This window comes from Stagnimonas aquatica, from assembly GCF_003730135.1.
In the GTDB taxonomy this organism is placed as follows: domain Bacteria; phylum Pseudomonadota; class Gammaproteobacteria; order Nevskiales; family Nevskiaceae; genus Stagnimonas; species Stagnimonas aquatica.
Genome location: NZ_RJVO01000002.1, coordinates 447,080 through 614,337, shown reverse-complemented (window position 1 = coordinate 614,337; position 167,258 = coordinate 447,080). Strand labels below are relative to the sequence as shown.

At 69.4% G+C, this 167,258-nt stretch carries 132 protein-coding genes, 1 tRNA gene, 1 pseudogene and 1 riboswitch (1 of these 135 cut by a window edge); of the genes and pseudogenes, 76 read left to right on the top strand and 58 right to left on the bottom strand.

Features of this window, described 5'->3' with window-relative positions; genetic code table 11:
- Positions 1-121: 121 nt before the first annotated feature.
- Entirely contained in the window at positions 122-763 is a 642-nt protein-coding gene (locus ED208_RS07265; protein WP_123211201.1) for a TetR/AcrR family transcriptional regulator, read from the bottom strand.
- A 229-nt stretch (positions 764-992) separates the two neighbouring features.
- Between ED208_RS07265 and ED208_RS07260 the strand changes: the two genes are divergently transcribed.
- The 9 genes from ED208_RS07260 (at position 993) to ED208_RS07220 (ending at position 13,013) form a co-directional block, all read left to right on the top strand.
- Entirely contained in the window at positions 993-3,449 is a 2,457-nt protein-coding gene (locus ED208_RS07260) for a hypothetical protein (protein ID WP_123211200.1), read from the top strand.
- A 149-nt stretch (positions 3,450-3,598) separates the two neighbouring features.
- The gene (locus tag ED208_RS07255; protein ID WP_123211199.1) at positions 3,599-5,365 is read left to right on the top strand and encodes a hypothetical protein; all 1,767 of its coding nucleotides are present in this window, start codon (positions 3,599-3,601) and stop codon (positions 5,363-5,365) included.
- Positions 5,366-5,376: 11 nt separating this feature from the next.
- Complete coding sequence (locus ED208_RS07250) at positions 5,377-6,174, top strand: hypothetical protein (protein WP_148044712.1); 798 nt, start codon at positions 5,377-5,379, stop codon at positions 6,172-6,174.
- Positions 6,167-7,063 (top strand): Aq_1264-related membrane protein, encoded by an 897-nt coding sequence (locus ED208_RS07245; protein ID WP_123211197.1) that lies wholly within the window; start codon positions 6,167-6,169, stop codon positions 7,061-7,063. The genes ED208_RS07250 and ED208_RS07245 overlap by 8 nt, the downstream gene beginning before the upstream one ends.
- Positions 7,064-7,208: 145 nt before the next feature.
- Complete coding sequence (locus ED208_RS07240) at positions 7,209-7,853, top strand: SH3 domain-containing protein (protein ID WP_123211196.1); 645 nt, start codon at positions 7,209-7,211, stop codon at positions 7,851-7,853.
- Positions 7,850-8,230 carry an SH3 domain-containing protein gene (locus ED208_RS07235; protein ID WP_123211195.1) on the top strand — a complete coding sequence of 127 codons (381 nt, stop codon included), beginning with the start codon at positions 7,850-7,852 and terminating at the stop codon, positions 8,228-8,230. Before ED208_RS07240 ends, ED208_RS07235 begins: the two co-directional genes overlap by 4 nt.
- 97 nt (positions 8,231-8,327) lie before the next feature.
- Positions 8,328-9,350 (top strand): chorismate transformation FkbO/Hyg5 family protein, encoded by a 1,023-nt coding sequence (locus ED208_RS07230; RefSeq protein ID WP_148044711.1) that lies wholly within the window; start codon positions 8,328-8,330, stop codon positions 9,348-9,350.
- Positions 9,351-9,427: 77 nt separating this feature from the next.
- Positions 9,428-11,413 carry an SDR family oxidoreductase gene (locus ED208_RS07225; protein WP_123211193.1) on the top strand — a complete coding sequence of 662 codons (1,986 nt, stop codon included), beginning with the start codon at positions 9,428-9,430 and terminating at the stop codon, positions 11,411-11,413.
- A 496-nt stretch (positions 11,414-11,909) separates the two neighbouring features.
- Positions 11,910-13,013, top strand: a complete 1,104-nt coding sequence (locus ED208_RS07220) for a hypothetical protein (RefSeq protein ID WP_123211192.1) — start codon at positions 11,910-11,912, stop codon at positions 13,011-13,013.
- A 106-nt stretch (positions 13,014-13,119) separates the two neighbouring features.
- Here the strand turns inward: ED208_RS07220 and ED208_RS07215 are convergent, their stop codons facing one another.
- Complete coding sequence (locus ED208_RS07215) at positions 13,120-14,178, bottom strand: 3-deoxy-7-phosphoheptulonate synthase (protein ID WP_123211191.1); 1,059 nt, start codon at positions 14,176-14,178, stop codon at positions 13,120-13,122.
- A gap of 122 nt (positions 14,179-14,300) precedes the next feature.
- Between ED208_RS07215 and ED208_RS07210 the strand changes: the two genes are divergently transcribed.
- The gene (locus ED208_RS07210; RefSeq protein ID WP_158608477.1) at positions 14,301-15,287 is read left to right on the top strand and encodes a DUF3187 family protein; all 987 of its coding nucleotides are present in this window, start codon (positions 14,301-14,303) and stop codon (positions 15,285-15,287) included.
- 52 nt (positions 15,288-15,339) lie between these two features.
- Here ED208_RS07210 and ED208_RS07205 read toward each other — a convergent pair whose 3' ends face one another.
- Positions 15,340-16,050 carry a pirin family protein gene (locus ED208_RS07205; protein WP_123211189.1) on the bottom strand — a complete coding sequence of 237 codons (711 nt, stop codon included), beginning with the start codon at positions 16,048-16,050 and terminating at the stop codon, positions 15,340-15,342.
- Positions 16,051-16,165: 115 nt separating this feature from the next.
- On the opposite strand from ED208_RS07205, the gene ED208_RS07200 reads away from it, so the two are divergent.
- Both ED208_RS07200 and ED208_RS07195 read left to right on the top strand, forming a co-directional pair.
- Entirely contained in the window at positions 16,166-17,077 is a 912-nt protein-coding gene (locus ED208_RS07200) for a LysR family transcriptional regulator (RefSeq protein WP_123211188.1), read from the top strand.
- Positions 17,078-17,326: 249 nt separating this feature from the next.
- On the top strand, positions 17,327-19,450 hold the full coding sequence (locus ED208_RS07195; protein ID WP_123211187.1) for a TonB-dependent receptor: 2,124 nt from the start codon (positions 17,327-17,329) through the stop codon (positions 19,448-19,450).
- A gap of 23 nt (positions 19,451-19,473) precedes the next feature.
- Here the strand turns inward: ED208_RS07195 and ED208_RS07190 are convergent, their stop codons facing one another.
- The 4 genes from ED208_RS07190 to ED208_RS07175 are packed head-to-tail and all read right to left on the bottom strand — an operon-like array spanning position 19,474 to position 23,531.
- Positions 19,474-20,166 carry a hypothetical protein gene (locus tag ED208_RS07190; RefSeq protein WP_123211186.1) on the bottom strand — a complete coding sequence of 231 codons (693 nt, stop codon included), beginning with the start codon at positions 20,164-20,166 and terminating at the stop codon, positions 19,474-19,476.
- Between the two features lie 47 nt (positions 20,167-20,213).
- A complete protein-coding gene (locus ED208_RS07185) occupies positions 20,214-20,669 on the bottom strand; it encodes a hypothetical protein (protein WP_123211185.1) in 456 nt (151 codons plus the stop codon).
- A 4-nt stretch (positions 20,670-20,673) separates the two neighbouring features.
- Positions 20,674-22,539 carry an ammonia-forming cytochrome c nitrite reductase subunit c552 gene (locus ED208_RS07180; protein WP_123211184.1) on the bottom strand — a complete coding sequence of 622 codons (1,866 nt, stop codon included), beginning with the start codon at positions 22,537-22,539 and terminating at the stop codon, positions 20,674-20,676.
- A 44-nt stretch (positions 22,540-22,583) separates the two neighbouring features.
- The gene (locus tag ED208_RS07175) at positions 22,584-23,531 is read right to left on the bottom strand and encodes a UDP-glucuronic acid decarboxylase family protein (protein WP_123211237.1); all 948 of its coding nucleotides are present in this window, start codon (positions 23,529-23,531) and stop codon (positions 22,584-22,586) included.
- 164 nt (positions 23,532-23,695) lie between these two features.
- On the opposite strand from ED208_RS07175, the gene tkt reads away from it, so the two are divergent.
- The 6 genes from tkt to ED208_RS07145 all read left to right on the top strand — a co-directional run bounded on the left by tkt (position 23,696) and on the right by ED208_RS07145 (position 30,190).
- Positions 23,696-25,681 carry a transketolase gene (tkt, locus tag ED208_RS07170; protein ID WP_123211183.1) on the top strand — a complete coding sequence of 662 codons (1,986 nt, stop codon included), beginning with the start codon at positions 23,696-23,698 and terminating at the stop codon, positions 25,679-25,681.
- Between the two features lie 148 nt (positions 25,682-25,829).
- Positions 25,830-26,519, top strand: a complete 690-nt coding sequence (locus ED208_RS07165) for a MotA/TolQ/ExbB proton channel family protein (RefSeq protein WP_199720536.1) — start codon at positions 25,830-25,832, stop codon at positions 26,517-26,519.
- Positions 26,520-26,563: 44 nt separating this feature from the next.
- Positions 26,564-27,019: an ExbD/TolR family protein gene (locus ED208_RS07160; protein WP_123211181.1), complete on the top strand. Its 456-nt coding sequence runs from the start codon at positions 26,564-26,566 to the stop codon at positions 27,017-27,019.
- A 25-nt stretch (positions 27,020-27,044) separates the two neighbouring features.
- Entirely contained in the window at positions 27,045-27,743 is a 699-nt protein-coding gene (locus ED208_RS17680) for an energy transducer TonB (RefSeq protein WP_148044710.1), read from the top strand.
- Positions 27,744-27,884: 141 nt separating this feature from the next.
- Entirely contained in the window at positions 27,885-28,889 is a 1,005-nt protein-coding gene (gene gap / locus ED208_RS07150; protein ID WP_123211179.1) for a type I glyceraldehyde-3-phosphate dehydrogenase, read from the top strand.
- Positions 28,890-29,011: 122 nt separating this feature from the next.
- Positions 29,012-30,190: a phosphoglycerate kinase gene (locus ED208_RS07145; protein WP_123211178.1), complete on the top strand. Its 1,179-nt coding sequence runs from the start codon at positions 29,012-29,014 to the stop codon at positions 30,188-30,190.
- Positions 30,191-30,255: 65 nt separating this feature from the next.
- On the opposite strand, the gene ED208_RS07140 is transcribed toward ED208_RS07145, so the two are convergent.
- Positions 30,256-30,603, bottom strand: a complete 348-nt coding sequence (locus ED208_RS07140) for a hypothetical protein (protein ID WP_123211177.1) — start codon at positions 30,601-30,603, stop codon at positions 30,256-30,258.
- Positions 30,604-30,718: 115 nt separating this feature from the next.
- On the opposite strand from ED208_RS07140, the gene ED208_RS07135 reads away from it, so the two are divergent.
- Entirely contained in the window at positions 30,719-31,561 is an 843-nt protein-coding gene (locus ED208_RS07135; protein ID WP_199720535.1) for an AAA family ATPase, read from the top strand.
- A 59-nt stretch (positions 31,562-31,620) separates the two neighbouring features.
- Here the strand turns inward: ED208_RS07135 and ED208_RS07130 are convergent, their stop codons facing one another.
- Positions 31,621-32,277, bottom strand: a complete 657-nt coding sequence (locus ED208_RS07130; protein ID WP_123211176.1) for a DNA-3-methyladenine glycosylase family protein — start codon at positions 32,275-32,277, stop codon at positions 31,621-31,623.
- A gap of 28 nt (positions 32,278-32,305) precedes the next feature.
- Between ED208_RS07130 and ED208_RS07125 the strand changes: the two genes are divergently transcribed.
- Genes ED208_RS07125 through ED208_RS07115 form a run of 3 tightly spaced genes read left to right on the top strand, consistent with a single transcriptional unit; the run spans position 32,306 to position 34,636 of the window.
- Positions 32,306-33,487, top strand: coding sequence for a vWA domain-containing protein (locus tag ED208_RS07125; RefSeq protein ID WP_123211175.1), 1,182 nt, complete (start codon positions 32,306-32,308; stop codon positions 33,485-33,487).
- A gap of 34 nt (positions 33,488-33,521) precedes the next feature.
- On the top strand, positions 33,522-33,926 hold the full coding sequence (locus ED208_RS07120; RefSeq protein ID WP_123211174.1) for an MAPEG family protein: 405 nt from the start codon (positions 33,522-33,524) through the stop codon (positions 33,924-33,926).
- Between the two features lie 23 nt (positions 33,927-33,949).
- A complete protein-coding gene (locus ED208_RS07115; RefSeq protein WP_233574897.1) occupies positions 33,950-34,636 on the top strand; it encodes a SanA/YdcF family protein in 687 nt (228 codons plus the stop codon).
- 84 nt (positions 34,637-34,720) lie between these two features.
- Here the strand turns inward: ED208_RS07115 and ED208_RS07110 are convergent, their stop codons facing one another.
- The 5 genes from ED208_RS07110 to ED208_RS07090 form a co-directional block, all read right to left on the bottom strand.
- Positions 34,721-36,571 carry a DUF1302 domain-containing protein gene (locus tag ED208_RS07110; RefSeq protein WP_158608476.1) on the bottom strand — a complete coding sequence of 617 codons (1,851 nt, stop codon included), beginning with the start codon at positions 36,569-36,571 and terminating at the stop codon, positions 34,721-34,723.
- Positions 36,572-36,591: 20 nt separating this feature from the next.
- Positions 36,592-38,844, bottom strand: a complete 2,253-nt coding sequence (locus ED208_RS07105) for an alpha/beta hydrolase (RefSeq protein WP_233574892.1) — start codon at positions 38,842-38,844, stop codon at positions 36,592-36,594.
- Between the two features lie 225 nt (positions 38,845-39,069).
- On the bottom strand, positions 39,070-40,662 hold the full coding sequence (locus ED208_RS07100; protein WP_123211171.1) for a glycerol-3-phosphate dehydrogenase/oxidase: 1,593 nt from the start codon (positions 40,660-40,662) through the stop codon (positions 39,070-39,072).
- Between the two features lie 23 nt (positions 40,663-40,685).
- The gene (locus tag ED208_RS07095; protein WP_123211170.1) at positions 40,686-41,345 is read right to left on the bottom strand and encodes an SDR family NAD(P)-dependent oxidoreductase; all 660 of its coding nucleotides are present in this window, start codon (positions 41,343-41,345) and stop codon (positions 40,686-40,688) included.
- Positions 41,342-42,826 carry an acyl-CoA dehydrogenase domain-containing protein gene (locus tag ED208_RS07090; RefSeq protein ID WP_148044709.1) on the bottom strand — a complete coding sequence of 495 codons (1,485 nt, stop codon included), beginning with the start codon at positions 42,824-42,826 and terminating at the stop codon, positions 41,342-41,344. The genes ED208_RS07095 and ED208_RS07090 overlap by 4 nt, the downstream gene beginning before the upstream one ends.
- Positions 42,827-42,915: 89 nt before the next feature.
- On the opposite strand from ED208_RS07090, the gene coq7 reads away from it, so the two are divergent.
- Both coq7 and ggt read left to right on the top strand, forming a co-directional pair.
- Positions 42,916-43,551: a 2-polyprenyl-3-methyl-6-methoxy-1,4-benzoquinone monooxygenase gene (gene coq7 / locus ED208_RS07080; RefSeq protein WP_123211168.1), complete on the top strand. Its 636-nt coding sequence runs from the start codon at positions 42,916-42,918 to the stop codon at positions 43,549-43,551.
- A gap of 174 nt (positions 43,552-43,725) precedes the next feature.
- A complete protein-coding gene (ggt, locus tag ED208_RS07075; protein ID WP_199720534.1) occupies positions 43,726-45,363 on the top strand; it encodes a gamma-glutamyltransferase in 1,638 nt (545 codons plus the stop codon).
- Positions 45,364-45,375: 12 nt separating this feature from the next.
- On the opposite strand, the gene ED208_RS07070 is transcribed toward ggt, so the two are convergent.
- The 3 genes from ED208_RS07070 to ED208_RS07060 all read right to left on the bottom strand — a co-directional run bounded on the left by ED208_RS07070 (position 45,376) and on the right by ED208_RS07060 (position 47,883).
- On the bottom strand, positions 45,376-45,699 hold the full coding sequence (locus ED208_RS07070) for a 2Fe-2S iron-sulfur cluster-binding protein (RefSeq protein ID WP_123211166.1): 324 nt from the start codon (positions 45,697-45,699) through the stop codon (positions 45,376-45,378).
- Between the two features lie 74 nt (positions 45,700-45,773).
- Complete coding sequence (locus tag ED208_RS07065) at positions 45,774-46,808, bottom strand: Rieske 2Fe-2S domain-containing protein (protein ID WP_123211165.1); 1,035 nt, start codon at positions 46,806-46,808, stop codon at positions 45,774-45,776.
- A gap of 163 nt (positions 46,809-46,971) precedes the next feature.
- Positions 46,972-47,883 carry a pseudouridine synthase gene (locus ED208_RS07060; protein WP_233574890.1) on the bottom strand — a complete coding sequence of 304 codons (912 nt, stop codon included), beginning with the start codon at positions 47,881-47,883 and terminating at the stop codon, positions 46,972-46,974.
- 160 nt (positions 47,884-48,043) lie between these two features.
- Here ED208_RS07060 and ED208_RS07055 point away from each other — a divergent pair, with 160 nt between their 5' ends.
- From ED208_RS07055 to ED208_RS07040, 4 genes are all read left to right on the top strand, one after another.
- Complete coding sequence (locus ED208_RS07055) at positions 48,044-49,075, top strand: aldo/keto reductase (protein ID WP_123211163.1); 1,032 nt, start codon at positions 48,044-48,046, stop codon at positions 49,073-49,075.
- 87 nt (positions 49,076-49,162) lie between these two features.
- Entirely contained in the window at positions 49,163-49,759 is a 597-nt protein-coding gene (locus ED208_RS07050) for a TIGR00645 family protein (protein WP_123211162.1), read from the top strand.
- 31 nt (positions 49,760-49,790) lie between these two features.
- A complete protein-coding gene (locus ED208_RS07045; RefSeq protein ID WP_123211161.1) occupies positions 49,791-50,597 on the top strand; it encodes an SDR family oxidoreductase in 807 nt (268 codons plus the stop codon).
- A gap of 94 nt (positions 50,598-50,691) precedes the next feature.
- Complete coding sequence (locus tag ED208_RS07040) at positions 50,692-52,323, top strand: phytoene desaturase family protein (protein WP_123211160.1); 1,632 nt, start codon at positions 50,692-50,694, stop codon at positions 52,321-52,323.
- Here the strand turns inward: ED208_RS07040 and ED208_RS07035 are convergent.
- The 3 genes from ED208_RS07035 to adh all read right to left on the bottom strand — a co-directional run bounded on the left by ED208_RS07035 (position 52,320) and on the right by adh (position 54,650).
- A complete protein-coding gene (locus ED208_RS07035; RefSeq protein ID WP_123211159.1) occupies positions 52,320-52,592 on the bottom strand; it encodes a peptidase in 273 nt (90 codons plus the stop codon). The two genes, ED208_RS07040 and ED208_RS07035, sit on opposite strands and share 4 nt — an antisense overlap.
- 44 nt (positions 52,593-52,636) lie before the next feature.
- A complete protein-coding gene (locus ED208_RS07030; protein WP_123211158.1) occupies positions 52,637-53,062 on the bottom strand; it encodes a DUF779 domain-containing protein in 426 nt (141 codons plus the stop codon).
- Between the two features lie 73 nt (positions 53,063-53,135).
- Positions 53,136-54,650, bottom strand: coding sequence for an aldehyde dehydrogenase (gene adh, locus ED208_RS07025; protein ID WP_436286622.1), 1,515 nt, complete (start codon positions 54,648-54,650; stop codon positions 53,136-53,138).
- Between the two features lie 236 nt (positions 54,651-54,886).
- Between adh and ED208_RS07020 the strand changes: the two genes are divergently transcribed.
- Positions 54,887-56,752 (top strand): sigma-54-dependent Fis family transcriptional regulator, encoded by a 1,866-nt coding sequence (locus ED208_RS07020; protein WP_123211156.1) that lies wholly within the window; start codon positions 54,887-54,889, stop codon positions 56,750-56,752.
- 18 nt (positions 56,753-56,770) lie between these two features.
- Here the strand turns inward: ED208_RS07020 and ED208_RS07015 are convergent, their stop codons facing one another.
- From ED208_RS07015 to ED208_RS06995, 5 genes are all read right to left on the bottom strand, one after another.
- Positions 56,771-57,253, bottom strand: coding sequence for a carboxymuconolactone decarboxylase family protein (locus ED208_RS07015; protein WP_123211155.1), 483 nt, complete (start codon positions 57,251-57,253; stop codon positions 56,771-56,773).
- 11 nt (positions 57,254-57,264) lie between these two features.
- Positions 57,265-58,320: a 4-hydroxy-2-oxovalerate aldolase gene (gene dmpG / locus ED208_RS07010; protein ID WP_123211154.1), complete on the bottom strand. Its 1,056-nt coding sequence runs from the start codon at positions 58,318-58,320 to the stop codon at positions 57,265-57,267.
- Positions 58,320-59,237, bottom strand: a complete 918-nt coding sequence (locus ED208_RS07005; protein WP_123211153.1) for an acetaldehyde dehydrogenase (acetylating) — start codon at positions 59,235-59,237, stop codon at positions 58,320-58,322. The genes dmpG and ED208_RS07005 overlap by 1 nt, the downstream gene beginning before the upstream one ends.
- A 26-nt stretch (positions 59,238-59,263) precedes the next feature.
- The gene (locus ED208_RS07000; protein ID WP_123211152.1) at positions 59,264-60,061 is read right to left on the bottom strand and encodes a fumarylacetoacetate hydrolase family protein; all 798 of its coding nucleotides are present in this window, start codon (positions 60,059-60,061) and stop codon (positions 59,264-59,266) included.
- A 114-nt stretch (positions 60,062-60,175) separates the two neighbouring features.
- Positions 60,176-61,018 carry an alpha/beta fold hydrolase gene (locus ED208_RS06995; RefSeq protein ID WP_123211151.1) on the bottom strand — a complete coding sequence of 281 codons (843 nt, stop codon included), beginning with the start codon at positions 61,016-61,018 and terminating at the stop codon, positions 60,176-60,178.
- 176 nt (positions 61,019-61,194) lie between these two features.
- Between ED208_RS06995 and ED208_RS06990 the strand changes: the two genes are divergently transcribed.
- The 9 genes from ED208_RS06990 (at position 61,195) to ED208_RS06950 (ending at position 71,090) form a co-directional block, all read left to right on the top strand.
- Positions 61,195-61,971, top strand: coding sequence for an SDR family oxidoreductase (locus tag ED208_RS06990; RefSeq protein ID WP_123211150.1), 777 nt, complete (start codon positions 61,195-61,197; stop codon positions 61,969-61,971).
- Between the two features lie 247 nt (positions 61,972-62,218).
- Positions 62,219-64,177: a DUF3604 domain-containing protein gene (locus ED208_RS06985; RefSeq protein ID WP_158608475.1), complete on the top strand. Its 1,959-nt coding sequence runs from the start codon at positions 62,219-62,221 to the stop codon at positions 64,175-64,177.
- 12 nt (positions 64,178-64,189) lie between these two features.
- Positions 64,190-65,152 (top strand): peptidyl-prolyl cis-trans isomerase, encoded by a 963-nt coding sequence (locus tag ED208_RS06980; protein WP_123211148.1) that lies wholly within the window; start codon positions 64,190-64,192, stop codon positions 65,150-65,152.
- A complete protein-coding gene (locus ED208_RS06975; RefSeq protein WP_123211147.1) occupies positions 65,149-66,147 on the top strand; it encodes a HupE/UreJ family protein in 999 nt (332 codons plus the stop codon). The genes ED208_RS06980 and ED208_RS06975 overlap by 4 nt, the downstream gene beginning before the upstream one ends.
- Before the next feature lie 73 nt (positions 66,148-66,220).
- Positions 66,221-67,006, top strand: coding sequence for an outer membrane lipoprotein-sorting protein (locus ED208_RS06970; protein ID WP_123211146.1), 786 nt, complete (start codon positions 66,221-66,223; stop codon positions 67,004-67,006).
- Between the two features lie 95 nt (positions 67,007-67,101).
- Complete coding sequence (locus ED208_RS06965) at positions 67,102-67,869, top strand: SDR family NAD(P)-dependent oxidoreductase (RefSeq protein WP_123211145.1); 768 nt, start codon at positions 67,102-67,104, stop codon at positions 67,867-67,869.
- Positions 67,870-67,954: 85 nt separating this feature from the next.
- Entirely contained in the window at positions 67,955-68,470 is a 516-nt protein-coding gene (locus ED208_RS06960; RefSeq protein ID WP_123211144.1) for a nuclear transport factor 2 family protein, read from the top strand.
- Between the two features lie 16 nt (positions 68,471-68,486).
- Complete coding sequence (locus ED208_RS06955) at positions 68,487-69,329, top strand: SDR family NAD(P)-dependent oxidoreductase (protein WP_123211143.1); 843 nt, start codon at positions 68,487-68,489, stop codon at positions 69,327-69,329.
- Between the two features lie 48 nt (positions 69,330-69,377).
- Entirely contained in the window at positions 69,378-71,090 is a 1,713-nt protein-coding gene (locus tag ED208_RS06950) for an FAD-binding protein (RefSeq protein WP_123211142.1), read from the top strand.
- Positions 71,091-71,358: 268 nt separating this feature from the next.
- Here the strand turns inward: ED208_RS06950 and ED208_RS06945 are convergent, their stop codons facing one another.
- A complete protein-coding gene (locus ED208_RS06945) occupies positions 71,359-72,531 on the bottom strand; it encodes a glycosyltransferase family 4 protein (protein ID WP_123211141.1) in 1,173 nt (390 codons plus the stop codon).
- A 46-nt stretch (positions 72,532-72,577) separates the two neighbouring features.
- Here ED208_RS06945 and ED208_RS06940 point away from each other — a divergent pair, with 46 nt between their 5' ends.
- Both ED208_RS06940 and ED208_RS06935 read left to right on the top strand, forming a co-directional pair.
- Positions 72,578-73,426: a glycosyltransferase family 2 protein gene (locus ED208_RS06940; protein WP_123211140.1), complete on the top strand. Its 849-nt coding sequence runs from the start codon at positions 72,578-72,580 to the stop codon at positions 73,424-73,426.
- Complete coding sequence (locus tag ED208_RS06935; protein ID WP_199720533.1) at positions 73,423-74,346, top strand: glycosyltransferase family protein; 924 nt, start codon at positions 73,423-73,425, stop codon at positions 74,344-74,346. The genes ED208_RS06940 and ED208_RS06935 overlap by 4 nt, the downstream gene beginning before the upstream one ends.
- 68 nt (positions 74,347-74,414) lie before the next feature.
- Here ED208_RS06935 and ED208_RS06930 read toward each other — a convergent pair whose 3' ends face one another.
- Positions 74,415-75,368, bottom strand: coding sequence for a glycosyltransferase family 2 protein (locus ED208_RS06930; protein WP_199720532.1), 954 nt, complete (start codon positions 75,366-75,368; stop codon positions 74,415-74,417).
- A 26-nt stretch (positions 75,369-75,394) separates the two neighbouring features.
- Positions 75,395-76,363, bottom strand: a complete 969-nt coding sequence (locus ED208_RS06925) for a glycosyltransferase (protein ID WP_123211138.1) — start codon at positions 76,361-76,363, stop codon at positions 75,395-75,397.
- A gap of 82 nt (positions 76,364-76,445) precedes the next feature.
- Between ED208_RS06925 and ED208_RS06920 the strand changes: the two genes are divergently transcribed.
- Positions 76,446-77,369 (top strand): DUF6492 family protein, encoded by a 924-nt coding sequence (locus tag ED208_RS06920; RefSeq protein WP_123211137.1) that lies wholly within the window; start codon positions 76,446-76,448, stop codon positions 77,367-77,369.
- A gap of 5 nt (positions 77,370-77,374) precedes the next feature.
- On the opposite strand, the gene ED208_RS06915 is transcribed toward ED208_RS06920, so the two are convergent.
- Positions 77,375-78,409, bottom strand: a complete 1,035-nt coding sequence (locus ED208_RS06915; protein WP_199720531.1) for a glycosyltransferase family 9 protein — start codon at positions 78,407-78,409, stop codon at positions 77,375-77,377.
- Between the two features lie 165 nt (positions 78,410-78,574).
- Between ED208_RS06915 and ED208_RS06910 the strand changes: the two genes are divergently transcribed.
- A complete protein-coding gene (locus tag ED208_RS06910; protein ID WP_123211135.1) occupies positions 78,575-79,498 on the top strand; it encodes a branched-chain amino acid transaminase in 924 nt (307 codons plus the stop codon).
- A gap of 132 nt (positions 79,499-79,630) precedes the next feature.
- Positions 79,631-81,052, top strand: a complete 1,422-nt coding sequence (gene hldE, locus ED208_RS06905; RefSeq protein WP_123211134.1) for a bifunctional D-glycero-beta-D-manno-heptose-7-phosphate kinase/D-glycero-beta-D-manno-heptose 1-phosphate adenylyltransferase HldE — start codon at positions 79,631-79,633, stop codon at positions 81,050-81,052.
- 123 nt (positions 81,053-81,175) lie between these two features.
- Here hldE and ED208_RS06900 read toward each other — a convergent pair whose 3' ends face one another.
- Complete coding sequence (locus ED208_RS06900) at positions 81,176-81,643, bottom strand: hypothetical protein (RefSeq protein ID WP_123211133.1); 468 nt, start codon at positions 81,641-81,643, stop codon at positions 81,176-81,178.
- A 75-nt stretch (positions 81,644-81,718) separates the two neighbouring features.
- Between ED208_RS06900 and ED208_RS06895 the strand changes: the two genes are divergently transcribed.
- On the top strand, positions 81,719-82,609 hold the full coding sequence (locus ED208_RS06895; protein ID WP_123211132.1) for a DMT family transporter: 891 nt from the start codon (positions 81,719-81,721) through the stop codon (positions 82,607-82,609).
- A gap of 19 nt (positions 82,610-82,628) precedes the next feature.
- Here the strand turns inward: ED208_RS06895 and ED208_RS06890 are convergent, their stop codons facing one another.
- The 4 genes from ED208_RS06890 to ED208_RS06875 all read right to left on the bottom strand — a co-directional run bounded on the left by ED208_RS06890 (position 82,629) and on the right by ED208_RS06875 (position 86,825).
- The gene (locus ED208_RS06890) at positions 82,629-83,441 is read right to left on the bottom strand and encodes a glycosyltransferase family 25 protein (protein WP_123211131.1); all 813 of its coding nucleotides are present in this window, start codon (positions 83,439-83,441) and stop codon (positions 82,629-82,631) included.
- An 87-nt stretch (positions 83,442-83,528) separates the two neighbouring features.
- Positions 83,529-84,977, bottom strand: a complete 1,449-nt coding sequence (locus ED208_RS06885; protein WP_123211130.1) for a sigma-54-dependent transcriptional regulator — start codon at positions 84,975-84,977, stop codon at positions 83,529-83,531.
- Positions 84,977-86,617, bottom strand: coding sequence for a sensor histidine kinase (locus tag ED208_RS06880; RefSeq protein ID WP_123211129.1), 1,641 nt, complete (start codon positions 86,615-86,617; stop codon positions 84,977-84,979). Before ED208_RS06880 ends, ED208_RS06885 begins: the two co-directional genes overlap by 1 nt.
- Positions 86,598-86,825: a hypothetical protein gene (locus ED208_RS06875; protein ID WP_123211128.1), complete on the bottom strand. Its 228-nt coding sequence runs from the start codon at positions 86,823-86,825 to the stop codon at positions 86,598-86,600. Before ED208_RS06875 ends, ED208_RS06880 begins: the two co-directional genes overlap by 20 nt.
- 139 nt (positions 86,826-86,964) lie before the next feature.
- Between ED208_RS06875 and argS the strand changes: the two genes are divergently transcribed.
- The 4 genes from argS to ED208_RS06855 all read left to right on the top strand — a co-directional run bounded on the left by argS (position 86,965) and on the right by ED208_RS06855 (position 92,296).
- Positions 86,965-88,746 (top strand): arginine--tRNA ligase, encoded by a 1,782-nt coding sequence (argS, locus tag ED208_RS06870; RefSeq protein WP_123211127.1) that lies wholly within the window; start codon positions 86,965-86,967, stop codon positions 88,744-88,746.
- The gene (locus tag ED208_RS06865) at positions 88,743-89,561 is read left to right on the top strand and encodes an SPOR domain-containing protein (protein WP_123211126.1); all 819 of its coding nucleotides are present in this window, start codon (positions 88,743-88,745) and stop codon (positions 89,559-89,561) included. Before argS ends, ED208_RS06865 begins: the two co-directional genes overlap by 4 nt.
- Positions 89,562-89,633: 72 nt before the next feature.
- Positions 89,634-91,559, top strand: coding sequence for a S9 family peptidase (locus tag ED208_RS06860; protein WP_199720530.1), 1,926 nt, complete (start codon positions 89,634-89,636; stop codon positions 91,557-91,559).
- A 65-nt stretch (positions 91,560-91,624) separates the two neighbouring features.
- Positions 91,625-92,296 carry a hypothetical protein gene (locus ED208_RS06855; RefSeq protein WP_123211125.1) on the top strand — a complete coding sequence of 224 codons (672 nt, stop codon included), beginning with the start codon at positions 91,625-91,627 and terminating at the stop codon, positions 92,294-92,296.
- A gap of 14 nt (positions 92,297-92,310) precedes the next feature.
- Here ED208_RS06855 and ED208_RS06850 read toward each other — a convergent pair whose 3' ends face one another.
- The 8 genes from ED208_RS06850 to ED208_RS06815 form a co-directional block, all read right to left on the bottom strand.
- Entirely contained in the window at positions 92,311-94,551 is a 2,241-nt protein-coding gene (locus ED208_RS06850) for a TonB-dependent receptor (protein ID WP_123211124.1), read from the bottom strand.
- A gap of 62 nt (positions 94,552-94,613) precedes the next feature.
- The gene (locus tag ED208_RS06845) at positions 94,614-96,959 is read right to left on the bottom strand and encodes a TonB-dependent receptor (RefSeq protein WP_123211123.1); all 2,346 of its coding nucleotides are present in this window, start codon (positions 96,957-96,959) and stop codon (positions 94,614-94,616) included.
- A gap of 8 nt (positions 96,960-96,967) precedes the next feature.
- Positions 96,968-97,645 carry a DUF998 domain-containing protein gene (locus ED208_RS06840; protein ID WP_123211122.1) on the bottom strand — a complete coding sequence of 226 codons (678 nt, stop codon included), beginning with the start codon at positions 97,643-97,645 and terminating at the stop codon, positions 96,968-96,970.
- A 27-nt stretch (positions 97,646-97,672) separates the two neighbouring features.
- Positions 97,673-99,934, bottom strand: coding sequence for a TonB-dependent receptor (locus tag ED208_RS06835; protein WP_123211121.1), 2,262 nt, complete (start codon positions 99,932-99,934; stop codon positions 97,673-97,675).
- The gene (locus ED208_RS06830) at positions 99,931-101,145 is read right to left on the bottom strand and encodes an alpha/beta hydrolase (protein WP_123211120.1); all 1,215 of its coding nucleotides are present in this window, start codon (positions 101,143-101,145) and stop codon (positions 99,931-99,933) included. Before ED208_RS06830 ends, ED208_RS06835 begins: the two co-directional genes overlap by 4 nt.
- A gap of 146 nt (positions 101,146-101,291) precedes the next feature.
- On the bottom strand, positions 101,292-101,588 hold the full coding sequence (locus tag ED208_RS06825) for a hypothetical protein (RefSeq protein WP_123211119.1): 297 nt from the start codon (positions 101,586-101,588) through the stop codon (positions 101,292-101,294).
- Entirely contained in the window at positions 101,585-103,189 is a 1,605-nt protein-coding gene (locus tag ED208_RS06820) for a PepSY-associated TM helix domain-containing protein (RefSeq protein ID WP_123211118.1), read from the bottom strand. Before ED208_RS06820 ends, ED208_RS06825 begins: the two co-directional genes overlap by 4 nt.
- Positions 103,186-103,494, bottom strand: a complete 309-nt coding sequence (locus tag ED208_RS06815; protein WP_123211117.1) for a hypothetical protein — start codon at positions 103,492-103,494, stop codon at positions 103,186-103,188. Before ED208_RS06815 ends, ED208_RS06820 begins: the two co-directional genes overlap by 4 nt.
- A gap of 319 nt (positions 103,495-103,813) precedes the next feature.
- Here ED208_RS06815 and ED208_RS06810 point away from each other — a divergent pair, with 319 nt between their 5' ends.
- The 5 genes from ED208_RS06810 (at position 103,814) to ED208_RS06785 (ending at position 110,547) form a co-directional block, all read left to right on the top strand.
- Positions 103,814-104,227: a helix-turn-helix domain-containing protein gene (locus tag ED208_RS06810; RefSeq protein ID WP_123211116.1), complete on the top strand. Its 414-nt coding sequence runs from the start codon at positions 103,814-103,816 to the stop codon at positions 104,225-104,227.
- 388 nt (positions 104,228-104,615) lie between these two features.
- A riboswitch (glycine riboswitch) is annotated at positions 104,616-104,710 on the top strand.
- Between the two features lie 172 nt (positions 104,711-104,882).
- A complete protein-coding gene (locus ED208_RS06800; protein WP_123211114.1) occupies positions 104,883-106,139 on the top strand; it encodes a D-amino acid dehydrogenase in 1,257 nt (418 codons plus the stop codon).
- A 142-nt stretch (positions 106,140-106,281) separates the two neighbouring features.
- A complete protein-coding gene (locus ED208_RS06795; protein WP_123211113.1) occupies positions 106,282-108,102 on the top strand; it encodes a DUF885 domain-containing protein in 1,821 nt (606 codons plus the stop codon).
- Positions 108,103-108,275: 173 nt separating this feature from the next.
- On the top strand, positions 108,276-108,881 hold the full coding sequence (locus ED208_RS06790) for a TetR/AcrR family transcriptional regulator (RefSeq protein ID WP_233574887.1): 606 nt from the start codon (positions 108,276-108,278) through the stop codon (positions 108,879-108,881).
- 73 nt (positions 108,882-108,954) lie between these two features.
- Complete coding sequence (locus ED208_RS06785) at positions 108,955-110,547, top strand: helicase HerA-like domain-containing protein (protein ID WP_123211111.1); 1,593 nt, start codon at positions 108,955-108,957, stop codon at positions 110,545-110,547.
- Positions 110,548-110,664: 117 nt separating this feature from the next.
- Here ED208_RS06785 and map read toward each other — a convergent pair whose 3' ends face one another.
- Entirely contained in the window at positions 110,665-111,411 is a 747-nt protein-coding gene (gene map / locus ED208_RS06780) for a type I methionyl aminopeptidase (protein WP_123211110.1), read from the bottom strand.
- A gap of 237 nt (positions 111,412-111,648) precedes the next feature.
- Complete coding sequence (locus ED208_RS17055) at positions 111,649-112,152, bottom strand: hypothetical protein (protein ID WP_148044707.1); 504 nt, start codon at positions 112,150-112,152, stop codon at positions 111,649-111,651.
- Positions 112,153-112,773: 621 nt separating this feature from the next.
- On the opposite strand from ED208_RS17055, the gene ED208_RS06775 reads away from it, so the two are divergent.
- The 7 genes from ED208_RS06775 to ED208_RS06745 all read left to right on the top strand — a co-directional run bounded on the left by ED208_RS06775 (position 112,774) and on the right by ED208_RS06745 (position 120,710).
- Positions 112,774-113,259 carry a hypothetical protein gene (locus ED208_RS06775; RefSeq protein WP_123211109.1) on the top strand — a complete coding sequence of 162 codons (486 nt, stop codon included), beginning with the start codon at positions 112,774-112,776 and terminating at the stop codon, positions 113,257-113,259.
- A complete protein-coding gene (locus ED208_RS06770) occupies positions 113,259-114,527 on the top strand; it encodes an efflux RND transporter periplasmic adaptor subunit (RefSeq protein WP_123211108.1) in 1,269 nt (422 codons plus the stop codon). Before ED208_RS06775 ends, ED208_RS06770 begins: the two co-directional genes overlap by 1 nt.
- 9 nt (positions 114,528-114,536) lie before the next feature.
- A complete protein-coding gene (locus tag ED208_RS06765; RefSeq protein ID WP_123211107.1) occupies positions 114,537-115,220 on the top strand; it encodes an ABC transporter ATP-binding protein in 684 nt (227 codons plus the stop codon).
- Between the two features lie 9 nt (positions 115,221-115,229).
- The gene (locus ED208_RS06760; RefSeq protein ID WP_123211106.1) at positions 115,230-116,540 is read left to right on the top strand and encodes an ABC transporter permease; all 1,311 of its coding nucleotides are present in this window, start codon (positions 115,230-115,232) and stop codon (positions 116,538-116,540) included.
- Positions 116,541-116,566: 26 nt separating this feature from the next.
- The gene (locus tag ED208_RS06755; protein ID WP_123211105.1) at positions 116,567-117,790 is read left to right on the top strand and encodes an ABC transporter permease; all 1,224 of its coding nucleotides are present in this window, start codon (positions 116,567-116,569) and stop codon (positions 117,788-117,790) included.
- Between the two features lie 169 nt (positions 117,791-117,959).
- Entirely contained in the window at positions 117,960-119,300 is a 1,341-nt protein-coding gene (locus ED208_RS06750; protein WP_123211104.1) for a sigma-54-dependent transcriptional regulator, read from the top strand.
- 114 nt (positions 119,301-119,414) lie between these two features.
- The gene (locus ED208_RS06745; protein WP_123211103.1) at positions 119,415-120,710 is read left to right on the top strand and encodes a sensor histidine kinase; all 1,296 of its coding nucleotides are present in this window, start codon (positions 119,415-119,417) and stop codon (positions 120,708-120,710) included.
- A 128-nt stretch (positions 120,711-120,838) separates the two neighbouring features.
- On the opposite strand, the gene ED208_RS06740 is transcribed toward ED208_RS06745, so the two are convergent.
- From ED208_RS06740 to ED208_RS06700, 8 genes and pseudogenes are all read right to left on the bottom strand, one after another.
- Entirely contained in the window at positions 120,839-121,414 is a 576-nt protein-coding gene (locus tag ED208_RS06740) for a DNA-3-methyladenine glycosylase I (RefSeq protein WP_123211102.1), read from the bottom strand.
- A gap of 264 nt (positions 121,415-121,678) precedes the next feature.
- Positions 121,679-122,938 (bottom strand): amidohydrolase family protein, encoded by a 1,260-nt coding sequence (locus ED208_RS06735; RefSeq protein WP_123211101.1) that lies wholly within the window; start codon positions 122,936-122,938, stop codon positions 121,679-121,681.
- Positions 122,939-123,099: 161 nt separating this feature from the next.
- Positions 123,100-124,452, bottom strand: a pseudogene (locus ED208_RS06725) (amidohydrolase); the annotation flags it as partial.
- Positions 124,453-124,477: 25 nt separating this feature from the next.
- Entirely contained in the window at positions 124,478-127,735 is a 3,258-nt protein-coding gene (locus ED208_RS06720; RefSeq protein ID WP_123211100.1) for an AAA family ATPase, read from the bottom strand.
- 929 nt (positions 127,736-128,664) lie between these two features.
- On the bottom strand, positions 128,665-129,441 hold the full coding sequence (rsmA, locus tag ED208_RS06715) for a 16S rRNA (adenine(1518)-N(6)/adenine(1519)-N(6))-dimethyltransferase RsmA (protein ID WP_123211099.1): 777 nt from the start codon (positions 129,439-129,441) through the stop codon (positions 128,665-128,667).
- Positions 129,438-130,433, bottom strand: a complete 996-nt coding sequence (pdxA, locus tag ED208_RS06710; RefSeq protein ID WP_123211232.1) for a 4-hydroxythreonine-4-phosphate dehydrogenase PdxA — start codon at positions 130,431-130,433, stop codon at positions 129,438-129,440. Before pdxA ends, rsmA begins: the two co-directional genes overlap by 4 nt.
- Positions 130,434-130,437: 4 nt before the next feature.
- A complete protein-coding gene (locus ED208_RS06705; protein WP_123211098.1) occupies positions 130,438-131,763 on the bottom strand; it encodes a peptidylprolyl isomerase in 1,326 nt (441 codons plus the stop codon).
- An 82-nt stretch (positions 131,764-131,845) separates the two neighbouring features.
- Complete coding sequence (locus ED208_RS06700; RefSeq protein ID WP_123211097.1) at positions 131,846-134,020, bottom strand: LPS-assembly protein LptD; 2,175 nt, start codon at positions 134,018-134,020, stop codon at positions 131,846-131,848.
- A 132-nt stretch (positions 134,021-134,152) separates the two neighbouring features.
- Here ED208_RS06700 and ED208_RS06695 point away from each other — a divergent pair, with 132 nt between their 5' ends.
- The 5 genes from ED208_RS06695 (at position 134,153) to pbpC (ending at position 144,823) form a co-directional block, all read left to right on the top strand.
- Positions 134,153-135,142 carry an aminoglycoside phosphotransferase family protein gene (locus ED208_RS06695; RefSeq protein WP_123211096.1) on the top strand — a complete coding sequence of 330 codons (990 nt, stop codon included), beginning with the start codon at positions 134,153-134,155 and terminating at the stop codon, positions 135,140-135,142.
- 191 nt (positions 135,143-135,333) lie between these two features.
- Positions 135,334-135,990 carry an N-acetylmuramate alpha-1-phosphate uridylyltransferase MurU gene (murU, locus tag ED208_RS06690; RefSeq protein WP_123211095.1) on the top strand — a complete coding sequence of 219 codons (657 nt, stop codon included), beginning with the start codon at positions 135,334-135,336 and terminating at the stop codon, positions 135,988-135,990.
- Between the two features lie 66 nt (positions 135,991-136,056).
- Positions 136,057-136,446, top strand: coding sequence for an OsmC family protein (locus ED208_RS06685; protein WP_123211094.1), 390 nt, complete (start codon positions 136,057-136,059; stop codon positions 136,444-136,446).
- Positions 136,447-136,506: 60 nt separating this feature from the next.
- Positions 136,507-142,479: an alpha-2-macroglobulin gene (locus tag ED208_RS06680; RefSeq protein WP_123211093.1), complete on the top strand. Its 5,973-nt coding sequence runs from the start codon at positions 136,507-136,509 to the stop codon at positions 142,477-142,479.
- Positions 142,480-142,501: 22 nt separating this feature from the next.
- Positions 142,502-144,823, top strand: coding sequence for a penicillin-binding protein 1C (gene pbpC, locus ED208_RS06675; RefSeq protein ID WP_123211092.1), 2,322 nt, complete (start codon positions 142,502-142,504; stop codon positions 144,821-144,823).
- Here pbpC and ED208_RS06670 read toward each other — a convergent pair.
- The 3 genes from ED208_RS06670 to rimO all read right to left on the bottom strand — a co-directional run bounded on the left by ED208_RS06670 (position 144,813) and on the right by rimO (position 149,369).
- Positions 144,813-146,384 carry an HD domain-containing phosphohydrolase gene (locus ED208_RS06670; protein WP_123211091.1) on the bottom strand — a complete coding sequence of 524 codons (1,572 nt, stop codon included), beginning with the start codon at positions 146,382-146,384 and terminating at the stop codon, positions 144,813-144,815. The genes pbpC and ED208_RS06670 overlap by 11 nt on opposite strands.
- On the bottom strand, positions 146,381-147,817 hold the full coding sequence (locus ED208_RS06665; RefSeq protein ID WP_148044706.1) for a sensor histidine kinase: 1,437 nt from the start codon (positions 147,815-147,817) through the stop codon (positions 146,381-146,383). The genes ED208_RS06670 and ED208_RS06665 overlap by 4 nt, the downstream gene beginning before the upstream one ends.
- Positions 147,818-148,034: 217 nt before the next feature.
- A complete protein-coding gene (gene rimO, locus ED208_RS06660) occupies positions 148,035-149,369 on the bottom strand; it encodes a 30S ribosomal protein S12 methylthiotransferase RimO (protein WP_123211089.1) in 1,335 nt (444 codons plus the stop codon).
- 147 nt (positions 149,370-149,516) lie between these two features.
- Here rimO and ED208_RS06655 point away from each other — a divergent pair, with 147 nt between their 5' ends.
- From ED208_RS06655 to ED208_RS06620, 8 genes are all read left to right on the top strand, one after another.
- Complete coding sequence (locus ED208_RS06655) at positions 149,517-151,961, top strand: AsmA family protein (protein ID WP_158608474.1); 2,445 nt, start codon at positions 149,517-149,519, stop codon at positions 151,959-151,961.
- 6 nt (positions 151,962-151,967) lie between these two features.
- Positions 151,968-152,534, top strand: coding sequence for an SRPBCC family protein (locus ED208_RS06650; RefSeq protein WP_123211087.1), 567 nt, complete (start codon positions 151,968-151,970; stop codon positions 152,532-152,534).
- The gene (mutY, locus tag ED208_RS06645) at positions 152,531-153,703 is read left to right on the top strand and encodes an A/G-specific adenine glycosylase (RefSeq protein ID WP_123211086.1); all 1,173 of its coding nucleotides are present in this window, start codon (positions 152,531-152,533) and stop codon (positions 153,701-153,703) included. Before ED208_RS06650 ends, mutY begins: the two co-directional genes overlap by 4 nt.
- Positions 153,700-153,972 (top strand): oxidative damage protection protein, encoded by a 273-nt coding sequence (locus tag ED208_RS06640; protein WP_123211085.1) that lies wholly within the window; start codon positions 153,700-153,702, stop codon positions 153,970-153,972. The genes mutY and ED208_RS06640 overlap by 4 nt, the downstream gene beginning before the upstream one ends.
- A 94-nt stretch (positions 153,973-154,066) precedes the next feature.
- Positions 154,067-154,142, top strand: a tRNA-Phe gene (locus ED208_RS06635).
- Positions 154,143-154,356: 214 nt separating this feature from the next.
- Positions 154,357-154,821 (top strand): Csp1 family four helix bundle copper storage protein, encoded by a 465-nt coding sequence (locus tag ED208_RS06630; protein ID WP_123211084.1) that lies wholly within the window; start codon positions 154,357-154,359, stop codon positions 154,819-154,821.
- Between the two features lie 113 nt (positions 154,822-154,934).
- Positions 154,935-157,922 carry a discoidin domain-containing protein gene (locus ED208_RS06625; RefSeq protein ID WP_123211083.1) on the top strand — a complete coding sequence of 996 codons (2,988 nt, stop codon included), beginning with the start codon at positions 154,935-154,937 and terminating at the stop codon, positions 157,920-157,922.
- Positions 157,919-161,179, top strand: coding sequence for a GH36-type glycosyl hydrolase domain-containing protein (locus ED208_RS06620; RefSeq protein ID WP_123211082.1), 3,261 nt, complete (start codon positions 157,919-157,921; stop codon positions 161,177-161,179). Before ED208_RS06625 ends, ED208_RS06620 begins: the two co-directional genes overlap by 4 nt.
- On the opposite strand, the gene ED208_RS06615 is transcribed toward ED208_RS06620, so the two are convergent.
- The 3 genes from ED208_RS06615 to ED208_RS06605 form a co-directional block, all read right to left on the bottom strand.
- Positions 161,154-162,869 (bottom strand): ABC transporter ATP-binding protein/permease, encoded by a 1,716-nt coding sequence (locus ED208_RS06615; protein ID WP_123211081.1) that lies wholly within the window; start codon positions 162,867-162,869, stop codon positions 161,154-161,156. The two genes, ED208_RS06620 and ED208_RS06615, sit on opposite strands and share 26 nt — an antisense overlap.
- A 102-nt stretch (positions 162,870-162,971) precedes the next feature.
- Positions 162,972-163,328 (bottom strand): carboxymuconolactone decarboxylase family protein, encoded by a 357-nt coding sequence (locus ED208_RS06610; RefSeq protein WP_123211080.1) that lies wholly within the window; start codon positions 163,326-163,328, stop codon positions 162,972-162,974.
- Positions 163,329-163,358: 30 nt separating this feature from the next.
- Positions 163,359-163,763: a hypothetical protein gene (locus ED208_RS06605; RefSeq protein WP_123211079.1), complete on the bottom strand. Its 405-nt coding sequence runs from the start codon at positions 163,761-163,763 to the stop codon at positions 163,359-163,361.
- A gap of 140 nt (positions 163,764-163,903) precedes the next feature.
- On the opposite strand from ED208_RS06605, the gene ED208_RS06600 reads away from it, so the two are divergent.
- The 3 genes from ED208_RS06600 to ED208_RS06590 form a co-directional block, all read left to right on the top strand.
- Positions 163,904-166,387 carry a serine/threonine-protein kinase gene (locus ED208_RS06600; protein ID WP_158608473.1) on the top strand — a complete coding sequence of 828 codons (2,484 nt, stop codon included), beginning with the start codon at positions 163,904-163,906 and terminating at the stop codon, positions 166,385-166,387.
- Entirely contained in the window at positions 166,384-167,055 is a 672-nt protein-coding gene (locus ED208_RS06595; protein ID WP_123211077.1) for a sensor histidine kinase, read from the top strand. The genes ED208_RS06600 and ED208_RS06595 overlap by 4 nt, the downstream gene beginning before the upstream one ends.
- A gap of 177 nt (positions 167,056-167,232) precedes the next feature.
- On the top strand, positions 167,233-167,258 hold the beginning of the coding sequence (locus tag ED208_RS06590; RefSeq protein WP_199720528.1) for an OmpW/AlkL family protein. 562 nt of this gene lie beyond the right edge of the window; the window shows 26 of its 588 coding nt (coding positions 1-26); it begins with the start codon at positions 167,233-167,235; the stop codon falls past the right edge of the window.

Here is a 167,258-nt window from a genome sequence, read left to right as displayed (position 1 = left end):
CCAACGTGGGTCAGTCACTACAACCAGTGCAGACCTCATGCCGCGCTCCACGGGAAACCACCGCTCAGCAGAATCCCCAATCAACTTCTCAATCACTGAATAACGTGGTGAGAAACGACAGCTAGGCGACGGGTGCGTCCGCCGCCTGCGCCTGCAGGCCCTGCCACATCAGCTGCACCATCAAATCCACCACCGCTTCCTTCGGCAGGTCGGGGCGGGTCAGCCACCACTTGGCGAGCTGCTCGCCGGCACCGGAAAGCGCATGGGCATAGGCCAGTAGACCGGTGCGCTCGCTGCTGCGGGTGGCGCCGGTAAACAGCAGGGCGATGCCCTCCACCGTCGAAAAGCGCAGCCGTGCCGCTTCCTCGGCGGCCGGCCCGGCGACGGCCACGCCGCCGGCGAACAGCAGCTGCCAGGACAGGCGGTTCTGTTCGACGAAGTTGAAGTAGCCGTTGACGCCGGCGCGCAGCCGGTCTTCCAGCCGTGGGTGATTGCCGGCGTGCGCCAGCTGGCGATCAAGATCGGCGCGTGCCCGGCGCAGGCAGGCGAGGTAGATGCCGTCCTTGGAGCCGAAGTGGTTGTAGACGATGGGGCGGGTGACCCCGGCGGCGCTGGCGATGTCCTCCATCGACGTGCCCTGGTAGCCGTGGGCGATGAACAGTTCCAGGGCGACGTTCAGCAACTGCTCGATGCGGTGCGCCTTGGGCAGGCGTACCAGCTTGCCGGCCTTCTTGCCGGGCATGGATTGCAGGGTATCGGGCATGGGGGGACGCGGCGGCTTCGGGAGTCGGTATGCAGTTAGCGCGCGCCTGGCTTCCCGGTTGACCGGCGGCGGGGTTCTTCTTGCCCCTCAGCCTAAGGCAGGCGATGACCCGCTGTCTCGGCCGGCGACCGGTCGGTAGAGGCGGGCCGACCGGCGCTTGTCGCCCCCGGGGGGGCGGCCTAGACTCGCGCCAAACGCAGAACTCACAAGCCTTTTTGGGGGAGAACCCATGCGCCTTGCGCTCAGTGCCGGCCTCGTCGCCGCCAGTCTGGTGGCTTTTGCCGCCGCAACCCGACCGGATGGTCATGTCGCCGCCGGCGCCTATGTGGCGGTGCCGGAGAACTACTGGCCGGCGGCCGGGCAGTACCCGGTGCCGGCGACGCCCTACCGCCACACCCTGCGCTCGGTGACCCTGGAAGACCTCGACGCCCGCCAGTTGCTGCCGCTGGGCATCTACAAGGGCACTCCGGAGCTCAACGCCAATCGCGCCTGGTACGAGCAGAACTTCTACGCGACGCTGGCGGCCAAGAAGGTCTGGCCGGACGGCGGTCAGCACTGGTTTCAGAAGTGGCAGGGCGAGCGCCCCTGGGGCTTCGCGCCGATTCCGCAGGCCGCGCCGCCGCCCTGCGACCAGCCGCAGCCGACCGGCTATGACGCCGAGTCCTGCCGCTACGTGAACGCGCTGTTCACCGAGCTGGCGGCGAGCGACCCGGCCAAGGCGCAGGCGGCGCGCGAGCGCGTGCGGCGCGGCCGCGATGTCTGGTTCAAGGGCACTTTCGGCAACCAGGACGAGATCTACCTGCACTTCTCGCGCACCACGCCGAACGGCATCAAGGACATCTGGTACCCCTGGCTCGACACCCGCGAGCGCAAGCAGCGCTTCACGAAGTACGGCGTCATCAACGACCCCGACTGCACCGAGGGCGATGCCTCCACCAACTACTGGGACAAGTGCCCGGACCCGCACTCCTCCGGCGTGCTCGGCTACCGCAAGTACTACGCCGACCCGCTCAAGGACGACAGCGGCAAGGTGGTGTTCGACCCGCAGACCGCGCCCTACGAGGCCGACGAGCTCAAGCACAACAAGCGCTTCGTGATCGGTCACCCCTGCGTGCAGTGCCATGTCGGCTTCGACCCGACCAATCCGCCGGCCGATCCCAACCAGCCGAAGTGGGAGAACCTCAGCGCCACCATCGGCAACCAGCACATCAACCAGCCGACCATGTTCTTCCAGGGCGCGCCGGAGGATTCGCTGGCGCGCATCGCGCTACAGGCCGGCCGGCCCGGAACCATCGACACCTCGCTGGTGGCGAACGACTTCCAGAACAACCCGGGCACCCAGAACAACATCATGGATTTCCAGAACCGGCGGGTGTTCAAGAACCGGATGAAGGACCCGGTGACCGGCGAGGTGCGCGAAGGCCTGACCCAGCACGTGCTCAAGGGCGGCGAGGACTCGGTGGGCGACCACCTCGCGCTGATCCGCGTCTACGTCAACATCGGCATGTGCACCGAGGAATGCTGGACGCCGAACTTCCCGACCCCGGGCAGCTTCTTCGGCGACAAGGCCAAGCAGAAGCCCTTCCGCATCGCCCAGTGCGCCAAGGACTGCGAGCCCTGGAACTACGCCGACGCGAAGATGGATGACCTCGCCGCCTTCCTGGTCACCGGCGGCCCGACCTATCTGCTGCAGGCGAAGGAGGTCGATGGCAAGCCGGGCAGCCAGTTTGTCGATCTCGCCCAGGTGCCGGCCGGCCGCAAGGTCTTCGCGCGCGAATGCGCGGCCTGCCACTCCACCAAGGTCGCACCCGAGAACGTGCGCGGCGACCGCGAGGCCCTGGCCCGTTTCTACCAGGGCCATGTGTTCGGCAAGGAGGACTACTGGCAGTACGAGTTCAGCGAGGCCGAGCGCAACAGCCCCGAGTTCGTCGCCCAGTATCTGGTGAAGGATGCCAAGAGCGGCGCGCTGCGGCCCAAGCAGTTCGTCGCGGCGGCGGCGGCCGGTGGCAGCGCTGGCGAAGTGTTCGGACAGGACTGGCTCGGCAACGACGAGCCGACGCCGTTCAACATCATCGGCACCAATGCCTGCCGGGCGCTGCACGACAACCACAACGAGGGCCACATCTGGGAGGAGTTCTCCTCGCTGGATTACAAGGAGCGGCCCTCGCCCGGCAGCATGCCCAAGGTCATCAACCGCATGTTCCCGCTGATCGGCGGCCTCAAGGTCGGCGAGCGGGAAGTCAGCGGCGGCCCCGGCTACCTGCGCAACATCTCGCTGCTGTCGGTGTGGGCGACCGCGCCGTTCCTGCACAACAACGCCATCGGCGAGATGCCGCGCCTGGCCGACGGCACGCCCGATCCCTCGGTGGCGGCGCGCATCCAGGCTTTCGAGCAGGCCTTCGACGAGCTGCTGCGCTCCGACAATCCGAACGATCCCAACGCCCGGCCGCAGAAGATCAGCGTCACCCCCATCGACTTCTGGCTGGCGCCGCGCGAGGACGGCCAGGGCCTGATCAAGCTGCCGGTGTCGAAAGGCACGCCGATCGCCAACTTCGCCAGCGCCAATCCGCACGCGCCGCTGTTCATGAAGTGCGACGACCCGGTGGAGAACAAGGGCCATCAGTTCGGCGTTTCGCTGTCGGCGGAGGACAAGCTGGCGCTGCGCGAATTCCTGAAGCTGATGTGATGCGGCCAGTGCCCGCTGTGTCCTTTTCCTCCCCCCGCGAGCGGGGGGAGGTCAGGAGGGGGGCGGTTCCGCGCGCAGATCGCGAACGCCCCCACCCCAGCCCTCCCCCGCAGGCGGGGGAGGGAGCGCTGGTTCGAGGCTAGATCGCGATGCGGCGGATACTGCTTGCCGCGCTGGCCTTGGGCGCCCTTGCCTTGGGTGTCTACGGCTGGTCACAGGCGCATCGTGACGGGCCGGCCATCGCCGAACTCGCCAAGCACGCAGCCGTAACCGATCCGGCCGCAACCTCGTCGCGGGTGTTGTCGCGCGCCGACCTGCCGCCTGAGCTCGTCGGCGACGACGGTGTTGCCCGTGGCACGCGCTCGCTGTTCGACCATCTGGTGGCGCAGGCGGACGGCGTGCCCTGGCCGTTCGAGAAGCTGGTGGCTCTGCTGGCCCAGCAAGACCCCAGCGGCGCGGCACCGCTGAGCCTGCTGATCCCCGATGGCCGCTCGCTGCTCAAGGGCCAGGCCGACTACGCGCACCCGCGCGTGCTGGTCGCGGCCGACTTCCAGGCGCCGGGCACCCCAGCAAGCCTCGGCCTGGCGCCGCGCGGGCAGTTGTTCCTCGGCTACACCGAACAGGCCAACGAGATCGAGGTCATCAGCTACAACGAGCTGGCCGGCCGCTACGAATTCCAGTTGGTGCAGGACTACCGCGCCAATGGCGCGCGCCGGCTGGTCTATGCCCAGCGCGCGATCTGCGAGTCCTGCCACCAGGGCGGCAGCCCGATCTTCTCGGTGCGGCCCTGGAACGAGACCAATGGCCAGCCGGAGACGGCCGCGAAGATCGCTGCGGCCGTCGGCGGCGAGCGCTACCTCGGCTTTGCCACGGCCGCGCCGCTGGCGGCGCCGGAGCGCTACGACGAGCTGACCGATGTCGGCGCCTACCTGGTCGCCGCGCAGAAGCTCTGGCTGGACCGCTGCGCCGATGCCGCCTGCCGCCGGCAGTTGCTCAAGCTGGCGCTGGACTACGCCCGTGCCCCGGGCGACTTCCATGCCGACAGCGCCGGCGTCGCCGAACTGCGGCGCCTGCAGGCCGCCAGCGGCGCGGGCGCCATCGCGGTGCCGCAGTCCGATCTGCCCAATCGCGACCCCATCGGCGAAGGGCGCGGCATCAAGGGCTACTTCCGCAGTCTGTTCAAGCCGAGCGTGAAGCTGGGCGACGGCGCCAAGACCAATGCCGATCTCGAAGCCTTTGACCGCCTGCCCAAGCTGCCGGCGGCGCAGGACCCGCTGACGCCACGCGCGCCAAAGCGGCTGCTGGGCGCGGCCGACATCGACGGCATCTACGCGCTGGCCAGCCTGTTCACGCCCGACGACCTGCGCCGCCTGCAAGCCGCCGCCGGGTACGACTGGAGTGCCGTCGAGCGGGCTGTGGATCGCTTGCCGGCGGCGCTGTTCGCCGAGCAGCCGGTGGCGCGGGTGCCGCTGATGCAGGCGCTGCTGGCGCCCGGCCTGATCCGCAGTGGCGGGGTGCAAGCCACGGCGGCGGGCGCGGTACCTGGCTACTGCTGCCTGGAGACCGCCGAGATGTCGCCGCCGATCAGTAGCGGCGAGCCGCCGGTGCAACTGGCCGCGGGTTCGCCGATAGAGCCGTTCGCGCACTACTGCTTTGCCTGCCATCGCGGCAATCCCAGCAAGCGGCTCAACTTCATGTCCGGCGCGACCGAGGCCGAGGTGGCCGCCAACCTCAAGGCCAAGCCGGAGATCCGCGACGCCCTCGACTGGCAGCGCTATCGCGGCACCGACAAGGCCGCCAAGCTGATGCCGCCCGCCGACGCCCCCCAGCACGCGGCGCTGGAGGAAGCGCTGAAGCAGAATCCGCAGTTGCTGGACGAGATGCGGGCGGTGGTGCCCGGGCTGTTTGATTTCTAAGGATGTCGCTCATGGATTTGAAGCAGCGCCCACTCTTCAGGCTCACGACCGCCCGGCAAGCCGGTTGGCTGCTACTGCTGGCTTGTGCGCTGCCTGCCCAGGCCGAACCCGCCTTCGCCCGTCTCTACAAGCAGCAGTACGGCTACACGCCGTCCTGCAATGCCTGCCACAAGGACGGCGGCGGCACCCCCAACAACGCCTACGGCCAGCAGTTCAAGGACGCCGGCGAGAACCTGGCGGCCTTCGCCAAGATCGCGGCGCTCGACGCCGATGGCGACGGCGCCCGCAATGCCGAAGAGGCTCTCGCCAAGTCCAATCCGGGCGACGCCAAGTCCACTCCCAGCAGCAAGGGCGAGTGGCTGGATACCGCGAGCCTGATCCCGCGTGAGGTGCAGGCGCTATTCCCCGGCGTGCGCGAATACCTGCCGCGCGATGCCGTGCTGACCGACGCCGATCTGGCGCGCGCGCAGGCGCTGGGCGCTGTGCTGGCCAAGGCCGACGAGAACACCATCTACATCCCGCTGACTGACAAAAAGCCGGTTGGCACCGCGCTGATCTTCCCGGCCGAGTACCAGGGCAAGCTGTTCTTCCTGCTGCTCGCCACCGACCGCCAGCTCAAGGTCACCCGCGTGCAGCCGCTCAACACCGCGCATGTGCCGGCGGCGGCCAAGAGCGGGGTCTATGCCAGCTTCCAGGGCCTGGCGGTCGATCAGCTGCCGGCCGGTGGCGGCGTGGGTGTCGATGCCGCGATCACCACGGCGGTGAAGAAGGCGGGGACGCTGCTCTACGTGAGGCTGAAGAATGCGTAGCTGGCTGCCGACGCTGCTGCTGAGTCTGGTCTGCGCCCTGGGCCTGTTCGGCGCGCGTGCCATCGCCCAGGCGGCGGCCGAGGCGGACGCCGCGCCGGCAGCGGCCGTGCCGACCGAGCCGGATACCGAATTGACGCAGGTCTCGGCCGAGACGGCGGCATCGGAGTCCGCGCCGGTCGCCGCTGCCCAGGACGACTTCGACTTCTTCAGCGACGCGCCGGTGCAGAGCGCCGAGGTGGTCGAGCTGCCGCCGGAGAAGTCACGCTGGCTCAGCCTCGGCGGCCCGCTGGCGCTGTTCGCCTTCTTCTTCCTGGTGCTGGCGATCATCTGGTGGCTGGTGCCGTTCTCCAGCCACAGTGTCGACATCAACCTGCGCGACTTCCCGCCGGCGGCGAAGCGCGGCATCGCGCTGGCGGTGGCGATGTTCGGCATCGCCTTCTGCTTCGGCGCCTCCGAGATCTGGTATCAACTGCGCCTGCACGGCTCGGCCGAGGCCTATTTCGCGCAGATGTCGCTGGGCAAGCTCATCGCCTTCACCCACGCCCACCTGTTCGGCTTCACCACCAGCTTCTTCATCATCGGCATCCCGTTCTCGATGCAGTTCAACCAGCTCCAGGTCTATCAGTGGGTGTTCCCCGCCGGGCTGGCGGCCTCGCTGACCGATGTCATGTCCTGGTGGGGCATCAAGTTCCTGTCGCCCAACTTCGAGTGGGTGTCGATGTTCTGCGGCATCGTCTTCTCGGTCAGCTATCTGTGGATGCTGATCGGCCTGCTGCGGGTGCTGCTGTTCCCGGAAGTGATCTGGGCTTCGGACAAGGATCGCGCGCCCCGGCTTGCGGCCAAGGCCGAGCAACGGCAGGCTGCGCGTCATGGCGAGGGCGATTACTGAAGGCCGCTGCCGACCGCGCCAGCGCCGCTTTCGGGCATCGGTCTGGGCTGGCACGTTATATGTCTCGTCTTCGGCACCGGCGGGTCTCGCCCGCGCAGTGCCGCTTGCGGCTCGGATGTCCATAAATTCACGGAGAGGGAAGTCGATGAACCAAGCCATAGTTCCAGCCCGGCTGCTGCTGATCGCGCTGGCCGGCGTCGCGCTGGCCGCCTGCGCCTCGGGGCCTTTGCACAAGGCGCCCGCCGGCAACGGCGGCAGCATCCACACCGCCGCCATCGGCCAGGCGCCGCCGGCCGAGCCGCCGAGCTTCGGCTCCAAGCCGCTGTCGGAGCTGAACACCCCGGACGCCATCGCCGCCCGCGAGGCGCAGGGGCGTCTGGGTGGCGGCGTCGCCACCCCGCCGCCCGCGTTCCCGGCCTACCCGGATTACCCGGCCGAACCGCCGCCGCCGCCGCTGGAATTCGGCACGCCGCCGCCGGTGCTGGCCTATCCGGCGCCATCGCCATCATCGGCGCCGCCGCGCGTGCCGGTCGCCAGCATGGCCCCGGGCGAGCCGGCCGCCGCCCATGCCCAGGTGAGTGCCTTCAGCAAGGGCGCCAAGGTCAGCGCCCGCCCCGGCGCCGCCCTGCGCCTGCGTCCCAACTCGGCCAGCGAGGCGATCCAGTCGCTGCTGCTGGATACCCCAGTGGTGCTCGACTCGCGCGTCTACAACGCCGAAGGCTACTGGTGGTACGTCACTTCCGGCGCCGATGACGGCTGGGTGGCGCAGAGCGACCTGCTGATCCCGTGAAGCCGCTGGCGCTGGTCTGCGCGCTGGCGCTGCTGCTCGGCGCCTGCATGCGGCAGGCGCCGCTGCCGCCGCCCTCGGGCCGGGCGCCGGTGCTGCGCACGCCCGAGGAGCGGGTGGCGATGGAGGCCGCACGGGAGGCTCCCGCCGCGCCGGTCGCCAGCGCCCCGCTCGCGGCCGGGCTGCCCGCGCGCCTGCGCGAGGCCGCGTTCTTGCGGCCCCAGCCCCTGACCGGTGCGGCGGTGCTGCAAGCGCTGCCGGCGGGCAGCGCGGTGAGCATCCTGGGCGAGATCGACAACGCCGGTGGCCGCTGGAGCAATGTGCGGGTCGGCGATCTGGCCGGCTGGCTGCCGGCCAGCGCCCTGGAGCCCGTGCACTGAAGCCGGCGGGTCCGGCGGCGGGTGTTAGCCTAGTGGCCTTGTTCCGATCTTCGTCGCCGCGCCCTGCCCTGCCGGGGTGTTGGCCGGCCGCTTCCGCATGACTCTCGCCAGCCCCCTATCCCTAGCCGCGACCGCCGCTGTCGGTGCGCCGTTTCTGACCTCGGTCGCCGGGTCGGGCCGGTTGCCGCCGGACGCGCTGGCCTGCCTGCACCACGGCGAGCCGCCGCCGGACGCCGATCCGCGCCGCCTGCGTCTGCCGCTGCCGCGTCTGCACGGCCCGGCCGCCGAGCTGTGGAGCGCCGGCCGGCCGGTGCTGGCGGCGGGCAGCGAGCAGGGCCTGCACTGGGCGCACGACGGCCAGCAGCTGTTCGCCCACCTGAGCGTCGCTGCCGAGGACGTGATCGCTGCCAGCGAGGATGTCTACTGGCGCCTGGAGCGGCTGGTGGTGCACCACGGCTTTCCCTACTGGCTGCGCACCTGGAACTACCTCGCCGGCATCAACGCCGGTGAGGGCGATGGCGAGCGCTACCGGCAGTTCTGCCTGGGGCGCGGTCAGGCGCTGGCGGCGCGCAGCGACTTCGAGCGCCACCTGCCGGCAGCCACCGCCATCGGCAGCGCCGAGCCGGGGCTGGTGGTGGCGGTGCTGGCCGGCCGCAAACCCGGCGTCGCGCTGGAGAACCCGCGCCAGGTCGCCGCCTTCCGTTATCCGCGCCAGTACGGTCCGCGCAGCCCCAGCTTCACCCGCGCCATGCTGCTGCGCGACGAGAGCGGCGCCGGGGCCGCCGCCCGCCTGCTGGTGTCCGGCACTGCCAGCATCGTCGGTCACGCCACCCGCCATGCCGGCGATGTGCTGGCCCAGCTCGACGAGGCGGCGGTGAATGTCGAGGCGCTGCTGCGCCACGCGGCGGTGAGCCACTTCCCCGATGTCGGCGAGCCGATGTGGACGCCGGAAAGCTTCAAGGTCTACCTGCGCCACGCCGAGCACGCCGAGGCAGTGCGCGCGGCCTTCGAGCGCCGGCTGGCGCACGGCCTGCCCTGGACGCTGCTGCAGGGCGACATCTGCCGGCAGGATCTGTTGGTGGAGCTGGAAGCGGTGTATCGCTGGGACGGGCCGGGTTGAGCCCGGCCGGGCCTGCGCTCCTATAGACTTTTGTTGCGCGCTCCCAGAACGGCGCGTCTATGGAGAGAGGAAGGTCCATGAACTATTTCGTCACCGGCGCCACTGGCTTCATCGGCAAGTTCCTGCTGGAAAAACTGCTCGCCCGCGAGGGCGCCAAGGTTCACGTGCTGGTGCGTCCGTCCTCGGTCGCCAAGTTCGAGGAGCTCAAGGAGCGCTACGGCGAGGCCGGCAAGAAGCTGGTGATGGTGCCGGGCGACATTACCGAGCCGGGCCTGGTCTCGCCCGCCGATTTCAAGAAGCTGGCCGGCAAGATCGACCACGTCTTCCACCTCGCTGCGGTCTACGACATGACCATGAGCGACGAGCAGGGCGACCGCATCAACAACGAGGGCACGCGCAACCTGGTCGCCTTCGTCAACGATCTCGGTGGTCCGGTGCGCCTGCACCATGTCTCCAGCGTTGCGGTGGCCGGCAGCGACTATGTGGGCATCTTCAAGGAGACCATGTTCGACGAGGGGCAGACCACCAATCACCCCTATTACCGCACCAAGTTCCAGAGCGAGGCCATCGTCCGCAACGAGTGCGCGGCGCCTTGGCGCATCTACCGTCCGGGCGTGGTCGTCGGCCACAGCGAGACCGGCGAGATGGACAAGATCGACGGCCCCTACTACTTCGCCAAGGCGATCCAGAAGATCAGCTACAAGGTGCCGAAGTGGCTGCCGCTGCTGGGCATCGAGGGCGGCAAGGTGGCGATCGCGCCGGTGGACTACGTGGCGGCGGCGATGGACGCCATTGCCCACATGCCAAAGCTCGACGGCCAGTGCTTCCACCTGATGCAGTCGCAGTCGCCGACCGTCGGCGATCTGCTGCAATGCTTCCTGGAGGCGGCGCACGGCCCGGAGTTCGGGGCGCGGCTCGACATCCCGGCGCTGCCGGCTTCGGTGAAGAAGTTCATGGGCCGGGTCGGCAAGTCGATCTCCGGCCGCAACGAGCAGAAGATCGCCGATGCCCTGGGCGTGCCGCTGTCGGTGCTCGGCTATGCCTTCAACCAGGCGGTGTTCGACGACCGCGAGGCGCGCCGCGCGCTCAAGGGGACTGGCATTGTCTGCCCGGACATCAAGCACTACGCCGACAAGCTCTGGCAGTACTGGGAGCTGCAGCTGGATCTGAAGGTGAAGATCCCGCCGCGCCTGCGCCAGAAGCTGTCCGGCAAGGTGGTGCTGATTACCGGAGCCTCTTCCGGCATTGGTTTCGCGGCCGCCAAGAAGATCGCCGCTGCCGGCGCCAAGGTGATCCTGGTGGCGCGCACCCGCGACAAGCTGGAGGAAACCAAGGCGATCCTGGAGAAGGCCGGCGGCGAGGCGCATGTCTACCCCTGCGACCTCAACAGCCTGACCGACATCGACCGCATGAGCGCCGAGGTGCTGCGCGACTTCGGTCATGTCGATGTGCTGATCAACAACGCCGGCCGCTCGATCCGCCGCGCGGTGTTCGAGAGCTTCGACCGCTTCCATGACTTTGAGCGCACCATGCAGCTCAACTACTTCGGCGCGGTGCGGCTGATCATGAATCTGCTGCCGGCGATGGCCAAGCAGAAGAGCGGCCACATCATCAACATCAGCTCTATCGGCGTGCTCGCCAATGCCGCGCGCTTCTCCGCCTACGTCGCCAGCAAGGCCGCGCTCGATGCCTATACCCGCTGCCTGTCGGCGGAGGTGAAGGCGCGCAACATCCACACCACGGCGATCTACATGCCGCTGGTGCGCACGCCGATGATCGCGCCGACCAAGATGTACGACTACATCCCGACCTGGAGTCCGGAAGATGCTGCCGACACCGTGGTCAAGGCCATCCTCGACCGGCCGAAGAGCATCGCCACCACGGTCGGCACCGCTGCGGCAGTGAGCTATGCGATCTGGCCCAAGGCCAACGACTGGGTGCTGTCCAAGGGCTTCCAGCTGTTCCCCTCGTCGAGCGCCGCCAAGGGCAAGAAGGACGGCGGCGAGAAGCTCACCCTCGAACAAACGGTATTCGCCAACATCTTCAAGGGTGAGCATTGGTGAAGTGGCGACACGGCGTTTCCAACAAGAAGGGGGCCAACGGCCCCCTTCTTGGTTGGAATGGGTGCGGGAGCCACTTCTGGGCGGCGTAGCCGCCGTGGCGACGGGACGAACTTGCCGGAAGCGATGGCCAACGGCCCCCTTCTTGTTGGAATGGGTGCGGGAGCCACTTCTGGGCGGCGTAGCCGCCGTGGCGACGGGACGAACTTGCCGGAAGCGATGGCCAACGGCCCCCTTCTTGTTGGAATGGGTGCGGGAGCCACTTCTGGGCGGCGCAGCCGCCGTGGCGATGGGACGAACTCGCTGGAAGCGACGGCCAACGGCCCCCTTCTTGTTGGAATGGGTGCGGGAGCCACTTCTGGGCGGCGCAGCCGCCGTGGCGACGGGACGAGCCTGCCCGGGGCGACGGCCAGCGGCTACGTTCTTTTTGCAGTCAGCGCCCGCGCGCTCTAGCCCGCTTCACACCGCCAAGCCCCGACCGCCCTTCTACAATCGCGCAATGCCGTCAAAGAACTCCCGCCGCCTGCGATGGGCGCTGCTGATCGCGCTGGCCCTGCATGCGCTGCTGGCCTGGCAGTACGCCGGTGATCTGCGTGCGCGGGTGGCGGCGGCGCTGCAGCCGGAGACGGTCCGCGAGACCGTGGTGCAGCTGGCGCCGGAGCCGCCCCTGCCGCCGAGCAAGCGCTGGGAACTGGCCACCAAGCTCAGCAGCCGCTCGCCGGAGGACCTGCCGCCGCCGCTGCCCGACAACTTCTTCCCCAAGCCGGCGCCGCCGGGGCGTGGTTTCCTGAGCCTGAGCACGAAGCTTTCCGGCGCCTCCCTGAGCGCGGCGCTGACTGCGGCCATCGTCCCCGAGGTGGTGCGGCTGCCGGATGTCGAGGCGCGCGGCGCGCCAGCGCGGACGCCGCGTCCCGCCCGCGCGGCGCGGGCCGCGCCACCGCCGGCCAGCCCCTTGCTGGCGGCGGCGACGCCCGAGGACGCGGAGGAGTTGCCGCTCCCGCTCCCGCAGGCGCCGCTGCGCCTGCCGACCCAACAGGACGAAGCGGAGCTGGATCTCGCCATCCGTCGCGCCGCCGAGGAGGCCCAGCGCAGTGCGCGGGTGGAACTGCCGTCGCGCACCAGTCCCGATCTGCGCGGCCTGCTGCCGCCGCAGGGGCCGCTGGCGCCGACCCCGCCGCCGGCAAGCCGCAAGCCGCTGGTCGAACCGCGCCCGTTGCCACCAGCGGCGCCGGCCGGCATCACCACCTATCCGCTGGACGCGCCGCCGGCGCCCGAGGCCAGCGCGTCCGGCGCTGAGTCTGGCGGTGACTACACCCGCAACCGCGCCGAGTATTTCGCGCGCCTCACGGCACAGCTCAAGGCCACCAACCAGCGCGCCCTGGCGGAAGCGGTGAAGGCCACGCCTCGGATGACGGTGCGGATGAAGTTCGTGGTCGACCGCCGTGGCGCGGTGCTCGATATCTACGCCTCGGAAACGGTGCCGGCCGAAGCCGCGCGGCGCGCGGCGGACATCGTGCGCGCGGCGGCGCCGTTTCCGCGCATCCCGGAATCCATGGTGCAGCCGCGTCTCGAGCTGAGCTATCCGGTGGAGATCTACCGCTAGCCGGCCACCGCCGCCCCAGGCCTCGATGCGCTACTGCGCAGCTAATGACCGCAGGGCAAAGTCCGCAGCCGCTGCGCGGGGGCGGCGGCTGCGAACCGGCGGCGTCCTAGCCGCCGCGCCGCTTGGCAACGCCTTCGGCGAGGGTCGCCAGCAGGGCTTCGGTGTCGTCCCAGGCAATGCAGGCGTCGGTGATGCTCTGGCCGTAGTTGAGGCTGACGCCCGGCTTGATGTCCTGGCGGCCGGCGACCAGATGGCTTTCGATCATCACGCCGGTGACGCGCCGCTCGCCGGCGGCCAGGCGCTGGGCGACGTCGTGGCCGACCTCGATCTGCTTCTGGTGCTGCTTCTGGCTGTTGGCGTGGCTGAAGTCGATCATCAGCTGCTCGCGCAGGCCGGCCTTCTTCAGCTCGGCGCAGGCGGCATCGACGCTGGCGGCGTCGAAGTTGGGGCCGCGATTGCCGCCGCGCAGGATCAGGTGGCAGTCGGGGTTGCCACGGGTCTGGAAGATCGCCACCTGGCCGGTCTGGGTGAGCGACAGGAAGCGGTGCGGATGGCTGGCCGAGAGACAGGCATCGACCGCGATCTTGACGCTGCCGTCGGTGCCGTTCTTGAAGCCCACCGGGCAGGACAGGCCGCTGGCCATCTCGCGGTGCAACTGGCTCTCGGTGGTGCGCGCGCCGATCGCGCCCCAGCTGACCAGGTCGGCCAGGTACTGCGGCGTGAGGATGTCGAGAAACTCCACGCCCGCCGGCATGCCACGGGTATTCAGCGTCAGCAGCAACTCGCGCGCGGTGCGCAGGCCACGGTCGATCTGGAAGCTGTCGTCCAGGCCGGGGTCGTTGATCAGGCCTTTCCAGCCGACCGTGGTACGCGGCTTCTCGAAGTACACGCGCATCACGATCAGCAACTCGCCGGCGTAACGGTCGCGGGCGAGGGCGAGCTTGCTGGCGTACTCCAGCGCCGCCTGGGTGTCGTGGATCGAGCAGGGGCCGACGATCACCAGCAGGCGGTCGTCCTCGCCGGAGAGCACGCGCTGGATGGCGGCGCGGGCGACGGCGACGGTATTGGCGGCGGCTTCCAGCAGCGGCAGCTCGGCCTGCACCTGGGCAGGGGTGGAGACGGGACTGACGGAGGCGATCCGCAGATTTTCAGTGACCAGCTTCATTGCAGCGGAGGTTCGTGGCGCCGTTGTGGACAAATGGCGCGCGATGATAGCGGAAGCGAATGACCCCCGGCCTCGTCCGGCTGATAGGCTTTACTCCCGCCCTCAATTCAAACTTGCTATCCATGCGCGCTGCCCTGTTCGCTGCTTCGCTGCTTGCCGCTGGTGCCGCCCAGGCCGAGGGCTATGCGCTGTTTAACCAGTCCAGCCTGGCGCGCGCTGCGGCGCTGCCGGCGCTGAATGCCGCGCCGGTGCTGGCGGCCGGGGAGTCGCGGACGCAGATCGCGCTGGACTGGTCCAGCGAGTACTACGAGGCGCAGTCCGGCGCCGAGAGCCTGAGCCTGGATGCCGAAACCCAGCGCTACGCATTGCGCTACCGGCGCGGCTTCGGCGGCAGCGTGGTGTCGGTGAACGGCTGGGAATGGGGGCTGGAGCTGCCCCTGCTCAGCAGCGGCGGCGGCAGCCTGGATTCGCTGATCGAGAACTGGCACGACGCCTTCGGCCTGCCCAATGGCGGCCGCGAGAACGCGCCGCGCGATCGCTACCTGATCCGCTACCAGCGAAACGGGCAGACCTTGCTGAATCTGAGCGAGGGCGACAGCGGCCTCGGCGACGCCCGCCTGAGCCTGGCGGCGGCGCTCGGCGAGCGCTGGGTCGTGCGCGCTCTGCTGCAACTGCCCACCGGCGACGCCGACCGTTTGAGCGGCGGGCATGCCGGCGGCGCGCTCTGGGCCGACTACAGCCTCGGGCTGGGCGAGACCGAGCGCTACCGGCTGAGTCTTTCCGGTGGTCTCTCCGCCAGCGCGACTGGTGGTCCGCTGGGCGAGTTGCAACAGCCCCTGGTGGCGGTGGCGGGCGCCAGCTTCAGCGGCCCCTTGTGGCCGTCCCTGCTGGGCGCCACCGAGGCGGTTGTGCAACTCGACGCGCACAGCGCCCTGTATCAGGACTCCGAACTGGAGCCGCTCGGCGATGACAGCCTGCAACTGGCCTTCGGCCTGCGCCTGCCCACCAGGCTCGGCCGGCTGGAGCTGGCGATCCAGGAAGACCTCGCGGTTTACACCGCGCCCGACTTCACGCTGCACTTCGCGCTGGCCTTCGGCGGCGGCCAGTAAAAACCCCGGCGGGCGCGTCGCCCGTCGGGGTCGGATGATCTGCGCCGTCGGCTTAGGGCAGATCGAACAGCAGCAGTTCGGAGTCGGTCTCGGCGACCAGCGCCAGCACCGACTCGCCCTCGATCAGCGCGGCGTCGCCGGACGACAGCGTCTGCTCGCCCAGCCGCACTTCGCCGCGCGCCAGGTGCAGGTAGTGACGGCGGCCGGTGCGCAGCGGCTGCTCGATCGCGCTGCCGGCTTTCGGCCAGGCCAGCGACAGCCCGGCGTCGGCGTGGATGTGGAACGGCGCCGCTTCCGCACCCGTCTCGTTGGCCGGCGCCACCGCCCGCACGAAGCCCTGCGACAGGGTTTCGGCGTCCAGGGCCGACTGCTCGTAGCCCGGCTTCACGCCCACTTCATTGGGCTCGATCCAGATCTGCAGCAGGTGCAAAGGCTCGCTGTAGCTGCCATTCATCTCGCTGTGGCGGATGCCGCTGCCGGCGTGCATCACCTGCAGCTCGCCGTGGCGGATCAGACCGGAGCCGCCGGTGGAGTCCTGGTGGCGCACGGTGCCAGACAGCGGGTAGGTGATGATCTCCATGTCGCGGTGGCCGTGGGTCGCGAAGCCGGTGCCGGGCGCGACGCGGTCCTCGTTGATGACGCGCAGATTGGAGTAGCCCATCCAGCGGCGGTCGTAGTACTCGGAAAACGAGAAGCTGTGGCGGGCCTCCAGCCAGCCGTGTTCGGCATGGCCTCGGTCGGCGGAGCGGCGGAGCTGGATCACGGTAATTCTCCAAAAGTTTTGAAGCTGTGAAAGCAATATAGGCTTGACCAATGCCGCTCTAAAGCGGAAGGTTTTGAGCCGATAGTTCAATGCTGTTGAACCCGAGAGATTCGCCATGCGCCTGACCCTGGACGCCCTGCTGGCCCTCGATGCCATCGCCACCGAAGGCAGCTTCGCCAAGGCCGCCGAGGCTTTGCACAAGGTGCCCTCGGCGCTGACCTACACCATGCAGAAGCTGGAGTCCGACCTCGACGTGCAGTTGTTCGACCGCAGCGGCAAGCGCGCGGTGCTGACGCCGATTGGCCGCATGCTGCTGGAACAGGGCCGCGATCTGCTGCGCCAGGCCGAGGGCGTGGAGCGGCGCATCAAGCGTCTGGGCGAGGGTTGGGAGCCGCAGTTGAGCATCGCGGTGGACAACGTGGTGCCGATGCAGTGGCTGTTCCCGATCATCCGCGAGTTCGATGCGCTGGGCTGCACCACCCGCCTGAAGCTGACCCAGGAAATCCTCGGCGGCGGCTGGGATGCGCTGATCGACCGCCGCGCCGACCTCGCCATTGGTGTGCCCGGCGAGCCGCCGGGCGGCTTCGGCCTGGTCAGTCGCGAATGGATACAGATCGAGGCCTTCGTGTTCGTGATGGCGCCCGGGCATCCGCTGGCGGCCCTGCCGGAGCCGCTGCGCTCCAGCGACATTGCCCGCCACCGGGCGGTGGTGGTGTCCGACTCCTCGCGGCGCATCGAGGCGCGGACGGTGAACCTGCAGCCGGCACAGGAGACGCTGCATGTGCCGAACCTGGAAGCCAAGATCGCGGCGCAGCTGGCCGGCCTAGGCGTCGGCTTCGTGCCTTCGCACCTGGCGGCGGAGCATCTGCGCGCCGGGCGGCTGGTCAGCCGCGAGGTCGAGGGTGGTCGCTCGGCGAGCGCGCTGCGGGTGGCCTGGCGCACCGCCGAGGACGGCCGGGCGCTGGCCTGGTTCCGCGACCGCATCCTGTCTGCGGGGCAGGGGCCGCAGGCCCCCTTCCAGGCCTAGCCTGGGCGGCTAAGCGGCTAAGCGGCTAAGCGGCTAAGCGGCTAAGCGGCTAAGCGGCTAAGCGGCTAAGCGGCTAAGCGGCTAAGCGGCTAAGCGGCTAAGCGGCTGAGTGACTGAGTGACTGAGTGGTGGCGTGATGGCGTGATGGGGCCGAGGCGCGCTGATGTGCGGCTGCGAGGGGCTTGCACGATTTGTTTGTGAAACGATATAACATTATCAGGTCGCCACTCAGCCCTTCCTGGATTGCTCATGCCACTCCCTTCCTTCTTCCGTCCCGCACCGCTGGCGCTTGCTGCGGCGGCTTTTCCCACGCTGTGGATTGCGCCCCTCCATGCTGCCGACGAGGCTTCGCCGGTGGTGCTGGAGCGGGTGACCGTCCAGGCCTCGCCGTTCAAGGGCGACCCGGACGCGCTGGTGCAGCCGGTGGAGGTGCTCCAGGGCGCCGAGCTGGACCGCAAGCGCCGGTCCACGCTGGGCGAAGTGCTGGAGGGCGAGCTGGGTGTCTCGACCACCGATTTCGGTCCTGGGGTCGGCCGGCCGGTGATTCGCGGCCTGGGCGGTTCGCGGGTGCTGGTGCTCAGCGACGGTCTCTCGGCCATGGACGTGTCCTCGGTGTCCGACGATCACGCAGTGTCGATTGATCCCGGCCACGCCGAGCAGGTGGAGATCATCAAGGGACCGGCCTCGCTGATCTACGGCTCCGCCGCTTCGGCCGGTGTGGTCAATGTCGTCGATGGCCGCCTCGCCGAGCAGGTCAGCCCGGGCCTCGGCAACGAGACTGAGTTGAGCTACGGCGACAACGGCCGCGACTTCACCGGCCGCACCGAGCTGAACTACGGCCAGGGCAAGAACCAGTTCCATGCCGACTTCTCCGGCCGTTCCACCGACCTGTTCCGTATCCCCGGCAACTCCGCCAGCGACGGCAGCGGCACCGAGGGGCGGGTGCCCAACAGCCAGGTCGAGAGTCAATCGGGCGCCCTGAGCTATTCGCGGGTCGGCGAGACCGGTCTGCTCGCCGCTTCGCTGTCCAGCTTCGCCAGCCAGTACGGCCTGCCCGCCGAGCCCACCGCCTACATCGACGCCAAGCAGACCCGCTTCGACGCCAAGGGAGTGCTGCAGGACCCGTTGCCGGGCTGGACGCGCCTGCGTGCGCGGCTGGGCGTGAATGTCTATACCCACACCGAGTTCGAGGCGCCGGGCGAGCCCGGGACCAAGTTCTACAACCAGGAGCAGGAACTGCGCGTCGAGGCCGAGCACGCGCCCCTGGGCCGCTTCCACGGCGTGGTCGGCGTGCAGGCCAATCACCGCCTGTTCGACGCGCGCGGCGACGAGGCGCTGACGCCCAAGACCGAATCCGACCAGATCGGATTGTTCGTGGTCGAGCGCATGCCGTTCCAGTGGCTGGTGCCCGGCCAACTGGAGGTGGGCGCGCGGGTAGAGTCGGCCCAGCACGCGCCGGTGGCCAGCAAGATCGACCCGCGCAGCGGCCTGCCCTCGCCCGACCGCGACTATCTGCCGATCAGCCTGTCGGCCGGCGGGCTGTTCAATCTCGACGCCCAGACCCATCTGCGCCTCAACCTCGCCCGCTCCGAACGGGCGCCGACGCCGGAAGAGCTATATGCCTTCGGGCCGCATGGGGCGACTGGGGTGTACGAGCGCGGCAACCAGGATCTACGCAAGGAAGTCGCCAGCAATTTCGAAGTGGGGCTGGACCGCCACGCCGGCCGCTGGACCTGGACCGCCAATGCCTACTACGAACAGATCCGCAACTTCGTGTATCTGGTCGAGGCGCCGGCCGACGGCCGAAATGCCGACGGCAGCGATTCTGGCGAGACGCCAGCGCCGGGGCAGAGCGTGGCGCTGGTCGACCCGGAAGGCAGCTTCCTGCGCGCCGACGCCGCCGGCGACGAGGCCTTCGTGCTGGCCGACTATCGCCAGGCCGACGCCCGCTTCTACGGCGCCGAAGCCGAGGCACGCTACAAGTTTCTGGCTGGGCCGGTGAAACTCAGTGGCCGGGTATTCGGCGATCTGGTGCGTGGCGCCCTGAAGGACGGCGGCGATCTGCCGCGCATCACCCCGCCGCGTTACGGGCTGGGGCTCGATGCCAGCCACGGTGGCCTCTCGGGCGAGCTGACGCTGACCCAGGTCGCGGATCAGAACCACTACGCGCTGGACGGTCCGACCGCCGGCTATCGCCTGCTGTCGGCGGATCTCTCCTACCGGTTGCCGCTGGCCGGCACCGAGACCACTTGGTTCCTGCGCGGCCGCAACCTGCTGGACGAGGAAGCGCGCCGCGCCACCTCCTTCCTCAAGGACGTCTACCCGCTGCCGGGACGCAGTCTCTACGTCGGCGTCAATCTGCGCTTCGGCTGAGCGATGAGCGCGGCCTGACCGCGCTAGTTGAGCAGCAAGCCCGCCTCATTCAGGCGGCGCTCGAAGTCCTCGGCCAGCTTGGGGAACGCCGCCAGCAGCTTGGCCGAGCGCGGCGCCTCGCTCTGTAGTCGGGCGAGGGCGCTGTCGACGCTGACGAACAGCTCGCGAATCGCGGCGGCGGTGGGTGCCTTGGTCTGCATCACCGCCGTCGGCAGTTGCGCGCTGCCGGCCTGGGCATTGGCGCTCAAGGCGGCGTTGATGGCATCCATCGCCCGGGTCTGCTCGGACAGCCGCTGCAGAACCCGCTGTTCCAGCGCCGCGATCGGCGCCTGCAGACGGGCGCGGCGCTGCTCGATCTCCACCCGCGCCGCCGGAATCAGATCCATCGCCAGCGCCGGGTCTGCCGGCTTGGCGCCGGTCTTGCCGCGACTGCGATTGTTCTTCAGCACCTGCCGGACCTCGGGGCGGGTCGCGAGATTGTCGAGGAAGACCGGGGTCCAGACGTTGTCGATGAAGCGGTCCGCCTCGGCGCGCTTGGCGCGAAACAGCGCCTGCACCAGGGCGGCCTGGGTTTGCTCGGCGGACTGGATGCGGGTGGCCAGGGCGTCGTTGAGCGCCGGCGTCGGCGGGCTGGCCGGGCGTACCAAGGCGCAGGCCGAGAGGCTGGCGGCGGTGGCCAGCAGCAGGCCGGTGCGGAGGAGGGTAAGGCGATACATCGGGGCGATCTCCAAGGGAATGCCCCGAGCTTAAGCCATGCGCCGCGCTAGCCGCCGGCCGGACGGCGCCAGGCCGCGCGTGCCGTGTCGAACAGCGCGAAGACCAGCAGTGCGGCACCAATCGGCGTGGCGATGATCGCCAGCGAAGGATCGCTCTCGCCATTGCCGATGCCGCCGAGCAGGAAGCCGGCCGGCACCAGGGCGGCGCCCCAGCGCAAGGCCCAGGCGCCGCGCGCCGCCGCCGGCAGCCTGGGCAGTACCACTACCCAGACCAGATTGAGCAGCGCCAGTAGGGCGCCGTGGGCATGGCCCAGCACCCAGAGTTCGCGGCGCAGGTGGTGGTCGAGATACCAGGGCGCCTTGATCAGATGCAGGAACTCCAGCGACAGGCCGCCGAGCAGGAACAGCAGCAGGGCGCTTGTCCCGTAGCGCAGCTGGGCGCGGATCGCCGTTTCCAGCGCGGCCTGGGCGGCGGGCGCCGTTGGGGCGGGTTTCTGGGCCATACGCTTACTCTCCGATATTGATGGCGCGGCCGTCGGCCTGGGCGCGCAGCTCGGCGATTCGTGCGGCGTCGCCGCCGCCGTCGCCGAGCAGCAGGCCGCCCATCCGGTCGACGACCGGAGCCGGCCGGAATTGACTGCGAATCACAGTCAGCACCTCGGCGCGTCGCGGCGCCTCGGCGATGAAGTCGAACTGGCCCAGGGCCAGCTGCAGGCGGTTGTCGCCGAGCACGCTCGCTGTCTGCCGCGCCGATAGCCAGGCAAAGCGCCGGACGGCGGGGTAGCGGTCCTCCATGGCGGCGAACAGCAGCGGCAGTTGGGCATGACGCGCCACCGGGGTCAGTGCGCTGTCCTCGGCACCCGCCAGGCGTGCCGCCACCGCGCGCTGTACCGGATCGCCCGCGAACAGCTGTCGCAGGTTCTCCGGGAGTGCCGTGGTCGGCACCGCGACGCCCGCCTCGCCGCGCCACTGTTGCAAAGCGGCCTGCGCCCAGTCGGCGCTGCGGTCGCCGTGGCAGCCGGTGCAGGCATCCGGCCGCTGGGCGGTGGCGTTGGCGACGGGCGCGGGATTCTGGATGCGGTGGCTGCGGTGGATCTCCATCACCCCATAGGCGAGCTTGGGCATGTGGCAATCGACGCAGTTGGTCTTCGCGCCGCTGGCGGCGTGCTGCCGGTGCGCGGGCAGTGCTTGCTCGATGCCCTGGTGGCAGCCCTGGCAGGCCGCCCCCTGGCGGTTTTCAGCGCTGATCATCCCGGCGGGATCGCCGCCGTGCGCGGAATGGCAGCCGATGCAGGTAGCACCGCCCTGGGTATAGCAGCTCGATTGCATCAGCCCTTGCAGTTCGTAGGCGGACAGCCGTGGAGTGCCGTCCTGCCAGAAGCGCAGCTTGAAGGTATCGGGATCGCCCGCCGGCACCGGGGTGTCGCGGGTGACCAGTCGGACATGGGCCTGCAGGTCGTCGCCGGCCCGGTAGGTCGGGCCACGGCTCAGCCAGCGGTCCACCAGCTCCGGCCGCGCTGGCAGGCGCTGGCCGTGGCACTGGCCGCAGACCTGGGCGGCGCGCTCCGGGCTCAGACGGCGGGGATTGACGATGCTGGGATCGGCGCGCTGGCTCAGGTGCAGCCAGTAGCGGCGCACCGGATTGCGGTTGGCGGCCGCGTGCTGGGCGCCGGGGCCGTGGCAGGTCTCGCAGGCGATGCCCAGTTCCGCGACCTGGCTGTCCCAGTGCGCCTCGTTCAGGTAGTTGAAGCGCTCGCCGCGCTTGAGCCGCTGGAACAGCTCATCGGCGTTGGTGATACGCGGTTCCGGGCCGGTGTTGTGGCAGTAGATGCAGTTGGGGTTCCAGGTCGCCGCGTGCTGGTCGAAGCGCTGGGCGTCGTCGTAGAGGAAGGCGCCGTTGTAGTGGATCCAGCGCTGCTCGCCGTTGTGCCAGATCAGCGGCAGGCGCTGGTAGCGGCCGCCCGGGGCTGCGGCCAGGTATTGCTGGTAGCGGTGCGAACCGACCGTGCGCGCCACCGGCACCGTGGCCCCGACCCGGCCACGGCGGTCCAGGTACTCGAACACGAACTCGCCGTTCTTCCGGGTCGGCCGTACCGGTTGGCCCCAGTAGCTCACCACCTGTCCATCGAAGGCGCCCTGCACCGACTTGGCGCTGGCTTCCTGGGTCATGGTCCGGTGGTAGGTACGGCTCCAGCTGGCGTGATGGTCGGCATGGCAGGACTGGCAGCCGGTGGAGCCGAGATAGCCGAACTCGTCGCGCGGCGCCGGCTGCTCCAGTCCCTGTCTGGCGCTCCAGGCCCAGCCGCCCAGTGCCAGCAGGCAGGGCAGGGCCAGCAGCGACAGCAGCAGGTAGCGACGGCGCGATCCCCGCATCCGTTCAGCCTGGGCCGGCCCGGGCGGCAGTCAGCGAGGCGGGCTCAGGCGGCGGTCGCGCGCCGCCCCTGGCGGAGTACCTGTTCGAAATAAGGGATCGCCTTGGTCAGGCCCTCGCGCAGCGACACCTTGGGTTCCCAGGCCAGTTTTTCCTTGGCGAGGCGGATGTCCGGGCGACGCTGCTTGGGGTCGTCTGGCGGCAGCGGCTGATGCACCAGGCTGCTCTTGGAGTGGGTCAACTCAATGACCAGCTGCGCCAGCTCGATCATGGTGAACTCGCCGGGGTTACCGAGATTGATCGGGCCGGTGATGCCGGCGGGCGAGTCCATCAGGCGCATGAAGCCTTCCACCAGGTCGTCGACATAGCAGAACGAACGGGTCTGCAGGCCTTCCCCATAGATGGTGATCGGCCGGCCCAGCAGCGCCTGCATGATGAAGTTGCTGACCACGCGGCCATCGTTGGGGTGCATCTTCGGCCCGTAGGTGTTGAAGATGCGCGCCACCTTGATGTCGACCTTGTGCTGGCGGTGGTAATCAAAGAACAGGGTCTCCGCGCAGCGCTTGCCTTCGTCGTAGCAGGAGCGGTAGCCGATCGGATTGACATGGCCCCAGTAGCTTTCCGGCTGCGGATGCACTTCCGGGTCGCCGTAGACCTCGCTGGTGGAGGCCTGGAAGATCCGGCACTTCATGCGCTTGGCCAGGCCCAGCATGTTGATCGCGCCGTGCACCGAGGTCTTGGTGGTCTGCACCGGGTCGAACTGGTAGTGGATCGGGCTGGCCGGGCAGGCCAGGTTGTAGATCTGGTCCACTTCCACATATAGCGGCATGGTGATGTCGTGCCGCATCAGCTCGAAGCGTGGATGGGTCAGCAGCGACTCGATGTTGGCGCGGCTGCCGGTGTAGAAGTTGTCGACGCAGAGCACCTCGTCGCCGCGCGCCAGCAGGCGCTCGCAGAGGTGGGAGCCGATGAAACCGGCGCCGCCGGTGACCATGATCCGCTGCGGACCGAATTCGCGTTGAGTGCGCACCTTGGAATTTCCCCTGGGCTGGATTGCCGTTTGTGGCGGTAATTGTAGTGCGCGCCTTGCCTCCACCGTCCGGCTCTGGGGACAATAGGCGACAAAGTTGTACCTCCCGCCGTCCGCCGAGCCCGCGCATGACCTCCCGTTTCGAACTTGCCAACGCCATCCGTGCGCTGGCCATGGATGCTGTCCAGAAGGCCAATTCCGGCCACCCCGGAATGCCGATGGGTATGGCCGACATCGCCGAGGTGCTGTGGAACGACGTGCTCAACCACAACCCCGCCGACCCGAACTGGTTCAACCGCGACCGCTTCGTGGTCAGCAACGGCCATGGCTCGATGCTGCTGTACGCGCTGCTGCACCTGTCCGGCTACGACCTGCCGATCGGCGAGCTGCAGAACTTCCGCCAGCTGCACTCCAAGACGCCGGGTCACCCGGAATACGGCATGACCCCGGGGGTGGAGACCACCACCGGTCCGCTCGGACAGGGCATCGCGATGGCGGTCGGCATGGCCATCGCCGAGGCCAATCTGGCGGCCAAGTACAACCGCGACGGCCTGCCTCTGGTCGATCACCGCACCTACGTCTTTGCCGGCGACGGCTGCCTGATGGAGGGCATCAGTCACGAGGCCTGCTCGCTGGCCGGTGCGCTGGGCCTGGGCAAGCTGGTGGTGTTCTACGACGACAACAACATCTCCATCGACGGCGAGGTGCACGGCTGGTTCCGCGATGACACCCCGGCCCGCTTCGAGGCCTACGGTTGGCAGGTGGTGCGCAACGTCAACGGCCACGACGCCAAAGAAATCCAGCTGGCGCTGGACACCGCGCGCAAGTCCAGCGACCGTCCGACGCTGGTCTGTTGCAAGACCATCATCGGCTTCGGTTCGCCCGCCAAGCAGGGCAAGGAGTCCAGCCACGGCGCGCCGCTGGGTGCGGAAGAAATCGCCAAGACCCGCGAGCAACTGGGCTGGAAGTACGGCCCGTTCGAGATTCCCGCCGAGGTCTACGCGGCCTACGACGCTCGCGCCAAGGGCGCGGCCAAGCAGCAGGCCTGGAATGGCGTGTTCGACGCCTACGCGAAGCAGTTTCCGGCCGAAGCCGCAGAGTTCCAGCGGCGGATCCAGGGCGCCCTGCCGGCCGACTGGCGCGGCTTCGCCGACGCCCTGATCGCCGAGCAGGCCAAGGCGGACAAACCCAACGCCACCCGCAAGTCCAGCAAGGCGGTGATCGAGGCTCTGGCCGCCAAGCTGCCGGAGCTGTTCGGCGGCTCCGCCGACCTCTCGGAGTCCAACGGCACCGACTTCAAGGGCCATGTTTCGCTGCGCCACGGCAGCCTGGGTGGCAACTACGTCAACTACGGCGTGCGTGAATTCGCCATGTCGGCGGCGATGAATGGCCAATACCTGCATGGCGGCTTGCGGCCCTTCGGCGGCACCTTCCTGGTGTTCTCCGACTACGCGCGCAACGCCCTGCGGCTGTCGGCGCTGATGAAGCTGGGGGTGATCTATGTCTACACCCACGACTCGGTCGCCCTCGGCGAGGACGGCCCCACCCACCAGCCGGTGGAACACCTCGCGACGCTGCGGCTGATCCCCAACGTGCAGCTTTGGCGCCCGGCCGATGCCTTCGAGACTGCGGTGGCCTGGACCGCCGCCCTGGAGCACCAGACCGGCCCCTCGTTGCTGATCCTCACCCGCCAGAACCTGCCGCCGCAGGCGCACGCTGGCGATCACGCAGCCCTGGCTGCGCGCGGTGGCTACGTGCTGTGGGAGCCGGCCGAGGCGCCGCAGGCGGTGATCCTCGCCACCGGCTCGGAAGTGCCGCTGGCGGTGGACGCCGCCAAGGCGCTGGCCGCCAAGGGCAAGCCGGTGCGGGTGGTGTCGCTGCCCTGCGTCGAACGCTTCCTGGCCCAGGACGCCGACTACCGCAAGGCGGTGCTGCCGGACGGCCTCAAGCGGCTGGCGGTGGAGGCGGGCGTCAGCCACTACTGGCGCGGACTCGCCGATGCGGTGCTCGGGATCGACAGCTTTGGCGAGTCGGCACCGATGGCGGCGGTGCTCAAACACTTCGGATTCACCGTGGAGAATGTCGAGGCGCGTGTCCTCTCGCTACTGGCATAGGCGTTGCTAGTAGGCCTGGACCCGGCGCCCGTCGGTTGCTGCCTGCTCGCGAAGCCCATACCATCGCGCTCTACGCACCAATTTGGCGCACCGCGCCCACGCGCCTTTCGGCGCTTTTCTTGAAACCTCTTTATCGGGAGTGTCTCTCGTGGATCCGACCACCGCCGCTGCTGCTGTTACCAATATGTCCTTCACCCACCTGTTCATGCAGTCGACGCCGCTGGTCAAGGGCGTGATGCTGCTGCTGGTGCTGTTCTCGGTGTGGAGCTGGGCCGTGGCCTTCATCAAGTGGTTCGACTTCAAGAAGTCGAAGGCCGCCCTGGATGGCCTCGAAGACGCGCTTGAAAGCGGCGATGTTGATGGCCTGATCAGCCACAGCCAGGCTTCGACGCATCCGATCGCCGATGTGTTCAAGGCCGGCGTCGCCGAGTGGAAGGACGGCTCCGGTGAACACGAGCACGAAGGTCTGCACGAAGTGCGCGACCGCATCGCCACCGCCATGCGCCTGGAAGCCAGCAACGAAGCCCGTCGCATGCAGTTCATGCTGCCGTTCCTGGCCTCGGTGGGTTCGTCCTCGCCCTTCATCGGCCTGTTCGGCACCGTCTGGGGCATCATGAACACCTTCACCCAGATCGGCGCGATGAAGGACACCTCGCTGTCCACCGTCGCTCCCGGCATCGCCGAAGCGCTGTTCGCCACCGGTATCGGTCTGGCCGCCGCCATTCCGGCCATCCTGGCCTACAACAAGTTCACCACCGACCTCTCCCGCTACAACGGCCGCCTCGCCACCGCCATCGGCGTGTTCTCGGGCAAGCTGTCCAAGCGCAAGCCGGCCTGAAGCGGCGTCAAGCCGCTTCCTTCTGAGTTTCCGGGAGACCCGTCATGGGCATGAACGTCAAATCCTCCGAGGATGATGACGACGGCAGCGTGATGTCCGAAATCAACGTGACGCCCCTCGTGGACGTCATGCTGGTGCTGCTGATCATCTTCATCGTCACCGCGCCACTGGCGTTGTCCACCGTTCCGGTCAAGCTGCCCAAGGCTGACCTCGACGAGATGGGCAAGCCGGTGGATCCCCTGGTCCTGTCGCTGGATCTGCAGGGGCAGTACTACTTCGAGGAAAACCACCGCACTTCCACCTTCACCGAGGCCGAGTTGCCGGCCCGACTGCAGGACGCGTTCTCGCGTTACAAGCAGTTCTCCGGCAAGGATCGTTTTCCGGTGGTCTACGTCCGCGCCGATAACGCGGCCGAGTACGGCAAGGTGTATTCCATCATCAAGAAGCTCGCCGAGACCGGGTTCTACCGGGTGTCGCTGATGTCGGAGGCGCCGCAGTAATGCGCCTGCCGAAATCGGAGAAACCATGAGCAGAAAACGTCCATTGATGAGCAAGCAGGCGCTGAGCTTCGGCATCGGCGCCACGGTGATCGTGCACATCCTCATCGCCATCGTCCTGATCAAGGGCATGGTGAGCCAGGGCGTGTTCGAGGATAAGAAGCCGCGCAAGATTCCGGTCGCGATCCAGCTGCCGCCACCGCCGCCGCCACCCCCTCCGCCGCCACCGCCGCCGAAGCCGCCACCGCCGCCGCCGCCGAAGGAGCCGCCGCCGCCGCAGCCCAACACCCCGCCGCCGCCCGCGCCTGAAATCGCGGTCGAAGCGCCTGTGAAGCCCAGCGAGCCGGTGGTGTCTGCCACGCCCGCGCCGCCTGCTCCGCCGGCCCCGCCGGCGCCGGCTGCACCGCAGGTGGCGACCCAGGTGAGTGCCGACTACTTCAACCGCATCCACGCGCTGCTGTCGAAGAATGTCCAGTACCCGCCCAAGGCCGTGCAGGATGGTCTGGAAGGCGAGTGCCAGGTGCAGATCACCTTCGACCGCTCCGGCGTGATCAGCAATTCCGTGCTGGTGCGCAAGACTGGGCATTCCAGCCTGGATCGCGCCTGTCTGGATGCGGTGTCGCGCGCCGGCCGCTTCCCGCCGGTGTCGCCGACCGAGGCGCCCGGCACCCCGTACTTCTCGGTGGTGCTGCCGGTCAGCTTCAAACTGGACGACGAGGGCTGGTAACCGCCCGCAGTGGTCACAGGTGTTGCAGAAAGGGCCCGCAAGGGCCCTTTCTGTTGGGGGTGCGTCAGGTCGCGGTGGGGCGCTAAAATAGCCGGCTATCGGCGCACGTCGCGCCTGTTTTCACGCACCAGGGAAGCTTCCATGACCGTCAAAGTAGGTATCAATGGTTTCGGCCGCATCGGCCGTAACGTGCTCCGCGCCGCCGTGCAGAACTTCGGTGGCGACATCGAGATCGTCGCGATCAACGACCTGCTGGAGCCGGACTACCTGGCCTACATGCTCAAGTACGACTCCGTGCACGGCCACTTCAAGGGCGAGATCGCCATCGAAGGCGGTGCGCTGCTGATCAACGGCAAGAAGATCCGCCTGACCCAGGAACGTGACCCGGCCAACCTGAAGTGGGCCGACGTCGGCGCCGATGTGGTCATCGAATCCACCGGTCTGTTCCTCGACAAGGCCACCGCCCAGAAGCACCTCGACGCCGGCGCCAAGAAGGTGATCCTGTCGGCGCCGTCCAAGGACGACACCCCGATGTTCGTCTACGGCGTCAACCACAAGACCTACGCTGGCCAGGCGATCATCTCCAACGCCTCCTGCACCACCAACTGCCTGGCCCCGCTCGCCAAGGTGCTGCACGACAAGTGGGGCATCAAGCGCGGCCTGATGACCACGGTGCACGCCACCACCGCCACCCAGAAGACCGTCGATGGTCCGTCCAGCAAGGACTGGCGCGGTGGTCGCGGTATCCTCGAGAACATCATTCCGTCCTCCACCGGCGCCGCCAAGGCCGTCGGCGTGGTGATCCCGGAACTCAACAAGAAGCTCACCGGCATGTCCTTCCGCGTGCCGACCTCCGACGTCTCGGTGGTAGACCTCACCGCCGAGCTGGAGAAGGAAGCCAGCTACGAAGAGATCAAGGCCGAGATGAAGGCCCAGAGCGAAGGCGCCCTCAAGGGCATCCTCGGCTACACCGAGGACAAGGTGGTCGCCACCGATTTCCGTGGCGACGCCCGCACCTCGATCTTCGACGCCGACGCCGGCATCGCGCTCGACAAGACCTTCGTCAAGCTGGTGAGCTGGTACGACAACGAGTGGGGTTACTCCAACAAGTGCCTGGAGATGGTCCGCGTCGTCGCTGGCAAGTAAGCGCCGGACACCACCGAAAAGCCCCGTTCTCAAGCGGGGCTTTTCACTTTGCTGGGCAGGATGCCCGAATGCCGCAGGCGCAGGATGCGCGGGAGCGGCGCTCTTTCACACAGGGAATACCCATGACCGTCCTTCGCATGACCGACCTGGACCTCGCCGGCAAGCGCCTGCTGATCCGCCAGGATCTCAACGTCCCCATCGCCAACGGCAAGATCAGTTCCGACGCCCGCCTGCGGGCCTCGCTGCCCACCCTCAAGCTGGCGCTGGAGCGCGGCGCTTCGGTGATCGTCATCAGCCATCTTGGTCGGCCCAAGGCCGGCAAGTTCGACCCGGACAGCTCGCTGACCCCTGTCGCCGGCTGGTTGTCGGAGCACCTCGGCCGCAGCGTGCCCATCGTCACCAACTGGATCGACGGCGTGGCGCTGGAGCCGGGGCAGATCGTGCTCGGTGAGAACACCCGCTTCCTCAAGGGTGAGAAGGAAGATGACGAGGCCTTGTCGAAGAAGATGGCCGCGCTTTGCGACATCTATGTGATGGATGCCTTCGGCACCGCACACCGCGCCGAGTGCTCGACCCACGGCGTCGGCAAGTTCGCGCCGGTGGCCTGCGCCGGCCCGCTGTTGGCCGCCGAACTCGACGCCCTGGGCAAGGCCCTGGCGACTCCCAAGCGGCCGCTGGCGGTGATCGTTGGCGGCAGCAAGGTCTCCACCAAGCTGGACCTGCTCAACAGCCTCGCCGACGTCGCCGATCAGCTGATCGTCGGTGGCGGCATCGCCAACACCTTCCTGGCGGCGACCGGCAAGCCGGTCGGCAAGTCGCTGTACGAGAAGGACATGGTCGACGTTGCGAAGTCGATTCTGGCCAAGATCCGCGCCCGTGGCGGCGACATTCCGCTGCCCATCGACGTGGTGACCGCCACCGAATTCTCGGCAGAGGCGCATGCCCACACCCGTCTGGTTGACGAGGTCGAGGCCGATGAGCTGATTCTCGACATCGGTCCCAAGACGGCGGCTCTGCTGGCCGAAAAACTCAAGAACTGCGGCACCATCGTCTGGAACGGCCCGGTCGGCGTGTTCGAGTTCGACAGCTTCGCGGCCGGCACCCGTACCCTGGCCAAGGCGATTGCCGAATCCTCGGCGTTCTCGCTCGCCGGCGGCGGCGACACCCTGGCAGCGATGGACAAGTTCGGGGTCTACGACCAGCTCAGCTATGTCTCGACCGGCGGCGGTGCTTTCCTGGAGTTTCTGGAAGGCAAGAAATTGCCGGCGGTGGCGATGCTGGAAGCGCGCGCTACGGGCTGAGCCGCAGCCAAAAAAATGGGCCGGTCGGGGTAGCTCCCAACCGGCCCTTTTATTTGCCTTCGAGCTTACTCGTCGGTCTTTTCGCGCGCGGCGAGGTTGGCGTTCAACTCGGTGACGTAGGCGTTGAATTCGGTCTGGGCAGCGACGGCTGCGTCGGCATGCGCCTTGGAGATTGCGTTGTGCTCGTCCACCACCGCTTTGCGGGCGTTGACATAGGCTTTGACGCAGTCCTGATAGCTCTTGTTATCGGCATTGAGCTTTTCGGATTCCTTCTTGCTCAGGGCCTTGGTCGGCGGCAGCAGCACGGGGCGCGTGCAGTTCATCGGCGCGACACTGATCGCAGCCGGCTCCGGTGCCTGAGCCCAGAGCGCGGAGGAAGACAGCAGCAGGCCGAAGGCAAACAGCTTTTTCATGTGGGTTTCCTTTAAGGATGACCTAATAACGATACCACTGCCTCCGGGCCCCGGCGATGGCGCGCGCCAGCACCTGCGCTAGACTCCGACGGTCACCATTCACCGAGACTTGCCCGTGCGCTTTACCGGCTCTGATAACTACGTCGCCACCGCCGATCTGATGCTGGCGGTCAATGCTGCCGTGACCTTGCAGCGGCCGCTGCTGGTCAAGGGCGAGCCGGGTACCGGCAAGACCCAGCTGGCGCGTGAGATTGCCAGGGCGCTGGGCGCACCGTTTCTGGAGTGGGGCATCAAGTCCACCACCAAGGCCCAGCATGGGCTGTACGAGTACGACGCGGTGGCGCGTCTGCGCGACGCCCAGCTGGGCGAGGCCAAGGCGCAGAACATCTCCAACTACATCGTCAAGGGCAAGCTCTGGGAGTGCTTCGAGAGCGCGCAGCGCCCGGTGCTGCTGATCGACGAGATCGACAAGGCCGACATCGAGTTCCCCAACGATCTGCTGCGCGAGCTCGACCAGATGGAGTTCTACGTCCACGAGACCCGGCAGACCATCAAGGCCACGCAGCGGCCGATCATCCTCATCACCTCCAACAACGAGAAGGAGCTGCCGGACGCATTTCTGCGCCGCTGCTTCTTCCACTACATCCGCTTCCCCGACGCCGAGACCATGGGGAAGATCGTCGATGTGCACTTCCCTGAGCTGAAGAAGAACCTGATCAACGATGCCCTGGCGGTGTTCTTCGGCCTGCGCGAGATCCCGGGCCTCAAGAAGAAGCCCTCGACCTCCGAGCTGCTCGACTGGCTGAAGCTGCTGGTCGCCGAGGACATCCCCGCCGACGCCCTGCGCGAGACCGCCAGCAAGAAGACTCTGCCGCCGCTCTACGGCGCCCTGCTCAAGAACGAGGCGGACGTGCACCTGTTCGAGCGGGTTGCCTTCATGGCCCGACGCAACGGCTGACCGCCCTGCGGATTGCGGTGACGGCTATCGCTGCCGAGCGCTGAGCGGGGGGGGGCGACTCAGCTCCAGTTTTCCACCGCGCCGTCGACCTGTCGCCACAGGTACCAGCAGGCCACCGAGCGGTAGGGCGTCCAAGGAGCGGTGATCTTCAAGGTCTTGCGATCATCCAGCGGCTTGAACTTGCCGTCGCGCCCGCGCCGCGAATAGAGGGCGTTGATGCTGTTGCGCAGGCCGACGTCGCCCAGCGAAAACACGTCGATGCGATCAAACGCGAAGATCAGCATCATCTCCGCCGTCCAGGGGCCGATGCCGGGCAGGGCATCGAGGGCGGCGGCCAGCTCCGCATTCTTCAGTTGCGCCAGTTGCTTCGGGTCAAAGCGCCCGTCGGCGCTGCGCGCCGCCAGCTCCAGCAGCCACCGGGCCTTGGCATTGGACAGTCCGCAGGCGCGCAGTGCCTCCTGGCCGACCCCGTCGAAGTGGGCGTGCGTGAAGGCCGTCGCCGGCGCCTCCAGGAGCTTCGCCACCCGTGCCTGGATGGTGTCGGCCGCCTTGGCCGACAGTTGCTGGCCGATGATGGAGGCACAGAGCACGTGAAACGGAGCGCGGTGCTTGCGGCCCAGCGTGCAGGGGCCGTGTTCGGCAATGAGCCGGGCCAGGATCGGGTCGGCCGCCGCCAGGTGGGCTTCGGCGGCGCGCAGGATTGAGGGGGCGATCATCGCGGATGGCGGGCGTAGAATTCGGACCATGCTATTCACATTCTTCGCCGCCGTCCGCGCCGCCGGGGTCAAGGCCTCGCTGTCGGAATTCCTGACCCTGCTGGACGCCATGTCCCGGCATCTGGCGATGTTCTCGCTGGACGAGTTCTACGTGCTTTCGCGCACCGCCCTGGTGAAGGACGAAGCACACTACGACCGCTTCGACCGCGCTTTCTCCGCCTATTTCAAAGGCGTGGAGGCGGTGACTGGCGAGTTGTTCGGCAGCGTCCCCGAGGACTGGCTGAAGAAGCAGTTCGAGCGGACCCTGAGCGAGGAGGAGCGCGCGGCGATCCAGAAACTGGGCGGGCTCGACGAGCTGATGAAGACGCTCAAGGACCGCCTGGCCGAGCAGAAGGAGGCCCACCACGGCGGTAGCAAGTGGGTGGGCACCGGCGGCACCTCGCCGTTCGGCAATTCCGGCGCCAATCCGGAAGGCGTTCGCATCGGCGGCAAGGGTGGTGGTGGCAGCGCGGTTAAGGTTTGGGAAAAGCGCGAGTTCAAGAATCTTGACGACTCCCTGGAGCTGGGCACCCGCAATATCAAGGTGGCGCTGCGTCGCCTGCGCAAATTCGCGCGTGAGGGCATGCCGGACATCCTCGATCTCGATGGCACCATCGAAGGCACCGCCAAGAATGCCGGTTGGCTGGACCTGCGGATGCAGCCCGAGCGGCGCAACACCGTGAAGGTGCTGTTGTTCCTCGACATCGGCGGCTCCATGGATCCGCATGTGAAGGTCTGCGAGGAGCTGTTCTCCGCCGCCAAGGGGGAGTTCAAGCATTTCGAGCACTTCTACTTCCACAACTTCGTCTACGAGAGCGTCTGGAAGGACAACCTGCGCCGACACAGTGAGCGCATTCCTCTCTATGACGTGATCCGCAAGCACACCCCGGACACCAAGCTGGTGTTCGTCGGTGACGCCACGATGAGCCCCTACGAGATCGGCCAGTCCGGCGGCAGCGTCGAGCACTGGAACGAGGAGTCCGGCGCCACCTGGTTCGAGCGCCTCACCAAGCAGTTTCCGCACACCATCTGGATCAATCCCACCCCGGCGGAGTACTGGAGCCACACCTCTTCGATCAACATGGTCAATCAGCTGCTGGGCGAAAATCGGATGTTCCCGATGACGCTCAAGGGCCTGGAGTCCGCCATGAAGCGCTTGTCCAGCAAGTAAACTCGGCGCTCCATAACCAAGGAGGAGACGCACGATGGCTGCTTACCACGCCCTGCTGGGCTTTACCGGCTGGACTTTGCTGCTGGTGGTACTGGTGTTTGCCTACCGCGGGGTGCGTCTGCTGACTGGCACGCCGATCAACAGCTGGACCCGGGGCGCCAAGACGGTGGAAGACCCGGTGTTCATGAAGCGGGTCGAGGACGCGCACGCCAACGCCCTGGAAAATCTGCCGATCTTCGCGGTCCTGGTCCTGAGCGCCGCCGCGCTCGGCAAGCTGGAGGCCATCAATGCCCTGGCGCCCTACGTGCTGTACGCGCGCGTCGGCCAGAGCCTGGTGCATCTCTCCGGCACCAACCAGCTGCAGGTGCTGATCCGCGCCGGCTTCTGGGGTGCGCAGCTGGCTCTGTTCTTCCTGATGCTGGTGAAGCTGTTCGCGTGATCTCGGCGCGGTGGCGGCGCGGCTTGCGGGGCCTGCTGTGGGCGTTGCAGGCGCTGTTGGTGCTGGCCGCGCTGCTGCTGGGGCTGGGCAATCTCTGGGTGGTCAACAACAGCAAGGCCTATGTCTACAGCAACTGGGCGGCGCTGCCGGAAAATGAAGTGGGGCTGGTGTTCGGCACCAGCCCCTACACCCGCGAAGGCCGAGGCAATCCGCACTTCAAGGGGCGTATCGCCGCCGCCGCCGAGCTTTACCAGCTTGGCAAGATCAAGCATCTGATCGTCTCCGGGGCCAATCCGGACGCCAGCTACAACGAGCCGCGCAAGATGTGGCAGGCACTGACCGCCGCCGGTGTGCCGGCTTCGGCGATCACCATGGACTTCGCCGGCTTTCGCACCTTGGACTCGGTCGCGCGCGCCCAGCACGTATTCGGCCTCGACCAGCTGACCCTCATCACCCAGGAATACCACGCCTACCGCGCGGTGTTCATTGGCAAGAAGCTGAAGATGCATCCCGTAGCCTACGCCGCGCCCGGAGAGGAGTCCGGCCCCGCCTTCCTGCCGTATGTGCGCGAAGTGCTGGCGCGCATGCAGGCGATCCTGGATCTGTTTCTGCTCGAGACCCAGCCGAAATTCCTCGGCGAGCCTCAGCGCCTGCCGCTGGAGCCTCCGGCGGTGCCGGAAGGCGCGGCGGCCAGCGCCAACCAGCCATAAAAAAAGGCCAGGCTTTTTGGGCCTGGCCGAATTCGCTCACACTCAAGGGGAGGGAAGAAGAGTGAGCGCTTGGAGCTGTTGCCCTCAGAAGGCGTACTTGATCGCGGCCTCGATGTTGTCGCGATCCCGGAGCAGGTTCTGCTGCCCTGCACCTACGTAGAGCGTGTAGCCAATTTCGCCGGAAAGCCCGGACAGATACGAAAAGCCCAGACTGGCGGTCAGCTGGCGCCGACCAGCGACGAAATTGCTGATCGGCGTCGGGCTGATGCCGTGCAGGTCGTGGTCCCAACGGAGCGTCGGCTTCAGGGCGATCGGGCCGATGGCGTTGTTGTAGTCAAAGCGCATCAGCAGCTTGTAGCCGTAGCTGGTGGCGGTGGCGTAGCCGTTGACCTGCTGCGGCACGCCCTGGCTGGCGGCGGTGGCGGCATCACCCGGCGTGTAGGTGCCCGGACCGTCGTAGCGCAGCACGCTCTGCGGCTCCATGTCGTGAACGTGGCTGACCGCCATTTCCAGCACGGCGATGGTCTGGTCGCTCTTGAGCAGGTCCGAGGGGCCGAACAGACGGGTCAGACCGACATCGAACTGGCTGACATCCTTGCGGCGCCAACCCCGCAGGTACTGGCCGCCCAGCGTCGCGCCGGCGACCGGATTGAGCTGGCTGGGAGCACCCAGGCCGGCGAGCAGCAGTTCGACGTCGTCGATCTGCAGCGGCTGGCCCTGCTTGTAGCTGTACTCGCCCTGGATCGACAGATCCCAGGGGATGGTGGTGTTGAACGAGAGGCCGTAAAGCTTGATGTCCTTCGGATACTCGGAGAAATAGCTGGCCGTGGTCGCCGGCGTGAGCCCGGCACCGGCCCGCGAGGTGCCGGAATACAGCGGCAGACGCGAGTGATAGTTGGCGCCGTAGAAGGCCAGCTCCATGTCGTTGAGCGCGGGGATGTTGAAGCGCAAGGCAGCGCCGTACTGGCCCTGGTTCTCCGGGGTGACATCGGCGGCGCGCGGCACGTAGCTGCCCACCGGGACGCACTGGTTGCCCGGGAACGGCGGCGCGCTGCAGGGCGTGCCCGCCACCGTGTTCTCGTCGGCGCGGCCGAAGCCAAGATTGACGGCGGTGCCGCCGATGCCGGCGAAGTCGTTGGTGGAGTAGAAGGTGCCGGAGGCGTCGATGATGGTCCGCTCCCAACGCAACTGGTAGAAGGCCTCCAGGTTGACGTTGTCGACGAGACTCACCGAGGCCCAGACCTGGTTGGTCGGGATGATCACTTCGTCCAGCTCGAAGCCAGGCACCCGCAGGCGGTTGGCGTCGAATGCCAGCAGGCTGTTGAGGCCGTGCAGTACCAGGGTGCTTTCACCCCAGTTCACCACCTGCCGGCCGACGCGCAGCGACATCGAGCGATCAGCGATCTGCTGCGTGGTGTAGACGTAGAGATCAAGCAGTTCAGCGTAGCGGCCGACATGCGCCGCGACGTCGCTGTCCTTCCGCTCGCGGTCCGCCTGGGTATAACCGCGCGTGGTCAGGCTGTCGTCGTAGTCGGCGGGGTTGAAGCGGTCGCCATAGGCCAGCGTCGGATTCCAGCCGAAGTTGCCGCGGGTGAACAGGCCGTAGTCGCCGTAGGTGAGCGAGAGGTCGGAAGTGAGCTTGATGCCGCTGGACACCACGTCGCCGTCATCGAAGGCGAGGTTGCCGTCGTCGCCATTGGTGGAAAAGGCCTCGCCGCCGTTGGCGATGCCGATCAGCTTGGGATCGCGCTTTTCCGCGCGCCACAGGCTGTAGACGGTGACCTTGCTGTCGAGCTGGGCGTGGACGCCCTGCCAGTCGTAGTCGAGCGCCTGGCTGTTGCGGCTGGCCATCAGGGCCAGGGCCACGGCGCTGAGCGTGAAGGCATGACGCAGGGCCTGCCGCCGGTGCGCCGTGAGCTGCTTGTGCTTGTGCATGATCTGATCTCCTCGATTCTTCATTCGGCGCTGCAGTTGCCGCCGGTGGGCAGGCAGGTGCCGTTGCTCTTCAGGAAGTTGGCGGTCTGCCGCTGCATTTCCTGGGTGGTGGCGGCGTTGATGTCAGACCCGCTGGGGTCGAGGATCGAACCGTGGTTGCCGGTGGTGAACACCGTCGCCACCGCCAGCTTGGCGCCGGTCCGGCGGGTGACGCTGGCCAGCGGCGGCGTCAGCGGGCCGACCACATCTAGGCCGAGGGTGGCGATCAAGGGATCGGTGCCCGACAGGTAGCCGGTGATGGTCACCAAGTCCGTGCTTGCGCCGGCGACGCCGGCATTGGCCGCGTTGGGCACCACGGTATCGCCCAGCACCTCGATCAGGTGCAGCGGGTGATTGGCCCTGGCGCTGGCGGCGAAATTGATCGGGTCGGCCGAATCCACCAGGGTCTGCGCGAAGCGCAGGAAGGTCTCGTAGGTATCGGTGCCTTCGATCACGCCGCTGGCAGCCAGGCCGGCGGAGATGCGCGGCCCGAAGCTCTTGGAGGCATCGAGCAGCTTGGCGATGCCGCCGCCCGGCATCGCCAGGGTCGCCGCGCCCACCGAGGTGTCCACGCCCAGGAAGCTGCCGCCGACGATGCCGCCCAGCGAGTGGCCGACGAAGCGCAGCTGGCTGGTGTCGATGTCCGGCGTGCCGTCGTGGTCGAGATCGAGATTGGCCAGCGACTTGCTCAGGGTCAGCAGATCCGAGGTCGCCTGCCGCAGGTTGTCGCGGCTGGTGATCAGGCTGCTGAGGTTGATGAAGTGGGTGCCGCTGCTGTCGGCCACGCCGTCCGGGCCCGGGGCGCCGGTGGTGTTGCTGACCAGGTCGAGGTCGAAGCTGCGTTCACCGGTCATCAGCCCGGCCGCCGGTGAGCCCGCAAACAACTGGTTCTGGTAGAACGGGCTGCTCGAGGCCAGGCCGTGCAAGGGCAGGTCGATGGCGACGGTGACGAAGCCCGCCGCCGCCAGCGCCGGCGCGATGGCCAGCATCTGGGTGCGGTTGCCGGTAATGCCGTGCTGGAAGATCACCACCGGCCAGCCGTTCTCCGGCTTGCTCTGGCCACTGTTGGCATTCGGTACCGCTACCAGCAGCGGCAGGGTCTCGTCGCTCTTCTTCAACGGCAGCGGGTAGCAGACCGTGGTCGAAACGCTGGGCGTGGCAGTCTGGCCGTCGGGCAGGGTGGCGCCGCTGGCGAAGGCGCCGCAGGGCACCTGACCAAGGAAGCTCGCGGCGAGGTCGGGCTTGGTCGGGTCGGCCGCCCAGAAGCCGGTCAGCGGTGCGGTGGATTGCCGGTTGCCGCCGCTATTGGCCAGGTAATAGGGCACCGTGACGATGCCGGCATAGATGTCGGCCACCGGCGGAGCGCCGATCACCGAGGTGTTCTGGCCGGTGTTCTGTACCGCGATGGTTCCGGCGCTGGCACCAGCCGCCAGGGCCTTGAGGGTCTTTTCAGTGGACTGGGTGGTGAAGCTCCAGGCCAGCACGATCTGATCCTCCGGGACGCCAGCGAGCTGGCCGAAGGCGGCGACCACCGGACGGATCAGCTGGCTGCGCAACTGCTCCAGGCCGGCCTTCTGGGCGCTGCTGTAGCTGGCCAGGATGGGTTCGGTCTGCTGCGCCACCGGGGTGCCCGAGCGCGCGACCCGGAACTGCGGGCTGGCGAACACACCCTTGCCCTGCGTGGTCTTGACGCCGTTCTTGAGCGCCACCAGGTAGCGGGTCGAGGGCGCCAGCGGCTTCAGCGGCTCGATCAGCACCCGCGAACGCTGCGAGCTGATCGGCAGCCCGGTGCCGTCCTTCGCGGGCGAGGGCTGGATGGTGAAGTCCACGCCGGCCTGCAGCAGCTGGCCGGTGGCGCTGTTGACGATCAGCAGGTTCTGGCTCACCGAGGCGAAGTCGACGAAGCCGAGGATGTCGAGAAACAGCGAGGCGGTGGTGGAGAAGCCGTCCTGCAGGTTCGCCGCCGTCACGAACGGCGCGTTGGAACCGTTCGGGATGTTCAGGGTCGGATCCTTGAAGCCCGAGAAGAAGCCGTCGAAAGGAAACGGCACCGTGGCGCTGTCGGTGGATTTGATCGGGATCGGGTCGAACAGCACCATCGAGTCGAAGGTCTGCGGCGTATCGCCGGAGCCGCCGGAAAGTTGGTCCTGGTTGCCGTTGCCGCCGCCACAGGCCGTCAGTACCGCCAGGGCAAGCGCAATTCCTGCGCCCCGCGCAAACCTCATTACTCGCATGGAAATCTCCTATCGCACCGGTCTATCCGGCCTTGTTTTGAGGAGCCCCCGGAAAAGTCGGGTGGCCCTGCACCGATAGGAGTCTCGGGAATGTGCGGATGCACAACCAGCGTGCACCGAGCCGCTGATATGCACGGAAATGTACCGCTGGTCAGGTGATCTCTGAGCTGACTGTCAGTTTCTGGATCAGCGGCGGTTCGAGGCAGACAGGCGGTAGGTCGGGGCTTAGTGACCGGCTTCGGCGATCAGTGCCCGGACCCGTTCCAGCCAGTCGCCCGGGCGGGCGATCAGGCGCAGCGGCAGGCGCCGGCGGACCACGTCTTCCAGCGTGCGCGCGCCCTCGTCGCGGACGGCCAGGATCACCTCCGCCGCGATGAACGGCGCATCCGGCAGCAGCCGCGCCGACCAGGCCGCTTGCTCTTCGAGCAGGGCATGGATGCGCGCCACCCGGGTGCCGTGGCGCAGGCTTAGTGAGCGGGCGATGTCGGCGTCGAGGCCGCGTGCGCGCAGCGCCGACATCGCCTCTGCCTGCCAGCCGGTGAAGTCGCCAAGCAGGACGGAATGCCGTGCCGAATCCTCGTGCAGACCGCCGGGGGCGCCGGGCAGCGGATAGCGGTGGCTCAGGCTCTCCCGGTGCGGGCGCCCGAGCATTTGCAGCACGTGGTCGACGATCTCCGCCGCGTCGCAGCGGCCGGTGGTGTACTTGCCGCCGATCGGCCAGATCAGGCCCGGGCGCGGCTGGCTGACCAGGAATTCGCGGGTCTGCGCCGACAGGCTTTCGGCCTCTTCCGCCTGCAAGGTGCGGGCGCCGGCGAAGGCGCCGAGCACATCGTCCTCGCGCCAGCCCAGGCCGGGCAGCAGGGCGTTCACCGCGTCCAGTAGGTAGCGGCTTTCGGCCTCGGTGACCTGCGCCTGCGCCGGATCGGCGATGGCCGATTCGGTGGTGCCGACCAGGGTGCGACCCTGCCAGGGAATCACGAAGAACACCCGGCCGTCCTGCGGCGCGGTGAGCAGGAAGGCGTCGTCCAGGCCGGCGATGGCCGGCAGCACCAGGTGGATGCCCTTGACCAGCTTCACCTTTGGCGCTTCCGCTCCCAGTGCGCCGGCGCTGAGCGCGGCGGCCCAGGGACCGGCGGCGTTTACGGTGACGCCGGCCTCCAGGTCGAAATGCTCGCCACTGTCGCCATCGAGCAGGCGGGCGCCGCGAATCCGCCCGCCTTGTTCGAGCAGCGCCTCGGCGGCGACGCCATTGGCACAGACCGCGCCGGCGGCCTGCGCGGCGGCGACCACCACCATGGTCATGCGGGCGTCGTCTTCCTGGCAGTCGCCGTAGCGCAGGCCGCCCTTCAGGCCCTCGGCGGCCAGGTAGGGATGATCGGCGAGCATCTGCGCGCGGCCGAAGGACTTGTAGCGCGGCACTGGCTGCTTGCCGGTGGCGAGGAAGTCATAGAGCGTCAGCCCGGCCAGCAGTTGCAGCCGGCCGACCCGCGAATGCGCCCAGACCGGCACCCGGAAGTTGAGCGGCCGCACCAGATGCGGTGCGATCTCCGACAGCACCCGCCTCTCGGCCAGTGCGTGGCGCACCAGCTTGAACTCGTAGTGTTCCAGGTAGCGCAGGCCGCCGTGGATCAGCTTCGACGACGACTGCGAGGTGCCGCAGCCCCAGTCGTTTTTCTCCACCAGCGCCACCTTGAGCCCGCGCAGCGCCGCGTCGTAGGCGGTCCAGGCGCCGTAGATGCCGCCGCCGATCACCAGCAGGTCGAAACGGCCGGACTTCAGGCCGGCGAGATTGCGGACCAGCGGAAAGGCAGCGGGCATGGTGTCGGGTCTGTGGAAGGGGTTTAGCGGTACACCAGTTCGATGTCGAAGCGCCCGCGCGGTTGCCGGTGCAGCTTGATGAAGCTCTGGGCGATCAGGTGCGGATCGAAGTGCGTGCCCGGCTGCACGAAGCCGTGCACGGTCACGGTGGCCACGTGGATGCCGCTGACGCCGAGATCCTGTGCCAGGGTCTGGGTGAGATTGCGCAACGCCGCCTTGCCCAGCGACAGCGAGGCGAAGTCGGTGGAGGGCTGGTCGGCGATGCCGCCGCCGGTGAACAGCAGGCTGCCGCCGCCGCGCACCCGCATCTCCGGCGCCAGCGTCTGCACGCAGACCAGCGCACCGGCGACGTTGGCGCGGAACTCGCGCACCAGTTGCTCGACATCGAGCGCGCTGGGGCGGGCGCGCTGCACGTCGGCGACGTTGTAGATCAGCACCCGCGCCGGCCCGAGATCGAGCTGGGCCGCGCGCAGGCTGCTGCGCAGCGCCTCGGCGTCGCTGGCGTCGGCGCCGTAGGCGCGTGCCTCGCGGCCGGTGGTCCAGGCGATCTCGGTGGTCTGCGCCACCAGCCGTTCCGGCCGGCGTGCCACCAGGGCGATGTTGTAGCCCTCCCGGGCGAAGGCCAGGGCGCAGGCCTGACCGATGCCACGGCCGGCGCCGACCACGATGCAGGATTCGTTCATGAGCGATCCGGGTTCAGTTGGGTGCAGGCAAATTCCAGCGCCTCCCGCAGGATGCCGGCCTCGGTTTCGGAAAGCAGCCCCAGGCGCTCGGCGTTGTCGATGCGCGCCGCCTCGGTCGCCGGCGGCGGTTCCATCTGCGCCAGTTGCAGTCGGCGCAGGCTCGGCTCCAGGGCCTGCAAGGCCTGCACCCGGGCATCCAGGGCCAGCAGCCCGGGATGCGCTGGCAGCCGGTTCAGCAGGCGTGCGCGCAGCGCGGGTTCGCGCAGCAGGCACAGGGCTGCGGCCTCGCCCTCGGCGGCGCTTGCTTCCCGACTGCCGGAGCCGGGGGGCAGCACCAGCGCCCGCAGCAGCCCTCGCAGCAGCGGCTGAGGTAGCTCGCGCAGGGCGGCAAGCAGACGGCGTTCCAGCTGGCAATGGCTGTCCTGGCTGAGCAGGCGCAGCAGCGGCCGCTCAAGGCGTGGCGCGGGCGCGCTCGCGTGCCAGGCCAGGGCCGCGTGTAGCCCGGCCAGATGCAGTACCGCCGCCGAATAGGCAGCGTCGAAGCCGGGGCTCAGGCGCTGGCTCAGTTGCAGCAGCAGGCGCAGGTCGGTGAGCACTGCTACCCGACTGCTCGCCAGCGCTGCGCGCTGGCGCTGGCGGCGCAAGGCTTCGTCGCCCTCGGCGGGGATCAGCAGGCCCAGGCTGAGGCTGCCGACCAGGGCGCGGGTCAGCTGGCTGAGCCCGTGGCCGATGAATTGCCAGAGCGCCTCATCGAAGGCGATCAACCGCTGTGCCGGCGAGACTTCGCGCGCCGCCGCCCACAGCGCCAGGCCGGGGCCGTGCACCTGGGCGCAGCGCTCGGCGAGGTCGGCCGGGTCGGCACTGGCGGCGGCGGTCCAGTCCAGACTGGCGTCCGGGGCGCGGCCGCGCAGGGTGCAGGTGGCCTGCGCCAGGGGCCAGGCCTGGCGCGCACGCAGCCTCTCGGCGGCGCAGTCCAGGCCGTCGTCCAGCAGACGCGGATCGTGGTGGTCGAGGGCGGCAGCGCCATACAGCAGCGCGGCCATCCGCGCCTGCGCGGGCTTGGCGCCGCTGGGCTGGCAAGGATGCCGCAGGCGGGCCGCCAAGGCGGCCGCCAGGGCCTCGGTGCGCAAGTCGGCGTCAGGACTGGCCGTCGGGGGCGACGCCGGCAGACGCAGTTCCCAGTCCCCCTCCAGAAGGCCGGCGGCGGGCCCGGCGCCGTTGTGCGGCAGCGCCGGTGGCAGGCGCTCCAGCAGGCGTTCCAGCAGCGGTCGGCTGAGCCATTCCTGGCGCAGGGCCGGCACGTTCAATGGCACGAACAGCAACAGGTAGAGCAGGAGCAGCAGGACGAAACCGCCGGAGGATTCGCCCAGCCAGCCGTAGAGCAGCACGGTCACGCCGACCAGACCGGTGGCGGTCTGCAAGGGCACGGCCCGGTAGGCGAGCAGGCCGGCGAGGCCTAGGAAGACGATCAGCCAGAACATTTCTAGGGGTGCTGGGCTCTGTGGACGGGGCCGGAGAAGTAAACTGCGTGCCTGCGTATTCTCGCCGATCAACATCAGGCTGCTGCTGAATGACCGAATCCGCTCGTCACTATTCCCGCGCCGACCGCCTCGTTCAGGGCTTTGCCGACGGTCTGCGCGCCCTGAGTCCCGCCGCATCGAGGCCGCTGCCGGCCGCCATCTCGGAGCCGCTCAGCGATGGCGAACGCCAGGCTGCGGCCAGTCTGATGCGGATCAACCATGCCGGTGAAGTCGCCGCCCAGGGCCTCTACCACGGCCAGGCGCTGGTGGCGCGCGATCCCGAACTACGCCGGCACCTGCTCGACGCTGCCCGCGAGGAGCGCGACCACCTGCACTGGTGCGCCGAGCGTCTGCAGCAGCTGCAGGATCACCCCAGCCGGCTGTCGCCGTTCTGGTACGCCGGCTCGGTCGCCATCGGCGCCCTGGCCGGTCTGAGCGGTGATCGGCGCAGCCTCGGCTTCGTCGCCGAGACCGAGCGCCAGGTCAGCGCCCACCTGCAGGAGCATCTGCAACGCCTGCCGGAAGCCGACCGCGCCTCGCGGGCCGTGGTGCAGGCCATGAAGGCCGACGAGGAGCGCCACGGTGCCGAAGCCCTGGCCGCCGGCGGCGCGCTGCCGCCAGCGCCGGTACGCGGCCTGATGCAGGCGGTGGCGGGGCTGATGAAATTCGGCGCGACCCGCTTCTAGCCGATGCGCCAGCCTCGACAGCGCCAGGCATGGCCGACCGGGGTCCTCGTGGCAAGCTGGTCCCGCATTCGAAAGCTTGGGGTGCCCACCGTGACGACAGGCAATAAACCGCGACCGCAGGGTCTCCCGCCAGGGCGGAGCGCGGCAGGCACCGCCGGCGGCGGCCGTGCGCCCTTGGCCTGCCTGCTGCTCTGGCTGGCGGTGGCGCAGGCGGGCCCTGCCGCTGCGGCCGGCGGCGCCTGTGCCAGTGCCCACCCGCAGGCAACCCAGACCTGCATCGCGGTACTGGCCGAGGGTGGCAACGCCTTCGACGCCGCCGTCGCCACCTCGGCGATGCTGGCGGTGGCCGAACCTTTCGGTTCCGGCATCGGCGGGGGTGGCTTTTTCCTGCTGCGGACCCAGGACCGGGAAGTTTTTCTGGACGGCCGCGAGCGCGCGCCGCTGGCGGCCAGCGCCGGCATGTACCGCGACGACCAGGGCAAGGCCATTGCCAGGAAATCGCTCACCGGCATGCTCGCTGTCGCCGTGCTGCACCAGCCGGCTCTGCTGGCGCACACCGCCGAGCACTACGGCACGCGGCCGCTAGCGCAGTTGCTGGCACCGGCGGTACGCGCCGCCCGCGAAGGCGTGGTGGTGGACTGGCGACTGGCCAGGGAAATCGCCGGCAACTACCCGCGCATGGATGCCGCGATGCGCGTGGTGTTCGCACCCCAGGGCCAGCCGCTGGCGGCCGGCGAGAGGCTGGTGCAGGCCGATCTCGCCGACAGTCTGGAGCGCTTCGGCCGCAACGGCCTGGACGAATTCCGGCGGGGCGAGACCGCGCGCAAGCTGTTGGCCGGCGTGCGCGCCGGTGGCGGTATCTGGGCGCCGGCTGATCTGGAGCGGATGCAGGTGAGCGAGCGTGCGCCGCTGGTGGGCCAGTTCCGCGACTACCGCGTGGTCACCGCGCCGCCGCCCTCGGCCGGTGGTGCCGCCATTCTCGAAAGCCTGGGCCTGCTGGAAGCGCGCGGCTTCCTCAGTCTGGACGGCGTCGAGTCGAAGCATCTGGTGATCGAGGCGCTGCGCCGCGCCTATCGGGACCGCAATCAGTATTTCGGCGATCCCGACTTCGTGAGCGTGCCGCTGGCACGGCTGCTGTCGACCTCCTACCTGCGGCGCCTGGCCGCCGGCATCGGCGCGCAGGCCACGCCCAGCCGCGAGCTGCCGGCCGCCGACGCTGGCAGCGAGGGCGGTCAGACCACGCATTTCTCGGTACTCGACGGTGCCGGCAACCGCGTCGCGGGCACGCAGTCGCTGAACCTGTTCTTCGGCGCCGCCGCGATGGCGCCGGGCACCGGCATCGTGCTCAACGACGAGATGGACGACTTCTCCGCCGCGCCCGATGCCGCCAACGCCTACGGTCTGGCCGGCAGCGCCGCCAATGCCATCGCGCCCGGCAAGCGGCCGCTGTCGAGCATGGCGCCGACCTTCGTCGACGGTCCGCGCGGGACGCTGGTGATCGGCACGCCGGGCGGCTCGCGCATCCCCAGCATGGTGCTGCTCGGCATCCTCCGCTTCAGCGAGGGCGCCAGCGCCGGCGAGATCGTCGCGACGCGGCGCTTCCACCACCAATGGCTGCCGGATACGGTGTTCTTCGAGCCACAGGCGCTGAGCGCCGACGAGCAGGCCGGCTTGTCGGCCAGGGGCCATGCGCTGAAGGCGCTGGACGAGCCCTACGGCAATCTGCAGGTGATCGTGTCCGATCCCCGCGCCGGGCGCCTGGAAGCGGCGGCGGACCCGCGCTGGGTGGGTACTGCGGCGACGGTGCCCTGAGCTGGTTTGCGGCTAGAGCGCGGGAGCGATCTCGACGACCAGGCCTTCCAGCGCCTCGCTCATCGGAATCTGGCAGGACAGCCGCGAGCCGGGTTTGAGCGGCACCAGGTCGCCGATCGCTTCCAGCATCAGTTGCTCGTCTTCGGTCTTGGGCGGCAGCTTGTCCAGCCAGGCGGCATCGACGTAGACGTGGCAGGTGCCACAAGAGCAGGCGCCGCCGCAGGTGCCCTCGACGCCGATGTTGGCATCGCGCAGGGCCTCCATCAGCGGGCAGCCGCTCAGGGCCTCCAGCTTGCTCTCGCCGCCATCACGGCCGATCAGCTTCACCACTGCCATTTTTCCAACTCCATTCAAAGTGAAGCCTCCGTGCCGGCGGCCGGCACGGAGGCGTTTGTACCAGCTTCTCCGGCTCAGGCGGAAGCGTCGTCGAGCTTCGGTTTCTCGACGTAGAACTGCTTGAACCACTTGCGGAACGGGAAGATCGGGCCGTCGCCGTCGCAGAGCAGCGGATTGGGGCGGTAGCGCTTGTTGTTCCAGACGATGAAGTCAACGCTCTCGAAGCCCGCGCTCTCCTCGCCCTCGGCGGCGCCGATCATGTGGTCGATCTGCTTCTTGGTGAACGCCAGCTCCGGAGTGCCCGCCGGGAAGTCGACGTGGCGGAACGACATGTTCATCTGGCTCTTGTCGTGCGAGACCGGCACCGTGTACGAGAGCATGGTCGCGGTGATGGCCTTGCCGGTCACCGGGTCCTTCTGGGTGAAGCGCATGACGTTGAGGCCGGGGCCGTAGCTGTCGCCAACGATGTAGCCCTGGCCGATGTTGATGCGCATCGTCGGGCCGTTATAGGTGGCTTCGACCGGCGGGATGATCGGCGCGTTGTGCAGGAACTTCAGGTGCGCGACGTCGACGCCGTTCTCGGCGATTTCCTGGATGCAGGTATTCGCGCTCCAGCTGCCACGGCGGCTGCCGGTATAACCGGTGGCGTCCTCGATCTCCGGAACATAGGGCAGCTCGAAGGAGGGCTCCTCGCAGGCCGGGTGATACCAGGACCAGATCATCCCGTACTTCTCGACCGTCGGCAGCGCGCGCAGGATCGGCCCTTTCTTGGTGATCGGCGGCATCACCTTGGCGTAGGGGATGGCCTTGCAGTTGCCTTCGGTGTCGTATTCCCAGTGGTGGAAGGGGCAGCGCAGGTGCTCGCCGCAGACCTTGCCGCCGTGGCCCATGTGGGCGCCGAGGTGCGGGCAGTAGGGGTCGGTGACGCCCGGCTTGCCGCTTTCGGAGCGGAACAGCACCCATTCCTGCCCGAACACGAAGATGTTGCGCAGCTCGCCCGGCTTGAGGTTTTCGGAGTAGTCGATGAAATACCAGCCGACCGGGACCGGGAACGGGGCGCGCTCCAGGCTCTGTGATTCGAGAAGCATCTTCAGATTGATGGCGCCCATGACGTCGGTATCTCCTGTTGCCTGATCTGGGTATGGCCCATGGCCTGCCGGGCCTTGCTGGGTACGGCATGGTGGCGTGCCGGATCGGGCCAGTCCTCGTCCATTTAGGTTATGAGAAGGCCTTCCATTTACTCGCCGGCGCCGGGGCGCGCAGGTGCGGCGCTCAAGCGGGATTCGCCGTCCCCGGGTCGAGCTGGCGTCGGCTCTTGAAGTGCCGCTCCGCACCGGTCAGAGGGTCGGCGAAGCGCACCGCGCGCGCCAGCAGTTGCAGCGGGTGGCGGTAGTCGTCCTCCAGCGCCGGCCGCAGTTCGGGATAGAAGCTGTCGTTGACGATGGGCGCGCCCAGGGCCGCGAGGTGGACGCGCAACTGGTGCTTGCGGCCGGTGAGCGGCTGTAGGCGGTAGCGGCTCAGGCCCTGGCCCAGAACCTCCTGGGTTTCGATCAGTGTCTCGCTGTTGGCCTCGCCTTCGGCTTCGCGCATGCGGAAGAAGGGTTCGCCCTCGAGCAGCCGGCTGCGGTGCCGCAGCGGCAGGGGCAATCCGGGCAGGCTGGGCGCCAGTGCTTCGTAGACCTTTTCCACGGCGCGGGTGGGGAACAGTTGCTGGTAGCGCCCCCGGGTTTCCGGGTTGACCGAGAACAGCACCAGGCCGGCGGTGCCTCGGTCGAGCCGGTGCAGCGGCACCAGTCCGTCCAGCCCGAGTTCGCGCTTGAGCCGCACCAGCAGGGTCTGTTGCAGAAAACGGCCGGCCGGGATCACCGGCAGGAAGTGCGGTTTGTCCACCACCAGCAGCTGCGCGTCGCGATGGATCAGCTCGGCCTGGAACGGGATTTCCGGCTCGCTTTCCAGTTCCCGGTAGTAGTAGAGCGCGCCGCCGGCCTGATAGGGCTGCTCCGGGTGCAGGGTCTCGCCGTTCTGCCGCCGCAGCTCGCCACGCGCGGCCCGCGCCAGCCAGGTTTCTGCGGCGACCTCGGGAAAGCGCTCGCGCAGGAAATCGGCGAGTCGTGGCCAGGCGCCGCCGGGCAGCGCGATGCTGCTGGGGCCGACGCCATCACGGACGGGCAGGGGAGCGTTCAACGGCAGGAGTTGGTGTGACCACGGCGGGGTGCCCAGCCTAGCGGGTTCCGGCGATGGTCGCGGAGCCCGGTCGGTGCCAATCGTTGTCGGCCGCCCTTGGGTTTTTCGCCGGCGGTCCCCATAGCTGCTATCTCCGCCACTCCCGTTCAAGGACGATCCCATGGAACACAGACAGCTCGGCCGCTCCGGCCTCAAGGTGCCGGTCCTCAGCCTCGGCACCGGCACCTTCGGCGGTGTCGGCAGCATGTTCAGCAAATGGGGCGCCACCGATGTCGCCGAAGCGCGCCGCCTGGTCGATGTCTGTCTGGAGGCCGGACTCAATTTCTTCGACACCGCCGATGTCTACTCCGGCGGCGCCTCCGAGCAGATTCTCGGGCAGGCCCTGCAAGGCCGGCGCGATCAGGTGCTGATCTCCACCAAGGCCACCTTCAGCACGGGCGGCGGTCCCAACGACAAGGGCTCCTCGCGCCACCACCTGATCCGCGCCTGCGAGGCCAGTCTCAAGCGGCTGGGGACCGACTACATCGACCTCTACTTCATGCACGGCTACGACGCGCTGACGCCGGTGGAGGAAACCCTGCGCGCGCTCGACGACCTGATCACCGCCGGCAAGATCCGCTATCTGGGTTGCTCCAACTTCTCCGGCTGGCATGTCATGAAGTCACTGGCCAGCTCCGAGCGCTACGGCCTGGGCCGCTATGTCGCCTACCAGGGCTATTACTCGCTGATCGGCCGCGACTACGAGTGGGAGCTGATGCCGCTGGCCCTGGAGCAGGGCCTGGGCACCATGGTCTGGAGTCCGCTCGGCTGGGGCCGGCTCACCGGCAAGATCCGGCGCGGCCAGCCGCCGGCGGCCGGCCGCATCCAGCAGGGCGGCGCCGAGGGCGGGCCGATCGTCGAGGACGACTACCTGTATCAGGTGGTCGATGCGCTCGACGCCATCGCCGCCGAAACCGGCAAGACCGTGCCGCAGGTGGCGCTCAACTGGCTGCTGCAACGGCCCAGCGTTGCCAACATCGTCGTCGGCGCCCGCAACGAGGAGCAGCTGCGGCAGAACCTCGGCGCCCTGGGCTGGACCCTGAGTGCCGAGCAGGTGGCGCGGCTGGATGCCGCCAGCCAGCGCACGCCGATCTACCCCTACTGGCACCAGCGCGGCTTCAACGAGCGCAATCCCAAGCCGACAAGCTGGTAAGCGCCGACCGCAGATGCCGTCTGGTCGTCATCGGCAGTTGCTAGACTCCGTCTGCACCAATTCTTCACCTCCTAAGCCCCGCAAACCATGTCTTCCCGTCAAACCCCCGGCCTCGGCCCCCTGCCGAGTCTGATCTTCTCTTCCCGCTGGCTGCAGTTGCCCCTTTATCTGGGCCTGATCGTCGCCCAGGGCGTCTATGTGGTGCTGTTCTGCAAGGAGCTCTGGCACCTCATCCACGGCGCCTTCGAGCTCAACGAGCAGCAGGTGATGCTGATCGTGCTGGCGCTGATCGACGTGGTGATGATCTCCAACCTGCTGATGATGGTGATCGTCGGCGGCTACGAGACCTTCGTGTCGCGCCTGCGGCTGGAAAACCACCCCGACCAGCCGGAATGGCTGAGCCATGTGAACGCCTCGGTGCTCAAGGTGAAGCTGGCGATGGCGATCATCGGCATCTCCTCCATCCATCTGCTCAAGACCTTCATCGAGGCCGGCAGCCTGGGCGCGCTGCCGCTGTGCTCGACGGTGGCCGCCGGGGTGAAGTGCACCACCACCACCGAGGTGGGCGTGATGTGGCAGACCATCATCCACATGGCCTTCATCGCTTCCGCCATCGGCATCGCCTGGACCGACCGGATCATGGGCGGCGGCATCGCCCACGCCAAGGCCGAGGGCAAGCACTGAGCCGGTGCCGCGCCGGCCGGGCCGCCCAAGGATGAGCAAGACCATCCTGGTGGTCGGCGCCTCCTCCGGTCTGGGCCGAGCCTGCGCGCAGGCGCTCGCGGAAGCCGGGCACCGGGTCTACGCCGCCAGCCGCCGACCGCCGCGCGACCTCGCCGGCTGCAAGCCGCTGGCGCTGGACGTGGACCGCGAGGACAGCGTGCAGGCCGCCATCACCTGGCTGCTGGCCGCCGAGCCGCGCATCGACGTACTCATCAACTGCGCCGGCTTCGGCATCGCCGGCGCCATCGAGGACAGCAGCAGCGCCGAGGCGCAGGCGCAGTTCGAGACCAATTTCTTCGGTGCCGTGCGGGTGACCCGCGCCCTGCTGCCGCAGTTTCGCGCGCAGGCCGGCGGGCTGATCGTGCAGGTCGGCTCGCTGGTGACGCAGTTGCCGGTGCCGTTCCAGGCCTATTACTGCGCCAGCAAGGCGGCGCTGGAATCCTGGGCGGAAGCACTGCGCTTCGAGCTGGCGCCGTTTGGGATCGCCGTGGTCTGCATCGAGCCGGGCAACTTCGCCACCGGCTTCACCGCCCAGCGCCGACGGGTGCAGGGCTGGACCGCCAGCTCGCCCTACGCCGCCCGCTGCGAGGCCTCGGTGGGCTGGATGGAGGAGGACGAGCGCAAAGGGCTGGACCCTCGGCGCTTCGTCGGCCAGGTGCTGAAACTGGTCGAGCATCCCCGACCGGTGTTTCGTCATCTGGCCATCGCCCCCATCGAGCGCCTGGCGCTGTGGCTGCGCGCGCTGTTACCGCAGCGCTGGTACGAGCGGCTGTTCCGGCGGCTATTTCACGCCCACTGATCGGCGTCGACGGATCTTTCTCTCCCGGCCGCCGATCTGCGGCTGAATCCGGCGCCTGGCTGCGCTAAGGTGCCGCGAAACATCGGGGGAGCCCATGAAGAGAATCGGCAAGCGCTACCGGCCCGGCCGCGCCGCGCAGGACTACGACGTGATCGTGATTGGCTCGGGCATCGGCGGCCTGAGTTGCGCGGCGCTGCTTACCCGCCTGGGCCGCAAGGTCTGCGTGCTGGAGCAGCACTACACCGCCGGCGGCTTCACCCATTCCTACGAGCGCGAAGGCTACGAGTGGGATGTCGGCGTCCACTACATCGGCGAGGTGCACAAGCCCTACGCGCCGCTGCGCCGCATCTTCGATGTCATCAGTGATGGCAAGCTCGAATGGGCGCCGATGGATGCCTGCTACGACCGCATCATCATCGGCGATCAGCACTACGACTTCGTCGCCGGCAAGGAGAACCTCGCCGCCGAGCTGAAGCGCCACTTCCCGGAAGAAAGTGCGGCCATCGACGAATACTTCCGCCTGGTGCAGAAGGTCAGCGGCAGCATGCAGAGCTATTTCGCCGGCCAGGCGATGCCGCCGCGCATCGCCCGCGTTTACGAGGCCTTGAAGCGCTTCCGGGTGCCGAAGGAATGCTTCATGAGCACCCGCGCAGTGCTGGAGAAGCTGACCAGCAACCAGCAATTGATCGCCGTGCTCACCGGCCAGTGGGGCGACTACGGCCTGCCGCCGGCGGACGCCGCCTTCATCATGCACGCCGCCGTCACCAAGCATTACTTCGCCGGCGGCAACTATCCGGTGGGCGGCTCCTGGAAGATCGCCGACACCATCGTCCCGGTGATCCGCAGCGGCGGCGGCGAGGTGTTCACCTACGCGAAGGTGAAGGAGCTCTTGATCGAGGACGGCCGCGCGGTCGGCGTGCGGATGGAAGACGGCAGCGAAGTCCGCGCACCGGCGGTGGTCAGCAGCGCCGGTGCCGAGCTGACTTTCGGCAGCCTGCTGCCGGAAGCCGAGCGCCAGCGCCACGGCTACCCCGCCAAGCTGCGCGAGGTGCACGCCTCCTCCGGCCATCTCTGCCTCTACGCCGGCTTCAAGGGCACGGCGCAGGAGCTGGGCCTGCCCAAGACCAATCTCTGGATCTATCCCAACGCCGATCACGAGGGCAACACGCAGCGCTTCCTCGACGATCCGATCAACACTCTGCCGATGCTCTACGTCTCCTTCCCCTCGGCGAAGGACCCGGACTGGGAAAAGAACTACCCCGGCAAGAGCACGGTGGAGGTCATCACCCTCGGCCGCTACGAGTGGTTCGAGAAGTGGGCCAAGGAAACCTGGAACCACCGCGGCGCCGAGTACGAGGCGCTGAAGAAACAGTTCGGCGAACGCATGCTCGAAGGCCTGTACCAACAGATGCCGCAACTGCGTGGCGCGATGGACTACTGGGAGCTGTCGACGCCGCTCTCCACCGAGTACTTCGGCATGTACGGCAAGGGCGAAATCTACGGGCTCGATCACGACCTGCACCGCTTCGAGCAGAAGTGGCTGCACCCGGTGACGCCGGTGAAGGGGCTCTATCTCACCGGCCAGGACGTGGTCACCGCCGGCGTCGGCGGCGCGCTGATGGGCGGCGTGCTGACCACGGCGGCGATGCTGGGCAGCCGGGCCGGGCAGGTGTTCAAGCTGCTCAAGAGCTGGCAGCCGCCGGCACCGGCACCAGCATCGGCCTAGCCCGGATGGTTGGCGTTTGCGGGCGCGGCCGCGCAATAGGCCTCGAAGTTCTCCCGGCTGAGCTGGAAGCCGCGTTCGGCGGCCAGCTCCCAGGGGCGCGTGCAGGCCTGCTCCCGGGCGCACCAGGAGTAGCCGGCGGCGACCAGACAGCCCTGCGCGTCGCGGTCGCCACCCACCATGCGCGGCTGGGGTTGCGGTGCGGACGGGGCCTTAGCGCAGGCTGACAGCAGGCCGAGGGGCAGTAGGGCACAGTGGAGCAGAGCGCGCATCGGGGATTCTCTGGGCAGTGGCACGGGCTTGGCGTTGCCTCAGCCTAGCAAGCTTCCGGCGAGTCCAGCCCGGGTTCCGTTGCAAACCCGGTGTCGGCATGGCGCCGGACCGGTGCCAGCTGCGGCCACTCTTCGTCGCCATACAGACGCGAGCGGGTGAGAAAACGTCGGCCGCTGCCGTTGTCCAGCGAGAACATGCCACCACGGCCGGGCACCACGTCGATGATCAGTTGGGTGTGCTGCCAATACTCGAACTGCGGCCGGCTGATGTAGAACGCGGCGCCGCCAATCGCCCCCAGGTGAATGTCCTCGTCGCCGAGCAGGAACTCGCCGAGCGGATAGCACATCGGCGAGGAGCCGTCGCAGCAGCCGCCGGACTGGTGGAACAGCAAGGCGCCGTGGGCGGCGCGCAATTCGTCGATCAATGCCAGCGCCGCAGGCGTGGCGGTGACCCTGGGGATGCGGGACATGGCCTGAAGCTCCGGCGGGGTGGCAATCAACGGCCCGGGCGCGGGCCAGTGCTCGCGCCCGGGCCGTGGCCGCTCAGAAGAAGCCCAGCGCCTTCGGGCTGTAGCTCACCAGCATGTTCTTGGTCTGCTGGTAATGGTCGAGCATCATCCGGTGCGTCTCGCGGCCGATGCCGGACTGCTTGTAGCCGCCGAAGGCGGCGTGCGCCGGATAGGCGTGGTAGCAGTTGGTCCAGACGCGGCCGGCCTGGATGCCACGGCCGAAGCGGTAGCAGCGATTGGCGTCGCGGCTCCAGACGCCGGCGCCCAAGCCGTAGAGCGTGTCGTTGGCGAGATGCAGGGCCTCTTCCTCGTCCTTGAAGGTGGTGACCGACACCACCGGTCCGAAGATCTCTTCCTGGAAGATGCGCATGCGGTTGTGGCCGGCGAACACCGTCGGCTGCACGTAGTAGCCGCCGGAAAGATCGCCGCCGAGCGCGGCGCGGGCGCCGCCGGTGAGCAGCTTCGCGCCTTCCTGCTTGCCGATGTCGATGTAGCTGAGGATCTTCTCCAGCTGCTCGCTGGAAGCCTGGGCGCCGATCATGGTCGCCTCGTCGAGTGGGCTGCCCTGCTTGATCGCCTGCACGCGCTTGACGGCGCGTTCCATGAAGCGGTCGTAGATCTTCTCGTGCACCAGCGCGCGGCTCGGGCAGGTGCAGACCTCGCCCTGGTTGAGCGCGAACATCGCGAAGCCTTCCAGCGCCTTGTCGAAGTAGTCGTCGTCCTCGCGCATCACGTCGTCGAAGAAGATGTTGGGCGACTTGCCGCCCAGCTCCAGGGTCACCGGGATCAGGTTCTGGCTGGCGTACTGCATGATCAGCCGGCCGGTGGTGGTCTCGCCGGTGAAGGCGATCTTGGCGATGCGGCTGGAGGAGGCCAGCGGCTTGCCGGCTTCCAGGCCAAAGCCGTTGACGATGTTGAGCACGCCGGGCGGCAGCAGGTCGCCGATCAGCTCGGCCCAGAGCAGGATGCTGGCCGGCGTCTGCTCGGCCGGCTTGAGCACCACGCAGTTGCCGGCGGCCAGCGCCGGGGCGAGCTTCCAGGCCGCCATCAGCAGCGGGAAGTTCCAGGGGATGATCTGTCCGACCACGCCCAGCGGCTCGTGGAAGTGGTAGGCGACGGTGTCGTGGTCCACCTCGCCGATCGAGCCTTCCTGCGCGCGGATGCAGCCGGCGAAGTAACGGAAATGGTCGATGGCCAGCGGCACGTCGGCGGCCAGGGTTTCGCGGATCGGCTTGCCGTTGTCCCAGGTCTCGGCCAGGGCGAGCAGGCGCAGGTTGTCCTCCATGCGCTGGGCGATACGGTTGAGCACATTGGCGCGCTCGGTGCTGCTGGCGCGGCCCCAGGCGTCCTTGGCGTTGTGGGCGGCGTCGAGCGCCAGCTCGATGTCGGCTGCGCTGGAGCGCGCCACCTCGCAGATCACCTGGCCGTTGACCGGCGAGAGGTTCTGGAAATAGCGGCCGTCCACCGGCTCGCGCCAGTCGCCGCCGATGAAGTTGGCGTAGCGGCTGCGGAATGGCGAGGCGGTGCTGTTGGCTTGCAGCAGGGGCATGTTCATCGGTGAGGCTCCTCCGTTGTTGTGGTGTCCGTCTCCGGGGGGCAGTGCCCATGCCAGCCTGCGGCCAAGGTCGGGGTGGCTGGGCTATTCGCTTGATCGCAGAAGGAAAGTCGGCGGTGCTCGCGGCTTCCGCCGAGCCGCGTCGTTTGCGTTTGCGCCGCGTCTATGTAACTTGGGGAAACAGGGTGCGGAACAGGTGTCGCAGATTGCGACAGTGACCGAGGAGACCCATGCAAGCCACCAACGACCATCAAGCGGTGCTGGCCGCCAGACGCCGCTTCTTCGAGGACGGCCGCACGCCGCGCGGCCTGATCGCCGAGCCTATCCTGCGCTCCTGGACCCGCTGCGCGGCGCTAGGCCTGGAAGCCGCCAAGACCCCCGAGGTGGCGGCGCTGTCCAGCGGCGGCCTGCGCGAAGCCTGCGAGCGCCACGAGCAACTGCGCCGCCTGTGCCGGCCGGAGATCGAGGCGCTGTATCTCGATGCCCGCGACACCGACAGCGTGGTGATCCTCACCGACCCGCAGGGCCTGGTGCTGGACGCGGTCGGCAGCACCGATTTCGCCGACAAGGCGGCGCGTGTGGCGCTGCGTCCGGGCGTACAGTGGCACGAGGCCGCGACCGGCACCAATGCCATCGGCATGGCGCTGATCGAGCGCCGGCCGGTGGCGGTGCATGGCGCCGAGCACTACTTCGCGCCGCACCGCATCCTGAGCTGCCACGCCGCGCCGATCCTGGAACCGGATGGCCGGCTTGCCGGCGCGCTCGATCTCTCCGGCCACGCGGCGCTGCCGCATGCCCACGCCCTGGGTCTGCTGCGGGTGGTGGTGGACCAGATCGAGCACCGGCTGTTCGAGGGCCGTTACCCGCACTGCCAGGTGCTACGCCTGCACAGCGAGCGCAGCCACCTGGGCACCGCGCGCGAGGGTGTTCTGGTGTTCGATGGCCCGCGCCTGATCGCCGCCAACCGCCACGCCCTGGCGCTGCTGGGGCTGGACTGGGACAGCCTCGGCCAGTGCCGCTATTCCGAGCTGTTCGGCACCACGCTGTCGCAGTTGCGCGACGGCCAGCCGTTGCGGGGGCTGCGCGGGCGCGAGTTTCACGGCCGGCTGGACGCCGAGGCGGCGAGGCCGCTGGCGCTGAGCGCGACGGCTGCTGGCGTGCCGGCTCGTCCGACGCCGATCACCGAGGCCATCGTGCTCGATGCCGCCGCCCGTCAGGCTTTAGCACGCGCCAGCCGGATCCTCGACGCCGATCTGCCGGTGCTGCTGCAAGGCGAGACTGGCGCCGGCAAGGAGGTGTTCGCGCGGCAGTTGCACGCCGCCTGCAGCCGCGCCCAGGCGCCACTGGTGGCGGTGAACTGCGCGGCGCTGCCGGAAAATCTCATCGAGTCCGAGCTGTTCGGCTATGAGGAAGGCGCCTTTACCGGCGCACGCCGGCGCGGTGCCGTCGGCCTGCTGCGCCAGGCGCAGGGCGGCGTGCTGTTCCTGGACGAGATCGGCGACATGCCGCTGGCCTTGCAGTCGCGGCTGCTGCGGGTCTTGCAGCAGCGCGAGGTGACGCCGCTCGGTGGCGGCAAGCCGGTGGCGGTGGACTTCCGCCTGATCTGCGCCACCCACCGCGATCTGCGCCAGGCGGTGGCCGAGGGCCGCTTCCGCGCCGATCTCTACTACCGCATCGCGCAGTACACGCTGCCGCTGCCGGCCTTGCGCGAGCACGCCGATCTGCCCGGCCTGATCGCCGACCTCTGGATCCGGCTGCAAGCCGGCCCCCCGTCGGCACTTCCGGCCGAGCTGATGGCGCGGCTGGCGGCGCACGACTGGCCGGGCAACTACCGCGAGCTGGTCTCCTGCCTGCGTGCGCTGCTGGCGCTGGCCGGCCCCGATTGCCGGCTCACGCTGGACGATCTGCCGCCGGCCCTGCGCGATCCGCCACAGCCCTTCGCGGCGGTGTCCACCGAGGCTACGCTCAGCGCGCTGGCCGAAGGGGCGATGCGTAGCGCACTGGCGGCGGCCGAGGGCAATGTCTCCGCCGCCGCACGGCGTCTGGGCGTCAGCCGCAGCACCCTGTACCGGCGGCTGTTGCAGAAGCCGCACTGAAGCGGCCGGATCAGGGGATCAGCCGCCGAGAGTCAGCGCACAGCTCTGGCCGACATCCAGCACCCGCATGGTGCGGCCGGCGCCCAGCCAGAGCGCGCAGCACAGGGCGAGATCGACGATCTCGGCATCGCTGAAGTCGGCGCGCAGGCGCTGCCAGAAGCCGGCGTCGGCCCGGAGCCCGACATGGTCGCTGGCGAAGCGCTCGGCATACTCGGCGGCGAGCTTCTCGCGCGGGCTGTAAATGGGGGATAGCCGCCAGTCGGCAACCTGCGCGTAGAAGGCCTCGTCGAGGCCGTCATCGCTGCCTGCCGCCCAGCGCGCGCCCTGGCAGACGCTGCACTCGTTGGCGAGCGCGATGCGCATGCGGGCGATCTCCTGCACGCGTCGCGGCAACTGGCTCTGGCCATAGACCGCATTGCTGAACGCCACCAGGCCGGGCGCCATGGACGGCTGCAGGGCCATCCAACTGCCGAGATCGTCGGTGACCGCGATGTTCGGCATGCTGGCGCTCCTTACGCGGCCTTGTCCTTGAACAGGCCGCGCTCCTTGGCCATGGTCAGGGCGGTGTCCTCGATCATGTCTTCCTGGCCGCCGATCATCTTCTTGCGGCCCAGTTCGACCAGGATGTCGCGCGCCGGCAGGCCGTACTTCTTGCCGGCTCGGTCGGCGTGCAGCAGGAAGGTCGAGTAGACGCCGGCGAAGCCCAATGTCAGCGAGGAGCGGTCGACGCGGACGATGTGATCCATCAGCGGGAAGATCACCTCCTGCGTCAGGTCCATCAGCTTGAACAGGTCGCAGCCCGTTTCAATCCCCATGCGGTCGCAGACCGCGACGAAGACCTCCAGCGGGGTATTGCCGGCACCGGCGCCCAGCCCGCCGACCGAGGCATCGATGCGGCTGGCGCCTTCTTCAATCGCGGCGATGGAGTTGGCGATGCCCATGCCGAGGTTGTGATGGCCGTGGAAGCCGATCTCGGTTTCCGGCTTCAGCACCTCGCGCAGCGCCCGCACTCGGGCGATGACATCGCTCGGCAGCATGTAGCCGGCGGAGTCGGTGACGTAGATGGTCTGCGCGCCGTAGCTCTCCATCAGCTTGCCCTGCTCGGCGAGGCCTTTCGGATCGTTGAGGTGCGCCATCATCAAAAAGCCGGTGGCATCCATGCCCAGCTTGCGCGCATAGGCGATGTGCTGCGGGCTGGTGTCGGCCTCGGTGCAATGGGTGGCGACATGCACGCTGCGCACGCCGTGGTCGTAGGCGCTCTGCAACTCCTTCATGGTGCCGAGGCCGGGAATCAGCAGGCAGGAAATCTTCGCCTGCTTCATCTTCGGGACCACCGCGTCCCAGTACTCCTCGTTGCTGTGCATGGCGAAGCCGTGCTGCAGCGAATTGCCGCCGAGTCCGGCGCCGTGCGAGACCTGGATCAGTGGCACGCCGGCGTCGTCGAGCTTGGTCGCGACCTCGATCATCTGCGCGGTGGAGATCTGCTCGCGCTTGGCATGCATGCCATCGCGCAGCGCCATGTCGTGGACCAGGACCTTGCGGCCCTTGAGGTTCTTGAGCTCGCCCATTACGCGGCCTCCTTCAATGCCTTCAGCTGGTAGCGGCCCGCCAGAATCTCGGTCGCGAACATCTCGGCGGTGCGCGCGGCGGCGGCGGTCATGATGTCGAGGTTGCCGGCATAGGTCGGCAGGTAGTCGCCGAGGCCGGCGACTTCCATGAAGGTCGCGACCTTCTTGCCGTCGAACACCGGGCCGTTCACCAGCCGGTAGCCGGGCACGTACTTCTGCACTTCCTTCACCATCGCCAGCACCGACTCGCGGATGCGCTCCTGGTCCGGTTCGTCGTCGGTGAGGCAGTAGATGGTGTTGCGCATGATCATCGGCGGATCGGCCGGGTTGATGATCACCAGCGCCTTGCCGGTGCGCGAGCCGCCGACCGCGCAGACCGCGTTGGAGGTGGTGTAGGTGAACTCGTCGAGATTGGCGCGGGTGCCGGGGCCGATCGACTTTGAGGACACCGTGGCGATGATCTCGGCATAGCCGACCGGCTGGATGCGCGATACCGCGTTGACCATCGGGATGGTCGCCTGGCCGGCGCAGGAGATCATGTTGACGTTCATCGCCTGTGCCTTGGCATGCGTCTCCAGATTCACCGGCGGCACGCAGAGGCCGCCGATGGCGGCGGGCGTGAGATCCACCATCAGCACGCCGAGCGCATTGAGCTTGTCGGAGTTGGACTTGTGGACGTAGGCGCTGGTGGCGTCGAAGGCGATCTGCACGCCGTCGGCCAGCACGTGCGGCAGCAGGCCGTCGACGCCCTGGTCGGTGGTCTTCAGGCCCATTTCGCGGGCGCGCTTGAGGCCCTCGGAGGTGGGGTCGATGCCGACCATCCACACCGGGTCCAGCACCGGGCTGCGCTTGAGCTTGTAGATCAGGTCGGTGCCGATGTTGCCGGGCCCGATGATGGCGCACTTGATCTTGGTCATGACTTTCGTCTTCAGCGTTGGAGGCCTCAGGCCTCGAAGGAAATGGAGGCCGCACCAATCCCGGCCAGCGTCATCTCGAAGCGGTCGCCGGGCAGTGCCGGCAGCAGCGGTGCCAGCGAGCCGGACAGGATCACCTCGCCGGCGAGGAAGGGAATGCCGAAGCGCCCCAGCGTATTGGCGAGCCAGGCGACCGCCGTGGCCGGGTGACCCTGCACCGCCGAGCCCAGGCCGGAGGCGACATGGGCGCCGTTCTTGGCGATGTCCATCTTCACCGCCGCCAGATCGAGCGCCTGCGGCTTGACGCGGTCCGGGCCGATCACGAACACGCCGCAAGAGGCGTTGTCGGCGACGGTGTCCTGGATCTTGATCTTCCAGTCGCGGATGCGGGAATCGACGATCTCGAAGCAGGGCGAGACGTAGTCGGTGGCGTCCAGCACCTGATCCTCGGTGACGCCCGGGCCCTTCAGGTCCTTCTTCAGCACGAAGGCGATCTCGCCTTCGGCGCGCGGCTGGATCATCCCGGCTCCGGCGATGGAGACGGTGCTGCCGTTCTGCACCCACATGCGGTCGGTGAGAAAGCCGAAGTCCGGCTGGTGCACGCCGAGCATGTCCTGCACCGGCTTGGAGGTAACCCCGATCTTCTTGCCGACCACGCGCTCGCCTTCGGCGGTGCGGCGTTCGAGAAAGCGCAGCGAGATGCGGTAGGCGTCGTCGATGTCGATGCCGGCTTCGCGGTTGGTGAGTGGCTCCAGCACGGAGCGCGCGCGCAGCGCGGCGAACAACTCGTCGCCGAGGGTCTGGATGCGGGCTGGGTTCAGTGCCATGTCGGCGCCCCCACCCAACCCTCCCCCGCACGCGGGGGATGGCTATCAAGTTCCCTCCCCCGCGTGCGGGGGAGGGCTAGGGTGGGGGCCTTGCCCGCCGACACGCACGAAACCTTATCCATGGCGCAGAAAGTCCAGCACCGTGCGATTGAACAGCTCGCGGTGTTCGATCATCACCCAGTGTCCGCAGTTGGGCACGGTCAGCAGACGGCCGTTCTTCAGCCCCTTGGCGAGTCGCAGGATGCCGTTCTCCGGCATCATGTTTTCATTGATGCCCCAGAGCGTCAGCGCCGGGCATTCGATCTCGCCCAGGCGCTCGGTGAGGTTGGGCACCTTCATGGTCTTCATCACCTGCGGGTTCTGTAGCTTCATCAGCGCCAGCCGCTCGGCGACCAGGGCGTCGTCGACGCAATCCGGGTTGACCACGAAGGCCTTGATGAAGAACGCCTTCATGGTCTCGTGGGTGAACGGTTGGCCGGTGGCGATGTGCGCGAACATCGCCGCCATGCCCGGCATGGCGAGATAGTCCGGCATGTCGCTGACGCCGCCCGGCGCCATCAGCACCAGCCGCTCGACGTTCTGCGGGTGCGTCAGCGCAAAGCCCAGTGCCACCGCGCCGCCCAGCGAGTTGCCGATCAGCGTGTACTTCTCGACCCCGATCACATCCAGCGCCTGCTTGACGCATTCGACGAAGAAGGCCAGCGGGTATTCGACGTTGTCGGGCTTGTCGGAGTAACCGAAGCCGATCAGATCGGGCAGGATCACCCGGTAGCCGGCCTGCACCAGCGCCGGGTAGTTGCCCTTGAAATTGCTGTAGCCGCTGGCGCCGTTGCCGGAGCCGTGCAGGAACACCACCACCGGCCCACTGCCTTCGTCGAGGTAGTGGATGCGGTAGCCATTGGCCAGGGTGACGTAACGGCCTTCCGGCACCGGCAGATTGGGGGTAGGGCTGGACATGCGGCGGGAGGCTCCCGGCAGGCGGCGTGTGAGTGCCGCGCATGTTTGCCAAACGGGTGCTCAGCAGCGTCACCCAATCGGACTACGGAAGCCCGCAGCCCTTGGCCTAGCATGTCGTCCAGTACATCAGCGGGCGTAGGGCCGTGGCGCGGAACACGGGGACGCCGGATCGAGGAATGGCTCCAGTGGCGGAATCAAACGTGGTCCTGGTCACCGGCGGCGCGAAGGGCGTCGGCCGTGGCATCTCCGAATGCTTTCTCGCGCACGGCGCGACGGTGATCGTCTGCGGCCGTGAAACGCCCGCCGAACTGCCGGCAGTGGCGGGCCGGCGCGCCGAGTTCATCGCCTGCGATGTCCGTGACCACGCCGCCGTCGAGGCACTGTTCGCCACCATCGCCGAGCGCCACGGCCGCCTCGACGTGCTGGTCAACAATGCCGGCGGTGCGCCCTTCGCACTGGCCGACAAAGCCTCGCCGCGCTTCCACGAGAAGATCTTCGCGCTCAATCTGCTGGCGCCCCTGCACCTTGCGCAGAAGGCCAATGCGCTCATGCAGCAGCAGGCCGGCGGCGGCAGCATCGTCTTCATCGCCAGCATCTCGGCACTGCGTCCCTCGCCGGGCACCGCTGCCTACGGGGCGGCCAAGGCGGCGGTGCTGAGTCTGGTGCAATCGCTGGCGGTGGAATGGGCGCCCAAGGTGCGCCTCACCGCCATCAGTCCGGGGCCGGTGCTCACCGAGCATGCCGACCTGCATTTCGGCGATGCCGAGGGCGTCGCCGCAGTCGCTGCCACCATCCCGCTCGGCCGCCTGGCCGAGCCGCGCGACATCGGCGAGGCCTGCGTCTGGCTGTCCTCGCCGGCGGCGGCCTATGCTTCGGGAACCAATCTGGTGCTGCACGGTGGCGGCGAGCGGCCGGCGTTTCTGGCGGCGGCCAGCGCCAACAAGACAAGCTGAACTCCTTCCCCCGCTGGCGGTGGGAGGTGTTGGCCCCGGCGAGGAGTGACCAATGTCACTCCAAGCTAACCAACGGCGGGATGGGGGCGTTTGGCGGCTACTGCGGGCTGACGCCGCCGCCCTAGCTCTCCCCCGCCAGCGGGGGAGGGGACTAGATCGAAATCCTGAGGCTGGGCAAACGGTCTATCCATATCCATTCCGGCGACGTACCGGAGCGGTTACAAAACACGTTTTTTGGAGAGAGACGATGGCGAGCAGCGCGAGGCGGCCAGGGTCGGCGGCGGGTATTTTCCTGGCACTGGCGACGCTGGGGCTGGTGGCCTGCGGGGACAGTGCTCCGCCCGAAACCGGCACGCCGCCGGTGGCCGGCGCCAAATGCGGCAACTACCAGGCGCTGCGCCAGCCGTTCTTCGGCGATCTGCACGTCCATACCAAGTACTCGCTGGACGCCAATACCCAAGGCACCCTGATCGGTCCGCACGAGGCCTACCGCTTCGCGCTGGGCGAGCGCCTGGGCATCCAGCCCTACAACGAGCAGGGCGAGCCGCTGCGCTATTCGCAGCTGGCGCGGCCGCTGGACTTCGCGGCGGTGACCGATCACGGCGAGCTGTTCGGGGAGACCGAGATCTGCACCAACCCCGACCTCCCCGGCTACAACTCGCCGGAGTGCCTGCTCTACCGCGCGGCGCCGGCGCAGTCCTTCATCCTGTTCAATTTCCTCGGTCCCGGCCTGGTTTCGGTGGGTGGACTGCCGATCCCGCGTTTGCCGTTCTGCGGCCTCGGCGGCGAGCGCTGCCTGGAGGCGGCGAAGACACCCTGGCGCGACATCCAGCAGGCGGCGGCGGCCTACAACGACGACAGCGCCGAATGCCGCTTCACCAGCTTCGTCGGCTACGAGTACACCGCCGCGCCGCTGTCCAACAACCTGCACCGCAACGTGATCTTCCGCAGCGCGGTGGTGCCGGAGATTCCGCCCTCCTACCAGGAATACCCGGCGCCGGAGCTGCTCTGGCAGGCCTTGTCGGCGCAGTGCCAGAGCGCGCAGGGCTGCGACTACCTGACCATCCCGCACAACTCCAATCTCTCCGGCGGCCTGATGTTCCAGACCCGCGATGCCCGCGGCCTGCCCTATGACGCCGAGCTGGCCCGGCAGCGCCAGCTCAACGAGCCGCTGGCCGAGATCTACCAGCACAAGGGTCAGTCGGAATGCCTGGGCACCACCGGTGCCGGCCTGGCCGACGAGCAGTGCGGCTTCGAGCTCTTGCCTTACCGCAACTTCATCGGCAGCCAGGTCAGCCCGCAGGCCAGCGGCGCGCCGCTGGAGCAGGACTATCTGCGCGCGGCGCTCAAGGACGGCCTGCGCCTGGAGCGCGAGCTGGGCGCCAATCCCTTCAAGTACGGCTTCATCGGCAGCTCCGACACCCATCTGGGTACGCCCGGCAATGCCGCCGAGATCGACTACCCCGGTCACGGCGGAGCCGGCGGCAGCGCCCGTGGCGAACTGCCGGCCGGCCTCACCGACCGTATCGAGAACAGCCCGGGCGGCCTCGCCGTGCTCTGGGCCGAGGAGAACAGCCGCGACTCGCTGTTCGCCGCCATGCGCCGCCGTGAGGCCTATGCCACCAGCGGCACCCGGCCGGTGCTGCGCTTCTTCGGCGGCGCCGAACTGCCTAGCGATCTCTGCGGCCGCCGCGACTTCGTGCAGCAGGGCTATGCGCTGGGGGTGCCGATGGGCGGCGATCTGAAGCCGGTGCCGGCCGGCGCGCGGCCGCGTTTCGCGGTCTCGGCGCTGCGCGATCCGGGGCAGGGCATCGAGGTGGCAAACCCCTTGCAGCGCATCCAGATCGTCAAGGGCTGGCTCAATGCCGACGGCAGCAGCCAGGAGAAGGTCTATGAGGTGGCCGGTGAGCCCAACAACGGCGCGAGCGTCGATCTTTCCAGCTGCGAGCCCACTGGCAGCGGCTACGCCAGCCTCTGCGCGGTCTGGGAAGACCCGGAGTTCGACGCCGCCCAGTCGGCCTTCTACTACGCCCGCGTGCTGGAAAACCCCAGCTGCCGCTGGGCGACGCGCCAGTGCCTCGCGGCGGGGGTGGATTGCAGCAATCCCGACGCGGTGCCGGACGCCTACGCCGACTGCTGCAACGCCGACTATCCCAAGACCATCCAGGAGCGGGCCTGGTCGTCGCCGATCTGGTATCGCCCCTAAGAGGATTGCCGAATGGCGATCGCGGATCGCAGGCTGAGACGGCTGTTGCGGGCGCCCTGGCTGCACTTCCTGCTGCTGGGCGGGCTGCTGCACCTGGGCCAGGGCCTGCTGCCGAGCGCCGCCGCCGCTCTGCCGACCGGCGCCGCAGATGTGGAGCGCCTGCGCCGCGAATGGCGTGCCGAGACCGGGCGCTGGCCCAGCCATGCCGAGTTGCTGGCCAGCACCGAGCGCTGGCTCGACGAGCAGGCCTTGCTGGCCGAGGCGCTGCACCGGGAACTGGATCTGCGCGATTCGGTGGCGCGCGAGCGCCTGCTCGCCAATCTGCGCTTCGCGCGGCCGGAACTGGGCGATGACGAGGCGGCGCTGCTTGCCGAGGCTCGCCGGCTGGGCATGCCGGCCAGCGATCTGGTGGTGCGCCGGCGTCTGGTGCAGCGCCTGGAGCAGGAACTGAGCGCCGGCCAGACCGTCGACGAGGCCGCTCTGCGTGCCTATGTGGCCGCGCATCCCGAGCGCTACGGGCAGCCGGAGCGGCTGCGCTTTTCGCAGCTGTATCTGAACCGCGACCGGCCCGGACGCAGCGCTGATCAGGCCGAGCAACTGCTGGCGCGTCTGCGCGCCGAGCCCGGCCTCGATCCCGCCACGCTCGGCGACGCCTGGCTGTTCGACGGCGACGCCGTGCCGCAGAGCCTGGCGCAGTTGCGCCAGCGCTACGGTGCCGGCCTGGCGGCGGCCCTGCAGACGGCGCCGGCCGGGGCCTGGGTCGGTCCGGTGGAGACCGTCTACGGCTGGCACCTGCTGCAACTGCAGGAGCGACTGCCCGCCCAGGCGCCCGATTACCCGGCGGTGCGCCAGCGCGCCGCCTATGCCTGGCTGGCCGAGCAGGAGCCGGCCTGGCGGCGCGCCCGCCTGGATGGCTGGCGTCGCGACCAGGGTCTGCCCAGCGCCAGCGCGCTGTTGGCCGAGGCCGGACGGTGAGAGTCGCGCTTTGGAGCCTGCTCGCCGGCTTGCTGCTGCTGGCCGGCGCAGTGCGGGCGCACCCGCTGGCGCCGGCGCTGCTCGAACTCAGCCAGACCGGCGTCAGCGACTACGCCCTGCTCTGGCGCAGCCCGCTCAGTCGCGCCAACGGCCGTGAGCCGCAACCGCGGCTGCCGGCAGGCTGCCAGCGGCTGGGCGAGGTGCGCGTCGAGGACGACGCCGTTGCCCGCAGCCAGCGCTGGTCGCTGCGCTGTGCCGCGCCGCTGGCTGGGGAGACGCTGGGCATCGACGGCCTCGCCGGCAGCGGCATCAATGTCATCGTCCGCTACCAGCCGGCGCAGGGGCCGGGCTTGCAGAAGCTGCTCAGCGAGCGCGAGCCGGCCTGGACGCTGCCGGCGGCCAGCGCGCCGCCCTCGGTATTCGCCAGCTATCTGCGCTTGGGCGTCGAGCACCTGCTGGGCGGCTACGACCACCTCTGCTTCGTCATCGCCCTGGTGTTGCTGCTGCGCCGGCCGCGCTCTTTGCTGCTGGCGGTGACCGCGTTTACCGCCGGTCACAGCCTCACGCTCAGCCTGGCGGTGCTGGGGCTGGTGCGGGTCAACCCCGGCTTCACCGAGTTCGCCATCGCCCTGAGCATCCTGCTGCTGGCGCTGGAGCTGCTGCGGTCGCCGACGGCCGGGCCGGGCCCGGTGCAGCGCTGGCCCTGGGCGCTGGCGGGCGGCTTCGGCCTGCTGCACGGCCTGGGGTTCGCGGGTGCGCTGGCCGAAATCGGTCTGCCGGAAGGCGAGATTCCGCTGGCGCTGCTGGCCTTCAATCTCGGCATCGAACTGGGGCAGTTGGCGGTGGTGGCCGGCCTGCTGGCGCTGGGGCTTGCCTGGCGGCGGATGCCCACCATCTTGAGTCCGGTTCTGATGCGGGCAGTGCCGGCGTATCTGATCGGCAGCCTGGCCGCGTACTGGTGTCTGGAGCGGGTGGCTGTCGGCTGGTGGCGCTAGGCTGAATAAAGCCCGCATGGATTTATGTTGCATCGCAACATAAAATGACGATCTGCACGATTGGAGGTTGGCGATGAAATTCCTGGCAACGATTCTGGCTCTGGGGTTGATGGGCACCGCGCAGGCGCAGACCTCGGCCGACAGCGTGCTCGACTGCATGCGCGCCAACCTGCCGCCCTCGCTGCGCATCCAGGACATCGAGTTGACCACCACCGACCGCAGTGGCGCCAGCCGGGTGCTCAAGGGCCGGGTCTATGGTCAGCAGGAGAAGTCCGCCAGCGGCAACCAGGTGCGCGCCATGCTGCGGGTGACCGCGCCGGACAATCTGGCCGGCGCCTCCTTCCTGATCCGCGAGGCGCGCCAGTACGCCGATGAAGGCCTGTACGTCTGGCTGCCCTCGGTGCGCCGGGTGCGGCGGGTGAGCGGCGAGTTCGCCGATGGCGCCCTGCTCGGCACCGACTTCAGCTACAACGACTTCAAGCAATTGCAGAGCGCGTTTGGCGGCTTCAGCGCCGCGCAACTGGACCCGGAGACCGTGGCGCAGCGTCCGGCCTGGGTGCTCAGCTTCAAGCCGGTGCCGGACGTGAAGTCCGCCTACACCGAGGTCCGCACCTGGGTCGACCAGAAGACCTGCGTGCCGCTGAAGACCGACTTCTACGAGGCCGGCAAGCTGCGCAAGCAGTTGAGCGTGTCGGTGGAGGCGATCAAGCGCATCGACAACTACTGGTATCCGGCCATCGTCGAGATGAGCGATCTCCAGAGCGGCAGTCGCAGCACGCTGCGGGTGCTGGGCGTGCAGCCGGACGACAAGCTGGCCAGCCGCCACTTCAATCCCAAGCTGTTCTACATGCCGGGTTGAGCGAGGCGCCGGTCTTTCTCCCTCCAACGGATGAGGTGAGGCGCGGCGGCTGACTCCGACAATGCGGTCATAACGACCGGTCGGAGGAGACAGGCATGACGCAGGCAGCATTCCCGCAAGGGGCGGTGTTGGTGTTCGGTGGCAGCGGCGGTATCGGCCAGGAGGTCGCCAAGAGCTTCGGCAAGGCCGGCGCCGATGTCGCCATCGTCTACCGTTCCAAGCAGGCGGTGGCCGAGAAGGTGGCGGGCGAGATTGCCGCCGGCGGCCGCAAGGCGACGGTCCACAACGCCGACGTGCGCGAGGCCGCGCAAGTGCAGGCCGCCGTCGCCGCCGCCATCGCCGCGCATGGCCGCATCCACACCGTGGTCTGGGCCGCCGGCCCGGTGGTCGAGCAGGTGCATCTCGCCGACACCAGCGAAGAACTCTGGCGCAAGTCCATCGACATCGAGGTGCACGGCTTCTTCAACGCCGTGAAGGCGACGCTGCCGCACCTGCGCGCGCAGGGCGGTGGCTCCTACGTGCACCTCGGCTCTGCCGGGCACGTCTGGTGGCCGGCCAAGGACGGCCTCTCGGTGGCGCCCAAGGCCGCCAACGAGGCGCTGGTGCAGGGCATCGCCAAGGAAGAAGGCAAGCACAACATCCGCGCCAACAGCGTGCTGGTGGGGGTGATCGAGGCCGGCATGTTCCTGGAGCTTTTGAAGCGCGGCGTGTTCGACCAGGCCTGGACCGACGAGACCCAGAAGCTGCTCTGCATCAAGCGCTGGGGCAAGCCGGAGGAGATCGGCAGCGCCGCCGTGTTCCTCGCCAGCAACGGCTATGTCACCGGCCAGCAGATCAACGTCTCCGGCGGCTTCGGCGTCTAGCCCGCCGCGCTCCGCTCCCCCCCAACCCGCACCTGGGCGCGCACGCCAGCCGTCCGCGCATCCCGAATCCTGAGGAGAACCCCGCATGTCCCTGCAACAACTCGAAGACCTCGAAGCCATCAAGCGCCTCAAGTACGCCTACTGCCGCTGCATCGACACCGCCAATGTCGAGGAGCTGAAAGGCCTGTTCACCGAGGACGCCAGCGTCCGTTACGAAGGTGGCTCCTACCTGTTCGAAACCGAGGGCCGCGACAAGATCCTGGACGCCATCCGCTACGCCTTCCACGCCGATGCGGTCGCCCAGCACCACGTCAATCACCCGGAAATCGACTTCGTTTCGGATACCGAGGCCACCGGCGTCTGGTATCTGAAGGACTGGTTCCTCGACCTCAAGCTGCGGATCATCACCGACGGGGCCGCGTTCTACCGCGACACCTATGTGAAGCAGAACGGCAAGTGGCGGATCAAGCGCGCCACCTACACCCGCGTCTACGAGCTGGTGATTCCGGTGGAAGGCGAGCCCAAGCTGACCGCGCACTATCTGGCCAAGCACGGCCAGAAGCTGCCGGAACAGGCCAACGAAGCCCTGCAGCGCAAGTAAGACGCCGGTCGCCGCCATGGCCGCCGCGCAGACGCTGGCCGGTCGCGTCGCGCTGGTCACTGGCGCCAGCCGGGGCATAGGCCGCGCCATCGCGCTGCGGCTTTCCGCGCACGGCGCCGCCGTCGCCCTGGCTGCCAGCCCGCGTTCGCAGGCCGCGCTGGAAGGCGTGCGCGAGGCCATCCTCGCGCACGGCGGCCGGGCGGCCGTGCTGGCGGCGGACCTTGCCGACGAGACCGCCCGCGCCGGGCTGGTGGCGCAGGCCGAGGCGGCGCTGGGGCCGGTGGACATCCTCATCAACAACGCCGCCGGCATCAGTGCCTACGCGCCGCCGAGCAAGATCGACCTCGCCGCGCGGCGCGCGATGTTCGAGTTGAATCTGCAGGCGCCGATCGACCTCATCCAGCAGGCGCTGCCGGGCATGCGCGTGCGGCGCTGGGGGCGCATCGTCAATCTGAGCAGCGATACCAGCGCCGCGCCGGCGATTCCCTACGCCGGCGACGCCAGGTTCGTGCATGCATTGGCGCTCTACGGCGCCAGCAAGGCGGCGCTGGACCGCTACAGCACCGGGCTCGCCGCCGAGCTGCATGGCAGCGGCGTGCAGGTCAACGCGCTGCTGCCCTACAAGATCGCGCGCAGCGAGAGCGCCGAGCAGATCGCCCGCCAGACCGCCGCCACGCGACCGGACTGGGTGGAGCCGCTGGAGCTGATGGCCGAGGCGGCCTATCTGCTGGTGGCGGGCGCGCACCAGGGCGAGATCGCGGTGAGTCGCGCGCTGTTGCAGCGCTGTCAGCAGCCGCTGCACGCGCTCGATGGCGAGACCGTGATCGGCGACGCCCGCAGTCTGGTTGAATTTTCTTGAGTCGAGAGCGGCCCGTCCAAACCGGGTCGCCGCATGGAGAGCCGTAGCATGAGCAAGCAGGAACAGCCCGGGTCCGAGCACTGGTATTCCGCCGTCGAGGCGCCGGAGGTGCTCGGCGATGTGGACGCCGGGCGCTGGGACGAGAGTGCCGACTTCGTGGTGGTCGGCTATGGCGGCGCCGGTGTCGCTGCCGCCATCGAGGCCGCCGAGCGCGGCTTGTCGGTGATCGCGCTGGACCGCTACGAAGGCGGCGGCAGCACCGCGCTCAACGGCGGCATCTACTACGCCGGTGGCGGCACCGCCATCCAGAAACAGGCGGGCGTGGAGGACAGCGTCGAGGCGATGTTCCAGTACCTGCGCGGCGAGACCCAGGGCGTGGTCAGCGACGCCACCCTGCGCGACTTCTGCGAGGGCAGCGCCGCCTCGCTGGACTGGCTGATCGAGCGCGGCGTGCGCTTCGATGCCACCGTCTACGCCAAGAAGACCTCGTATCCGCCGCCGGGCTATCACCTCTACCACTCCGACAGCTCGCTGTGCGCTGCCCGCGCCGCCGTCGCCAAGCCGGCGCCGCGCGGTCACAAGGTCTATTCGCCGAGCACGGCGAAGGCCGCGACCGGCTTCGGCACCGCGCTCACCGATCCGCTGCGCGCGGCGGCCGAGAAGCTGGGCGTGCGCCTGCACCGCCACAGCGAGGTGCGCAAGCTCATCACCGACGCCAGCGGCCGGGTGGTCGGCGTCTCGCTCTGGCAGATTCCGGCCAGTTCGCCGGCCTATGCCGAATACGCGCGCCTGCAAGCGCTCGCCAACAAGTATCTGCTGCTGCTGCCGCCGGCTTTTCCCGGCGCCGGCATCACCATGGCGCTGTCGCGCCGCTACGCCGCCAAGGCCGCGAAGCTGGAGGCGCGGCACCGTGTCGAACGGCGCATCCGCGCCCGGAAGGGCGTCTGCCTCTCCGCCGGCGGCTTCGTGTTCAACCGCCAGATGGTCGATCACCACGCGCCCAAGTACAGCGCCGGCATGCCGCTGGGCAATCCCGGCGACGACGGCAGCGGCATCCGCCTCGGGCAGAGCGTCGGCGGCGCCACCGAGCGCATGCAGCACATGAGCGCCTGGCGCTTCGTCAGCCCGCCTTCCGGCATGTCCTGGGGGATGATGGTGGACGGCCGTGGCAAGCGCTTCAGCGACGAAACCGCCTACGGCGCCGCCATCGGCTACGAGATCATCGAGCACTGCGAGGGCCGCGCCTGGATCGTGTTCGACGCTCGGCTCTACGCCGAGATCCAGAAGCAGCTCAAGTCCGACGATCTGTATCCCTTCCAGAGCGGCCCGGCCAAGCTGGCGCTGATGTTCGCGCGCAAGAAGGCACCGACCCTGGAGGCACTCGCGGCGCAGTGCGGCCTCGACGCCGCCACCCTGAAAGCCGAGGTGGCCGCCTACAACCTGGCTGCCGAGGGCCAGGCAGCCGACACCTACGGCAAGAGCGCCAAGGACGCCTGGGCGCTACAGCAGGGGCCGTACTACGCGCTCGACATCTCCATCCACAGCCGGCTGTTCCCGCTGCCGACGCTGTCGCTGGGCGGCCTGGTGGTGGACGAACGCAGCGGTGCGGTGCAGCGCGCCGACGGCAGCGCCATTCCCGGCCTCTACGCCGCCGGTCGCAACGCGGTCGGCATCTGCTCGCACCTGTACGTCAGCGGCTTGTCCGCAGCGGACTGCATCTATTCCGGGCGACGGGCCGCCGTGGCCGCCAGTTCGCTCTGAAGGTGATTGCCAGGCGGGCTTGTGGGCCCCGTCCAGGGCAGTGGGGTCTGATGAACGGGGCCAGTCACGCCACTTGATGATCGAGGCCGCCGCTGCGGCCTCGGGCATAGACCAGGCCTCCTCTGTCACCCGACGGACCGGCGCTCGGCGTCCCCGCGCCGCGAGCCTTGGTGTTGTCCGGTGACCGCTGCTGTGAATTGTTCGAGCGGGTAGCTGCTGGAACTCCCAGCGCCGCAACTCGCTGCCCAAGGCGGTGAGGAACGACCGACTAGGAGCCGGTCGCCAGTTCCGTCAGCCGGTCGGCGAAACCGGCTGCCGGGTCGCGAGGCATCCGCAAGCGGGCCCGCTCGGCCGCAGCGCGGCCCATGGCCGGCCAGCGCTCGCGTTCCTGCAAGGCGCGACGCAGCGTCAGCGCCAGCTGGCGGCCGTTGGCGGCGGCGGCGACAAAGCCGCTGACGCCGTCCTCGACGATCTCGGTGTTGCCACCGACATCGGTGCACAGCACCGGCCGACCACTGAGCATGGCCTCGACGATCGCCAGCGGCAGGCCCTCGTAGCGGGAGGGCAGCACCAGCAGCTGGTGCTGGCGCCAGATGCCGCTGATGTCGCTGACCTGGCCGCGCAAGCGTACCCAGGGCAGCTGGTAATGGCCGAGCAGCTGTTCGACATAGGCGTGGTGAGCCCCTTCGCCGAACAGCGAAACCTCCACGCCGAGCGGCTCGGCGAGCGCGCGCAGGGCAGGGTCTGCCAAGGCCTCCAGCAGCACATCGTGCCCCTTCACCGGATGCTGCAGGCGGGCGACGCAGGCCAGACGCGGGCTGGCGCTGGCCGGCCAGGGCAGCTCGCCATCCCAGGGCACCAGATAGGGGTTGCGCACCTGCTCGGCGCGCGGGATCGGCCTCGCCAGCATGCGCTCGGCCTGGCGGTGATTGGCCTCGGAGACGAAGAAGCTCGCCACCGCGCCGTCGAACACCCGCGCCACCCGTTCCATCTGCGGCTCGGCCAGTCGCCAGTCGTTGGCAACGTGCACCAGCGGCGCGTAGCGCCAGCCGCGTTGGCGCAGCAGCTCCATCCATTCGAAGCCGACCAGATAGTGACCCTGGGACACCACCACCAGCTGCGGTTGCAGGGCTTCCAGTGCCTGGAACACCTGCGCCACCGCCGCCTCGCGGCTGGGCTCGAAGGCGCACAGCGGCACGCCGGCCTCGGCCAGCGCCTGCAAGCGCGGCGGCCGCTGCGGCAAGGCCTGCGAGGCGGCCAGCACCGGCCCACCGCGCCGGTGCAGTTCCAGCGCGGTCGCGGCCCACAGCTCCTCGCTGCCGCCCCAGGGGATGCCACCCAGGGAGCTGATGAAGGCGATGCGCGGCCGGCTTGAAGACATCTCGCGGGAGGTGGCTGGCGGTGGGCTGTCGATCTTGCCACGGGCTTCGGTCGTTTCCATGCCGCCGCCGCTTGCGCCCGGGCAGCCACATCCGCACCATCCGCCCATGTCCGAACCCCTGAAGCCGCGCGCGCCGCGCCGCCACACCCTGTCCGTCTGCCTGATCTGCAAGAACGAGGCGGATCGCATCGAGCCCTGCCTGCAATCGGTCGCCGGCTGGGCCGACGAGCTGATCGTCTTCGATTCCGGTTCCACCGACGGCACCGTCGAGATCGTCCGCCGCTACACCGACCAGCTGTGGATCACCGACTGGCCTGGCTATGGCCCGCAGCGCCAGCGCAGTCTGGAGGCGGCGAGCGGCGAGTACGTGTTCACCATCGACGCCGACGAGCGGGTGACGCCGGAGCTGCGCGCGCAGATCGACGCCGAACTGGCCAGGGAGACCGTGCCCTGCGCGGTCTACCGCATGCCCTGGGGACCGATCTTCTTCGGCAAGCGCCTGCGCTTCGGCGGCCGCTACGCCAGCCCGCAGGCGCGGCTGTTCCGCCGCGAGGGCGCGGAGTTCCCGATGGCGCAGGTGCACGAAACGCTGAAGTTCCCGCCCGGCCCGGTCGGGCGTCTGAGCGGCCGGCTCGACCACGACAGCTACCGCGACTACCGGCACATGGTCGACAAGCACACCCAATACGCCTGGCTGTTGGCGCAGGAGAAGCTGGCGCGCGGCAAGCGCACCACCATCTTCACGCCGCCGCTGCGCTTCGTCTGGGAATTCATCCTGCAATACCTGATCCGCGGCCTGGTGTTGGACGGCCGTCGCGGCTTTCTGCTGGCGGTGCTGCTCAGCCAGTACGCCTATCACAAGTATGCGGCGCTCTATACCTTGCAGCTCTCCGGCGCCAAGCCGGACCCGAAGTTCGCGCCGGAGAACCGCCAGCGGCGGGTCGGCGGCCCGTGAGCGCGCCGCTGACTACGGCGGTTGCGCTGTTTCTGTTCAAGCGCCCCGAGGAAACCGCCCGCGTCTTCGCCGAGATCGCCCGCGCCAGACCGCCGGTGCTGCTGCTGATCGCTGACGCGCCGCGTCCGGACCGTCCCGGCGAGGCCGAGCTTTGCGCCCAGGCGCGGGCGGTGGTCGAGCAGGTCGACTGGCCCTGCACGGTCAAGCGCAACTACGCCGAGCACAACCTCGGCTGCCAGCGGCGCCTGCACAGCGGGTTGGACTGGGTGTTCAGCGAATGCGGGCAGGCCATCGTGCTGGAAGACGACTGCCTGCCGCACCCGGACTTCTTCCGCTTCTGCGAGGCGATGCTGAGCCGCTATCGCGACGACACCCGCATCGGCCACATCGGTGGCAGCAATCTGCAATTCGGGCGTCGTCGCGGGCCGGAGAGCTACTACTACTCGCGCTACAACCACGTCTGGGGCTGGGCCTCCTGGCGCCGCGCCTGGGCGCAGTACGACGTGAGCCTGCGCCAGTGGCCGGCGCTGCGCGACGGCGGTTGGCTGCGCGACCTCTTGGGCGACACCGAGCTGGTGCTGAGCTGGACCCGGATATTCGACGACGTGCACGCCGGCAAGGTCGATACCTGGGACTACCAGTGGACCTACTGCTGCTGGACCCAGAACCAGCTCGCGGTGCTGCCGGCGGTGAACCTGATCAGCAACATCGGCTACGGCGCCGGCGCCACCCACACCCAGACTGCGGGGCCCTATGCCGAACTGCCCTTGCAGGCGCTGGACGCCGAACTGCTGCACCCGCGCTGGATGATCCGCGACGACCAGGCCGACCAGTACACCGAGCGCATGCACGGCTACCGGCCGCGCACCTGGCGCAAGGCCTGGAGCCGGCGCCTGCGCCGCTGGTTGCGCGGCGGCTGAAGTAGCTTCGTTTTTGCTCCCCCGCTTGCGGGGGAGGGCCGGGGTGGGGGCGGTGCCCGCCGAAACGCTCAGCCCCGCCGTTTGCGGAACAGGATGCGCCCCAGCGTATCGACGGTGGCGTTGATGCCCCAGGCCCCCGGCGTCTTCGCCGCTTTCCGCAGCAGCTCACCGGCGCGTTGCAGGCGCGGCCGCTGATGGTCCAGTTGCAGTTCCTCCAGCGTCTGCCGCCAGGCCAGCGCGGCCAGGGCGTCGCGGGCGTCGGCGTGCAGGCTGGTGGCCTCCGGCAGGCGCAGCAGCTTTTCCAGCAACTGCACATGCTCCTGACCGAACTTCTCGGCCTGGCTCAGCGATTTCGAGGCGCCATGCAGGCGGAAGTAGGCGAGCACCGCCTCGCTGTAGCGCACCCGGGGATAGCGCAGGCAGTAGCGGATCAAGAGGTCGAGGTCGAAGCGGTAATGCAGGCTGGCGTCGATGCCGATCTCGCGCAGCGCGGCGGTGCGGTACCAGATGCCCGGCTGGTGCCAGCGGGTGCGCGATTCCACCGGCAGGCGCACGAACTCGCGGGCGCTGAAGCCACGGCTCAGGCGTAGTCGGTCGAGCCGCTCGGCGTAGAAGTTCTGGGTACGGCCGGCGATCAGGTCGGCGTCGGCGAGGTGCGCCACTTCCCAGAGCGCGCCCGGCGCCAGCAGGTCGTCGGAATTGATCCAGTTGAACCACTCGCCCTGCGCGCGTGCCAGGCCCTTGACGATGGCATCGACCTGGCCGCGATCCGGCTCCGACACCCAGCCGCTCAGCCAGGGCTCGTAGTAGCGCAGGATCTCCACCGAGGCATCGCGGCTGCCGCCGTCGATCACGTAGTAGTCGAGCGCCGGATAGCCCTGTTCCAGCACCGAGCGGATGGTGGTTTCCAGGAACTCCGCCTGGTTGTAGGAGGGCGTGACCACGGTGATGCGCGGCAGCTCGCCCCGCGTGGCGGTGGCGGGCGGCGGTTGTGCGCCGGGCCAGGCGGGCGGCAGGCGCAAGGGAGCAAGCGGAGGTGGGAGCGGCTTCATGCGCCCATTGTCGCAGCCAGCCGCCACCAAAGCGCGTTCCGGCGCGCCGGCGGCCGGCGCACGAAATCGACGATCTGCGACTGCTGCGCCGCCCAGCGCCCGGCGCCGGCCAGGCAGTCGCGCCGGGCCTGCGCGCCCCAGTCGCGCCAGCCGGAGAGATCCAGGACGCGGGCTTGCTCGGGGTCGTAGAGCGCGCCGTTGTCGCCGTGGCGCAGGTATTCGTTCATGGTCGGCCGGTCGGGGGCGATCACGCCCTGGCCCAGTGCCATCGCCTCCAGGGTCGCCATGCCGATGCCTTCCAGCGGGCGCGGCGCGAAGAACAGATCGCAGCCGGCCAAGAGCGCCCGATAGTCCTCGCGCGGCAGCCAGCCCTCGGCCAGCTCGATGCGGTAGCGCTGGATGTCGTCCTCGCTCGGGCGCACCGCCTGCCGGCCGGGGTCGGGCGAGAGCCGCAGCACCACGCTGTCCACCGGCTGCTCGCCCAGCAACTGCTTGAGCAGCGGCCATTGCAGATAGCCGCGATCCCAGACGAACAGGCGCGGCGCCGCGCGCACCGGGCGCGATGGCGCTTCGGGAACCGTGGGCCAGAACTGCACCGCCAGCGAGGCCTGGCCACGGCCCTCGAATACCCGGTGCGCCTCCTGGCAGAAGTTCACGAACTTGAGGTGGCTGCCGCGCAGTTGGCGCACCCGGCTGGCGTCGTAGCGCAGGTCGTCGCGCATCGGCACCCAGGTGACATTGGGGTGGTCGAGCGCGCGCAGCAGGCGCGGCTTGGGCTGGATCTGGAAGAACACCAGGGCCTCGCTGGGCGTCTGCCGCAGGCGCTCCAGCAGGGAGGCTTCGCCGAGATCGTGGTGCAGCACCACCGGCTCCAGCGCGGCGAACAGGTCGAGGAAGAAGCGGCTGCTCGCGGTCTGCTGGTGGTAGGCGTGATCGACGATGACCAGGGGCGTGGTACGAGGCATCGCGGGTGGGCGTTCGAGCCGGCGGCAGTGCGCGAAGTATATCCTTCGCCCCTCTCCGATCTGCCCCGAGTTCCCGCCCGCCGTGACCGCCGCCGCTCCCCGCATCGCTCTGCTCACGCCCACTTACCGTGGCGATCTGGAGCGCTTTGCCATGCTCCGCGAGGCGCTGGAGGCCTGGGGCTGCGACTGGCCGCATTACGCGGTGGTGCAGACCGAGGATCTGCCGCTGTTCCGGCAGCGCCTGGGTGAATCGCGTGTGCACTGGCTGACGACGGCCGAGGTCCTGCCGCCGGAGGTGGAGGCGGCGCGCCGGCGCCTGAGCGCCATGCCGGAACGCCTGCGTCGCTTCCGGCGCAGCCTGCAGAAGCGCTTCGGCTGGTTTCCGGACGCCAGTTGCGACGGCTGGCACGCCCAGCAACTGGTGAAGCTGACCGTGCCGGCGCGCGCCGAGCACGAGGCCTATCTGGTGCTCGACTCCGACCTGGTGCCGACCGCGCCGCTGCGCGCCGAGCGCTACTGGCAGGACGGCCGCGTGGCGCTGATGGCCGAGGACAACCCCACCTTCCGGCACTGGGCCGACGCTGCGGCCGCAGTCCTGGGGCTACCGGCCGAGACCGTGCGCGGCAGCAACTTCGTCGCCCATCCCTTCGTGTTCGCGCCGCAGGCGGTGCGCGGCCTGCACGCCCATCTGGAAGCCCGGCATCACCAGCCCTGGTGGCGGGCGCTGCTCGACCTCAAGCCCGGCGACCTGTCGGAATTCAGCATCTACGGCGCCTATGTGCGCTGGGTCGCCGCCGGTGCCCACCATTACGAAGTGCCGGCCAATGCCCGCACCCGCTGGGTGCTGTCGGCCGAGGACAGCGCTGCGGTGCGCGCCGCCATCGACGGCGCCTTCACCGCGCCGGACATCGACTTCCTGGTCTTGCAGGCCAGCCGCCGCTGGCCGATCGAGCCCTATCTGCCGGCGATCCGTGCCGCCTTGCAGCGGGCGGTGGCGGCTCGCTAGGGCCTTTAGGCCAGGACTTCGTCCAGCGCTTTCAGCACCTCGGTGGGGTGGATGCCGGTGAGGCAGTCGAAGCGCCCGCCGCAGGTCGGCTTGCGCGCGCAGGGCGAGCAGGGCAGGCCTTTCCACAGCACCCGCAGCGGTGCGCGGCCGCCGGTGCGGTAGGGCAGGGTGGAGCCGAAGATCGCCACCGTCGGCCGGTCGTAGGCGATGCCCATGTGGGTGAGGCCGGTATCGACGCCGATCAGCGCGCGGGCGTCGGCGATCCAGCTCAGCGCCTCGGACAGGCTGGTGGCGCCGACCAGATTGTTGACGCTGCCGGCCGGGAGCCCTTCGAGGATGCGCGCGGCGGCGGCGCGGTCGCCGGGGCCGCCGAGCAGGCTCAGGGACTCGCCTCGGGCGGCGAGCTGTTCGATCAGTTGCCGCAAGTAGGCTTCCGGCCAGTGCTTCTGCGGACGGGTGGTGAAGGGGGCCAGCACCAGGGTCGCGGGCCGTGCTGGCTGGCCCTCGGGGCGGCTCAGGCGCGGCGCGCCGATCTCGGTGCCGGTGAGCTGGCGCAGCATCGGGGCGTGCTCGCCGCCGATGCGCTCGCGGCCGGGTGCGGCTTCCTTCTGGCGCACCACGGTTTCGTGCAGCAGGCCGGCCAGCGGCTCCTTCGAGGTGTAGCCGATGCGGCGCCGGCCGCCGGCCAGCCAGGCCAGCGCGCGGGACTTCGCCAGGCCCTGGGCGTCGATCACCCAGTCGTAGCGGCGGGCGCGCAGCCGGCGGCGGAACTCCAGGACCGTGCGCAGCAGGTTCAGCCAGCGGCCCCGGCGCAGCAGCCTGCCCCAGGCGCGGCGTTCCCAGACGTGGACCTCGTGGATCGCCGGCTGGCTGCGCAGCAGGCCGGCGAATTCCGACTGCACCAGCCAGTCGATCTCGACGCCGGGCCAGGCCTGGCGCAGGCCGTCGAGCAGGGCGGTGGCGATCACCAGATCGCCCATCGCCGACAGTCGCACCAGCAGGATGCGGCGCGGCGTGGTCGAGGCTGTCGGGGAAGGCACGGCGGATTCGTAGGCTGGTGGTTGGCGGCGCCGCGCATTCTAGGCCCTGACAGGCCGCAAGCCGCGTCGCCACGGGTCGCCGCCCCCTAGGGTCGGCGTACAATACCGGCTTGCGCCGGGCTGGCGCAGACCCTGCGTTTCTATACCCCTCTGGAGAGTGTTCCGATGAGCAGCATGGCGGATCGTGACGGATTCATCTGGTATGACGGTGACCTCAAGCCCTGGCGCGAGTGCACCACCCACGTCCTGACCCACACCCTGCACTACGGCGTCGGCTGCTTCGAGGGCGTCCGCGCCTACTACACCCCGCGCGGCCCGGCGGTGTTCCGCCTGGAAGACCACACCAAGCGCCTGTTCAACTCCGCGAAGATCCTGGGGATGAAGATCCCCTACACGCCGGACCAGATCAACGAGGCGATCAAGGAAGTGGTACGCAGCAACAAGCTGCGCGAGTGCTACATCCGGCCGATGGTGTTCTACGGGTCGGAAGGCATGGGCCTGCGCGCCGACAACCTCAAGGTGCACATCATCATCGCCGCCTGGCCCTGGGGCGCCTACCTGGGCGCCGAGGCGATGGAGCGCGGCATCCGCGTGCGCACCAGCTCCTTCACCCGCCACCACGTCAACAGCGTGATGTGCCGCGCCAAGGCCAACGCCAACTACATCAACTCGATGATGGCGCTCAACGAGGTGATGCGCGACGGTTACGACGAGGCGATCCTGCTCGACACCTCCGGCCACATCGCCGAGGGTTCGGCCGAGAACATCTTCGTGATCAGCGAGGGCATCATCTCCACGCCCGACCTCAACTCCTGCCTCGACGGCATCACCCGCAAGACCGTGATGCAGCTGGCCAAGGACTTCGGCTACGAGGTGCGCGAGCGGCGCCTGACCCGCGACGAGATCTACGTTGCCGACGAGGCCTTCTTCACCGGCACCGCCGCCGAGGTCACGCCGATCCGCGAGGTGGACAACAAGCAGGTCGGCGGCGGCAAGCGCGGCCCGATCACCACCAAGCTGCAGGCGGCCTATCTCTCGCTGGTGAAGGGCGAGAGCGACAGCTACCCGCACTGGCTGGCGGCGGTCTGACCCGCTGCCGGTGAGTACCTCGCTCCCCGGTTGCAGCCCGGCCCGCGTCCGGTTGGCGGGCGATGGTGAGGCGCCGCGCGGCGGCCATGCCGTGAATCGCGTGGCCGCTCACGGTCCCCGCCTGGCCGGCGCATGAGTACCACCGTTCCCCATTTCGATTCCGCCCGCGTGCTGGTAGCCGGCGACGTGATGCTGGACCGCTACTGGTCCGGCAGCACCTCGCGCATCTCGCCGGAAGCGCCGGTGCCGGTGGTGCGGGTGCGTGCCGACGAGGCGCGCCCCGGTGGCGCCGCCAACGTCGCGCTCAATCTCGCGGCGCTGGGCGCGCAGGCCCGGGTGCTGGGCGTGGTCGGTGCCGACGAGGCCGGGCTGAGTCTGGCGCGCAGCCTGGAGCAGCGCGGCGTCGCCGCCGAGCTGCTCACTGGCAGCGCGCCCACCATCACCAAGCTGCGGGTGATGTCGCGGCACCAGCAGTTGCTGCGCCTGGATTTCGAGGAGCCGCTGGCGGCGGCGCACGATGCCGCCGAATTCGCCCTCCGCCTGCGCGCGCACCTGCCCTCGGTGGACGTGCTGGTGCTGTCCGACTACGGCAAGGGCAGCCTGGCCGGTGTCGCCGGCCTGATCGCCGACGCCCGCGCCGCCGGCAAGCCGGTGCTGGTCGACCCCAAGGGCAACGACTGGCGTCCCTACGCCGGCGCCACCCTGCTGACCCCGAACACCGGCGAGCTGGAAGCGGTGGTCGGCCCCTGTCCGGATGTCGAAACCCTGGTCGCCAAGGCGCAGGCCCTGCTCGCCGAACTGGGACTCGCCGCCCTGCTGGTGACCCGCAGCGAGCACGGCATGACCCTGCTGGAAGCCGGCAAGGCGCCGCTGCACCTGCCCGCCGAGGCGCGCGAGGTCTACGACGTGACCGGCGCCGGCGACACCGTGATCGCCACCCTGGCGGCGGCACTCGCTGCCGGCGCCGCGCTGCCGCAGGCCTGCCGGCTGGCCAACATCGCCGCCGGCGTGGTGGTCGGCAAGCTGGGCACCGCCACGGTCAGCCGCGCCGAGCTGACGCGCGCCGCCAATCCGCAGCGCACCGCTGGCGACGGCGTGCTCGACGAGGCCGAGCTGCTGGCGCGGGTCGCCGAGGCGCGCGCCCGTGGCCGGCGGCTGGTGATGACCAATGGCTGCTTCGACATCCTCCACGTCGGCCACGTCCGCTATCTGCAGGCGGCGCGCGAGCTGGGCGATGTGCTGATCGTCGCGGTCAACACCGACGCCTCGGTGCAGCGCCTCAAGGGCCCGAGCCGGCCGCTCAACAACACCGCCGACCGCATGGCCCTGCTGGCGGCGCTGCAATGCGTGGACTGGGTGGTGCCGTTCGGCGAAGACACCCCGGCGCGGCTGATCGAGGCGGTGCTGCCGGACGTGCTGGTGAAGGGCGGCGACTACCGGATCGAGCAGATCGCCGGCCACGAGGCGGTGCTCGCCCACGGCGGCGAGGTGCGGGTGCTGGGTTTCCACGACGGCTATTCCACCACCCGGCTGATCGAGCGCGCGCGGAAGTAAGCGGTTCGCGTGGTACCCCTCCGTCGGCTACGCCGCCACCTCCCCTGCACGCAGGGGAGGCACAGCTTTGCCTCCCCTAGGCAATAGGGGAGGTGGCGCGCAGCGCCGGAGGGGTTCTCCGGTTCAAGGATCCTGCCCCGGCCGGAACAGCGGTCGCGCCGCAGCTTCCGCCTCCGCGCGGTCCTTGATCGTCGCCGGTTCGGCGGCATCGTCGGCGGCCACGAACTGCTGCTTGAGCACCTCGGCGGCGCCGGTCAGCACCTTCTCGACCACGCCGACCTTCTCCTGCGCGGTATTGCCGCCGCAGCCGGTGCAGGGCAGGGCGGCGGCGGCCCTGCGCAGTTTCTCGTCGGCTTCCTGAAAGGCATCGCGATGGCCGGTGACCTTGACCTCGGGCAGTAGCACCGACCCGGCCGGCGCCTGGGTGGCGCTCTTCAGGTTCCATTGCAGCAGCGGCTTGGTGGCGGGCGCAGGCTCGGCCGTGCTCGCGGTCGGTGCGGTCGTGGCTGGGCTGGTCGGAGCAGGATCGGCCAGTACCACGCCGCTGAGCAGCCAGCTCGAAACAGCGACCAGGTTGCGGGGTGAAATCAAGGCTCGGCTTCCTGCTGGCACTTGCCGAGCGCGACAGCCCGCCTACACTGCGCGCCTTCGCTCGGGGACATCCGCATGATATTGGGCTTTGGTGAGTGGTGCGCGCTGGCCTGCGCGCTGTGCTGGGCCATCGCGGTGATCCTGCTGAAGAAGTCGGGCGAGAGCCTGAGCCCGTTCGCGCTCAACTACATCAAGAACCTGCTCTGCCTGCTGGCGCTGGCGCTGACCCTCCTGGTCACCCATGGCGGCCGCTGGCCGGGCATGCCCGGCGAGCAGCTGGCGCTGGCACTGTTCTCCGGCACCCTCGGCATCGCGCTGGCCGATACCCTCTACTTCCGCGCCCTCAACAGCATCGGCGCCGCGCGCATGGGCGTGGCCGGCACCGCCTTCTCGCCCTCGGTGATCCTGCTGGCGGCGATCTTCCTGGGCGAGCGGCTGTCGCCGCTGCAACTGGTCGGCGTCGCCATCACCTTGAGCGGCATCGCCCTGGTCACCTACGTGAAGACCGCCGGCAAGCTCGACGCCCAGACCCTGCGTCGCGGCGTGCTGCTGGGGGTGACCTCGGTGGCGGTGATGGCGGCCGGCGTGGTGATCGCCAAGCCGATCCTGGAGAGCCAGGACTTTCTCTGGGTGGTGTTCCTGCGCCTGCTCGGCGGGGTGGCGGTGATGACCGTCGTGCTGAGCCTGCGCCGGCAGTGGTCGGCGCTGGCCCAGGCGTATCGCGGCGTGCGTCACTGGCCGCAGGTGATCGCCGGCTCGCTGATGGGCACCTATGTCTCCAACCTGTTCTGGCTGGCCGGCTACAAGTACGCCGACGCCTCCATCGCCGCCGTGCTCAACGAGCTGTCGGCGATCTTCATCGTGCTGCTGGCGGCGCTGGTGCTGAAGGAAAAGCTACAGGCGCGCCAGCTGCTCGGCTGCGGTCTGGCGGTGCTCGGCGTGCTGGTGGTGGTGGCCGCCGCCTGAGACGGGCCGCGTCGGCGGCTCAGCCCACCGCCGGCCGCACCCGCGCGACTGCCCGCGCGGTACGCAGCGGCGTGATCCGGCCGTGCAGCAGGATGCGGCCGAGGTCGCGCAGTCCATAGGCGCGCAGGTAGTAGCCGCAGAGCCCGGCGATCAGCCGCAGCATGTAGGCAGCGTTGCGCTGCGGCGCCACCAGCTTGCTGCGGCAGCCGATCTCCGAGCAGACATTCGCCGGCCGGGCCAGGGCCGGGTGCACCGACTTCAGCCGGAAGCCGTACTGCCAGTGGTGCTTGTAGTCCTCGTCGATGGGGCGGCTGACTTCCGGGCTCGCGCGCAGGAAAAACTCGGCGAACTCGCGACGCATCACCACCGCCATCGCCGAGGGCGGCGGCTCGAAGAAGTACTCGACCAGTTCGTGGCCGGCGCCCAGCGGCCGGTGCACGAAGCGGCAGCTACGGGCGCCATCGAGCTTGAGCAGGTCCCAGCCGGGGCCGCCCGCCTCGTTGGCCTCGACGGCGGCCTGCACTACCTGGGCGATGTCGTCCGCGAGTACCGCATCGTCCTCCAGCAACACGCAGTAGCGCTGTGGGCTGTCGAGGAACTGCCGCATGGCCTTGCGGTGACTGAGGCCGCAGGCCAGTTCGCCGTCGGTGAGCGGGCGCTTGAAGCAGTGGCGGCGGGCCGCTTCCTGGCGCTGGCGCGGGCTCAGGGATTTCTTGCAGACCGCCGGCACCCGGATCAGGGGCAGCCGCAGGCGCTCGGCCTGCGCCCGCATCAGGCGCAGCCGTTCGTCACTGCCGTGCAGGTTGATGACCAGCCAGAGGATGTCCCCCATAGTGCCTCTCCGACCCTTCCCAAGGTGACGACGAAGTCATCGTACTTGCGCCCTGTTGCAAAAAGGAAACGCAAGCCCGGGGCCAGCCTACTCGATGCCGAGTTTCTTGATGCGGTAACGCAGCGAGCGGAAGCTCATGCCCAGCAGTTCGGCGGCCTTGGTCTTGTTCCAGCGGGTCTTTTCCAAGGCCTCGCGGATCGCCTGCTTTTCCAGCTCTTCGACATGTGCGTCGAGCGCGCCGCCGCCGACCACCGGCAGGCCGGCGGGTCTGGCCGTCGCTGGGCCGGGGGGCGCGGTGGTGGGTTCGGCCGACCCTTCGGTCGGCAGGCAGGGCCGCAGTTGCAGATCCTCGGCGGTGATGCGGGCGCCGTCGCTGAGGGTGATCGCCCGCTCCAGGGTGTTCTCCAGTTCGCGGACATTGCCGGGAAAGCTGTAGCCGCTCAGCAGCTCCAGCGCGCTGCGGTCCAGGCCGGGCGGCTTGCCCAGGCCGTTGGCTGCCGCCAGGCGCTTGAGGATGGCGGTGGCGAGCAGGGGGATGTCCTCGCGCCGCTCGCGCAGCGCCGGGGTGCGAACCTCGATGACATTCAGGCGGTAGTAGAGGTCCTGCCGGAAGGCGCCCCTGGCGACCAGCTCGGTGAGGCTCTTGTGGGTGGCGGAGATGATCCGCACGTTCACCGGCAGCTCGCTGTCGGCGCCCACCGGCCGTACCGCGCGCTCCTGCACCGCGCGCAGCAGCTTCACCTGCATGTGCAGCGGCAGGTCGGCGACCTCGTCGAGGAACAGGGTGCCGCCCTCGGCGGCCTGGAACAGGCCGGTCTTGTCCTTGCTGGCGCCGGTGAACGAGCCCTTGCGGTGGCCGAAGAACTCGCTCTCCATCAGCTCGCTGGGGATGGCGCCGCAGTTGACCGCCACGAACGGGCCGCTGCCGCGCGGGCTCTTGGCGTGGATCAGCCGCGCGGTCAGCTCCTTGCCGGTGCCGGACTCGCCGGCGATGTGCACCGGCGCCTGGCTGCGTGCCAGCCGCTCGACCAGGGCGCGCAACTGCTGGATCGCCGTGGCCTCGCCGAGCAGGCCGCCGCTGTCGCCGTCGGCGGCGGTCTCGGCGCGTGCCGGCGTGGCGGCGGCCGAGGCGGGTGCGGCGATGGGCGCCGGAGCCGGCGGCGCGCGCAGCTTCAGGGCGCTGTCCACCAGCTTGCGCAGCATGCCGAGATCCACCGGCTTGCTGACGAAGTCGAAGGCGCCGGCCTTGAGGCTTTCCACCGCCATCTCGGCGTTGCCGTAGGCGGTGATGACCGCGATCGGCAGCTTGCCGCTGTACTCGCGCACCAGCTCCAGGCCGAGGCCGTCGGGCAGGCGCATGTCGGTGATGCAGAAGTCGATGCTTTGCGTCGCCAGCAGTTCGCGCGCCTGGGCGAGATCGCCGGCCGCCTGGGTACGCAGGCCCATACGCATCAGGGTCAGCTCGACCAGCTCGCGGATGTCGGCCTCGTCGTCGACGATCAGAGCCAGGGCGGGCGGGTTGGCGGCGGTGGACATCAGCGGCTGGCTTCTTCGGATTCGGGCGCCACGAAGGCGATGCGGAACAGGGCCCCGCTGGCGCGGGGGGCGTCCGCCGCCGGCGCCTCGGGCGCCAGCAGGGACAGTCGGGCCTGATTGTAGGCGCAGAGTTCGCGGGCCAGATAAAGCCCCAGCCCGGTGCCCTGGGTGGTGGTGGTGAAGAACGGCTCGAACAGGTGCTGGGCGGTTTCCGGGGCGATGCCGGGGCCGTCGTCCTGCACGTCCAGCGCGCCGCCGCGTGGGTAGAGCGCGCTGACCCGCACCCGTACCTGCACCGGACGCTCGCCCTGGCGGCCGTGCAGCCAGGCGTTGTCGAGCAGGTTGAACAGCACCTGCTGCAGATGGTGGGCGTCGAAGCGCACCAGCAGGTTGTCGCGCAGTTCCAGTCGCGGCTGGCGCTCGGGATGCGCTTCCTGGTACTGCCCCAGCATCTGTCTCAGCCAGGGGCCGAGCGCGAACACCTGCGGGTCGGCGGCGCCGCGCGAAAGATTGAGCACGTCCTTGACGATGCGGTCGATGCGCTGGCCGTGGCGCTGGATGATGTCCAGCAGCCGGCGGTCGGCGGCCGGCAGGGCGCTGGATTCCGCCAGCAGCTGGCCTGCATGGGTGATCGCCGCCAGCGGATTGCGGATCTCGTGGGCGATGCTGGCCGACATCCGGCCCAGCGCCGCCAGCTTGATCTGCTGCGCCTGCTCGCGCACCCGCTGGGCATCCTCCAGCAACACCAGGGTGGGGGAGTCGGGACCGCTGCCCAGGCGCCGGAAGCGCGGCAGCAGCTCCGAGGCACCCTCGCGCTCGGGGCTGATCGCTGCCTCCGGCGCCGCGCTGCCGGCGCGCCAGCGTGCCACCGCCTCGACCAGCGCCGGCGAATGCCGCAGCAGCGGGCTGCCGACCGCCTCCGGCCCGCTGTGCAGCATGCGCGCGGCGGCGTGGTTGAGGGCGCGCACGGTGTCGCCGGCATCCACCACCAGCACGCCGGTCTGCATGGTGTCGATCACCGTCTCGTTGAGGCGGGCGAGGTCCTCGAACTCGCTGCCCACCCGCAAGGCCAGCGCCTCGCTGGCGCGGGCGCGACGCGCCACCGCGTTGGCGACCCCGGCGGTGATGAAGAAGGTGATGCCCAGCACGCCGGTGCCGGTGAAATTGGAGGTCGAGTAGAGGTTGGGGTAATGCCCCAGTACCTCCTCGCCGAACATCGCCAGCGTCGCCATCGCCGCTACCGCCATCGCCAGCCGGGTGGACAGCAAGAGGCTGGCGGCGATCACCGGCGGGATCGCCAGGATGCCCAGGCCGCCGGCGACGCCGCCGCTGGCGTAGACCAGCAGCACGATGGCGCCGGTATCGAGCGCGAAGTTGGCGAGCGCCTGTGCGCTCAGCGCCGGCCGCCGGTACAGCGCCGGGATCAGGATGCCCAGCGCCGCCAGGGCGTAGACGATGCAGACCCCGTAGAACAGCCGTGGGCGGTTGTCCTCGAACAGCAGGTCCAGGGTGCCGGCCTGCTGCAGGCTGATCAGCAGCGCCAGCAGCAGCAGGCGGTAGACGTTCTGCGCCTGTAGCAGCCGCCAGTCGTCGGTGACGGCGATGACCGGCGGTTTGCGCTCAGCCGCCCGGCTGGTCATTGCCGCATTGTCGGCAGTTGGCGCGCACCGCCGCGACCTGCGAGGCCGGGATGCGGATGCCGCAACGCTCGCAGCGCACCAGCGATTCCGGCTCGGCGGAGAAACCGGAGGGCGGCGCTTGCGGGCCGGAGCGTTGCTGGGCCAGCCAGCGGCGCAGCAGCTGCCAGGCAATGAAGATCAGCAGGGCCAGGAACAGGAGGCGGATCATGGAGGTCGGCGTCGGAGGCAGCCAGCGGGGTGCCTATCCTGACGCGCCGAGGCCCGTACAGCCAGCGCGGGTCAGTGGGGCTGATCGGCTTCAAGGCCTAAGCGGCTAAAATCGGCGCTCGTTCCAGGCTGTAGTTCCGATGAAACCCCATCTGCAAGACTTGCTGCGCGCGGCCCTGAATGCCGCCTGCGCCGAACTGGGTGCCGCCGCACCCGCCGCCAACATCGTCATCGACGCCACCAAGGACAAGGTGCACGGCGACTTCGCCAGCAACCTGGCGATGGTCTGCGCCAAGGGCCTGGGCCAGCCGCCGCGCAAGTTCGCGGAAGCCCTGGTGCGCCATCTGCCGGCCTCGCCGCGCGTCGCCAAGGTGGAGATCGCCGGGCCGGGGTTCATCAACTTCTTCCTTACCGGCGACGCGCTCAGCGCGCTGCTGCCAGAGATCCTCGCCGCCGGCGAGACCTGGGGGCAGGATCGCAGCGGTGCCAAGGGCAAGGTGATGGTGGAGTTCGTCTCCGCCAACCCGACCGGGCCGATGCACGTCGGCCACGGCCGTGGCGCCGCCTATGGCGACACCCTTGCCAACCTGCTCGCCGCCACCGGCTATGCGGTGCACCGCGAGTACTACATCAATGACGCCGGCCGGCAGGTGGACGTGCTCACCGTCAGTGTCTGGCTGCGCTATCTGGAAGCGGGCGGCGAGACGCTGAGCTTCCCCAAGCGCGGCTATCCGGCCGACTACATCCGCCGCTCGGCGGAGAGCATCCGCGCCGCCCACGGCGCGGCCTTCCAGCGCCCGGCCGCCGATCTCTACCGCGATCTGGCGCCGGAGCCGCAATTGCCCGAAGGCGCCGACGACAAGACCAAGGACGCCATCAAGCTCCAGCAGGAGGCCTATCTCGACCGCCTGATCGAGCGCGCCCGCGCCCTGCTCGGCGGCGAAGGCTATGCCCAGATCACCCGCGCCGCGCTGGACGACCAGCTGGCGGTGATCCGCGCCACCCTGGCGGCCTTCCACGTGCGCTTCGACCAGTGGTATTCGGAGCGCGCGCTGGTCGAGTCCGGCTTCGCCAAGACCGCCATCGAGCGCCTGCACACCGCCGGCTATGTCTACGAGAAGGACGGCGCCCAGTGGCTGAAGACCAGCGACTACGGCGACGAGAAGGACCGCGTGCTGTTCAAGGCCGACGGTGCCGCCACCTATTTCGCCAACGACCTCGCCTACCACGTCGACAAGCTCGACCGTGGCTATCCGCTGCTGGTGGATGTCTGGGGCGCCGATCATCACGGCTACATCGCCCGCGTGCGCGCCGCCATCGAGATGCTCACCCAGCGCAAGGACGCCCTGCATGTCGCGCTGATGCAGTTCGTGACGCTGTCCAGTGGCCGCATGGGCAAGCGCAGCGGCAACTTCGTCACTTTGCAGGATCTGATCGACGAGGTCGGCGCCGACGCCACCCGCTTCTTCTACCTGGCGCGCTCGCACGACCAGCATCTGGAATTCGACATCGACCTGGCGCGCAGCCAGAGCAATGACAACCCGGTGTACTACGTGCAGTACGCGCATGCGCGCATCTGCTCGGTGTTCCGCCAGCTTGCCGAGAAGGGCGGCACCTACGACCGCGACGCCGGCCTGGCCGCGCTCGCGCGCCTCGATACCGAGGAGGAAAAGAACCTGCTCACGGTGCTCGGCAAGTACCCGGAGTTGCTGCAGATCGCCGCCGGCAACCGCACCCCCCACACCCTGGCTTTCTACGTGCAGGACCTGGCGGCGGCGCTGCATGCCTACTACAACCAGCACAAGTTCCTGATCGACGACGCCGAGTTGCAGAACGCCCGGCTGGTGCTGATCGAGGCCACCCGCACCGTGCTGCGCGGCGCCCTCGGCCTGCTGGGCGTGGAACCGAAAGACTCGATGTGAGCCCGCGCATCGCCCGCGACTACGCCGACCGCCATCCGCGCAACGGCAGCCGCCGCAAGCCGGCGCGTGCGAGCGCGCGCAAGCCGCCTTCGCGTGGCGGCAAGGGCGGCAGGTCCGGGTTGCCGGCCTGGGCCTGGATGGTGCTGGGCCTGAGTCTGGGCCTGGTGGTTGCGGCGCTGGTCTACATCAGCCGCCCGGCCAAGCCCATGGACCTGGCGCCGAGCACGGCGGAAAAGGGCCAGCCCAAGACCATCGCGCTGCCGCCCAAGGAGCCCTCGCGCTTCGCCTTCTACGAGATGCTGCCCAGCTACGAGGTGGTGGTGCCGGACGAGGAGCTGAACCGTCCGGCGACCAAGCCGCCGCCCAGGCCGGCCACAGCGGTGGCGCCGGCCGATACCGCCACGCCGCCGCCCGCTGCTGCGGCGCAGTCGGCCACCGCTTCCACAGCCAGCCAGACACCGGCAGCCACGCCCGCCACCGCGCCCGGTGCCGCCGACCCGGCCGCCGCCCTGCAGGCCGCGCTGGCCGCCGAGGAGCGCAGCCGCAAGGCCAGCCCGCCGCCGGTGGTGGGCAAGGGCGAGCGCTACGTGATCCAGGTGGCCGCCTACCGCAACCGCGCCGACGCCGACCAGCAGCGCGCTGCGCTGGCCTTGCTTGGCCTGAGCGCGCGCGTGGAGCAGGTGACCATCGACCAGACCCAGACCTGGTATCGGGTCCGGCTCGGCCCCTACGGCGATCCGCAGGCGGCGCAAGCCGCGCAGCGCACGCTGAAGGGCCAGGGGCTGAACGGCGTGGTGATGAAGCTGCCGGGCTGAGCGCCGCCAGCGCCGGCTGCACTACCATCGGGCATCGGTCCCGTCGTGGCCCAGCCTGATCCCGGAGTCTTCATGCGTCTGCTGCCTGCCTGTCTGTTGCTGGGCTTCTTGCCCGTGCTGAGCCATGCCACCGAGGCGCCGGCGCGCGTCGAGCGCGGCAATCTGCTGATCGAGGGCATCCCCGAGATTCCCGCCGCGCTTTCCGAACGCCTCAACCGCTACCAGCAGGTGCGCGGCGCCAGCCTCGGCGGCTGGCTGCCGGACGGCAGCCTGCTGATCTCGACCCGCTTCGGCGAGACCGCGCAGGTACACCGGGTGAAGGCGCCCGGCGCCGCCCGCAGCCAGCTCACCTTCTATCCCGAGCCGGTCGGCGCCATGGCGCCACATCCCCGGCAGGCCGGTTTCGTGTTCGCCAAGGACAAGGGCGGCGACGAGTTCTTCCAGCTCTACTGGCAGGATCTCGCCAGCGGCGAGGCGCGGCTGCTCACCGACGGCAAGTCGCAGAACAGCGGCGCACTGTGGTCGGCCGACGGCAGCCTGCTGGCGCTGCGCACCACCCGCCGCAACGGCAAGGACACTGACCTGCATCTGCTCAAGTTCGGCGAGACCCAGAGCGTCCCCGTGCTGGAGCGCGAAGGCAGTTGGGCGGCGCTGGATTTCTCGCCCGACAATCGCCAGTTGCTGGTGCTGAAGTCGATCTCGATCAACGAGAGCGAGCTGTATCTGCTGGACCTCGCCAGCAAGGCGCTGACCCGCTTCCACGACCGCGAGCAGCCGCTGGCTTTCGGCGGCGCCAGGTTCGGCAAGGATGGCAAGGGCGTCTACTTCGTCAGCGACGAGGGCAGCGAGTTCATGCGCCTGCACTACCAGCGTCTGGATGGTGGCAAGACCGAGGTGCTGTCCGCCGACATCCCCTGGAACGTCGAGGAATTCGCGCTCTCTGCGGGCGGCAGCCGGCTGGCCTTCGTGAGCAACGAGGACGGCCTCGCCGCCCTGCACCTGATCGACCTCAAGAGCGGCCAGCGCATCGCCACCCCGAAGCTGCCGGCCGGCCAGATCGGCGGCATCGACTTCGATCCGCGCGGCCGCCAGCTCGCCTTCTCGCTGGACCGCGCAACCGCGCCCAGCGATGTCTACAGCTTCCGCATCGGTGAAAAGACGCTGAGCCGCTGGACCGAGAGCGAGGTCGGCGGCCTCAATACCGCCGACTTCATCGAGCCGCAGTTGATCCGCTACCCGAGCTTCGACGGCCGCAGCATCCCGGCCTTCGTCTACAAGCCGAAGCTGGCGGCGGGCGCCAAGGCGCCGGTGATCGTCAGCATCCACGGTGGCCCGGAGGCGCAGGCGCTGCCGACCTTCTCGCCGGTCAGCCAGTACTACCTGAAGGAGCTGGGCATCGCCGTCATCACCCCCAACGTGCGCGGCAGCGACGGCTACGGCAAGAGCTATCTGAAGCTCGACAACGGCCTCAAGCGCAAGGATTCGGTGAAGGACATCGGCGCCCTGCTCGACTGGATCGCGCTGCAGCCCGACCTCGACGCCGGCCGGGTGCTGGTGATGGGCGGCAGCTACGGCGGCTACATGACCCTGGCCAGCATGGTCGACTACAACGACCGCCTGCGCGCCGGCGTCGATGTGGTCGGCATCTCCAACTTCGTCACCTTCCTCACCAACACCCAGGACTACCGCCGCGACCTGCGCCGCGTCGAGTACGGCGACGAGCGCATCCCCGAGATGCGCGCGTTCATGGAAGCGATCGCGCCGCTCAACAACGCCCAGAAGATCACCAAGCCGATGTTCGTCGTGCAGGGCCTCAACGACCCGCGCGTGCCGGCCAGCGAGGCCGAGCAGATGGTGGCGAAGATGCGCGGCAACGGCGGCGCCGTCTGGTATCTCGCCGCCAAGGACGAGGGCCACGGCTTCCGCAAGAAATCCAACCGCGACTACCAGACCGCCGCGACCGTGCTGTTTCTCCAGCAGACGCTGCTGGGCGAATGAGTCGGGCCGCGCGCACCGCCGGACGCGCTGGCGGGTCGCGGCCAAGCCGCTGGTGGTGGTCTGCCTTGCTCTGGCTGATCGTCAGCGCGCCGCCGCTGGCGCGGGCCGCCGAGAGTTGCCAGAGCTTCGTGGTTTCCGGCGAGGTCCGTGGCGGCGAGTCCTACCGGCGGATCGTCGGACCCGGGTTGGTCTTCGGCCTGTTGCCCAGTGGCGACGTCGGGGGAGGCTGGAGTTTCGCGATGGGCCCCAGCGACTCCGCCAAGGTCGGAGGGCTTGATTACATCGGCCTGGTGACGCCGCCCTATCGCAGCCGTCTGGCCACCAGCCTGGATACGAGTTACGGGGTGCTCGCGCAATCGGTGGTGGAGAAGCGGGAGATCGAATTCTGGTTTCTGCTGAATCGCGAAGACGCGGCCAAGGCCGGCTACGCGGTGGGGCAACTGATCTTTTCGAGCCCGGTGCAGAGCGAGGAACGGAGCCTGGAGCAGTTGCGTGCCCTGCCCAAGGGCAAAGGCGTTTTCCGTGTCATCGGCGGCGACGCCATCGCCGGCGTCGCGGCTCCGGGCCAGCCCTTGCCGCCGGACCCCGGCTATCCCGACGACGAGACGCTCGAACGCCTTTACGGCCGCATCGAGCGCATCGCCTTCGAGGTTCGTCTGACCGTGCCGAAGGGCTATCGCGTCCCCGAGACGTTCTCCAGCCAGGCGGCTCCTTGTCCCGGTGCCTGGATTCTGTAGTCCGGCAGGCAGCCCTACAGCGACAGCTCCACCGCCGCGCCGATCAGCCGTGGCTCGCCGTAGCGCTTGGCCATGCGGCGGTTGCTGTCGGGGCCGGTCTCGAAGCGGTCTTGCAGATTGAGATCGTTGGTCAGGTTGCGGCCGTAGATCGACAGTCGTAACCGCTCGAACTGCCAACCGAGGCGCGCATTGAGCAGGGTCTTGGCGCCGACGCGGCTGTCGGCGCTGTTGCTGGCGCGGCCGTAGTAGGCGCCGTTGTGGGTGGCGGCGGCAAAGGCGAAGAAGCCGCCCAGCCGGTAGTGGGTGCCCAGGGTGCCGGTGAGCGGCGCCGCGTAGGGGAAGCTATTGCCGGCGTAGTTGTCGTCGCCATTGCTGAATTCGTCGAAGCGGCTGTGCAGCAGGCCCAGCGAGGCGAACGGTTCCAGGCCGCGCAGCCAGCGGCTGTCGAAAGGCTTCGCGCTCAGTTCGACCTCGGCGCCGTAGAGGTGCGAGCGGCCGGCGTTGGCGGTGGTGGTGTAGAAGCTGGCCTCGTCGCCGATCGTCACCTGCTGGTCCTTCCACTTGGTATAGAAGACGTTGGCGTTGAGCGCCGCGCGCCAGGTCGGTAGCGCCGAGCGCAGCGCCAGCTCCAGGGTCTGGGTGTATTCCGGGCCGTAATCGCTGCGGGTGCCGCCGAAGAAGCTCACCGAGGTGCCGCCGCTGCGATAGCCCTTCTGCCAGGTGAGCGCCAGGCGGTGGTCGCGGGCGAGCTGCCAGGCGAGGCCGAGCTTGGGCAGCCAGACCGGATTGCGGCTCTCGCCGCTGACGTCGTAGTCGGAGGGCACGGTATCCGGCAGCACCTGGCCGAGCAGATCGCTGGCGAACTCCGGCAGCGGCAGCACCAGCGGCAGGCCGACAGGCGCGGTGCTGAGCGCGTAGTCGAGTTGCGACACCTGCCGGCGCCGGCTGTCTTCGAGCTGGTAGCGCAGGCCGGCGGTGAGCGTCAGCCTGTCGGTAAAGCCCCAGTCGAATTCGCCGAAGCCCGCCACGGTTTCGATGGTCTGGTCGGAGAACTGGTAGCCCGACAGCAGCGCCAGGCCACCGCCGGTGGGGATGGGATCGACGGTCTCGTTGTAGGCGTACTGCTCGATGCGCGCCGCGTAGAGGCCAAACAGGCCGCGCAGGCGCTCGTCGGCCGTGTAGCGCAGGCGCAACTCCTGGCTGCGGTTGGCCTCCCGGTAGTCGTAGATCGCCGAACCGCCGTCGCGCTCGGTGCGGTCGTAGTCGGCAAAGCGATGGTCGTGGCCGGGCGCATAGCCGCTCACCGCCTCCAGCCGCAGCGTCTCGCCGAGATCCAGCGACTGTTGCAGGCTCCAGAGATTGCCGTCGTAGGTTTCGCTGTAGCGGATGTTGGCGGTCTCGCAGCGCTCGCAGGCGGTGGAGTCGTGCAGGTTGTCGCCGAACTCGTTGTTGGCGTGCGAGAGCGTCAGCAGCGCCCGGTAGCCGCTGTCCGGCGGCGTCAGCAGCAGCTTGAAGCGGTTGCTGGAGCTGTCCTCGCGGCCGGCGTCGTCGCTGCCCAGCGTGGTGTTGCGGATATTGCTGCGGAAGTAGCGGTCCTCGTGGCTGACGCGGAAGGCGAGCCAGTCGGGAATCAGGCCGCCGCCGAGTGCGAGCGCCTGCGACTCGCCGTCCAGCGAGGCGCGCTCGACGCGGGCCTTGGCGTCCCATGCCTGGCGCGGCGCGCGGGTGCTCATCACCACCGCGCCGGCCAGGGCGTTGCGGCCCTGGGTGGTGGACTGCGCGCCGCGCAGCACCTCGATCTGCTCGACATCGAACACCCCCAGCGGCCCGCCGAAATTGGCGGCGCGCTGAGGCAGGGCAACGCCATCGACGATCACGCTGATGGTCTCGCCCTCGCCGCCGAGGCCGTTTTGCGGCACGCCACGGATGGCGATCTCGCGGTCGCTGCCCATGCGTACCACGTTGCCGACCTGGCTCACCGCCTCCTGCAACTTGGCGTCGCCCTGCGCGGCGAGGTCGCGCGGGCGCAGGATCGCGGCGCTGGTCGCGGTCTCCGAGAGCTTGCGGCCGAGCTTCTCGCCGCTCACCACCACGGTTTCCAGTTGCACCGGGTTCAGCACCTGTTCGGCCTGGCCGGCATCGGCCTCGTCGGTGGGCAGGGTCTGCACCGGCAGGGTGGCGGTTTCGTCCTGCGCCCACAGCGGAGCCGGGGCGGCCAGGGCGAGGGAGAGCAGCAGGCGCGGAGTCTTGGACATGAAGGTCTGTAGGGAATGGTGTCGCGGCCAGCTTGGCCGCCGTGGGTGGAGGGGCGGGAGGATCAAAGCTGGAATTCCATCTGCATGCCGAAGGTGCGCGGCGCGCTGTAGCTGGCGTAGCCGCGCGCGCTGCTGGCGCCGGTGTAGCCCTTGGGGAACTGGTAGGTCTCGGTGACGAAGTCGGCGTTCAGCAGGTTGCGGCCGTAGAGGTACAGGCGCCAGCGCCGGTCTTCCAGGCCGATGCGGCCATCGAGCAGGGTGCGCGCCTCGCTGCGCTCGGTTTCGCTGTTGGCGGGGCTGGTGTAGCTCTTGCTCCGGGTCGAGAGGTTGAGCGCTGCCATCACGCCACGGTGACGCCAGACCGCGCCCAGGCTGCCGGTGGTGCGCGGCGCGAAGATGAACTGGTGGCCGCTGTAGTCGGCGCTGGAGGTCCGGTAGTCGAGGAACTCGGTGCTGGTGGTGCCGAGCGCCAGTTGCAGGCGCAGCGGCCGCAGCGGCCGCCAGCCCAGGCTGGCTTCGCCGCCGTGCAGCCGCGAGCGCGCCGCGTTCTCGGTGACGTAGAAGCGCCCGCGCAGCACCGGCACCTGTTGGTCGCGCCATTCGGTGTAGAAGAGATTGGTCGCGAAGTCGAAGCGCGCGTAGTCGGCACGCAGGCCAAGCTCGTAGTTCTGCGTGTACTCGGGGTCGTAGGGCAGCGATTCGCCGGTTTCGGTATCGACATCGACGCCGCCGGCGCGATAGGCCTCGGTGTAGCTGGTGAACAGCGACCAGGCGGGCGCGAAGGCCCAGCGCAGGCCGAGCTTGGGCAGCAGCGCCGAATACTGGGTGTGGCCGCGCTGCTCGCCGCCGGTGTCGGGCAGTACCCCGGGGATCTGGATCAGTAGCGGCCGTACGTCGATGCCGGGTTGCAGGGCCAGCAACTGCTCCAGCAGCGGGCCGGCCAGCGGTACGCTGGCAAGGCCCTCGGGGGCGGCGATCATCGCTTCGGCGCGCGAGGTGCTGCTTTCGCTGACGCTCGTCAGCGTCTCGCGGTCGTAGCGCAGCCCGAGGGTGGCGGTGAGCCGCCAGGGCAGCTTGATGTCGAACTCGGCGAAGCCGGCGAGATTGCGGGCGTCCTTGTTGGCCTGGTTGCTGAAGTCGAGTTCGACGCCGACCAGCTCGCCCAGCACCGGTAGCGGAATGCCGGTGGCTTCCGGCAGGGTCACGAAGACCTTGTCGGAGTAGTAGATGTTGTGGTCGCGGAAGCGGCCGGCGTAGACGCCGATCACGCCGGTCAGCGGCCCCACGTCCTTGAGGTTGAGCCGCAGCTCCTGCGTGGTGTTGCGGCCGTGGCTGTAGACCTGGTTCTCGCCGCCGTCTTCGGCCAGGCCGTCGAAGTCGCGGATGTAGTCCTGCTGGGTGCGCATGTAGGCGCTGAGCGCGGTCAGCGTCCAGCCCTCGGCGAAACGCCAGCGGTTGCGCCAGGAGGCCAGCCCGCCACGGCTGAGGTCGTAGCTGGGCACGCTCACGGTGCTGGTGCGGCGCTGCGCCGGATCGCTGCCGGCTTCGCCGGACTCGATGTTGTAGTCGGGCTGGCCGCTGTAGCGGTCGCCGCCGACGGTGAGCAGGCTGTCGAAGCGGTCCATCGGCGTCCAGGCGAGTTTGGCGCGGCCCAGGCTCTTCTGGCTGCGCGCGAAGTCGCGGTTGCCATCGGGCAGATGGGTGACGAAGCCGTCGTCGTTCTCGAAGCTGCCGAGCAGGCGGAAGGCGAGCGTTTCCGATAGCGGCCCGCCGCCGGCCGCCGCGAACTCTCGGCCATCGCGCTGGGCCAGGCCCAGACGGGTGCGCAGCTCCCAGTCGCGGGTCGGCTCGCGGGTGTTGACGACGATGGCGCCGGCCAGCGCATTGCGGCCCTGGCTGGTGGACTGCGCGCCGCGCAGCACCTCCACCTGCTCGACATCGAACAGTTCGTCGGCCGCGCCCTGCTGCGAGGTACGGTCCAGGGTCACGCCATCGACCTGCACGCTGATCAGCGGCGCGCCGGTGCCGCCTGCAGCGCCGGCCTGGCCGATGCCACGGATCGAGAAATTGCCTTCTTCGTTCGCCGTGGTGTTGGCGGCTCGGCGCAGCAGATCGCCGAGGTTGGCGTCGCCCATGTCCTCGATGTTCTTGCCGCCGTAGACGCTGACCGAGGTGGTGGTTTCCGAGAGCTTGCGGCCGAGCTTCTCGCCGCGCACCACCACGGTATCGAGCTGCACGGCGCTGGCGTCGCGCTCGGCGCTGGCCGGCGCTTGCGACGGCGGCAGCGCCTGCACCGGGATGGCGGCGAGCGGTTCCGGCGCGGCGTTCTGTGCGCCGACGGGCAGGGCGAGCAACAGTGTTGCGGCGAGCAGGCCCGCGCGCGGGAGAGACGAAGTCAGGATGGACATGGCGGTCTTCAGGCTCTACGGCGCAGCGCCCAGGCCAGCGCCGACAGCGCCCCCCAGATCAGCGGCAGGCCGGCCCACATCGGGCGGAAGTCGAACTGCGCGGTGGCGCGCACCGCCGGCTCGCTGTGCCGCGACTCGTAGTGGCCGGCGTACACCGATATGGCGACGACGGCGAGCGTCGGCAGCAGCGCGACCAGCGCCCAGCCAGTCTCGCCGCGACGGCGGAAATGCCAGGCCAGCAGCGCGCAGGCGGCGGCCAGGGCGAGAAAGCCGAGCAAGCCGAACAGACTGTGCAGCAGTGCGTGGGTGCTGGCCTGGTGGTAGGCCGGCAGGCCGGCCGGAGTGTCCGGGCCGGGTGGGAAGCCGAAGGCCGGATCGGTGCTGAACAGGCCCACCCCGACGTGCGAAAGCGCGAACACCGCCATCAGCCAGGCGGCCCAGCGGCCGCCGGGCTGGTTCCGCAGCGCGCGATGCAGCCCGAGCGCGAAGGCCAGCATCAGCACGCCGGCGACGACGAAGTTGAGCGCTTGCATCCAGCCGCCGTCGCCGAGCGCGAGCTGGCTGCTGGCGTGGCGCTGCCAGTCGAAACCCTCGCGGGTCGCGGCCAGGGTGAATTCGACCGCGAGTACCAGCGGCCCGGCGAGGATGCCGGCGGCGAGCAGGCGGTGGGTGAGGGCTTGGTGCATGGTGGCGGTGATCGGCGCAAGACGGGTTTAGCGAAACTGGAAGTCGAGCCCGGCCGACAGCCGCCGGCCGGCGCCGAGGCTGACCACATCGACCTTGCTGAAGGAGTAGCCGTTGGCGTCCTTGCGGTAATGCGTGTCGGCGAGGTTGCTGCCGGCGAGGAACAGGCCGACCGGGCCGCGCTGCCAGCGCAGCGCCAGGTTGATCAACTGGTAGGCCGGCAGCTCGTACGCGGCGGTGTTCTCGGAATCGCCGGCGGCGCGGCCGCTCCACTGCATGTCCGGACGGATCAGCAGACCGGGCAGCGGCATCCATTCCAGCGCCAGCGTGGCGGAATACGCGGGCGCCTTCGGCAGCCGGTGGCCGGAGAGATCGACGTTGTCACTGGTCTGCACGCCCTCGCCGAAGCGGCCGTGGGTGAGGCCGACGCCGCCGATCAGCCGCAGGGGGCGCAGCGGCCGCCAGCGCAGCTCCAGCTCGCCGCCCCGGATCTGCGCCGGGCCGGCATTGCCCATGTAGTTGTCGGTGCCGCTGCCCTGCTGGATCTGCAGGTCCTCCCAGCGGGTGCGGAACAGATTGAGCGCGGCTTCCAGCTTCCAGGGGCGGTGGCGGCCCTTGAGCGAGAGTTCGTAGTTGCGGGTGCGCTCGGACTCGAAGCGGAAGTGGCGGCCGGAGACCTGGTTGTAGCCGTCGCCGCCCGGCCGGTAGCCCTCGGCGTAAGCAGCGCCGAGATACCAGTCGTCGATCAGCTCGTAGCGCGCCGCCAGCTTGGGCAGAAACTCCGAGAACTGCCGCGACACCGGAATGTTGACGTCATTGGGCAGCACGCCGGCGCCGCCGAGCAGCGCCACCGCCAGGCTCGCGGTCGGGCTGTCGCCCCGGTAGTTGCTGGTGATGACGCGGCGGTTGCGCTCCTGGTCGAGGCGGGCGCCGGCGGTGAGCGTGAGGCCTGGCGTCAGCGCCCAGTCCAGTTCGCCGAACACCGCCATGTCTTCCACCCGCGTCGGCGACGTGGCCTCGAACAGGATGTTGCCCAGCGGCGCCGCGCAGACCAGTTGCAGGCCGCAGGCGCCGGCGATTTCGAGCAGGGCGTTGACGTTGATGAAGCCGCTCTGGTCGTCGCGGTTGCGGTCCCGGTAGTAGTAGGCGCCGAAGCTGGCCTGCACACGCTCGCCGGCGTAGTCGGCGCGCAGCTCCTGCGAATAGGCACGGGCGTTTTCCTGCTGCTCGGTGGCGTTCTGCGCCTCGGCGGTGTAGTCGCCGTCGAAGCGGCTGTGGGTGTCGGATTCGACATAGGCGCTGATCGCCCGCAGCCGCCAGGTTTCGCTGAGGCTCAGCCGCTGTTCCAGCGAGTACAGCCAGGCCCGGTTGCGGTAGTCCTGCGGGGCGTCGCTGAGCGCAGTGCGACTGTGCTCCTCGCTCATCGGCACGTAGCTGCTGCCCTGGCTGCGGCGCAGTTCGCTGACCCCGGCCATTGCCTGGTAACGACCGCCGTCGCCGCCGGGTCGCCAGTTCAGGCGCAGCCGCAGGCTGTCGCTGCGCTGCCGCGCCCAGTCGCGCTCGTCACGGGTGGCGTTGAAACTGTCGCCATCGTCCTGGCGATGGTCGTAGACCAGTCGCGCCGCCAGCGCCTCGGGCCAGAGGGTGGCGCCGAGCGCGCCGGCGTACTGCCGCGCCTGCGCACTGCCGGCGCTGATCCGCCCACGCAGCTCCGGCGAGAAACTCTCTTCCGGTTCCGGCACCCGGGTGTTGAGGATCACCGCGCCCGCCATCGCATTGCGGCCCTGGCTGGTGGACTGCGGCCCGCGCAGGATCTCCACCGAATCGAGATCGAAGGCCGAGAGGTCGGCATAGCTCAGCGCCGAACGTGGCAGGCCGACGCCGTCGAGCACCACCGCCGAGGCGGTGCCGTAGGCGGCGTAGGCGCCGGAGCCGCTGGCGCCGTAGCTGCCGATGCCGCGCAGGGTCATGCCGCCGACGCCGTAGTCGCTGTCGTCGAGGCTGGCGTTGGGCGTGGCGCGGATCAGGTCGTAGACATCTTCCGCCGTGCCGCGCTCGATCTCGGCGCCGGTATGCACGGCGACGCTGCTGGTGGTTCTGCTGATGTCGCGCTTGAGCAGCTCGCCGGTGACGGTGACCCGCTCCAGCTCCACCACTTGCGGCTGTTCGCCGGGCGTCGCCTGCCCGGCCTCGGGCAAGCTCTGCACCGGCAGGGTGCCGACGGTCTCCTGCGCCGGCGCGGCGGTCGCTGCCAGCAGCAGCACGGCCCCGGCAATCCGTTCGCGCTTCATGGGGTGGTCGCCGCTGGCAGGGCGCCGTCGCGCAGGGTCTGGCCCAGCATCCGCGCCGTTTCGGTGGCGGCGCGCTCGGCCTCGGCGACCACGCCGGAGAACTGCAGGAAGCTGTGGGTCAGCGGGCCGTAGTGCAGGTCCGCCACCGGCACGCCGTCGGCAGCGAGTCGCGCCGCGAAGGCGCGGCCGGAGTCGCGCAGGATGTCGAAGCCGCCGGTGGCGACGAGGGTCGGCGGAAAGCCGTGCAGGCTGGGCGCCTTGTGCAGCGGGTCCATCAGCGCGTCGGCCTGGTCCGGGCGGGTGTAGCCCTGGAACACGCGCGGCAGGAGGAAATCGATGAAGCTGGCGTCGAGGCCGTAGCCCACCGCGAACCGCTGCATCGAGCCGCTGCGTTCGGGCAGGCCGGTGCCGGGGTAGTAGAGCAGCAGGGCACGCGGCAGCGGTCGCCCGGCGGCGAGCTGGCGCTGCACGGTGTTGATCGCGACATGGCCGCCGGCGCTGTCGCCGCCGACCGCGACCTGGTCGGGATCGCCGCCCAGCGTCCTGGCGTGGGCGAGCGCCCAGCGGTAGGCGTCCTCGCCGTCGTCGCTGGCGGCCGGGTAGGGGTGCTCCGGCGCCAGCCGGTAATCCACCGAGATCACGATCACCCGCGCCTCGTTGGCGAGCAGGCGCACCGCGCGGTCGAGAGCGGCGACGCTGGCAAACAGCCAGCCACCGCCGTGGCAGTAGACCAGCACTGGCAGTGGCTCCGTCGTCGCCGCTTGCGGAACGTAGATACGAACCGCCACCGGGCCATCGCGGCCGGGAATCTCGCGGTCCTCGACACTGCGCATCGGCGCCGTGACCTTGGTGTAGAGCTGCCACTCGCGGTCGATGGCGTTGCGCACCCAGCGCCGGCCGGCCGGGGTGGCGAAGATCAGCGGCATGGCCGGCGCCAGCCATTGCGAGACCGGCCGCATCTGCTCGGCGAGGTATTGCAGCTTCGGGTCCAGGGTCTGGCCATCGGCGACCTCCCGTGGCCCTTGCAGTTGCCCGAGGAACCAGGACTCCGGCTGCTGGAACAGAGCCAGCTTCTCCAGCTCGGCCGGCGTTGGCTCGAAGGCCGGCTGCGGGCGCGCAGGCAGGCTGTAACCGGTCCAGAGCAGGGCGCCGGCCAGCAGGCAGATGGCCAAGGCGGCCAGCGCGGCAACAAGGCGGCGGCGCCGGTTCACGCGCCGGCTCCGGCGCGCAGTGGGGCCGCGCCGGCAAAGCGGGCGGCTGGACGGGGGCAATCGCTGGCAGTACGGGACAGGGTGCGCATGGCGGGTCGTCGGTGCGGGGCGCTGGCGACCGCGCGTGGCGGGCTGGCGAGGAGGAATCAGTCGGCGTCGCCGCCGCCGGGGTCGCTGGCCGGTGCCAGCGCCTGGGTCAGCGCCCAGCCCAGGCTGCCGCTCAAGCCCAGCCAGATCAGCAGGGCCGGCCAGAGTCCCAGCAGGGCCAGCAGCAGGCCGGGCAGGGGTGCCAGCCAGCCGAGCAGACGGCGCCGGCCGCGCGGCAGCGGCCGGACTCCGGTGGCGGTGCCACTGCGCAGGCGCTTGGGGTCGCGCCAGGCCAGCAGCGCGAGCAGGGCGGCAGTCGGCAGCAGAGCGGCGAGGGTGGCGACGAGGGTGCTCATGCCTGCTCCGCCGTGGTCGGGGCGCTGGCTGGCGTGGTCTCCGCTCCGGCCTGCGCGCCGCGCCGGGCGAAATGCAGGCAGAGCAGGCCGGCCAGCAGCAAGGCCAGTTCCACCGACAGCAGGCTGGTCTGGCCTTGTTGCCAGGCGCTGGCCCAGCCGGGTCCGCCGCCGACCAGTCGCGCTAGCGGCAGGCCGAGCAGGGCGAGGCCGGTGGCAGCGAGCAGGCCACGGCGCAGGCGGTCGAGGTCGCGAGCCAGCAGGCTGGCGAGGATCACCAGCGCCGACACCAGCAGGAACAGCAGGCCCTGGGTATCCAGCGGATGCCAGGCCCCCTCGCGCGGCAGCAGGAACCAGGCATAGGGCGCTGCCGCCAGCGCCAGCGGCAGGCCGTAGCCAACCGCGTGTATGCCGCGATTCATCCACCGCCAGTTGCGCTGCTCGTCACGCCGGCGGGTCCACAGCAGCAGGCCGGTGAGCGTCACGTAGGCGCCGGCGAAGCCCAGCGCGAACCAGGCGCTCTTCGACAGCACGCCGGCGAAGTTGCCGAAGTGCAGGGGGCTCATCAGCAGCACCAGGTCGTTGCCCAGTGAGGGCGTGTGGCCGAGGAAGGGCTGTTCGCGCAGGAAGCCGCCGCTGGGCAGGCTGTAGAGCAGGATGTCGCCGATCAGCCCGCCCTCGCGCGGCGCCAGCTGCACATTGGCCCAGCCGTCGGCGCGGCCCCAGTGCTGGAGTTGCGCGAAGGCGATGTCGCCGCCACCGCCGCGCTGGCGGGCGTCGGCCAGCAACTGGTCGAGATTGCTGGCGGCGGCCGGGGTGGCGTCCTCGGGCAGCTTCTTGGCGGTGAGCGCCTCGGTGGCGGCTTCGACATCGCCATTGAAGGCCACCATCGCCATCGCCGGCACGCCCACCGTGGTGGCGAAGCTGAAGAAGCTGCCGGTGAAGGCGAGCAGGAAGGCGAACGGCAGGTTCCAGGTGCCGGCGGTGACGTGCAGGTCGCGCGCGGTGAGCAGGCCACGGCGGCGGCGCAGCGTGAAGATTTCCTTGAACAGATGCCGGTGCAGGAACAGGCCGCTGATCGCCGCCACCATCATCATCAGGCCCAGGGTGCCGGTGAGCAGCAGGCCCCAGGGATTGGGCAGGTGCAGGCGCACGTGCAGGTCCACCAGAAATTCGGCGACGGCGTTGCTGCGGCGGCCGGCGCCGATGTCCTCCACCAGGCCGTCCTGGCGCGACAGCACCGCCAGGCTGTTCGGGTCCAGCTCGAATTCGGTGCCGCGTTCGAGGTGCTGTCCGTCGGCGCCGGTTTCGTGGGAATGGAACAGCAGGTGCCAGCGCTTGCCGGCGCTGGGGAACAGCAGGATTTCCTCGTGGTGTCGCGGGTCCACCTGCGCCGCCAGTTCGCGGAAGCGGGCGTCGAATCCGGCCGGCAGCGTCGCCGGCGCTGGCTGCGCCAGCGGGTTGGCCCAATCGCCGATCTCCTCGGCGAACACCGCCGCCACGCCGGTGCAGATCACCGCGTACAGCAGCAGGCCCAGCAGCACGCCGGACCAGCCGTGCACCGCCAGCAGCGACTGGGTTTGTTGCTTGGGCAGCTTGATCATGCGCCACCCGCCTTGGCCGCCAGCACATGGGCGAGGATCAGGCCGAGTTGCAGCAGCGCCGCACCACCGACCACCGCGTAGCCGCGCGGCAGCCGGGGGTCGAGGCAGGCGTAGAGAAACCAGCCGGCCCAGAGCAGCGGGAACACCAGCACCGGCAGCACCAGATGGTCGAGGCCGGCCGCGCCCTCGGGCAGCCAGAGTGCGCCCGCCATCATGGTCAGCAAGGCCGCCAGCAGGGCCAGCGGCCCGGCCAGCAGGCCGCGCAGCCAGGCGCGGCGACGGGTGGTAGGGGCGGCGTCGGGCATGAGACTCGGTTCGGTTGCGGTGCGGGCGGCCGCGCGTGGTGGGAGATGTTGTCGGCAAATGATATGTGTTCGCATTTGAGAACGCTAGCCATTAGGCTTTGATCTCCGCCAGCGCGCCGCCAGCGATTTCCCACCGCCTCTCCCTGGAGAAACCGCGCATGGTTCCGCTGAAGCCCCTGCCTTTGCATTCTTCCGTTCCCGTTCCATCGCCAGTCGATGGCTGTCGCCACTGTCCTGGCTGCAAGCGGGCGGGGACCGCTGCCGCCGGGCGTTGCGGTCCCGCCCGGGACGCCGCCAGGGCGCGCGAGGGGCAAGGGCGATGAGTTTCGAGGCGAGGGAGGACGTCGATCCCCCGGCCGGCCAGGCGCGCGAGCCCGAGCCAGTCGAGCGCCCGCGTCCCTCGCCGCGCCTGCTCAAGGTGCGGCGACTGATCGAGCGCTGCTACGCCGATCCGCTCAGCCCCGGCCGCATGGCGCGCTACGCCGGCTTCACCGCCACCGAGCTGCGCCGGCAGTTCGAGGTCTGCTTCGGCACCACGCCCGAGGCCTACCTGATCGCCTGCCGCATGCGCGCCGCCGATCACCTGCGCAGCCAGGGGCGGGCCGAGGTCGATATCGCGATGCTGGTGGGCTACAGCAGCTACCGGCGCTATCTCGGCGACTGCCAGCGGCACGAGCGGGCGCGCCGGGCTGCGGCGGGCGTCGCGGCGATGCGCGAGCGGCTGGGCGGCTGAGTGCTGCGCCTGCCAATCGCAGTTGCCGGCGGTCTTTGATGAGAATGATTTGCGTTTGGTGGCCGCCCGGGGTAGGGTTGGCTTCGCCAGCGACTACAGCGCCTCCGCGCTTGCCAGCGTCCCCACGCAAGGCCCGGTCGCGGGCAAGGAGTGCAACATGGAACTGGCTCTCTTCCTCACCGTCGATGTCCTCGCCAGCATCGCCCTGGCCGCCTGGTTGGGCGCCAACACCGGCGGCGGTCATTCCGACTGGGATCGCTGACCGGCAGACCCGGGCGGCCGGACCGACGAAATATTTCGCCCGTAGCGGTCCGCCGGGCTCGCCTTGGCTTGCGATTTGCTGTCCAATGCCGCGCCCCTGGCTGCTATCGGGTGCGCAGCAGTACAGCAGATGCACGCAGGAGAGCGGTGGCGCCGCCAGGCGCTGCCCACCGAAGGCGCAAACTCCCATGAACGCTCAGGTCCAGTGACTGCGGGTATCGACATCGCCGTCTGAAGAGCGACCCGTGGCACAACGGCACGGGTCCGCCGACGGAGCAACGCCACCCTCGTGGTGACGGAAACTCTCAGGCATCCGGGACAGGGGGAGCGGCGCAACGCGGGGTCCATGGCGGACTCCTGGCGCCGCTAGTCCCGTTGCTTTTGGAGTGTTCGCATGAAAGTCATCGTCTTGGGTGCCGGCGTGGTCGGCATCAACACCGCGTACTACCTGCAGAGCCAGGGCCACGAAGTCACCGTGGTGGATCGTCAGGCGCAGCCCGGCGCCGAAACCAGCTTCGCCAACGGCGGCCAGATCTCGGTCAGCCACGCCGAGCCCTGGGCCAATCCCGGCGCGCCGCTCAAGGTGCTGCAATGGCTGGCCAAGGAGGACGCGCCGCTGCTGTTCCGCCTGCGCGCCGATCTGCGCCAGTGGCTCTGGGGCTTGAGCTTCATGATCGAGTGCCTGCCCTCGCGCACCCGCCACAACATCGCCCAGATGGTGCGGCTGGGCACCTACAGCCGCGAGTCGCTGCAGGCGCTGCGCGCCGAAACCGGCATCGACTACGAGCAGCGCACCCAGGGCATCCTGCACTTCTACACCAGCGCCAAGGAGTTCGACGCCGCCATCGGCCCCACCGAGCAGATGCGCGCGCTCGGCTGCGACCGCCGGCTGATCAGCGCCGACGAGGCGCTGGCCCTGGAGCCGGCGCTGCGCCACATCCATCCGCAGCTGGCTGGCGCCACCTACACGGCGGCGGACGAGTCCGGCAACGCGCTGATGTTCACCCGCAAGCTGGCCTCGCTGTGCGCCGAGCGCGGCGTACAGTTTTTGATGAACCACCAGATCACCGCCCTGCGCAGCGCCGGCGGCGAGCTGGACTACGTCGAGGCCATCGACGGCGAGGGCCGCTTCACCCAGCTCAAGGCCGATGCCTACGTGCTCTCGCTGGGCAGCTTCAGCCCGCTGCTGGCGGAGACCGCCGGCCTGCGCCTGAACATCTACCCGGCCAAGGGCTACTCGGTGACCATGCCGGTGCGCGACGCCTCGCTGGCGCACGAGGTTTCGCTCACCGACGACGAGTACAAGCTGGTGTTCTCGCGCCTGGGCGACAAGCTGCGCATCGCCGGCACCGCCGAGCTCAACGGCTACGACCGCGAGCTCAACCCGGTGCGCTGCCAGGCCATCGTCCGCCGCGTCGAGCAGCTGTTCCCCGGTGCGGGCGACGCCAGCCAGGCCCAGTTCTGGTGCGGCCTGCGCCCGGCCACGCCCTCCAATGTGCCCTACATCGGCAAGAGCAAGCTCGGCCGGCTCTACCTCAACACCGGCCACGGCACCCTGGGCTGGACCCACGGCTGCGGCTCCGGCCGTGCGCTGGCGGACATCGTTTCTGGTCGCAAGCCGGAAGTGGACTTCGCCTTCACCGGCCAGTAGTCGCGTCTCTTCGCGTCACCACGAGCCCGCGCCGATCACCGTCGGCGCGGGTTTTGTATAAACCCTGGTGTGCGCCGCGGCATCGAAGCCCGGTATGCGGGCTTGCAAGCGGTCCGCGAATATCCAACGACAGGGAGTGACGGTGAAAAAATTCTTCAAGTGGCTGGGCCTGAGCGTGCTCGGCCTGAGTGCGCTGGTGGCGGCGCTGGGCGTCAACGCCTGGTACTTCAAGCCGCTGTCCATCGACTGGCTGTTCAATCGCACCTTCCTGCGCATCGTGCTGCAGGACCCGGAGCTGCTCTCCAACCTGCGCCTGCTGGAAGGTTTCGGCATCAAGGGGCATCAGGCCAAGCTCACCGACATCTCGCCGGAACACGAGACCGAGATGCTGGCCTTCACCCGCTCCGAGCTGGAAACCCTGCACCGCTACGACCGCGCCTCGCTGGACGAGGGCACCAAGCTCTCCTACGACGTGCTGGATTTCTTCCTCACCGACGCCGTCGAGGGCGAGCGCTGGCGCTGGCACAACTACCCGGTCAACCAGCTGTTCGGCGTGCAGAACGAGCTGCCGACCTTCCTGCTCACCATCCACCAGGTCAACGACCTGCGCGACGCCCGTGACTACGTGTCGCGCCTCAATGCCGTCTCGCTCAAGTTCGACCAGTTGCTGGCCGGCCTGAAGATCCGCGAGGACAAGGGCATCGTGCCGCCGCGCTTCGTGCTGGAGAAGGTGCTGGTGGAAATGCGCGCCTTCGTCGGCAAGCCGGCCGAGCAGAACGACCTCTACGTGCAGTTCGCCGACAAGCTGGGCAAGGTCGAGGCCAGCGACGCCGAGCGCGGCCCGCTGCTGGCCGGTGCCAAGACCGCCATCGACGAGTCGGTCTACCCCGCCTACGCGCGGCTGATCGCCTACTGCGAGGCGCTGCTGCCCAAGGCCACAGGCAACAACGGCGTCTGGGCGCTGCCCGACGGCGATGCCTACTACGCCTACGCGGTGCGCAACCAGACCACCACCCGGATGACGCCGGACGAGGTGCACGAGATCGGCCTGAAGGAAGTGGCGCGCATCGAGACCGAGATGGACGCCATCCTGCGCGCGCAGGGCCTGAGCGAGGGCAGCATCGGCGCCCGCGTGCAGCAGCTCGCGCACGACCCGGCGCAGCTCTACCCCAATGACGACGCCGGCCGCGCGCAGGCGCTCAAGGACTACCAGGCGATCATCGACGAGATCGACGGCGGCCTCGGCGGCGCCTTCAATCTGCGGCCGCCGCAGGGCGTGAAGGTGGAGCGCATCCCGGTGTTCAAGGAGGCCACCTCGCCCGGCGCCTACTACAACCCGCCGGCCTTTGACGGCAGCCGCCCCGGCATCTTCTACGCCAACCTGCGCGACATGGGCGAGGTGGCGAAGTTCGGCATGCGCACGCTGGTCTATCACGAGGCGATCCCCGGCCATCACTTCCAGATCGCCATCGCCCAGAACCTCGAAGGCGTGCCCTTCTTCCGCAAGGTGCTGCCGTTCACCGCCTACGTGGAAGGCTGGGCGCTGTACGCCGAGCGGCTGGCCTGGGAGCTGGGCTTCCAGAAGGAGCCGCTCAGCAATCTTGGCCGCCTGCAGGCCGAGATGTTCCGCTCGGTGCGCCTGGTGGTGGACAGCGGCATGCACCACAAGCGCTGGAGCCGCGAGCAGGCCATCGACTACATGCGCGAGAAGACCGGCATGGGCGAGAAGGAAGTCACCGCCGAGATCGAGCGCTATCTGGTGATGCCGGCGCAGGCCCTGGCCTACAAGACCGGCATGATCAGCATCCTGCGCCTGCGCGACCGGGCGCAGGCCGAGCTGGGCCCGGCGTTTGATCTCAAGGCCTTCCACGACGTGGTGCTGAGCGGCGGCGCGCTGCCGCTGCCGGTGCTGGAGCAGCAGGTGGACGCCTGGATCGCCAGCCGCAAGGCCAAGGCGTCCTGAGCCTCATCACCCGCTGCATTTCTGACTCCCTCCCCCGCAAGCGGGGGAGGGCCGGGGTGGGGGCGTTTGCCCACGCGAGCGAACCCCAAGGCGCGCGCGCTAGCCTTGCCCGCATCGCCCGCGCCACTGCACTATCGCGCCCCCTGGCAATACGCCGCCGTATGGAGCCCGTAGTGCGCCCGCCCGTTCCCAGCAAGCAGAGCCTCAGTGCCGAACACTGGGCCGCCGCCGCGCTGGACGCCCTCGCCCATGGCGGTCTGGACGCCGTGGCGGTGGAGCCGCTGGCGCGCGCCCTGGGCGTCACCAAGGGCTCGTTCTACTGGCACTACCCCAACCGCGACGCCCTGTTGCAGGCGGCGCTCACGCTCTGGGAGCAGCGCGAGTCGGCGGCGGTGATCGCCCGGGCCGAGCAGGAGGCCACACCGCTGGAACGCATGCTCACCCTGTTCCGCGAGCTGGCCAACACCGACGTCCGCACCGAAAAGCTGCTGCTGGCGCTGTCCGGCTCCGAGCACCCGCTGGTACGGGCGGCGGCGCAGCGGGTTTCGGCGTGCTGGCGCGGCTACCTTCAGGACTGCTACCGCGCGCTCGGCTACGGCGAGGAGCAGGCGGCGCACTCGGCGACCTTCGCGTTCTGCATCTTCATGGGCACGGTGCGGATGCGCCGCGACGACCCGGCGGCGCTGCCGGCCGGCGGGCAGTTCAACGACTATCTGCGCTTCCTGATCCGCACCCTGCTGCCGGGCACGCGCACGGCGCCGTCGGAGCAGGGCGCCTGAGGCTGGCGCGCGGCGGCCATTGCCGAGCGGCGGTGCGCGGGGAAAGATAGTGGCTCCTGTCCGAGCCCCGTCCATGTCCCAAGACCTCCTGATTGGCAGCGGCGAAGCCGCCTGCACTCTGCTGGCCCGCTACGCCAACCGCCACGGCCTGGTCGCGGGCGCCACCGGCACCGGCAAGACCATCACCCTGCAAGTGCTCGCCGAAGGCTTCAGCGAGATCGGCGTGCCGGTGTTCGCCGCCGACGTGAAGGGCGATCTCTCCGGCATCGCCGCGCCGGGCGTGGCCAGCCCCAAGCTGCTGGAACGCGCCGCCGCTACCGGTATGCCGGGCTGGACGCCGAGCGCCAATCCGGTGGTGTTCTGGGACGTGTTCGGCAAGAGCGGCCACCCGGTGCGCGCCACCGTCAGCGAGCTGGGGCCGATCCTGCTGGCGCGCCTGCTGGATCTTTCCGACGTGCAGGAGGCGGTGCTCTCGCTGGTCTACAAGTACTGCGACGACCAGGGCCTGCTGCTGCTCGACTTCAAGGACCTGCGCGCCGCGCTCAACCACGTCAGCGCCAACGCCAAGTCGCTGGGTGCGGACTACGGCTTGGTCTCCACCGCCAGCGTCGGCGCCATCCAGCGCGGGCTGATCCAGCTCGAAGCCGACGGCGCCGAACACTTCTTCGGCGAGCCGGCGCTGGACCTCAACGACTTCCTGCTGTGCGAGCCGGGCGGTCGCGGCATCGTCAACGTCCTTGCCGCCGATGTGCTCTACCGCAAGCCGCGCCTGTACGCGACCTTCCTGCTCTGGCTGCTCAGCGAGCTGTTCGAGAACCTGCCCGAGGCCGGTGACCTCGACAAACCCAAGCTGGTGTTCTTCTTCGACGAGGCGCATCTCCTGTTCAACGACGCGCCCAAGGCCCTGGTCGAAAAAGTGGAGCAGGTGGTGCGCCTGATCCGCAGCAAGGGCGTGGGCGTGTACTTCGTCACCCAGAACCCGCTGGACCTGCCGGAGAGCGTTCTGGGACAGCTCGGCAACCGCGTGCAGCACGCGCTGCGCGCCTTCACCCCGCGCGACCAGAAGGCGGTGAAGGCCGCCGCCGAAACCTTCCGCCCCAATCCGCGTTTCAAGACCGCCGAGGCGATCATGGAGCTGGGCGTCGGCGAGGCCCTGGTCAGCACCCTGCAGGACGGCGGCGTGCCGGCGGTGGTGGACCGCGTGAAGATCCGCCCGCCGCGTTCGCGTATGGGCGCGCTCACGGCGGAGGAGCGCGCGCAATGTCTGCAACACAGCCCCTTCGCCGGCAAGTACGACCAGGTTCAGGACCGCGAGTCCGCCTACGAACTGTTGACCGAGCCCGCCCCCGCCGCCGCACCCGCACCCGCGCCCACAGCGACGACCAGCAGTGGGGGCGGCAGCCTGGGCAACTGGTGGGAGACGATGTCGCGCCAGCGCGCGCCCGGCGCGCCGGAGCCCGAGCCGGCCCCCGTCGCCCGCCGTGCGCCGCCGGTGACGCGTGCGCCCGCCCCCAGCCGCCCGGCGCCAGCGCCACGGCCGTCCAACCGCCAGAGCGTCACCGAAGCGGCGATCAAGAGCGTGATCCGCAGCGCCGGCTCGCAGGTGGGGCGCGAGATCGGGCGGCAGTTGCTGCGTGGGGTGCTGGGCTCGCTGAGCAAGCGCTAGCGGGCGGCGGGTGGCGCTGCACTGCCGTAGCGCGTCATATCGAATTGCGGCCCCAGCAAAAAGCAAAGCCGCCGGAAGTTCTGCGCTTCCGGCGGCTCAGCCCGCGTTGACGCGCCCTCAGTGCAGCGTGACGACGATGGGTGCGCCCTTGGTGATGATCATCGTGTGCTCGTACTGCGCCGACAGGTTGCCCGGCGCTCCGACCAGGGTCCAGCCATCGGAGGTCTCCTTCACGATGCGGCTCTTGGTCGAGAGGAAGGGCTCGATGGTGATGACCATGCCTTCCTCCAGCACACGCCGGTCGGCCGGATCAAAGTAGCCGGGGATGTGCTCGGGGGCTTCGTGCAGCGCACGTCCGACGCCATGGCTGGCGAGGTTCTCGATCACGCGAAAGCCATAGGTCTTCGCCGTGCGCTCGATGGCCGCGCCAATGCCATTGATCGGCCGGCCGGCACGGGCCTGCTGCATGGCGTTTTCCAGCGCCGTGCGAGTGGCGTGGCACAGGCGCGTCTTCTGCGGGTTGCCCGGCGGCACCACGCGCGTCCCGCCGGTGTCCGCAAAGTAGCCGTCCAGTTCGGCGGAGACATCGACGTTCAGCACGTCGCCCGCGCGAATCACCCGCTCACCCGGGATGCCGTGCGCGGCTTCCTCGTTGATGCTGATGCAGGTCGAACCCGGAAAGCCGTAGCTGAGCTTCGGCGCCGAGTGCGCTCCGTGGCGTTCCAGCAGCGTCTCGCCCAGCGCATCCAGCTCGCGCGTGGTCATGCCCGGCTCGGCGGTATCGAGCATCTCCTGCAGGACGTAGGAGACGATCCTGCCGATACGCTTGAGCGCGGCGATGTCGTCTTCGGTTTCGATGGTCATGGTGCTGGCAATCTGAGCGTGGCGAGATTGCGCGAGGATACTCGTGCTGAAGTCGAGCCGGCGCACTGGTCTTCGATCAATCCAAACGGCGAGGGTGTCCGGCAGAAAACTGCTCCGCCTCATTTCCCCTGCGCGGATTTTTCTACAGCCTCAACGCTCAAATTAAGCGGCGGGCGTAGCCCGTCCGCTTGAATACATTGTTGGGCCCCAGCACATAACTTTTGGGGCATGTAAGTTTCATTGAACGCCAAACGCACTGCCTTTAATTGGCAACGACTTCGTAGGAACGATTTCATTGGTCGCCGCGTCACGGACGGCTACAGGGCAATTCGGAAAAGCGTTAGTTTGAACAACCTCGTATCTCTTTCCCGCTTGCGGCATGAATTGAATAAGATCGGCGCAACTAACTCCCGTAAGTTGATACACGCCAGGAGTTCCCGTGGTGTTGGTTGCCCCCGTTACGCGCCCGGAGGTGGCAAAGAGAGGAAAAGGCTTGTTGACCGGTATAAGGATGTTTTTTTCATCGGCTGTTGCCCAGCTAAAAACAAAAAGCCTATCAGTTTTATTTTTATCGATGCATTCATCGTCGCCGCACGTAAAGAATACGGTATTAGATATGCCTCCAAGATTGTTTCTTTTTAACAAAATCTCGGCGTGCGGGTCTGTTTCGGAGGCTCTATTAGTTGCGCAGGAAATCAATCCCGCAGAAAGTGCGATAACAAATACAAGGTGCTTTTTCATTTCGAGATCTCTTTGATATTTGACTGGATATTTCTTGTTTTAAACATGCAGATGACCCAACGCCAATTAGGTTGCAAGCCGTGACGCCTAATCTGCCGCCCGTGACGGCTAACTCGACAGAACGTTGCGCGCAGTCCGGTGTGGGGTGCCAGACAAGTGTCTGACGGAAATAAAGAATGGAAACCGGGCGCAGAAAATGGCCCCGAGTTATACGTCAGCGAAAGCGTCATCCCTGTCTTTCCCTTGTTTGGCGAAAAGCAGCGGTCCCACCCGCGCTTAATGACGAGCCTAGTGGAAGGCTGTTGCCGGCGTCCAGCGCGTCGCAATGTTGGGCTGTTGCTTCATGGACGTTACGGGGACGAGAGTCCGACGAGGGCCGCAACCGTGCGCAGGTCTGGGCCAAGCTGTTTGCAAGCGTTCGCGCTGCGCTCTGGCGTCCGGACAAGCTGTCCGCCAGTCAGCGAAAAGTGTCCGCCACAGTGTCCGCTGTCCGCCCTCGGACAGCATTTTGGGGTGCGCTAAAAACATAAAACATCAATAAATTAATAACTTAGGGAACTTGGCAAGCTTGGCACGCGCCTGGCTTTAACCGTCTTGCAAGCCACCGCAAGGAGTTCCGCCATGACCCACTCGCTCAAGTCCCTCACCGCCTTCGCCGCTCTCGGCCTCGCGTTCGGTGTCACCGCCGCCAGCGCGGCGGGCATCACCTACAACCAGCCGGTCACCTATACCGCGCCGGTGGTCTACACCGCCCCGGTCGTTTACAGCGCCGGCGTCACCTATGCCGCCGGCCTGAGCCAGGCCGCCGCCGCGCAGCCGGTGCTGCTGGAGCAGGTAGTCGTCACGCCCAAGGGCCGCTACACCGCTGCCGAGTGGAAGAGCCGCCAGGCGCGTCGTCAGCAAATGGTGGCCGAGGCGGCGCCGGTGCTGCTGGACAAGGTGATCGTCACCCCGGCGCGCAACTACAGCGTGGCCGAGTGGCGCGCGCAGCAGTCGGAGCGGCAGTTCGCGGCCTTGCAGCAGCGCCCGGCCAAGTCGCGCAACTGGCTGCACGCGGTCTGGCGCAGCCTGGGCTTCAAGCGCCAGCCGCTGGAGGTGCAGGGCTAATGGCAGGCATCCCGAGCACGGCGGGGCAGGACATCCCGCTGGAGCGCGCGCCGCGCTTTCGCCGGCGCGGGTTGATGATCGCCGCTGCGGCGGCACTGCTGGCCCTGCTGGTCTGGGCTGCCCTGCGCGCCGGTGGCGGCCAGCGCGTGGCGGCGGCCGAGAGCCTGCGGCTGGCGACGGTGAGTCGCGGCGAGTTCATCGCCGATGTCTCCGCCCAGGGCCGGGTGGTGGCGGCGGTCAGCCCCACGCTGTACGCGCCGGCGGTGGGCACCATCAATCTCAAGGTCAATGCCGGTGATCGCGTCGAGCAGGGCCAGTTGCTGGCGGAACTCGACAGCCCGGAAATCCAGAACCAGTACGCGCAGGAAGAGGCCAATCTCGCCGGTCTGCGCGCCAGCTTCCAGCGCGAGCGCCTGGAGGTGGAAACCCGGCGCCTGCAAAACCAGCAGGCGGTCGATCTCGCCAAGGTCGCCGAGGAAGGCGCCGAGCGCGAGCGCAAGCGTGCGCAGGAGGCCTACGGCATGGGCGTGCTGCCGATCATGGAAGTGGACCGCCGCGCCGACGAACTCATCAACGCCCAGTTGCGCCATCGCCACGCCCAGGAGGAAGTGCGCCTGCAGGGCAAGAGTCTGGACCTGCAACTGCGCGGCCGCGCGCTGGAGCTGGAGCGCCAGCAACTGGTGGTGGACAACATGCGTCGCCGCGCCGAGGAGCTGCGCATCGTCGCGCCGGTGAATGGCGTGATCGGCACGCTCTCGGTCTTGCAGCGCGCGGCGGTGGCCGCCAATCAGGCGCTGATGACCGTGGTCGATCTCTCGGCGCTGGAAGTGGAGATCCAAGTGCCGGAGACCTATGCCGACAGCCTGGGCCTGGAGATGCCAGCGGAAGTGCGCCTGGGCAGCCAGACCTTCCCGGCGCGGCTCACCGCGATCTCGCCGGAGGTCGCCAACAACCAGGTCACCGGCCGCGTCGCCTTCACCGGCGGCAAGCCGCCGGAGCTGCGCCAGAACCAGCGGGTGAGCGTGCGCATAGTGCTCGACCAACGCCAGGACGTGCTGCGTCTGCCGCGCGGGCCGTTCATCGAGGCCGGCGGCGGGCGCTACGTCTATGTGGTGCGCGACGGCGTGGCGGTACGCACGCCGGTCACCCTGGGAGCGATCTCGATCAACCAGGTGGAGATTGTGTCCGGCGTCGAGGCCGGCGAGCAGGTGGTGATTTCCGGTGACCAGGCCTTTGAAGGCGCCGAAACCGTTTCGATTCGTAACTAGGAGACGAACATGCTGCAGATGGATGGCGTACAGAAGATCTACCGGACCGATCTGGTCCAGACCTATGCCCTGCGCTCGCTCAGCCTGCGCGTCGCCGAAGGCGAGTTCGTGGCGGTGACCGGCCCCAGCGGCTCGGGCAAGACCACCTTCCTCAACATCGCCGGCCTGCTGGAAACCTTCGAGGCCGGCACCTACCGGCTCGACGGCGAGGATGTCAGCAAGCTCTCCGACCATGCGCGCTCGCGGCTGCGCAACGTCAAGATCGGCTTCATCTTCCAGTCCTTCAATCTGATCCCCGATCTCAACGTCTACGACAACGTCGATGTGCCGCTGCGCTATCGCGGCATGGCCGGCAGCGAGCGCAAGCGGCGGATCACCGAGGCGCTGGAACGCGTGGGCTTGGCCTCGCGCCACCAGCATCTGCCCTCGCAGCTCTCCGGCGGTCAGCAGCAGCGCGTCGCCATCGCCCGCGCGCTGGCCGGCTCGCCGCGCATCCTGCTCGCCGACGAACCCACCGGCAATCTCGACTCGCTGATGGCGCGCGAGGTGATGAACATGCTGGAAGAGATCAACGCCCAGGGCACCACCATCGTCATGGTCACCCACGATCCCGAGCTGGCGCGCCGCGTGCACCGCAACATCCATGTGATGGATGGCCAGGTGTCCGACCTCGACCAGCGCCTCGCCGCCTAGGAGCGCGCCATGCTCGGCTATTACCTGCAACTCGGCTTCCGCAACCTGCGGCGCTCGCCGGTGCTCACTGCGCTGATCATCCTCACCCTGGCGGTGGGCGTTGCCGCCAGCATGTCCACGCTCACCGTGCTGTACATGATGTCCGGTGATCCGATCCCGCAGAAGAGTTCGCGCCTGCTTACGCTCAAGCTCGACAACTATCCGCTGGACTTCAACGACACCGACGAGAAGCTGCCCGGCATCCTCACCTGGACCGACGTGCGCAATCTGCGCGAAGACGCCAAGGGCCTGCGCCGCACCGGGCTCTACGGCATCTCCGGCATCGTCTATCCCAACAAGGAAGGCGTGAAGAACTTCTTCGCGGACGGCGTGGCGGTGGATGCCGACTTCTTCGCGATGATGGATGCGCCCTTCATCGCCGGTGGCGCCTGGACCGCCGCCGAGGACCGCAGCGAGGCGCGGGTGGCGGTGATCGCCGCGCCCCTGGCCGAAAAACTCTTTGGCAAGGAGTCGGCCATCGGCCGAAACCTGCGCATGGACAGCGAGGAGTTCCGCGTGGTCGGCGTGCTCCACGACTGGAAGCCGACGCCGAAGTTCTACCGCATGGACGGCAACTCCAGCGCCGGCAGCGATGCCGACGACATCTTCATACCGCTCAGCACCGCCCTGGCCGCGCACCGCGATGTCTCCGGCAATACCAGCTGCTACAGCAATGCCGACCCTGGCTTCGAGGGCCTGATGCGCTCCGAGTGCATCTGGCTGCGCTACTGGGTGGAGCTGGGCTCGGAGGCCGAGCGTGCCGAATACCGCGACTACCTGAGCGCCTACGTGCAGCGGCAGAAGCAGCTCGGCCGACTGCCGCGCCCGGACAAGAGCGCGCTCTACAACGTGCGCGAGTGGTTGCAGGAGATCGAGGTGGTGGACGACGACACCCGGCTGCAAACCTGGCTGGCCTTCGGCTTCCTGAGCGTCTGTCTGGTCAACACCATTGGCCTCTTGCTCGCCAAGTTCACCGCCCGCACGGCGGAGATCGGCGTGCGCCGCGCCCTCGGCGCCACCCGCTCGCAGATCTTCCTGCAATACCTGAGCGAGGCGGCGGCGCTGGGGCTGGTCGGCAGCATCATCGGTGTCGCCGGCGCGTTCGGCATGCTGCATCTGCTGGCCAAGCAGTCGCCAAACCTCGAGCAGTACGCGCGCATGGACCCGACCATGCTCGCCACCACCGTGCTGCTGTCGGTGCTGGCGGCAGTGATCGCCGGCCTGCTGCCCACCCTGCGCGCGACGCAGGTGGTGCCCGCGCTGCAACTCAAATCGCAGTAATCCGCGCGCCCTCAAGGAGCCCTCGCATGGAAATCCGTCCCATCCTCTCCGCGCTGCGCCACAACCTCACCGGCGCGCTGCTGATCGCCACCCAGGTGGCGCTGACGCTGGCGATCATCAGCAACTCCGCCTCGGTGATCCGCGAGCGCCTGGCGGTCTCGCAGCGCGACTCCGGCGTCGATGCCGAGTCGCGCATCCTCACCCAGCGGCCGATCCTGTTCTCGCAGATCGACCTCGCCAACCTGATCCAGACCGACCTCGACGCCCTGCGCGCGATCCCCGGCGTGGAGTCGGTCACCGTCACCAACCAGGTGCCGATGGGGCGCAGCGGCTGGAGCTCCACCTTTGCCACCGAGCGGGTGCCGACCGCCCCCAACCAGAGCGCCGGCCTGTACTTCGACGGCGGTCGCCTGCTGGAAACCTTCGGCCTGAAGCTGGTCGAGGGGCGCGGTTTTCGCGACGACGAGATCGTCAACATCGACCCCAAGGTGCAGAACCCGCCGCCCACCGGCGTGCTGCTCACGCGGCGGCTGGCCGAGGCCCTGTTTCCGGGGCAGAGCCAGTTCGTCGGCCGGGTCTTCTATCAGGGCAATACCCCCGACTCCGAGGAGTTGCGGGTGATCGGCGTGATCGAGCGCTTCACCACGCCCTGGGCGCAGACCGGCCCGGGCAACGAGTACGCAGTGGTGTTTCCGGCGCGCTACCTCAATCCTTTCAATCACTACGTGGTGCGCGCCGCGCCGGGCGCCGAGGCGCAGGTGCGCAAGGCCATGGAGGAGGCGCTGGAAAAGAACGAGCCCGGCCGTGTCAGCAACGGCCAGTATTCGATCCAGGAGATGCGCGACCGCCGCTACCGTGGCGAGCGCGCGCTGGCCTGGCTGCTGGTATCGGTGACGGTGTTCCTGCTCGGCGTCACCGCCAGCGGCATCGTCGGCATGGCCAGCCTGTGGGTGAACCTGCGTCGCAAGCAGATCGGCGTGCGCCGCGCGCTGGGCGCCACCCGGGGCGACATCGTCCGCTACTTCCTCACCGAGAACCTGATCATCACCAGCGCCGGCATCGCCGTCGGCGTGCTCGCCGCCTGGGGCCTCAACGGCGTGCTGATGAGCGAGCTGTCGGTGCCGCGCCTGCCGCTGGACTATCTGCTGAGCGGCGTGCTGCTGATGCTCTTGCTGGGTGTCGTCGCCGTACTCGGCCCGGCGCTGCGCGCCGCCAAGCTCTCGCCGGCGCTGGCGACCCGCAGCGTATGACGATTGCGGATTGCGGATTGCGGATTGCGGAGGGCAGAGTGGCGGGCATGACTAGAACTAAAGCCGAGGTAAGCAGACAGCGCAGGGCGGCTCCGCTATCTCGATCCACCCCGCCAGTAAGCAACGGCGCCCCGCTGTTCAATCCGAAATCCGAGATCCGCAATCCGCAATGAGCACGGTCCTGATTGTTGACGACAACCTCGCGGTCTGTACCGCGCTGGACTTGCTGTTCTCGCTGCACGGCCTGAAGACGCTGCTCGCGCACTCGCCGGACGAGGCGCTGGCGGTGCTCGACGAGTCGGCGGTCGATCTGGTGGTGCAGGACATGAACTTCCAGCGCGATACCACCTCCGGCGAGGAGGGCGTGGAGTTGTTCCGCGCCATCCGCACCCGCGAGCCGGAGCTGCCGATCATCCTGCTCACCGCCTGGACCAATCTGGAAACGGCGGTGACCCTGATGAAAGAGGGCGCGGCCGACTACCTGGGCAAGCCCTGGGACGACCGCAAGCTGCTCACCACCGTGCACAACCTGCTGCGTCTGCACGCCGCCACCCGCGAGAACCGCCGCCTTCAATCGGCGCGGCAGGTGGTGCGGCGCAAGGTGGCGGGGGCCTTCGATCTCTGCGGCCTGGTCTACGAGAGCGACGCCATGCACGAGACGGTGTCGCTCGCCACCCGCGTCGCGCGCGCCGAGGTGCCGGTGCTGATCACCGGCCCCAACGGCGCCGGCAAGGAGAAGATCGCCGAGATCATCCAGGCCAATTCCAGCGTCAGCGACGGACCCTTCATCCGCGTCAACGTCGGCGCCATTCCGGCCGAGCTGGTGAGCGCCGAGTTGTTCGGCGCCGAACCCGGCGCCTACACCGGTGCCGGCAACAAGGCACGGCCGGGGCGCTTCGAGGCCGCCGACGGCGGCACGCTGTTTCTCGACGAGCTGGGCACGCTGTCGCTGGAAGGGCAGGTGAAGCTGCTGCGGGTCTTGCAGACCGGCCAGTTCGAGCGCCTGGGCAGCAGCCAGACCCGCAAGGTGCAGGTGCGCGTCATCAGCGCCACCAATGCCGATCTGCGCGCGGCGATCAGGGCCGGCACGTTCCGGGAGGATCTCTACTACCGCCTCAACGTCATCGAGCTGCATGTCCCGGCCCTGGCCAGCCGCCGCGACGATGTGCTGCCGCTGGCGCGGGCCTTTCTCGATGGCGCCCACAGCTTCAGCGCCGAGGCCGAGCGGGCGCTGCTGGCGCACCCCTGGCCGGGCAATGTCCGCGAGTTGCAGAACAGCGTGAAGCGCGCCTGCATCCTCGCCGCCGGCGCCGAGATCCAGCCGGCCGATCTGGGTTTACAGAAGGCGGTCGCTCCCGGCACCGAGGCCGGGGCCGCCGAGTCCGACAAGGAGGCGGTGCAGCGCGCCCTGGACAACGCCAACGGCGTCATCGCCATCGCCGCCCGCGAGCTGGGGCTGTCGCGCCAGGCGCTGTACCGGCGCATGGAGAAGTTCGGGCTGGCGGCCTGAGTGCGACAGCCCCTGTCGCGGCTTGCGAACTGCGGATTGCGGATTGCGGATTGAACAGCGATGGTTAGCCGCATGGCCGTTCCAAAATCCGAAATCCGCAGTCCGAAATCCGCCATGTCCCTGGAGGCCCGCCTGGGCCTGCTGATCGCGTTCGTGGTGCTGGTCAGCGTGGCGCTGACCGCCTGGCTGGCGCGGATCGACGCGCCGCCCGCGCACGCCACGCTGTTCGCGCTGCTGATCCTGCTGCCGCTGTCGCTGCTGGCCCTGCGCCGGGTGATGCGGCCGATCACCCGTTACCTGCGGGTGCTGCGCGACGGCGTCGCCGGCTTTCGCGATGGCGACTACTCGTTGTCCATCGCCGTGGATCGTCACGACGAGCTGGGCGAGCTGGCCACGCTCTACAACCACATCGGCGACGTGCTGCGCAGCGAGCGCCAGGAACTGTTCCAGCGCGAGCTGCTGCTCGACACGGTGATCCAGACCACGCCATGGGCGCTGGTGCTGACCAATGCCCAGGGCGCGGTGCTCTACGCCAATGCCTCGGCACGCCAGTTGTTCCACGAGGGCCGCAAGATGGAGGGGCTGCGGTTTCCGGCCCTGCTGGAGCAGGCGCCGGAGACGCTACGCGAGGCGGCGCAGGCCGAGGCTGACGGCCTCTACACCATCGCCGGTGGCGAGGAGCCGGAGGTCTATCACGTCACCCATCGCCGCTTCATGCTCAACACCCGCGAGCATCACCTGCATCTGTTCAAGCGGCTCACCCGCGAGTTGAACCGGCAGGAGCTGGAGAGCTGGAAGAAAGTGATCCGCGTCATCAGCCACGAGCTGAACAACTCGCTGGCGCCGATCGCCTCGATGGCCCACAGCGGCCGTCTGCTCGCCGAGCAGGGCCGCACCGACAAGCTCAATCTGGTGTTCGACACCATCGACGACCGCGCCCAGCGGCTCAAAGGGTTCCTGGAGGACTACGCGCGCTTCGCCAAGCTGCCGCGACCACGGCTGGAGAACGTGGAATGGACGCCGTTCCTGGCCGGTCTGCAGGCGGCGGTGCGGGTGGGGCTGAGCGAGCCGCCGCCGACGCGCCCCGGCCGCTTCGACGCCGCGCAGATCCAGCAGGTGCTGATCAACCTGATCAAGAACGCCCACGAATCCGGCAGCGCCGCCGAGGCGGTGACGCTGACGGTACGCGACGAGGGCGGCGCCTTTGTACTGCGGGTTCAGGACCGTGGCCCGGGCATGTCGGAAACGGTACTCGCCAACGCCCTGCTGCCGTTCTACTCGACCAAGAGCGAGGGCACCGGCCTGGGGCTCACGCTCTGCCGCGAGATCGTCGAGGCCCACGAGGGCCGGCTGGTACTCGCCAATCGCGAGGGCGGTGGGCTGGAAGTGCGCTTGATCCTGCCCGCCTGATCTTTCCCCTCTCCCCTTGTTGTAGGGTGGGCGCAGCCCACCGCATACACATTTGAGATGGCACGGTGGGCTACGCCCACCACGCACTGTTCCCCTCTCCCACGAGGGGAGAGGGGAGTCGCCGCGCGCTACTTTTGGTCGTAGCAAAAGCAGGTCGTGAGATGGTCGTTGACCACCCCCACCGCCTGCAGATAGGCGTAGATGATGGTGGAGCCGACAAAGGTGAAGTCGCGTTTCTTCAGCGCCTTGCTGATCGAATCCGAAAGCGGCGTGCTGGCGGGGACCTGTCCCATCGCCGTCCAGTGATTGACGACCGGCTGGCCGCTGACCTGCTGCCACAGCCAGGCGTCGAGGCTGCCGAATTCCTCGCAGAGCTTCAGGTAGGCCCGCGCATTGCGGCGGAAGCCGAAGACCTTGAGCCGGTTGCGCACGATGCGCGGGTCCAGCAGCTTCTTTTCCAACTGCGCGTCGGTGTAGCGCGCCATCTTCTTCGCGTCGAACTGGTCGAACAGCAGGCGATAGCCCTCGCGCTTTTCCAGAATCGTGCGCCAGCTCAAGCCCGCCTGCGCGCCTTCCAGCAGCAGCATCTCGAACAGCCGCTGCTCGTCATGGCAGGGGCGGCCCCACTCTTCATCGTGATACTGCTGATACTGGGGCGTGGAGAGGCTCCAGGGGCAGCGCGAAAGCGGCGACGCGACTACCACCGTAAGGCCCCCGGTCTATAGGGCTGTGCGCTCAGTGTCCTGCTAGTTGCGAACTCAAACATTATCTGGCCAGCCACTGCCGCCATCCTGCCGTCTTCGCCTGGACCATAAGTCCAATCGTCGCGAATGTAGCGACCTTCATAAACCACGACTTGGCGAATCGACGCAGTACCGTGGACCACTCTCAAGCCTTCCCACAGCTTTCCGTCGGAGTGCAGATATGAAACTGGTATCTCGCGAACGTTGTTGTTCTTTTTCATGGCGTTACCGCTTGCCATAACGATCCCGCAACTGCGTCTGCCGACTGCTCATCGGGATGGCGACACCGGCGGCGTAGACCTGTTTGGGAAAGCTGGTGACTTCCAGCGGATCGCCGTCCCAGATCACGAAGTTGGCCTGCTTGCCGGCCTCGAGGCTGCCGACTGTGGAATCGAGGCCATAGACCTTGGCCGGGTTGAGCGTGACTGCCGCCAGTGCCGCGCTCCAGGGCAGGCCGTAGGCGACGGCGTTGCCGGCCAGCTGGCGGATGTTGCGGCTGTTGTGGCTGCCCATGTCGCTGGCGGCGGAAAACGCCAGCAGCACGCCGGCGCGGTGCAGGATGGCAGCGGCGTCGGCGCGCGCGGCCAGGGCCTCGAAGTGGATCGGCAGGTTGTAGGTGGGGTCGAGGATCACCGGCACCTGCTTCTCGGCGAGTTCGCGCGCGACCAGATGCGCCTCGGCGCCGCCGTGGATCACCAGCTTGATGCCGTAGTCGTCGGCGAACTTGAGCAGGGCGCGGATGTCGGCGGCGCGCTGCACGTCGACCACCAGCGGCTGCTCGCCGCTGAGCACCGGGCGCAGGGCTTCGATGTCCAGCGCGCCGAGCAGGGAGTCGCGCTGCACGCCGCTGTGGCCGCCGTTGCGCACTTCCTGGAAGGCCTCGCGCAGCGCCAGCAGTACCGTCGGCCGGCCGCCGTGCAACTGCGCCATCGCCGCCTCGCCAAACGGTACGAACTGCGCGGCGTGGGCGCGGGCGATGAAGTTCTGCGGGCCGAGCTGGCCCAGGTTGATCACCGCGCCACGGCCGGCCAGCAGCGGCCCGCCCTCGCCGGTGGTGGGCGCGCTCATCGCCTGGGTGATGCCCTCGATGCGGTTGACCGGGATCAGCACCGAGCGCGGGTTGAGGCCATCGAGCACGTCCAGCGCGGCGCTGTAGCGCGGGTTGCCGCCGGCGTCGTCGCGGGTTTCGTCGATGCCGCTGATCTCTTCCAGACCGATGTGGGTGTAGGCGTCGAACAGGCCGGGGGTGACGCTGGCGCCGGCGGCGTCGATCACCTTGGCGCCCTCCGGCACCGGCAGGCCAACGCCGACCGCCTCGATCAGGTCATTGCGGATCAGCAGGGTGGCGTTCTCCAGCGCGCCGCCGCTGACGGTGTAGAGCTTGGCGTTGGTGATGGCGAGCAGGCCGGCCTGCGCCGGCAGCGCCAGGGCGAGGGCCAGCGGCGCCAGCACGCGGGCGCGGCGCAACCAGGGATGGCGGTTCATGGCTGGGTCTCCGAGGCGGCGGCCGCAGCCGGTTCGGTGGGGGCGGGTTCGGCGGGGCTGGCGGTCGGCGCGATCTCCGTCTTCGGCGCAGCGCTGGCGGGGATCGCCGCCGAGGGCGCGGTCAGCGGCGTGCCGGCTTCCTGCTCTTCCGGCGGGGCAAGGCCGAGCGCGAAGTCGCTTTCCACCGGCTTCGGCGTGTAGCGGTCGAAGCGCAGTACGCCGTCGATGTAGACGCGGTCGGCGCGGGCATAGCTGGAGAACGGCGTGCCGTTCCACAGCACCAGATCGGCGGCCTTGCCCGGCTCCAGGCTGCCGGTCAGCTCGCCGATGCCGATGGCCTTGGCGGGGTTGCTGGTGATCCAGGCGATGGCGTCCTCGTCGCGGATCACGTAGCCGGCGCGGCGGCCGGCGGCCATCGCCTTGGCGGCTTCCTGGTTGAGGCGCTGGATGCCGTAGGGATCGTCGGAATGCACGATCGCGCAGCCGCGCGCGCCGTCTTTGCTGACCGCCGCGTCGACCATGGCGACGTTCTCGCGGATGCCGTCGAAAGCCTCTAGCTTGAAGCCCCACCAGTCGGCCCAGAGCGCGGCGCAGACGCCTTCCTCGGCGAGCCGGTCGGCGATCTTGTAGGCCTCCACCGCGTGGTGGAAGGTGGTGATCTTGAAGCCGAACTCCTTGGCGACATCGAGCATGGTCTCCATCTCGTCGGCGCGGTAGCAGTGGTTCTGCACCAGGATATCGCCCTTGAGCACGCCGGCCAGGGTTTCCATGCCCAGGTCGCGTTCCTCGCCGCCGCCGGCCTCCTGCTTCTTCAGGTACTCCTTGGCCTTGGCGAAGGCGGCACGGTAGCCGGCGACATTGCCCATGCGGGTCATCGGCGCGCGCTGGCCGTCCTTGCCGTAGACGCGCTTGGGGTTTTCGCCGCAGGCGATCTTCAGCGAGTAGGGCGCGCCGGGGTACTTCATGCCCTGGTAGCTGACCGAGGGCACGTTCTTGAGCACGCTGCCCCGGCCGCCGATGAGATTGCCGGAGCCCGGCAGCACCAGCAGGCTGGTGACGCCGCCGGCGCGCGCGGTCTCGAAGCCCGGGTCCTGCGGCCAGACCGCGTGCTCGCTCCAGACCCCGGGCGTCACCGGATCGACCATCTCGTTGCCGTCGGCGGTGGCCCAGACATCCGGGCTGGGGTAGACGCCCAGGTGCGAATGGGCGTCGATCAGGCCCGGCGTCAGCCAGCGGCCCTTGGCGTCGATCACCTCCACCTGCGGCGGCGGCGCGACCTCCTCGCCGACCGCGACGATCTTGCCGTCCTGGATCAGCAGCGAGGCGTCTTCCAGCTTGCGGCCGGTGCCGGTGAGGATGGTGGCGTGGGTGATCAGCACCGCTGGCGCAGCGGGCGCGGTGTAGGTGCTGGGGAAGGGCGCGGCGGGGGCTTCGTCCTTCTTGCAGGCGGCGAGCGCCAGCGTCAGGGCGGCCAGAGCCAGGGATGCGGCGGCGAGGGGCTGGAATCTGCGCATGGGGAGCCTCGGGGGACCGGCGAAACTATGCCTCAAGCAAGGTCCGTTCCGCTTGCCGGCTGTTGCGCAGACGCTCGGCCTGGATAGGCGCACCCACCCGCTCGAACTGTTCGGCGGCGCGCGCCAGCCAATCCTCGCGCTCGGCGCAGCCCGGGCACCAGCGCGCCCGGTGCAGCAGCAACCAGGCCCGGAAGCCCTCGGCACCAGCCTCGTCGATCAGCACCGCGAGGCGCGCCAGGCCGGCGGCGGCGCGCTCGGCGGCCAGCGCCTCCTGCGGCAGCTCCAGCAGCATCAGCCAGGCGTAGATTTCCCAGATGCGCGACCGCGAGCCCTGCGCGCTGGCGATGCCGCGCTCGGCCAACGCGCGTGCCGCCTCAAACTGCCCGGCGCGCCGGTGCACCAGGGCCAGCGCCGCGTAGTGGCTGGCCTCGAACTGGTGCGCGAGGCCGCCGGGCTCGCTGATCGGCCGCAAGCCCTCCAGCAAGGCGATGGCCTCCGCATGACGGCCCTGGAAACTCAGCGCCAGCCCCAGCGCGCGGCCGGCGATGGCCTGGAAGTAGGGGCCGCCGGTCTCCTGGGCGCGTTCCATCGCCAGCTCGGCGTGGTTGAGCGCCTCGCGGTAGTCGCCGCTGAACCAGGCGAGATCGACCTTGAAGGCGTGCATCCAACTGGCATTGCGTGCCTCGCGGCTGGCGTAGTCGAGCACCGCCTGCAACTGCTGCTGGGCCTGTGGCAACTGCCCCATCCAGGCCAGCATCTGGGCGTGGAAGCCGCAGGAGACGAAGTTGTCCTCGCCGATGGCTTCCTGCCGCCAGCGGCCCTGGTCGGCGGTATCGACCAGGGCGATGCCCTCGCGCAGGCGGCCGGCGGAAAAATGGCTGAGCAGGATCGCCAGCCGGAAGCGCCGCACCAGTTCCAGCTTGCCCTCGGCCAGGCACAGCCGCACCGCCTCGTCGTGCAGGGCGATGGCGGTATCGGCATGACCCCGGTGCAATTGCTCGTTGCCGTAGGAGATCAGCAGCTCGGCGGCGCCGGCGGCGTCCTGGCCCTCGGCGGCCATCCGCCGGCCCTCGGTGTAGGCGCGTTCCACCTCCGCCTGCGGCACCGGCGTGAACAGCGCGATGCGGATCAGGCCGGCGCGGGCGGCGATGCGCAGGCGGCGCAGCGCCGGGCCATCGGGTGCCCGGTCGAGGTGGCGGAGCGCGAGCTGCTGCTGCTCGATGCTGATGCGGGTATCGCGGGTGGCGGCCCAGCGCGCCGCCTGCAGGTTCCACTCGCCGGCGCGGGCCCAGTCTCCGGCGTGCTGCCAGTGGTGGGCGATGCGCACCGAAGCGGCGTTGCCGCCTTCGCGGGCGGGGTGCTGCTGCTCCAGCGTCCGCGCCAACTGCTCGTGGGTGCGCGCACGCTGGGCTTCGAGCTGGCCGGAATACGCCACCTCGCGCAGCAGCGGATGCCGGAATGCGTAGCGCGTCCCGTCGGGCCCACGCTCGCTGAGCAGGAAGCCGGCGGTCTCCAGCGCCGCCAGCAGGGATTCGACCGCAGTCGCTTCCGGCGCCAGCAGCGCGGCGAGTTCTTCCGGGTGGAATTCCTGGCCGATCACCGCCGCCGTGCGCAGCAGGTTCTTGCTCTCCTCTGGCAGGCGGTCGATGCGCGCCGCCAGCAGGGCGTGGACGCTGTCCGGGATCGGCCAGTCGTCGATCGGCCGTGCCAGCCGGTAGGCCCCCGGGGCGCCCTGGAGATGACCGGACTCGGCCAGCGCCTGCACCGCCTCCTCGACGAAGTAGGGGTTGCCGGCGGCACGCGCACCCAGCTCGCCGGCCAGCGCCGCGAGGCCGGGGTCGGCGCCCAGGCGGCTGCGGGCCAGCGTGATCAGTTGCGGCGCGGCTAGCGCCGACACCGCGATGCGGATGTCGAGACCCGGCCGCAGCCAGTCGTCGGCGTAGTCCGGGCGGTGGTTGAGCAGCAGCAGCGCGCGATGGCCGCGCACGCTCTCGCACAGCCGGCCGAGCAGCTCCTCGCTGGCACGGTCGAAAAAGTGCAGGTCCTCGATCAGCAGCACCAGCGGCCGTTCGGTCGGGCAGGGCAGGTAGTGCGCCAGCAGCTCGAACAGGCGCTCGCGCGCCGCCGCCGCACGCTCGGGGTTGGTTTCGGCGCCCTCGCCGGCGCCGAGAAAGTCGAACACCATCGGCAGCGCCGCCGCGTGTTCGGGGTGTTCCAGCAGGAAGGTGCCGGCGACCAGGCGGCGGATCTCGCCGGTACTCGCCTGCGGTGGCAGGCCCAGGCGCGACAGCGCCAGGTGCCGCAGCGGGTGCAGCGGCAGCGCGTTGCCGTAGGGCAGGCCGCTGGCGCGATGCAGCTCGAAGCCGGCCTCGGCGCACAGCCGCGCGAATTCGTAGCAGAGCCGCGACTTGCCGATGCCCGCCTCGCCGACCACCGAGACGATCCGGCCCTGGCCGGCGCGCACGCCCTCCAGCAGCGCGCCGAGTTGCGCGAGTTCCGCCTCGCGGCCGATGAAGGGCGAGATGCCGCGCGAGAGCGAGCGGTCGAGCCGGCTTTGCAGGCGGCCCGGGCCTTCCAGCGCGTAGACCTCCACCGCTTCGTCGAGCCCGGCGACCTGCATGCGGCCGAGATCGCGCAGCGCGAAATAGCCGTCCACCAGCCGCGCGCTGTCGCGCGAGAGGTAGACCTGGCCGGGCTCGCAGATCTGCTCCAGGCGCGCCGCCAGGTTCACCGTCAGCCCCTGCGCGGTGTAGTCCATGCGCAGGTCGTCGCCGATGGCGCCGACGATCACCTCGCCGCTGTTGAGGCCGATGCGCAGGCTCAGGTTGAGGCCGGTGGTAAGCCGCAACTCGTCGGCATAGCGGCGCAGCTCGCGCTGCATTTCCAGCGCCGCCAGGCAGGCGCGCTGGGCGTGATCCTCCAGCGCCAGCGGCGCGCCGAACAGCGCCATGATGCCGTCGCCGGTGTACTGGTTGACCGTGCCCTCATAGCGATGCACGGCGGCGCTCAGGATGCCGAAGAAGCGGTCGAGGATGCCGTGCCAGGCCTCGGCACCGGCCTGCTGCGCCAGCCGGGTCGAACCCTTCAAGTCGCAGAACAGCACCGTCACCCGCTTGCGCTCGCCGCGCAGGCTGGCGCGCTGGCTCAGGATGCGCTCGGCGAGATGCCGAGGCGTGTAGCTCTTGCGCTCCGGCGCCGCCGCCACGCCGAGCTTGGCGCCGCACTGGTTGCAGTAGCGCGAGCCTTCGGGGTTTTCGGCGGAGCAACTGGGGCAGGCGGGCATGGGCCGGGGGAGCGGGGTGGGCTGACCGGGGAATCATATGCCTCTCAAGCCTTGGCACTGTCCAAGGTTTCTCCCACTCTTGGGGGGCGTTGCTTGTTTGTGGTTCGCGCGTTCGCGCTGACATGCTTGGCTGCGGTTCGCGCGTTCGCGCTCTGCTGGCTGTGCAGTTGGTGCGAGCTTTTTTTCGCCTATTGGCGACTCACTTTTCTTTGCTTGTGCAAAGAAACAGTTAATGGGTTGGCATGGCAAGCCATGCCAACAGCAAAAGAAAGCACACCCCTGCGTAGCGCCCCCTTTGGGGGCAAGCCTGCGATGCTCGGTCTCCGGGGGACGCCGGCGAACTCGGCGCCCTATAGGCGCCTCAGACAGGCGCCGGCTTCCATACCCCCGGAGACCTCCGCTTCTCGGCGCCACGAAGGGGGAGGGCAAGTCAAAAGCCACATCACCCGCCACATCAAAAGCCACATCAACGGCACTCCGGCTCGTCGGCTTCGCCAACCTCGCGCGAGCGAAGCTAGCGCCTGCTGTTGCTGGTGATGTTGCGGCGGGCGGAGACCGCCGTGCTGTAGATGTTCCGGTCCCCTTCGTAGCGCCGAGAAGCGGAGGACCAAAGGGGGATAACAGCGAGCGCCTGTTTGAGGCGCCTATAGGGCGCCGAGTTCGCGAGCGGCCCCTTTGGGCCGAGCATCGCAGGCTTGCCCCCGAAGGGGGGCGCTACGCAGGGGTGTGCTTTCTTTTGCTGTTGGCATGGCTTGCCATGCCAACCCATTAACTGTTTCTTTGCAGGAGCAAAGAAAAGTGAGTCGCCAATAGGCGAAAAAAGCTTGCACCAACTGCATGGCCGGCAGAGCGCGAACGCGCGAACCACTAACCCGCGAACCACTAACCCGCCACCTCGCCCCCACCCAGAAAACAGACCGCGCGCCTACTCAGAGCTGCATGGCCAGCCGCCCGAACGCCTCCGGTGGCAAAGTCTCCGCCCGCAACCCGGGGTCGATGCCGGCGGCGCGGATCGCCTCGGCCGGCATCAGGGTCTTGAGCGCGTTCGACAAGGTCTTGCGCCGCTGCGAGAAGGCGGCGGCTACCACCCGGTCGTAGCGGGCCAGATCGCCAAGCGGGAAGGGCGCCGGGCGCGGGGTCACCCGCACCACCGCCGAATCGACCTTGGGCGGCGGGTTGAAGCTGCCGGGGCCGACCTTGAACAGCCAGTCGCAATGGGCGCGCGCCGCCAGCGCCACGGTGAGCCGGCCGTAGTCGTCGGTGTCGGGGTCGGCGCACATGCGGTCCACCACTTCCTTCTGCAGCATGAAGTGCATGTCGCGCACCCGGTCGGCGAAGCGCAGCAGGTGGAACAGCAGCGGCGTGGAGATGTTGTAGGGCAGGTTGCCGACCAGCCGGAGCTGGCCGTCGGCCGGGGCCAGGGCGCCGAAATCGACGTTCAGCGCGTCGGCCTCGATCACCGTCAGCTTGCCGGCATGCTCGCCGCAGGCGGCACGCAGCGGCGCCAGCACGTCGCGGTCGAGTTCCACCACGGTGAGCGCCGGCACCCGCGCGATCAGCGGCACGGTGAGCGCGCCGAGGCCAGGGCCGATCTCCACCAGGGCATCGCCGGGCTGCGGGTTGAGCGCCTGGAGGATGCGTTCGATCACCCGGCCGTCGTGCAGGAAGTGCTGGCCGAAATGCTTCTTGGCCTTGTGGCTGCTCATGAGTGGGCCTTGAGGGCGAGATCGCGGGCCAGTTCCGCCGCCGCGCGCAGGGAGCCGAGTTCGGCCCGACCGCTGCCGACGAGGTCGAGGGCGACGCCATGATCGACGCTGGTGCGGAGGATCGGCAGGCCGAGGGTGATGTTCACCGCCTGGCCGAAGCCGGCGTGCTTGAGCACCGGCAGACCCTGGTCGTGGTACATCGCCAGCACCGCGTCGCCGCGCGCCAGCACCTTGGGCGTGAACAGGGTGTCGGCGGGCAGCGGGCCTTCCAGTTGCCAGCCCTCGGCGCGCAGGCGCTTCAGCACCGGTTCGATCACCTCGATCTCCTCGCGACCGAGATGGCCGCCTTCGCCGGCGTGCGGGTTGAGGCCGCAGACCAGGATGCGCGGTTGCGCGAGTCCGAACTTGCTCTGGAGGTCGGCGTGCAGCACCCGCAGGGTCTGTTCCAGGCGCCCGGCGGTGATCGCCGCCGGCACCGCCGACAGCGGCAGATGGGTGGTGACCAGGGCGACGCGCAGCGTACTGGCGGCCAGCAACATCACCGGCAGCGGCGCGCCGCTGCGCTCGGCGAGGAATTCGGTATGGCCGCTGAACGGCACGCCGGCCTCGTTGATGATGCCCTTGTGCACCGGGCCGGTAACCAGGGCGTCGGCGGCGCCGGCCAGGCAGGCGTCGCAGGCCCGGCGCAGGGCTTCCAGCACATGGGCGGCGTTACGGGTGTCGAGCTGGCCCGGGGTTTCCGGCACCGCCAGCGGCAGTGGCCAGTTCCACAACTCGCCGGCGGGCAGCTCGCCGGCCGCAGCGCCGGGCTGCCAGGGGTGCAGGCGCAGCGGCAGGCCCAGGCGCTGGGCGGCACGTTGCAGCGCGGCGGGGTCGGCGACGGCGATCAGCGCGGCGCCGGCCGGCGCGTCCTGCGCCAGCCGCACCACCAGTTCAGGACCGATGCCGGCCGGCTCGCCCGGCGTCAGCAGCAGGCGCGCGGCGGCGCTCACCAAATCAGGACTGCGCGTCGGCGCCCGCCGGCTTGCCGTCGGCGCGCCGCAGTTCGATGTAGGCCTCGTCGCGCAGGCGGCGCACCCAGAGGTCGTACTCCTCGGCGCTCTTGCGGGCGATGATCGCCTGCCGCGCCTTGAGCCGGCGGGTCTCTTCGGTGGTGTCGCGGGTGCGGCGCTCGGTGACCCGGGCGATGTGCCAGCCGAACTGGGTGTGGAAGGGCGCCGAGGTCTCGCCCGGCTGCAACTGGTCGAGACGGATCTGGAATTCCGGCACGAACACGCCCACCGGCTGGAAGCCGAGGTCGCCGCCGGCGTTCTTGGAGCCGGGGTCGTCGGAATACTGCTTGGCCAGGGCGTCGAAGTTCTCGCCGGCCTTCAGGCGCTTGGCGAGATCCTGCGCCTGCGCCAGGGTGGCGTCCTCGTCACGGATGGCATTGGCCTGCAACAGGATGTGCTGGGCGCGGGTCTCGGTGACGCTCTGCGCCTCGCCGCCGCCGCGCTTGCCGGCGAGCTTGATCAGGTGGTAGCCGCCGGCCGATTCCAGCACCTCGCTGACTTCGCCCTGCTTGAGCTTGCCGACCACGCCGGCGAACAGGCTGGGCAGGTCGGAGCCCTTACGCCAGTCCAGGTCGCCGCCCTGCAGCGCCTGCTGGCCGTCGGACTCGGCCGCCGCCAGCTGGGCGAAGTCCTCACCCTTGGCCAGCCGCGCCAGCAGGCCGTTGGCCTTGGCCCGGGCGGCTTCGCGCTGCTCGGCGCTGGCGCCTTCCGGCAGCGCCACCAGGATGTGCGAGAGGCGGTATTCGGTGTCGTCCACCGCGCTGCGGTTGGCGAGGAAGAGGTCGATGTCCTGGTCGGTGACCACCACCCGGCTCTCGACCTCCTTCTGGCGCACCCGGGCGATCAGCACCTCGTCGCGCACCTGCTCGCGCACGGCGAGGAAGTCCAGGCCGTCCTTGCGCACCGCGTCGGCGAAGGCGGCCAGCGTCAGGCCGTTCTGGGCGGCGATGTTGTTGAGCACCTCGTTCAACTCGCGGTCGTCGATGCGGATGCCGGCTTCGGCGGCCTTCTGCGTCTGCAAGCGGTTGGTGACCAGCCGCTCCATCACCTGGGTGCGCAGCACGTCCTCGCGCGGCGGGGTGATGCCGCGCTCGCGCAACTGGGCGGTGCTCATGTTGAGCGCGCGGTCCAGCTCGCTTTGCAGGATCACGCCGTCGTTGACCACCGCGATGATGCGGTCCAGGGGTTGCGGCGCCGCCTGGGCGTTGGCGGCCAGCAACAGCAAGGAACCGAGGAGCGGGCGCAGGCGGGACAGGAACGGAGCGGACATTGCGCGTATACGTGGTGAAACCGGGGGCGGGAAGGGTAGCACGAAGGTCCGGAGCGGCCGGACCGACGGGCCGGGAGACAGCTCAGTCGTCCCCGAGTGGACGGTCATCCCCGGGCAGAAGTTCATCGAAGCCGGCGCCGAAGCGGCTCAGGCCCTTGAGTTCCAATTGCAGGTAGACGCCGCTGTTGAACTCGCCGGCGCTGTTGACCAGGTAGCGGCGGTAGGAGCCGCGCAGCGCCCAGCAGCAGGTCTCGTACTCGACGCCAGCCAGGGCGTCGAGGCTGCGGTTGTCACGCAGCGAGCGGCGCAGCCGCCCGGCCAGCCGCCAGGCGCTGCTCACCGGCGCCGACAGGCTGAGGTCGGTCTGTTCCAGTAGCCCCTGACGGAAGCGGTAGGCGAGGTCGCCGCGCAGACCGTCGTTGCGGTAGCGCAGGGCCATGCCGGTGCGGCTGAAGCGGCCGCTGTCCGGCGACCATTGCAGGGTGCTGGTGGCCGACAGGCCCTGCATCAGGCGCATCTCCAGGCCGGCCAGGTAGTCGCTGCTGCCGGCGTCCAGGCTGCCGGCGTCGGGCAGGGTCACCCGCGATTCCTCGAAGCGGTAGATCTGGCCGAAGCTCGCCGCCAGCCGGGTGGCGCCGGTGCCGGCGTCGAGCTGGCGCCAGGTCAGTGCGGTGGTCAGCTGGTTGGCGTCGGCGATGCGGTCCAGGCCGGAAAAGCGGTTGCGGGCGAACAGCCTGGGCACGTCGTAGTCGGTCTCGCCGGTGTCGAACACCGGCAGCGTGTCCTGCTCGCGGTAGGGCACGTAGAGATAGAACAGCCTGGGCTCCAGCAATTGCAGGCCGCCGCCGTTGTCGAACTTGTAGAAGCGCAGACCGGCGTCGGCCGAGAAGATCGGCAGCGTGCGCTCGGGGTTGTCGTCGCCGGTGCTGTTGTTGCTGAGCTGGTAGCGGGTGTGATTGAGGTCGAGCTGGGCGCGGCCGAACATCGCGCCGAGGTCGCGGCTGTAGCGCACATAGGGCTGCACGGTCTGGCGCAGGCCCTCGACCGAATCCGGGCGGGTGAAGTTGACCGCCTGGGCGCTGATGCCGGCGCGGGTGTCGTGCCAGTCCTCGCGGGTGAGGGCGTCGAAGCGCAGTTCCGGCAGCCGCCGGTAGGGGTCGTCAACGGCAGTGAAGGCCGAGGCCAGCGGCTGGAAGTCCTGCACCAGCGCCTGCACGGTGTAGGCGCCCGGCGACTGGTAGGTGAGGCGGGCGCTGCGCTCCAGGTGGGTGAGCGAGGAGAAATCCACCACCCGGCTCAAGTCCTCGAAGTAGTTGGGGTCGCTGACTTCCGCGTAGTTGATCTCCAGCGCCAGCCGGCTGCTGAGCAGGCCGTTGTGGACAAACTCGCTGCTGCCGCGCGAGCGGCCAAACTGCTGGTCGTCGGCCAGGTACTCGAAACGGCTGCGGCCTTCGGCGCGCGGCAGCAGATAGCGCCCGGCCAGGGCCACCTGGTTGCCACGGTCGCTCATCATCCGGGGCGTGAGGATGGCGTCGTAGTTGGGCGCGAGGTTGAGGTAGATCGGCCAGGCGAAGTCGATGCCGGTGCGGCTGTCGCTGCCCAGTGAGGGAAACAGCAGGCCGCTGCGGCGACGGTCGTCGATCGGGAATTGCAGATAGGGCGTGTAGAGCACCGGCACGCCGGCGATGCGGATGGTAGCGTTGCGGGCGGTGCCCAGGCCTTCCTCGCGGTTGAGGTAGAGCCGGCCGGCGGTGATGGTCCAGCTATTGTCGCCGGGCGAGCAGGAGGTGTAGCTGATCTCCTGGGCGCTGGCCTCGCCGGCGCGGCTGAGCTGGATGCTGCGGGCGCTGCCACGGGCGCCAACCTTGCCCAAGGTGAACTCGCTGTCCTCGAACAGGCCTTCCTCGCTGTTGAGGTCGAACTGCGCACGCTCGGCGCGGATCAGGTAGTCCTCGCTGCGGAACTGCGAGGCCTTGTTGATCTGGATGCGGCGCAGCTCGTCGTTGTATTGCAGCGCGTCGGAGACGAATTCCTTGTCGCCCAGGCGCAGGCGCACCGAGCCGGCGAGGTCGGCCAGGCCCTGGCGCTCGGCCCGCAGGCTGTCGGCGGTGAGCACCAGCTTGTCCAGCGGCGAGCTGGGCAGCGTGCCGAGATCCAGTTGCTGGCACATGGCCGGCGCCGGTTCGTCGTTCTGGGCCAGCGCCAGGGCCGGCAGGCCGAGCAGCAGCAGGAGCGGGAAGCGGCGGAGCGAGGCCACGGAGAGGTGCCAGACGGCGGGAGGGGCGCGCAGTATCCCGCCTCGCCACCTCCGGCGGCAACGGCGCGGGGCAGACTCGCGCTGGCGCCTTCAATACACTGCCCGTCTTTACGCACCACCGCCGCACCGCCAGTGACCGACACCCCGCCCGATGCCCGCGCCGCCGCCGCGCGCCAGTTCGCCCTCGCCAGTCTCGGCCTCGACGACGCCCGGTTCGCGCCGGCCTCGGCCGACGCCAGCTTCCGTCGCTACTTCCGGCTGGAAGCCCAGGGCCAGAGCTGGGTGGTGATGGACGCGCCGCCCGAGCGCGAGGACTGCCGGCCGTTCATCCAGGTCGCGCAGCTGATGCTCGACGCCGGCCTCAACGCGCCGCGCATCCTCGGCCAGGACTTGGAGCAGGGTTATCTGCTGCTCTCCGACCTCGGTCGCCAGACCTTTCTGCACGTCATCACTGAGGACAACGCCGACGCCCTGTTCGCCGACGCCATCGCCGCCCTGGTGCAGTGGCAGGCGGCCAGCCGCGAGGGCGTGCTGCCGCCCTATGACGCGGCGCTGCTGGAGCGGGAGCTGGCGCTGTTCCCCGACTGGTACGTCGCCCGTCACCTGGGCCGTGCGCTGAGTCCCGAGCAGCAGGACTGGTGGCGCCAGAGCTGCCAGGTGCTGGTCGACGCCGCGCTGGCGCAGTCGCGGGTCTACGTGCACCGCGACTACATGCCGCGCAACCTCATGGTCTCGACGCCCAGCCCCGGTGTGCTGGATTTCCAGGACGCGGTGCACGGCCCGATCAGCTACGACGTGGTGAGCCTGTTCAAGGACGCCTTCCGCTCCTGGCCGGAGGCGCGGGTCGAGGCCTGGCGCCGCCAGTACTGGCAGGCCGCACGCGCCGCCGGCCTGCCGGTGCCGGCCGAGCTGACCGCCTTCGAGCGCGACTTCGACCTCATGGGCCTGCAACGCCATCTCAAGGTGCTGGGCATCTTCGCCCGCATCAACTACCGCGACGGCAAGCCGCACTACCTCGCCGACACCCCGCGCTTCATCGCCTACGTGCGGCCGGTGGCGGCGCGCTACCCGGAGCTGGCGCCGCTGCTCAAGCTGTTCGACGCGCTGGGCCTGGAGGCCTGAGGGCGTGCAGCGGTGGAGCTGCCCATGAAGGCACAAGCGAAGGTCTGTGCAAGCTCAAAGCCTTCGGTCATGCCGGCGCAAGCCGGCATCCAGTACCGGCAAGATTTGCGTCTTAATCAGGGACTGGATTCCGGCTTTCGCCGGAATGACGACCTCTGCCCGGTTTCCCTAGCGATGGCGCGGAGCTGCTCATGAAGGCTTTCGTGCTCGCTGCCGGGCGTGGCGAACGCATGCGCCCGCTCACCGACCGGCAGCCCAAACCACTGCTGCCGGTGGCCGGCAAGCCGCTGATCGAATGGCATCTGCAAAAGCTGGCGGCGGCCGGGGTGCGCGAGGTGGTGGTCAACCTCGGCTGGCTGGGCGCGCAGATTCCGGCCGCGCTCGGCGACGGCTCGCGCCTGGGTCTGCGGCTGTCCTATTCCGACGAGGGCTGGCCGGCGCTGGAAACCGGCGGCGGCATCTTCCGCGCCCTGCCGCTGCTCGGCGAGGCGCCGTTCCTGCTGGTCAACGGCGATGTCTGGACCGACTACGACTTTGCGCCGCTGCTGGCACGTGGCCTGAAGGCTGGCGAGCTGGCGCATCTGCTGCTGGTGCCCAACCCGCCCCAGCATCCCCGGGGCGACTTCTCGCTCAATGACGGCCGGGTCGGTGAAGACGAGCCCAAGCTCACCTACAGCGGCATCGCCCTAATGCATCCGCAGTTGTTCGAGGGCTGCAGCGACGGCGCCTTTCCGCTGGCGCCGCTGCTGCGGCGGGCGATGGCGCAGGGGCAGGTTTCCGGCGCGCTGCACGAGGGCATCTGGTCGGACATCGGCACCCCCGAGCGCCTGGCCGCCATCGGCGGCTGAGCGCCCCGCTGGCGCGGGCCTGGCGATAAGCTCTGGGCTCCGTCCCCCGTTCTCCCCGGAGTCCCGATGATCCGCGTCAGCAAGGCGCCGCAAGGCAAGCTCGCCCACCAGATCGAGGTGCGCGCGCACCAGTTCCTCACCGACGTCATCGCCGCCCAGGGTGGCGACGATCTCGGCCCCGACCCGCACGACCTGCTCGACTCCGCGCTCGGCGCCTGCACTGCGCTCACCGTGATGATGGTGGCGCGGCGCAAGCAGATGCCGCTGGAAGACGTGCAGGTGAGCATCACCCACGTCGAGGCCGACGGCCTGTACCGGCTCAACCGGCAGATCCGCTTCGTCGGTGCGCTCAGCGCCGAGCAGCGCGACTACCTGCTCGCCATCGCCAACAAATGCCCGATCCACAAGGCCCTGCACGGGCGCTTCGAGGTGGAGACCGTGCTGGCTGCCGCGTAGGGTTCATCTGCGCCGCCCTAAGATGGGCGGGCAGGGAAGCGGCAAACCAGGGAGAGCGCAATGCGTGTGCTGACGGCGGTGTGGACGGTGGTGCTGGGCATCTTCGCGGGCCTGAAGGATTTCCTCGGCACCGTGCTGGGCGGCTTCTTCGGCGAGCTGGCCTGGCAGCCGCCAGCCTGGCTGCAAAGCTTGCTGGATGCGCTGCTGCCCCGGCTCAGAGCGGCGCGGGACTGGCTGCGCGCCCACCCGCGCGAATCCGGCCTGGCCCTGGCGGTGGCGCTGCTGCTGCTCGCCGCCGGCCTGGGCGGCTGGCGTTGGTGGCAGTCGCGGCCGCAGCCGCAGACCCTGAGCTTCAGCGTCGAGGCGCCGGCGCTCACCTGCTATGCCTGCGAGGCGCCGGACGACGCGCCCAAACCCCTGGTGCTGCGCTTCAGCGGCTCGGCGGCGGCGCTGGATCTGGTCGGCAAGGAGATCGCGCCGGCCAGCGGCCTGATCCGCATGAGCCCGGCCCAGCCCGGCCAGTGGCGCTGGAGCGACGACAAGACCCTGCAATTCACCCCCAGCCAGGACTGGCCGGTGGGCGCCCACTACCAGGCCGATCTCAACCGCAAGGGCCTGGTCGCCGCCCACCTCGCGCTCCAGGACTACCGCTTCGAGTTCGACAGCCAGCCGTTCAGCGTCAGCCTCGCCGAGGCCAGCTTTGACCAGGACCCGGTCAACCCCGCCAACAAGACCGTGATCCTGAGCCTGCGCTTCAGCCATCCGGTGAACCCGGAGTCGCTGAAGGACCGCATCCGCATCAGCTATTTCGACCGCCTCACGGACGAGAAGGAAGTCGAGCGCGAGCGGCCGCTGACCACCCTCAACCTCGACGCCAAGCGCCTCAACGCCTATGTCCGCACCGCCGCGCTGGCGACGCCGGCCAAGTCCGGCCGCCTGCACTTCGTCATCGCCCCCGGCATCGCCAGCAGCCTGGCGGGTCCGGCGGCGCAGGCCGAGCTGGCGGGGGATGTCAGCGTGCCCGGCCGCTATGCCCTGCAGGTCGGCGAACTGGCGGCGCGCATCGCCCGTGATGTCGATGACAACCCGGTGCAGTTGCTGACGCTCTCGCTGAGCCATTCCAGCACCGAGGACGAAGTACGCAGCCACGTCCAGGCCTGGCTGCTGCCGGCGCGCAACCCCGATGCCGGCAAGCAGAAGGAGTGGGAGAAGAACTTCGAGACCTACAACGGCGAGCCCTATCCCTGGGGCCAGGACAACATCGGCAACACGCTGCCGGCCGGCAGCGAGCCGCTGGCGCTCAACCACAATCCGCTGGAGACCGAGCACGCGCAGGAGCACAGCTTCGGCCATAGCGCCGAGCCCGGACGCTGGCTGCTGCTGCGGGTGGCGGCGGGCATGAAGTCCTTCGGCGGCTACGAGCTGGAGAAGTCCAGCCAGCTCGCCTTGCAGGTACCGGACTATCCGCCCGAGCTGCGGGTGATGGGCAAGGGCGCGCTGCTGGCGATGGGCGGTCCGAAGAAGCTCAGCGTGTTCAGCCGCGACCTGCCCGGCCTGCGGGTGGAAGTCGGCCGCCTGCTACCGCGCCAGTTGCAGCACCTGGTCACCCAGTCCGGCGGCGAGCTGGCGACGCCCTACTGGAACAACTGGCAGTTCGACGAGAGCAACATCAGCGAGCGCCTGGAAAAAGTGCTGACCCTGCCGGCGCTGCCGCACGGCACGCCGCAGTACACGGCGGTCGATCTCGTGCCCTTCCTCGCCGAGGGTCAGGAGAGCCGGCGCGGCATCTTCTTCCTGCGCGTGCACGGCCACGACCCGGTCAGCCACCAGGACATCTCGGTGGCCGGCGACGAGGGCGGTGACGAGGGCTACGAGGCGCGGGTGTCCGACACCCGGCTTATCGTGGTCACCGACCTGGGCCTGGTGCTCAAGCGCAACAAGGACGGCAGCCGCGAAGTGTTCGTGCAGTCCATCCTCAGCGGCCAGCCGCTGGCCGGGGTCAGCGTCGAGGTGATCGGCAAGAACGGCGAGCCGGTGCTGAGCCGCGACACCGACGAGCAGGGCCACGCCCGCCTGCCCGACCTCGGCGACTACCGCAACGAGCGCCAGCCGGTGCTGCTGCTGGCGAAGAAGGGTGGCGACCAGTCCTTCCTGCCGCTGGATGGGAGAGTGTCCTCGCTGGACCTGTCGCGCTTCGATGTCGGCGGCGTCTCCCAGGCTACCGAACCGGGCGCGCTGTCGGCCTTCCTGTTCAGCGACCGTGGCCTGTACCGGCCGGGCGAGCGCGCCGAGCTGGGCGTCATCGTGCGCGCCGCCGACTTCGACCACCCGCTGCCGCGCACGCCGCTGCGCTACACCATCACCGACCCGCGCGGCAGCGTGGTGCTGGATCAGCGCCGGCCCTTGCCGGAAGACGGCTTCGACAGCCTCGCCTACACCAGCCGCCCGACCTCGGCGACCGGCGAGTACAACCTGAGCGTCTACCTGCCGCAGCCGCGCGGGCAGCGGCTGTTGGGCAGCTTCGGCTTCAAGGTTCGCGAGTTCGAGCCGGATCGCCTGAAGATGCGCCTGGACTTCCAGCCGGCGCGCGCGCAGGGCTGGGTGTCGCCGGAGGCGCTGGCCGCGCGCGTCGATCTGCAGAACCTGTTCGGCACGCCGGCGCAGTCGCGGCGGATCAGCGCGGAGATGAACCTCACGCCCTGGCTGCCGGCCTTCGCCGGCTACGAGGACTACCGCTTCAACGATCCGCAGGCGGCGCGCGAGGGTTTCACCGAGGCGCTGGCCGATGCCCAGACCGACGCCCAGGGCCAGGCGACGCTGGCGCTGGATCTCAAGCGCTTCGCGCGCGCGAGCTACCGCGTGCATCTCACCGCGCGCGGCTTCGAGCCCGACGGCGGACGCGGCGTCACCGCCGAGGCGGCGCAGATCGTCTCCGACCTGCCCTATCTGATCGGCTGGAAGGCCGATGGCGATCTCGACTACGTCAGCCAGAGCGTGCCGCGCGCGGTCCAGCTCCAGGCGCTGGACCCGCAGGCGCAGCGCACCGCCGTCAAGGACTTGCAGCTCAAGCGCTACCAGCGCAAGTACGTGAACGTGCTGATCCGCCGCCCCAACGGCAGCTACCAGTACGAGTCGCGGCAGAAGGACATGCTGCTGTCGGCGCAGGCCTACGCGCTGCCGGCGAGCGGCGCCGCGCTGAAGCTGGAGGCCAGCGAGCCGGGCAGCTACTTCTATCTGCTGGTCGATGCCGCCGGCCAGAGCTACGCCAACATCCCCTACCGGGTCGCCGGTGCCGGCGATGTCAGCCGCAGCCTGGAGAAGAACGCCGAGCTGCAACTGGCGCTGTCGAAGAAGGACTACGCGCCCGGCGAGGAGATCGAGCTGAGCCTGGTCGCGCCCTATGTCGGCAGCGGCCTGATCACCATCGAGCGCGAGAAGGTGCTGAGCTGGCAGTGGTTCAGGGCCGAGACCACCGCCAGCGTGCAGCGCATCCGGGTGCCGGCGGACCTGATCGGCTCCGCCTATGTGCATGTGATCTTCCTGCGCGACCCCGGCAGCGCCGAGATTCACGCCTCGCCGATGAGTCACGGCGTGCAGCCGTTCTCGGTGTCGATCGACGCGCGCCGCAACGGCCTGAGCCTGAAGGCGCCGGCCAAGCTCAAGCCGGGCGAGACCCTGCGCCTGCAGGTCAGCGCCCAGCGCCCCGGCCGCGCGGTGGTCTACGCGGTGGACGAGGGCATCCTGCAGGTGGCGCGCTACCAGACGCCGCAGCCGCTGGAGTACTTCTTCCAGAAGCGCAGCCTGGACGTGGACACCTTGCAGATCCTCGATCTGGTGCTGCCCTCGTTCCGCGCCCTGATGCCGGGTGCGGCGCCCGGCGGCGACGCCGACGGTGCGCTTGGCAGGCATCTCAATCCGTTCCGGCGCAAGACCGATCCGCCGGTGGCCTGGTGGAGCGGCATCGTCGCGGTCGGACCTGAGCCCAAGACCCTGGAATGGACGGTGCCGGAGAGTTTCAACGGCAGCCTGCGGCTGATGGCGGTGGGCGTCGATGCCCAGGGCATGGGCCAGGCCGAGACACGCACGACCGTGCGCGGCGACTACACCCTGCTGCCCAACGCACCGCTGGCGGTGGCGCCGGGCGACGAGTTCGAGGTCAGCACCGGGGTCGCCTTCAACGTCGAGGAGGCCAAGGGCGAGACGGCGGTGCAGGTGCAGTTGCAGCCGTCCGCCAACCTGGAGGTGCTGGGTGCGGCGCAGCAGTCGCTGGGCATGAAGCCGCTCAGCGAGGCGGTGGTGCGCTACCGCCTGCGCGCCAAGGACCAACCCGGCCCGGCGGAGCTGCGCTTCACCGTGAATGGCGGCGGCTACGGCGCCAGGCTCGGCGCGACGCTGTCGGTGCGTCCGGCCACGCCCTACCGGGTGCAGCTCGATGCCGCCAGCGTGCCGGCCGGCAAGAGCGTCGAGCTGCCGCTCAGCCGCAGCCTCTACCCGCAGCAGCGCGAGGTCGAAGTGAGCGTCTCGCCGCTGCCGCTGGCCTTGGCGCACGGACTCGCCGCCTGGCTGGGCAATTACGCGCATGCCTGCACCGAGCAGTTGGTGAGCATGGCGATGCCGGCCCTGGTGCTGTCCGGGCGGCCGGAGTTCGGCGCGCTGAAGACCGCCAAGGGCAGCGATCTCGACGGCAGCTACGCCGAGCTGGCCAGCCGGCAGACGCCGGACGGCGGCTACCGGCTGTGGCCGAACGGCGCCGAGGCGGAGTTCGTGTCGGTCTACGTCCAGCACTTCCTGCTGGAGGCCGCCGAGCGCGGCCGCCCGGCGCCGGGCGAGCTGATCGAGGCCGGCAACCGCTACCTGCTGCGGCTGGCGCGCCGCGATGGCGACAATCTCGAACAGGAGCGCAACGCCGCCTACGCGGTCTACCTGCTGACCCGCCAGGGCCAGGTGATGAGCGCCGAGGCCGATGCCCTGCGCGGCCGCCTGGAAGCCAACTGGAAGAACCGCTGGGAGAGCGACGCCACCGCCGCCTGGCTGGCCGCCGCCTACCAGCGCATGCAGCAGCCGGCGCTGGCGGACAAGCTCATCGCCCGGGTCAAGCTCGGCCGCCAGGCCGGGCATTACTACGACCGCTATCACAGCGCGATGGCGACCGACGCCGAGCTGTTCTACGTGCTGGCCAAGCACTTCCCCCAGCGCCTCGCGGCCTACGGGCCGGAGTTCGTCGCCAATCTGGTCGCCGAGCTGCGCGAACAGCGCTACCAGTCGCTGTCCGCCGCCACCAGCATCCTGGCGCTGGATGCCTACGCGCAGGCGGCCGAGGCCAGCGCCACCATGCCCAGTCTCAAGGCCCTGCTGAAAGCCGGTGGCGAGCAGACGCTGAGCCTGCCGCCGGGCCTGTTCCCGAGTCTGCCGGTGAGCGAGGCGAGCAAGGTGCTGCGGGTGACCAGTCCCGGCCCGCTGCCGGCCTACGCGCTGCTCAGCCAGGCCGGCTTCGACCGTCAGCCGCCGCCGTCGGCCAGCCAGGGCATGGAGATTCTGCGCAGCTACACCGACCTCGCCGGCAAGCCGGTGAGCCAGGTGCGGCTGGGCGAGGAGATCGAGGTGCATCTGAAGTTCCGCAGCACCGGGCGCGACTGGCTCAGCGATGTCGCCCTGGTCGATCTGCTGCCCGGCGGCTTCGAGATCGTGCAGCCGAGCAGCGCGCCCGCCGAGCAGGCGATGCAGCCGGTGTTGCCGGACGAGTCCTCCGAGGGTGAAGGCGAGAGCGAGGCCAGCGAAGACGCCGGCAATCTCGGTTGCGGCTGCAACTGGCTGAGCTGGCTGGCCGGCGCGCGGCCGACCTATGCCGACTACCGCGAGGACCGCGCGGTGCTCTACGTCGATTTCGGCAAGGAGGTCAGCGAACTGAAGTACCGGATCAAGGCGACCGCCGCCGGGCGCTTCCAGATTCCCCCGGCCTATGGCGAGGCGATGTACGAGCCCAGCATCTACGCGCGCGCCGCCGCCGGGCAAATCGAGGTGATCCGGCCTTGAGTCCGGCGGGGCAGGGCGGGTCTTGAGCCGCGCTCGTCTCGCGGCGCTGTCGCTGCTGGCGCTGGCGGCGCTGCTGCTGATCGTCCGGCTATGGCCACGGCCGCCGCTGGCGGCACGCATCCCGCTGTCGACCGCGGTGCTCGACAGCCGGGGCGAGCTGCTGCGCCTGCGCCTGGCCAGCGACGGTCAGTTGCGGCTCTGGCAGCCGCTGTCGGACATGCCGCCGGCGCTGATCGAGGCGGTGCTGCTGCACGAGGACCGCCACTTCTACTGGCATCCCGGCGTGAATCCGCCGGCGCTGCTGCGCGCGGCGCTGGTCACCGCCAGCGGCGGCGCTCGCCAGGGTGGCTCGACCCTGAGCATGCAGTTGGCGCGCCTGCTGGAGCGCCGCCACACCCGCAATCTGGCCGGCAAGCTCGGCCAGATCGGCGCCGCGCTGTGGCTGGAGGCGCGCTATTCCAAGCGCGAGATCCTGGAGGCCTATCTCAACCTCGCGCCTTACGGCGGCAACGTGCAGGGCGTGGGCGCGGCGGCGCGGCTGTACTTCGGCAAGCGCCCGCGCGAACTCGATCTCGCGCAGACCCTGGCGCTGGCGGTGCTGCCGCAGGCGCCGAATGCGCGCGTGCCGGGCACCGGCGAAACCGAGAGCCTGCGCGCCGCCCGGCTGCGTCTCTACGCGCGCTGGCTGGCGGTACATCCAGCGGCCGCCGAGCAGCGCGCCCTGGTCGAGGCGCCGCTGCGCTTCCAGCGCCGGGCGCTGCCGTTCCGTGCGCCGCATTTCACCGGCGCGCTGCTCGCCGAGGCCGGTGAGACCGCGCCGGCGGAACTCAAGACCACGCTGGACCTGCGCCTGCAAAGCCTGCTGGAGCAGCGCCTGCGCCAGCACCTGGCGCCGCTGGCGCGCGTCGGCATCGACAACGCGGCGGTGCTGCTGGTGGACAGCCGCGACCTCGGCGTGCGCGCCTGGATCGGCTCGGCCGACTGGTTCAATGCCGGCATCCACGGCCAGGTCGATGGCGTCAGCGCGCGCCGCTCGCCCGGCTCTACGCTCAAGCCGCTGCTCTATGCGCTGGCGATGGACCAGGGCCTGATCCATCCGCTCAGCGTGCTCAAGGACGCGCCGACCTATTTCGGCCCCTATGCGCCGGAGAACAACGACGGCGCCTTCCTAGGCCCGATCAGCGCCCACGATGCGCTGATCCGCTCGCGCAACGTGCCGGCGGTGCAGCTCTCGGCGCAGTTGCGCGAGCCCAGCCTGTACCGCTTCCTGAAGAGCGCCGGGGTGGCGCTGCCGCGCAGCGAGCGTCACTACGGCCTGGCGCTGACCCTGGGCGGCGGCGAGGTGTCGATGGTCGAGCTGGCGCAGCTCTACGCCATGCTCGCCAACCGTGGCCTCTGGCGGCCGCTGCGCCGGCTCGCCGAGGAGCCGCCGGCGCCGGGCGAGCGGCGGCTGTCGGCCGACGCCAGCTTCATGGTGATGGACATCCTGCGCGACAACCCGCGCCCCGACGAGGCGGTGTGGCGCCCGACGCGCAACCGCCTGACCCCGGCCTGGAAGACCGGCACCAGCTGGGGCTTTCGCGACGCCTGGACTGCCGGCGTGTTCGGCCCCTATGTGCTGGTGGTCTGGCTGGGCAACTTCGACGGCCGCAGCAATCCCGCCCTGGTCGGCATCCGCAGCGCCGCGCCGCTGTTCTTCGATCTTGCCGACGCCATTCGCGTCGCCGAGCCGGAGCTGGTCGAGCCGGCGTTTCCGCAGCCGCCCCGGCTGGCGCGGGTGGAGGTCTGCACCGCTTCCGGCGATCTGCCCAATGCCGACTGCCCGCAGCGCAGCCAGACCTGGTACATCCCCGGCGTCTCGCCGATCCGCCTGAGCACGGTGCACCGGCGCCTGCGCATCGACCGTCGCAGCGGCCGGCTGGCCTGCCCGGATACGCCGGCGAGTGCGGTCGTCGAAGAGGTCTACGAGTTCTGGCCCAGCGAGCTGATGCGGCTCTACGCCCAGGCCGGCATGCCGCGCCGCGCGCCGCCGCCGCCCGGCGACTGCGGCCTGCTGGCGACCACGGCGGTTGGCGAGGCGCCGAGCATCCGCTCGCCGCTGGCCGGCGTCGAATACGCCCTGCGCCCCGAGCAACTCGGTCAGCAGGTGATCCCGCTGCTCGCCCATGCCGATGGCGCGGTGCGGACGCTCTACTGGTTTGTCGATGGCAGCTATCTGGGCAGTTCGGCGCCGGGCGTGGCCTATGCCTACCGGCCTACCCAGACCGGCCGCCATCAGCTCAGCGTCAGTGACGACACCGGCCGCAGCAGCGCGCGCGAGCTGCGCCTGCGGCTCAGTGATTGATGCTCCCAACATCCACGAGCCGGGTGCGGATTTCCAGAAAGGCGTCGAGGTTGCCCAGCAGCAGGTCGACCAGCCTGGGGTCGAATTGCCTGCCGCGCTGCTCGCGCACCAGCGCCAGGATGTCCTCCAGCGGCCAGGCGCTCTTGTAGCAGCGCTCGCTGCCCAGCGCGTCGAAGACATCGGCCAGCGCGCTGATGCGGCCGTAGAGGTGGATGTCCTCGCCGCGCAGGCCGCCGGGGTAGCCCTGCCCATCCCAGCGTTCATGGTGCTGGGCGGCGATGATCTTGGCGGCGCTGAACACCGGCAGATCCTGGCTGCTGAACATGCGGCCACCGATCTCGGCATGGCTGCGCATCACCCTGGATTCCTCCTCGGTATGGGCGCCGGGCTTCTTCAGGATGGCGTCGGGGATGGCGATCTTGCCGACATCGTGCAGCGGCGCCGCCAGCAGCAGCACCTCGGCCTCGTCCTCGGGCAGGCCGCTGAGCTGGCCCAGCAGCCGCGAGTATTCGCCGACCCGGCGGGCGTGGTTGCCGGTTTCCTGCGAGCGGATCTCCACCGCCTCGCTGAGCATGTAGATCAGCTCGCGCTGGGTGCGGCCGAGCTGCTGGTGCAGCAGCGCGTTGTCCAGCGACAGCGTGGCGTTGCGGCAGTACACGTCGAGGATGTGCGCCTCCGGCGGTTGCAGCGGCGTGTCGCTCTCCAGATACAGCGTGAGCGGCTGGCGCCGCTGCGCGACGAGCCGGGCGATGAAGCTGTGGGCATCGGCATGCCAGCTGCCGTTGCGGGGAATCTGGTACTGGCGGCTGTCGAGCTGGGGCAGCCGGCCCCGGGCCAGCGTCTGTCCGCCCAGTTCCCGATAGCGGCCGCTGCCGGCCAGCACCCGCGCGACGCCGTCCTTGCCCGGCTCCACCAGCAGGCCGCCGTAGCCGGGCGGCCGCTGGCTGTGCTCGACGCCGAGCAGCTTGCCCAGCAGTTGCAGCAGGCCTTGGCCCAGGCGGTCCGGCTGCTTGCGCCGGAACACGGTGACGCCGGCATCGACCAGGCGTTCCAGCTCGCGGCGGCCACGCTCCAGGCGCAGGATGTCGCGGTACTGGCCCAGCGCGGTGTAGACCAGGGTGAACAGCTTCTTGGCGGTGAGCTCGGTCTTTTCCTTGTAGTCGTTGATGTCGTAGCGCATCACCACCTCGCGCTCCGGTGCCTGTCCGGGCTGGCCGGTGCGCAGCACGATGCGGACCAGGCGGTTGCGCAGGCGGTTGCGGATGGCATCGACGGCGTCGAGTCCGGCGGTCTCGCGCTCCATCACCACGTCGAGCAGCAGCAGGGCGATGTCCGGCGTCTGCTCGACCTGCTCCACCGCCTCGCGGCCGGAGCGGGCGTGCAGGAATTGCAGCGGCTGGCCGTTGAAGCGCAGGCCGCCGAGCGCCAGCTTGGTGACCTCGTGGACTTCCTCGTCGTCGTCGGCGATCAGGATTTTCCAGCTCGCCTCGGAGTCCTTGGTGGGCTCCGGGCTTTCCGCCGCGAACAGCAGTTCATCGTCGTCGCTGCGGACTTCGCTCATGCGCGCTCTCCGGATCGCGGATCGGTGTTGCCGCCAGCGGGGATTTCCAGCGGCAGGTCGAGGTGGAATTCAGTGCCATGACCCGGCGTCGAGAGCGCCTCGATGCCGCCCTGCAACTGCTGGTGCACCAGGCCGAAAACGATGTGCAGGCCCAGCCCGGTGCCGCCGGCACCGCGCTTGGTGGTGAAAAAGGGGTCGAAGATGCGCGGCAGGATCTCGGCCGGTATGCCGCGGCCGTCGTCGCGGTAGACCAGCTTCAGACGCTGGCCCTGCTGGCGCGCCTCGATGGCGATGTGCCCGGCCTCGCCCTCGCCGTAGGCATGGCTCAGCGAGTTGAGCACCAGGTTGGTGATGATCTGCGAGATGGCGCCGGGCAGGGTGTCGATCTCCAGCGCCGGGTCGCAGTCGATGCGCACCTGATGCGCGGTCTTCTTCAGTTGCGGGCTCAGGCTGGTGATGATTTCTTCCAGATACTCGCGGAAGTGCAGGCGGCGGCGCTCCTCGCTGGTCTGGTCCACCGCCACCCGCTTGAAGCTCTGGATCAGCTCGGCGGCGCGCCGGGCGTTCGCCAATACCAGCCTGGCGCTGTGCTGAAAGGTTTGCACGAAGCCGCTCAACTGCGAGCGCTTGAGGCTGTCGTCGGCCATCGCCGCTTCCAGCCGCAGCGCCTCGTCGTGCAGGTGCGAGGCGGCGGTGAGGCTGATGCCGATGGGGGTGTTGATCTCGTGGGCGACGCCGGCCACCAGGCCGCCCAGCGAGGCCAGGCGCTCGGCGCGCACCAGCTCGCGCTGGGTCTGCTGCAACTGCTCCAGGGCCTGGCGGGTGGCTTCCACCTGGGCGCGCAGCGAGTCGTTGAGCTGGTGCAGCGCCTGCTCGAACTGCTTGCGCTCGGAGATGTCGCGGATCACCGCCGCGCCGTGGCGGCGGCCTTCGAGGTCGAGCACGCCGATGGAGACCTCCACCGCCAGCTCGCTGCCGTCGGCGCGCAGCGCCAGGCGCTCGCGCACTCGTCGGCCCTCGGGGCCGGCGTCGAGCCTGTCGAGCTGGCCGAGGTCGCTGTCGCCTTCGGCGCGTGCCGGCAGCAGCTCGGCGATGGCGTGGCCCAGCACCTCGGCGGCGGCGCGGCCGAACATGCGCTCGGCGCCGGCGTTGAAGGTCTGGATCAGTCCCCCTTCGCCGAAGGTCAGGATGGCGTCCGGCACCGTGCCCTGCAGCAGCAGGCCACGGATCTGATCGTTGCCCGGCGCGGGGACGCCGACGGCGGGCGAGCCGGCGCTGGCCGGCTGGCCGGACTCGGCGGCGAGTTCGGTCCAGCGGTCGTAGATGTCGAGACTGAGGCGTTCCAGCAGGTTGTCGGCCTGCTCGCGCTTGGCCTGCTCGCGGGCCAGGCGTTCCGCCCGCAATTGTTCCTCATCGAATTCGAGCAGCGGCAAGGGCTCGGGTTCGGCAGGCTCGGGCGGGGCGACAGGTACGGCTGCAGCGGCTTCCAGAGCCTTCAGTGCCCGCAGGCGATCAGTCTTGACGGCCACCCCGATCCCTCCGCTGGCTGCTGGCCCGGCTGCTTGCCGTGCCAGACATGCTAGTGGTGGTGGAGGGCCGCCCGGCTTGGGTCAGGGATCAGTGGCCGCAGCCAGCCGACCGGCGTCCGGATCAGTCGAGCACTTCGGCGTTGAGGTCGTGGGCGTCGGCCTGCACCACCTCGGCGCGGACGATCTGTCCCGGCTTCAGCGGCTCGTCGGACGACAGATACACCTTGCCGTCGATCTCCGGCGCGTCGGCCCAGGAGCGGCCGGTGACGATGCCTTCGTCGTCGATCTCGTCGACCATCACCTCGATGACGCTGCCGATCTTTTTCTTGAGCTTGGCCTTGCTGATGCGCGCCTGGGTCTGCATGAATTTCTTCAGCCGCGCCTGGGCGACCTCCGCCGGCACCGCGTTGGGCAAGAGGTTGGCGGTGGCGCCTTCGACCGGCGAGTAGACGAAGCAGCCGGCGCGGTCGATCTTGGCTTCCTTGAGCCAGCCCAGCAGCTCCTCGAACTCGGCGTCGGTCTCGCCCGGGAAGCCGACGATGAAGGTGCTGCGGATGGTGATGTCCGGGCAGATCTTCCGCCAGGCTTCCAGCCGGCGCAGGGTGTTCTCGGCGAAGGCCGGGCGCTTCATGCGCTTCAACACCGTCGGCGAGCCGTGCTGGAAGGGGATGTCGAGGTAGGGGAGGATCTTGCGCTCCGCCATCAGCGGAATGATCTCGTCGACGTGCGGGTAGGGGTAGACGTAGTGCAGGCGCACCCAGATGCCCAGCTCGGAGAGCCCCTTGCAGAGATCGAGCATCGAGCTCTGGTACTCCTGCTCGCGCCAGACGCCACCGGCGTACTTGAGGTCGGCGCCGTAGGCGCTGGTGTCCTGCGAGATCACCAGCAGCTCCTTGACCCCGGCCTTGGCCAGGCGCTCGGCCTCGCGCAGCACTTCATCGACCTTGCGCGAGGCCAGCTTGCCGCGCATCGAGGGGATGATGCAGAAGCTGCACTTGTGATTGCAGCCCTCGGAAATCTTCAGATAGGCGTAGTGCTTGGGCGTGAGCTTGATGCCAGGAGCCGGCAACAGGTCGAAGCGCGGATCGTGCTTGGGCGGCACCGCCTTGTGCACGGCGGTCATCACCGAGGCGTAGTCCTGCGGGCCTGAAATCGACAGCACGTCGGGGAACTGTTCGAGGATGGTTTCCTTCTTCGCGCCCAGGCAACCGGTGACGATCACCTTGCCGTTCTCGGCCATCGCCTCGCCGATGGCGTCCAGCGACTCCTGCACGGCAGAGTCGATGAAGCCGCAGGTGTTGACGATCACCACGTCGGCGGCGTCGTAGCTGGGCGAGGTGACGTAACCCTCGGCGCGCAACTGGGTGAGGATGCGCTCGGAGTCGACCAGGGCTTTCGGGCAGCCGAGGGAAACGATGCCGACTTTCGGCGAGGCGGAGGCGCGGGCGGAGGACATGGCTGGCGGCCAGAGGGGTAAAAGAGGCGCGCAGTTTACTTGATGCCGCCGCGCCGACCCGGATCTGGCTGGCCTATAGACGGCTGGGGTTCAGCCCGCGCGGCTACACTCAGCACCCGCCCCTTGCCCTACGCGCCGGACCGTCCGATGGCCAAGCCGCTCAAGTTCCTCCTCGTCTTCCTGGCCGGCCTGCTGCTGTTGCTGGCCGCAGCCATCGTCGCACTGCCCTTCCTGTTCGATCCCAACGACTTCCGAGGCAAGCTCGCGGAGACGGTGAAAAAGGAGACCGGCCGCGAGTTCTCGGTGGGCGAGATCCGGCTCAGCGTCTTCCCCTGGCTCAGGGTGGAGATCGCCGACGCGGTGCTCGGCAATGCCGCCGGCTTCGGCAGCGAGCCGATGCTGCGGCTCAAATCCGCCGAAGTCGGGGTGAAGCTGCTGCCGCTGCTGCGCGACCGGCGGGTCGAGGCCAGCGAGCTGAAACTCTCCGGCCTGCGCGCGGCGCTGGCGGTCAATGCCGAGGGCCTCAGCAACTGGGCCGACCTGCTGGCCTTGCAGAAGCAGAAGAAGGACGAGCCGGCGGCGGAGTCGGAAGCCGGCAAGGGCATGGCCGACCTCGACATCGCCGGCGTGCAGTTGGAGGACGTGGCGCTCAGCTACGCCGACGCCCAGGCCGGCAAGGACTACGCCGTGGAGGGCCTGCGGCTCAAGCTCGGCCGTCTGCGCGCGGGCGAGACCCTGCCGTTCGAGGGCGGGCTGACGCTCAACTCCGGCGCGCCCAAGGCGCGCGCGGCGCTGGAGTTCCAGGGCGATCTGCGCTTCGACGCCGACAGCGGCTCGGCCCAGGTCGCGGACCTCAAGCTGAAACTGGATGGCCTGCAAGAGGGCACCACCCCCGCCGAGAGCCTGGCCGCCAAGCTGCGACTGGAAGCCTCCGCGCTGGGCTATGACGGCGCTAGCCAGGTGCTGACGGTGGCGCCGTTCAAGCTGCTGATCGACCAGTTGCTGGCCGGCACCGCCGAGCAGCCCCGGCTCAGCGCCAAGGGCACGCTGGCGGCCAGTCTCAAGGCCGATCTGGCGCAGCGCCGGCACCAGGTCCAGGGCCTGGAACTGGCTCTGGAGACCGCCGGCAGCGCCATTCCCGGTGGCAAGCCGCAGACCCTCAAGCTGAGCGGCACGGCGAGCGCCGATCTTGCCGCCGACAGCGCGCGCGTCGAGGGCCTGCAACTGGAGTTCGCCGGACTCAAGGCCAGCGCCAAGCAGTGGCTGGTGGCCGGACTCACCGGCGAGCTGCCGACCGCCAGCGGCGATCTGACCGTGGCGCCGTTCTCGCCGCGCGCCCTGCTCGGCAACCTGGACATCAAGCTGCCGGAGATGGCCGACGCCAAGACCTTGCAGACCGCCAGCCTGAGCGCCGCGCTGAGCGCCAATGCCAGGAGCGCGGCGTTCAAGAACCTGCTGCTGAAGCTCGACGACAGCACGCTCAGCGGCGAGCTGGCGGTGCGCGATTTCGCCAGCCAGGCGCTGGCCTTCGCGCTCCAGCTCGATGCCATCGACGCCGACCGCTACCTGCCGCCCAAGGCCGCCGCCGCGCCAGCCGCCGGCACCGAGGCCGCCAAGACCAATCTCAACGACACGCCGCTGCCGGTGGAGATGCTCGACCAGCTCAATGCCGAGGGCACGCTGGCCATCGGCAGGCTCAAGCTGAAGGGCATGACGCTCAATGATGTGCGGCTGAAGCTGGACGCGCCCAAGAGCGGCAACAAGCGCCAGCAGCTCAGCGCCCAGCTCTATGGCGGCAACGCCAATCTGGCGCTGGACGTGAGCCCCGGCGCCAAGCCCGGCTACGCGCTCAAGACCACGCTCAGCGGCATCAGCGCCGGGCCGCTGCTCAAGGATTTTCTCGGCAAGGACTACGTCAGTGGCAAGGGCTCGGTGAACCTGGATGTGCGCAGCGGCGGCCGCACCGTCGGCGAGGTGCGGCGCGCGCTCAACGGCGATGTCGCCTTCAACTTCGTCGACGGCGCGGTGAAGGGTTTCAATCTCGGCAAGACCATCCGCGATGGTCAGGCCCTGCTCAGCGTTGCCCAGGGCGGCGGCGCCACTGCCGCCGCCAGCAGCGAGCCGCAGTCCACCGATTTCGCCGAGCTGCGCGGTGCCGGCAAGATCGTCAACGGCGTGCTCAAGTCCGACCAGTTGTCGGCGAAGAATCCGCTGTTCCGGCTGGAAGGCGCCGGCGAACTCGACCTCGCCAACGAGACCATCAACTACCTCGCCAAGCCGACCCTGGTCGGCACCGCCAAGGGGCAGGGCGGCAAGGAGCTGGCCGATCTGCACGGCGTGGTGGTGCCGATCCGCCTGACTGGCAACCTGTTCAAGCCCAAGGTGCAGATCGACTGGCAGGCTGCCTTGCAGCAGAAGGCTGCCGACAAGCTGCGCGGCCAGTACGAGGCCAAGAAGGAAGAGCTGCAGGAGCACCGCGAGGAGATCAAGCAGAAGGCCGTCGAGGAACTCAACAAGGGCCTGATGAAACTGTTCGGCGGCAACAAGAAGCCGCCCGACGAGCCGGCGCCGGGCAGCACGCCGCAGCCCTGAGCCCCGATGCGCTGGCTGCTACTGGCCGCGAGCCTGCTCGCGGCGCCCGCCTGGGCCTACGAACTGCGCACGCTGAGCGTCCGCCATCAGGCGCAGGACTACCTGGTGAGCCTGGATGCCGAACTGGCCGCGCCGGGGCCAGCGGTCTACGCGCGTCTGGCCGACTTCGCGGCGCTGTCGGCCTTGAATCCCTCCCTGCGGGTGCTGTCGCTGTCCCCGCCTTCGGCCGACGGCCGCCAGCAGCTGGTCAGCGAGGCCGAGTTCTGCCTGCTCGGGCTGTGCCGGGTGCTGCGCCAGAGCCAGCAACTGAGCAGCACGGCCAGCGGCGACGGCGGCAGCATCGTCGGCATCACCGAGCCGCCGCCGGCCAGCGACTTCCAGAGCGGTATTTCGCGCTGGACGGTGACCGCCATCGACGACCGTCGCTGCCGCCTGCGCTTCGAGGCCAGCCTGCGCCCGGACTTCTGGCTGGCGCCGGTGTTCGGCCCCTGGATGCTGGAGCGGCGCCTGCGCGAGGAAACCCTGATCACCGTGCAGCGCCTGGAGTCGCAGGCGCAGGCACGCCTGCCATGAGCCTGCCCATGCCGGATGCCGACAGCTTCGCCCGCCGTCTGCTGGCCTGGTTCGACGTGCACGGCCGCCACGACCTGCCCTGGCAGCACCCGCGCACGGCCTACCGCGTCTGGCTGTCGGAAGTGATGTTGCAGCAGACCCAGGTGGCGGCGGTGATCCCCTACTTCGAGCGCTTCCTGGGCCGCTTTCCCGACCTGCGCAGTCTGGCGGCGGCGCCCGGCGAGGAGGTGATGCGCTACTGGGCCGGCCTCGGCTACTACGCCCGCGCCCGCAATCTGCACGCCGCCGCCCGGGCGGTGGTCGAGCGCCACGGCGGTGAATTCCCCAGCGACTACGCGGCGGTGCTGGCGCTGCCCGGCATCGGCCGCTCCACCGCCGGCGCGATCCTGGCGCAGGCCCACGGTCAGCGCCACGCGATCCTCGACGGCAATGTGAAGCGGGTGCTGGCGCGTTGGGCCGGCATCGCCGGCTGGCCGGGGGAGACGGCGGTGGCCGAGCAGCTCTGGGCCTGCTCCGAGCGCCTGCTGCCGGCGACCCGGTTGGCCGACTACACGCAGGCGCTGATGGACCTCGGCGCCAGCCTGTGCAGCGCCCGCAAGCCGCGCTGCGGCGACTGCCCGCTGGCCGCCGATTGCCGCGCCCATCTCGAAGGCCGCACGGCCGAGCTGCCGGGCGCCAAGCCCAAGGCCAAGAAGAAGGCGCGACCGCAGCGCGAGGCCTGGTTGATCGTCGCCAGCGATGCGCAGGGCCGCTGGCTTTTGGAACAGCGACCGGGCGCGGGCATCTGGGGCGGGCTCTGGTGCCCGCCGGTGGTGGACCTGGCCGAAGACTGGGCGGCGGCGCTGTATCAGCGTCACGGCCTGCGTCTGGCAGCGGTGCAGACCGACACGCCCATCGACCACGCCTTCAGCCATTACGACCTGCGCCTGCATCCCCTGCGTGGCCGCCTGGCCGAGCCCGCAGCCGCCGAGGCTCTGCGCGAATCGGTTCCGCATGCCTGGCACCAGCCGGCCGAGCTGAGTGCCGGCGTGGTGGCCCTGCCGGCGCCGATTGCCCGCTACGCCGAGCGCCAGGCGGCGCCCACCGACTTGCTGGGGCAGACCGCCCTTGCTAGCGTCCGCCGCCCGCGTCGCCGCGCCGCCCCGAAAACACCGAGCCCTGCCTCATGACCCGCACTGTTCATTGCATCAAGCTCGGCCGAGACGCCGAGGGCCTGGACCGTCCGCCGCTGCCCGGCGCGCTCGGCCAGCGCCTCTACGAGCAGGTGTCGAAAGACGCCTGGCGCGAGTGGATCGCGCACCAGACCCGGCTGATCAACGAATACCGCCTGACCCTCGCCGACCCCAAGGCGCGCAAGTTTCTCAGCGAGGAGCTGGAGACCTATTTCTTCGGCAGCGGCGAGCTGACCAAGACCGGCTACGTGCCGCCCAAGGCCTGAGCCGCCGGTTTTTCTTGACGGGGGCGGGCCTCGCCGCTTTAATACGCGGCCTCGCGGCTACCGACAGCCGCCGCGAGTGCGAGCAGCACAGGTTGGCCGGGTAGCTCAGTCGGTAGAGCAGGGGATTGAAAATCCCCGTGTCGGCGGTTCGATTCCGTCCCCGGCCACCACTTTTAACTCCTTGATGCCAAAAGACTTCTTCCCGTGACGTAAACGCATGGGGAGTGCGGCGAATTCGTTCGCCGTGACTGCTTCGTGCCATCGCTTCAGGCCTTGGCGGGCCTGTCTTGGCGTCGGTCCTGCTGGGGATTTTGCTGTCTGCTCTGATGCCTGTGGTTTGTGGGAGCATGGTCGGCACGCAGATCCCGCCATTGGAGCGCCTCCATGCAACGTCGCGATTTCACCCTCGGCCTGTTCGCCGCCGCCGCTACTGCCAGCAGCCTGGCGCATGCGGGGAAAGAGAAGGTCAGCAAGCCTGCGGCCGCCGACCATCCCGGCCATCACGGTGTCGGCGCTGGCACCGGCCGCTATGCGGCACTGGCGCAGGCCTTCGCTAGCTGCGCTGGCACTGCCACCGAATGCGTCTCGCACTGCCAGCGTCTGCTCGCCGAGGGCGACACGATGATGGGGGACTGTCTGAAGACCTCCCTGGCTTGCGATGCCATCTGCCCGGCCGTGGCCCGTCTGGCCCGTCTTGAATCCGATCAGGCGCCGGTCTTCGCCAAGGCGGCGATCCCGGCCATGCAGGCTTGCATGGACGCCTGCAAGCCGCACATCGAGCATCACGCCTTCTGCAAAGCCTGCTTTGAGGCTTGCGGCGCAGCGGTGGCGGCGGCGCAGGCGGTCTGAGCCGCCATCATCATCCCCGCCGATTGCGTCCTCGGTTGGAGGTCTCGGCGCAGCCCCTGCTCTGTTGACCCGGGTCAGTGGCAGCCGATCACCAGCGCCGGAAACTCCTCGCCATGAATCGCGAACTTCCCGCGCTACCGAGCCCCTCGCTGGAGTGGCGGCCAATCTGCTCCGGGCAGCAAACGCTGACCCTGACCGCGCAGCGGGTCGGGGCGCGTCCGGCCTTGCGATTGGACTATGACTTCAGGGGCCAGGCCGGCTTCGTGGTGGCGCGCTGCGACTGGCGGCGGCCGATGCCGTCGCGCTACGCGCTGCGCTTCCGCCTGCGCGGCAGCGGCGCGGCGAATGATCTGGAAGTGAAGCTGGTCGATGCCAGCAATCACAACGTCTGGCGGCGGGTGCTCAAGGCGCAGCGGCCGTCGGCGCGTGGCCGTCGCTATCAACTGGCGAGCCATGAGCTGGAGTACGCCTGGGGTCCGGCCGGTGGCGGCAAGCTGGGCGAGCTGGGCGCCATCGAGATCGCGCTGGTGGCGGGCGAGGGCGGTGCCGGCCGGCTCTGGCTCAGCGAGCTGGAGATCATCGACACCAGCGCGCCGGAGCCCTGGCTGGTGGAGTGCTCCAGCGCCGAGGCCGGCCACGCCGGCGCCCAGGCGCTGGAGCCGGCCGGCTGGTGGCCCAGCCCAGGCGATGCGCGGCCCTGGCTGCAACTCGACGCCGGCACCACGCGGCCGTTGGGCGGCGTGAGGATCGACTGGCTGCACGGCGCGCCCGCCAGCGGTTACCGCCTGCTCGGCTCGCGCGATGGGCGGCGCTGGTCGCGCCTGCATGTCGCGCGCAAGGCCGGCGGTCGCTACAGCCTGCTGCATCTGCCGCATGCGCGGCTGCGCTATCTGCGGCTGGAACTGGACGAAGCCTGCGCCGGTTTGCGCATGCAGGTGCTGCCGCCGGACGATCTGCGCTCCATCGACGACTACTGGCATCGCCGAGCCCAGACCGAGCCGCGTGGCCGGTTCCCGCGCTGGCTGCTGCGCGAGCAGAGCCTGTGGACGCCCATCGGCAGCGGCCAGGGCCGCCAGTGCGCCCTGGTCAACGAGGAAGGGCTGGTCGAACTCGACGCCGGCTCCTGCACGGTCGAGCCCATGCTCTGGCTGCGTGGCCGCCTCTACACCTGGGCGGATGTCCAGGTTCATCACAGCCTCAAGGACGGCTGGCAACCGCAGCCGGCGGTGAGCTGGAGCGCCGAGGACTGGCGCCTGCACCTGGCGCTGGAGATGCAGGCCGGTGGCGAGCTGCGGCTGTCCTACCGCTTCGACAACCTCGGGCCGGAACTGCTGGCCGCGCGGCTGTTCCTGCTGCTGCGGCCCTACCAGGTGACGCCGCCCTGGCAGCGCTTCCGGGGGCTCGGCGGCGTCAGCCCGATCCGCAGGCTCGACTGGCGGCGTGGCGTGATTGCGGTCAACGGCCGGCCGCGCCTGCGCGTGGTGCAGCGCCCCATCGGCTTCGGCGTGCTGAGCTTCGACGAGGGCCCAATCACCGATCTGCTGGCGCAGGGCCAGTTGCCGACCGACGACCATGTCGCGGATCGCAGCGGCTATGCCAATGGCGCCCTGCGCTACGACTTGCAGGTGCCGGCGCGCGGCAGTGCCACGGTCGAGGTGCTGGGGCTGCCGGCCAGCGAGGAAGAAGCCCGGCAGGGCACCACCGACTGGGCCGACAAGCTCGGGCGCCAGCCCTGGCAGGCGCCGGGCTGGGGCGCGGAGGCGATCCGCGTCGCCCGCAGCGCCAGTGCCCACATCCTGATCTGCCGCGACGGCCCGGCGCTGCAGGCGGGGCCGCGCCGCTACAGGCGCTCCTGGATCCGCGACGGCGCGACCATGAGTGCGGCGCTGCTGCGCATGGGCTGTGTCGCCGAGGTGGGCGCGTTCATCCGCTGGTACGCGCCCTATCAGCGCGCCGACGGTTTCGTGCCCTGCTGCGTGGATCGCGAAGGCCCGGACTGGCTGGTCGAACACGACAGCCACGGCCAGTGGCTGGCCTTGATCGCCGACCACCAGCGCCACGGCGGCGAGGCGGGCTTGCTGGACGAACTCTGGCCGGCGGTGCAGCGCACCGTGGACTGCATCGCCGGCCTGCTCGACGGCACCGGCCTGCTGCCGATCTCGGCCAGCCACGAGGGCTATCTGGCGCAGCCGGTGCATGCCTACTGGGACGACTTCTGGGCGCTGCGTGGCTTGGGCGACGCGGTGTCTCTGGCCGAGCGCCGTGGCGAGGCCGCGCTGGCGCAGCGCTGGCAGGCCTTGCAGGCGCGCTTCGGCCACAGCCTGTTTTCCTCGCTGGCGCGGACCCGCGTCGAGCGCGGGCTGGACTACCTGCCGGCCAGCCTGGAGCTGGCCGACTTCGACCCCACCGCCACCGCCAACGCGGTGCAGCTCCTGGGCCTGCCGGAGGCGCTGGACCGTGCGGCGCTGGAGCAGACCTTCGACCGCTATCTGCAAGGCTGGCAGCGCCAGCGCGAGGGCCGCCAGGACGGCGCCAACTACTCGCCCTACCAGATCCGCATCATCAGCGCCCTGGTACGCCTGGGCCGGCGCGCGCAGGCGCTGGAGCTGCTGCGCTACTTCCTCGCCGAGCGCCAGCCCGTCGCCTGGAATCAGTGGCCGGAAATCATCTGGCGCGATCCGCGCTCGCCCGGCCATCTCGGCGATCTGCCGCATGCCTGGATCGCCGCCGAATATGTGCTGGCCCTGCGCAGCCTCTACGTCTACGAGCAGCCCGACGACCAGGGCCTGGTGCTGGCCGCCGGCCTGGCGCCGGAATGGCTTGAGGGCGAGGGCGTCCGCTTCGGCCCGGCGCCGAGCGTCTGCGGGCCGCTGCGCTACGCCTTGCGGCGCACCGGGCCGCACAGCCTGGAATTCGAGATCGAGACCGGCGGCCGTCTCAGCCTGCGGCCGCCGCTGCCCGGCGCCATCCACGCCGTCTGGGTCGATGGCGCGGTCTGGCGCGAGCACGATCACGAGTCGGTGCGGCTCGACACCCGTCCCAACCACTATTCCAACCCCTGCCGCGTGCGCATCGAGACCACGCCCGGAGATGCGCGATGAACCCCAGCCCAGAACAACCCACCGCGTGGACGCTGCGCGCCGGCGACTACCAGTTGCAGCTCAGCGCTGCGGGTGGCGGCCTGTCGGAATGGCGTGGCCTGGCGCTCAACCGCTGGCCGGGCGACGCGCTGGAAGACGCCCACGGCAGCTACATCTACCTGCGCGACGCCGACAGCGGCGCGCTGTGGTCGGCTAGCCGCCAGCCGGTGCCGGGCGCGCCCAGCCGCTACGCCGTGGAGGCCGAGGCCGGGCGCCTGTGTATGGAGCGCGAGGAGCAGGGCATCGTCAGCCGCCTCTCGGTCGAGCTGGCCGCCGACGGCAGCCACGAGCGGCGGCGTTTGCGCCTGCACAACCCGTCGGCGCAGCGCCGGCGTATCGAGGTGAGCAGCTACATCGAGATCGCCCTGGCGCACCGTGGGGCCGATCTCGGCCATCCGGCTTTTCTCAAACTGTTCGTGCAGACCGAGCTGGCCGAGGGCGGCCGTCTGCTGCTGGCGCGGCGGCGTCCGCGCGGCCAGGGTGAAACCTGGCCGACCCTCTTTCACGCCCTGCTGGGCGCGCCCTTGCAGCGCTGGGAGACCGACCGCTGCCGCTTTCTCGGCCGTGGCCGCGATGTCGCGGCGCCGGCCCTGGATTTGCGTGGCAGCGTCGGCAATGTGCTGGACCCGGTGTTCAGCCTCGCCACCACGCTGGAACTGGCGCCGGGCGAGAGCCGCGAGCTGGAGTTCCTGTTCGGCGTCGCCGGTGCGCCGGAGCAACTCGCGGCCATCGCCGCGCAGGTGCAGCTCGCGCCGGCCTGGCTGCCGCCGTCGCCCGAACAACCGCCGCTGCGTTCCGGCCTGAGCGCCGACGGCAGCGAGTACCACATCCACCTGCCCTGGCGCGGCGACGGCCTGCAACGGCCGCCCATGCCCTGGATCAATGTGCTCGCCAACGAGCAGTTCGGCGGCCTGGTCAGCGAGACCGGCGCCGGTGCGACCTGGGCGCGCAACAGCCAGGCCAACCGGCTCACGCCCTGGTCCAACGACCCGGTCTCGGACCCGCATGGCGAGGCCCTGTACCTGCGCGACGAGACCAGCGGCGCCTATTGGTCGCCGCTGCCCGGCCCGGTGCCGGCGGCCTGCGACTACGCGGTCGCGCACGGCTACGGTTACAGCCGCTACCAGTCGCGCTTCGAGGACTTGGAGCAGACCGTCACCGCCTTCGTCGCCCGCCAGGCGCCGCTCAAGTGCCTGCGCCTGCAACTTCGCAACCACGGCAATGTCGCGAGAGAACTCTCGCTGTTCGGCTACCAGCAACTGGTGCTGGGCACGCTGCCGCCGGCGGCCGGGGCGATCCGTAGCTGGCCGGCTGGCGAGTGGCTGTGCGCGGCGCAGACCGGCAGCGGCGCCTTCGCCGGCGCTGTCGTCTACGCCGGTCTGCTCGCCGAAGGCGTCACCGTGCAGGCGCGCGATTCCACCGCTGACCGTGCCAGCTTCATCGGCCCCTTGGGTAGCGCGCGGCGTCCGCAGGCCTTGCGCGAGCCGGCGCTCGACGGCCGACATGGCGAGGGCCTGGACGCCTGCTTCGCGCAGCGCCTGCGCTTCCGCCTGGAAGCTGGAGAGAGTGCCGAGTTCTGCCTGCTGCTGGGCGAGGCCGCTGACGCCGAGGCCTTCGAGTCGCTGACCGCCAGCTATGGCACCCCGGCCGCGCTGCGCGCCGCCGAGGACGAGGTGCGCGCCTGGTGGCGCCAGAGCCTCTCCGGCCTGGCAGTGCGGACGCCCTCGCCGGAGATCGACCATCTGGTCAACGGCTGGCTGCCTTACCAGGCGCTGGCCTGCCGCATCTGGGCGCGCAGCGCCTACTACCAGTCCAGCGGCGCCTACGGCTTTCGCGACCAGTTGCAGGACGCCGGCAACCTGAGCCTGCTGTGGCCGGAGCTGACCCGCAGCCAGATCCTGCTGCACGCCCGCCAGCAGTTCGTCGAGGGCGATGTGCTGCACTGGTGGCACGAGCCGCCGCTGGCCTCGGGCCTGCGCACCCGCTTCGCCGACGACCTGCTCTGGCTGCCGCAGGTCACCGCCGGCTACCTGCGCGCCACCGGCGACATGGGCCTGCTCGACGAGCCTTGCCGGCTGCTGCAAGCGCCACCGCTGAAGCCGGGCGAGGACGAGAACTACCTCGCGCCCGGCGAGGCTGGCAGCGCCAGCCTCTACGAACACTGCTGCCGGGCGCTGGACCGCTCGCTGGCGGTCGGCGCCCACGGCCTGCCGCTGATGGGCACCGGCGACTGGAATGACGGCATGAACCGCGTCGGCCGCGAGGGCCGTGGCGAGAGCGTGTGGATGGGGTTTTTCCTCTACGCCATCCTTGGCGAGTTCGCGCCGCTCGCCGAGGCGCGTGGTGACTCGCCGCGTGCGGCGCGCTATCGCGCGCATCGCGAGGCGCTGCAAGCGGCAGTCAACGACGCCGGCTGGGACGGCGCCTGGTACCGTCGCGCCTACTACGACAACGGCAGCGTCATGGGCAGCCACGACGCTGCCGAATGCCGCATCGACGGCCTGGCGCAGGCCTGGGCGGTGCTCTCCGGCGCGGCGCCGGCCGAGCGTGCCGCGCAGGCCATGGACGCCGCCGAGGCGCAGTTGATCGACGAGGAGGCCGGCCTGCTGCGGCTGCTGACGCCGCCCTTCGTCGATACCCCGGAAGATCCCGGTTACATCAAGGGCTATGTCGCCGGCGTGCGCGAGAACGGCGGTCAGTACACCCACGCCGCCTGCTGGATGGTGGCCGCACTCGCCAAGCTCGGCCGCCGCGAGCGCGCTGCGCTGCTGCTCACCCGACTGAGCCCGCTCTGGCACAGCCGCGACGCCGCCGCGCAGGCGCGCTACCGGGTCGAGCCCTATGTAATCGCCGCCGACATCTACGGTGCTACGCCGCACATCGGCCGTGGCGGCTGGACCTGGTACACCGGCTCCGCCGGCTGGGCCTGGCGGGTGGCGGTGGAGTCGGTGCTGGGCCTGAGCATCGAGCAGGGCCAGTGGCTGCGCCTTGCGCCCTGCGTGCCGGACGACTGGCCCGGCTACACGCTGGACTACCGGCACCCGACCAGCGGCGGCGAGTACCACATCCGCGTCGAAAATCCGGAGCGCTGCGCCGAGACGGTGATCGCCGCCGAACTGGATGGCGAGCCGCTGTCACTGACGCCGGATGGCTTGCGACTGCCGCTGGCTGCCGGCCGGCACCGGCTGCGGCTCAGCCTGGGGAAGGCGGCTCGGTAGCGCTCGCGGGCCGCAGGCTCCAGCTTCCGTCGGGCGCGAGGTCGAGCACCTGGTCGAACAGGTCCAGGGCATCGCCTGGCTTGCCCAGCAGCAGGTAACCGATCCCGTACTCGTGCAGCAGCTCCAGCATGCGCCGCTGCTCGGCGGGGTCGAGGCTGACCCGCAGGCGGTCCAGGAACACCAGCGCCGGCCGGGTCAGCAGCACCCGCGCCAGTACCAGCCGCAACTGCTCGCCGATCCCCAGCCGGTTGGTCCAGTCCTGCTCCAGGTCCAGGCCGCTGCCGGCGGGGACCAGATGGTCGAGCCGCAGGCGTTTCAGCAGCGCCAGCAGTTGCGCGTCTTCCGGCGCGGCCAAGGGTCCGCCCGGCATCAGCAGCTGGCGCAGCGTGCCGTGCGGCAGGTAGGGGCGCTCGGGCACAAACATCAGCTGGTCGGCGCAAGGGCGGCGGATGCGACCGGCGCCGGGCTGGATCAAGCCGGCGCTGGCGCGGAACAGCGCGATCTTGGCGTGGCCGGAGCCGGCACGGACCAGCAGGCGGCTGCCGGCGGGCACTTCCAGGCTCAGGTCGAGCACCAGGGCGGCGCCGTCCTGGCGGTACAGGCTCAGGCCCTCGTAGGCCAGACCACGGCGCTGCGGTTCGCAATAGACCTCCACCGGCGTTGGCTGCGGGGCATCGGCCTGCTCGAAGGCTTCCAGCAGCTTGCCCAGGCGCGCCGCCACCGCCGCATAGCTGGAGATCGACTGGAACTGGGTGACCAGCAGCGAGAAGGCGCCCATCAGGAAGGAGAAGGCCACCGCCGACTGGGTGACCACGCCGAAGCTCACTTCCTCGTTCATGAACATCGGCGCGACGATCAGCGCCGGGATGATCTGGATCAGGTAGTTGTAGCCGTTGGTGAAGAAGCCGAGGTTGCGGTTCACCGCGATCATCTGCCGGCTGTTGGCGACCAGTTGCTGGAGGCGCCCGAGCAGGCGCTGGTGCAGCAGCTCCTCGCGGTGCTGCAGGGCCACCGGCTCGGCGTTCTCGCGCAGGTGCAGCAGCTCGGCGCGGAGGTTGGCCTCCTTGTCCAGTTGCAGGCTGTTGAGGCCGATCAGCCGCCGGCCGAGCAGGCTGGCCACGGCCGAGCCGAACAGCGCGTAGGCGACGGCGATGCCGAACAGTCTTGGGCTGATCGACCACAGCACGCTGGAGAAGGCGAACACGGTGATCAGCGCGTTCAGGGTCATCAGCACGAAGGACAGGGTGCTGGTGGTGAAGCTGCGCACGTCCTCGGCGATGCGCTGGTCGGGGTTGGCGAGGCCACCGCCCTCCTCGATGTGGAAATAGGCGCGGTTGCGCAGGTAGCGGTCCAGCAGCCGGCTGGTCTGCTGGCTGCGCCAGAGCAGGCCCAGGCGCTCTTCCAGATAGCGGTAGAGCACGGCGGCGACGGTGGCGACGCCGAAGATGCCGACGTACAGCCAGGCTTCGCGGAGAAAGCGGCCTCGATCACGGTTCTCGATCGCCGACATGAAGTCGCGGCCGATATAGCTCATCAGCACGTTGAGGCCGCTGATCGCGGCCAGGAAGGCGATCAGCAGCAGGAACATCCATACCGCCCTGGCGCCTTCGGGCGAGGCCAGCAGGGCGCGCATCTCGCGGCGGATGCGCTGCCAGCTGTCCCGGTTGCTGTGCGGGGCCACGGCGGTCATGGGGAAGGCACTCGGAGGAGAATGCCGGGGAGGATGCCCGGCTGGCATGGCCGCTGATTCTAGGGCCTGAGCGCGACCGCCTACCGCCCGAATCCGCGCGGTTCAGGCTGTCGCGGCCGCCGGCAGTAGCTCCTCGTAGGCGGCCAATGCATCGGCGGCGTACATCAGCGAAGGGCCGCCTCCCATGTACACGGCCATGCCCAGTGCTTCCTCCAGTTCCAGACGCTGGACCCCGAGGCGGATCAGCGCCTGCACGTGAAAGCCTATGCAGGCATCGCAGTGCGCGGCCACGCCCAGCGCCAGGGCGATCAGCTCCTTGGTCTTGCCGTCGAGTGCGCCCTCGCGGGTGGCGGCGCGCGCCAGGGCGCTGAAGCCGTTGGTGACGTCGGGGATGTCAGCGCGGAGCTTGGCTAGCGAGGCGGAGACCGAACGGGTGATTTCGCGGTAGTTCTTGCTCATGGGGAGACGAGGTTGGGAGGGGCGGCAGGCTTAGTCCTGGCCTGAGTGCGGCGGTTGCCGCGCATCCGTTGGTGGCTCGCGGCCGGCGTCGTGACGCGCGCGCGCCAGTGACAGCTTGGCCACGTCTTTCAGGTACTGCCAGGCGCTGCGCGGTGTGTCGTGGCGGGCAAAGCCCAGGCTGTGCAAACCCCGCTCAGTGAGCGCGTACTGGGTAGCGCCGTCGGCCCGCGTCTGGCTCAGGCTGCCGCTGGTGACCAGACCCTCCAGGGCGGCGGGCAGCAGTTCCGGCGGCAGGCCGTCGCTGGCCCATTCCTCGCGCAGCGCGGCCAGATCGAGGCTGCCGCCAGGCTGTGGCGGGCTGTCCGAGCGGCCGTAGATGCTGCGGGCATAGATGTTGAGTACCGCGTCTTGCAGGAACTGTGCGTCGAAATTCACCGGCGCTCTCCGCTGTTTTCCAGACCGGGATACTCCGCCCTGCGCAGCGCGCAGGCATTGACCGGTGTCAATCCACAGGGCTGGGGCATTGCCCGGAGCGAGTCGCTTGAACCATGCTTGACCACCATCGCCGGATCGCGATGGATGCCAGCCCAAGCCCTGCCATGCCGATTGCCGAGTCCCACCCCGACTACATTGGTCCGTACCGCATCCTCGGCTTGCTCGGCGAAGGCGCCATGGGCCGGGTTTACCGCGCCGAGCAGGACAGCCCGCATCGCGAAGTCGCGCTCAAGCTCTCTGGCACCGCTGCGCTGAGCGCCGAGGCGCGCCGCCGCTTCGAGCGCGAGATCGAGCTGCTGGGGGCGCTCGAGCACCCGGACATCGCTCGCCTCTACGGCGGTGGCCTGTACCAGACCGCACTGGGCGAGATGCCCTACTTGGTGATGGAGCTGGTGCGCGGTCAGCCGCTGGGCGAGGCGGCGCGCGACTGGCCGCTGCGTCGCAAGCTGGAGCTGCTGGTGCGGCTGGCGCGCGCCGTGCACTACGCCCACACCCGTGGCGTGGTGCACCGCGACCTGAAGCCCGCCAATGTGCTGGTTACCGCCGAGGGCACGCCCAAGGTGCTGGATTTCGGCCTGGCGCGGGCCCGCGACGACGGCGAGGGCAGCCAGCTGACCCGTGCCGGCGAGATTCTCGGCACCCTGCCGTACATGGCCTGGGAGCAACTGGCCGGCGAGCCCGGCCAGGCCGATCCGCGCGTCGATGTCTACGCTCTGGGGGTGATCGCCTACGAGCTGCTCAGCGGCGTGCGTCCCCATCCCGAGCTGCCCGGCCATTCCATCGCCGCCGCGCTGGAGGTGCTGCGCAGCGAGACCCCGCAGCCGCTGGCGCAACGCGCGCCGGCCTGCCGGGGCGACCTCAACACCATCGTCATGAAGGCGCTGGCGCGCGAGCCGGGCCAGCGCTACGAATCGGCACTGGGCCTGGCCAGCGATCTCGAGCGCTATCTGGCCGGCCAGCCGATCGAGGCGCGGCCGCCCACCGTCGGCTATGTGCTGGGCCTGTTCGTGCGTCGTCACCGGGCGCTCGCCGCTGCGATGGCGGTGGCGCTGCTGGCCCTGGTCGCCGGGGTGGTGGTGTCCACCCGCTACGGCCTGGCCGAGGCCCGTGCCCGCGACGCCGCCGAGCGCCGCGCCGCGCAGCTCGATGCCTCCACCCGCTTTCTCGAAGACATGCTCACCTCCGCCGACCCGGAGAACGCCCAGGGGCGCGAGGTGACGGTGAAGCAGTTGCTGGAAGCCGCGCGCATCAACCTCGACGGCGATGCCGGCATGGCGCCGGCGGTGCGCGCCCTGGCTGCGCGCGCCATCGGCATGAGCTATGCGCAGCTGGGCGACACCGCCACCGGCCTGCGCCTGCTCGACCAGGCCGATGCCGCCTTCAAGGCTGCCGAGCACGAGGGCAGCGCCGATGACCTCTACAGCCGCCAGAAGCTCAGCCTGACCCGCGCCCAGATCCTGGTGGTGATGGGCGAGTACCAGCAGAGCCTGGACCTGCTGGCGCCGCTGATTGCCGGGCCGGTGCCGGCCGACGAGCTGGGTCTGCGCCAGCGCCTGGAGGCCGAGCAGGTGGCCCTGGTTGCCAACGGCAATCTCGGCTACAGCAAGCAGGCACTGGAGATGGGCAGGATCACGGCGGCGCTCGCCCAGGCGCGGCTGGGCGCTACCGACAAGGCGACGCTGGTGTCGCGCCTCAACGTCGCCACCATGCTCTATTACATGGGGCAGGTGCAGGACGCCCAGGCCGCCTTCGCGGCACTGATGCCCGATCTCGACGCCGGCTATGGCAAGAACCACCCCTTCACCCTGATCGCACGTCAGAACCAGGCCAATACCTTGCGCGATGCCGGCGATCTCGAAGGCGCCATCGCCGCATTGCGTGGCGTGGTTGCCGACATGGGCCGGGTTCTGGGCGAAAACCACTACACCACCCTGAGCGCGCGGCTGTCGCTGGGGCGGGCGCTGGCCGCCAGTCCCGAGCGGCTGGCGGAGGCGGAAACGGTGATTGCGGCGGTCTATGAGCAGTACCGTCTGCAGCGCGGCGAGCAGGCGCACACCACGCTGATGACCGCCAGCACGCTGGCGCAGCTGCTGACCGACCGTGGCGAGTACGCCAAGGCCGAGCGGCTGTACCGCGAGCAGATCGCGGTGCGCGAGCGCATGAGTGGCGGCGACAGCGCCGACCGCCTTAGCCCGCAGCACGGCCTTGCACAACTGCTGCTCAAGACCCGGCGCCTGTCCGAGGCCGAAGCGGTGATGGGGCCGCTGCTGGCGCGGGCCCTGGCCAGCGAGCAGATGGGCGCGGCGCATCCGACCAGCCTCGCCTACCAGCAGACCCAGGCCGAGATTCTGCTGGCGCAGGGCGAGACGGCAGCAGCGCGGGCGCTGCTGGACCGGGCCGCCGTCAGCGCCGAGCAGGCGCTCGGGCTTGCCCATGCGCGCACCGGCAAGCTGCTGGAGAAGCTGGTCGCCGCCGACACCGCACTCGGGCGCGAAGACCTCGCGGACGCCGATCGCGCGCGGCTGCAGCAGGCGCGGAAGGCGGCGGCCGAGAAGCAGAAGTGATCGCGCTGGCGCTGGCGATCACTGCTCTGGCGGCGGTACTGGCCTGGCGTTGGTGGCCGCGCGCACGGCCCCCGGTTCCGGCGCCGGCCGAGCCGGCGGGCGCGGCCCTCGCGGCCGAGCGCCAGCGCATCTACCAGGACCTGCACGACGACCTCGGCGCCAAGCTGCTGAGCCTGATCCACCGCGCGCCCGATGCCGCCACCGCCGACCTCGCCCGCAGCGCCTTGCAGGATCTGCGCGATGTGGTCAGCCGCACCCGTGGTGAGCCCGGCAGCCTGCTCGACAGCCTCGGCGAGATCGAGGGCGAGGCGCGCCAGCGGCTGGAAGCCAGCGGCGGCCTGCTGCTCTGGGAGCAGGAGGACGGCATCGCCGATCCCAGGCTCGATCACGCCCAGGCTTTGCAGCTCTACCGCATCGTCCGCGAGGCGATCAGCAATGCCCTGCGCCATGCCCAGGCGCGGCATGTACGCATCCGCGTGCGCCAGCGCGGCGCCACGCTGTATCTGGATGTCACCGACGACGGTCCGGGCCTCGCGGTCGAAGGCGGACGCGGCCAGGGCCTGGCCGGCATGCGCCAGCGCGCCGGTGAGCTGGGTGGCGCCATCGACTGGACCGCCGGCAGCGTCGGCGGCACCAAGGTGGTGTTGCAGTTTCCGCTGCCGCGCTGAGTTGCGCTGCGCAAAAAGCCGGCCCGCGATTGACCTGGGTTAATGCGCCGCAGCGGCCGCTGTGCCTGGCCGCCACTTCGCCCCTGCGACTTGATCTAGGTCAGCTCTCGCCGGCAACCGACTCCCTACTGTTCGGCTCCGGACAACGTAGTCCTGACACGAGTCGGAGTAGAAGCGATGAACACAACTAAACTGAAAATGCT

Excerpts from the sequence above, each read along its gene's own strand:
- ED208_RS07265 (WP_123211201.1), bottom strand. The coding sequence starts at position 763 with ATGCCCGATACCCTGCAATCCATGCCCGGCAAGAAGGCCGGCAAGCTG.
- ED208_RS07260 (WP_123211200.1), top strand. The coding sequence starts at position 993 with ATGCGCCTTGCGCTCAGTGCCGGCCTCGTCGCCGCCAGTCTGGTGGCT.
- ED208_RS07255 (WP_123211199.1), top strand. The coding sequence starts at position 3,599 with ATGCGGCGGATACTGCTTGCCGCGCTGGCCTTGGGCGCCCTTGCCTTG.
- ED208_RS07250 (WP_148044712.1), top strand. The coding sequence starts at position 5,377 with ATGGATTTGAAGCAGCGCCCACTCTTCAGGCTCACGACCGCCCGGCAA.
- ED208_RS07245 (WP_123211197.1), top strand. The coding sequence starts at position 6,167 with ATGCGTAGCTGGCTGCCGACGCTGCTGCTGAGTCTGGTCTGCGCCCTG.
- ED208_RS07240 (WP_123211196.1), top strand. The coding sequence starts at position 7,209 with ATGAACCAAGCCATAGTTCCAGCCCGGCTGCTGCTGATCGCGCTGGCC.
- ED208_RS07230 (WP_148044711.1), top strand. The coding sequence starts at position 8,328 with ATGACTCTCGCCAGCCCCCTATCCCTAGCCGCGACCGCCGCTGTCGGT.
- ED208_RS07225 (WP_123211193.1), top strand. The coding sequence starts at position 9,428 with ATGAACTATTTCGTCACCGGCGCCACTGGCTTCATCGGCAAGTTCCTG.
- ED208_RS07220 (WP_123211192.1), top strand. The coding sequence starts at position 11,910 with ATGCCGTCAAAGAACTCCCGCCGCCTGCGATGGGCGCTGCTGATCGCG.
- ED208_RS07215 (WP_123211191.1), bottom strand. The coding sequence starts at position 14,178 with ATGAAGCTGGTCACTGAAAATCTGCGGATCGCCTCCGTCAGTCCCGTC.
- ED208_RS07210 (WP_158608477.1), top strand. The coding sequence starts at position 14,301 with ATGCGCGCTGCCCTGTTCGCTGCTTCGCTGCTTGCCGCTGGTGCCGCC.
- ED208_RS07200 (WP_123211188.1), top strand. The coding sequence starts at position 16,166 with ATGCGCCTGACCCTGGACGCCCTGCTGGCCCTCGATGCCATCGCCACC.
- ED208_RS07195 (WP_123211187.1), top strand. The coding sequence starts at position 17,327 with ATGCCACTCCCTTCCTTCTTCCGTCCCGCACCGCTGGCGCTTGCTGCG.
- ED208_RS07190 (WP_123211186.1), bottom strand. The coding sequence starts at position 20,166 with ATGTATCGCCTTACCCTCCTCCGCACCGGCCTGCTGCTGGCCACCGCC.
- ED208_RS07185 (WP_123211185.1), bottom strand. The coding sequence starts at position 20,669 with ATGGCCCAGAAACCCGCCCCAACGGCGCCCGCCGCCCAGGCCGCGCTG.
- ED208_RS07180 (WP_123211184.1), bottom strand. The coding sequence starts at position 22,539 with ATGCGGGGATCGCGCCGTCGCTACCTGCTGCTGTCGCTGCTGGCCCTG.
- ED208_RS07175 (WP_123211237.1), bottom strand. The coding sequence starts at position 23,531 with ATGGTCACCGGCGGCGCCGGTTTCATCGGCTCCCACCTCTGCGAGCGC.
- tkt (WP_123211183.1), top strand. The coding sequence starts at position 23,696 with ATGACCTCCCGTTTCGAACTTGCCAACGCCATCCGTGCGCTGGCCATG.
- ED208_RS07160 (WP_123211181.1), top strand. The coding sequence starts at position 26,564 with ATGGGCATGAACGTCAAATCCTCCGAGGATGATGACGACGGCAGCGTG.
- ED208_RS17680 (WP_148044710.1), top strand. The coding sequence starts at position 27,045 with ATGAGCAGAAAACGTCCATTGATGAGCAAGCAGGCGCTGAGCTTCGGC.
- gap (WP_123211179.1), top strand. The coding sequence starts at position 27,885 with ATGACCGTCAAAGTAGGTATCAATGGTTTCGGCCGCATCGGCCGTAAC.
- ED208_RS07145 (WP_123211178.1), top strand. The coding sequence starts at position 29,012 with ATGACCGTCCTTCGCATGACCGACCTGGACCTCGCCGGCAAGCGCCTG.
- ED208_RS07140 (WP_123211177.1), bottom strand. The coding sequence starts at position 30,603 with ATGAAAAAGCTGTTTGCCTTCGGCCTGCTGCTGTCTTCCTCCGCGCTC.
- ED208_RS07130 (WP_123211176.1), bottom strand. The coding sequence starts at position 32,277 with ATGATCGCCCCCTCAATCCTGCGCGCCGCCGAAGCCCACCTGGCGGCG.
- ED208_RS07125 (WP_123211175.1), top strand. The coding sequence starts at position 32,306 with ATGCTATTCACATTCTTCGCCGCCGTCCGCGCCGCCGGGGTCAAGGCC.
- ED208_RS07120 (WP_123211174.1), top strand. The coding sequence starts at position 33,522 with ATGGCTGCTTACCACGCCCTGCTGGGCTTTACCGGCTGGACTTTGCTG.
- ED208_RS07110 (WP_158608476.1), bottom strand. The coding sequence starts at position 36,571 with ATGCACAAGCACAAGCAGCTCACGGCGCACCGGCGGCAGGCCCTGCGT.
- ED208_RS07105 (WP_233574892.1), bottom strand. The coding sequence starts at position 38,844 with ATGCGAGTAATGAGGTTTGCGCGGGGCGCAGGAATTGCGCTTGCCCTG.
- ED208_RS07100 (WP_123211171.1), bottom strand. The coding sequence starts at position 40,662 with ATGCCCGCTGCCTTTCCGCTGGTCCGCAATCTCGCCGGCCTGAAGTCC.
- ED208_RS07095 (WP_123211170.1), bottom strand. The coding sequence starts at position 41,345 with ATGAACGAATCCTGCATCGTGGTCGGCGCCGGCCGTGGCATCGGTCAG.
- ED208_RS07090 (WP_148044709.1), bottom strand. The coding sequence starts at position 42,826 with ATGTTCTGGCTGATCGTCTTCCTAGGCCTCGCCGGCCTGCTCGCCTAC.
- coq7 (WP_123211168.1), top strand. The coding sequence starts at position 42,916 with ATGACCGAATCCGCTCGTCACTATTCCCGCGCCGACCGCCTCGTTCAG.
- ED208_RS07070 (WP_123211166.1), bottom strand. The coding sequence starts at position 45,699 with ATGGCAGTGGTGAAGCTGATCGGCCGTGATGGCGGCGAGAGCAAGCTG.
- ED208_RS07065 (WP_123211165.1), bottom strand. The coding sequence starts at position 46,808 with ATGGGCGCCATCAATCTGAAGATGCTTCTCGAATCACAGAGCCTGGAG.
- ED208_RS07055 (WP_123211163.1), top strand. The coding sequence starts at position 48,044 with ATGGAACACAGACAGCTCGGCCGCTCCGGCCTCAAGGTGCCGGTCCTC.
- ED208_RS07050 (WP_123211162.1), top strand. The coding sequence starts at position 49,163 with ATGTCTTCCCGTCAAACCCCCGGCCTCGGCCCCCTGCCGAGTCTGATC.
- ED208_RS07045 (WP_123211161.1), top strand. The coding sequence starts at position 49,791 with ATGAGCAAGACCATCCTGGTGGTCGGCGCCTCCTCCGGTCTGGGCCGA.
- ED208_RS07040 (WP_123211160.1), top strand. The coding sequence starts at position 50,692 with ATGAAGAGAATCGGCAAGCGCTACCGGCCCGGCCGCGCCGCGCAGGAC.
- ED208_RS07035 (WP_123211159.1), bottom strand. The coding sequence starts at position 52,592 with ATGCGCGCTCTGCTCCACTGTGCCCTACTGCCCCTCGGCCTGCTGTCA.
- ED208_RS07030 (WP_123211158.1), bottom strand. The coding sequence starts at position 53,062 with ATGTCCCGCATCCCCAGGGTCACCGCCACGCCTGCGGCGCTGGCATTG.
- adh (WP_436286622.1), bottom strand. The coding sequence starts at position 54,650 with ATGCCCCTGCTGCAAGCCAACAGCACCGCCTCGCCATTCCGCAGCCGC.
- ED208_RS07020 (WP_123211156.1), top strand. The coding sequence starts at position 54,887 with ATGCAAGCCACCAACGACCATCAAGCGGTGCTGGCCGCCAGACGCCGC.
- ED208_RS07015 (WP_123211155.1), bottom strand. The coding sequence starts at position 57,253 with ATGCCGAACATCGCGGTCACCGACGATCTCGGCAGTTGGATGGCCCTG.
- dmpG (WP_123211154.1), bottom strand. The coding sequence starts at position 58,320 with ATGGGCGAGCTCAAGAACCTCAAGGGCCGCAAGGTCCTGGTCCACGAC.
- ED208_RS07005 (WP_123211153.1), bottom strand. The coding sequence starts at position 59,237 with ATGACCAAGATCAAGTGCGCCATCATCGGGCCCGGCAACATCGGCACC.
- ED208_RS07000 (WP_123211152.1), bottom strand. The coding sequence starts at position 60,061 with ATGGCACTGAACCCAGCCCGCATCCAGACCCTCGGCGACGAGTTGTTC.
- ED208_RS06995 (WP_123211151.1), bottom strand. The coding sequence starts at position 61,018 with ATGTCCAGCCCTACCCCCAATCTGCCGGTGCCGGAAGGCCGTTACGTC.
- ED208_RS06990 (WP_123211150.1), top strand. The coding sequence starts at position 61,195 with ATGGCTCCAGTGGCGGAATCAAACGTGGTCCTGGTCACCGGCGGCGCG.
- ED208_RS06985 (WP_158608475.1), top strand. The coding sequence starts at position 62,219 with ATGGCGAGCAGCGCGAGGCGGCCAGGGTCGGCGGCGGGTATTTTCCTG.
- ED208_RS06980 (WP_123211148.1), top strand. The coding sequence starts at position 64,190 with ATGGCGATCGCGGATCGCAGGCTGAGACGGCTGTTGCGGGCGCCCTGG.
- ED208_RS06970 (WP_123211146.1), top strand. The coding sequence starts at position 66,221 with ATGAAATTCCTGGCAACGATTCTGGCTCTGGGGTTGATGGGCACCGCG.
- ED208_RS06965 (WP_123211145.1), top strand. The coding sequence starts at position 67,102 with ATGACGCAGGCAGCATTCCCGCAAGGGGCGGTGTTGGTGTTCGGTGGC.
- ED208_RS06960 (WP_123211144.1), top strand. The coding sequence starts at position 67,955 with ATGTCCCTGCAACAACTCGAAGACCTCGAAGCCATCAAGCGCCTCAAG.
- ED208_RS06955 (WP_123211143.1), top strand. The coding sequence starts at position 68,487 with ATGGCCGCCGCGCAGACGCTGGCCGGTCGCGTCGCGCTGGTCACTGGC.
- ED208_RS06950 (WP_123211142.1), top strand. The coding sequence starts at position 69,378 with ATGAGCAAGCAGGAACAGCCCGGGTCCGAGCACTGGTATTCCGCCGTC.
- ED208_RS06945 (WP_123211141.1), bottom strand. The coding sequence starts at position 72,531 with ATGGAAACGACCGAAGCCCGTGGCAAGATCGACAGCCCACCGCCAGCC.
- ED208_RS06940 (WP_123211140.1), top strand. The coding sequence starts at position 72,578 with ATGTCCGAACCCCTGAAGCCGCGCGCGCCGCGCCGCCACACCCTGTCC.
- ED208_RS06925 (WP_123211138.1), bottom strand. The coding sequence starts at position 76,363 with ATGCCTCGTACCACGCCCCTGGTCATCGTCGATCACGCCTACCACCAG.
- ED208_RS06910 (WP_123211135.1), top strand. The coding sequence starts at position 78,575 with ATGAGCAGCATGGCGGATCGTGACGGATTCATCTGGTATGACGGTGAC.
- hldE (WP_123211134.1), top strand. The coding sequence starts at position 79,631 with ATGAGTACCACCGTTCCCCATTTCGATTCCGCCCGCGTGCTGGTAGCC.
- ED208_RS06895 (WP_123211132.1), top strand. The coding sequence starts at position 81,719 with ATGATATTGGGCTTTGGTGAGTGGTGCGCGCTGGCCTGCGCGCTGTGC.
- ED208_RS06890 (WP_123211131.1), bottom strand. The coding sequence starts at position 83,441 with ATGGGGGACATCCTCTGGCTGGTCATCAACCTGCACGGCAGTGACGAA.
- ED208_RS06885 (WP_123211130.1), bottom strand. The coding sequence starts at position 84,977 with ATGTCCACCGCCGCCAACCCGCCCGCCCTGGCTCTGATCGTCGACGAC.
- ED208_RS06880 (WP_123211129.1), bottom strand. The coding sequence starts at position 86,617 with ATGACCAGCCGGGCGGCTGAGCGCAAACCGCCGGTCATCGCCGTCACC.
- ED208_RS06875 (WP_123211128.1), bottom strand. The coding sequence starts at position 86,825 with ATGATCCGCCTCCTGTTCCTGGCCCTGCTGATCTTCATTGCCTGGCAG.
- argS (WP_123211127.1), top strand. The coding sequence starts at position 86,965 with ATGAAACCCCATCTGCAAGACTTGCTGCGCGCGGCCCTGAATGCCGCC.
- ED208_RS06860 (WP_199720530.1), top strand. The coding sequence starts at position 89,634 with ATGCGTCTGCTGCCTGCCTGTCTGTTGCTGGGCTTCTTGCCCGTGCTG.
- ED208_RS06850 (WP_123211124.1), bottom strand. The coding sequence starts at position 94,551 with ATGTCCAAGACTCCGCGCCTGCTGCTCTCCCTCGCCCTGGCCGCCCCG.
- ED208_RS06845 (WP_123211123.1), bottom strand. The coding sequence starts at position 96,959 with ATGTCCATCCTGACTTCGTCTCTCCCGCGCGCGGGCCTGCTCGCCGCA.
- ED208_RS06840 (WP_123211122.1), bottom strand. The coding sequence starts at position 97,645 with ATGCACCAAGCCCTCACCCACCGCCTGCTCGCCGCCGGCATCCTCGCC.
- ED208_RS06835 (WP_123211121.1), bottom strand. The coding sequence starts at position 99,934 with ATGAAGCGCGAACGGATTGCCGGGGCCGTGCTGCTGCTGGCAGCGACC.
- ED208_RS06825 (WP_123211119.1), bottom strand. The coding sequence starts at position 101,588 with ATGAGCACCCTCGTCGCCACCCTCGCCGCTCTGCTGCCGACTGCCGCC.
- ED208_RS06820 (WP_123211118.1), bottom strand. The coding sequence starts at position 103,189 with ATGATCAAGCTGCCCAAGCAACAAACCCAGTCGCTGCTGGCGGTGCAC.
- ED208_RS06815 (WP_123211117.1), bottom strand. The coding sequence starts at position 103,494 with ATGCCCGACGCCGCCCCTACCACCCGTCGCCGCGCCTGGCTGCGCGGC.
- ED208_RS06810 (WP_123211116.1), top strand. The coding sequence starts at position 103,814 with ATGAGTTTCGAGGCGAGGGAGGACGTCGATCCCCCGGCCGGCCAGGCG.
- ED208_RS06800 (WP_123211114.1), top strand. The coding sequence starts at position 104,883 with ATGAAAGTCATCGTCTTGGGTGCCGGCGTGGTCGGCATCAACACCGCG.
- ED208_RS06785 (WP_123211111.1), top strand. The coding sequence starts at position 108,955 with ATGTCCCAAGACCTCCTGATTGGCAGCGGCGAAGCCGCCTGCACTCTG.
- map (WP_123211110.1), bottom strand. The coding sequence starts at position 111,411 with ATGACCATCGAAACCGAAGACGACATCGCCGCGCTCAAGCGTATCGGC.
- ED208_RS17055 (WP_148044707.1), bottom strand. The coding sequence starts at position 112,152 with ATGAAAAAGCACCTTGTATTTGTTATCGCACTTTCTGCGGGATTGATT.
- ED208_RS06775 (WP_123211109.1), top strand. The coding sequence starts at position 112,774 with ATGACCCACTCGCTCAAGTCCCTCACCGCCTTCGCCGCTCTCGGCCTC.
- ED208_RS06770 (WP_123211108.1), top strand. The coding sequence starts at position 113,259 with ATGGCAGGCATCCCGAGCACGGCGGGGCAGGACATCCCGCTGGAGCGC.
- ED208_RS06765 (WP_123211107.1), top strand. The coding sequence starts at position 114,537 with ATGCTGCAGATGGATGGCGTACAGAAGATCTACCGGACCGATCTGGTC.
- ED208_RS06760 (WP_123211106.1), top strand. The coding sequence starts at position 115,230 with ATGCTCGGCTATTACCTGCAACTCGGCTTCCGCAACCTGCGGCGCTCG.
- ED208_RS06755 (WP_123211105.1), top strand. The coding sequence starts at position 116,567 with ATGGAAATCCGTCCCATCCTCTCCGCGCTGCGCCACAACCTCACCGGC.
- ED208_RS06750 (WP_123211104.1), top strand. The coding sequence starts at position 117,960 with ATGAGCACGGTCCTGATTGTTGACGACAACCTCGCGGTCTGTACCGCG.
- ED208_RS06745 (WP_123211103.1), top strand. The coding sequence starts at position 119,415 with ATGTCCCTGGAGGCCCGCCTGGGCCTGCTGATCGCGTTCGTGGTGCTG.
- ED208_RS06735 (WP_123211101.1), bottom strand. The coding sequence starts at position 122,938 with ATGAACCGCCATCCCTGGTTGCGCCGCGCCCGCGTGCTGGCGCCGCTG.
- ED208_RS06720 (WP_123211100.1), bottom strand. The coding sequence starts at position 127,735 with ATGCCCGCCTGCCCCAGTTGCTCCGCCGAAAACCCCGAAGGCTCGCGC.
- rsmA (WP_123211099.1), bottom strand. The coding sequence starts at position 129,441 with ATGAGCAGCCACAAGGCCAAGAAGCATTTCGGCCAGCACTTCCTGCAC.
- ED208_RS06705 (WP_123211098.1), bottom strand. The coding sequence starts at position 131,763 with ATGTCCGCTCCGTTCCTGTCCCGCCTGCGCCCGCTCCTCGGTTCCTTG.
- murU (WP_123211095.1), top strand. The coding sequence starts at position 135,334 with ATGAAGGCTTTCGTGCTCGCTGCCGGGCGTGGCGAACGCATGCGCCCG.
- ED208_RS06685 (WP_123211094.1), top strand. The coding sequence starts at position 136,057 with ATGATCCGCGTCAGCAAGGCGCCGCAAGGCAAGCTCGCCCACCAGATC.
- ED208_RS06680 (WP_123211093.1), top strand. The coding sequence starts at position 136,507 with ATGCGTGTGCTGACGGCGGTGTGGACGGTGGTGCTGGGCATCTTCGCG.
- ED208_RS06670 (WP_123211091.1), bottom strand. The coding sequence starts at position 146,384 with ATGAGCGAAGTCCGCAGCGACGACGATGAACTGCTGTTCGCGGCGGAA.
- rimO (WP_123211089.1), bottom strand. The coding sequence starts at position 149,369 with ATGTCCTCCGCCCGCGCCTCCGCCTCGCCGAAAGTCGGCATCGTTTCC.
- ED208_RS06655 (WP_158608474.1), top strand. The coding sequence starts at position 149,517 with ATGGCCAAGCCGCTCAAGTTCCTCCTCGTCTTCCTGGCCGGCCTGCTG.
- ED208_RS06650 (WP_123211087.1), top strand. The coding sequence starts at position 151,968 with ATGCGCTGGCTGCTACTGGCCGCGAGCCTGCTCGCGGCGCCCGCCTGG.
- mutY (WP_123211086.1), top strand. The coding sequence starts at position 152,531 with ATGAGCCTGCCCATGCCGGATGCCGACAGCTTCGCCCGCCGTCTGCTG.
- ED208_RS06640 (WP_123211085.1), top strand. The coding sequence starts at position 153,700 with ATGACCCGCACTGTTCATTGCATCAAGCTCGGCCGAGACGCCGAGGGC.
- ED208_RS06630 (WP_123211084.1), top strand. The coding sequence starts at position 154,357 with ATGCAACGTCGCGATTTCACCCTCGGCCTGTTCGCCGCCGCCGCTACT.
- ED208_RS06625 (WP_123211083.1), top strand. The coding sequence starts at position 154,935 with ATGAATCGCGAACTTCCCGCGCTACCGAGCCCCTCGCTGGAGTGGCGG.
- ED208_RS06620 (WP_123211082.1), top strand. The coding sequence starts at position 157,919 with ATGAACCCCAGCCCAGAACAACCCACCGCGTGGACGCTGCGCGCCGGC.
- ED208_RS06615 (WP_123211081.1), bottom strand. The coding sequence starts at position 162,869 with ATGACCGCCGTGGCCCCGCACAGCAACCGGGACAGCTGGCAGCGCATC.
- ED208_RS06610 (WP_123211080.1), bottom strand. The coding sequence starts at position 163,328 with ATGAGCAAGAACTACCGCGAAATCACCCGTTCGGTCTCCGCCTCGCTA.
- ED208_RS06600 (WP_158608473.1), top strand. The coding sequence starts at position 163,904 with ATGGATGCCAGCCCAAGCCCTGCCATGCCGATTGCCGAGTCCCACCCC.